The 225,478-nt window shown below is 68.1% G+C and carries 209 protein-coding genes, 2 tRNA genes and 2 riboswitches (1 of these 213 running past the window's edge); of the genes, 110 read left to right on the top strand and 101 right to left on the bottom strand.

What is annotated here, in order from left to right:
- Positions 1–69 precede the first annotated feature (69 nt).
- Positions 70–2,010: a pilus assembly protein TadG-related protein gene (locus GGQ93_RS08315; protein ID WP_224764461.1), complete on the top strand. Its 1,941-nt coding sequence runs from the start codon at positions 70–72 to the stop codon at positions 2,008–2,010.
- A 12-nt stretch (positions 2,011–2,022) separates the two neighbouring features.
- On the opposite strand, the gene GGQ93_RS08320 is transcribed toward GGQ93_RS08315, so the two are convergent.
- Positions 2,023–2,934 (bottom strand): isopenicillin N synthase family dioxygenase, encoded by a 912-nt coding sequence (locus tag GGQ93_RS08320; RefSeq protein ID WP_183216690.1) that lies wholly within the window; start codon positions 2,932–2,934, stop codon positions 2,023–2,025.
- A gap of 230 nt (positions 2,935–3,164) precedes the next feature.
- Here GGQ93_RS08320 and GGQ93_RS08325 point away from each other — a divergent pair, with 230 nt between their 5' ends.
- A complete protein-coding gene (locus GGQ93_RS08325) occupies positions 3,165–3,839 on the top strand; it encodes a YiaD family glycine zipper/OmpA-like lipoprotein (RefSeq protein WP_152949280.1) in 675 nt (224 codons plus the stop codon).
- Between the two features lie 131 nt (positions 3,840–3,970).
- A complete protein-coding gene (locus GGQ93_RS08330) occupies positions 3,971–4,141 on the top strand; it encodes a hypothetical protein (RefSeq protein WP_182715107.1) in 171 nt (56 codons plus the stop codon).
- A 187-nt stretch (positions 4,142–4,328) separates the two neighbouring features.
- On the opposite strand, the gene GGQ93_RS08335 is transcribed toward GGQ93_RS08330, so the two are convergent.
- From GGQ93_RS08335 to GGQ93_RS08345, 3 genes are all read right to left on the bottom strand, one after another.
- Positions 4,329–5,489, bottom strand: a complete 1,161-nt coding sequence (locus tag GGQ93_RS08335; protein ID WP_183216692.1) for an OmpA family protein — start codon at positions 5,487–5,489, stop codon at positions 4,329–4,331.
- 222 nt (positions 5,490–5,711) lie between these two features.
- Positions 5,712–6,173, bottom strand: coding sequence for a MaoC family dehydratase (locus GGQ93_RS08340; protein ID WP_182715066.1), 462 nt, complete (start codon positions 6,171–6,173; stop codon positions 5,712–5,714).
- Positions 6,174–6,239: 66 nt separating this feature from the next.
- Positions 6,240–7,220, bottom strand: coding sequence for a threonine ammonia-lyase (locus GGQ93_RS08345; RefSeq protein WP_183216343.1), 981 nt, complete (start codon positions 7,218–7,220; stop codon positions 6,240–6,242).
- 58 nt (positions 7,221–7,278) lie between these two features.
- Between GGQ93_RS08345 and glpK the strand changes: the two genes are divergently transcribed.
- On the top strand, positions 7,279–8,775 hold the full coding sequence (glpK, locus tag GGQ93_RS08350) for a glycerol kinase GlpK (RefSeq protein WP_182715064.1): 1,497 nt from the start codon (positions 7,279–7,281) through the stop codon (positions 8,773–8,775).
- A 48-nt stretch (positions 8,776–8,823) separates the two neighbouring features.
- The gene (locus GGQ93_RS08355) at positions 8,824–9,915 is read left to right on the top strand and encodes a phosphotransferase family protein (protein ID WP_183216345.1); all 1,092 of its coding nucleotides are present in this window, start codon (positions 8,824–8,826) and stop codon (positions 9,913–9,915) included.
- Positions 9,916–9,927: 12 nt separating this feature from the next.
- Here the strand turns inward: GGQ93_RS08355 and GGQ93_RS08360 are convergent, their stop codons facing one another.
- From GGQ93_RS08360 to GGQ93_RS08375, 4 genes are all read right to left on the bottom strand, one after another.
- Positions 9,928–10,710 (bottom strand): DUF1223 domain-containing protein, encoded by a 783-nt coding sequence (locus GGQ93_RS08360; RefSeq protein WP_183216347.1) that lies wholly within the window; start codon positions 10,708–10,710, stop codon positions 9,928–9,930.
- 69 nt (positions 10,711–10,779) lie between these two features.
- Positions 10,780–12,987 carry a prolyl oligopeptidase family serine peptidase gene (locus GGQ93_RS08365; protein WP_183216349.1) on the bottom strand — a complete coding sequence of 736 codons (2,208 nt, stop codon included), beginning with the start codon at positions 12,985–12,987 and terminating at the stop codon, positions 10,780–10,782.
- A gap of 149 nt (positions 12,988–13,136) precedes the next feature.
- On the bottom strand, positions 13,137–15,296 hold the full coding sequence (locus GGQ93_RS08370) for a prolyl oligopeptidase family serine peptidase (RefSeq protein WP_183216351.1): 2,160 nt from the start codon (positions 15,294–15,296) through the stop codon (positions 13,137–13,139).
- 92 nt (positions 15,297–15,388) lie between these two features.
- The gene (locus GGQ93_RS08375) at positions 15,389–16,189 is read right to left on the bottom strand and encodes a potassium channel family protein (protein ID WP_152949275.1); all 801 of its coding nucleotides are present in this window, start codon (positions 16,187–16,189) and stop codon (positions 15,389–15,391) included.
- Positions 16,190–16,327: 138 nt separating this feature from the next.
- Between GGQ93_RS08375 and dapF the strand changes: the two genes are divergently transcribed.
- The 5 genes from dapF to GGQ93_RS08400 all read left to right on the top strand — a co-directional run bounded on the left by dapF (position 16,328) and on the right by GGQ93_RS08400 (position 21,772).
- Positions 16,328–17,158 (top strand): diaminopimelate epimerase, encoded by an 831-nt coding sequence (gene dapF / locus GGQ93_RS08380; RefSeq protein WP_183216353.1) that lies wholly within the window; start codon positions 16,328–16,330, stop codon positions 17,156–17,158.
- Between the two features lie 140 nt (positions 17,159–17,298).
- A complete protein-coding gene (locus GGQ93_RS08385) occupies positions 17,299–19,656 on the top strand; it encodes an NADP-dependent malic enzyme (RefSeq protein ID WP_183216355.1) in 2,358 nt (785 codons plus the stop codon).
- Between the two features lie 2 nt (positions 19,657–19,658).
- Positions 19,659–20,531, top strand: coding sequence for a 16S rRNA (cytidine(1402)-2'-O)-methyltransferase (rsmI, locus tag GGQ93_RS08390; RefSeq protein ID WP_183216357.1), 873 nt, complete (start codon positions 19,659–19,661; stop codon positions 20,529–20,531).
- Positions 20,528–20,947, top strand: a complete 420-nt coding sequence (locus GGQ93_RS08395; protein WP_183216359.1) for a YraN family protein — start codon at positions 20,528–20,530, stop codon at positions 20,945–20,947. The genes rsmI and GGQ93_RS08395 overlap by 4 nt, the downstream gene beginning before the upstream one ends.
- Positions 20,948–20,956: 9 nt before the next feature.
- Positions 20,957–21,772: a transglutaminase family protein gene (locus GGQ93_RS08400; RefSeq protein WP_183216361.1), complete on the top strand. Its 816-nt coding sequence runs from the start codon at positions 20,957–20,959 to the stop codon at positions 21,770–21,772.
- On the opposite strand, the gene GGQ93_RS08405 is transcribed toward GGQ93_RS08400, so the two are convergent.
- The gene (locus GGQ93_RS08405) at positions 21,769–23,022 is read right to left on the bottom strand and encodes a UbiH/UbiF/VisC/COQ6 family ubiquinone biosynthesis hydroxylase (RefSeq protein WP_183216363.1); all 1,254 of its coding nucleotides are present in this window, start codon (positions 23,020–23,022) and stop codon (positions 21,769–21,771) included. The two genes, GGQ93_RS08400 and GGQ93_RS08405, sit on opposite strands and share 4 nt — an antisense overlap.
- Before the next feature lie 133 nt (positions 23,023–23,155).
- Between GGQ93_RS08405 and GGQ93_RS08410 the strand changes: the two genes are divergently transcribed.
- Positions 23,156–25,579 carry a DNA translocase FtsK gene (locus GGQ93_RS08410; RefSeq protein WP_183216365.1) on the top strand — a complete coding sequence of 808 codons (2,424 nt, stop codon included), beginning with the start codon at positions 23,156–23,158 and terminating at the stop codon, positions 25,577–25,579.
- Between the two features lie 17 nt (positions 25,580–25,596).
- Here the strand turns inward: GGQ93_RS08410 and GGQ93_RS08415 are convergent, their stop codons facing one another.
- Positions 25,597–26,220 carry a GNAT family N-acetyltransferase gene (locus GGQ93_RS08415; RefSeq protein WP_183216367.1) on the bottom strand — a complete coding sequence of 208 codons (624 nt, stop codon included), beginning with the start codon at positions 26,218–26,220 and terminating at the stop codon, positions 25,597–25,599.
- 11 nt (positions 26,221–26,231) lie between these two features.
- Here GGQ93_RS08415 and GGQ93_RS08420 point away from each other — a divergent pair, with 11 nt between their 5' ends.
- From GGQ93_RS08420 to GGQ93_RS08435, 4 genes are all read left to right on the top strand, one after another.
- The gene (locus GGQ93_RS08420) at positions 26,232–26,435 is read left to right on the top strand and encodes a hypothetical protein (protein WP_183216369.1); all 204 of its coding nucleotides are present in this window, start codon (positions 26,232–26,234) and stop codon (positions 26,433–26,435) included.
- On the top strand, positions 26,432–27,130 hold the full coding sequence (locus GGQ93_RS08425) for a LolA family protein (protein ID WP_183216371.1): 699 nt from the start codon (positions 26,432–26,434) through the stop codon (positions 27,128–27,130). Before GGQ93_RS08420 ends, GGQ93_RS08425 begins: the two co-directional genes overlap by 4 nt.
- A 257-nt stretch (positions 27,131–27,387) precedes the next feature.
- Positions 27,388–28,185, top strand: a complete 798-nt coding sequence (locus tag GGQ93_RS08430) for an exodeoxyribonuclease III (RefSeq protein WP_152949271.1) — start codon at positions 27,388–27,390, stop codon at positions 28,183–28,185.
- A 132-nt stretch (positions 28,186–28,317) separates the two neighbouring features.
- Positions 28,318–31,035, top strand: coding sequence for a TonB-dependent receptor (locus GGQ93_RS08435; RefSeq protein ID WP_183216373.1), 2,718 nt, complete (start codon positions 28,318–28,320; stop codon positions 31,033–31,035).
- A gap of 87 nt (positions 31,036–31,122) precedes the next feature.
- Here the strand turns inward: GGQ93_RS08435 and yczR are convergent, their stop codons facing one another.
- Positions 31,123–32,607 carry a MocR-like transcription factor YczR gene (gene yczR, locus GGQ93_RS08440; protein ID WP_183216375.1) on the bottom strand — a complete coding sequence of 495 codons (1,485 nt, stop codon included), beginning with the start codon at positions 32,605–32,607 and terminating at the stop codon, positions 31,123–31,125.
- A 60-nt stretch (positions 32,608–32,667) separates the two neighbouring features.
- Here yczR and yczE point away from each other — a divergent pair, with 60 nt between their 5' ends.
- Positions 32,668–33,303: a membrane protein YczE gene (gene yczE, locus GGQ93_RS08445; protein ID WP_183216377.1), complete on the top strand. Its 636-nt coding sequence runs from the start codon at positions 32,668–32,670 to the stop codon at positions 33,301–33,303.
- Between the two features lie 21 nt (positions 33,304–33,324).
- Here yczE and GGQ93_RS08450 read toward each other — a convergent pair whose 3' ends face one another.
- Together GGQ93_RS08450 and GGQ93_RS08455 are read right to left on the bottom strand one after the other, a co-directional pair.
- A complete protein-coding gene (locus GGQ93_RS08450) occupies positions 33,325–34,011 on the bottom strand; it encodes a response regulator transcription factor (RefSeq protein WP_054764424.1) in 687 nt (228 codons plus the stop codon).
- A 62-nt stretch (positions 34,012–34,073) separates the two neighbouring features.
- The gene (locus GGQ93_RS08455) at positions 34,074–34,814 is read right to left on the bottom strand and encodes a YggS family pyridoxal phosphate-dependent enzyme (RefSeq protein ID WP_183216379.1); all 741 of its coding nucleotides are present in this window, start codon (positions 34,812–34,814) and stop codon (positions 34,074–34,076) included.
- Between GGQ93_RS08455 and GGQ93_RS08460 the strand changes: the two genes are divergently transcribed.
- Complete coding sequence (locus GGQ93_RS08460; RefSeq protein ID WP_182714495.1) at positions 34,813–35,469, top strand: thiamine phosphate synthase; 657 nt, start codon at positions 34,813–34,815, stop codon at positions 35,467–35,469. The genes GGQ93_RS08455 and GGQ93_RS08460 overlap by 2 nt on opposite strands.
- On the opposite strand, the gene GGQ93_RS08465 is transcribed toward GGQ93_RS08460, so the two are convergent.
- Positions 35,459–35,851, bottom strand: coding sequence for an NtrZ family periplasmic regulatory protein (locus tag GGQ93_RS08465; RefSeq protein ID WP_152949265.1), 393 nt, complete (start codon positions 35,849–35,851; stop codon positions 35,459–35,461). The genes GGQ93_RS08460 and GGQ93_RS08465 overlap by 11 nt on opposite strands.
- A 358-nt stretch (positions 35,852–36,209) precedes the next feature.
- Here GGQ93_RS08465 and GGQ93_RS08470 point away from each other — a divergent pair, with 358 nt between their 5' ends.
- The 4 genes from GGQ93_RS08470 to holA all read left to right on the top strand — a co-directional run bounded on the left by GGQ93_RS08470 (position 36,210) and on the right by holA (position 40,973).
- Complete coding sequence (locus tag GGQ93_RS08470) at positions 36,210–36,662, top strand: DUF3576 domain-containing protein (protein WP_183216381.1); 453 nt, start codon at positions 36,210–36,212, stop codon at positions 36,660–36,662.
- Positions 36,663–36,880: 218 nt separating this feature from the next.
- Positions 36,881–39,445, top strand: a complete 2,565-nt coding sequence (gene leuS / locus GGQ93_RS08475; protein ID WP_183216383.1) for a leucine--tRNA ligase — start codon at positions 36,881–36,883, stop codon at positions 39,443–39,445.
- The gene (gene lptE / locus GGQ93_RS08480; RefSeq protein WP_221233626.1) at positions 39,445–39,924 is read left to right on the top strand and encodes an LPS assembly lipoprotein LptE; all 480 of its coding nucleotides are present in this window, start codon (positions 39,445–39,447) and stop codon (positions 39,922–39,924) included. The genes leuS and lptE overlap by 1 nt, the downstream gene beginning before the upstream one ends.
- The gene (holA, locus tag GGQ93_RS08485; protein ID WP_054764417.1) at positions 39,921–40,973 is read left to right on the top strand and encodes a DNA polymerase III subunit delta; all 1,053 of its coding nucleotides are present in this window, start codon (positions 39,921–39,923) and stop codon (positions 40,971–40,973) included. Before lptE ends, holA begins: the two co-directional genes overlap by 4 nt.
- A gap of 16 nt (positions 40,974–40,989) precedes the next feature.
- Here holA and GGQ93_RS08490 read toward each other — a convergent pair whose 3' ends face one another.
- From GGQ93_RS08490 to hemE, 11 genes are all read right to left on the bottom strand, one after another.
- Positions 40,990–41,193 (bottom strand): hypothetical protein, encoded by a 204-nt coding sequence (locus GGQ93_RS08490; RefSeq protein ID WP_152949262.1) that lies wholly within the window; start codon positions 41,191–41,193, stop codon positions 40,990–40,992.
- A 26-nt stretch (positions 41,194–41,219) separates the two neighbouring features.
- The gene (locus tag GGQ93_RS08495) at positions 41,220–42,101 is read right to left on the bottom strand and encodes a ParB/RepB/Spo0J family partition protein (RefSeq protein ID WP_221233627.1); all 882 of its coding nucleotides are present in this window, start codon (positions 42,099–42,101) and stop codon (positions 41,220–41,222) included.
- 44 nt (positions 42,102–42,145) lie between these two features.
- Complete coding sequence (locus GGQ93_RS08500; RefSeq protein ID WP_054766787.1) at positions 42,146–42,943, bottom strand: ParA family protein; 798 nt, start codon at positions 42,941–42,943, stop codon at positions 42,146–42,148.
- Between the two features lie 4 nt (positions 42,944–42,947).
- On the bottom strand, positions 42,948–43,565 hold the full coding sequence (rsmG, locus tag GGQ93_RS08505; RefSeq protein WP_224764343.1) for a 16S rRNA (guanine(527)-N(7))-methyltransferase RsmG: 618 nt from the start codon (positions 43,563–43,565) through the stop codon (positions 42,948–42,950).
- Positions 43,566–43,579: 14 nt separating this feature from the next.
- Positions 43,580–45,460, bottom strand: a complete 1,881-nt coding sequence (mnmG, locus tag GGQ93_RS08510; protein ID WP_183216385.1) for a tRNA uridine-5-carboxymethylaminomethyl(34) synthesis enzyme MnmG — start codon at positions 45,458–45,460, stop codon at positions 43,580–43,582.
- 114 nt (positions 45,461–45,574) lie between these two features.
- Positions 45,575–46,888, bottom strand: coding sequence for a tRNA uridine-5-carboxymethylaminomethyl(34) synthesis GTPase MnmE (gene mnmE, locus GGQ93_RS08515; protein ID WP_183216388.1), 1,314 nt, complete (start codon positions 46,886–46,888; stop codon positions 45,575–45,577).
- 39 nt (positions 46,889–46,927) lie between these two features.
- The gene (locus GGQ93_RS08520) at positions 46,928–47,152 is read right to left on the bottom strand and encodes a DUF6489 family protein (RefSeq protein WP_183216390.1); all 225 of its coding nucleotides are present in this window, start codon (positions 47,150–47,152) and stop codon (positions 46,928–46,930) included.
- A 43-nt stretch (positions 47,153–47,195) separates the two neighbouring features.
- Positions 47,196–48,614 carry a transcription termination factor Rho gene (gene rho, locus GGQ93_RS08525; RefSeq protein ID WP_054764413.1) on the bottom strand — a complete coding sequence of 473 codons (1,419 nt, stop codon included), beginning with the start codon at positions 48,612–48,614 and terminating at the stop codon, positions 47,196–47,198.
- Between the two features lie 200 nt (positions 48,615–48,814).
- Entirely contained in the window at positions 48,815–49,282 is a 468-nt protein-coding gene (locus GGQ93_RS08530) for a CopD family protein (protein ID WP_054764412.1), read from the bottom strand.
- Complete coding sequence (gene hemH, locus GGQ93_RS08535) at positions 49,279–50,340, bottom strand: ferrochelatase (RefSeq protein ID WP_183216392.1); 1,062 nt, start codon at positions 50,338–50,340, stop codon at positions 49,279–49,281. Before hemH ends, GGQ93_RS08530 begins: the two co-directional genes overlap by 4 nt.
- Positions 50,337–51,407: a uroporphyrinogen decarboxylase gene (gene hemE, locus GGQ93_RS08540; RefSeq protein ID WP_224764342.1), complete on the bottom strand. Its 1,071-nt coding sequence runs from the start codon at positions 51,405–51,407 to the stop codon at positions 50,337–50,339. The genes hemH and hemE overlap by 4 nt, the downstream gene beginning before the upstream one ends.
- Positions 51,408–51,867: 460 nt before the next feature.
- Between hemE and GGQ93_RS08545 the strand changes: the two genes are divergently transcribed.
- From GGQ93_RS08545 to dnaQ, 5 genes are read left to right on the top strand one after another with little or no spacing between them, the layout of a single operon-like run.
- Entirely contained in the window at positions 51,868–52,752 is an 885-nt protein-coding gene (locus GGQ93_RS08545) for a pyruvate, water dikinase regulatory protein (protein ID WP_054764409.1), read from the top strand.
- Positions 52,749–53,345, top strand: coding sequence for a Maf family protein (locus GGQ93_RS08550; RefSeq protein ID WP_224764341.1), 597 nt, complete (start codon positions 52,749–52,751; stop codon positions 53,343–53,345). The genes GGQ93_RS08545 and GGQ93_RS08550 overlap by 4 nt, the downstream gene beginning before the upstream one ends.
- Positions 53,342–54,172: a shikimate dehydrogenase family protein gene (locus GGQ93_RS08555; protein WP_183216394.1), complete on the top strand. Its 831-nt coding sequence runs from the start codon at positions 53,342–53,344 to the stop codon at positions 54,170–54,172. Before GGQ93_RS08550 ends, GGQ93_RS08555 begins: the two co-directional genes overlap by 4 nt.
- The gene (coaE, locus tag GGQ93_RS08560; protein WP_183216396.1) at positions 54,169–54,819 is read left to right on the top strand and encodes a dephospho-CoA kinase; all 651 of its coding nucleotides are present in this window, start codon (positions 54,169–54,171) and stop codon (positions 54,817–54,819) included. Before GGQ93_RS08555 ends, coaE begins: the two co-directional genes overlap by 4 nt.
- Positions 54,820–54,825: 6 nt before the next feature.
- Positions 54,826–55,554, top strand: a complete 729-nt coding sequence (dnaQ, locus tag GGQ93_RS08565) for a DNA polymerase III subunit epsilon (protein WP_182714507.1) — start codon at positions 54,826–54,828, stop codon at positions 55,552–55,554.
- 75 nt (positions 55,555–55,629) lie between these two features.
- Here the strand turns inward: dnaQ and secB are convergent, their stop codons facing one another.
- The gene (secB, locus tag GGQ93_RS08570; protein WP_152949250.1) at positions 55,630–56,142 is read right to left on the bottom strand and encodes a protein-export chaperone SecB; all 513 of its coding nucleotides are present in this window, start codon (positions 56,140–56,142) and stop codon (positions 55,630–55,632) included.
- A gap of 188 nt (positions 56,143–56,330) precedes the next feature.
- On the opposite strand from secB, the gene timA reads away from it, so the two are divergent.
- Both timA and GGQ93_RS08580 read left to right on the top strand, forming a co-directional pair.
- Positions 56,331–56,972 (top strand): TIM44-related membrane protein TimA, encoded by a 642-nt coding sequence (timA, locus tag GGQ93_RS08575; RefSeq protein WP_183216398.1) that lies wholly within the window; start codon positions 56,331–56,333, stop codon positions 56,970–56,972.
- Positions 56,972–58,096 (top strand): MltA domain-containing protein, encoded by a 1,125-nt coding sequence (locus GGQ93_RS08580; RefSeq protein ID WP_182714510.1) that lies wholly within the window; start codon positions 56,972–56,974, stop codon positions 58,094–58,096. Before timA ends, GGQ93_RS08580 begins: the two co-directional genes overlap by 1 nt.
- A 606-nt stretch (positions 58,097–58,702) precedes the next feature.
- On the opposite strand, the gene GGQ93_RS08585 is transcribed toward GGQ93_RS08580, so the two are convergent.
- The 3 genes from GGQ93_RS08585 to GGQ93_RS08595 all read right to left on the bottom strand — a co-directional run bounded on the left by GGQ93_RS08585 (position 58,703) and on the right by GGQ93_RS08595 (position 65,584).
- A complete protein-coding gene (locus GGQ93_RS08585; RefSeq protein ID WP_152949247.1) occupies positions 58,703–59,170 on the bottom strand; it encodes a universal stress protein in 468 nt (155 codons plus the stop codon).
- A 78-nt stretch (positions 59,171–59,248) separates the two neighbouring features.
- On the bottom strand, positions 59,249–64,105 hold the full coding sequence (locus GGQ93_RS08590) for an NAD-glutamate dehydrogenase (RefSeq protein ID WP_183216400.1): 4,857 nt from the start codon (positions 64,103–64,105) through the stop codon (positions 59,249–59,251).
- Between the two features lie 354 nt (positions 64,106–64,459).
- Entirely contained in the window at positions 64,460–65,584 is a 1,125-nt protein-coding gene (locus tag GGQ93_RS08595) for an AI-2E family transporter (protein ID WP_054764399.1), read from the bottom strand.
- A gap of 110 nt (positions 65,585–65,694) precedes the next feature.
- Between GGQ93_RS08595 and GGQ93_RS08600 the strand changes: the two genes are divergently transcribed.
- From GGQ93_RS08600 to GGQ93_RS08655, 12 genes are all read left to right on the top strand, one after another.
- Positions 65,695–67,224: a helicase HerA-like domain-containing protein gene (locus GGQ93_RS08600; protein ID WP_183216402.1), complete on the top strand. Its 1,530-nt coding sequence runs from the start codon at positions 65,695–65,697 to the stop codon at positions 67,222–67,224.
- Between the two features lie 45 nt (positions 67,225–67,269).
- A complete protein-coding gene (locus GGQ93_RS08605; RefSeq protein ID WP_183216404.1) occupies positions 67,270–67,830 on the top strand; it encodes a NifU family protein in 561 nt (186 codons plus the stop codon).
- Between the two features lie 58 nt (positions 67,831–67,888).
- A complete protein-coding gene (locus GGQ93_RS08610; protein ID WP_183216407.1) occupies positions 67,889–68,470 on the top strand; it encodes a helix-turn-helix domain-containing protein in 582 nt (193 codons plus the stop codon).
- A 45-nt stretch (positions 68,471–68,515) separates the two neighbouring features.
- Positions 68,516–68,923 (top strand): helix-turn-helix domain-containing protein, encoded by a 408-nt coding sequence (locus GGQ93_RS08615; protein WP_183216409.1) that lies wholly within the window; start codon positions 68,516–68,518, stop codon positions 68,921–68,923.
- A gap of 108 nt (positions 68,924–69,031) precedes the next feature.
- Complete coding sequence (gene tsaB / locus GGQ93_RS08620; RefSeq protein ID WP_183216411.1) at positions 69,032–69,712, top strand: tRNA (adenosine(37)-N6)-threonylcarbamoyltransferase complex dimerization subunit type 1 TsaB; 681 nt, start codon at positions 69,032–69,034, stop codon at positions 69,710–69,712.
- The gene (gene rimI, locus GGQ93_RS08625; RefSeq protein ID WP_054764393.1) at positions 69,709–70,152 is read left to right on the top strand and encodes a ribosomal protein S18-alanine N-acetyltransferase; all 444 of its coding nucleotides are present in this window, start codon (positions 69,709–69,711) and stop codon (positions 70,150–70,152) included. Before tsaB ends, rimI begins: the two co-directional genes overlap by 4 nt.
- Positions 70,153–70,179: 27 nt before the next feature.
- Positions 70,180–70,665 carry a Fur family transcriptional regulator gene (locus GGQ93_RS08630; protein ID WP_054764392.1) on the top strand — a complete coding sequence of 162 codons (486 nt, stop codon included), beginning with the start codon at positions 70,180–70,182 and terminating at the stop codon, positions 70,663–70,665.
- A gap of 44 nt (positions 70,666–70,709) precedes the next feature.
- A complete protein-coding gene (gene miaB / locus GGQ93_RS08635) occupies positions 70,710–72,125 on the top strand; it encodes a tRNA (N6-isopentenyl adenosine(37)-C2)-methylthiotransferase MiaB (protein WP_183216413.1) in 1,416 nt (471 codons plus the stop codon).
- The gene (locus tag GGQ93_RS08640; protein WP_183216416.1) at positions 72,125–73,111 is read left to right on the top strand and encodes a PhoH family protein; all 987 of its coding nucleotides are present in this window, start codon (positions 72,125–72,127) and stop codon (positions 73,109–73,111) included. The genes miaB and GGQ93_RS08640 overlap by 1 nt, the downstream gene beginning before the upstream one ends.
- Positions 73,108–73,569 carry an rRNA maturation RNase YbeY gene (gene ybeY, locus GGQ93_RS08645; protein WP_183216418.1) on the top strand — a complete coding sequence of 154 codons (462 nt, stop codon included), beginning with the start codon at positions 73,108–73,110 and terminating at the stop codon, positions 73,567–73,569. The genes GGQ93_RS08640 and ybeY overlap by 4 nt, the downstream gene beginning before the upstream one ends.
- Before the next feature lie 4 nt (positions 73,570–73,573).
- Positions 73,574–75,226 (top strand): apolipoprotein N-acyltransferase, encoded by a 1,653-nt coding sequence (lnt, locus tag GGQ93_RS08650; protein WP_183216420.1) that lies wholly within the window; start codon positions 73,574–73,576, stop codon positions 75,224–75,226.
- A gap of 22 nt (positions 75,227–75,248) precedes the next feature.
- Complete coding sequence (locus GGQ93_RS08655) at positions 75,249–75,662, top strand: helix-turn-helix domain-containing protein (protein WP_182715039.1); 414 nt, start codon at positions 75,249–75,251, stop codon at positions 75,660–75,662.
- Between the two features lie 6 nt (positions 75,663–75,668).
- Here the strand turns inward: GGQ93_RS08655 and greA are convergent, their stop codons facing one another.
- Complete coding sequence (greA, locus tag GGQ93_RS08660; RefSeq protein ID WP_183216422.1) at positions 75,669–76,148, bottom strand: transcription elongation factor GreA; 480 nt, start codon at positions 76,146–76,148, stop codon at positions 75,669–75,671.
- Positions 76,149–76,211: 63 nt separating this feature from the next.
- On the opposite strand from greA, the gene GGQ93_RS08665 reads away from it, so the two are divergent.
- Positions 76,212–77,438 carry a BaiN/RdsA family NAD(P)/FAD-dependent oxidoreductase gene (locus tag GGQ93_RS08665; protein WP_183216424.1) on the top strand — a complete coding sequence of 409 codons (1,227 nt, stop codon included), beginning with the start codon at positions 76,212–76,214 and terminating at the stop codon, positions 77,436–77,438.
- 14 nt (positions 77,439–77,452) lie between these two features.
- Here GGQ93_RS08665 and GGQ93_RS08670 read toward each other — a convergent pair whose 3' ends face one another.
- The gene (locus tag GGQ93_RS08670; RefSeq protein ID WP_183216426.1) at positions 77,453–79,825 is read right to left on the bottom strand and encodes a sensor histidine kinase; all 2,373 of its coding nucleotides are present in this window, start codon (positions 79,823–79,825) and stop codon (positions 77,453–77,455) included.
- 128 nt (positions 79,826–79,953) lie between these two features.
- On the opposite strand from GGQ93_RS08670, the gene GGQ93_RS08675 reads away from it, so the two are divergent.
- Positions 79,954–80,364 (top strand): metallopeptidase family protein, encoded by a 411-nt coding sequence (locus GGQ93_RS08675; protein WP_152949231.1) that lies wholly within the window; start codon positions 79,954–79,956, stop codon positions 80,362–80,364.
- A gap of 4 nt (positions 80,365–80,368) precedes the next feature.
- Here GGQ93_RS08675 and GGQ93_RS08680 read toward each other — a convergent pair whose 3' ends face one another.
- A complete protein-coding gene (locus tag GGQ93_RS08680; RefSeq protein WP_054766783.1) occupies positions 80,369–81,064 on the bottom strand; it encodes a MarC family protein in 696 nt (231 codons plus the stop codon).
- Positions 81,065–81,152: 88 nt separating this feature from the next.
- On the opposite strand from GGQ93_RS08680, the gene pyrF reads away from it, so the two are divergent.
- Entirely contained in the window at positions 81,153–81,884 is a 732-nt protein-coding gene (gene pyrF / locus GGQ93_RS08685) for an orotidine-5'-phosphate decarboxylase (protein WP_054764384.1), read from the top strand.
- On the opposite strand, the gene GGQ93_RS08690 is transcribed toward pyrF, so the two are convergent.
- Entirely contained in the window at positions 81,885–82,730 is an 846-nt protein-coding gene (locus tag GGQ93_RS08690) for a hypothetical protein (protein WP_183216428.1), read from the bottom strand.
- A gap of 60 nt (positions 82,731–82,790) precedes the next feature.
- Complete coding sequence (locus GGQ93_RS16415) at positions 82,791–83,048, bottom strand: DUF1674 domain-containing protein (RefSeq protein ID WP_224761134.1); 258 nt, start codon at positions 83,046–83,048, stop codon at positions 82,791–82,793.
- 93 nt (positions 83,049–83,141) lie between these two features.
- Here GGQ93_RS16415 and htpX point away from each other — a divergent pair, with 93 nt between their 5' ends.
- Positions 83,142–84,128, top strand: coding sequence for a zinc metalloprotease HtpX (gene htpX, locus GGQ93_RS08700; RefSeq protein ID WP_183216430.1), 987 nt, complete (start codon positions 83,142–83,144; stop codon positions 84,126–84,128).
- Positions 84,129–84,275: 147 nt separating this feature from the next.
- Positions 84,276–85,880, top strand: coding sequence for a M20/M25/M40 family metallo-hydrolase (locus tag GGQ93_RS08705; RefSeq protein ID WP_183216432.1), 1,605 nt, complete (start codon positions 84,276–84,278; stop codon positions 85,878–85,880).
- 166 nt (positions 85,881–86,046) lie between these two features.
- Here the strand turns inward: GGQ93_RS08705 and GGQ93_RS08710 are convergent, their stop codons facing one another.
- A complete protein-coding gene (locus GGQ93_RS08710) occupies positions 86,047–87,222 on the bottom strand; it encodes an acetyl-CoA C-acetyltransferase (RefSeq protein WP_183216434.1) in 1,176 nt (391 codons plus the stop codon).
- Between the two features lie 157 nt (positions 87,223–87,379).
- Between GGQ93_RS08710 and trhA the strand changes: the two genes are divergently transcribed.
- From trhA to GGQ93_RS08725, 3 genes are all read left to right on the top strand, one after another.
- Complete coding sequence (gene trhA, locus GGQ93_RS08715; RefSeq protein WP_054764378.1) at positions 87,380–88,093, top strand: PAQR family membrane homeostasis protein TrhA; 714 nt, start codon at positions 87,380–87,382, stop codon at positions 88,091–88,093.
- Between the two features lie 86 nt (positions 88,094–88,179).
- Positions 88,180–88,797 (top strand): polyhydroxyalkanoate synthesis repressor PhaR, encoded by a 618-nt coding sequence (phaR, locus tag GGQ93_RS08720; RefSeq protein ID WP_182713779.1) that lies wholly within the window; start codon positions 88,180–88,182, stop codon positions 88,795–88,797.
- Complete coding sequence (locus tag GGQ93_RS08725) at positions 88,794–89,156, top strand: hypothetical protein (protein WP_054764376.1); 363 nt, start codon at positions 88,794–88,796, stop codon at positions 89,154–89,156. Before phaR ends, GGQ93_RS08725 begins: the two co-directional genes overlap by 4 nt.
- A gap of 179 nt (positions 89,157–89,335) precedes the next feature.
- Here the strand turns inward: GGQ93_RS08725 and GGQ93_RS08730 are convergent, their stop codons facing one another.
- The 3 genes from GGQ93_RS08730 to GGQ93_RS08740 all read right to left on the bottom strand — a co-directional run bounded on the left by GGQ93_RS08730 (position 89,336) and on the right by GGQ93_RS08740 (position 92,440).
- Complete coding sequence (locus tag GGQ93_RS08730) at positions 89,336–89,758, bottom strand: hypothetical protein (RefSeq protein ID WP_182713778.1); 423 nt, start codon at positions 89,756–89,758, stop codon at positions 89,336–89,338.
- A gap of 67 nt (positions 89,759–89,825) precedes the next feature.
- The gene (locus GGQ93_RS08735; RefSeq protein ID WP_183216436.1) at positions 89,826–90,740 is read right to left on the bottom strand and encodes a hydroxymethylglutaryl-CoA lyase; all 915 of its coding nucleotides are present in this window, start codon (positions 90,738–90,740) and stop codon (positions 89,826–89,828) included.
- Positions 90,737–92,440: an ArnT family glycosyltransferase gene (locus GGQ93_RS08740; RefSeq protein ID WP_182713776.1), complete on the bottom strand. Its 1,704-nt coding sequence runs from the start codon at positions 92,438–92,440 to the stop codon at positions 90,737–90,739. The genes GGQ93_RS08735 and GGQ93_RS08740 overlap by 4 nt, the downstream gene beginning before the upstream one ends.
- A 75-nt stretch (positions 92,441–92,515) precedes the next feature.
- Between GGQ93_RS08740 and GGQ93_RS08745 the strand changes: the two genes are divergently transcribed.
- A complete protein-coding gene (locus GGQ93_RS08745; RefSeq protein WP_054764372.1) occupies positions 92,516–93,256 on the top strand; it encodes a glycosyltransferase family 2 protein in 741 nt (246 codons plus the stop codon).
- 99 nt (positions 93,257–93,355) lie between these two features.
- Here GGQ93_RS08745 and groL read toward each other — a convergent pair whose 3' ends face one another.
- Together groL and groES are read right to left on the bottom strand one after the other, a co-directional pair.
- On the bottom strand, positions 93,356–95,002 hold the full coding sequence (groL, locus tag GGQ93_RS08750; protein WP_054764371.1) for a chaperonin GroEL: 1,647 nt from the start codon (positions 95,000–95,002) through the stop codon (positions 93,356–93,358).
- Between the two features lie 137 nt (positions 95,003–95,139).
- Positions 95,140–95,427 (bottom strand): co-chaperone GroES, encoded by a 288-nt coding sequence (gene groES / locus GGQ93_RS08755; protein ID WP_054764370.1) that lies wholly within the window; start codon positions 95,425–95,427, stop codon positions 95,140–95,142.
- A 275-nt stretch (positions 95,428–95,702) separates the two neighbouring features.
- Here groES and GGQ93_RS08760 point away from each other — a divergent pair, with 275 nt between their 5' ends.
- Positions 95,703–96,128, top strand: a complete 426-nt coding sequence (locus tag GGQ93_RS08760) for a YMGG-like glycine zipper-containing protein (RefSeq protein WP_183216438.1) — start codon at positions 95,703–95,705, stop codon at positions 96,126–96,128.
- Positions 96,129–96,178: 50 nt separating this feature from the next.
- On the opposite strand, the gene zigA is transcribed toward GGQ93_RS08760, so the two are convergent.
- Positions 96,179–97,399 carry a zinc metallochaperone GTPase ZigA gene (zigA, locus tag GGQ93_RS08765; RefSeq protein WP_183216440.1) on the bottom strand — a complete coding sequence of 407 codons (1,221 nt, stop codon included), beginning with the start codon at positions 97,397–97,399 and terminating at the stop codon, positions 96,179–96,181.
- A gap of 96 nt (positions 97,400–97,495) precedes the next feature.
- Between zigA and GGQ93_RS08770 the strand changes: the two genes are divergently transcribed.
- Complete coding sequence (locus GGQ93_RS08770) at positions 97,496–98,065, top strand: DUF1826 domain-containing protein (protein WP_183216442.1); 570 nt, start codon at positions 97,496–97,498, stop codon at positions 98,063–98,065.
- A gap of 3 nt (positions 98,066–98,068) precedes the next feature.
- Here the strand turns inward: GGQ93_RS08770 and pgi are convergent, their stop codons facing one another.
- The gene (gene pgi / locus GGQ93_RS08775; protein ID WP_183216445.1) at positions 98,069–99,676 is read right to left on the bottom strand and encodes a glucose-6-phosphate isomerase; all 1,608 of its coding nucleotides are present in this window, start codon (positions 99,674–99,676) and stop codon (positions 98,069–98,071) included.
- Between the two features lie 113 nt (positions 99,677–99,789).
- On the opposite strand from pgi, the gene GGQ93_RS08780 reads away from it, so the two are divergent.
- Both GGQ93_RS08780 and GGQ93_RS08785 read left to right on the top strand, forming a co-directional pair.
- A complete protein-coding gene (locus tag GGQ93_RS08780; RefSeq protein WP_183216447.1) occupies positions 99,790–100,266 on the top strand; it encodes a hypothetical protein in 477 nt (158 codons plus the stop codon).
- 137 nt (positions 100,267–100,403) lie between these two features.
- On the top strand, positions 100,404–101,156 hold the full coding sequence (locus GGQ93_RS08785) for a hypothetical protein (RefSeq protein ID WP_183216449.1): 753 nt from the start codon (positions 100,404–100,406) through the stop codon (positions 101,154–101,156).
- A gap of 28 nt (positions 101,157–101,184) precedes the next feature.
- Here GGQ93_RS08785 and GGQ93_RS08790 read toward each other — a convergent pair whose 3' ends face one another.
- The 3 genes from GGQ93_RS08790 to GGQ93_RS08800 all read right to left on the bottom strand — a co-directional run bounded on the left by GGQ93_RS08790 (position 101,185) and on the right by GGQ93_RS08800 (position 104,359).
- Complete coding sequence (locus GGQ93_RS08790; RefSeq protein WP_183216451.1) at positions 101,185–103,413, bottom strand: protein-disulfide reductase DsbD family protein; 2,229 nt, start codon at positions 103,411–103,413, stop codon at positions 101,185–101,187.
- Between the two features lie 51 nt (positions 103,414–103,464).
- Positions 103,465–103,905 (bottom strand): OmpA family protein, encoded by a 441-nt coding sequence (locus tag GGQ93_RS08795; protein WP_054764363.1) that lies wholly within the window; start codon positions 103,903–103,905, stop codon positions 103,465–103,467.
- A gap of 112 nt (positions 103,906–104,017) precedes the next feature.
- Positions 104,018–104,359: a YMGG-like glycine zipper-containing protein gene (locus tag GGQ93_RS08800; protein ID WP_054764362.1), complete on the bottom strand. Its 342-nt coding sequence runs from the start codon at positions 104,357–104,359 to the stop codon at positions 104,018–104,020.
- 133 nt (positions 104,360–104,492) lie between these two features.
- On the opposite strand from GGQ93_RS08800, the gene GGQ93_RS08805 reads away from it, so the two are divergent.
- The 3 genes from GGQ93_RS08805 to GGQ93_RS08815 all read left to right on the top strand — a co-directional run bounded on the left by GGQ93_RS08805 (position 104,493) and on the right by GGQ93_RS08815 (position 106,633).
- Positions 104,493–104,759, top strand: a complete 267-nt coding sequence (locus GGQ93_RS08805) for a hypothetical protein (protein ID WP_183216454.1) — start codon at positions 104,493–104,495, stop codon at positions 104,757–104,759.
- Between the two features lie 66 nt (positions 104,760–104,825).
- Positions 104,826–105,782: a diacylglycerol/lipid kinase family protein gene (locus GGQ93_RS08810; RefSeq protein WP_183216456.1), complete on the top strand. Its 957-nt coding sequence runs from the start codon at positions 104,826–104,828 to the stop codon at positions 105,780–105,782.
- The gene (locus GGQ93_RS08815) at positions 105,782–106,633 is read left to right on the top strand and encodes a metallophosphoesterase family protein (RefSeq protein ID WP_182713767.1); all 852 of its coding nucleotides are present in this window, start codon (positions 105,782–105,784) and stop codon (positions 106,631–106,633) included. Before GGQ93_RS08810 ends, GGQ93_RS08815 begins: the two co-directional genes overlap by 1 nt.
- Positions 106,634–106,733: 100 nt before the next feature.
- Here the strand turns inward: GGQ93_RS08815 and GGQ93_RS08820 are convergent, their stop codons facing one another.
- From GGQ93_RS08820 to GGQ93_RS08830, 3 genes are all read right to left on the bottom strand, one after another.
- Entirely contained in the window at positions 106,734–106,913 is a 180-nt protein-coding gene (locus GGQ93_RS08820) for a DUF1328 domain-containing protein (protein ID WP_008262305.1), read from the bottom strand.
- A 114-nt stretch (positions 106,914–107,027) separates the two neighbouring features.
- On the bottom strand, positions 107,028–107,438 hold the full coding sequence (locus GGQ93_RS08825) for a hypothetical protein (protein WP_183216458.1): 411 nt from the start codon (positions 107,436–107,438) through the stop codon (positions 107,028–107,030).
- Complete coding sequence (locus GGQ93_RS08830; protein ID WP_054764358.1) at positions 107,438–107,782, bottom strand: ElaB/YgaM/YqjD family protein; 345 nt, start codon at positions 107,780–107,782, stop codon at positions 107,438–107,440. The genes GGQ93_RS08825 and GGQ93_RS08830 overlap by 1 nt, the downstream gene beginning before the upstream one ends.
- Positions 107,783–107,919: 137 nt before the next feature.
- Between GGQ93_RS08830 and GGQ93_RS08835 the strand changes: the two genes are divergently transcribed.
- The 3 genes from GGQ93_RS08835 to GGQ93_RS08845 all read left to right on the top strand — a co-directional run bounded on the left by GGQ93_RS08835 (position 107,920) and on the right by GGQ93_RS08845 (position 110,219).
- Positions 107,920–108,573: a fumarylacetoacetate hydrolase family protein gene (locus GGQ93_RS08835; protein WP_183216460.1), complete on the top strand. Its 654-nt coding sequence runs from the start codon at positions 107,920–107,922 to the stop codon at positions 108,571–108,573.
- Positions 108,573–109,208, top strand: a complete 636-nt coding sequence (gene maiA / locus GGQ93_RS08840) for a maleylacetoacetate isomerase (RefSeq protein ID WP_054764356.1) — start codon at positions 108,573–108,575, stop codon at positions 109,206–109,208. The genes GGQ93_RS08835 and maiA overlap by 1 nt, the downstream gene beginning before the upstream one ends.
- Before the next feature lie 90 nt (positions 109,209–109,298).
- Positions 109,299–110,219, top strand: coding sequence for an aldo/keto reductase (locus GGQ93_RS08845; RefSeq protein ID WP_054764355.1), 921 nt, complete (start codon positions 109,299–109,301; stop codon positions 110,217–110,219).
- On the opposite strand, the gene GGQ93_RS08850 is transcribed toward GGQ93_RS08845, so the two are convergent.
- The gene (locus GGQ93_RS08850; protein ID WP_183216462.1) at positions 110,203–112,026 is read right to left on the bottom strand and encodes a TonB-dependent receptor plug domain-containing protein; all 1,824 of its coding nucleotides are present in this window, start codon (positions 112,024–112,026) and stop codon (positions 110,203–110,205) included. The two genes, GGQ93_RS08845 and GGQ93_RS08850, sit on opposite strands and share 17 nt — an antisense overlap.
- A 145-nt stretch (positions 112,027–112,171) precedes the next feature.
- A riboswitch (cobalamin riboswitch) is annotated at positions 112,172–112,379 on the bottom strand.
- A gap of 50 nt (positions 112,380–112,429) precedes the next feature.
- Between GGQ93_RS08850 and mutS the strand changes: the two genes are divergently transcribed.
- Positions 112,430–115,114 carry a DNA mismatch repair protein MutS gene (mutS, locus tag GGQ93_RS08855; RefSeq protein WP_183216463.1) on the top strand — a complete coding sequence of 895 codons (2,685 nt, stop codon included), beginning with the start codon at positions 112,430–112,432 and terminating at the stop codon, positions 115,112–115,114.
- An 86-nt stretch (positions 115,115–115,200) separates the two neighbouring features.
- A complete protein-coding gene (locus GGQ93_RS08860; RefSeq protein ID WP_183216464.1) occupies positions 115,201–117,027 on the top strand; it encodes a methyl-accepting chemotaxis protein in 1,827 nt (608 codons plus the stop codon).
- 88 nt (positions 117,028–117,115) lie between these two features.
- Here GGQ93_RS08860 and lpdA read toward each other — a convergent pair whose 3' ends face one another.
- The 3 genes from lpdA to GGQ93_RS08875 all read right to left on the bottom strand — a co-directional run bounded on the left by lpdA (position 117,116) and on the right by GGQ93_RS08875 (position 123,565).
- The gene (gene lpdA, locus GGQ93_RS08865; RefSeq protein ID WP_183216466.1) at positions 117,116–118,522 is read right to left on the bottom strand and encodes a dihydrolipoyl dehydrogenase; all 1,407 of its coding nucleotides are present in this window, start codon (positions 118,520–118,522) and stop codon (positions 117,116–117,118) included.
- Between the two features lie 112 nt (positions 118,523–118,634).
- The gene (locus GGQ93_RS08870; protein WP_183216469.1) at positions 118,635–120,515 is read right to left on the bottom strand and encodes a PAS domain-containing sensor histidine kinase; all 1,881 of its coding nucleotides are present in this window, start codon (positions 120,513–120,515) and stop codon (positions 118,635–118,637) included.
- 203 nt (positions 120,516–120,718) lie between these two features.
- Positions 120,719–123,565, bottom strand: coding sequence for a TonB-dependent receptor (locus GGQ93_RS08875; protein ID WP_183216471.1), 2,847 nt, complete (start codon positions 123,563–123,565; stop codon positions 120,719–120,721).
- A gap of 238 nt (positions 123,566–123,803) precedes the next feature.
- Here GGQ93_RS08875 and GGQ93_RS08880 point away from each other — a divergent pair, with 238 nt between their 5' ends.
- A complete protein-coding gene (locus tag GGQ93_RS08880) occupies positions 123,804–124,907 on the top strand; it encodes a phytase (protein ID WP_183216473.1) in 1,104 nt (367 codons plus the stop codon).
- A 12-nt stretch (positions 124,908–124,919) separates the two neighbouring features.
- Here the strand turns inward: GGQ93_RS08880 and GGQ93_RS08885 are convergent, their stop codons facing one another.
- The 5 genes from GGQ93_RS08885 to chvI form a co-directional block, all read right to left on the bottom strand.
- Positions 124,920–125,192 carry an HPr family phosphocarrier protein gene (locus GGQ93_RS08885; protein ID WP_054764348.1) on the bottom strand — a complete coding sequence of 91 codons (273 nt, stop codon included), beginning with the start codon at positions 125,190–125,192 and terminating at the stop codon, positions 124,920–124,922.
- Positions 125,189–125,593 carry a PTS sugar transporter subunit IIA gene (locus GGQ93_RS08890; protein ID WP_054764347.1) on the bottom strand — a complete coding sequence of 135 codons (405 nt, stop codon included), beginning with the start codon at positions 125,591–125,593 and terminating at the stop codon, positions 125,189–125,191. Before GGQ93_RS08890 ends, GGQ93_RS08885 begins: the two co-directional genes overlap by 4 nt.
- A gap of 117 nt (positions 125,594–125,710) precedes the next feature.
- Positions 125,711–126,145, bottom strand: coding sequence for an HPr kinase/phosphorylase (locus GGQ93_RS08895; RefSeq protein ID WP_183216475.1), 435 nt, complete (start codon positions 126,143–126,145; stop codon positions 125,711–125,713).
- Positions 126,142–127,767, bottom strand: a complete 1,626-nt coding sequence (chvG, locus tag GGQ93_RS08900; protein WP_183216477.1) for a two-component sensor histidine kinase ChvG — start codon at positions 127,765–127,767, stop codon at positions 126,142–126,144. Before chvG ends, GGQ93_RS08895 begins: the two co-directional genes overlap by 4 nt.
- Positions 127,736–128,440 carry a two-component response regulator ChvI gene (gene chvI, locus GGQ93_RS08905; RefSeq protein ID WP_054764344.1) on the bottom strand — a complete coding sequence of 235 codons (705 nt, stop codon included), beginning with the start codon at positions 128,438–128,440 and terminating at the stop codon, positions 127,736–127,738. The genes chvG and chvI overlap by 32 nt, the downstream gene beginning before the upstream one ends.
- 197 nt (positions 128,441–128,637) lie before the next feature.
- Between chvI and GGQ93_RS08910 the strand changes: the two genes are divergently transcribed.
- Positions 128,638–130,356 carry a hypothetical protein gene (locus GGQ93_RS08910; protein WP_183216480.1) on the top strand — a complete coding sequence of 573 codons (1,719 nt, stop codon included), beginning with the start codon at positions 128,638–128,640 and terminating at the stop codon, positions 130,354–130,356.
- A gap of 3 nt (positions 130,357–130,359) precedes the next feature.
- On the opposite strand, the gene GGQ93_RS08915 is transcribed toward GGQ93_RS08910, so the two are convergent.
- The 3 genes from GGQ93_RS08915 to ahcY all read right to left on the bottom strand — a co-directional run bounded on the left by GGQ93_RS08915 (position 130,360) and on the right by ahcY (position 133,589).
- Positions 130,360–130,665, bottom strand: a complete 306-nt coding sequence (locus GGQ93_RS08915; protein ID WP_054764343.1) for a TFIIB-type zinc ribbon-containing protein — start codon at positions 130,663–130,665, stop codon at positions 130,360–130,362.
- 302 nt (positions 130,666–130,967) lie between these two features.
- On the bottom strand, positions 130,968–132,173 hold the full coding sequence (locus tag GGQ93_RS08920) for a BaiN/RdsA family NAD(P)/FAD-dependent oxidoreductase (RefSeq protein WP_183216482.1): 1,206 nt from the start codon (positions 132,171–132,173) through the stop codon (positions 130,968–130,970).
- A gap of 24 nt (positions 132,174–132,197) precedes the next feature.
- Positions 132,198–133,589, bottom strand: coding sequence for an adenosylhomocysteinase (gene ahcY, locus GGQ93_RS08925; protein WP_183216484.1), 1,392 nt, complete (start codon positions 133,587–133,589; stop codon positions 132,198–132,200).
- A gap of 136 nt (positions 133,590–133,725) precedes the next feature.
- On the opposite strand from ahcY, the gene GGQ93_RS08930 reads away from it, so the two are divergent.
- A complete protein-coding gene (locus GGQ93_RS08930; protein WP_182713752.1) occupies positions 133,726–134,139 on the top strand; it encodes a Tat pathway signal protein in 414 nt (137 codons plus the stop codon).
- 28 nt (positions 134,140–134,167) lie between these two features.
- Here GGQ93_RS08930 and GGQ93_RS08935 read toward each other — a convergent pair whose 3' ends face one another.
- The gene (locus GGQ93_RS08935) at positions 134,168–136,330 is read right to left on the bottom strand and encodes a primosomal protein N' (protein ID WP_183216486.1); all 2,163 of its coding nucleotides are present in this window, start codon (positions 136,328–136,330) and stop codon (positions 134,168–134,170) included.
- Positions 136,331–136,360: 30 nt separating this feature from the next.
- Here GGQ93_RS08935 and fsa point away from each other — a divergent pair, with 30 nt between their 5' ends.
- Genes fsa through GGQ93_RS08950 form a run of 3 tightly spaced genes read left to right on the top strand, consistent with a single transcriptional unit; the run spans position 136,361 to position 138,684 of the window.
- A complete protein-coding gene (gene fsa, locus GGQ93_RS08940; protein ID WP_054766781.1) occupies positions 136,361–137,014 on the top strand; it encodes a fructose-6-phosphate aldolase in 654 nt (217 codons plus the stop codon).
- 36 nt (positions 137,015–137,050) lie between these two features.
- The gene (locus GGQ93_RS08945; protein ID WP_183216704.1) at positions 137,051–137,764 is read left to right on the top strand and encodes a DUF484 family protein; all 714 of its coding nucleotides are present in this window, start codon (positions 137,051–137,053) and stop codon (positions 137,762–137,764) included.
- Positions 137,746–138,684: a tyrosine recombinase XerC gene (locus tag GGQ93_RS08950; RefSeq protein ID WP_183216488.1), complete on the top strand. Its 939-nt coding sequence runs from the start codon at positions 137,746–137,748 to the stop codon at positions 138,682–138,684. The genes GGQ93_RS08945 and GGQ93_RS08950 overlap by 19 nt, the downstream gene beginning before the upstream one ends.
- A 4-nt stretch (positions 138,685–138,688) precedes the next feature.
- Here GGQ93_RS08950 and GGQ93_RS08955 read toward each other — a convergent pair whose 3' ends face one another.
- Together GGQ93_RS08955 and GGQ93_RS08960 are read right to left on the bottom strand one after the other, a co-directional pair.
- Positions 138,689–139,522, bottom strand: a complete 834-nt coding sequence (locus GGQ93_RS08955) for a hypothetical protein (protein WP_182713749.1) — start codon at positions 139,520–139,522, stop codon at positions 138,689–138,691.
- Positions 139,523–139,588: 66 nt separating this feature from the next.
- Positions 139,589–142,192 (bottom strand): TonB-dependent receptor, encoded by a 2,604-nt coding sequence (locus tag GGQ93_RS08960; RefSeq protein WP_183216490.1) that lies wholly within the window; start codon positions 142,190–142,192, stop codon positions 139,589–139,591.
- A gap of 281 nt (positions 142,193–142,473) precedes the next feature.
- Here GGQ93_RS08960 and GGQ93_RS08965 point away from each other — a divergent pair, with 281 nt between their 5' ends.
- A complete protein-coding gene (locus GGQ93_RS08965) occupies positions 142,474–142,851 on the top strand; it encodes a hypothetical protein (RefSeq protein WP_054766780.1) in 378 nt (125 codons plus the stop codon).
- Positions 142,852–142,865: 14 nt separating this feature from the next.
- Here GGQ93_RS08965 and GGQ93_RS08970 read toward each other — a convergent pair.
- A tRNA-Ala gene (locus tag GGQ93_RS08970) sits at positions 142,866–142,941 on the bottom strand.
- Positions 142,942–143,105: 164 nt separating this feature from the next.
- Here GGQ93_RS08970 and GGQ93_RS08975 point away from each other — a divergent pair.
- From GGQ93_RS08975 to GGQ93_RS09000, 6 genes are all read left to right on the top strand, one after another.
- On the top strand, positions 143,106–143,411 hold the full coding sequence (locus GGQ93_RS08975; RefSeq protein WP_183216492.1) for a YggT family protein: 306 nt from the start codon (positions 143,106–143,108) through the stop codon (positions 143,409–143,411).
- A 106-nt stretch (positions 143,412–143,517) separates the two neighbouring features.
- The gene (locus tag GGQ93_RS08980) at positions 143,518–144,399 is read left to right on the top strand and encodes a 3-hydroxybutyryl-CoA dehydrogenase (protein ID WP_183216494.1); all 882 of its coding nucleotides are present in this window, start codon (positions 143,518–143,520) and stop codon (positions 144,397–144,399) included.
- Entirely contained in the window at positions 144,396–144,941 is a 546-nt protein-coding gene (locus GGQ93_RS08985) for a phthalate transporter (RefSeq protein ID WP_183216496.1), read from the top strand. The genes GGQ93_RS08980 and GGQ93_RS08985 overlap by 4 nt, the downstream gene beginning before the upstream one ends.
- Positions 144,942–144,991: 50 nt before the next feature.
- On the top strand, positions 144,992–146,233 hold the full coding sequence (locus tag GGQ93_RS08990) for a DUF418 domain-containing protein (RefSeq protein ID WP_054764331.1): 1,242 nt from the start codon (positions 144,992–144,994) through the stop codon (positions 146,231–146,233).
- A 41-nt stretch (positions 146,234–146,274) separates the two neighbouring features.
- Positions 146,275–148,158, top strand: coding sequence for a cobaltochelatase subunit CobT (gene cobT / locus GGQ93_RS08995; RefSeq protein ID WP_183216498.1), 1,884 nt, complete (start codon positions 146,275–146,277; stop codon positions 148,156–148,158).
- Positions 148,155–149,135, top strand: a complete 981-nt coding sequence (locus GGQ93_RS09000; RefSeq protein ID WP_183216500.1) for an esterase-like activity of phytase family protein — start codon at positions 148,155–148,157, stop codon at positions 149,133–149,135. The genes cobT and GGQ93_RS09000 overlap by 4 nt, the downstream gene beginning before the upstream one ends.
- Positions 149,136–149,148: 13 nt before the next feature.
- On the opposite strand, the gene GGQ93_RS09005 is transcribed toward GGQ93_RS09000, so the two are convergent.
- The 3 genes from GGQ93_RS09005 to otsB are packed head-to-tail and all read right to left on the bottom strand — an operon-like array spanning position 149,149 to position 153,151.
- A complete protein-coding gene (locus GGQ93_RS09005) occupies positions 149,149–150,561 on the bottom strand; it encodes an alpha,alpha-trehalose-phosphate synthase (UDP-forming) (RefSeq protein WP_183216502.1) in 1,413 nt (470 codons plus the stop codon).
- A gap of 42 nt (positions 150,562–150,603) precedes the next feature.
- On the bottom strand, positions 150,604–152,388 hold the full coding sequence (locus tag GGQ93_RS09010; RefSeq protein WP_183216503.1) for a glycoside hydrolase family 15 protein: 1,785 nt from the start codon (positions 152,386–152,388) through the stop codon (positions 150,604–150,606).
- 4 nt (positions 152,389–152,392) lie between these two features.
- A complete protein-coding gene (otsB, locus tag GGQ93_RS09015) occupies positions 152,393–153,151 on the bottom strand; it encodes a trehalose-phosphatase (protein WP_224764297.1) in 759 nt (252 codons plus the stop codon).
- Positions 153,152–153,319: 168 nt separating this feature from the next.
- On the opposite strand from otsB, the gene GGQ93_RS09020 reads away from it, so the two are divergent.
- The 9 genes from GGQ93_RS09020 to truA all read left to right on the top strand — a co-directional run bounded on the left by GGQ93_RS09020 (position 153,320) and on the right by truA (position 160,550).
- On the top strand, positions 153,320–154,312 hold the full coding sequence (locus tag GGQ93_RS09020) for a KpsF/GutQ family sugar-phosphate isomerase (protein ID WP_054764326.1): 993 nt from the start codon (positions 153,320–153,322) through the stop codon (positions 154,310–154,312).
- 7 nt (positions 154,313–154,319) lie between these two features.
- Positions 154,320–155,609 carry a glycosyltransferase family 4 protein gene (locus tag GGQ93_RS09025; RefSeq protein WP_224764298.1) on the top strand — a complete coding sequence of 430 codons (1,290 nt, stop codon included), beginning with the start codon at positions 154,320–154,322 and terminating at the stop codon, positions 155,607–155,609.
- Positions 155,610–155,640: 31 nt separating this feature from the next.
- Positions 155,641–156,813 carry a polysaccharide biosynthesis/export family protein gene (locus tag GGQ93_RS09030; RefSeq protein ID WP_183216505.1) on the top strand — a complete coding sequence of 391 codons (1,173 nt, stop codon included), beginning with the start codon at positions 155,641–155,643 and terminating at the stop codon, positions 156,811–156,813.
- Between the two features lie 5 nt (positions 156,814–156,818).
- Entirely contained in the window at positions 156,819–157,451 is a 633-nt protein-coding gene (locus GGQ93_RS09035; RefSeq protein ID WP_183216507.1) for a hypothetical protein, read from the top strand.
- Between the two features lie 147 nt (positions 157,452–157,598).
- Positions 157,599–158,000 carry an acyl-CoA thioesterase gene (locus tag GGQ93_RS09040; RefSeq protein ID WP_183216509.1) on the top strand — a complete coding sequence of 134 codons (402 nt, stop codon included), beginning with the start codon at positions 157,599–157,601 and terminating at the stop codon, positions 157,998–158,000.
- A gap of 44 nt (positions 158,001–158,044) precedes the next feature.
- A complete protein-coding gene (gene def, locus GGQ93_RS09045; RefSeq protein WP_183216511.1) occupies positions 158,045–158,623 on the top strand; it encodes a peptide deformylase in 579 nt (192 codons plus the stop codon).
- The gene (locus GGQ93_RS09050) at positions 158,623–158,865 is read left to right on the top strand and encodes a hypothetical protein (protein ID WP_183216513.1); all 243 of its coding nucleotides are present in this window, start codon (positions 158,623–158,625) and stop codon (positions 158,863–158,865) included. Before def ends, GGQ93_RS09050 begins: the two co-directional genes overlap by 1 nt.
- 18 nt (positions 158,866–158,883) lie before the next feature.
- Positions 158,884–159,807 (top strand): methionyl-tRNA formyltransferase, encoded by a 924-nt coding sequence (gene fmt, locus GGQ93_RS09055; RefSeq protein ID WP_183216515.1) that lies wholly within the window; start codon positions 158,884–158,886, stop codon positions 159,805–159,807.
- Positions 159,807–160,550, top strand: a complete 744-nt coding sequence (gene truA, locus GGQ93_RS09060; protein ID WP_183216517.1) for a tRNA pseudouridine(38-40) synthase TruA — start codon at positions 159,807–159,809, stop codon at positions 160,548–160,550. Before fmt ends, truA begins: the two co-directional genes overlap by 1 nt.
- A gap of 16 nt (positions 160,551–160,566) precedes the next feature.
- Here truA and GGQ93_RS09065 read toward each other — a convergent pair whose 3' ends face one another.
- Both GGQ93_RS09065 and GGQ93_RS09070 read right to left on the bottom strand, forming a co-directional pair.
- On the bottom strand, positions 160,567–161,610 hold the full coding sequence (locus tag GGQ93_RS09065) for an aspartate-semialdehyde dehydrogenase (protein WP_183216519.1): 1,044 nt from the start codon (positions 161,608–161,610) through the stop codon (positions 160,567–160,569).
- 210 nt (positions 161,611–161,820) lie between these two features.
- Positions 161,821–162,759 carry a DMT family transporter gene (locus GGQ93_RS09070; protein ID WP_183216521.1) on the bottom strand — a complete coding sequence of 313 codons (939 nt, stop codon included), beginning with the start codon at positions 162,757–162,759 and terminating at the stop codon, positions 161,821–161,823.
- Positions 162,760–162,893: 134 nt separating this feature from the next.
- Between GGQ93_RS09070 and GGQ93_RS09075 the strand changes: the two genes are divergently transcribed.
- On the top strand, positions 162,894–163,259 hold the full coding sequence (locus GGQ93_RS09075) for a hypothetical protein (RefSeq protein WP_152949187.1): 366 nt from the start codon (positions 162,894–162,896) through the stop codon (positions 163,257–163,259).
- A gap of 31 nt (positions 163,260–163,290) precedes the next feature.
- Here the strand turns inward: GGQ93_RS09075 and dapB are convergent, their stop codons facing one another.
- From dapB to dnaK, 3 genes are all read right to left on the bottom strand, one after another.
- Positions 163,291–164,040, bottom strand: coding sequence for a 4-hydroxy-tetrahydrodipicolinate reductase (gene dapB, locus GGQ93_RS09080; protein ID WP_183216523.1), 750 nt, complete (start codon positions 164,038–164,040; stop codon positions 163,291–163,293).
- Positions 164,037–165,236 carry a molecular chaperone DnaJ gene (dnaJ, locus tag GGQ93_RS09085; RefSeq protein WP_183216525.1) on the bottom strand — a complete coding sequence of 400 codons (1,200 nt, stop codon included), beginning with the start codon at positions 165,234–165,236 and terminating at the stop codon, positions 164,037–164,039. The genes dapB and dnaJ overlap by 4 nt, the downstream gene beginning before the upstream one ends.
- A gap of 173 nt (positions 165,237–165,409) precedes the next feature.
- Complete coding sequence (dnaK, locus tag GGQ93_RS09090) at positions 165,410–167,308, bottom strand: molecular chaperone DnaK (protein WP_183216528.1); 1,899 nt, start codon at positions 167,306–167,308, stop codon at positions 165,410–165,412.
- 236 nt (positions 167,309–167,544) lie between these two features.
- Between dnaK and GGQ93_RS09095 the strand changes: the two genes are divergently transcribed.
- On the top strand, positions 167,545–168,168 hold the full coding sequence (locus tag GGQ93_RS09095; protein WP_183216530.1) for an alpha-ketoglutarate-dependent dioxygenase AlkB: 624 nt from the start codon (positions 167,545–167,547) through the stop codon (positions 168,166–168,168).
- Here GGQ93_RS09095 and GGQ93_RS09100 read toward each other — a convergent pair.
- Together GGQ93_RS09100 and GGQ93_RS09105 are read right to left on the bottom strand one after the other, a co-directional pair.
- A complete protein-coding gene (locus GGQ93_RS09100; RefSeq protein WP_183216532.1) occupies positions 168,155–168,964 on the bottom strand; it encodes a siderophore-interacting protein in 810 nt (269 codons plus the stop codon). The genes GGQ93_RS09095 and GGQ93_RS09100 overlap by 14 nt on opposite strands.
- Complete coding sequence (locus GGQ93_RS09105; RefSeq protein ID WP_183216534.1) at positions 168,961–169,599, bottom strand: PadR family transcriptional regulator; 639 nt, start codon at positions 169,597–169,599, stop codon at positions 168,961–168,963. Before GGQ93_RS09105 ends, GGQ93_RS09100 begins: the two co-directional genes overlap by 4 nt.
- A gap of 108 nt (positions 169,600–169,707) precedes the next feature.
- Here GGQ93_RS09105 and GGQ93_RS09110 point away from each other — a divergent pair, with 108 nt between their 5' ends.
- Genes GGQ93_RS09110 through GGQ93_RS16270 form a run of 4 tightly spaced genes read left to right on the top strand, consistent with a single transcriptional unit; the run spans position 169,708 to position 172,108 of the window.
- A complete protein-coding gene (locus GGQ93_RS09110) occupies positions 169,708–170,457 on the top strand; it encodes a dienelactone hydrolase family protein (RefSeq protein ID WP_183216536.1) in 750 nt (249 codons plus the stop codon).
- A gap of 57 nt (positions 170,458–170,514) precedes the next feature.
- Positions 170,515–170,970: an Rrf2 family transcriptional regulator gene (locus tag GGQ93_RS09115; protein ID WP_183216538.1), complete on the top strand. Its 456-nt coding sequence runs from the start codon at positions 170,515–170,517 to the stop codon at positions 170,968–170,970.
- Positions 170,971–171,921, top strand: coding sequence for an NAD(P)/FAD-dependent oxidoreductase (locus tag GGQ93_RS09120; protein ID WP_224764299.1), 951 nt, complete (start codon positions 170,971–170,973; stop codon positions 171,919–171,921). It abuts the gene before it with no gap.
- Positions 171,922–171,979: 58 nt separating this feature from the next.
- On the top strand, positions 171,980–172,108 hold the full coding sequence (locus GGQ93_RS16270; protein WP_260171187.1) for a hypothetical protein: 129 nt from the start codon (positions 171,980–171,982) through the stop codon (positions 172,106–172,108).
- Position 172,109: 1 nt separating this feature from the next.
- Here the strand turns inward: GGQ93_RS16270 and GGQ93_RS09125 are convergent, their stop codons facing one another.
- The 5 genes from GGQ93_RS09125 to typA form a co-directional block, all read right to left on the bottom strand.
- Entirely contained in the window at positions 172,110–172,574 is a 465-nt protein-coding gene (locus GGQ93_RS09125; protein ID WP_054764308.1) for an OsmC family protein, read from the bottom strand.
- On the bottom strand, positions 172,574–173,614 hold the full coding sequence (gene trpS, locus GGQ93_RS09130; RefSeq protein WP_183216540.1) for a tryptophan--tRNA ligase: 1,041 nt from the start codon (positions 173,612–173,614) through the stop codon (positions 172,574–172,576). Before trpS ends, GGQ93_RS09125 begins: the two co-directional genes overlap by 1 nt.
- A 123-nt stretch (positions 173,615–173,737) precedes the next feature.
- A complete protein-coding gene (gene murJ, locus GGQ93_RS09135) occupies positions 173,738–175,333 on the bottom strand; it encodes a murein biosynthesis integral membrane protein MurJ (RefSeq protein ID WP_183216542.1) in 1,596 nt (531 codons plus the stop codon).
- Between the two features lie 36 nt (positions 175,334–175,369).
- Positions 175,370–178,072 carry a [protein-PII] uridylyltransferase gene (glnD, locus tag GGQ93_RS09140; RefSeq protein ID WP_183216544.1) on the bottom strand — a complete coding sequence of 901 codons (2,703 nt, stop codon included), beginning with the start codon at positions 178,070–178,072 and terminating at the stop codon, positions 175,370–175,372.
- Positions 178,073–178,116: 44 nt separating this feature from the next.
- A complete protein-coding gene (typA, locus tag GGQ93_RS09145) occupies positions 178,117–179,949 on the bottom strand; it encodes a translational GTPase TypA (RefSeq protein WP_183216545.1) in 1,833 nt (610 codons plus the stop codon).
- A gap of 222 nt (positions 179,950–180,171) precedes the next feature.
- On the opposite strand from typA, the gene GGQ93_RS09150 reads away from it, so the two are divergent.
- On the top strand, positions 180,172–180,483 hold the full coding sequence (locus tag GGQ93_RS09150; protein ID WP_183216547.1) for a UrcA family protein: 312 nt from the start codon (positions 180,172–180,174) through the stop codon (positions 180,481–180,483).
- Here GGQ93_RS09150 and GGQ93_RS09155 read toward each other — a convergent pair.
- Genes GGQ93_RS09155 through GGQ93_RS09185 form a run of 7 tightly spaced genes read right to left on the bottom strand, consistent with a single transcriptional unit; the run spans position 180,480 to position 184,719 of the window.
- On the bottom strand, positions 180,480–181,013 hold the full coding sequence (locus GGQ93_RS09155; RefSeq protein ID WP_224764300.1) for a GNAT family N-acetyltransferase: 534 nt from the start codon (positions 181,011–181,013) through the stop codon (positions 180,480–180,482). The two genes, GGQ93_RS09150 and GGQ93_RS09155, sit on opposite strands and share 4 nt — an antisense overlap.
- On the bottom strand, positions 180,968–181,438 hold the full coding sequence (locus GGQ93_RS09160; protein WP_183216549.1) for a DUF6265 family protein: 471 nt from the start codon (positions 181,436–181,438) through the stop codon (positions 180,968–180,970). The genes GGQ93_RS09155 and GGQ93_RS09160 overlap by 46 nt, the downstream gene beginning before the upstream one ends.
- A 33-nt stretch (positions 181,439–181,471) precedes the next feature.
- Positions 181,472–182,296: an AraC family transcriptional regulator gene (locus tag GGQ93_RS16420; protein WP_183216552.1), complete on the bottom strand. Its 825-nt coding sequence runs from the start codon at positions 182,294–182,296 to the stop codon at positions 181,472–181,474.
- 1 nt (position 182,297) lies between these two features.
- Positions 182,298–182,732 (bottom strand): DUF1178 family protein, encoded by a 435-nt coding sequence (locus GGQ93_RS09170; RefSeq protein WP_182713721.1) that lies wholly within the window; start codon positions 182,730–182,732, stop codon positions 182,298–182,300.
- Between the two features lie 18 nt (positions 182,733–182,750).
- A complete protein-coding gene (locus tag GGQ93_RS09175; RefSeq protein WP_183216554.1) occupies positions 182,751–183,590 on the bottom strand; it encodes a carbon-nitrogen hydrolase family protein in 840 nt (279 codons plus the stop codon).
- Positions 183,591–183,594: 4 nt separating this feature from the next.
- Positions 183,595–183,852: a glutaredoxin 3 gene (gene grxC / locus GGQ93_RS09180; protein WP_054764297.1), complete on the bottom strand. Its 258-nt coding sequence runs from the start codon at positions 183,850–183,852 to the stop codon at positions 183,595–183,597.
- Between the two features lie 60 nt (positions 183,853–183,912).
- Positions 183,913–184,719 (bottom strand): ComFC family protein, encoded by an 807-nt coding sequence (locus GGQ93_RS09185; protein WP_054764296.1) that lies wholly within the window; start codon positions 184,717–184,719, stop codon positions 183,913–183,915.
- Here GGQ93_RS09185 and GGQ93_RS09190 point away from each other — a divergent pair.
- The gene (locus tag GGQ93_RS09190) at positions 184,718–185,647 is read left to right on the top strand and encodes a methyltransferase domain-containing protein (RefSeq protein ID WP_054764295.1); all 930 of its coding nucleotides are present in this window, start codon (positions 184,718–184,720) and stop codon (positions 185,645–185,647) included. The genes GGQ93_RS09185 and GGQ93_RS09190 overlap by 2 nt on opposite strands.
- Before the next feature lie 18 nt (positions 185,648–185,665).
- On the opposite strand, the gene GGQ93_RS09195 is transcribed toward GGQ93_RS09190, so the two are convergent.
- Genes GGQ93_RS09195 through GGQ93_RS09210 form a run of 4 tightly spaced genes read right to left on the bottom strand, consistent with a single transcriptional unit; the run spans position 185,666 to position 188,587 of the window.
- Positions 185,666–185,845 carry a Flp family type IVb pilin gene (locus GGQ93_RS09195; protein ID WP_054764294.1) on the bottom strand — a complete coding sequence of 60 codons (180 nt, stop codon included), beginning with the start codon at positions 185,843–185,845 and terminating at the stop codon, positions 185,666–185,668.
- Between the two features lie 24 nt (positions 185,846–185,869).
- Entirely contained in the window at positions 185,870–186,283 is a 414-nt protein-coding gene (locus tag GGQ93_RS09200) for a (deoxy)nucleoside triphosphate pyrophosphohydrolase (protein WP_054764293.1), read from the bottom strand.
- Positions 186,280–187,674: a bifunctional glutamate N-acetyltransferase/amino-acid acetyltransferase ArgJ gene (gene argJ / locus GGQ93_RS09205; protein ID WP_183216556.1), complete on the bottom strand. Its 1,395-nt coding sequence runs from the start codon at positions 187,672–187,674 to the stop codon at positions 186,280–186,282. Before argJ ends, GGQ93_RS09200 begins: the two co-directional genes overlap by 4 nt.
- A 1-nt stretch (position 187,675) precedes the next feature.
- Positions 187,676–188,587, bottom strand: coding sequence for a peptidylprolyl isomerase (locus GGQ93_RS09210; RefSeq protein WP_183216713.1), 912 nt, complete (start codon positions 188,585–188,587; stop codon positions 187,676–187,678).
- A 339-nt stretch (positions 188,588–188,926) separates the two neighbouring features.
- Here GGQ93_RS09210 and secA point away from each other — a divergent pair, with 339 nt between their 5' ends.
- The gene (gene secA, locus GGQ93_RS09215) at positions 188,927–191,776 is read left to right on the top strand and encodes a preprotein translocase subunit SecA (RefSeq protein ID WP_182713846.1); all 2,850 of its coding nucleotides are present in this window, start codon (positions 188,927–188,929) and stop codon (positions 191,774–191,776) included.
- 80 nt (positions 191,777–191,856) lie between these two features.
- Here secA and GGQ93_RS09220 read toward each other — a convergent pair whose 3' ends face one another.
- A complete protein-coding gene (locus GGQ93_RS09220) occupies positions 191,857–194,721 on the bottom strand; it encodes a M16 family metallopeptidase (protein WP_183216557.1) in 2,865 nt (954 codons plus the stop codon).
- Between the two features lie 196 nt (positions 194,722–194,917).
- Between GGQ93_RS09220 and GGQ93_RS09225 the strand changes: the two genes are divergently transcribed.
- Positions 194,918–196,156 (top strand): argininosuccinate synthase, encoded by a 1,239-nt coding sequence (locus GGQ93_RS09225; RefSeq protein ID WP_183216559.1) that lies wholly within the window; start codon positions 194,918–194,920, stop codon positions 196,154–196,156.
- Here GGQ93_RS09225 and GGQ93_RS09230 read toward each other — a convergent pair.
- The 4 genes from GGQ93_RS09230 to GGQ93_RS09245 all read right to left on the bottom strand — a co-directional run bounded on the left by GGQ93_RS09230 (position 196,153) and on the right by GGQ93_RS09245 (position 200,486).
- The gene (locus GGQ93_RS09230; RefSeq protein ID WP_224764246.1) at positions 196,153–197,472 is read right to left on the bottom strand and encodes a PQQ-dependent sugar dehydrogenase; all 1,320 of its coding nucleotides are present in this window, start codon (positions 197,470–197,472) and stop codon (positions 196,153–196,155) included. The two genes, GGQ93_RS09225 and GGQ93_RS09230, sit on opposite strands and share 4 nt — an antisense overlap.
- Before the next feature lie 28 nt (positions 197,473–197,500).
- Complete coding sequence (locus GGQ93_RS09235) at positions 197,501–198,061, bottom strand: TMEM165/GDT1 family protein (RefSeq protein WP_183216561.1); 561 nt, start codon at positions 198,059–198,061, stop codon at positions 197,501–197,503.
- 66 nt (positions 198,062–198,127) lie between these two features.
- A riboswitch (yybP-ykoY riboswitch) is annotated at positions 198,128–198,274 on the bottom strand.
- A 55-nt stretch (positions 198,275–198,329) separates the two neighbouring features.
- Positions 198,330–199,649 (bottom strand): acetyl-CoA hydrolase/transferase family protein, encoded by a 1,320-nt coding sequence (locus GGQ93_RS09240; protein WP_183216563.1) that lies wholly within the window; start codon positions 199,647–199,649, stop codon positions 198,330–198,332.
- Positions 199,650–199,730: 81 nt separating this feature from the next.
- A complete protein-coding gene (locus GGQ93_RS09245) occupies positions 199,731–200,486 on the bottom strand; it encodes a phosphatase PAP2 family protein (RefSeq protein ID WP_224764247.1) in 756 nt (251 codons plus the stop codon).
- A gap of 301 nt (positions 200,487–200,787) precedes the next feature.
- Here GGQ93_RS09245 and GGQ93_RS09250 point away from each other — a divergent pair, with 301 nt between their 5' ends.
- A complete protein-coding gene (locus GGQ93_RS09250; RefSeq protein WP_183216568.1) occupies positions 200,788–202,677 on the top strand; it encodes a ribonucleoside-diphosphate reductase subunit alpha in 1,890 nt (629 codons plus the stop codon).
- A gap of 217 nt (positions 202,678–202,894) precedes the next feature.
- Positions 202,895–203,725 carry a lipid A-modifier LpxR family protein gene (locus tag GGQ93_RS09255; RefSeq protein ID WP_224764248.1) on the top strand — a complete coding sequence of 277 codons (831 nt, stop codon included), beginning with the start codon at positions 202,895–202,897 and terminating at the stop codon, positions 203,723–203,725.
- 19 nt (positions 203,726–203,744) lie between these two features.
- Here GGQ93_RS09255 and GGQ93_RS09260 read toward each other — a convergent pair whose 3' ends face one another.
- Entirely contained in the window at positions 203,745–205,490 is a 1,746-nt protein-coding gene (locus tag GGQ93_RS09260) for a gamma-glutamyltransferase family protein (RefSeq protein WP_183216570.1), read from the bottom strand.
- A gap of 143 nt (positions 205,491–205,633) precedes the next feature.
- Here GGQ93_RS09260 and GGQ93_RS09265 point away from each other — a divergent pair.
- Positions 205,634–205,710 (top strand) — tRNA-Arg (locus GGQ93_RS09265).
- A gap of 212 nt (positions 205,711–205,922) precedes the next feature.
- Here the strand turns inward: GGQ93_RS09265 and GGQ93_RS09270 are convergent.
- The gene (locus GGQ93_RS09270) at positions 205,923–207,278 is read right to left on the bottom strand and encodes a M23 family metallopeptidase (RefSeq protein WP_054764281.1); all 1,356 of its coding nucleotides are present in this window, start codon (positions 207,276–207,278) and stop codon (positions 205,923–205,925) included.
- A 338-nt stretch (positions 207,279–207,616) separates the two neighbouring features.
- On the opposite strand from GGQ93_RS09270, the gene GGQ93_RS09275 reads away from it, so the two are divergent.
- From GGQ93_RS09275 to GGQ93_RS09285, 3 genes are all read left to right on the top strand, one after another.
- The gene (locus GGQ93_RS09275) at positions 207,617–210,808 is read left to right on the top strand and encodes an intermembrane phospholipid transport protein YdbH family protein (protein ID WP_183216572.1); all 3,192 of its coding nucleotides are present in this window, start codon (positions 207,617–207,619) and stop codon (positions 210,806–210,808) included.
- Between the two features lie 76 nt (positions 210,809–210,884).
- Complete coding sequence (locus GGQ93_RS09280) at positions 210,885–211,067, top strand: YnbE family lipoprotein (protein ID WP_183216574.1); 183 nt, start codon at positions 210,885–210,887, stop codon at positions 211,065–211,067.
- 33 nt (positions 211,068–211,100) lie between these two features.
- On the top strand, positions 211,101–211,460 hold the full coding sequence (locus tag GGQ93_RS09285; protein ID WP_054764279.1) for a DUF1318 domain-containing protein: 360 nt from the start codon (positions 211,101–211,103) through the stop codon (positions 211,458–211,460).
- 21 nt (positions 211,461–211,481) lie between these two features.
- Here the strand turns inward: GGQ93_RS09285 and GGQ93_RS09290 are convergent, their stop codons facing one another.
- Complete coding sequence (locus tag GGQ93_RS09290) at positions 211,482–212,636, bottom strand: DNA cytosine methyltransferase (protein ID WP_183216576.1); 1,155 nt, start codon at positions 212,634–212,636, stop codon at positions 211,482–211,484.
- A gap of 81 nt (positions 212,637–212,717) precedes the next feature.
- Between GGQ93_RS09290 and GGQ93_RS09295 the strand changes: the two genes are divergently transcribed.
- Entirely contained in the window at positions 212,718–213,182 is a 465-nt protein-coding gene (locus GGQ93_RS09295) for a COG3650 family protein (protein ID WP_183216577.1), read from the top strand.
- Between the two features lie 21 nt (positions 213,183–213,203).
- Here the strand turns inward: GGQ93_RS09295 and GGQ93_RS09300 are convergent, their stop codons facing one another.
- A complete protein-coding gene (locus GGQ93_RS09300) occupies positions 213,204–214,118 on the bottom strand; it encodes a LysR substrate-binding domain-containing protein (RefSeq protein WP_183216579.1) in 915 nt (304 codons plus the stop codon).
- 83 nt (positions 214,119–214,201) lie between these two features.
- Here GGQ93_RS09300 and GGQ93_RS09305 point away from each other — a divergent pair, with 83 nt between their 5' ends.
- Complete coding sequence (locus GGQ93_RS09305) at positions 214,202–214,906, top strand: FMN-dependent NADH-azoreductase (RefSeq protein WP_183216581.1); 705 nt, start codon at positions 214,202–214,204, stop codon at positions 214,904–214,906.
- Positions 214,907–214,920: 14 nt separating this feature from the next.
- Here the strand turns inward: GGQ93_RS09305 and GGQ93_RS09310 are convergent, their stop codons facing one another.
- The gene (locus GGQ93_RS09310) at positions 214,921–215,685 is read right to left on the bottom strand and encodes a LytTR family DNA-binding domain-containing protein (protein WP_182713864.1); all 765 of its coding nucleotides are present in this window, start codon (positions 215,683–215,685) and stop codon (positions 214,921–214,923) included.
- Positions 215,686–215,845: 160 nt separating this feature from the next.
- Between GGQ93_RS09310 and GGQ93_RS09315 the strand changes: the two genes are divergently transcribed.
- Positions 215,846–216,373, top strand: coding sequence for a DUF2306 domain-containing protein (locus GGQ93_RS09315; RefSeq protein ID WP_183216583.1), 528 nt, complete (start codon positions 215,846–215,848; stop codon positions 216,371–216,373).
- On the opposite strand, the gene GGQ93_RS09320 is transcribed toward GGQ93_RS09315, so the two are convergent.
- Positions 216,366–217,127, bottom strand: a complete 762-nt coding sequence (locus GGQ93_RS09320) for a TetR/AcrR family transcriptional regulator (protein WP_182713866.1) — start codon at positions 217,125–217,127, stop codon at positions 216,366–216,368. The two genes, GGQ93_RS09315 and GGQ93_RS09320, sit on opposite strands and share 8 nt — an antisense overlap.
- 190 nt (positions 217,128–217,317) lie before the next feature.
- On the opposite strand from GGQ93_RS09320, the gene GGQ93_RS09325 reads away from it, so the two are divergent.
- The 8 genes from GGQ93_RS09325 to GGQ93_RS09360 form a co-directional block, all read left to right on the top strand.
- Positions 217,318–219,543 carry a TonB-dependent receptor gene (locus tag GGQ93_RS09325; protein ID WP_183216585.1) on the top strand — a complete coding sequence of 742 codons (2,226 nt, stop codon included), beginning with the start codon at positions 217,318–217,320 and terminating at the stop codon, positions 219,541–219,543.
- A gap of 117 nt (positions 219,544–219,660) precedes the next feature.
- A complete protein-coding gene (locus GGQ93_RS09330) occupies positions 219,661–221,175 on the top strand; it encodes a spinster family MFS transporter (protein WP_183216587.1) in 1,515 nt (504 codons plus the stop codon).
- Positions 221,176–221,262: 87 nt separating this feature from the next.
- Positions 221,263–222,453, top strand: coding sequence for an ADP-forming succinate--CoA ligase subunit beta (sucC, locus tag GGQ93_RS09335; RefSeq protein ID WP_183216589.1), 1,191 nt, complete (start codon positions 221,263–221,265; stop codon positions 222,451–222,453).
- Positions 222,454–222,569: 116 nt separating this feature from the next.
- Complete coding sequence (locus GGQ93_RS09340; RefSeq protein ID WP_183216591.1) at positions 222,570–223,454, top strand: hypothetical protein; 885 nt, start codon at positions 222,570–222,572, stop codon at positions 223,452–223,454.
- 72 nt (positions 223,455–223,526) lie between these two features.
- Positions 223,527–223,784 (top strand): ribbon-helix-helix protein, CopG family, encoded by a 258-nt coding sequence (locus GGQ93_RS09345; RefSeq protein ID WP_054764270.1) that lies wholly within the window; start codon positions 223,527–223,529, stop codon positions 223,782–223,784.
- Complete coding sequence (locus GGQ93_RS09350) at positions 223,768–224,190, top strand: PIN domain-containing protein (RefSeq protein WP_182713871.1); 423 nt, start codon at positions 223,768–223,770, stop codon at positions 224,188–224,190. Before GGQ93_RS09345 ends, GGQ93_RS09350 begins: the two co-directional genes overlap by 17 nt.
- 18 nt (positions 224,191–224,208) lie before the next feature.
- The gene (sucD, locus tag GGQ93_RS09355; protein ID WP_054764268.1) at positions 224,209–225,111 is read left to right on the top strand and encodes a succinate--CoA ligase subunit alpha; all 903 of its coding nucleotides are present in this window, start codon (positions 224,209–224,211) and stop codon (positions 225,109–225,111) included.
- Between the two features lie 221 nt (positions 225,112–225,332).
- A protein-coding gene (locus GGQ93_RS09360; RefSeq protein ID WP_183216593.1) for a 2-oxoglutarate dehydrogenase E1 component crosses the window boundary here: on the top strand, positions 225,333–225,478 show its start. Its footprint extends 2,866 nt past the window's final position; 146 of the gene's 3,012 nt are visible here — the first part of the coding sequence; the start codon lies at positions 225,333–225,335; its stop codon lies beyond the right edge, outside the window.

Raw genomic sequence — 225,478 nt, forward strand, 5'->3', positions numbered from 1 at the left:
CTTCCTTTAACCGCATGAGGCCATTGTGGCCTCATGCGGGCGGCGCGCGCCTGTAAGGAAGCGACGACATTGGCGCCACAACCGATCCATAAGGTCCTCAGCGGCCTTCGGGCCCTGGCCTTCCTGCTGGGCGGCGACCGGCGCGGCAATGTGGCGATCATCTTCGCTCTCAGCCTGCCCGTCATCGTCATGCTGGCCCTGGGCGGCGTCGACATTCACCGCATAACCACGGCCAAGGCCCAGTTTCAGGACGCCCTGGACGCCGCCGCCCTGGCCGCCGCGCGGTCTCCCTATACGACGCCGGAAGAGCTGAAGAGCATCACCCTGGTCAATCTTCGCGCCAATCTGAAGGGGATTGAGCTCGAGCCGGTTCAGGACGGCGACGTTCAGGTCGCCATGAACGACAAGAGCGTCGTCATCGCCACCGCTCAGGGGCGGGTAAAGACCCTGGTCGCCAACATCGTGCTTCCGCCCTACGGCCAACTGCTGGACGACACCCTGCCCGTCTCGGTGCGATCCGAGGTCAACCGCTCCTCGCGCGATGTGGAGGTGGCCCTGGTCCTGGACATTACCGGCTCGATGAACGACTGCGCCGCCAGTTGCTCAAGCGGCCGCAAGATCGACAATCTGAAGTCGGCGGCCAAGGAGCTGATCGACATCGTCGTCCAAGACAACCAGTCGCCCTTCTATTCCAAGGTGGCCCTGGCTCCCTATTCCATGGGCGTCAATGTAGGCGACACCTATGCTGATAGGGCGCGCGGAGCGCTCGGCTCCAGCACCCAGTCCATCACCGCAGCGACCTGGCTGACGGGCTCGGTCAAGACGATCACCGGCATCACCCGCGCCTATACGGCCGTGGTCACCGCCTCTAACCACGGCTTCAAGAACGGCGACATCGTGACGATCTGGAGCGCGGAAACGATGGCACCCCTTAACGGCGTCGCCCTTACGGTGGGCAACGCCACGACCAACACCTTCAGCCTCCTCGGCAAGGACAGCCGCTACTATTCCGCCTTCTCAGGCCGGGCCTATGTCGCCAAATGCGCCCGGGCGGACTGCAACATCGTCATTACCATGGCCCGCCACGGCCTGTCGCCCGATGGGGACGCCGCTGTCCTGAGCGGCATGGGCGGCCTCAGCCAGTTGAATGACATCGGTTTCCGCGTCGCCGGCGTCAGCGCGACCACGGCGACCTTGGCGCTCGACGCCTCTCAAGCCCAATTGGCGAACGCCCCCATGGGCGGAGCCGCCTATACGTCGGGCGGCCAGCTGGTCTGCGGCGTGGACGGCTGTTCGAACCGAGATTTCGTCAATGCGGCAGGAACCTGGACGCGCTTTCCCGGAACGACCTGCGTGTCGGAAAGAGCCGGGGCGCAGGCCTATACGGATGCGGCCCCGTCCACCTCGTCCTGGGTTGGACGAAGCTACGCCGGAACCGGCAACGCCTGCCCGGCCTCCCGAATCGTCCCCCTGACCAACGTCAAGAAGACCCTGACCGACGCCATCAACGGAATGTCGGCGGTCGGATCGACGGCGGGCCATATCGGTTTGGCTTGGGGCTGGTATCTGGTTTCGCCGACCTTCGGCCTGTGGTCAGGCGCAGGCGCGCCCGCCGCCTATGACTCCACCAAGACCTTGAAGGCCGTCGTGCTGATGACCGACGGGGAGTTCAACACCCCCTATTTCCGGGGCGTGATCGCCGGAGACGCAGGGGTCGGCAGCGGCGGGGCGGACACCCATATCAACCAGCCCGCCACCAACGGCTCTTCCTTCGACCAAGCCTATCGGCTCTGTCAAAACATGAAGGCCGTCGGCGTCATCGTCTATACGGTCGGCTTCGATATCGGCGCGGCACAGAATATGACCGGTCCGATCGATTCCGCCGGCGAGCTGATGGCGCGGTGCGCCACCAACCCCGACCGGGCTTTCCAGGCGTCCAGCTCCACCGACCTTTCCGACGCCTTCCGAGACATCGGACGGGACATCACCCGACTGCGCATCTCCCGCTAGGGACGACTCGCCTCAGAGCAGGCGGATTTCGCGCAGACGTTCGGTCAGATAGTCCTCTGCCAGAATGGTCTTGCCGGCATAGCGATCGGGATTGTCCGGCGTGATCGTGCTCGGCAGCGTCTCAATCGGGAAGTCCGGGTTGAAATGCAGGAAGAAGGGCGTCGAATAGCGGGCGAAGCCTCGACGTTCGGGCGCGGGATTGACCACCCGGTGCGTCGTCGACGGCAAAACGTGGTTCGTCAGACGCTGCAGCATGTCGCCGATATTGATCACTAGGGCGCCGGGCGGCGGCGCGATGTCCAGCCAGCTTCCGTCCTTCTCCTTCAGCTGAAGTCCGGCCTCCTCGGCCCCCAGCAGCAGGGTGATGACGTTGATGTCCTCGTGGGCGCCGGCCCGAACCCCCGGCGCATCGGCGGGAACCGGCGGATAGTGCAACATGCGAAGCACGCTGTTGCCCATCTCGACCTTGTCGTCGAAATAGTCGTCGCTCAGTTTCAGGAAACGCGCGATGGCCCGGAGAATCCGCCGCCCCAGCGCGTCAAGATCCTCGTACATGCCGTAAAGGTGGTCCCGGAAACCGGGCACTTCCACGGGCCAGAGGTTGTCGCGCATGAAGCGGCGGTACGGATGGTCCTGCGGCAGTTCGCGACCAACGTGCCAGAATTCCTTCAGATCCACGGCGGTCGCCCCCTTGGCCGCCTCGACCCCGAACGGGGTCAGGCCCCGCGCCCCGCCGGTTCCCGGCTGGTGGTACTGGCGTTTGGTGGCTTCCGGCAGGGCGAAGAAGGTCTTGGCGGCGTCGATCGCGGCGGCGATACGCGCCTCGTCCAGACCATGGTCGGCCACAACCCCAAAGCCGAACCGGGTGAAGGAGGCGCCCAGCTCATCGCTGAACGCCTGAAAATCCTTGTCATACAAGGTCATGGAAACAGGGGTGATGGTTGAGGCGGCGGTTGGGGCCGAGATCGCGCTCACGGGCGTCGTCCTTGTTCAGACAATGTGCGGCGGTTCCTTACCCCCATTCCGCGCCCCTGTCAGGTTCAAGCCGTCGGTCCCTCAAGAACCGCTCGCCCGTTCACCTAAGGTACAGCTTGGAACCTAGACAGTAGGGGGGGCGTTTCTCGCGCCAGACTGCCAATCGGAAGGACCAATCCATGCGCGCCAAGATTTTCGTCGCCGGTGTCTCCATCGCCGCCCTACTGGGCGCGGCGGCCTGCACCACGACCGACCCCTATCGCTCGACCCCCGTCCGCAACAACACCGGAACCGGCGCCATCGCCGGCGCCCTGGGCGGAGCCCTGCTCGGCTATCTGACCAACACATCCAACGGCGAACAGGGTCGTAAGAACGCCCTGATCGGCGCGGGCGTCGGCGCGCTGGGCGGTGCTGCGGTCGGTCAGTATATGGACCGCCAGCAACGCGCCATGGAGGCTCAGCTCTCCGGCACCGGCGTCGGCGTGGCGCGCCAGGGCGACAATCTGGTGCTCCGCATGCCGTCCGACGTCACCTTCGCCACCAACCAGTATTCGATCGACCCGCGCTTCCTGCCCGTGCTCGATGACGTCGCCCGGGTGCTGCAGGAATATGATCGCTCCACCATCGACGTGATCGGTCATACGGATTCCTCGGGTGGCGATGCGATCAACCAGCCCCTGTCGGAGCGCCGCGCCAGCAGCGTGGCGGCGGAACTCGTGCGTCGCGGCGTCCTGGCCGAGCGCCTTTATGTCGCCGGCGCCAGCTCTCGGAACCCCGTGGCGTCCAATGCGACTCCCGAAGGCAAGGCCCAGAACCGCCGCGTCGAGATTCTGATCCGGCCTTTTACCGGCTGAGGCTTTCAGAACAATCCGCAATCCGGAAGGCGGCGTCTCGCGACGCCGCCTTTTGTCCGCCCGACACCGTTCCGTGACTTGCATCCCCGCGCGCGTCGTGATCCTCCCAGAAGGACGTCGGGGGAGGAACCATGACGCCGGATGACCGGGACCTGGCCAAGAGTCTGACACTCGCAGCAGTCGCTGTGATCTGCGCCGTCCTGAGCGCCACCCTCGTGATCACGGCCGGCGAGGCCCTTCTCGCCCCCTCTCTGCCTACATCCGCCGCGCAAGCTCCGGCTCTGACCAATACAGCCGGCTGAGACGCCGCGCCGCCCCTCCGTCCTCTTCCGCCGCCACATGCTGGAAGACACGGCACGGGGGGCGACCTGTCGCAGACACCCCCTCCGCAAACAGAAACGCCGCCCCCTTTCGGAGACGGCGTTCAGCTCTTCAGCTTCGAGATCGGCGGGATCGACCCGGTGAAACCGGGTCGATCCTTCGCCTGTCTTAGAAGTTGATGTCGATGGTGGCGCGACGGTTGAGCGGTTCGCGCACGCCGTCGGCGGTGGGCTTGGCCAGGGCGGTTTCACCCTTGCCGTCCAGGGCGATGACGCCACCGTTGACGCCTTGGGCGACCAGAGCGTCCGCGACGGTGCGCGAACGACGGTTCGACAGGCCGAGGTTATAGGCGGCCGAGCCCGAGGTGTCGGTGTAGCCGACGATCAGGACGCGGGTCGGACGGCCCGACTTGGCGTAGTTGGCGGCCTGAGCGACCACCGAGCGAGCCTCAGCCGTCAGGTCCGAGCGATCCCAGTCGAAATAGACCACGAACTGACGCTCGGCCGGCTTTTGCGGAACCGGCGGCGGGGGCGGCGGCGGCGGGGGCGGGGGCGGCGGCGGGGGCGGCGGGGGCGGCGGAGGCGGCGGGGCCGCTTCTTCGGCGCCGAAGCTGTAGCGCAGGCCCAGGGTCACGGTGTGCGACTGATCGTAGTCGCCGTCCCATTCGCCGAAGGCGGTGGCGCCGGCGCCCGTGCCGGCCGTGGTCGATTCCCACGAGGCGTCGCCCGTCAGATAGCGGTAGGTCAGGTCGATGTTGGCGCGCTCGCCAATGGCCCAGGCCAGACCGGCGATCGCCTGAGCGGCGAACTTGGTCGAGCTGTCGTCGATGGCGAACGCGGCGCCGCGGTTGGCGCGAAGATTGCCGATGGTGTCGACGTTGACGCGGTTCACGCCGGCGCCCAGGCCGACGAAGGGACGCACGCCCCAGGCTTCATAGCCGAAGTCATAGATGACGTTGGCCATCAGGGTGGCGGACTCGATGTCGCCTTCCGGCGAATAGCAGCCGCCCGTCGCCGGGGTCACGTTGCACAGGCCCTGGGTGCCCGAAACGGCGCGCACCGTGCCGATGTCGCCCGAGCGGTAGCCGCCTTCGAGCTCGACGCGCCAGTTGGGGTTGAAGCGATAGCCGAGGCGAGCAAAGGCCGCCCAGCCGTTGTTCACTTCATAGTTCCAGTTCGCGCCGGTGGTCGACGACTCGGCGTTGATGTCGTCGATGATGTGGTAGCCGGCGTCGATCGCGCCATACCAACCGTTGGGATCTGCCGAGGCCGCGCCAGCCGACAGGGCCAGGGCGGCCGCTGCGCTGGAGGCCAGCACGATAGTCTTCATACGCATAGGGTATAGCCCTCCGCCTGTTAGAACCTAGGGCGGATCTTACCGCCTAGGCGGCTCTTATCAGCGTTGCCGTGGAAGGTCGAGGCTGAAACTTGACGACGCAAGCTCTGAAATGAGGCGCCGTGCCATTGATGCTACAGATGAAATTGGCCTTCACACGCAGATTCGTCCGAGTTCCGTCGTTTTTCCGTCTTCCGCCGAGGGCCGGCCCAACCTTCAGCTCGCTGCGGAAACGATCTGCATCCCGAGCCATTCGCCCACCAGAGCCGGCTTGTCGGCGCCCTCGATCTCGATCGTCAATTCATGTTTAAGAAGCCAGCGCCCCTCGCCCTTGTCGGTTGCATCCAACAGGCGGAACCGGCCCCGCACGCGAGATCCCGCCGGGACGGGCGCCAGAAACCTCAGCCGGTCGAAACCGTAGTTGACGCCCATGGTCAGACCATCCAGCGGCGCCACGGCGTCATAGCTCATGGCGGACGCCAGACTCAGGGTCAGAAAACCGTGAGCGATGGTTCCGCCGAAGGGCGTCGCCCTCGCCGCCTCGGGATCGACGTGGATGAACTGATGGTCCTCGGTGCAGTCCGCAAAGGCGTCGATCCGATCCTGACCAATCTCGAACCATCGGGACACCCCGACTTCCTGACCGATCAAGGCGTGAAGATCCTGGGTCCGGGTCATGGCCGTCTTCTCCTCCGTCTCTCTATTTTCCAAGACCTTGACCCAGCTCCGGAGCAGTGAAAAGGGTCAACCCTCGAACCGCCCCTCAATGATCGCGGCGTAAAGCCCGGGATCGACATTGCCGCCGGACAGGATCAGGCCTGTCGTCCGGCCCGCGCCCTCGACCTTTCCGGCCAGCAGGGCCGCCAGGGACACCGCCCCGCCGGGCTCCACCACCAGTTTCAGATGGCGGAAGGCGAACCGCACCGCCTCGGCGACCTCGGCGTCGGACACGGTCAGGGCGCCGTCCAGGCGGCGGTTGATCGGCCAGGTCAGGACGCCGGGCATGGGCGCCATCAGGGCGTCGCAGATCGAGGGCGGCCCCGCCGGGCGCCCGACCCGTTCCCCGGCCGCCAGCGACCGGGCCGTGTCGTCATAGGCGTCGGGCTCGACCACCAGGACGCGGGTCTCGGGGCTGCGCTCGGCCATGACCAGATTGATCCCGGCCATCAGCCCGCCGCCCGAGGCGCCGCACAACAGCTGATCCATCGGCGCGTCGGCCTGGTCCATCATCTCCAGCGCCGTCGTCCCCTGGCCCTCGATGATGAAGGGATCGTCGAACGGCGGCACCAGGACGCAGCCCCGCTCGGCGGCGATGGCGGCGCCGATTTCCTCGCGGCTCTCGGTCCAGCGATCATACAGCCGCACCTCCCCGCCGAAGCCGATCACCCCCTCGACCTTAACCTTTGGGGAATCGGACGGCATGACGATGATCGCCGGCGTCCCCACCAGGGCGGCGGCGGCGGCCACCCCCTGGGCGTGGTTGCCGGACGAAAAGGCCACCACCCCGCGTCTCTTCTCCTCGGCATTCAGCCGGCTGATGCGGTTATAGGCGCCGCGAAACTTGAAGGCCCCGGCGATTTGCAGGTTCTCCGCCTTCATCAGAACCCGGCCGCCGACCACGGCGTTCAGGGCAGGGCTCTCGATCAGGGGCGTGCGGACGGCGACACCGTCGATCTGGCGGGCGGCGTCGAGAACGCCTTCATAGCTGGGCAGGTGCGTCGTCATATGCTCCCCTTAGCCCGACCGCAGGCGTCGCCCAAGACGGCGCAGGGAGAGAAAGACAATGAGCCTGATCCTCGCCATCGACCAAGGCACGACCTCGACCCGGGCCATCGCCTTCGAGGTCCGGGACCACGACCTGCGCCCGGTCGCCGTCAGCCAGATCGAGCTGGCTCAGCATTTCCCCCGCTCCGGCTGGGTCGAGCATGACGCGGGCGAAATCTGGTCCGCCACCCTCCAGACCTGCCGCGAAGTGGTGCGCCAGGCGGGCGGGGTCGACCGGTTCGCCGCCGTGGGCCTGACCAACCAGCGCGAGACGTCGGTGATCTGGGACGCCGCGACGGGGGAGCCCCTGCACCGCGCCATTGTCTGGCAGGACCGCCGCACCGCCGAGGTGACCGCCCGCCTGACCGCCGAGGGGCGTGAGCCGGGTGTCCAGTCCGCCACCGGCCTGATCCTCGACCCCTATTTTTCCGCGACCAAATTCGCCTGGCTGCTGGACGCCGTGCCCGGCTCGCGCGAGCGCGCCGCGCGGGGCGAGGTGAAACTGGGCACGATCGACGCCTGGCTGATCTGGAAACTGACCGGCGGCCGAGTTCACGCCACCGACGCCGCCAATGCGTCGCGTACAGCCCTGATGGATCTGAAGACGGTCGAGTGGCGCGACGACCTGTGCGTCCTGTTCGACGTGCCGCGCCAGGCCCTCGCCGCCATCGTCCCCTGCGCCGGCCGTATCGGCGAGACCGATCCGGCGCTGTTCGGCCGCCCCCTGCCCATCGCCGGATCGGCGGGCGACCAGCAGGCCGCCCTCGTCGGCCACGGCGCCCTCACGCCGGGCGACGCCAAGATCACCTACGGCACCGGCGCCTTTCTGGTGGCCAATGTCGGCGCCGAGCCGGTGGCCTCGACCCGCCGTCTCCTCGGCACGCTCGGCTACCAGGCCGAGGGCCGCACCGCCTATGCGCTGGAGGGGTCGATCTTCTCGGCCGGCTCGGCGATCCAGTGGCTGAGGGACGGGGTCAAGCTGATCTCTGAATCCCGCCAGTCCGAAGCCCTGGCCCAGAGCCTAGCCGACAACGGCGGGGTCTATCTGGTCCCCGGCTTCACCGGCCTGGGCGCCCCCTGGTGGGAGCCGGAGGCGCGCGGAACCGTGGTCGGGCTGACGCGGGATTCCGGCCCGGCCCATTTCGTCCGCGCGGCGCTGGAGGCCCTGGCCTATCAGACCCGGGATCTGCTCGACGCCCTGGCCCAGGACGGCGCCCCGCCCCTGAAGACCCTGAAGGTGGACGGCGGCGTCACCGCCAACAGTTTCGCCATGCAGTTCGTCGCCGACATCTGCGAGGTCGAGGTCGAACGTCCGGCCTTCCAGGAGATGACGGCCCTGGGCGCTGCGCGTCTGGCGGCCCTGGGCGTGGGTCTGATCTCTGATCTTCAGGCCTGTCCGGCCGAGGCCCCGGCCTGCTGGAAGCCCCGAATGAGGCCTCAGGAACGCGACCGTCTGCTTTCAGGCTGGCGTCGCGCGGTCAAGGCCGCCATCATCGCCGCGCCGGAGCGCGCCTAAGACGCGGGCGGCTCTAGGGAAACGCTGAAAGAACCGACTGGGCTGTACATGACCGACGCCTCCGCCGCCGACGCGCCTCTGCAGGATGCTCAAACCGCCTTTTCCGGCACGCGCGAGGTCGATCCCCGCTACCGGCTGGACGAGGCGAGGCTGGACGCCTGGATGACCGAAAACGTCGCGGGCTACGCCGGCCCTCTGACGGTGCGCCAGTTCAAGGGCGGTCAGTCCAATCCCACCTATGAGCTGACCACCCCGACCGCCGCCTATGTGCTGCGCCGCAAGCCGCCGGGCCTGCTGTTGCCCAGCGCCCACGCCGTCGATCGCGAATTCCAGGTCATCTCCGCCCTGGCCGCCCAGGGCTTTCCCGTGGCCAGGCCCCACGCCCTCTGCCTGGACGAGGGCGTCATCGGCTCGATCTTCTATGTGATGGACAAGGTGGAGGGCCGTATCTTCTGGGATCTGAAACTGCCCGGCCTCAGCCCCGCCGAGCGCCGGGCCATCTATCACGCCCAGACCGACGCCCTGGCCCGGCTTCATGCCTTCGATCCCGCCGCCATCGGCCTGGCCGACTATGGCAAGGCCGGCAACTATTTCGCCCGTCAGGTCGGCCGCTGGACCAAACAGTATCGCGCCTCGGAGACCGAGGCCGTCCCCGCCATGGACCGGCTGATCGCCTTCCTGCCGGACAGTCTCCCGCCGGAGGGTCCCTGCCGCATCGTCCACGGCGACTTCCGCCTGGACAATATGATCCTGGCTGAAGACCGGGCGGACGTCCGCGCCGTTCTGGACTGGGAGCTGTCGACCCTGGGCGATCCCATGGCCGACTTCTCCTATCTGCTGATCGCCTGGGCCATTCCCGCCAGCCTGCGAAACGGCCTCGCCGGCGCCGATCTCGTGGCCCTGGGCATTCCCTCGGTCGAGGAGACGGTGGATCGCTACGCCGCCGCCACTGGCTTGCGCCCAGCCGATCTAGACTGGCTCTACGCCTATAATCTGTTCCGTCTCGCCGCCATCTGCCAGGGCATCGCCGGCCGCGTTCGCGACGGCACGGCGGCCAGCGCCCACGCTCGCAGCATGGCCGCCCAGGTCGGGCCGCTCAGCGAGGCGGCCTGGACGTTTGCCAAGAAGGCGGGGGCCTGATCCGCCTGGGGCTCAGCCGCCTCGATCCGCCCCGCCGGACCCGGAGGTCGGCCTGCGGACGGCGGCGCCCAGAATGCGCCGATCCGCCTTGTCCTGAATCATCACGACCACAGCGTCCTCGTCCCGCGTCTGAGGCAGGGGGTACAACATCGGCCGGCCCCGCCAGTCGCCCAGGCGCGTGACGTCGCGGACCACATTCAGCTGGCGCACCTCGCGGCCGCGGTTTTCGCCGCGACCGACCTCGACCACCTGGACGCCGGGCGTATAGGTGACGGCCAGAACCTCGGCCCCGCCCGCCGGGACGCGGCCCGAGCCGACGCCGACCTGATCGCCGCCTTGGCGGAACTCGATCTCGGGCGGCCAAGCGCGGCGGCCCGCCGCCTCGAGGATGGCGGTCTCAAGCTCAGGTCCGCGCACGCCCGAGACCTGTCGGCGGCCGTCGATGACCACCTGGGGCGTGGAGACGCCGCGCTGACGCAGGGCGGCGCGATAGGCCCGCTGGCGCTGAGAAAACTCAGGCCGGGCGAAGGTGTCGGTCCAGCCCAGATAGTCCCAATAGTCGACCCCGTAGGTCAGGGCGATGACGCGCGGCTCGGCCGCAGCCCGTTCGACCGTGGCATTGGCCTCCAGACAGGCGCCGCACCCCTGGGCGGTGAACAGTTCGACCACCACCGGCGGTCCGGCGGCGACGGCGTGCCGCCCCGGCCGCGAGGCGGCGGGCTGGGCGACCGATCCAGCGCATAGGGCGGCGCCCGCCGTGATTGCCGCTGCAATGATCCCGATCCTGTGTCTCATGGCGACGTTCTTAACCGCCGGGCGCGCAGGCGGGGGTCATAAGTGCGTGACCCTCGCCTGCGGCGGCGTTCAGTCCATCAGCTGCTGGGAGAGATAGACATAGTGGCGGGCCCAGCGCCGCGCGTTGGCCACCGGATCGGCGTCGTTCGAATGGCCGCCGGCCGTGTCCTCATAATAGAGGTGATCATGGCCCTGGTCGCCCAGCCGGGCGGCGAATTTGCGCGCATGGCCCGGATGGACCCGGTCGTCGCGGGTGTTGGTGGTGATGTAGACGCGCGGATAGTCCACGTCCGGCCGAAGCTGCTGATAGGCGGAGTAGCGGGCGATCCATTCCGCCTCCTCCGGGATGCGCGGATCGCCGTATTCGCCGATCCAGGAGGCGCCGGCCGGCAGCTCGTGATAGCGCAGCATGTCGATCAGCGGGCTTTCGATCACCGCCGCATTGAACAGCTCCGGGTGCTGGGTGATCGACACCGAGGTCAGGACCCCGCCGTTGGACCGGCCATAGATGCCCAGCCGGCGCGGACTGGTGATCCCGCGCCGCTCCAGGTCGCGCGCCACGGCGGCGAAGTCGTCGAAGGCCTTCTGACGGTTCCCGTCCAGGGCCGCCTGGTGCCAGTCGGGCCCGAACTCGCCGCCGCCGCGGATATTGGCCTGGACGAAGACCCCGCCGCGCTCCAGCCACAGCTTGCCCATCTCGGGCTTGTAGGCCGGGTTCAGACTGACCTGGAACCCGCCGTAGCCGAACAGGATCGTCGGGTTCGACCCATCCAGCTTCATGTCGCGCGGGCGGGTGATGAAATAGGGGATCCTGGTCCCGTCGGTCGAGGTGGCTTCGTACTGCTCCACCACATGGGTCGAGGCGTCGAACTTGGCCGGGGCGGATTTCAGTTCGGTGAGGGTCGTCGCGCCGACCGAGGCCAGGCTCAGGGTCGGGGGGGTCAGGAAGCCCTGGGTCCAGACGAAGACCTGACCCTTGGACTTGGAGGAGTCGCCCAGCCCCACCGCGATGTTTTCTGGCGTCGCCACATCCTGGCGGCGCCAGCCGAATTCGCCCCGGTTCTCGAAGATCGTCAGCCGCCCGGCCACATTGTCGGACAGGGAGGCGACGACCTGACGGTCCAGCACCCGCACGTCGCCCAGCGACTGACGGGCGGCCGGCTCATAGATCAGAAGCGCCTGGTTGCTGACGCTCAGATCGTCGCGGTCGGACCGCAGATGGTTCAAGGGTATGGAAAGCAGCGAACCGGGCTTGTAGGTGAGGCCGTTGAAGGTCCAGGCTTCGTCGTTCGAGACGATCAGCAGGTTCCCCTGCGCTCCGAAGACGCTGACCCGGTCCGGCAGGGCCAGCTTCACCGTCGATCCGTCATGGGCCATCATCCAGGTTTCGGAGCGGAAGGTGTCCAACGGGCGGGTGATGATCACCGCCGTGACCCGGCCGTTCTTGTCGCGATAGACGGCCGGGCTGACGCCGTAGCCGCCGTCCGAGGCGTCGCCGCGATAGTCCTCGACCGCCTGGGCCAGGGTCTGGCCGCGCTTCAAGGTCTTGACGATGAAGGGATAGCCGGACTCCGTCAGACTGCCCGGACCGAAATCGGTGGCGACCAGAAGCGTGTCGCGGTCCAGCCATTCGATCCGGTGCTTGCCTTCGGGCAGGTTGAAACCGCCGCCCACGAAACGTTTTGTGGTCAGGTCGAACTCGCGCACGACCACCGCATCCTTGCCGCCGTCCGACAGATTGATCAGGCAGCGGGTCTCGTCGGGCGCCAGGCAGTCGGCGCCCTTGAACACCCAGTCCCGCCCTTCCGCCTTCGACAGGGCGTCGATGTCCAGCAGGGTCTCCCACTGCGGGGTCGCGGTGCGGTAGCTCTCTAGCGTCGTGCGACGCCAGACGCCCTTGGGATTGGTCGCGTCCTGCCAGAAGTTGCCGATCCCGTCGCCGAGGAAGGATGGGCTGGGGATCCGGTCGGTGGCGGTCAGGATGGCCTGGGCCTCGGCCCGGAAGGTTTCATAGCGCGGGTCGCCGGTCAGGACGGCCAGGGACTTGCGGTTCTCCTCGGCCACGAAAGCCATGGCCTCAGCCCCGTCCACCTGCTCCAGCGCCAGATGGTCGTCGGCCGCCGCGACGCCGGCCGGGGTCAGGTCGCGGGGGAAGTGCGGCGGGGGAGCGTCGTTGGTCGATACGACGACTTCATCTGAACCGATCTCAACGGGCGTGCCCGCACAGGCCCCCATCAGAAGCGCCGGAATGGCGGCGGACAGGATCAGTTGACGCATCTAAAAACTCCGCTCATCCCGGCGAAAGCCGGGACCCAGATCTTTGAGCGTTCGGCGCCGCCCATTCGTACTGAACTCGATCCCAGCCGCCGAACCTCGCGAAAGCACTGGGTCCCGGCTTTCGCCGGGATGAGCGGAAAGAAAAGACCCTATTCCTTCGCCGGCGTGTCCATCAGCCGCCGCGACAGATAGGTGTATTCCAGCGCCAACCGCCGCGCCGTCTCTTGCAGGTTGGCCCCCGCCGCATGGCCGCCGTCGGTGTTCTCATAGAAGAGCACCGGATAGCCCAGCTCTTCCAGACGCGCCGCCGCCTTGCGGGCGTGGCCCGGATGGACCCGGTCGTCCTTGGTCGAGGTGTGGATGAAGACCTCTGGATAGGGCTGGCCCGCGCGCAGGTTCTGATAGGGCGAATAGGCCTGGATCCAGGCGCGCTGTTCGGGAATGTCCGGATCGCCGTATTCCCCGATCCAGCTGGCGCCGGCCAGAAGCTTGTGGAAGCGCAGCATGTCGAACAGGGGCACCTGGATGACGGCGGCGTTGATCAGGTCCGGCCTCTGGGTCAGCATCGCCCCCATGAACAGGCCGCCCTGCGAGCCGCCCATGATCCCCAGCTTGGGCTGACTGGTGATGTTCCGCGCGATCAGGTCCAGAGCCACGGCCTGGAAGTCCTCGTGCGCGCGCTGGCGGTTCTGCTGCAAAGCCGCCTCGTGCCAGCGCGGGCCGAACTCGCCGCCGCCGCGGGTGTTGGCGATGACATAGACCCCGCCCCGCTCCAGCCACAGCTTGCCGACCGTGGCCGAATAGCCGGGCAGCAGCGAGCTTTCGAAGCCGCCGTAACCGTACAGCAGGGTCGGGTTGGACCCGTCCAGCGGCATGTCCGCCTTATGGACCACGAAATAGGGGATCATGGTCCCGTCGGCCGAACGGGCCTCGTGCTGCTCCACCGTCATGCCGGTGGCGTCGAACTTGGCCGGCATCGACTTGACCTGATCGACCGCTCCGGTCGCCGCATCGGCCAGCCACAGACTGGACGGGTTCAGATAGCCGGTGACGCTGACGAAGACCTTGTCGTCCACCTCAGACGCCGAGCCGACGCCGACCGAGACGTTCTGCGGCAGGTCCAGGGTCGAATAGGTCCACTCGCTCTCGCCGGGACGATAGACCCGCACCGAACCGCGCACATTGTCGTACAGGGCCACGACCAGGGTGTTGCGGGTGGCGTTCACCCCCTCGACCGCCTGACGTTCCGTGGGACGCAGCACCAGGACGGCGGGGGTGGCGGGGTCTTCCAGCCAGGCGTCCAGCGGCCAGGCGATCAGGTCGCCGCTCTTGAAGTCCTGCCCGGACGGCGCGGTCCAGTCCTGTTTCAGCGACACCACCAGCTTGCCGGCGACCAGGCCGGTGATGTCCGACTTGGCCGGCAGGGCCAGTTTGACCACGGCCCCATCGTCGGTGACGCGATAGGTCTCGGACGAATAGAAGTCGATCGACCGGTTGATCAGGGTCGCCTTCAGCACCCCGTCCGCGTCGCGCAGCGTATAGCCGGACACCGACACATCCGTCGGCTCGCCCATGAACAGGACGTCGGCCTGGTCCAGGCTCTCGCCGCGCCGCATCCGCTTGACCACCATCGGATAGCCCGAGTTGGTCAGGGTGCCGGGGCCGAAGTCGCGCGCGACCAGAAGGGTGTCCTTGTTGATCCAGCTGGCCCCGCCCTTGGATTCCGGCAGATAGATCCCGCCTTCGACGAAGCTGCGGGTCACGCTGTCGAATTCGCGCAGGGTCACCGCGTCCTTGCCGCCGTTGGACAGGCTGATAAGGCAGTAGCGCTCTTCGGGGGCCAGGCAGGTCGAGCCCTTATAGACCCAGTTCGCGCTCTCGGCCTCGGCCAGGGCGTCGATGTCCAGAACCGTCTCCCACTGGGGCTCGGCGGTCTTGTAGGAGTCCAGGGTCGTGCGCCGCCAGACGCCGCGCACATGCTGGGCGTCCTGCCAGAAGTTGTCGATATGGCCGTCGTGGGTGAAGCCCGGCGAAGGGATGCGGTCGCGCGACTGGACGATTTCCAGCGCCTGCTGGTGCAGGGTTGCATAGCGGGGATCCCCCTGCAGAACGCCGAGCGAATGGGCGTTGTGCGCCTTCACCCATTCCATAGCCCGTTCGCCCTCGACCTCCTCCAGCCAGACATAGGGGTCGGTCGCCTCGCTGGTCGCGAAGGCGGGGGCGGAGGAGGCGGTCTGGGCCATGGATACCGAGGTCAGGCTGGTGGAGGCGAGAAGGGCCGCGAGCACGGCGGCGGATGAGCGGATCATGGACAGTCCCCGAAATGACGACCGGCACCTTAACGACGGCCCGCCCGGCGGCAAGGCGAGGCGGCCGACCCTTACGGTTTTGTCATCTTCGCTCAGCCCTCGTCGGGAATGCAAAGCAGATTGCCGCAGGCCTTGCAGTGGACGGCGTCCGGTTCATGCGTCTGAAGGCCGCAGCGGTCGCAGGGGTGGCGGACCTTGTGCGGCTTGATGATGGCCTGGGCCAGCCGCAGGAACAGGGTGATCCCCACCAGCATGATGGCGATGGACAGAAGCCGGCCTGCGGACCCCGGCAGGGTGACGTCGCCGAAGCCGGTGGTCGTCAGGGTCGCCACGGTGAAATAGAGGGCGTCCACATAGCCGCTGATCCCGTCATGCCCCAGGAAGGTGGCGTAGACGAAACCGGTCACGACGAAGACGAAGGTCACGAGACCGGACAGGGCCCGCACCACCGCCTCCACCCGCGTATCGTCATAGCGGGAGCCGACGGTCCGCCAGAAGAAGTCCGAATTCAGCAGGGTCCACAGCCGCAGCAGCCGCAGGAAGCCCAGGTTGAACAGCCAGATCGGGAACAGCAGGGTCGCCAGGACGAACAGGTCCAGCCAGACGATCGGCTTCTTCAGCCAGTCGCGAATGTCCGAATAGGCATAAGCCCGCGCCGCCAGATCGGCCGCGAGCAGGGCGGCGATCAGATAGTCCAGCACATAGAAGGCCCACCCCATGTTCTTCAGTATGGGCGAGGCCAAAAAGAAGGCGATGATGGTGAAATCGACGGCGATGACGGTCAGTCGGAACCGCACCGCCGGCGGCTGGCTGCCGTGATACAGATAGCGCAGCCGGGCGCGCAGACGCAGGCTGTCGGGCTTGCCTTCAACGACCGTCGGTTCGAGTTCGATCTCAGACGCCTTTCATCCGGCGGCGCGTGTCAGGGGGCGGGCCGCAGCGGGCCAATCAATCGCGAACCGCCGTCCATGTCCAACGGTTCCGAGAGCCGAGCCGTTTCCTCACGGCCGGAGCCGGCCTATATTCCGGCCATGACCCGATCCTTCGTCAAGATGAACGGCGCCGGCAACGACTTCGTCGTTATCGACGCCCTGGGCGCGCCCTTCCGGCCGACGCAGGATCAGATCACGACCCTGGCCGACCGCGCCTCGGGGGAAGGGTTCGACCAGCTGATCGCCATCGAACCGTCCGACGCGGCAGACGCCTTCATGCGGGTCTGGAACGCCGACGGCTCCATGGTCGAGACCTGCGGCAACGCCCTGCGCTGCGTGGGCTGGCTGCTGATGGAGGCCAAGGGCTCCGACCGGGTCGTCATCGACACCGCCGCAGGCCCGACCACGGCGTCCCGCGCCGGCGACCACAGGGTGACGGTCGATATGGGCCGGCCCCGGCTGGACTGGACCGAAGTCCCCCTGGCCGAAGAGATGGACACCCGCGGGATCGAGCTTCAGCTCGGCCCCATCGACGCGCCGATCCTGCACACGCCGGGCGCCGTCTCCATGGGCAATCCGCACGTCGTCTTCTTCACCGACCGGCAGGATGACGCCTTCGTGACCGGCTCCGGCTCCCTGGTCGAACACCACCCCCTGTTTCCCGAAGGGGTCAATGTCGGCTTCGCCCATGTGCTGGACCGCGGCCATATCCGGCTTCGGGTCTGGGAGCGGGGCGCCGGCCTGACCAAGGCCTGCGGCACCGGCGCCTGCGCGGCCCAGGTCGCGGCGGTCCGGCGCGGCCTGACCGACCGCAAGGCCACCGTGGTCGTCGACGGCGGCGAGCTGACGATAGACTGGGATCCGGCGACGGACCATGTGCTGATGACCGGCCCGGTCGAGGTCGAGCGCACCGGCACCCTGCCCTTCTGACAGTATGGGCGGTTGACGCTGACGTGAAGGGAAGCTTGCGCTGAGGCGTGTGCCCCTTCCGGAGCGTCAAGGCTTGGCGCGGCGCGTCCCAACCTCTAGGACACGAACTGTTACAGCTGCGCCGAACCCTGGACGTCCCGATGCCCGATCTGACAGAAAAACAGACCTTCTCCGACCAGGAGGCGCTGGATTTCCACCGCATCCCCACGCCGGGGAAGATCTCGATGGCCCCGACCAAGCCGATGGCGACCCAGCGCGACCTGTCGCTGGCCTATTCGCCGGGCGTGGCCGTGCCGGTCCTGGCCATCGCCGAGGACGCGGACAAGGCTTACGAATACACCTCCAAGGGCAATCTGGTCGCCGTCATCTCGAACGGCACCGCCATCCTGGGCCTGGGCAATCTGGGCCACATGGCCTCCAAGCCGGTGATGGAGGGCAAGTCGGTCCTGTTCAAACGCTTCGCCGATGTGGACAGTTTCGACGTCCAGGTGAAGACCACCGACCCGGACGAGTTCATCACCGTGGTGAAAAACATCGGCGACACCTGGGGCGGCATCAATCTGGAGGACATCAAGTCCCCCGAATGTTTCGTCATCGAGAGCGAACTTCAGGACCTGCTGGACATCCCCGTCTTCCATGACGACCAGCACGGCACCGCCATCATCTCGACCGCCGGCCTGATCAACGCCTGTCATGTCGCCGGCAAGCGGCTGGACGAGGTCAAGGTGGTTCTGGCCGGCGCCGGCGCCGCCGGCCTGTCCTCCATCGCCCTGATGAAGGCGGCCGGGGTCAAGGCCGAGAACACGGTCATCTGCGACAAGGAGGGCGTCGTCTACAGGGGTCGCGAACACGGCATGGACCAGTGGAAGGCCGCCCATGCGACCGACACGCCCCACCGCACCCTGGCCGAGGCCATGGTCGGCGCCGACGTGGTGCTGGGCCTGTCCGCCAAGGGCGCGATCACCAAGGAGATGGTGGCCTCCATGGCTCCCAATCCGATCATCTTCGCCATGGCCAACCCCGATCCCGAGATCACGCCGGAAGACGTCAAGTCGGTCCGGTCGGACGCCATCATCGCCACCGGCCGCTCGGACTATGTGAACCAGGTCAACAACGTCCTGGCCTTCCCCTATCTGTTCCGGGGCGCCCTGGACGTGCGGGCGCGCCGGGTGAACCACGAGATGAAGGTCGCCTGCGCCCAGGCCCTGGCCGCCCTGGCGCGCGAGGACGTGCCGGACGAGGTCGCCGCCGCCTATCGCGGACGCAAGCTGAAGTTCGGCCCGGACTACATTATCCCGACCCCCTTTGATCCCCGGCTGATCTGGTACATCCCGCCCTTCGTCGCCCAGGCGGCGATGGATTCGGGCGTGGCCCGCGTCCAGATCGACGACATGGACGCCTATCGCAACGCCCTGCGCTCGCGCGTCGATCCGTCCGCCGCCCTGATGCAGAAGATCAACTCGGCCGTGCGCGGCGGACCCAACAAGCGCATCGTTTTCGCCGAGGGCGAGGAGCCGGCCGTCATCCGCGCCGCCTGGGGCTTCAAACAGGCCGATCTGGGCACCCCCATCCTGGTCGGACGCGAGGATCTGATCCGCCAGAACGCCGCCGAGGCCGGGCTGAATTTCGACGATCTGGGCATAGAGATCACCAACGCCCGCGTCTCCGGCCACAATGTCGAGGACACCGACTGGCTGTACGAGAAGCTGCAGCGTCGCGGCTATCTGCGCCGCGACGTTCAGCGGATGATCAACCAGGACCGCAACTATTTCGCCGCCACCCTGGTCGCCAAGGGCCGGGCCGACGCCATGGTCGCCGGCGTCACCCGCAACTTCAACATGGCCCTGAAAGAGGTCCAGCGCGTCCTGGACGTGGACGACACCCTGATCGGCCTGTCGATCCTGCTGGCCAAGGGCCGGACCCTGTTCGTCGCCGACACCACCATTCACGAACTGCCGGACGCCGCTGAGCTGGCGGACATCGCGATCAAGGCCGCCGAGACGGTGCGCAAGCTCGGTCGCAATCCGCGCGTGGCCTTCCTCAGCTATTCCACCTTCGGCAATCCGCCCGGCGACCGGGCCGAAAAGGTTCGCGAGGCGATCCGCATCCTGGACAAGAAGGGCGTCGACTTCGAATACGAGGGCGAAATGCCCCCCGAGGTCGCCCTCGATCCGAAGGGCCATCCCGCCTACGCCTTCAACCGCCTGACCAAGCCGGCCAACGTCCTGGTCATGCCGGCCATCCACTCGGCCGCCATCTCGACCAAGCTGGTCCAGGCCTTGGGCGGCGCGACCGTCATCGGACCGCTGCTGGTCGGGCTGGAGAAGCCGGTCCAGATCGTCTCCCTGGGCGCTTCGGTCAGCGAGATCATCACCGCCGCCACCTTCGCCGCCTATGACGCCGGCCCCGCCTTCCAGGGCTCGGGCCTGACCTCGGCGCCGCGTCCGCCCGCCGCCGTGGTCGAAAAGCCGAGCACGGCGGTCCCCCCCACCGTCTGATCATGAGCGAACCCGGCTCCTTCCCGCCCACCGCCCCCCCGCCCCGGCGGGTGGAGCCGGGTCTCTATCTGGTGGCGACGCCGATCGGGAACCTGCGCGACATGACGCTCAGGGCGCTCGACGTCCTGGCCGCCGCCGACCTGGTCCTGGCCGAGGACACCCGCGTCACCGCCAAGCTGCTGACCGCCTATGGACTGAAGGCGAAGCTGGAACGCTGCGACGACCACGCCTCCGGTCGTGCGGCCGAACAGGCCATCGAGCGCCTCCGGAACGGCGAGGTCGTGGCACTGGTCTCCGACGCCGGCACCCCCCTGGTGTCCGACCCCGGCTTCGTCGTCGCCCGCGCCGTGATCGCCGAGGGCCTGCCCGTCCACCCGATCCCCGGCCCGTCCAGCCTGTTGGCCGCCCTGTGCATCGCCGGCCTGCCCGCCGACCGCGTCCTGTTCGCCGGCTTCCTGCCGCCCAAGACCGCCGGGCGGACCGCCGCCCTGGAAGGGCTGAAAGGCCAGCGCCAGACCCTGGTCTTCTTCGAAAGCGGGCCGCGCCTGCGCGACAGCCTGACCGACATGGCGGCGGTTCTCGGCCCTCGCCCGGCCGCCGTGGCGCGTGAATTGACCAAGCTGTACGAAGAATGCGTGCGGGGCTCGCTGAACGAACTGGCGGTCGATCCCCGACTGGATGCGCCCAAGGGCGAGATCGTCGTGGTCATCGGCCCCGGCGAGGCGGAAGAAGCGACCCAGGCGGACGCCGACGCGGCCCTGACCGACGCCCTGACCCGGCTTTCGACCGGAGAAGCCGCCTCGGAAGTCGCCCGCGCCCTGGGCCTGAACCGCAAGACCCTGTACCGCCGCGCCCTGGAGCTTCAGGGCAAGTGAGCCCCCGCCTGCCCCGCCCGACGCTGGATCGACGTCCGAAGGCGGCCTGGCGTCAGGCCAAGGGGGGCGCCGCCTTCAAGGCCGGTCATGCGGCGGAATGGGTCGCCGCCCTCTGGCTGATGCTGAAGGGCTATCAGGTTCTGGGGTTTCGGCTGAAGACCCGCTCCGGCGAGATCGACCTGCTGGCCCGTCGCGGGCGAACCCTTGCCGTGGTGGAGGTCAAGCGCCGCGCCCGGCTCGATCTCGCCGTCCTGGCGCTGAAGCCCGCCCAGCATGATCGGCTGGTTGCAGCGGGCGAGGCGGTCCGGCGTAATCGCCCGGCCCTGCAACCGCTTGAATTGAGAATTGATATGGTGGCGCTGGCTCCCGGTCGATTTCCGCGTCATCTTCGCGGCGTTCAGAGGCGCGGGAACTGAAGGGATCGCATGACCCGGGAAGAGGCCGAGGCCATCCTGACGTCGGCCGGTGACGGCGGCGACGAGGGCTTCCCCCTGCTGGAGGCGGCGATCGCCTGCGCCATCCACGATCATCCCTTCCGCGACCCCCAACCCGTCCGCACCCTGGCCCGCAGCGCCTGTGAAAGGCTGAAGGAGCGGGTCGGGGGCGAAAGCCCGGACGAGGCCCTGTCCGAAACCATGGCCGCCGACCTGCGTCTGAACGGCGACCTGCTCCATTACGACCATCCCGCCAATACCGACCTGATCGAGGTGGCCGAGCGGCGGCGCGGCCTGTCCGCCGCCCTGGCGGTCTTCTATCTCCACGCCGCCCGTGCGGCGGGGCTGAAGGCGGCGGGGGTGGACTTCCCCGGCCATTTCCTGGTCCGCGTCGAGACGGCCGAGGGTCCGGTCGCGCTCGATCCCTTCAGCCAGGGTCGGCTGGTCCTGCCCAGCGAACTGACCCGGCGGGCGCTTCGGGCCGGTCTGACGCCGCACGTCGCCGACCGGCTGGACCTGTTGATGGCCCCGGTCAGCGACCGTCAGGCCTTGATCCGGCTGCAGAACCTGCTGTTCAGCCGCGCCATCCGCAGCCACGACTATGAGGCGGCCGAACGCTCGGCCCTGCGCCGGGCCCTGCTGGACCCGCAAGACCACCGGCCCTGGCTGGACGTCGCCGCCGCCCGCGAGAAACAGGGCGCCCTGACCGGTTCCCTGGAGGCCCTGTCTCGGGCCCGCGGCCTTGACGGCGTCGAAGAAGCGCGTCGATCGACGACCTTCGAGCGCGTCCGAATGCGGCTGAACTAGACCGGTTCGCCGCGCAGCAGCCGCGGCAGGTCGCCGGTCGCCCCGCCCGCCTCCTGCATGAAGGCCCGGCGCAGCGGCCCGATCCGGTTCACCGCCGCCATCCCCAGATCCCGCATCAGCCGGACCGGGCCGATGTCGTTGGAGAACAGCCGCACGAAGGCGTCGAAACCGGCCGCCAGGGCGGCGTTGTCGAACCGGCGCCAGCGGGCGTAACGCTCCAGAACCGTCTCGGCCCCCAGATCCTCGCCCAGGCGCGCGGCCTCGGCCAGGATCTCGGCTAAGGCGGCGGCGTCCTTCAGCCCCATATTCAGCCCCTGGCCCGCCACCGGATGCACTCCGTGGGCGGCGTCGCCGATCAGGGCGAGACGCGGCGCGACCAGTTTTTCGGCGAGGCTGAGCGACAGCGGATAGACGAAGCGCGGCCCCTCGACTGAGACCCCGTCCAGAAAGGCCCCGAACCGCCGCATCAGATGCGACTGGAAGGCCGCGTCCGAGGCGTCACGCAGGGCCTCGGCCCGCCGCGTCGTCTCGGTCCACACCAGGCTGGCCCGCTGGTCGGTCAGGGGCAGGATGGCGAAGGGGCCGCTGGGCAGGAAATATTCGTGGGCGACATTGCCGTGGTCGCGGCCCAGCCGGACCGTGGCCACCACCCCGCTCTGGCCATAGGCCCAGCCGACCGTCTCGATCCCGGCGGCGCGGCGCACGATCGAGCCCCGGCCTTCCGCCCCCACCACCAGGGCTGCGGTCAGGATCGAGCCGTCGGCCAAGGTCACGGTCGCCTTGCCCGCATCCCGCTCGACCGAGACGACCGAGGCCGGCGCCCGCACCTCGATCCCCGCCGCCGTCACCGCCTCGGCCAGGGCCGCCCGGATCCGCCGGTTCTCGACCATATAGCCCAGGGGCTCGCCCCCGGTCCGCCCGCCGATCTCCTCGGCGTCGAAGCGCAGGAAGGCCGGCGAGGGCGACTTGCTGGCCGCGCCCGGCCGACGGCCGTCCGTGACGAGAATGTGATCCATCCGGCAGGCGTGCGGCCGCAGGGTCTCGCCCAGGCCCAGGGCGTCCAACATTCGGAAGGTCGAAAAGGCGATCGCGGTCGAACGCCCGTCGAAGCTGGGCGCCAGCTGGGCGCTGAACGGCTGGGGATCGACCAGCACCACCTTCAGCCCGCCCTGCGCCGCCGCCAGGGCGAAACTCGCCCCGGCCAGGCCCGCGCCGGCGATGATGATGTCGTAGCGTTCGGTCTCTGCCATGGCAGGCTTGTCGCGCCGCACGCTCAAAAGGTCCAGAGGACGGTTTGTCTCCGGCGCCTGGTAAATGAGCCCTTAACCCTGGGGATGCGACAAGGCGGGTCGAACGTCAGCCGCCCGGAAGGTCTCGCCTTTCATGTCCACCGCCCTCGCCGTCGGCCGCCAGGCCTGGATCAGCGCCCGCATCCTTTGGGAGGCGCCCTTTGTCGTGCGTTTCCGGGGTGTGCTTCAGGCCCTGCTGGCGACCCTGCTGCTGATCGCCCTGATCTCCTGGAATCCGGCGGACGCCAGTCTGAACGCCGCCTCCAGCCTGCCGACCACCAACTGGCTGGGGGCGAACGGCGCCCTGTTTGCGGACCTGTTCATGCAGTCCCTGGGCCTGGCCGCCTGGCCCGCCGCCCTGCTGGCGATCGCCTTCGGCCTGGCCCGCGCCATCGGCGACGCCATCCAGCAACGTCTGAAACCCAGCCCGATCAAGGCCCTGTCGGCCACGGCCGGAACCCTGCTGTTGTCCGGGGCCCTCGCGGCCCTGGCCGCCCCCGCCGCCTGGCCCTTAGCCGCCGGCCTGGGCGGTCTGTGGGGCGACGCCTTCACCGGCCTGACCGCCCAGGGCCTGGCCGCCCTGAGGATTCCCGGCGGGCGGATCATCGCCGGATTGCTGTTCCTGGGCGGCGGCCTGTGGCTGACGGGCTTCGCCATCGGCTTGCGCGCCATGGACTTCATCGACGCCCTGCACTGGGGCCGCTCGCTGCGCGCCCCCGCCGCGCCCCCGCCTGCCGTCGCTGCCAAAAAGCCGCGCGCCCCCGCACGCGAAAAGGCGGCGCCCAAGCCCGAGGTTCGCACGCCCGCCCCCGCCCCGGACGCCGCCGTCGCGCCGGATCAGGACGCCGACGGTCCCCAGACGGCCTATGACGACCTGCCGCCCTGGGAGGAGGAGCCCGCCCCCGCCGCCCGCGCCGCGCCGCGAGCGGTCGAACCCCGCGTCGCCGCGGTCAAGGCGCCCAAGCCGCGCAAGGAAGACGTCGACCAGCAGGCCTTCGTCTTCGACCGTCCCGAAGGCGCCTTCGACCTGCCGCCGCTGGGCATCCTCACCAAGCCCGCCCAGCGCGTCGGTTCGGTGGATGAGGACTCCCTGAAGCAGAACGCCAAGATGCTGGAAGGCGTGCTGCAGGAATTCGGCGTGCGCGGCGTGATCGACCAGATCCGCCCCGGCCCCGTGGTCACCCTGTACGAGCTGGTCCCCGCCCCCGGCGTGAAACACGGCCGCGTGGTCGCCCTTGCCGACGACATCGCCCGCTCCATGTCCGCCCGCGCCTGCCGGATTTCGGTGGTTCAGGGCAGGAACGCCATCGGCATCGAACTGCCCAACGCCAAGCGCGAGACCGTCTATCTGCGCGACCTTCTGTCCAGCGCCGAATACGACAAGAAGGGCCACCTGCTGCCTCTGGCGCTGGGCGAGACCATCGGCGGCGAGCCCTATGTCGCCGACCTGGCCCGCATGCCCCACCTCTTGATCGCCGGCACCACCGGCTCGGGCAAGTCGGTCGGGGTCAACGCCATGATCCTGTCGATCCTGTATCGTCACAGCCCGGCCGAGTGCCGCTTCATCATGATCGACCCCAAGATGCTGGAACTGTCGGTCTATGACGGCATCCCGCACCTGCTGGCCCCCGTCGTCACCGATCCGAAGAAGGCGGTCGTCGCCCTGAAATGGACGGTGCGCGAGATGGAGGACCGCTATCGCCGCATGTCCAAACTGGGCGTGCGAAACGTCGCCAGCTACAACGAGCGCGCCCGCGAGGCCCAGGCCAAGGGCGAACATTTCGAGCGCACGGTCCAGACCGGCTTCGACGACCAGGGCCGCCCCGTCTACGAATCCGAGAAGATCCGCCCCGAACCCATGCCCTATCTGGTGGTGGTCATGGACGAGATGGCCGACCTGATGCTGGTCGCCGGCAAGGATGTGGAAGGCGCCGTCCAGCGCCTAGCCCAGATGGCCCGCGCCGCCGGCATCCACCTGATCATGGCGACCCAACGCCCGTCGGTCGACGTCATCACCGGCACCATCAAGGCCAACTTCCCGACCCGGATTTCCTTCCAGGTCACCTCCAAGATCGACAGCCGCACCATACTTGGCGAACAGGGCGGCGAACAGCTGCTGGGCCAGGGCGACATGCTCTATATGGCCGGCGGCGGCCGCATCACCCGCCTGCACGGCCCCTTCGTCGACGACAAGGAGGTCGAGGACGTCTGCAAACACCTGAAGGCCCAGGCCGAGCCCGACTACCTCGACCTGATCACCGACGAACCGGACGGCGACGGGGACGGCGGCTTCGACGAGGGCGGGAACGGCGGCTCCGGTGACGATCTCTACGACCGGGCCGTGGCCGTGGTCACCCGCGATCGCAAGGCCTCGACCTCCTACGTCCAGCGCCGGCTGCAGATCGGCTACAACCGCGCCGCCTCCCTGATCGAACGGATGGAGCAGGAGGGCGTGGTCAGCCCCGCCAACCACGCCGGCAAGCGCGACGTCCTGGCCGGCCCGCCGCCGATGGTGTGATCGGGGGAGGAGATGTCTCAGCCATCAAAGGCGGCGGTCGTGTAGCGAGAATGAAGCGTCCAGCCGAGAGAGGTATAGAGCGCTCGCCCCTCTGCGGTGGCCACCAGAACGCCGGTTCTGGTGGAGACTTCCCCTTCAAGAGTGCGCATCACACGACGACCGAGACCCCGCCGTCTGTGACCGGGGTCAACGGAAATTCGATCATAAACGGCGATCGCGCCATCAATCACCACAATGCGCCCCCTCGCGACCTCGACGTCATCGGCGAGGAGACGGCAATGAAGCACAGCCCCTAGCTGTTCCAACGAGACCTTATAGCCTTCGGCATCTGGAGAAGAGGCCGTCATCGCGCCCGACAGGGTCATCATGAAGCCGGGCGGCTTTACTGACCAACCGCAAGGCAAGCAGGCCATGGTCGTCGCCTCATCCTCGCAGACCTTTAGGAACACATTGGGTTCGGTGATCCGATCAGCCCGCCGAAGGACGGCGGCGTCCGCCTCGGCATGGACGAAGCGGCGCACCTGATCAGGCGCGCCCACTTCGATTCTCCAACCCCCATCGTCCCATACGGGCGGCGACACGCCGCGTGTCAGCGCCCATCCACGGGTCCAAAGGGCCAGAAGTTCAGGATCAGCGCTCATAAGGGCGCACCATGACGCACAGCGCCGGATGTAGGCAACGGATCAAGCTTCGGCGCGTTACCCTCCCCGCCGTCGCATCCAAGCTTCAGCATTTCGATGAACAGGGCTTCATCGGAGCGCCGGAATATGGTCAGGCTCGCGTCATTCCGACGCCAAGCCGATCGGGCAAGACGGCGGCATCGCTGACCATCCCGAACGGGAGACTGACTTCATGACCACCCCCGCCGTCGCCGAGAGCCTCGCCGCCCCGATCGACGCCCCCGTCGATTCCCAACGCCGCGCCCTGCTGCTGGGCGCCGGACTTGTGACGGGCTTCGCCGCCCTGGGGATGTTCGACGCGGCCCAGGCCCAATCCAATCTATCGGCCGAGGATCGGGCGGTGGTTCAAAGGGCCCAGACCTATCTCCAAGGCCTGACCTCGGCCCAGGGCACGTTCGTCGAGACGGGTCCGGGCGGACAGCGCCGCGAGGGCCGCTTCTATCTGCAGCGGCCCGGCAAGATGCGGTTCGAATACACCAATCCGGCCGGCCTGCTGGTCGTATCGGACGGCTACAACGTCAAACGCTACGACCCGCGACTGAACAACTTCCAGCAGGTTCCTCTGGGACGGACGCCTCTTTCGACCTTCCTCGCGCGCAATGTGCGGCTGGACCAGGGCGTCCGGATCGACCGCGTCACCCGGATGCAGTCCGGCGCCTTCGCCATCACCGCCCGAGACGCCAATCGGCCCAACGACGGCCAGGTGGTGCTGGCCTTTGCGGGCAATCCGATCCGTCTGCACGAATGGACCATTTCGGACGCCCAGGGATCGCGGACCCGCACTCAGCTGACCTCGCTTCAGCCTGCCTCCAGCTTGGCGGCCAGCCTGTTCCAACTGCGAGATCCGACCCGGCGCCCCGGTCGGAACTAAGGCCTGCACGCGCGGAATTCGCGAATCACCGGTATCCATCCGTTGCCGGAGAATCACGGCCAAGCGGGAAATGTGACAATTTGACCTTTTCCTTCGGTCGTGACATCTAGAACACAGAGCGGCGGCGGCCGCTCTACCGCCACGGATGCATCCCCCTCCCCGGCGGCGAGAGAGACGAAACTGGATCGGCCCGGCCCGCAGAGGTCGGGCCTTTTTTCTGGGTGGTTCTTCCGGAGCGCGGCCTGTTAAAGCGAAGCATGACCCTTCGCCTCGCCACCTGGAACATCAACTCCGTCCGCCTGCGCATCGATCAGGTCGCCCGGTTCGTCGCCGAACGGGCTCCCGACGTTCTGATGCTGCAAGAGATCAAATGCACGACGGATCAGTTCCCGCGCGCCGCCTTCGAAGAGATGGGCCTGCCTCATATGCGTGTCGCTGGCCAGAAGGGCTGGCACGGGGTGGCGATCGCCAGCCGCCTGCCGCTTGAGGACAGCGAGACCTTCCAGGTCTGCAAACTGGGCCATGCTCGCTGCGTCTCGGCCCGGGTCGCCGGGATCGACGTTCAGAACTTCTACATTCCCGCCGGCGGCGACGTGCCCGACCGGACGCTGAACCCCAAGTTCGATCACAAGCTCGACTTCTACGAACAGCTGACCGAGATCGTCGCCCGACAGGATCGGTCTCGCCCCCTGGTCATGGCCGGCGATTTCAACATCGCACCGGGCGAGGGCGACGTGTGGAACCACCGCTACATGTCCAAGATCGTCAGCCACACGCCGATCGAGGTGGAGGTGCTGAACCGACTTCAGGCCACAGGCGGCTTCGCCGACGTGCTGCGCGACCGTTTCCCCGAACCGCAGAAGCTGGCCAGCTGGTGGAGTTATCGAGCCGCCGACTTCCGCAAGTCGAACCGCGGCCTGCGCCTGGATCATATCTGGACCTCGCCCGGCCTGACCCCGGCCGTCATCAAGGACACGGCCCGGATTCATGATGACGTCCGCGAGTGGGACCGGCCGTCCGACCATGCGCCGGTGACGGTCGATTTGTCCGTCTGACCCCGACAACTGTCCCACAAGCGTCGCACAAGCTTAGCCTTTCAGGCGCATAGCTTTAGGCAGCCTGTCATTGACCCGCACTAAGGAGCCCGCGCCGCCCATGGGGGCGCGGCCTCATTAATCGGATTTCCAATGACCATTTCAGGTTCGTCCACTCGGCGCGCCCTTCTCGGCGTTTCCTGCAGCCTCGCCGCGCTCTGCGCCGGCGGTTCGGCCTGGGCCCAGTCCGAGACCGCTACCGGCCCAGCCACCTTGCAAGAGATCGTCGTGACCGGCGCCCGGCGCGCCCAAACGGTTCTGGTCGAGGAACGCCAGGCGACCGGCGTCGTGGACGCCGTCGCCGTCGGCGACGTCAGCCTGAACCCCCAAACCACCATCGCCGACCTGGCCAAGCGCCTGCCCGGCGTGTCGGTCAGTCAGGACCAGGGCCGCAACCAGTCGGCCACCGGCGAAGCCCAATACGTCGCCATCCGCGGCTTCGACACCAGCTTCAACGCCTATACGCTGGACGGCCTGCGCCTGCCCCAGACGGCCGGCGGCCGCTCGATCTCGCTGAACCTGTTCAGCCCCTTCGCCATCCAGACCATCGGCATCGAAAAGACGCCGGATGCGACGCTCGACGCCGACGCCATCGCCGGTATCGTCAATCTGGTCACGCCGACCGCCTTCGACTTCGGTGACCAGATGCTGCGCCTGCGCGCCGTCGGCCAGATGGCCGAACTGGCCCAGGATCGCGGTCAGGACAGCCTGGGCGGCGCGGTCGGCGTGGACATGGCGCGTCGCTTCGCCGACGGTCGCCTGGGCGTCTATGCTTCCGCCTATTACGAGCAGAAGGACAGCGCCGCCGAAAGCGTCGCTGTTCAGAACGACTACAAGACTTCCAGGGCCAATGTCGGCTCGGCCCGCGAGAATGAGAACGCCCTGTCGGCGGACGGTCTTCAGTGGAACTTCTTCAACTCCACGGTGGAACGCTACGGCGCCACGGCCTCTCTGGACTATCGCACCCAGCCCTTGGACCTGTTCGCCCGGGTCAACTATGCGACCTACACCAACACCAATACGATGAACCAGACGGGGCTTCGCAGCGAGCGGACCTCGGGCCAGACCAATCCCAATCCGGGCGGCGCCAACTACAACGCCGCCGGCGACTACACGCCCTACGGCATCAATCCGGCCAACTATTTCCGCGTCGAGGACGTCGAACAGGAGCTGCTGTCGGTCCAGACGGGGGGCAAGCTGCGCTTCGGCGACTTCACCGCCTCGCTGGAAGCCGCCTATGCCGACGGCCGTCTGGACTCGCCCAATACGATCGAGGCCGCCTGGCGAGGCGTCGCCTATAACGGCGCGACGGGCAATACCGGCGCCTCGACCGAAGGGCTGAAGCTGGACCTGTCGGACCCTCGCTGGCCCATGCCGGTGCTGTCGGCCGGCGCGACCGCCTATGTCGCCAGCCAGGACCGTCCCAGCCAGATCTATGTCCAGCAGGGCTACGGCTATCTGTCGGAGGTGAAGAAGACGGTGAAGGGCGACCTGACCTGGGCCGGTTCCGGCGTGCTCGCCAGCGCCTCGGTCGGCGGCTTGTACGAGACGGCCGATCAGGACGGCCGCAGCCTGGCCCCGGACGACACCCGCTACCGTTTCCGCACGTCCTTGCAGGCTGGAACCGTGGACGGCCCGTCGATCGGCGCGACGCCCGGCCGCCTGATCACCGACTTCATGGACCACGGCACGGTGCGCCCGGTGAAGCTGGTCGATCGCCGCTTCGTCGAAAACGAACGCGATCTGTACGGCTCGACCGTGGTGGTTTCGCAAGAGAAGCTGAACCAGGGCCTGTCGGACAGCCGGGAAGACCGGACGGCCGCCTTCGCCGCCGCCACACTGAAACTGGCCGGCGGCGTCCTGGAGATCACGCCGGGGGTCCGCTACGAGGACAACCACTTCGAAGCCCGCTTCTTCGTGAAGGACGCCGACGGCGCCCGTTTCGCGACCGCAGATCGGGATTACGACCATGTCGATCCCAGCGTCATCGCCGCCTGGCGTCCCAGCGACGCCCTGGTGGTGCGGGCGGCCGCGCGTTCCAGCTACAGCCGGCCTGCGGGCAGCCAGCTGGCGGGTCCGACCACCGTCAGCCGCGACCCCGTCACCAACGCCGTCATCAGCATCAGCCAGCCCAACCCCGATCTGAAACCGGTTGAGGGCTGGAGCTATGACCTGGGTCTGGAATGGTACGCCGTCGGCTCCAACCTGCAACTGGCCGTCTACCACAAGGATCTGGACAATATCGTCGTGCCGACCGCCCTGCGGACGGGCACGAGCAAGACCAGCGACGGCGTCATCCTGATCAAGCCGTTCAACGGCCTGGGCGGCTCCGCCACCGGGATCGAAATGGGCGGTCGTTATGTCCTGCCGGTCGACGGCTGGATGGACGGCCTGTCGCTGGGCGGGAACCTGACCTATCAGCAGACGGAGGCCGAATACCGCCTCTCCTCGACCGACATCCGCAAGAGCGACCTGCCCCAGGCGCCCGAGCTGATGTACAATCTGGAGGCCGGCTATGAGCATGGGCCGGTGCGGGCCAGCCTCTGGTACAACTACACTGGTCGTCGCCTGGACACGGTTCAGGACAGCCAGCCCGACATCTACATCCAGCCGTCCAAGGAGCTGAACCTGGGCGTGGCCTTGACCCTGGCGCCCGGACTGGAAGTGGGGGCTGCGGTCCGCAACCTGACCGACGAACCGACCCGTTGGTCGACCGTCGGGGCGGGCGAACGCTATGTCTCGCCCGACCGCAAGGGCGGCTATCTGGAAACCGGCCGGGTCTTCCAGGTCAGCGTCAACGCCACCTTCTGATCCTTCGGGCCCAGTCGATTGACGCTCAGGAGGGCGGCGGAGCAAATCCGCCGCCCTCTATCGTTTCGGGAAAGCCGAACCCGGCCTTCAGTAGACAGCGACGCGACGGGATGGGGCTGCGGACATCGGCTTGGCCTTGCGCTCCAGCGCCTCGGCCGCCTGAGCCAATCGCTCGACCGCCACGTCCAAAACAGGCTCCGGCAGAGTGTAGGGCAGCCGCAGCCGATGTTCGAAGGCGCCGTCCACGCCGAAGCGCGGACCGGACGCCAATCTCAAGCCGCGCTCGGCCGCCTGGACCGCCAGGGCCGAGCTGATCGGAGCCGGCAGTTGCGCCCAGACGGAAAGGCCGCCCGCCGGCCGGGGACAGGCCCACAGCGGCAGCCGTTCCGCCAGCCGCATCCGCAGATGGTCGCGTCGCGCTCGCAGCAGAGGCCGTCGCGCCGCCAGGCCGGCGCCGCCGTCGCCCAGCAGTTCGACCGCCGCCAGCTGCTCCAGGATCGGCGCGCCCAGGTCGAAACTGGCGCGGCTTTGGGCCAGGCGCTGGATCACCGCCCGGTCCGCGCGAATCCACCCGATGCGCAACCCGCCCCAGACGCTCTTGGACAGGGAGCCCAGGCGCACGACACGCGGCGCATCGACCGCCGAGGCCGTCAGGGCAGGCGGGCCGCTGAGGGTCAGCTCCACCAAGGTCTCATCCAGCACCAGCAGGGTCTCGCACCCTTTCAGCCCCGCCAGAAGCCGCAGCCGATCCGCCGCCCGCATCATCCGCCCGGTCGGATTGTGATGGTCTAGGACCAGATAGGCCAGGGGCGCGCCACTGGTCCGACAGGCGGCGATCAGACCCTCCACGTCCCACCCCTCAGTCCCCGCTCCCGCCCCGGCGTCGTCCGGCAGGGCGACCGGCGTGGGACGCGCGCCGGCCGCGAGAATGGCGTCCAGCGCCTGCGGATAGGTGGGATGGTCGAAGACGACCGGCTGACCCGGCCTGACCATCAGCCGCAGCAGATGAACCAGTCCATTGTGAGCCCCGTGGGTGATCAGGATCTGGGCGGGCGAGGTCGGCAAGCCGCGCCGCCGATAGGCGGCCGCCACCGCCTCGCGCAGGGCCTCAACCCCCGAGGCCTCATAGCCGTGGCCCGGCAAACGGGTCGGCAGCCGCTCCAGAGCCCGGACATAGGCGGCGTGAACGCTGGGATCGGCCGGCAGGACGGCGGCGGTCAGGTCGAGTACCTCGTCCGCGCGGGAAGAGGTTCTGGCTTCAGTAAGGCCGCGCGAGCCGCCCGTCGGCGCCTCACCCGGCAGGCTGGTCCGCGCCGAGGCGCCGCGTCCCCCCGTCAGAAACCCGTCATCCCGCAGTCGCCCATAGGCGGCCGACACGGTCGTACGGCTCAAACCCAGCGCCTGCGCCGCTTCGCGCTCGCCCGGCAGTCGCGCCGCCAGAGGCAGTCGTCCGTCCAGGATCAAAAGTCTGACGGCTCCGGCCAATTGACGGTAGGCCGGGCCGGCGCCCGGCGCGCGCCAAGCGCCCAGGTGGCGGATCAGTGAGGCTGTACCGATAGAGCGCGAGGACATGGGGCCAGAATGACAGAACTGGACCTTTTTTCCAAAGCCAGTTCAAGCGAAACGCCTCTCATGACCCGCCGTTTGATCCAACTCTTCCTGGGCCTGAGCCTTTACGGCCTGTCCATCGCCCTGATCATCAGGGCGGATCTGGGTCTCGACCCTTGGGACGTCCTGAGCCAGGGCGTTTTCGAACGATTCGCCGAACCGGCCGGTCTCGGCTTCGGCATGGTGGTCAATCTGATCGGTATGGCCGTGCTGCTGCTGTGGATTCCGCTGCGCCAGAAGCCAGGAATAGGCACGATCGCCAATGTTCTGGTCATCGGCTCGGTCGCCGGCCTGGCGCTGAGATACATTCCAGCGGACCCGGTCCTACCGGTTCGGAGCCTGTTCCTGGCGACGGGGATCGTGCTGAATGGCGTGGCGAGCGGCGCCTATATCGGGGCGGGCCTGGGCCCAGGACCGCGCGACGGCCTGATGACAGGTCTGGTCGCCCGCACCGGCTGGCCGATCAAGGCCGTGCGGACCGCCATCGAACTGACCGTCGTCGTCGCCGGCTGGGCCCTGGGCGGCTCGGTCGGGGTCGGGACGATCCTCTACGCCCTCGCCATCGGCCCGCTGGTCCAGATCTTCCTTCCGGCGTTCACGGTCGGAAAGGAGGACGGGCGGAAAACGCTTCCTGACAGAGAACCGGCGGGTCCGGCCTAGCGGCGCCTTGTTCGGAACCCCTCAGGGCTGGAGCCGATAACCGCCCGCGTCGGTCAGTAGAAGCCTGGCCTGGCCCGGCTCAGGCTCGATCTTCTGGCGCAGGCGATAGATGTGGGTTTCCAGGGTGTGGGTGGTGACGCCGGCGTTATAGCCCCAGACCTCGGTCAGCAGCTCCTCGCGCGACACGGGCTTGGCGCCGGCGCGGTAGAGATACTTCAGGATGTTCGTCTCTTTTTCCGTCAGCCGCACCTTCTTGCCCTTGGCGTCCATCAGGACCTTGGCGGCGGGCCGGAACTCATAGGGGCCGATGGAGAAGACGGCGTCTTCCGACTGTTCGTGGCTGCGCAGATGGGCGCGGATGCGGGCCAGCAGGACCGCGAACCGGAAGGGCTTGGTGACATAGTCGTTGGCGCCCGCGTCCAGGCCCAGGATGGCGTCGGCGTCGGCCGACTGGGCGGTCAGCATGATGACCGGGGTGGAGACCCCGTCCTTGCGCAGCAGGCGGCAGGCCTCGCGGCCGTCCATATCGGGCAGGTCGACGTCCAGCAGGATCAGGTCTGCACGGATCTCGCGCCCCATACGGACGCCGTCCGCTGCGGTCGAGGCCTGCTGGGTCTTGAACTCTTCGTGCAGATTCAACTGCTCGGCCAAGGCCTCGCGCAGGTCGTCGTCGTCATCGATGATCAGGATGGTCTTGGGCGTGGGCATGGACAGACAATGGCGAGGCTTGGCCCCCGCGCCAAGGCTTGGGGGTGCGAATTCACGTCGAGTTACGGCCTAGAGACTGTTTCGGATGGTTTTCGTTCCCCGAACAACGCCGTTCCCACCCGGACATGGGTGGCGCCGCAGCGGATCGCCGTCTCGTAATCGCCGCTCATCCCCATGGACAGGACCGACAGGCCATTGTCCTCGGCCAGCCGCGCCAGAAGCCGGAAATGGGGTTCAGGCGGCTCATCGGCGGGCGGAATACACATCAACCCCTCGACCGTAAGCCCATAGGTCTTCTGCGCCGTCGCGATCAGAGCCTCGGCGGCGTCGGGCAGGACGCCGGCCTTCTGCGGCTCCGCCCCCGTATTGACCTGGATCAGCAGACGCGGCGATCGGCCCCGTTTCGCCGCGGCCTCGGCCAGGGTGCGCGCCAGCTTCTCCCGGTCCAGGGTCTCGATGACGTCGAACAGGGCCACGGCGTCTTCGGTCTTGTTGGTCTGGAGCGGCCCGATCAGACGCAGCTCCAGCTCCGCTCCGCCGGGGCGGCCGTACAGGCCCTCGGCCCAACGTCCCTGGGCCTCCCGCACTCGGTTTTCGCCGAACACCCTCTGGCCCGCCGCCCTCATGGCCGCGATGGCCTCCGGCGGCTGGGTCTTGGAGACGGCGGTCAGAACGACGGTTTCGGGATCGCGCCCGACGTCCCGGCAGGCCTCTGCGATACGGGCGCGGACGACGGCCAGCCTGTCGGAGATTGCGGCGGGATCGGTGGACGGAGACGCCGAAGCGGGAGAAGAAGAGGTCATGATCCTGCCGGCCGGTTACAGCGACGATGCGCGCATGATCTGGGATGCGGCCACCGCTCTAAACCGCGCCGCCGCCGCTGTCAGCCCGGCGGCGGCGCGTCTGCCCCCGCTGCTGTTCTTCACCGACCCGGCGCGCACCCCCCGCCCCTGGGAAACGGCGGCCCGCCTGCCGCCGGGATCGGCCGTCGTCTATCGCGCCTTCGGCGCCGATCAGGCGCTCGAGATCGGCCTTCGTCTGCGCGCCGTGACGCGTGAGGCCGGGGTTGAACTTCTGGTCGGAAAGGACGCCGATCTCGCCGACGCCGTATCGGCCGACGGCCTGCATCTGCCGGAGAGAGAAGCTGATCGCGCCGCCGATGAGCGAAGACGGCGCCCGGATTGGCGGCTGACGGCGGCCTGGCACGGGGCCGAACCGCCGGCTTCAGGGGTGGAGGCCCTGATCCTGTCGCCGATCTTTCCGGCTGGGGGCGCGTCGGCGACCAAGCCGGCCCTGGGGGCGGCGGCGTTCAAAACCTTGGTCGAACGCGCCGGGGTTCCGGTTTACGCCCTGGGTGGATTGCGTCCGGACCGGGTTGCGCTGCTGACGGGATCGGGCGCCTGCGGCCTGGCGGCGGTGGAGACGATCCAGTCCGCCTTCGGCGGCGTCAGAACTTAAAGATTGTTTCCAGACGGACGCGGGGCTGGGTGCGGGCGCTGGTTTCCGGCGCTCGGGCAGGATCAGCCTCCGGCGAGGCCACAGCCGCAGCGGCGCCGACGCGCAGACGGTCGTTGAGCCGGTAATAGGCGCCGGCTTCGACGTCTCCCCAGTCCGTCTCGCGGCCCACAGGCTGGTTCAGATTGAAATCCAGGGCCCAGCGTCCGCTGTCGTTCAGACGCAGGCCGCGACGCTGCTGCGCGGGGGCGTGGCGCTGAGCCGACTGGGCTTCCGACAGGGACAGGCTCGAACTGCGTGACGCTGCGCTCTGCGCAAGCACAGGCGTGGCGGCAAGCACAGCCGTCGCCGCAACCAGTCCAGCCGAGAAACCGCCGAAACGCATTCCAAACCCTTCGAACGCCGCCGACGGCGACGCCTTCAACCCTGCCCCGGCGCTTTGGGCCGTGAACGCCGCGATTAGACACCGGGGGCGCTTCCGGTCAACGCAACGTTGGCGCCGGGGCGGGGTTCCTCCGCATTGTTGCACCGCGATGTGGCTCAAGCGTCACGAGATTCTGGCCAAAACCGTCCTCTCCTCCGCCGCGAGACCGCTCCCGCGACGTCTCACGGCCGAGTTCGCCTTGTCATCGCCCCTTTTGCCCGTGTTATAGAACAGCGCAACGGCGCAGACCGTCAGAGCGACGCCGCGCGCGCGTGGGGGCGAGGGCCTTCACGTCCCTGAGTTTACGGAGACTTCCTTGATGAGCCTCAACAAGGCCCTGGTTCGCGGCGTCGCTGTCGCCTTGGTCTCAGGCTTGGCCCTGAGCGCCTGTTCCAGCCTCCCCTTTGTCGGAAACGGCAAGAAGAAGGCCAAGACGGACGTCCAGCAGGGCATCGGCGTCAACGGCTATCTTTGGCGCGCCTCGCTGGACACCCTCAGCTTCATGCCCCTGCTGACCGCCGATCCGTGGGGCGGGGTCATCAACTATGACTGGTACATCAACCCCCAGACGCCGAACGAGCGTTTCAAGGCCACCGTCTTCATCCTGGACACTCGCCTGCGCGCCGATGCGCTGAACGTGACCGTGACCAAGGAGATCAAGGGCGCCGACGGTCAGTGGACCGCCGCTCCGGTCGCCGCCCAGACCGAGGCGGACCTGGAAAACGCCATCCTGACCAAGGCGCGCCAGCTGAACCTGTCTAATGCGGGCTAAAGCAGGCTAACGCCTGCTTTAGCTTTCCCTGTAGGTTCTACCGCCCTTCGGGCTGTTTGAGCGCTTTTTTGGTGCTACCGCCCTTCGGGCTACTTGAGCACCCTTTTGCGCCTGGCGCCGCTCAGAGGGCGGTTTGAGCGCAAATCTGCTTGGGCGCTGTCGTCCTTCGGGCTAGTGAGCCGGGAGGGCGGCAGCGCCCTTTTGACTTCAGGACGACCGTGGCCCGTTACGAACCCAAGACCGCCGAACCCCGCCAGCAGGCCCGCTGGGCCGAAGCCGCCGCCTTTGTGACCAAGGATACCGGCCGGCCGAAGTACTATGTGCTGGAGATGTTCCCCTATCCTTCGGGCAACATCCACATGGGCCACGCCCGCAACTATGTGATGGGCGACGTGGTGGCGCGGTCCAAGCGCGCGCAAGGCTATGACGTCCTGCACCCGATGGGCTGGGACGCCTTCGGCATGCCGGCCGAGAATGCGGCCATGGAACGCGGCATCCACCCGAAGGGCTGGACCTATTCCAACATCGCCAACATGCGCGAGCAGCTGAAACTGCTGGGCCTGTCGCTGGACTGGTCGCGCGAATTCGCCACCTGCGACCCGGAATACTACGGCAAGCAGCAGGCCTGGTTCCTGGAGCTTTATCGGCGCGGTCTGGTCTATCGCAAGGACGGGGTGGTCAACTGGGACCCGGTCGACAACACCGTCCTGGCCAATGAGCAGGTGATCGACGGGCGCGGCTGGCGTTCCGGCGCCGTGGTCGAGAAGCGCAAACTGAACCAGTGGTTCCTGCGCATCACCGACTATGCCGACGACCTTATCGACGGGCTGAAGACCCTGGATCGCTGGCCCGAGAAGGTTCGGCTGATGCAGGAGAACTGGATCGGGCGGTCCAAGGGACTGCAGATGACCTGGGCCTTCTCCGGCCAGGCCCCCGCCGGCTACGAGACCGGCGTCGAAATCTACACCACCCGGCCCGACACCCTGTTCGGCGCCAGCTTCCTGGGCCTGGCTCCGGATCACCCGATCTCGAAGCAACTGGCCGAGGCCGATCCGCGCGTCGCCGACTTCGTCGCCGAATGCCGCAAGGGCGGCGCCTCCCAGGCCGAGATCGAACAGGCCGAAAAGATCGGCTGGGACACGAGTCTGAAGGTTCTGCATCCCTTCACCGGCGCCGAAATCCCCGTCTGGATCGCCAACTTCATCCTGTCGGAATACGGCACGGGCGCCATCTTCGCCTGCCCGGCCCATGACCAGCGCGACCTGGACTTCGCCCGCAAATACGACCTGCCGGTGATCCCGGTGGTCCGCCCCGAGGGCGCCGGCGACGACTTCGCCGTGGGCGACGAGGCCTATACGGGCCCCGGCTCCATCTTCCATTCCGACTTCCTGGACGGACTGGACATCGAAACCGCCAAGGCCGAGGCGATCCGCCGCGTCGAGGCGGCCGGGACCGGCCAGGGCGCGACCATCTATCGGCTGCGCGACTGGGGCGTGTCACGCCAGCGCTACTGGGGCTGCCCCATCCCGATCATCCACTGCCCGTCCTGCGGCCCGGTGGAGGTTCCGGCGGATCAGCTGCCGGTCGAACTGCCCGAGGATGTGACCTTCGACGTGCCCGGCAATCCGCTGGACCGCCATCCGACCTGGAAACACGTCAAATGCCCGTCGTGCGGCCAGGATGCGACGCGCGAGACCGACACGCTCGACACCTTCGTCGACTCCAGCTGGTATTTCGCCCGCTTCACCGACCCGAAGGCGGCCGAGCCGATCAACACCGAGGCGGCGAACCGCTGGCTGGCGGTGGATCAGTATATCGGCGGGGTCGAGCACGCGGTCCTGCACCTGCTGTACGCCCGGTTCATCACCCGCGCCCTGTCGGACGCCGGCATGCTGGCGGTGAAGGAGCCGTTTTCGGGCCTGTTCACCCAGGGGATGGTGGTCCACGAGACCTATTTCGAAGGCCAGGACGAGGTCGGAAAGCCGCGCTGGGTCGAACCCACCGACGTCCGCGTCGAGACGGTCGACGGCCAGCGGGTGGCCACCCGCCTGTCGAACGGCGCCCGCCTGTCGATCGGCGACATCGAGAAGATGTCCAAGTCCAAGAAGAACGTCGTCGCGCCTCAGGAAATCCTGGAAAGCCACGGGGTCGACGCCGGCCGTCTGTTCGTCCTGTCCGACAGCCCGCCCGAGCGGGACGTGCAATGGACGCCGGGCGGGGTCGAGGGCGCCAGCCGGTTCGTGCAGCGGACCTGGAGCCTGTTCGACGCCTATGACCCCGGCTTCGTCGGCGAGGACAAGGCCAACGCCGAACTGCTGCGAGAGACCCACAAGGCCATCAAGGCCGTGTCCGAGGGAGTCGAAGGCTTCCGCTTCAACTCGGCCATCGCCAAGCTCTACGCCTTCGTCGCCACGGTGCGTGACAGCGCCCAGGCGGGCGGCGAGGCCAAGCGTCAGGCCCTGTCGGCCCTGGCGCGCCTGATCGCCCCCTTCACCCCCCACCTGGCCGAGGAGTGCTGGACCCGGTTGGGAGAGGACGGGATGGTTCTGGACGCGCCCTGGCCGGTGTGGGACGCTGCGCTCGCGGCCGACGACGAGGTGGTTCTGCCCATCCAGATCAACGGCAAGCGTCGGGCGGAAATCCGCGTCGCGCGCGGCATGGAGCCGGCCGAGGTCGAGGCCCTGGTTCTGGCCGACGAGACGGTTAAGGCGCGTCTGGAGGGTCTGAGCGTGAAGAAGATCGTCGTGGTCAAGGACCGGATCGTCAATCTGGTGGCCGGCTGATGCGCGTCCCAACCAGTCTTGCCCTACTAAGCGTCCTGGCGCTCTCCGCCTGCGGCTTTACGCCCATGTACGCCGAGCCGGGCATGGGCTCGCCCCTGCGCCGGATCGCGGTGACGGCCCAGGACGACCGACTGGGCTATCGCCTGCGTGAACAGCTGGAGGACGCCCTGGCCTGGGACCGGTCTGCGGCGCCGCTTTACCGGCTGACGACCCGTGTCGAACAAAACCGGCGGCCCCTGGGGCGCCGGATCGACGACACCGCCACCCGCTATGAGCTGACGGTCAAGGCGACCTGGACCTTGACGCCCATCGCGGGAGGCGCGCCCACGACCGGGGTGGAGACCGTCACCACCACCTACGCCGCCGACGACCAGCCCTATGCCGCCATCGCCGCCCAGCAGGACGGTGAAGAACGCGCGGCCGCCGAACTGGCGCGTCTGATCCGGCTGGACCTGATGCAGGCCCTGTCGAACCGGTGATTCTGGCCAAACGCCCCGAGATCGACCGCTTTCTGAAGGCGCCCGATCCGGCGATCCGAGCAGCGGTGATCCACGGCAAGGATCGGTCGGGCGTCGCCGAACGGGCCGAGATCCTGTGCAGGGCGATCACCCCGGACCTGAACGACCCTTTCAACGTCACCGTCCTGACCGACAGCGACATCGACAGCGAAGAAAGCAAGCTTGAAGAGGCCTTGACGGCCATGTCCCTGATGGGCGGGCGCCGTCTGGTGCGGATCCGGCTGTCGGCGCTGAAACCCGGAGTGGACAAGGCGGTGGCCGCCGCCGTCAAGATCCATGCCGAGGGCGGCTATAATCCCGACGCCATGCTGGTGGTCGAGGCCGACCAGCTGGGCCGTGACTCCGCCCTGCGCAAGACCGCCGAGAAGGAGGCCGGCGCCGTCGGCATCGTCTGCTATGAAGACGAGACCGGCGACGTCGCCCGCATGACTCGCGAGGCCCTGGCGGCCGACAAGGTGGGTCTGACCGCCGACGCCCTCGATCGTTTCGTGGCTCGCCTGCCGCGTGAGCGGGGTCTGATGCGCCAGGAGATCGAACGCCTGGCCCTGTTCATCGGTCCCGGTTCCGGGCGGACGATCGACAGCGAGCTTCTGGACCAGCATCTGGGGGTCGAGCCGGACGCCTCCCTGTCCGACGCCGCGCTTCAGGCCTTCGGCGGGCGGCCCGGTCCGGCTCAAGCGGGTCTGCGTCGCGCCTTCGCAGAGGGCGAATCCTCGGTCCTGGCGGTCCGGTCCGCCGCCCTGCATCTGGGGCGGCTGCGGCGGATCAATATTCTTCAGGCCAACGGCGCCGGCGCCAAGGAGGCCGCCAAGGCGGCGGGCGTCTTCTGGAAACAGGAGGCGGAAATGCTGCGTCAGGCCCGCGCCTGGCGTCTGGAGGCGCTGGACGAGGTGCTCGACAGCGTCAACACCGCCGACGTCGCCACCAAGACGACCGGCATGCCCGACCAGCTGATCGCCGAACGCCTGCTGCTGGAGATCGCCGGACGGGCTAAGCGTCTGGGGCTTTGAGCGGGGCTGCTGCGGCTCAGCCTCGCTTTGACGCCTTGCGGAAGGCGGGCTTGGCCAGGGCCATGTTGCGGGCGGCCACGCTGCGCTCGTCGCCGGCGGACGGAGCGCCGGCTGGACCGGCGAAACCCTGGCCCGCTCCGCCCTGCCGGCGCGCCTTTTTGGCGGCCAGCGCCTGTTTCAGATTTTCGGCGGCGGTTGGCGGCGGAACATTATCGGTCATTCCACCTGTCTAGCACATCGCGGGGCTCAGCCGCGCATCAATCGACGGCACAGGTCGTCGAGCTGTTCCAGGGAGCCGTAGCGAATGGTCAGCTCGCCCTTGCCTGCGCGGTCGTTCAACTGAACGGACAGGCCCAGGGCGTCGGCCAAATCCTGTTGCAGGGCGGCGACGTCGGCCGTTCCTTCCTCGCTGGGCGCAGGCTTGGCCTTAACCGGTTTGGGGCCCTCGGCGGCGCGGCGAGCCAGGGCCTCGACCTGGCGAACGTTCAGCCCCTCATTATAGGCCTGCTCGGCCAGGGCGCCGGCGTTGGGCGCCGTCACCAGGGCGCGGGCATGGCCGGCCGTCAACTTGCCGTTCCGTACGTACCACAGCACTTCTTCAGGCAGTTGCAGCAGACGCAGGGTGTTGGCCACATGGCTGCGGCTCTTGCCGACGATGCCGGCGACCTGATCCTGGGTGCGGCCGAACCGCTCCATCAGCATCCGATAGGCGTCGGCTTCTTCCAGCGGATTCAGATCGGCGCGCTGGACGTTCTCGATGATGGCGACTTCGTAAACCTCGACGTCATCCATTTCATGGACGACGATCGGCACCTCCGTCAGCCGGGCCGCCTGGGAAGCGCGCCAGCGGCGCTCACCGGCGATAATCTGCCAGACCCCCTCCTCCTTGGGATGGGTGCGGACCAGAATCGGCTGAAGCACCCCCTTGTCACGGATGGAGGCCGTCAATTCATCCAGCTGTTCCTGGGTGAAGATTTTCCGCGGCTGATCGGGATTGGGCTTCAAACTCTCGATCGGCACGCGCTGCACGCCCGAAGGCATGGCGGCGTTGGGCGCCGTCGGCGCCTCGATGTTCTCGCCCATCAGGGCCGACAGGCCGCGGCCCAGACCTCTTTGTCGTTCAGCCAAAATACTGTTCCGTTTCTTCTTCTAATCAGGCGTGTAGCGGCCGTTCAGGCGGCCAGCTTCTGGCGCTGGCGTTCGCGCTTCACCACTTCCTTGGCCAGGCGCAGATAGGCCTGACTGCCGGCGCATTTGAGATCATAGATCAGGGCGGGCTTTCCGAACGACGGCGCCTCGGCGACCCGAACATTTCTCGGGATGACGCTGTCGTAGACCTTGTCGCCAAAATGGGCGCGCACGTCATTGGCGACCTGGCCCGACAGGGCGCTCCGCCGATCGAACATCGTCAGCACCAGCCCCTGGATTTCGAGAGACGGGTTCAGGCTCTGTTTGACCATGTCGATGGTCCGCATCAACTGGCTGAGCCCTTCAAGCGCAAAGAACTCGCATTGGAGCGGCACAAGAACCGCATCCGCTGCCGCCATGGCGTTCAGGGTCAGCAGGTTCAGCGACGGCGGACAGTCGATCAGCACATAGTCATACGCGGTAGGGCCGTCGTCATGCTGCCGAAGAGCGTCCCTCAAGCGATAGGATCGCCGATCCGCCTGGCTCAACTCGATCTCGACCCCAGACATGTCCGCATCGGCAGGGACGATCCAGAGCCCCGGAACAGTGGTCTGGACGGCGGCGTCTTCGATAGAGCGCTGATCCACCACCACATCATAGATGGTGACCCGTCGTGTTTCACGTGGAACGCCCAAACCGGTCGAGGCATTGCCCTGGGGGTCCATGTCGACGATCAGCACCCGCTTTCCGATAGCGGCCAGGGCGGTTCCCAGATTGATCGCCGTCGTGGTCTTGCCCACGCCGCCCTTCTGGTTGGAGACGGCGAGAACACGGGCAGGCAGTTTGTTAGTGCTTGGAACGGGCACGACGAACACTCCGGACGGTCACGATGCGGCCGCGCGGGTCGCTTTGCGACGGGGCCAGTTCAGCCTCGAAATGCCAGGATTTACGGGCCTCGATCAACTCGGATTCGACCCTTTCCCCCTTGAGGAACAGACCTTGTGCACCCCTTTCAAAGTAGGGCTGTGCATAACCCAGCAGCCGCTCCATTGGGGCCACGGCGCGAGCGGTCACCACGTCGCATTTTATGGTCTGATCTTCGGCGCGACCGTTGATCACCGTGGCGGGCAAGGCCAGAGCATCGACCGCCTCCTGCAGAAACCGGCAGCGTTTGCCCAGGCTGTCGATCAACCAGACCCGGGCGTCCGATCGTCCTTTCAGCAAGATCGCCAGGACCACGCCGGGAAAACCCGCGCCGGCGCCGAGGTCCGCCCAACTGCGCGCCGTAGGGGCCATTTGCAGCAGTTGCGCGCTGTCCCAGGCATGGCGGTTCCAAAAATCCGGAAGGCTGTCCGGCCCAACGAGATTCATCACCGCGTTCGCCTCGCCCAACCGCAGGCGAAAGGCCTCCAGATCGGCCATCTGCTCCTCTGAAGCACCGGCCTTGCGCTGGAAGGCGGCCATCTCCCCTTCCAGCATCAGGCGACCGCCACGACCTTGGGCGACTTTTTGACATGGGCCAGCAGGGCCGTCAGGGCGCCCGGCGTCATGCCCTCGATACGCCCCGCCTGGCCGAGAGTGCGGGGCCTGATGCGGCTGAGCTTCTCGCGCACCTCATTGGACAGGCTGCCGACGCCGCCATAGTCGAGATCGGCTGGCAGGATCAGATCCTCCTCGGAGCGCAGGGCCTGGGCGTCGATCGCCTGGCGATCGAGATAGTTGGCGTAGCCGGCGTCGATTTCGATCTGCTCGCGGACTTCAGGCGTCCAGTCCGCGATGGCCGGAATGGTCGGCATGAACTGTTGCAGAGTGACGCCCGGAAAGGCGAGCAGTTCACGCATGGAGCGGCGACGGCCGTCGGCGTTCACGGGAATGCCCAGGGCATTGGCCTCTTTCGGCGTGAAAAGCGTTTCACGTGAAACACGGCTCGCCAGGGCCAAGGCGCCGGCCTTGTCCGAGAAGCGCGCCGCCCTGTCGGAGCCGACGATCCCCAGCTGCATCGCCAGCGGCGTCAGCCGCTGATCCGCATTGTCGGCTCGCAGCGTCAGACGGTATTCAGCCCGGCTGGTGAACATGCGATAGGGTTCGGTTACGCCGCGCGTCACCAGATCATCCACCATGACGCCGATATAGGCTTGGTCCCGACCCAGGATCACTGGGTCTTGACCCGCCGCCGCCCGAGCGGCGTTCAGCCCGGCCATCAAGCCCTGGGCCGCCGCCTCCTCATATCCGGTCGTCCCATTGATCTGGCCGGCCAGATAGAGACCCGGTCTCTTCTTGACCTCAAGGGCGGCCGTCAGTTCGCGCGGATCGACATAGTCGTATTCGATCGCATAGCCGTAACGGAAGACCTCAACAGTCTCCAAACCGGGGATGGTCCGCAGGAAGGCCTGCTGGGTGGCTTCGGATACGGAGGTCGAAATCCCGTTGGGATAGACGGTCGGATCATCCAGACCTTCCGGTTCAAGGAAGATCTGATGGCTGGTCTTGTCGGCGAACCGCACGACCTTGTCCTCAATCGAGGGGCAGTAGCGGGGGCCGCGCCCGGACAGACGCCCTCCATAGACTGCGCTCTCACCCAGGTTCTCGGCGATGAGGCGATGGGTCTGTTCGGTCGTGTGGGTGACACCGCAGGCGATCTGAGGAACGGTGATCCGATCCGTCAGAAAGGAGAAGGCGCTGGGGGTTTCGTCGGCCTCCTGCATCTCCAGCCGGTCCCAGGCGATGGTCCGCCCATCCAGTCGCGCGGGCGTGCCGGTCTTCAACCGGCCCATGGTCAGGCCGGCGGCGTGCAGATCAACGGCCAGACCCGTCGACGGCGCCTCGCCGTGCCGGCCTGCCGGAATACGCTCCTCGCCCCGATGAATGACGCCGTTCAGGAAGGTGCCGGTCGTCAGGACGACAGCAGCGGCCCGAATCCCCTCCCCCACGCCGGTAATGACGCCCGTAACGCGGTCGCCGTCCAGGATCAGCCGCTCCGCAGTGCCGGCCATCAGCGTCAGGTTCGCCGTCTGGGCCAGCTCCGCCTGCATGGCTTCCCGATACAGGCGTCGGTCGATCTGGCTGCGCGGCCCCCGGACGGCGGCGCCCTTGGACCGGTTCAGCAGCCGGAATTGGATGCCCGAGGCGTCCGCCAGACGGCCCATGATCCCGTCCATGGCGTCGATCTCACGCACAAGATGCCCCTTGCCCAGGCCGCCGATAGCGGGGTTGCAGGACATTTCGCCGATGGTCTCCAACTTATGGGTCAGAAGCAGGGTTCGGGCCCCCGCGCGTGCAGAGGCGGCGGCGGCTTCACAGCCGGCGTGGCCGCCGCCGATGACGACGACGTCGAACGAATTGTCGCTTGTGGGGATCATGGGCGCCACATAGGCCAAAAAGCCGGATTTCGCCAGAGGCGAGCGCGCGCAACGGCCACGACAGGGTTCGCTGAACGTAGTCCTACTTAAGGCGTTTCACGTGAAACATCGGTATTACTTGCCGATGCAGAAGGTCGAGAACACCTCGCCCAACACCTCTTCGACCCCGATCTCGCCGGTCACGCGTGAAAGGGCTCGCGCGGCCCGGCGCAGATCGTCGCCCGCCATTTCAGGCGAGACCTCCAGCGCCCTCAGGCCCACCTTTACATCCGAAAGCGCCTCGCTCAGCCGTAGCCGATGCCGTTCGCGCGTGATCGCCGGGAAGTCCGCCCCCGAAAGATCTCGCTCCAATCGCGCGGCGATCCAGTCATGAAGCTCACCCAGGCCTGCGCCGGTATGACTACTTACGGCGATCTGATCCCAGCCTTGGGAGCGGATATCGGCCGATGCGAGGTCGCTCTTATTGGCCACGATCAGATCACCCGACCGAACATAGTCCGCCGCCACGCCTTCCACATCGCCGGGCGCTCGAACCCATAGCCTCAGATCCGCCCCCTCTGCGCGCGCCCGCGCGCGCCGAACCCCTTCCGCCTCTACCGGGTCGTCGCTGTCTCTCAATCCGGCCGTATCGGACAGGGTGACGGCATAGCCGCCGATCACCAGTTCGGCGTCCAGAACATCGCGCGTCGTCCCGGCGATCGGCGTGACGATCGCCGCCTCGCGCTGGATCAGGGCGTTGAACAGCGACGACTTACCGGCGTTGGTCTCACCGATCAGCACGATGCGATAGCCGTCCCGAACGCGCTCTCCCCGCGCCCCATCCTCGACGGCGCGATGCAGATCGCGCGCCAGCTGCTCAAGCACTGGCCCCGCCGTCCGCGCCAGATTGTCCGGCACCTCCTCATCGGGAAAGTCGATCTCGGCCTCGACCAGGGCCAGGGCCTTCAGCAGGTCGCGACGGAAACCGGCGTAGGTTTGGCTGAGCTTCCCGTCCAGCTGACCCAGAGCCTGTCTCGCCTGGGCCACCGTCTCCGCATCAATCAGATCGGCCACCGCCTCCGCCTGGGCCAGATCCATCCGGCCGTTCTGAAAGGCGCGGCGGGTGAACTCACCCGGCTCGGCGGGTCGCAGTCCCAAGGCGATCAGGGCGCGACTGGCCGCTTCGACCACCGCACGGCCGCCGTGCAGATGAAGTTCGGCTGCGTCCTCGCCCGTATAGGAATGGGGTCCGACGAACCGTAGGACCAGGGCCTGATCAATGGCGACGCCATCATGATTCAGCTCCCGGACCGAGGCCAGCCGCGGCTTCAATCCCCCCGCGCCCAGGGCTTTCAGCGTCGGCCCGACGGCCGGCCCCGAAAGACGCAAGACGGCGATGGCGCCCCGGCCGGGCGGAGTGGCGAGGGCGAAGATGGTGTCCTGAGTCATGGTCGCAGGGGCTTCTCCAACTGCGGAGAAACCTGTCGCTCACTTCACCGCCGCTTCCATCAATCTCCGGAACTGATCCTGCGCCTGAAGGCCGAAACTGGTCCAAGTCTTCAGCAGTTCGTCCGGTTGCATGGCGGCGATATTGGCTTCCATCCGCTTGGTCATCTCGGCCACCATGGCTGCGTTCAGCGGGGCGACGTCAGGCAGCCCCAGAAAGGCGCGCGCCTCCGCCGGAGTGCAATCGATCTCGATTTGAACCTTCATGACGCCGTGCCTCCTGTTTCACGTGAAACCATCAGATGACGGATCAGGTGTTCATCGACTGGAAGAAGTCCGCGTTGTTCTTCGACTGACGCAGCTTGTCGAGCAGGAATTCGATCGCGTCCTGCGGACCCATCGGATTCAGAATGCGGCGCAGCACATAGGTCTTGGCCAGCTGGTCCTTCGGCGTGATCAGGTCTTCCTTGCGGGTGCCGGACTTCAACACGTCAATGGCGGGGAAGATGCGCTTGTCGGCCACCTTGCGGTCCAGCACGATTTCCGAGTTGCCGGTGCCCTTGAACTCTTCGAAGATCACCTCGTCCATCCGGCTGCCGGTGTCGATCAGGGCCGTGGCGATGATGGTCAGAGACCCGCCCTGCTCCACATTCCGCGCCGCGCCGAAGAAGCGCTTGGGCCGTTGCAGGGCGTTGGCGTCCACGCCCCCGGTCAGCACCTTGCCCGACGACGGGACGGTGGCGTTGTAAGCCCGGCCCAGGCGGGTGATGGAGTCCAGCAGGATCACCACGTCCTTCTTGTGCTCGACCAGGCGCTTGGCCTTTTCGATCACCATCTCGGCGACGGCGACGTGGCGCGTGGCCGGCTCGTCGAAGGTCGAGGCCACGACCTCGCCCTTGACGGTCCGCTGCATGTCGGTGACCTCTTCCGGCCGTTCGTCGATCAGCAAGACGATCAGGAAGACCTCCGGGTGGTTCCGCTCGATCGACTTGGCGATATTCTGCAGCATCACCGTCTTGCCGACCCGCGGCGGTGCCACGATCAGGCAGCGCTGGCCCTTGCCCAGGGGGGCGACGATGTCGATGACCCGACCCGAACGGTCCTTCAGGGTCGGATCCTGGATTTCCATGTGCAGCCGCTCCTCCGGATAGAGGGGCGTCAGGTTGTCGAACAGAACCTTGGTCTTCACCATCTCAGGGTCTTCGAGATTGATGGTGTCGACCTTCAGCAGGGCGAAATAGCGCTCGCCCTCGCGCGGCGCCCGCACGGCGCCGTGGACCGTATCGCCCGAGCGCAGGCCGAAGCGGCGGATCTGGGACGGCGACACATAGACGTCGTCCGGGCCGGGCAGATAGTTGGCGTCCGGGCTGCGCAGGAAGCCGAACCCGTCGGGAAGGATTTCCAACACGCCGTCGGCGATGATCTCGACCTCTTCCTCAGCCAGGGCCTTCAGGATGGCGAAGAGCAGATCCTGTTTGCGCAGGTTGGAGGCGTTCTCGACCTCCAGCTGTTCGGCGAAGGCGACCAGGTCGGCCGGGGTCTTCTCATTCAACTCGGCCAGGGTGATCCGGCCGTTCGGCACCACGGGCTCGCCGTCCTCATCCTCGTCCGCCGTAGTGTCCACGCCCGAGTCTGCGCCCGCCGCCTCGCCGGCCTCATGCGCGGCGCCGTGATGGGTCGGGGCTTCGGCCTCGATTTCGGTCTCGGGAGTGTCGGTGACGTCGGTCATGATACAGGCTCGCGGACGCGCGCACGGAACCGCACGGCGTCAGGTCTCTGGAAATGTCTGGCCTTTCGGCCGAAGGGGGGCACGACGGTCTCCCGCTGGTCGAACCGGCGGGCGTCGCGAAAAGAGAGGGACCGCTGGACGGACCGAACGGTTCACCACCAGCGGAACCACAGGCGAGAGGTCAGGTCAAGCGGAGCCGCTCACCCGAACGTCCACTCCGTGGTGACCGACAGCACCATGATGATGGCCAGGACGAACGGGACCTCGTTCGTCATCCGCCAGAACTTGCCGGAATATTTCGACGTCCCCGCCGCGATCTTCTTGCGCTGCGCCGCCAGGAAGCCGTGCCAGCCGCTCAACAGCAGGACGCCGATCAGTTTGGCCACCATCCACGGCTCGGCCAGAAGCGCCGCCCCCCGCGCCGAGACGTCGATATGGATCAGCCACAGGCCGAAGCCCCAAGCCAGGATCATGGCCGGGTTCAGGATGATGCGCAGCAGCCGCGTCTGCCACAGCCTCAGCAGGGCCTGCATCTCGCCGCGCAGGGGCTCGGGCTTGGCGTTCTGCTCGACGTCATAAGCATAGAGCCGCGGCAGGAACAGCAGACCCGCCATCCAGGCGATCACCGCCAGTATGTGCAGGCCCCGGGCCAGATCGTACAGGTTCACGCTGCGCTCCTTTCGTTACGACAGGGACAGGCCTTCCAGTCCGTCTGACAGCCCAGACCGAAGGGAGCGACCCCCGTGCGGCCCAGGGCGTCGATCGTCGCCGCCGCCAGGGCCTCGATGAAGACGGGCGCAGTGCCGACCGCCGGCGCGCGCAGATAGGGACTGACCCCCTTATCATGGGCCAGTTCGCCGTATTCGATGTCCAGCTCGACCAGGGTCTCGATGTGTTCGGAGACAAAGGCGATGGGGGTGATGACCACCCCGACCCCGTCGCGGCCGGCCTGTTCGATCGCCTCAGGCGTGGACGGCCCCAGCCATTTCATCGGTCCGACGCGGCTCTGGTAGCAGAGGGCATGGTCGATGGGGCCCCGGTCGCGCTCGATGGCGGCGACCACGGCGGCGACGGTCGTCTCGACCTGTTCCTGATAGGGGTCGCCCTTGCCGCTGACCAACTTCTCCGGGATGCCGTGGGCCGAGAACAGCACCCGCACCGGTCCGTCGCCCGCCTCATCCAGTTTGGATGCGATCGCCTGGGCCTGGGCCTCGACCCAGCCGTCGGCGCGAGGATAACAGCAGACCGTCCGGCTGACGCCCGACCCGGCATAGGTCTCGTTCCAGATCTTCAGCGAGGACTGGGTCGTCGTCGTCGAAAACTGCGGATAGAGGGGCAGCAGCACCACCTCGTCGGGCGCGAAGGCCGCCACCTCGACCGCCGTCTGATCGGTCAGCGGCCGCCAGTAGCGCATGGCGATGAAGACCCGGACCTCGTCCCCGGCCAACCGGGCGTTCAGCACCGCCTCCAGGGCCTCGGCCTGCAGCCGGGTTCCAGGCAGCAGGGGCGACCCGCCTCCCATCAGGGAGTAGTTGGCCTGGGCGCTCGCCTCCCGCCGGCTGGAGATCAGCTTCGCCAGGGGCGTTCGCACGATCCCCGGCAGGCCGATGATGGCCGGATCATTGAACAGATTGAACAGGAAGGGCTTCACCGAAGCCTGATCGTCGGGTCCGCCCAGATTGAACAGCACCACCGCGATGCGGCGGCCCGGCAAGGGTTGGGTCATTGGGCGCCGATCCTTTTCAGAACCTGTTCGACATGGTCGATGGGCACGTCGGGCAATATGCCATGACCCAGGTTGAACACCCACGGCCCCTGGCCCCATGCCTCTATCAGCTGATCCACCCGGCGGTCCAACAGTTCGCCCCCGGCGCGCAGCAGCAGGGGGTCCAGGGCGCCCTGGATCGGCTTGATCTGCTGCACCCGTCTGCCGACTTCCAGCGGACAGGCGGTGTCCAGGGCGACCGCATCGACCTCGACCGCCTGGGCATACCGCTCCGCCAGGGCTGCAGAGCCCCGTGGGAAGCCGATCAGGGGCACGGTGACGCCCAACTCCCGCGTGCGCTTCACAAGCGCCTGGTGGGGATTCAGGACCAGCCTTTCGAACAGATCGTCGGGCAGGCCCTCGGCCCAGCTCTCGAAGATCTTCAGCACCTGGGCGCCAGAGTCGGCCTGCATCTTCAGATACCGGGCCGTCGCCTCGACCAGTACCTCCAGTGTCTCATCCACCCGCCTGGGATCGGCATAGGCGTAGGTCCGCGCCGCCGCCCGCTCGCCCTTGCCGATGGTCCGGGCTTCGCCGTCCAGCATATAGGTGGCCACGGTCCAGGGCGCGCCGGCGAAACCGATCAGGGCCCGCTCCGGCTCGAGCGCCGCGCGCACGATCGACAGGGTTTCGCCCACGGCGGACAGGTGCTCGCCCGCTCCGGCGGCCAACTCCATCATCCGGCCCGGAATGGGCATGGCGCCTAGACGCGGTCCCTCCCCCGTCTCGAACCACACGTCCTGACCCAGGGCCTGGGGGATCAGCAGGATGTCGGCGAATACGATGGCCGCATCGAAGCCGAACCGACGCATCGGCTGGAGCGTCGCCTCGGCGGCCATTTCCGGGTTCAGGCAAAAACTGATGAAATCCGGCGCCTCGGCCCTCAGTCGGCGATACTCGGGCAGATACCGTCCCGCCTGACGCATGAACCAGACCGGCGGTCGATCCAGCGTCTCTCCTCGGAGAGCCCGGATCATCATCGGCGCCTCTTGGGGCGTCTGAACGGCGTTCTGGGTCGGATCGGTCATGCCGGACGATTAAGGTCACAGCCCCCCGCTCTCAATCCCTAATCAAGTTAAGAATTAAAAGATTCGTAGTGGCAGGTAGGGCGGTGGAACGGCGGGGATGAATGCGGCGGCTGTGGCGGAACAAAAGCGGATATCCACGCGCCTCCAGGCGCCTTCGGGGATGCGGAACAGGATTATACGGCCGGTGGACAATCCCTAATGAAACCTTAACGGCAAAGGCTTTGCGGGGCGTTCGGCCTGTGAACGAGGTAAACCGGTGTTAACCCTTCATTAGGATTTTCCACAAAGAGGCGGAAAACGGTTTTCCGCCTTGGGATGAACCGGGGCCGGAGGGTTTTCGTCGTCCACCCTCATCCCCGCTCGCCGCCGTCGCCGTCTGGGTCTAAGGAGAGAAACGCCCGGACGGTCCCCAGCCATCCCCAGGGCGCGACCCGTCCTTCAACAGAGAGACGATCCCCGAATGAGTCCTGCGCGACCCGCCGCCGCCCGCCCCGGCCCTGCCCGCCTGGCCACCTATTTTCACGTGCATCTGGTGTCGGACTCGACCGGCGAGACCCTGAACGCGATGGCCAAGGCGGTGACGGCGCGGTTCGACGGCGTCATTCCGATCGAACATATCTACGCCCTGGTCCGCTCGGAAAAGCAGATGGACCGGGTTCTGCAGGAGGTGGAGGCCGCGCCGGGGGTGGTGCTGCATACTCTAGTCGACCGCCAGCTGCGCGAACAGTTGGAGGAGGGATGTCGCCGGCTGGAAATGCCCCAGATCGGCGCCCTTGACCCCCTCGTCGGGGCCATGTCCCGCTATCTCGGCGCGGCGGCCCTCTCGACCCGCGTCGGGGCCCAGCATGCTCTGGATCACGACTATTTCAATCGGATCGCCGCGCTCGATTTCGCCATGGCCTATGACGACGGTCAGGGCACCCTGGAGCAGTTGGAGGGCGCCGACGTCGTGCTGTGCGGCGTCAGCCGAACGTCCAAGACTCCGACCTGCATCTATCTGGCCCATCGCGGCATCCGCGCGGCCAATGTGCCCCTGGTGCCGGGCCAGGAGGACGGCGAGCGCTTGACCCAGTTGAAGAATCCCCTGGTCATCGGCCTGACCGTCTCGCCCGACCGGCTGGTCCAGATCCGCCGCAACCGGATCGAAAACCTGAACGCCAACCAGTCGTCCAGCTATACGGACCAGGACGCGGTTCGAGAGGAGACGATCAAGGCCAAGCGCGCCTTCGCTCGGCGGGGCTGGCCCACGATCGATGTCACCCGGCGTTCGGTGGAGGAGACGGCGGCCGCCATCACCAATCTGCTGAGCGAGCACCGCACCCATAAGATCGGAACCAGCTGGTGACGGCCGAGACCCTGATTCTGGCGTCCAAGAGCGCCGCCCGCCGGGCCATGCTGGAAAACGCCGGCGTGCCTTTCGACATCCGCGTCGCCGATGTGGACGAGGCGGCGATCAAGGCCGTCTCGACCGATCTGGACCCGGCCGCCCTCGCGGTGCGTCTGGCTGAGGCCAAGGCCCTGGCGGTTTCGCGCGACGATCCGACCGCCTGGGTTCTCGGCTCGGACCAGACCCTGGCCTTCGACGGGGGCCTGGTCTCCAAGGCCCAATCGCTCGAGGCCGCCCGCGCGCGGCTGGAATCGATGCGTGGTCGCACCCACCATCTCCATTCCGGCGCCGCCCTGGCGATCAAGGGCGAGATCGTCTGGTCGGGCGTGGACACGGTCGAGATGCGGATGCGCGACTTCTCCGACGCCTTTCTGGACGCCTATCTGGCCGCAGAGGGCGAGGCCCTGCTGGCCTGTGTCGGCTCCTACCGGCTGGAGGGACTGGGCGCCCAGCTGTTCGAGGCGGTGGACGGCGACTATTTCACCGTCCTGGGCCTGCCGCTCTGGCCGGTCCTGACCGAGCTGCGTCGCGTCGGGGTCCTGTCCGCATGAGCCGTCATCGCATTACCGGCGCCGCCCTGGTCGCCGGGATCGCCGGCAATCCGGTGGCCCATTCCCTCAGCCCCGTCATCCACAACGCCTGGCTGGCGGCCGGGGACATCGACGGCGCCTATGTCCCCTTCGCCCCCGCCGATGCGGCGGGGTTCGAGGCCCTGGTCGCGGCCGGCCGGTCTGGCCTGATCCAGGGCCTGAACGTCACCGCCCCGTTCAAGGAACAGGCCTTCGCCCTGGCCGACCAGGCCACGGCGGCGGCCCGGCTGACCGCCTCCGCCAACATCCTGACCTTCGACGCCGGCCGGGTCTCGGCCGACAGTTCGGACGGCGTCGGCCTGATGCTGGGGCTGAAGGAGCAGGCGCCGGATCTGGCGCTGAAGGGCCGTCCGGTCGTCCTCCTGGGCGCGGGCGGCGCGGCGCGGGCCGGCGCCGGCGCCCTGGTCGAGGCGGGCGCCCAGGTTCGGATCGTAAACCGCTCGCGCGACCGGGCCGAGGCCCTGGCGGCCGATCTCGGCGCCTCGGTCCGCGTCATGGCCGTGTCTGAGGCCCTGGACGGCGCCGCCCTGGTCATCAACGCCCTCAGCGTCCAGCCGGATTTCGATTTCGACGCCGTCGCCCCCGGCACGGTGATGATGGACATGACCTACAAGCCCCTGACCACCCCCTTCCTGGCGGCGGCGCGGGTGCGGGGCCTGCCGACGGTCGACGGCCTGGCCATGCTGATCGGCCAGGCGGCGCCCTCGTTCCGGGCCCTGTTCCGCCGACCGCCCCCGCCGCTGGATCTGCGCGCCCTGCTGACCGCCCATATGGATCAGACGGCATGATCCTGCTCGGCCTGACGGGTTCCATCGGCATGGGCAAGTCGACGACGACCGCAATGTTCGCCGACCTGGGCGCCGTGGTCTGGAACGCCGATGACGCCGTGCACCGCCTCTACGCCCCCGGCGGCGCGGCGGTCGAGCCGGTCGGCGCGGCCTTTCCCGGCGTGGTCGTGGACGGCGCCGTGGACCGCGTCCGCCTGGCCGAGGCCCTGGGGCGGGACGAAACCGCCTTCCGGCGGCTGGAAGCCATCGTCCATCCCCTGGTGGCCCAGGGCCGGGCGGGCGACCTGGCGGCGGCCCGGGCCATGGGGGTCAGGCTGGCGGTCCTGGACATTCCTCTGCTGTTCGAAACCGGCGGCGACGCCCATGTCGACGCCGTGGTCGTGGTCACCGCCGATCCGGAGATCCAGGCCGAACGGGTTCTGGCCCGCCCCGGCATGACCCGCGACCGGTTCGAGGCCATCCTGGCCCGCCAGCTGCCCGACGCGGAAAAACGCGCCCGCGCCGACTTCGTTATCGACACCGGCCACGGCCTGGAGCCTGCCCGAGCCGAGGTCGCCGCTGTGGTTCAGACTGTGCTGGATCCGGCGTGGATATCTCCCCGTCGCCGCGCGGGGGCTCTTTCACCGTCTGACGAACGGGGCCATTAAGGCGCGATGGCGCGCGAGATCGTTCTGGACACCGAAACCACCGGCTTCGACCCCAAGACGGGCGACCGGCTGATCGAGGTCGGCTGTATCGAACTGCTGGACCTGCTGCCGACGGGCCGCACCTTCCACCGGTTCGTCAATCCCGAGCGGCTGATCCCGCCGGACGCGATCCGCGTCCACGGCATTACCGACGAGAAGGTCAAGGACGCTCCCAAATTCCACGAGATCGTCGACGATCTGATCGAATTCATCGGCGACGCCCCGATGATCGCCCATAACGCCGCCTTCGACCGGAACTTCATCGACTTCGAATATGCGCGCTGCGGCCGGCCGATCACCGGCGAGGCGCGCTGGATCGACACCCTGAAACTGGCCCAGGCGCGGTTTCCGGGCATGCCCAACTCGCTGGACGCCCTGTGCAAGCGCTTCAAGGTGTCCCTGGTCGAGCGGACCCTGCACGGCGCCCTGATCGACGCCCGTCTGCTGGCCGAGGTCTATCTGGAGCTGCGCGGCGGCAAGGAGCGGGTGCTGGACCTGTCGTCGACCCCGGCGGCGAGCCGCGGCGCGACCGGCGCTGTTCAAGCGGCTGCTTACGGCCCCCGCCCCCGCCCCCTGGCTCCGCGTTCGACGCCGGAGGAGCAGGCGGACCATCTAGCCTTCCTGGCCGAGACCCTGAAGGACCGGTCGCTCTGGGCGGCCTACGGCGTCGGGGCCGACGAAGAGGCGGCGGCCTGATTCCACGCGCCTCGGCCGAAACGAAAAAGGCGGCCCCTCTGAGGACCGCCCTTCCCTCGTCAATTTGGGTTCGGCTCAGGCCTGGCCGGTCTCGACCGGCTGCTGGGCGATCTGCTGCTGGCGCGCGATATAGATGGCGGCGAAGTCGATCGGGTCCAGCATGAAGGGCGGATAGAAGCCGCCGTCGGCCGTGGCGCGGGCGATGATTTCGCGGGCGAACGGGAAGAGATAACGGGGGCATTCGATCAGCAGCAAGGGCTCAATGTCCTGCTCCTGGACGTTCGCCAGCTGGAACAGACCGCCATAGACCAGTTCGACGTGGAAGACGGCCTGGTTCTCGTGGGTCGCCTTGACCGACAGCTTCAGGTCCAGTTCGAACAGACCGTCGGGGCGGCCTTGGGCCGACATTTCGACGCCCAGGTCGATCGCCGGCTTGCCGTCGATACGCAGGGATTCCGGGGCGCGCGGGTTTTCGAACGAAAAGTCCCGCACATACTGGGCCAGGATGCGGAAGCCGGGGCCTGCGGGTTGACCCTGCTGAGGCTGGGCCGGTGCGGGGGTGTCGGCGGGCGGAGCGGCGTCGGTCATGGGCGTGTTCGATTGCGAAAAAGGGCCGATAGGGCCGGAATAAGGCGCCGCGACTAACACGCCGGGGCGGCCGGCCGCAATGTCGCACCTGCGCCGGGGGGCGCGCCGCGCCTTGCTTCCTCCTATATCAGCCCCTAATCGTCTCCCTCGCGCCTTCTCCTTCGCGCGCCGACATTCAGGAAGTCCCCTTGCCGGTCCAGTTCCAGATCGTGATCTTCGCCGTCATCGCGGCCTTCGTCCTGTTCCAGCTCTACAATGTGCTGGGAAAGAAGGTGGGGCGTCAGCCGCAGGAGGACGCCAAGACCTTGGCCCCGCCCAGCCCGACTGCCCCCGAGGCCTCGAAGACGCCGGCCCAGGACGCCGCCCTTCTGGCGTCGATTGCGGGTTTGAAGGCGCGCGATCCCGCCTTCGATCCGCACCGGTTCCTGGAAGGGGCGCGTCAAGCGTATGAGACCATCGTGCGCGGATACGCCGCCGGCGATCGCGCCGCCTTGAAACCCCTTCTGACGCCGACCGTCATGGCCTCGTTCGAGGCCGGCATCGCGGCGCGGGAGACCCGGGGCGAGACGGAGACGGTCGAATTCCTCTTCCCGCCCCGCGCCGATCTGGAAGGCGCCACGGCCCAGGGCGACAAGGCCGTGGCCAAGGTCCGTTTCCTGGCCGAACTGCGCAGCCGCGTGACCAAGGCCTCGGGCGAGACCGCCGATTCCGTGACCGGCGAGCCCCTGGTCGAGGAACGCCGCACCGCCGAACACTGGACCTTCGAACGCAGCCTGGGCGCCGCCGATCCCAACTGGGTCCTGGCCCGCGTCGAGCCGGCCAGCGCCTGATGTCGGCCTCGCGCCGGCTCGGCCGGCGGACGGCGCGTCTGTGGCCCCTGCTGGCGGTCGCCGCCTGCTCCACGGGCCCGGCGATCACCCCGCCTCTTCCTCAGACGCCGCCGGCGTCCCGGCCCTCGGAGACTGAGGCGGGTCCCCGCCCCTATCTGCCCGCGCCCAGCCCCGCCGAGGGCGTCAGCCCGGCGGTGCTGCCCGGCTGGAACGACGAGGATCATCTGGCGGCCTTTCGCGCCTATGTCGGCGGCTGCGCCGCCGCGCGGGATGCGGCCGGCCGCGCCGTCTGCAGCCGCGCTCAGGCCATGGCGGCCGCTCCCGTCACTCCGTCCGACGCGCGGGCCTTTTTCGAAGCCCGTTTCAGCGCGGTCCCGGCGCAGACCTCAGACGGGCGTCCCGGCCTTTTGACCGCCTATTTCGCTCCGGAATATTCGGCCCGCCGCGCCCCGGACGCGGAGTTTTCGGCGCCCGTCCTGCCCAAGCCGGCCGATCCCCGCGCCGCCGGCGACCGGGCGGCCATCGAGGCCGACGCCCGCCCCGACCAGGCCCTGGCCTGGATGCGGGCCGAGGACCTCTTCTTCCTCCAGATCCAGGGCTCCGGCTATCTGACCTTCGAGGACGGAACCCGCGCCCGCGCGGCCTACGCCGGCGACAACGGCCGGCCCTTCGTCGGCATCGCCCGGCCGATGGCGCGCCAAGGCCTGCTGCCGGAGAACGGCACGTCCGGAGAGGCGATCCGCGCCTGGCTGGCCGACCATCGCGGACCCGAGGCCCAGGCCGTCATGGCCCTGAACCCCCGCTACATCTTCTTCCGGCTGGACCCCGACGACGACGGCCATCCCGCCGGGGCGGCGGGCCTGCCCCTGATCGAGCGCCGGGCGGTGGCGGTCGATCCGTCCCAGTGGCGCTACGGGGACCTGGTTTGGCTGGAGGCGGACGGCGGAAATCTTCGCGGCGCCACGACCTCCTATCGCGGTCTGGCCATGGCCCTGGATACGGGCTCGGCCATTCGCGGCCCGGTGCGGGCCGACCTCTATATGGGTCGTGGAGACGCCGCCGGCGCCGAGGCCGGGACGGTGCGCCATCCCCTGCATATGTGGCGGCTGATCCCCAAGGGCTGAGGACGCCGCGCTTCGGCCTGGGCGGTCCGTCGGGTCGAAAAAAAGGTGTCCGATGTGTCCGATCTGTCCGACGGCCTTTGATTTCCATGAAGAAACTGTCGGACACCGACCGGACTGTCCGGTGTCGGACGCGCTCTGCCCTCTTGGCGATGTCAAAGACCGGGGCGCCATTATAGGCGCGGCTGAAGGGGCGCCGGGCAGATCCTCGATCGGATCTGCAAGCCTCTGAATTGGCGCGGCCTTAAGGCGGACATCGCGCCGATCAGGCTCCAGGTTCAATCGACATTCAGCCTACTGCGGTCAGGCCGCTCTTCCCGCGTCACAGGCCTTGATGCGGCGACCGGGTTCATCACAGCGATCACGGCGGATTCACAGCGGTCACGACGCCATCGGAACCCGCCGTGTTCGCCGTGACCTCGTCGTGCCCCGTTGTGATGAACCCATCCTCAATCGGCGTTCCGCCGCCAGACGTTTTTCCCTTCCGCTGACGCGGGAAGGAAGACCGACACTCAATGGAATAGAGTCTTCAACGCCCGAGGCGCTTCTCCTGGGCTGGCGGCTGCGCGCCGCCCGGCAGGACGGCGGCAGGCCCAATTTCGATTGGCCCTAGGCCAGGTCCTCGATCTCCGCCTCGGTCAGTTCGCCGGGGACGATGGTGACGGGCAGTTTGCGGCCTCCCACATGGGCGCCCTGTTTCAATATGGCGGAGACCAGGGGGCCGGGGCCGCGTGAGCCCGATCCCGCCGCCAGGACCAGGATCTTGATGTCCGGATCGTCGCCCACGACCTTCTTGATCGCCGCCTGGGGCTCGCCCTTCTCGATCAGGAAGACCGGCGGCGCGCCCGACCGCTCCATCGCCTCCTCGCCCAGCCGGTTCAGCAGGGCCTCGGCCTCTTCGCGCTGCTGCCGCTCGATCTCCTCGCGCGCGCCGGACCAGTGGGCGTCGCTGTGCGAGGCCAGGACACGCAGCATGACCACCCGCCCGCCGGTGGACTTGGCCCGCCGGCAGGCGAAGCGCAGGGCGGCTTCGAACTCAGGACTGTCGTCGACGACGACCAGGAACTTTCTCGGCATGACGGCCTCCCCAGCCGGTTTTCCCTGACGGAGGAGGCCGGGATGCGGCCCCCTCGTCAAGTCTCGGCCGCAGCCGGTTCAGCCCTTGCCGGCCGCGGAGGCCAGGTCGCGAATGGTGGCGTTGGCGATCGTCAGCTTGGCGAAGGTCCAGCCTGCGCCCGACTGTTCGATCTCGTCCACCGAGGCGCGAACCCCCTCGACCACCGCCAGTTTCGAGCCGATCCAGGCGTCGACGGCCCCTTCGGCGGCGTCTTCGCTGATCCCCACCGAAGCGTCCGACGCCCGCGCCACGGCGCGCGTCAGCGTCGCCTGTTCGGTCATCAGATCCTCGATCAGGCGGCGAACGGCCAGGCGATCGAAATGATCGACCGACGGGATCGAGCCGGCGGCCGCGCGCAGCCGGTCGAAATCGAAGGCGGCGCCCACCTGGTGGTAGAGCCGGGCCATGGCGGCGACCGGCCAGCCCGTCTCCTGAGCGATGTCGCCGATGTCGGCGGCGGCGACCAAGGGCCGCATCACGCCGATCCGCCGGGTCAGATCCTCCGGCGCCCCGTGGTCGGCGAAGGTCTTGACCCGTTCGTCCAATCGTCCCTGTTCGAAACGGGACAGGACCGGCGCGCCCTCGGCCTGGAGCGCGTCGGCGACGGGGCGATAGCGGTCGATCAGCGCCTGGACCGAAGCGCCGTTCTTGGCGCGGCGCGCCAGCCAGAAGGTCTGGCGGCGCAGGACCACGGCGATCTCACGATAGAGGGCCGTCTGCGCCTCGGCGGAAATCTTGAGATCCAGGTTCGAGACGGCGTCCCAGGCCTCATCCAGCCGGAAGATGCGCCGCGCCGCCTCGAAGGCGATGATCAGGGCGGTGGTGTCGCATTCCGCCGAGCCGCGCAGGCGGTCCGGGAAGGTCGGGCCGCACATATTGACCACTTCGTTCGACAGGACCGTGGCGATGATCTCGCGCCGCAGACGGTGGCTCTTCATCTGCGGTTCGAACCGGGCCAGGGCGTCGGGGAAGTAGCGCACCAGAATCTGCTCGAAGAAGGGATCCTCGGGCGCCTGGGACGCCACGATCTCTTCGGACAGTTCCAGCTTGGCGTAGGCGGTCAGGACCGCCAGCTCGGGCCGCGCCAGAGGAATCCCCGAGGCCATCATCTCCTTGATGCGGGCGTCGGAGGGCAGGCCCTCGACCTTGCGGTCCAGCTTGCCGCGCGCCGACAGGCTCTGCATGAACCGCTGCTGGGCGTCCAGGGCGCCGGCCCCTTCCGCCTGTTGCAGGGTCAGGGCCAGGGTCTGGTCGTAGTTGTGGGCCAGAACCTTGCGCCCGACCTCTTCGGTCATGGAGGCGAGCAGCGGGGTCCGCTCCTCGGCCGGAAGGACGCCGTTGGTCACGGCCGAGCCGACCAGGATCTTGATGTTGACCTCATGGTCCGAGGTGTCCACGCCCGCCGAATTGTCGATGGCGTCGGTGTTGATGCGCCCGCCGTTCTGACCGAAGACGATCCGCCCGGCCTGGGTGAAGCCCAGATTGGCCCCCTCGCCCACCACCTTGACCCTGAGTTCGTCGGCGTTGATCCGCAGGGCGTCGGTGCCCTTGTCCCCCACCTGGGCGTCGGTCTCGGCGGCGGACTTCACATAGGTGCCGATCCCGCCCAGATACAGCAGCTCGGCCGGCGCCTTCAGTATGGCGCGGATCAAGCTGACCGGGTCCAGCGCGTCCTCGGCGATGTCCAGAACCGCCTTGATCTCAGGCGTCAGCTGGATCGACTTGGCCGAGCGGGAGAAGACGCCGCCGCCGGCCGAGATCAGGCCCTTGTCATAGTCCTGCCAGGACGAGCGCGGCAGGTCGAACAGGCGTTTGCGCTCCGCCCAGCTGACTTCGGGGTTCGGATCCGGGTCGATGAAGATGTCGCGATGGTCGAAGGCGGCGACCAGCTTGGTCGCCTTCGACAGCAGGGCCCCGTTGCCGAAGACGTCGCCGGACATGTCGCCGACGCCGACCATTGTGAAAGGCTCGGTCTGGATGTCCTTGCCCAGTTCGCGGAAGTGGCGCTTCACCGCCTCCCAGGCGCCGCGGGCGGTGATGCCCATGGCCTTGTGGTCATAGCCGATCGAACCGCCGCTGGCGAAGGCGTCGCCCAGCCAGAAGCCGTAGGACGCCGAGACGCCGTTGGCGATGTCCGAGAAGGTCGCCGTGCCCTTGTCGGCCGCGACGACCAGATAGGGATCGTCCTGCTCCCAGGCGACCACATGGGCCGGACGGGTCACCGCGCCGTCGGCGGCGATGTTGTCGGTGATGTCCAGAAGGCCCGACAGGAAGGTGCGATAGGCGCGGATGGCCTCGCCCTGAACAGCCTCTCGGTCGGTCGTGCGGGGCAGTTGCTTCGGATAGAAGCCGCCCTTGGAGCCGACCGGCACGATGACGGCGTTCTTGACCTGCTGCGCCTTGACCAGGCCCAGGACCTCGGTGCGGAAGTCGTCGCGACGGTCCGACCAGCGCAGGCCCCCGCGCGCGACCGGGCCGAAGCGCAGGTGCACGCCCTCGACGTGCGGCGCCCAGACGAAGATTTCGCGATAGGGCTTGGGCAGGGGCAGGTCTTCCAGCTCGCTGGAGGCGATCTTGATCGAGATGTGCCGCTTGGGCAGGCCGTCAGCGTCCTGCTGGAAGTAGTTGGTGCGCTTGATCGCGCCGATCAGGGCGGCGATGCGACGCAGGGCGCGGTCGTGGTCCAGGCTCTTCACCGCCTGAAGAAGGGCGGTGATCTGGGCCGCCAAGGCGTCGACGGTCTCCTGGCGCGTCTCCACGGCGGCGCCGTTCGGCTCGAACTTGGCCTTGAACAGGGCCAGCAGGGCGCGCGACACCTCGGGATATTCGCGCAGGGCCTCTTCCTGCACGGCCTGGGACGGGTCCAGACCCGTCTGCTGACGATAACGGGCCAGGGTGCGGATCAGGGCGGCCTCGCGCCACTCCATCCCCAGTTCGATCACCAGTCGGTTGAAGCCGTCGCTCTCGGTCAGGCCGCTCCAGACGGCGGCGAAGGCGCGCTCGAACGGCCCCTTGACGTCCGCAAAGACCAGATCCTCGCCGCGCGGATCCTCCATCAGGAATTCATGGACGTGAATCTCTTCCTCGCCCATCGGCCGGATGGAATAGCCGTATTCCTCCAGCGTCTTCAGGCCCATGTCCGTCATGATCGGCAGGACGTCGGACAAGGGGACGGAGGGGCCGCGACGATAAAGCTTGAAACGGAACTGAAGCGGACTGTCGTCGAGATTGCGGAAGGCCCGGACCGCCACGGGCTCGCCGGCGCCGACCTGGCCGGTGGCGTTCAGCCGATCCATCTCACGCAGATCGACCGCCGCCTCATCGGCGTCATAGCGGTCGCGATAGGCGGCCCCGAAGGCGCGAGCCCAGCGTGCGCTGAGCGGGCCGACCTCGACATCAGCCACCTCGGCCCGCCGCAGGGCGGCTTCGAACCGTTCGATCCAGCTGCGACCGGCCTCGGCCACATCCTGTTCCAGCTGGGCCGCGTCGGGAACCGGATGTTCGCCGGGCGTCACGCCGATGATGAAATGGACCCGAACCAGGGGCGCGTCCGAAAGCTGAGGATACCAGGCGGAGACGCGCCCGCCCCAGGCGCGGGCGACGATCTGGCCGATCCGCTCGCGCACGGAGGCGTCGAACTTCTCGCGCGGAATGAAACACAGGACCGAGACGAAGCGGTCGAACGGATCCTGGCGCGTGAACAGGCGGATGCGCGGCCGGTCGTATAGGTGCAGAATGCCCAGGGCGATGGACAGCAGCTCGTCCTCGCTGATCTGGAACAGCTCATCGCGCGGATAGTTGTCGAGGATGTTCTTCAGCCGCTTTTCATTGTGGCTGCCCGGCGCCTTGTCGGCGCGCGACAGGACGTTGGCCACCTTGCGGCGGATCAGCGGGGTCTCGGTCGCCAGACGGTCATAGGCCTCGGAGGTGAACAGGCCCACGAACCGGGTTTCGCCGGTCGCCTTGCCGTCCGGCCCGTACCGCTTGACCCCGACATAATCCATATAGGCCCGGCGGTGGACCCGCGAACGGGCGTTGGCCTTGGCCACGGTGACGGGGTCGCTGAAGTCCAGCTGGCGGCGCATCTGGCGCGTCAGGACGGCCGGTTCGGAGGCGCGGCGCAGAACGGTGCGTTCCGGATCGGCCAGAATGCCCAGGCCGGCGCCCGACTGGCTCAGGGGGGCCTCGGCCTCATAGTCGCCGTCGGCCCCGCGCGGATAGTCGTAGTCGCGTGCGCCCAGGAAGACGAAATGGTCGCTCTTCAGCCATTTCAGGAAGGCGATGTTTTCTTCCAGTATGGCCGGATCGACCGCGGGCGGAGTGGTTTCCAACCTCTGCACGGCCTGGCGCATCAGGGCGGCCATCGCCTCGTGGTCCTCGACCGCGGCGTGGACGTCGCTCAGGCTCTGGGCCAGGCCCTCGCCCAGGGCGTCGCGGCGTTCCTGGGGCACGGGGTCGATGACCAGGATGATGACCGACAGTCGGCGTCCGTCCAGCGCGACGACGGGGTGGAAGAGGGCGCGCACGGAGACCCCGGCCTCGGCCAGGACGCCCATGACGCTGTCCACCAGGAAGGGGGCGTCGTTCTGGACGATGCGGACCAGGTCGTAGTCCAGGGCCTGGCCGTCGGCGCCCGACAACGGCCCCACGGTGATCAGCGGCGGGGAGCCGGCCGGATAGTCGCCGGCGGCGCGCCAGGAGGCGGCGAGCAGGGCGGCCAGATCCTCTCCGTCCAGCTCCGGCGTTTCGTCGGCGGCGTAGTCCTCGTGCGCCTGAGCCAGGAAGGAGCGCTCCGCCTCGCCGGGGCTGGTTCCCAGAATCCGCGCGAATGAAGCTTCCAGCAGGGCCGGGGTGATCGGCTGAACCTTTGCAGAGCGCGGATCGAGGGCGGTCATGGACTTCCAGTCTCGGGCGACGCGGCCGGGGCCGCTGGGGGCTGGCGCGACGCAGCGCCACACCGCTGACTAGGCCAGGACTGATCGCTCGGGAAGCCCCTGAGGGGCGAAGATTCTCATGAACAGCGTTCAGGTTGGAACGGTTGTGCGGCGCCGCAAACGAGAAGGCCGCCGAGTGGGGGAACTCGGCGGCCTGCGCGGACCGACGCATGGGGAGGGGAGGGGCGTCGGCCTCGCTCGGCCGCGGTCGGAGGGGGGATGGCCGCGGCGTTGACGATCAGATGGGCTGTCCGGGGCGGGTTTCAAGAGGCCGGCGTCACAGGTTTCTCTGCGGCCTGACGCCGCACGGCGGCCTCAGGCTTCGTCAGCGTCGTCCTTGGAGAATGAGCCCCGCCTGTGATGCGCCGTCTTGTGTTCGTCCGCATAGGGCTCGCCGTCGCCCGACAGCAGGACGGCCATCCAGCGCGAACCCTTGAACTCGGCCAGGATCGCCATGGCCATCACGGCCAGCGGGGTCGACAGGAACATGCCGACCACGCCCCACAGCTTGCCCCAGAAGGCCAGGGCCAGCAGGACCACCACCGGGTCGATGTTCTGGTTGTCGCCCTGCATGCGCGGCTGGACCAGATTGCCCACGATGAACAGAATGGTCTGAAGCCCCACCAGCAGGATCAGCGCCGGCCAATAGCTGGGGAACTGCACCAGGGCGAACAGGGGCGGGGCCAGACCCGCCACAGCCCCGCCCAGAACCGGGATGAAGCCGACGATGAAGATGACGAAGGTCCAGAACTCCGCGTTCTGAAGCCCGACGGCCCGCATCAATATCCAGGCGGCGGCGCAGATCAGGGCCCCGGTCACGGTCTGGACCCACAGATAGCCCTCGACCCCGCCGCGGACGCGGTTGAACACGGCGATCGCTTCGTCGCGCTGATGCCGGTGGGGGAACATGGCGATGATCTTGCGCCGGAAGCCGATCTGCGAGGCCAGAAGAAAACCGAGATAGACCAGGACGAAGAAGGCGCCCGAGGCGATGCCCTGCACCTGAAAGGCCACGGAGGTCAGATAGCCGCGCAGATCGACGCCGTTGATCAGGTCCTGGGCCGTGGGCGGATTGTTCAGCCGGATCAGGGCGTAGACGTCGCGGATGATCTGGTCGATGCGCGGCCCGATGTTCTGCGACACGCCCGACGCCTCGCCGAAGAAGCCGGCGGCGCCGTTCACGATGATGGCGATGGAGGCGAAGAAGGCCAGGACCACCAGCAGCAGGGCCGCTGTCCCCGCCCAGCGGTCGTTCAAAGGAGTGCGCGCCGCCACGGACCGCTTGACCCCGTCTATCATGATCAACAGGAAAACGGCCATGGCCAGGGGCGTCAGTATGTCGCGCAGCCAGTAGAGGGCCGCACCGGCCGCGACGGTGGCGATCAAGACCAGGGCGTTTCGCGAGACGGCCGAAGACTGCATGGTGATGGGGCTCTTCATGGCCACCCTTGTCGGTGGGGCGAAGAACGCCGTCAACCGGCCTTGAAGGCGGCGGTTCCGACCCGCCCGCGACTGCGCTAGACCTTCGTCCCGCTTCTGGAGACCTTTCGATGTCCGACACCCCCGCCGGTCTTTTCCTTGGCCAGTCCGACGAAGGCCAGGACCAGGCCCTTCTGTTCCATCGGGCGAACCGCCACGGCGTGGTCGCCGGGGCGACGGGAACCGGCAAGACGGTGACGCTGCAGATCCTGGCCCAGGGCTTTTCGGACGCGGGCGTCCCGGTCTTCTGCGCCGATGTGAAGGGCGACCTGTCGGGGATTTCCCAGGTCGGGACGCCGAACGAAAAGCTGCTGGCCCGCGCCGCCGACATGGGCCTGGCCCTGACCCCGTCCGCGGCGCCCACGGTGTTCTGGGATCTTTATGGTCAAAAGGGCCATCCGATCCGCACGACGGTCTCCGAGATCGGCCCGGTGCTTATGGCGCGGATGCTGGACCTGAACGAGGTCCAGGAGGGCGTGCTGACGGTGGTCTTCCACGTCGCCGATCAGGAGGGGCTGCTCCTGTTGGACATCGACGATCTGCGCAGCCTTCTGGCCTATGTCGGGGAGAACGCCGAGCGGATCGGACGCGAGGTCGGCCATGTCGCCCCAGCCTCGATCGCCGCCGTTCAACGGGCGATTCTTCAGCTGGAACAGCAGGGGGGCGCGGCCTTCTTCGGCGAGCCGGCCTTGAAGCTGGAGGACGTCATCCGCGTCGGCCTGGACGGCCGGGGCCAGGTCAATGTGCTGGATTCCACCCGGCTGATGAACAGTCCGCGTCTGTATGCGGCCTTCCTGCTGTGGCTGCTGTCGGAACTGTTCGAACAGCTGCCGGAGGTCGGGGATCCGGAGAAGCCGCGTCTGGTCTTCTTCTTCGATGAGGCCCACCTGTTGTTCAACGACGCGCCGCGCGCCCTGCTGGAGAAGGTCGAACAGGTGGTGCGGCTGATCCGGTCCAAGGGGGTCGGCGTCTATTTCGTCACCCAGAATCCGGCCGATATTCCCGACAGCGTCCTGGCGCAGCTGGGCAATCGCATCCAGCACGCCCTGCGCGCCTATACGCCGTCCGAACAGAAGGGGCTGAAGGCTGCGGCCCAGAGTTTCCGCCCCAACCCCGCCTTCGACACGGCCGAAGCCATCCAGGCCCTGGGGGTCGGCGAGGCCCTGGTGTCGGTTCTGGACGACAAGGGCGCGCCCACGGTCGTGGCCCGCACAAGGATCCGGCCGCCCGCCTCGCGGCTGGGGCCGGCGACCGAGGCCGAACGCGCCGCCGTAATCGCCGCCAGCCCGGTCCAGGGCCGGTATGAGCCGGTCCTGGACCGCGAATCCGCTGAAGAAGTCCTCGCCGCCCGCCACGCCGCCGCCGAACGGGAGGCCGAGGTCCAGGCGGATCTCAAGGCCCAAGGCCGGGTCAAGCCGGGCGCGCAGACCGCCCAGGACCATGACGGGGACGATGTCCGACCGGCGCCGGCGCGGCGCAAGCGAACATCCAATCGGCAGACCCCGATGGAGGCCCTGACCAAGTCCGTGCTGCGCACGGCCGGATCGACCCTGACCCGCGAACTGCTGCGCGGCGTTCTGGGAAGCCTGCGTCGGCGTTAGCGTTTAAGACTTGCAAGCCGTCGGCGTCGTGCGCATCTCCGGCCCATGTTCATCCAGACCGAGCCCACGCCCAATCCCAATGCGTTGAAGTTCCTGCCCGGCCGGGAGGTCTCGCCGTCGGCCACGCTGGAATACCGGACGATCGACGAGGCGACCGCCTCGCCGCTCGCCGAAGCCCTGTTCGAGCTGGAGGGGGTGGAGGCCGTCCTGTTCGGCGCCGATCATGTTTCCGTCGTCCGCAGCGTTTCCGGGCCGGACTGGTCGGAGATGAAGGCGCCGATCCTGGGCGTCATCATGGACCATTTCGTCTCGGGCGCGCCCCTGACGCGCGGCCAGGCCGCCGATGTCGATCAGCACGCCGAGGCCGACAGCGAGATCGTCGCCGAGATCAAGGCCCTGCTGGACAGCCGCATCCGCCCGGCGGTGGCCCAGGACGGCGGCGACATCCTGTTCGATTCCTTCGACGAGGCCACCGGCGTCCTGTCCTTGCGGATGCGCGGCGCCTGTTCGGGTTGTCCGTCGTCCTCCGCCACCCTGAAGGCGGGGGTCGAACAGATGATGCGCCACTATGTGCCTGAGGTGACGCGGGTCGAGCAGACGATCTAGGGCGATCCCGCTTTAAATTATCGCCAGACGTGCAAGGAGGCGCCATCTTTAACTTCTGATGGCGCGCTTCGTCCCTGATCCTCATGTTCTCCGTCTCGGCGAGGCCCTCGCCGCCCTGCGTCGCCAACGCGGCCTGTCCCAGGCCGAGGCCGGCGCTCGACTGGAGATGACCAGCCAGGGTTGGGGCCTGTACGAGGCCGGTCGTCGGCCGGGCCTGTTTCGGCCTGATGTCCAGCGGCGTTTGACCGGCGCCCTGGATTCCACGCCCGAGGCCCTGGCTCTGCTGGCGGCCGGAGGCCCGGACGCGGCGGCGACCGGTCCGGCGGCCGGTCTCGAAGCGCGGGGTCGCGCCTTCTCCGGCGCGTCCATCCCTCAGACCCATCGCCTTGAAGTGACTGACGACGCCCTGTCGCCCTGGGCCGACCGCGGCGTCGTTCTGGACTATCGTCCGGGTCAGCCGCGATCGGGGCAGGGCTGCGTAATCCTGACGACCGACGGTCAGCGGCTGGCGCGCATTTTTGATCGCTCGGCCGCCGACGGCCTGCACGTGCGGGGCGTCGGCGGTCTGGAAGGGAAGGAAGTCATAGATCACAGCCGGGTGGCGCAGCTCTGCTTGGTCACGGCGCGCCACGAGCAATGAAACGAAAAGGTTGCATACCCGGACAGGTTGCGCCATCTTCGAGCCATGAACAGCCGCCCCGCCGCTCCCCGTCGGAACGCCCGCTCAGTCGAGGCTGTGGACCTGCATGTGGGCGCGCGGATCGCCGCTCGGCGTCAGGCCCTGGGCCTGTCTCAGACGGCGCTGGGGGAGATGGTGGGGGTCAGCTGCCAGCAGGTGCAGAAGTACGAAGGCGGGCAGAACCGGATATCGGCCGCCCGGCTGCACAATCTGGCGATCGCCCTGTCCATGCCGATCAGCGCCTTTTTTCCGGCGCGGGCGGAGGCCGGCGAGCCGACCGACCTCTCGATCATGCGGACCCTGGCCGCCACGCCGGAAGGCCTGGCCATGGCCGCCGGCTTCGCCGCCACTGAGGACCGTTCCGTAAGACAGGCCCTGACGCAGCTGGTCGAGGTTCTGTCGCGCGCGGCCTAGGAGACGCGGCCTGACGCGCGGTCTTACGCGCGGCCTGGGCGGCGGCCGAGGGCGGGTTGAGGCCGCAAAGCGATTTCCCATCGGCCTGTCAGCCTCTAGAAGGCCGGCATGAGACTCTTGGTCATTGATACGGCGCTGGGCGCCTGTACGGCGGCGGTTTTTGAGGACGACCGGCCCCTGTCGGTGCGGTTCGAACCGATGGCCAAGGGCCACCAGGAAAGGCTGGGCGGTCTGGTGCGCGACGTCATGACCGAGGCGGGGGGCGGTTTCGATCGTCTTGATCGGATCGGCGTCACGGTCGGGCCGGGCTCCTTCACCGGTTTGAGAGTGGGCCTGGCCTTCGCCCAGGGTCTGGGCGCCGCCCTGGGGCGGCCGGTCGTGGGGGTGTCCACGCTGGACGCCCTGGCTGATCCCCTGGCGACGGCGGGCGTCCCGGTCGCGGCCCTGATCGACGCCCGGCGGGGTCAGGTCTACGCCAAATTCTTCTCGGACGGCCGGACCCTCGGCCCGGAAGAGGCCCTGCCCCTGGAGGCGGCCGCAGACCGCATCGCCGCTCTGGGGACGAAGGTTCAGGCGGTCGGCAGCGGGGCCGGTCTTCTGAACGAAGCCTATCCTGAGCTGAGCCTGGCCTCGGCCGATCCGGTGGTCGCCCCCGCGCCGACGGCCTTGGCGCGGCTGACCCGGTCGGCCGATCCCGCCGCCCATCCGCCCCGGCCCCTGTATCTGCGCGCGCCCGATGCGGCGCCGCCCACCCGTCTGCCGGGACAGCCCCGCCAGACCGCGCCATGATCCGTCCCGATCCCGCCGCCTTGGCCGCCGTGCATGCGCGAGCCTTTCCGGCGCCCTGGAGCCGGGACGAGTTCGCCGCCCTCCTGGCCCAGCCCGGCGTCTTGGCGGTGGTCGAACCGGACGGCTTCATCCTGATCCGGATCGTGCTGGATGAGGCCGAGATCCTGACCCTGGCGGTGCGGCCCGAGGCGCGGCGGGCCGGCCTAGGCGGGAGACTGGTCGGTCAGGCGGCCGTCGCCGCCGCCCAGGCCGGGGCCGTGCGCCTGTTTCTGGAGGTGGCCGAGGACAATGCGGCCGCCCGCGCCCTTTACGACCGCGCCGGCTTCCGCCCGATCGGGCGACGCAAGGCCTATTATGCGCGGCCCGACGGCGGTCGAACCGACGCCCTGGTGCTGGGACGCGATCTTGCGATGAATCCGGACACGGCGCCGCTTCCCTGAAGCGGCCTGAGCCCCTATTCTAGGCCTATGGACCGGATTGAAAAACTCTGCGCCGACCGCGGCATGCGTATGACCGAACAGCGCCGGGTGATCGCCCGGGTGCTCTCCTCGGCGGAAGACCACCCCGATGTGGAGGAGCTGTACCGCCGCGCCTCCTCGATCGACCCGCATATTTCGATCGCCACCGTCTATCGCACCGTGCGCCTGTTCGAAGAGGCGGGCGTGGTCGAGAAGCACGACTTCGGCGACGGCCGCAGCCGCTATGAAGAGGCCGGCGACGACCATCACGATCACTTGATCGACACCAAGACCGGCGAGGTGATCGAATTCTTCGACGCCGAGATCGAAAAGCTGAAGTCCGAGATCGCCGAACGGCTGGGGTTCGAACTGATCGGCCACAAGCTGGAGCTTTACGGCGTCCCGATCGACGGCGCCGAACCGTCCAAGCGTGAAGGGCTCATCTTCAAACGCCATGCCGCGCGCGTGGCGCCCGAAGACGTGGATGCGGGCTGAAACCCGGTCTTGTCCTCGCCGGTGCGGGCGATCATAAGCCCGACATGACCGAGACCCTGGTTCCCAAAGCCGAGGCCGCGCAGAACACGCCCTCCAAGCGGCTGTTCATCAAGACCTACGGCTGTCAGATGAACGTCTATGACAGCGAGCGCATGGCCGATGTGCTGCGACCGCTGGGCTATGCCGTGACGGAGGAGGTCGAGGCGGCCGACTTCGTCATCCTGAACACCTGCCACATCCGCGAGAAGGCGGCCGAGAAGATCTATTCCGAGCTCGGCAAGATCCGCGAACTGCGCGACCTCAAGCGCCAGACGGGCGGCGACATGACCATCGCCGTCGCCGGCTGCGTCGCCCAGGCCGAGGGCGAGGAGATCATCAAACGCCAGCCGGCGGTCGACATCGTCGTCGGCCCCCAGGCCTATCATCAGCTGCCCGAGCTTCTGACCCGCACGGCGCGGGCCCGGGGCGAACGGATCGGCGCCGACTTCGCGCCTGACGACAAGTTCGACGCCCTGCCTGCCGCCCGTTTCACCGAGGGGCCGACCGCCTTCCTGACGGTGCAGGAAGGCTGCGACAAGTTCTGCACCTTCTGCGTGGTGCCCTATACGCGGGGCGCAGAATGGTCGCGGCCCCTGGCCTCGGTGCTGGAAGAGGCGCGACAGCTGGCCGGTCGCGGCGTGCGCGAGGTCACCCTGCTGGGCCAGAACGTCAACGCCTATGACGGCGAACGGCCGGACGGGCGCAAGTCCAGCCTGGCCGAACTGGCCTACGCCCTGGCGGAGATCCCCGGACTGGACCGGATCCGCTATACGACCAGCCACCCCAACGACATGTCGGACGCGCTGATCGCCGCCCACGGCGACTTGGACGCCCTGATGCCCTATCTGCACCTGCCGGTTCAGGCGGGCTCGGACCGCATCCTGCGGCTGATGAACCGCAAGCACGGCCGCCAGACCTACCTCGATCTGATCGCCCGCATCCGCGAAGCCCGGCCGGACATGGCCCTCTCGGGCGACTTCATCGTCGGCTTCCCCGGAGAGACGGATCGCGAGTTCGAGGAGACGCTCGATCTGGTGCGCCAGGTCCGATACGCCTCGGCCTTCGCCTTCATGTATTCGCCTCGTCCCGGCACCCCAGCCGCCGGCATGGGCCGTCAGATCGAGCCCGAGGTGGCCAAGGAACGGCTGCATCGGCTGATCGAACTGCTGACCGAACAGCAGACGGCCTTCAACCAGGCCCAGGCGGGCCGGACCCTGAATGTCCTGTTCGACCGCAAGGGCCGCCATCCCGATCGCCGCCAGGCCATCGGTCGCTCGCCCTATCTCCAGTCGGTCCATGTCGACGACGCGGATCATCTGATCGGCCAGATCGTTCCGGTCGAAATCATTTCCGGCCAGCAGAACAGTCTGACGGGCCGGCTTGTCGCCCCAGGGGCGGCGGAAAAGGAAAAGGCGGCCTAGTGGCGAGAGAGTCCGAGTTCGTTCCCCTGAATGACGCCGAACTGAGGGCGGTGATCGGACCCAACAGCCGTCACGTCGCCCTGATCGAGGACGCCTTCAAGGTTCTGGTCGAGGCGCCGGGCGGCGGGGTCTCCGTCAACGGGGGCATGCGCGATCGGGCCGACGCCCGCCGCGTGATCGAGGATCTGGCCAAGCGCGCCGCCTTGGGCGCCGAGGTCACAGAGGCCGACGTACGCGCCGCCCTGGGTCAGGCGCGGGGCGGCAAGGGCGCGCCGGGTCTGGCGGCGGCGGGCGTCTCCCTGCCCGGCGGCAAGCGCGGCGCCATCGTGCCCAAGACCAAGGCCCAGGCCGCCTATGTCGACATGCTGGGCCGGTGCGAGCTCAGCTTCGGGGTCGGCCCGGCCGGCACGGGCAAGACCTTCCTGGCGGCCGCCTACGGCGCCTCCCTGCTGCGGCGCGGCCAGGTGGACCGGCTGGTCATCACCCGCCCGGCGGTCGAGGCGGGCGAGAAGCTGGGCTTTCTGCCCGGCGACCTGAACGAAAAGGTCGATCCCTATCTGGCCCCAATCTGGGAGGCGCTGAACGACATTCTCGGCGCCGAGGACGTGCAGCGCCGTCGCGACAAGGGCGAGATCGAGGCCGCCCCCATCGCCTTCATGCGCGGCCGCACCCTCAGCCACGCCTTCGTCATCGTCGACGAGGCCCAGAACACCTCGCGTCTGCAGATGAAGATGGTCCTGACGCGTCTCGGCGAGGGGGCGCGGATGGTGGTGACGGGCGACCCGTCCCAGATCGACCTGCTGAACCCCCGCGATTCCGGCCTGGCCCATGCCCTGCGGATCCTGGACGGGGTCCAGGGCGTCGGCATCCTGAGGTTCGCGGCCGAGGACGTGGTGCGCCACGCCATGGTCGAGCGGATCGTGCGCGCCTATGACGCCGACGCCGCCCGGTCCCGACCGACCCCGGACCTTGAAGACGCCGAATGATCGACATCGAAATCGAGGCCGAGGCCTGGAGCGCCGCCCTGCCTGACGCGGAAGCCGTGGCGGAACGGGCCGCAGCGGCGGCCCTGGGCGCCGTGGCGGGCGACGTCGTCGTCCTGCTGACCGACGACGAGGCTGTGCGGGCGCTGAACGCCCGATTCCGAGACAAGGACAAGCCGACCAATGTCCTGTCCTTTCCCGCGCCCGAGAACGCCGCGCCCCACCTGGGCGACATCGTCCTGGCCTATGGCGTCTGCGCGACCGAGGCGAACGTTCAGGGCAAGAGCCTGTCGGACCATCTGAGCCATCTGGTCGTCCATGGGGTGCTGCACCTGTTGGGCCGCGATCACGAGGACGAGGCCGAGGCCGAGGCGATGGAGGCCGAGGAGCGCGAGATCCTGGCCGAACTGGGCGTCGCTGACCCCTATGCCGCGGATGTCTCTGTAGAGGGGCAGGACTGACACTATGTTTCCCGACGCCGCGCTCGACCGTTTCGCCGCCCGCGTTCGCGCCCTTCCCGAGAAGCGTCGCGCCTGGACCTGGCGTCTGATCCGCATCGGTCTGGCCTTGTCGGCCGGGGCGGGGACGGCCCTGGCCCATCCGCCGTTCGGGGTGCTGGTCGGCCTCCTGGGCTATCCGCTGCTGATGATCCTGTCGGAACGGTCGGACACCCCGCGCGGCGCCTTCTGGATGGGGTGGCTGGCGGGCTTCGCCTATTTCTTCATCGGCTGCTGGTGGGTGGCGGAGGCCTTCTTCGTCAATCCGGAACAGGCCTGGATGGCGCCCTTCGCCGCCAGCCTGCTGCCGGCGGGCCTGGGGCTCTTCTGGGGCGTCGCCTGCGCCCTCTATCGCCGGTTCGCACCCATAGGCGTCGTTCGGGTTCTGTTGTTCGCCGCCCTGTTCTGCGCCGCCGAATGGCTGCGCGGCCATGTGCTGACCGGCTTTCCCTGGAACCCGGCTGGCGCGACCTGGCGGGCGGGCGGGGGCATGTCCCAGTTCGCCTCGGTGGTCGGGGTCTATGGATTGAGTCTGGTCACGGTTGCGGCGACTGCGGCCCTCGCGCCCCCGATCGGCCCCGGCGCGGCGCGCAGCCGTCTGATTTCGGCCGGACTGGGCGTTCTGGCCTTGGCCGCCATCGGCCTCTTCGGCGCCGTGCGCCTGGCCCAGGCCGAGTTGCGGTTCACCGACACCGTGGTTCGCCTGGTCCAGGCCGACGTCAAACAGGAAACCAAGTGGTCGCCCGAGGCCTATCGCTCCATCGTCGATCGCTACGTCGCCCTGACGAGACAGCCGGCCGCCCGAACGCCCGACGTGGTGGTCTGGCCCGAGGGCGCCCTGCCGGCCTCGGCCAATGACGTCTTCGCCTCGGCGGATGCGGCCGCCATCGCCGGCGCCGTGCGGCCGGGGCAAACCTTGATGATGGGGCTGGCGCGGGGCGAACCTGATCCAACGGCCCCAGAGGGCGCCCGCTATTACAACAGCCTGTTCGCCCTGGTGGACGAAGGCGGGCCGGGCCTGCGGATCGCCGCCGTCTATGACAAGCATCGGCTGGTGCCGTTCGGCGAGTATCTGCCGCTGGGTTCGATCATGACGGCCGTCGGGCTTCGCAGCCTGGTTCACATGCCGAGCGATTTCTCCGCCGGGCCCATTCCTGCGCCCATCCGCGTTCCGGGCGTTCCGCCGGTCCAGCCGCTGATCTGTTATGAAAGCCTTTATCCCGGCTTCACGCCCGGCGCGGACGGGCGTCCCGACTGGATCGTCAACGCCTCGAACGACGCCTGGTTCGGCGCGACCTCCGGGCCGCGCCAGCATTTGAACCTGGCCAGCTATCGCGCCATCGAGACCGGCCTGCCCATCGCGCGAGCCACGCCGACGGGTATCTCGGCCATGATCGATCCCTGGGGCCGGATCGTTCAGAATCAAAGGCTTGATCCCGGCGTCGCCGGGGTGATCGATGCGCCCTTGCCGCGCCCGACGGCGGTGACCCCCTACGGCCGATGGGGCGACGCGTTCTTTTTCGCGGGTCTTCTGGCCGCCCTGGCGATTTCCCTTTTCGCCGGCCGCCGTCCCGGCTTGTGGCCGTTGACCTCTCCCACTAGGCTTCGCCTTAGGGGCTGACAGCGGGACGAGGGGAATCGGGATGGCGCGCGAAAAACTCGAGGAGCCCCATCCCGTCGATATCCACGTCGGCCGCCGCGTTCAGGAGAAGCGTCTGGGCCTGGGTTTGACCCAAAGCGCCCTGGCGCGCGCCTTGGGCGTCAGTTTCCAGCAGGTTCAGAAGTACGAGAAGGGCACGAACCGCGTCTCGGCCTCGAAACTGTTCGAAATGGCCGACTTCATGAAGGTGGAGATTCCCTACTTCTTTTCGGGTTTTCGTGCGGCCCAGGCCGGCGTGGGCGAGGAGGAGGCGCCCGCCTTCGACCACGAGCCCCGGATGACCAAACACAGTGTCGAGATCGCCCGTCTGGCGCCGCATCTGCCCCTGCGAAATCAGAAGCTGATCCTGGACATGATCCGCGAGATGCTGGGAGACGCCGCCGAAAAGCCGAGCTGAAGGCGGTCAGCCCACCGCCGTGATCTCCACCGTCCGGCCCGCCACCACCACCTCGTCGCCGATGCGCCGGCCCAGAACGGCGCGGGCCAGCGGCGACACATGGCTGACCGAGCCCTTCGCGGGATCGGCCTCGTCCTCGCCGACGATGCGCCAGGTCTGGGATCGCCCGTCGTCGCGCTCGATGCGGACCGAGCCCCCGAAACGAACGCGCCCGTCGGTCTCGCCCGGCTCCACCAACTGGGCCGACGCCCTGCGGGCCGACCAGTAGCGCAGATCGCGGGTGGCGCGGGCCATGGCGGTCCGATCGCTTTCGATCGACCCCTTGATCTGGGCGGCGGCGTAGGCGGCGCGCGCCGAGGCCAGTTCGGCCTCGATTTGGGCCAGGCCTTCGGCCGTGACCAGATTGGGGTGGGGCGAGATCGGCCGGTCCGCCAGGTCGGCGGCGGTGGCTTCCAGATCTTCTTCTCGGGTGAAGGCGACGCTCATCGGCCGAACATAACCATCCCGTCCCCTATAGCCAGCGTCGCGGCGAGCGGGCAAAGCGGGGCGATGACCCAATCCGACCGTCAAGCCGAGCCCGCGATCCATGTGGTCGGCGCCGGACCGGCCGGCCTGACGGCCGCCGAACGCCTGGCCCAGGCGGGATTGAAGGTGGTGGTGCATGAACAGAGGCCGTCTCCGGCGCGAAAACTGCTGATGGCGGGGCGCGGCGGTCTGAACCTGACCCATTCGGAGCCGATGGAGCGTTTTCTGGGCCGGTACGGCCCGGCGGCTGAAACAGCGAGGGCCTGGATCGCCGACTTCGGGCCGGATGATCTGATCGCCTGGGTCGAGGGCCTGGGCCAGCCGACCTTCGTCGGCTCCAGCGGGCGCGTCTTTCCGCGCGCCATGAAGGCCTCGCCCCTGCTCCGCGCCTGGCTGGCGCGTCTGGAAGGGCTGGGCGTCGAAATCCGCACCCGGTCGCGCTGGATCGGCTGGTCGGGGGCGGATCTAGTGTTCGAAACGCCTGACGGCGAGCGGCGAGAGCGGCCTGACGCCGTCGTCCTGGCCCTGGGCGGCGCCAGCTGGCCGCGCCTGGGGTCGGACGGCGACTGGAAGCCTTGGCTGGAGGCCGAGGGTGTGACCGTCGCCCCCTTCCGCCCCGCCAATGTCGGCTTTGACGTGGATTGGTCCGTCGCCTTTCGCGCGCGGTTCGCCGGGCGGCCCCTGAAGCCTGTCTCGGTCCGCCTGAAGGATCGGACGGTCCCGGGCGAGGTCATGCTCACGCGCTATGGACTGGAAGGCGGGGCGATCTACGCCCTGTCCGCGGCCCTGCGTGAGGCGATCGAGGCCGACGGTCAGGTCGACATCCACCTTGATCTGAAGCCCGGCCTGACGGTCGAACAGCTGACGGAGCGTCTGGCGCGGCCCCGGTTCAAGGCCAGTCTGGCCACCCACCTGCGTAAGACGGTGAAACTGGACCCATCGGCCGTCGCCCTCCTGCGCGAGACCGGTTCCCTGCCGGCCGATCCGCTCAGCCTGGCCCAGCGCATCAAGGCCGCGTCCGTTCGGTTGACAGGGTTCCAAGGGCTGGACCGGGCCATCTCCACGGCGGGCGGGGTGGCGCTGGAGGCGGTGGACGCCCGCTCGATGTTGATCGCCAGGCCGGGCGTCTTCGTCGCGGGCGAGATGCTGGACTGGGAGGCGCCGACCGGCGGCTATCTGCTTCAGGCCAGTTTCGCCTCAGGCGTCGCGGCGGCGCGCGGCCTGCTCGACTGGTTGGGGTCGAAGGGCTGAGAGACGGCTCCGGCTCAGCCGGCCGCCTCGGCGGCTTGGGGCTGATCCAGCTGCAGTTCGGGCGGGGCGGCGGTGGTGGCCGCGCCATAGGGCAGATGCAGGATGAAGGCGGCGCCCTTTCCGGGTTCGCTTTCCACCTCGGCCCAGCCGCCGTGCAGTTCGACCAGGGCCTTGACCAGGGCCAGGCCGACGCCCGGTCCGCCCCGCTCGCGCCGGACGAAGCGATCGAACACATGGGCCTGCAGATGATAGGGGATGCCGCGCCCCGTATCGGAGACGGTCAGCCGTACCTCCGACGCGCCGGCCTCGGCCGTCAGGGTGACGGCCCCGCCTTCGGAAACGGCGCGGGCGGCGTTTTCCAGCAGATGATCCAGGGCCTGGCCGATCCGGTGCTCGTCGGCCCGAATGGGGCTGAGATCGGCGGCGCAGGCGACGGTCAGGACGGCGCCGCGCCCCTCGACCTTGGGCCGGACCTTTTCGGCCGCCTCGTTCAGCAGGTCGCAGACCCGGACGTCGCCCAGCGACAGCTCCATCTCGCCGGCGTCGATCTGGGCCATGTCCAGAACGTCGTCGATCGAGCGGGCCAGCTGGACGGCGGCGACGCGGATGGCGCCCGCATGCTGGCGGCTGCGCTCGGGCAGATCGCCCATCGTCTCCAGAAGTTCGGAATAGCCGACGATCGTCGTCAAAGGCGTGCGGAGTTCATAGGAGACATTGCCCACGAACTCGCGCTTCAAGGCTTGGCTTTCCGCCAGGGCCTGTTCGCGCTGAACCAGGGCCTGTTCCAGGCCCCGACGGGCCGTCACGTCGGAAAAGGCGACCAGGGTGGCGCCGTCCGGCAGGGGGCGGGTCTGCCAGGCGGCGATGCGGCCGTCGATCGTGCGTCCCTCGCCCGAGATGGCGATGCGGCTTTCGGGGTCCGGATCGGCGACCCGGGCCTTCAGTCCCAGCCACAGGGCCGGGTCCGGCAGGACGGCCTTGCACAGTTCGGCCAGGGCGTCGAATTCGATCGAGGCGGCGATCCGATCGCTGGGCAGGCGCCAGAAGGTCTCGAAGGCTTCATTGTGCAGCCGCAGCCGCCCGTCCGAGCCGAAGACGGCGACGGCGTCGTTCAGCTTGTCGAGCGTCGCCCTTTGCACCTGGATCTGGGCGTTGAACCGGCTGCGCAGATTCAGTTCGTCGGTGATGTCCGAGAAGATCAGCAATATGCCGCCCAGCGGATGGGGCTGGCGCACGACTCGGAGCGTCCGCCCGTCGGGCAGGGACCAGCTGTCGTCCGGCGCGGCCTGGGACGCGCCGTAGAATTCCAGCTCGCGGGCCTTCCATCCGGCGTAGTCCACCACCTCCGGCAGGCGGCGGCGCTGGCGCAGCCGGTCCAGCAGCTCGGCATGGGTCGGCCGTTCGTCCAGCCAGGCGGGGTCCAGGTCGAACAGGGTCTGGAAGGCGGTGTTGTGAAAGGCCAGGCGTTTGGAGGGGCCGAAGATGGCGACCGCATCGGCGAGGTGGTTCAGCGTCTCGTCGTGGGCGTCGACGTGGCGGCGCAGGGTGTCGCGGGTCTCTTCGGCCTCCGTCACCTCGATGGCGAAGGCGGTCACGGCGCCGCCGGCCGCCGGTTCGGCGATGATCCGCCAGGCCCGGCGATGGCCGCCGCCGGTCGTCCAGCGGAACCCTTCCTGACGCAGCCCCAGCCGGCCCGCCTCGGCGATCAGGGCGTCGGCCCCGCGGTCGAACGACAGGCCCTTGTCCAGCACCTCATCCACCGACTGGGCGCCGAGCTCGCTCAACCAGGCGCGGTTGGCCCAGGCCAGTCGTCCGGCGCCGTCCACGATCCAGGTCGGAATCGGCGAGGCGTCGCCCAGCAGAGACAGGCCGCTCTCGGTCGCATCGGCTCCGGTCAGCACCACGCGGGACGCCGGCGACAGGCGCAGCCAGGCGACCCCGCCGGCGACCCGGCCTTCGACGCGCCAAGGCTCGATGTCGCCGAGGTCGATCAGGCTCTCGAACGCCTTTCCGGCCTCGACCAGGGCCTCGATCGAAACCGCATGGCTCAACCTCAGCCGCGTCAGTATGGCCTGGCCCGCCTCGCCCTGATCCATGCCCGACCCCACGGCGGCGTCCGAGGCGGTCAGTCGGGCGATCAGTTCGGCGGGGCCGATGGGCGCGCCGCTCGCCTCGCCTTCGGCCGTCAAGGCCAGGCTCACGTCGTCGAAGGCGCGCAACATGCTGTCGTGGCGGCTTAGATCGGCCTGGGCGGCGTCACGGTCCCGCTCGGCGGCGGCGACGGCGGCGCTCAGACGCGCGCGCAGCCGCAAGGCCCAGGCGCTGACGCCCAAGGCCAGTCCGGCTGCGCCTGCAGTGGCGACATAGGCGATGTCGGCCTCGGCCATTCTTGTCCTTGAGTCCCGCGCCCTGATTCGCCTTTACCATACCTCAATGCAGCACGAAAAAGTCAGACCCTCCGATCGCGTCATCGCGCCCCGTTGCGCGCCCCGCCGACCGCGGCGATAGCGGACGGATGACAGAGCCCGCTCCCGACCTTTTCGCCCCCTCCCTGGACGATTTCGCGCGTCTGGCCCGTCAGGCCTTCGACGCCCTGCCGGCCGAGTTCAGGGCGGCGGCGGGGGAGGTGGTGTTCCGCATCGACGACTTCGCCGACGAACAGACCCTGGCCGAGATGGAGATCGAAGACCCCTTCGAACTGACCGGCCTCTACTACGGGGTGGACATCGGGCGGCGCGACAGCCTGGGGCCGGCGCCCGAGCCCTCGCGGATCTTCCTGTATCGCCGCCCCATACTGGACGAATGGTGCGAGCGCGGCGACGTGGGCCTGGCCGAGCTGATCGCCCATGTCCTGATCCACGAGATCGGCCACCATTTCGGCCTGTCCGACGACGACATCCACGCCATCGAGGACGCCGCCGACTGAAGCTTCAGGAGGCGGCGGGATAGGGGGTGGTCACGGCGCCGGAGATCATGCCGGGGATGGCTTCGCCCAGGCCCAGCAGGATGAACTGGATGGCCAGGGCGCACAGGATCAGGCCCAGCACCTTGACGATGATGGCCATGCCGACTTCGCCCAGCACCCGGCTCAGATAGCCGGTGAGGGCGAAACAGATGCAGGAGACGACGCAGGCGGCGGCGATGGCGACGACCGAGCCCGCCATGCCGGCGTAACCCAGTTGAGCGGCCTCGCCCGCATTGATGATCACGGCCGAGATGGCGCCCGGACCGATCATCAGCGGGATGGCGAAGGGCACGACCAGACGCTGGAACCGCCGGCGGGCGTAGCCGCGCACATCCTTGCTGTCGCTCAAGGCGTCCTTGTCGGCGAACATCGCCAGAAAGTCCCCGCGCGCCATGTCCAGCCCCAGGAACAGCAGCAAAATGCCCCCGGCGATGCGGAAGGCCGCCAGGGAAATGCCGAAGAACTGCAGCAGGCCCAGGCCCGTGAACAGGAAGAAGCTGAGGAACAGCATGGCGAACAGGCAGATCAGGGCCGAGACCGAGATCCGCTGACGCAGGGTGGCCCCGGCGGTCGCGGCGGCGAAGATCGGCAGATTGCCGATCGGGTCCAACAGGGCGAACAGGGTCACGAACAGGTTGACACCCAGATCGACCGCGTTCATCGCCTCGCCTCGCTCTTGAAATTCAACACGCCGGCCGCGCCGACGCACCTTCAGCGTCCCGGCATAGCCGCTCAGCGCGAGTCCGTCGATGACCCAGGTCCAAACCGTCGCCCCCAATCGCGGTCCCGACGAACGGATCATCTGCGCCCTGGACGTGCCGACGGTCGCAGAGGCCGCCGCCCTGGTCGGGCGGGTTCAGGATGCGGCGGGCTTCTACAAGATCGGACTGCAGCTATTCGCCGTCGGCGGCATGGAGCTGGCGCGCGACCTGAAGGCCGAGGGCCGCAAGGTGTTTCTGGACTGGAAGCTGCACGACATCGGCGCGACGGTCGAAAAGGCGGCGGCGAATCTGGCGGCCTCGGGTTGCGACCTCCTGACCGTCCACGCCCGGCCCCAGGTCATGGCGGCGGCGGCGCGGGGCGTGGCCGGATCAGGGCTCAAGGTTTTGGGCGTGACCGTTCTGACCAGCCTGACGGCCGAGGATCTGGCGGCGGACGACCACAGTCTGTCGCCGGCCGAACTGGTGGAGCTGCGTGTGCGGCAGGCGCTTGAGGCGGGGATCGACGGGGTGGTCTCCAGCCCGCAGGAGGCGGCCCGGGTGCGCGAGATCGCACAGGCCGCCGGCCGGCCCGACTTTCTGATCGTGACGCCCGGCGTTCGGCCTGCGGGGTCGGCCCTGGACGATCAGGCCCGCGCCGCCACGCCCGAGGCTGCGCTTCAGGCCGGCGCCACCCATCTGGTGATCGGCCGGCCGATCACGGCGGCGGCCGACCCCCGCGCCGCCGCCCTGGCCGTCGCCGAAAGCATCGCCCTGATCTGATCAGCCGCGCTCGCCCGGTTCCTGGGCGTAGTACTGGCGGGGCGGGGCTTGCGGCGGAACATTGCCGGGCGGCGGCAGGTCGCCGTAATAGTCCGTCGTCGTCGGCGGCGGCGGCGGCGGAGGGGGAGGCGGCGGCAGGGGTTCAGGCTCCCCGTAGATCGGCGGGTGTTCGACATAGGGCGTCGGCGCCGGAACGGACCCTTCCTCCCTATAATAGCCGCCCGCCTCATAGGCCCGCTCTTCATAGGCGCGCTCTTCGTAGACGTGCGCCTCATAGGCGTCTCGGCGGCTCAGGTCGCGCCGATCCTCGTAGCGCATCTCGCGGTCGTGACCCGGATACGGCGGGCGGCAGCCGCAGTCGATCGGCGGGTGAGGCCGATAGGGGCGCCAGCCGATATAGTCGCGACCGAAGCCATAGACCGGATAGCCGACAGGGGCGCTGACGGGCGCAGGCCCCACGAAGACCACCGCCGGGGCGGACGCATAGCTCCCGCCGACGGCGCCGCCCTCGGCATAGCCGCCGCCGACATAAACGACCCCGCCCCCGCCTCCGCCTCCGCCGTGACGGCTGAAGCTGTACGACTGGGAATAGGCGCGGGCGTTGATCGCCGAATAGGCCGAAGCCCCGGCGTAGGCCGAGGCGTTGGCCACCGCATTCGCATTCACGTTCACATTGACGTTGCTGTTGTGGCCGCCGCCGTAATGACCCCCGCCGGGGTGTCCGCCCTGATGCCCGCCGCCGCAGCCTCCACAGCCGCCGTGAGCGCCGGAAGGACCGCCCGCCAGAGCGGGTGCGGCGGAAAGCAGGAGGACCGCAGACGCGGCGGCGATGATGGGCTGTGTCATTGCGGGACAGACTCCTTGACTTGAGTCTTGTCTCGGCAATTGTCGCGCCGTCGGCGCCCGTCAGAAATCGACGGCCAGACCCTTTTTCTCCCAATCGCCGTAGCGGGTCGGTTCAGGCCCCGTCGGACCGCCGTATTCGGTTGCGGCCGCCGCGCCCTCCTCGGCCATGCGGCGTTCGGCCGCCTCCAGCAGGGCGCGGCGGGCGACCGTGCTCAGCGGTCTTTCGGGCGTGGCGTGGGGGACGTCCTGGTTGAAGGCGGGGGTTTCCCCATCCTCCGCCGCAGCTTCGGCCGGATCGGGGGTGGGATGTTCGGTCACAGGTCGGCTCCCTTGAGGACGGTGGCTCATGGCCTCAAATAGTCGATCAAAGCCGCGACGCCACAAAAAGCCGCCGACGGCGACGGAACGACGATGAACCATCTGAAGACCTTCATTCTTCTGGCCGCCCTAACGGCGCTCTTCGGGGGGCTGGGCTATCTGATCGGCGGCGCGACCGGCATGGCGATCGCCCTGGTCTTCGCCGGCGGCATGAATCTGTTCAGCTACTGGAACGCCGACAAGATCGTCATGAAGATGTACCGGGCCCAGCCGGTCGATGAGCAGCATCCCAATGCGGTGGTCCGCAACTATGTCGCCGACGTGCGCCAGATGGCGCGCGACGCCGGCCTGCCCCAGCCCCAGGTCGCCATCATCCCCAGCGACCAGCCCAACGCCTTCGCCACCGGCCGCAATCCGGAGCGCGCGGCCGTCTGCGCCACCACCGGTCTTCTGGACATGCTGACCCGCGACGAGGTGCGCGGCGTGATGGCGCACGAGCTGGCCCATGTGAAGAACCGCGACACCCTGATCATGACGGTGACGGCCACCATCGCCGGGGCCATCGCCGCCCTGGCCAACTTCGCCCTGTTCTTCCAGGGCGGCGACGACCGCGAGCGGCCGGGTGGTCTGATCGGAACCCTGGCCCTGATGATCCTGGCGCCCATGGCGGCCGGCCTGGTGCAGATGGCGATTTCGCGCAGCCGCGAATATGAGGCCGATCGCGTCGGGGCGGAGATCGCCAATGACCCTCACGCCCTGGCCTCGGCCCTGCAAAAGATCGAGGCCTACGCCAAGCGGATCCACAATCCGACGGCCGAGCGCAATCCCGCCTCCGGACAGCTGTTCATCATCAATCCCCTGGCCGGGCGCGGGGCGGACAATCTGTTCTCGACCCACCCGGCGACCGGCAATCGCGTTCGGGCTCTGGTGGAGCTGGGCGCGAAGATGGGGATGCGGCCGCGCCAGACGGCGCCCGCGTCCGCCCGGGCGGTTCCGCTCTCGGCCGTCCCCGCGACGCCCCGGCGCCTGACCACCGGCGTGCCCGCCACCCCGGCCGAGCCGCGCGGTCCCTGGGGCTGAGCGTCGCGCGGGGCCTTTTGGATTTGCACTTCCGTCGAGGACTCCGTCAGATAGCAGATTAAAGCGAGAGCATGATTCACGCTTCTATCGGAACCGCGAAGCGGTTCCGTCCGAAACGATCATGCTCTAAGCCAATCAGGGGGTCCTATGTCGCGTCTGCTCGCCTTCGTTTCCGCCGCCGCTCTTCTGGCCACGCCCGTCGCGGCCCAGTCGGTGAACCGGACCACCGTCAACGGCATCATCGACCAGGGGCTGAACCACAGCCAGGTGATGCAGACGGCCGCCTATCTGACGGACCGGATCGGCGGGCGAATGACCAATTCGCCGCAGATGCGGGAGGCGGAACGCTGGACCCAGCAGCAGTTCCGCGACTGGGGCCTGTCGAACGTCCGGGCCGAGGGGTTCGAGTTCGGGCGGGGCTGGTCCATCGTCCGCTCCAGCGCCCGCATGACGGCGCCGCGACCGCTGGACCTGAGGGCCATTCCGGTGGCCTGGACCCCTTCGACCAACGGGGTGATCAGCGGCGGCGTGATCGTGGCGCCGATCTCCAAGGTCGAGGATTTCGACAAATGGCGGGGCAAGCTGTCGGGCAAGATCGTCATGCTGTCCCAGCCCGGAACGGGGTCCGAGCCGACTGAACCGGCGTTCAAACGCTGGACCGGCGCAGAGCTGGCCGAGCGCAACACCTATGTGCAACCCCAGTATTCGCCCGCTGCGATCGAGCGCCAGCTGAAGACCGCCGATTTCGCGGCGCGGCTCGACGCCTTCCTGGTCGAGCAGGGCGCCCTGGCCTGGGTGAGGATTTCCCAGCGGGACGGCGGCCTGCTGCACGGCACGGGCTATACCTATCAGGTCGGCGCGACGCCCAAGCTGGCGGGCATGGAGCTGGCGGCTGAGGACTATCGTCGTCTGGCGCGGCTGGCCCTGACCGATACGCCGCCCACGCTGGAACTGATGAGCGAGGTCCAGTTCCATGACGAGGACGTCAACGCCTACAACATCCTGGCCGACATCCCCGGCAGCGGGGGAACCAGCGAATACGTCATGGCGGGCGCCCATCTGGACAGCTGGGTCGCTTCGGACGGAGCGGTGGACAACGCCGCCGGCAGCGCAGTGGTCATGGAGGCCGCACGCATCCTGAAGACCCTGAACGTGAGGCCCAAACGCACCATCCGTTTCGCCCTGTGGAGCGGCGAGGAACAGGGCATCCTGGGCTCTTTGGCCTATGTCGACAGGCATCTGGCCACTCGCGCGCCCTCGAACGATCCAGCGTTGGCGAACCTGCCGAACAACCGAACCTGGCGCAGCCGCTGGCCGATCCAGCCGCGCGAAGGCTATCGGGATCTGGTCGCCTATTTCAACCTGGACAACGGCTCGGGCAAGATCCGGGGCATCAACGCCGAGGGCAATGTGGCCGCAGTCCCGATCTTCCAGGAATGGCTTGCGCCCTTCGCCAGCATGGGGGCGACCACCGTGTCCCTGCGCCCTTCGGGCGGCACCGACCACGTCTATATGCAGACGGTCGGCGTGCCGGGGTATCAGTTCATTCAGGATCCGCTCGACTATTCCAGTCGCCTGCACCACACCAGTATCGACAGCTATGACCACCTGAAGCCGGAGGACATGCGTCAGGCGGCGATTATCCTGGCCAGCTTCCTGCTGAACGCGGCCAACCGCGACGAGCCCCTGCCGCGCATGCCCCTGCCGACCGAGCCGACGCCGACGGACCCGTACGAATATCCGGCGGACTGATAAGCGGATCCCCTCTCCCATTGGGAGAGGGCTTGAGCGCCCGAGAGCGTAGCGATCGGTCTCGCGCGAAAGGGAGAGGGTTGCGGCGGTGCGACTGTCCCACCGTCCGGCCCTCATCCGTCCGCTTCGCGGCCACCTTCTCCCAACGGGAGAAGCAAGTTTCAGGTCACGCCCGCTCCACGCACATCGCCACGCCCATTCCCCCGCCGATGCACAGGGTGGCGAGGCCCTTCTTCGCGCCGGACCGCTTCATCTCGAACAGAAGCGTGGTCAGGATGCGGGCGCCCGAGGCGCCGATGGGATGGCCGATGGCGATGGCGCCGCCGTTGACGTTGACCTTGGCCGGGTCGAGGCCCAGCTCCTTGACCACGCACAGGCTCTGGGCGGCGAAGGCCTCGTTGGATTCGATCAGGTCCAAATCCGCGACCGTCCAACCCGCCTTTTCCAGCGCCTTCTTCGAGGCGGGGATCGGCCCCGTGCCCATGATCGACGGATCGACCCCGGCGGTGGCGGAGGCGGCGATGCGGGCCAGGGGCTCAAGCCCGCGCGCCTTCGCCTCTTCGGCGCTCATCAGCACCAGGGCGGCGGCGCCGTCGTTCAGGCCCGAGGCGTTGGCGGCGGTGACGCTGCCGTCCTTGGCGAAGGCGGGCCGCAGCTTCTGCATCAGCTCCAGGGTGGCGCCGTGGCGGATGTATTCGTCCTGGTCCACGACCACGTCGCCCTTCTTGCCGGGGATGACCACCGGGGCGATCTCCTCGGCGAACCTGCCGGCCTTCTGCGCCGCCTCGGCCTTGTGCTGGCTGGCCAGGGCGAACTCGTCCTGGGCCTCGCGGGTGATGCCCCATTTGTCGGCGATGTTCTCGGCGGTCTGGCCCATGTGATAGCCGTTGAAGGCGTCCCACAGGCCGTCCTTGATCATGGTGTCGATCAGGGCGACGTCGCCCATCTTGTGGCCCGTGCGCAGCTGCTGGGCGTGGGGCGCCTGGCTCATGCTCTCCTGTCCGCCGGCGACCACGATCCCGGCGTCGCCCAGGGCGATCTGCTGGGCGGCGACGGCGACGGCCCGCAGGCCCGAACCGCAGATTTGGTTCAGGCTCCAGGCCGGCGCGGACTGGCGCACGCCGGCGCCGACCGCCGCCTGACGCGCCGGGCCCTGGCCGGCCGCAGCCTGAAGCACATGGCCCAGGATCACCTCGTCCACCTCATCGCCCGCGACCCCGGCCCGCTCCAGCGCCGCCTTGATGGCGATCTCGCCCAGCTTGGAGGCGGGCAAGGACGACAGGGCGCCGAGGAACGACCCGACGGGGGTGCGGGCGGCGGAGACGATGACGACCTCGGTCATGGGATTTCACTCTCTGCGGAATTATCGAGTGGCTCTTTTGCCGCATATGGGCGGCTTCGTCACCTGTCGGAGCAAACACCGCCCCGGATTCAGTCCTTCGTCATCCTGACGGCGCATTGTGTCGGAACGATAGGGACGATCTTGGATTTGATTGGCCATGCTGGGAACGCTGAAACGCCTTGTCACCCATGTCTGCACGCCGGACGAGCTGGACATGATCGAGCACTATCAGACCCGCGCCGAAAGGCTGGCGGACCTCTGGGTCCATGCGGTGGGTCTGATGCTGGCGGCCGTCGGCGGCGTCGTTCTGGCGGGCTTGGCAGGGGTCTATACGGGGGTCGGAGGCGTTCTGGCCACGGCCATCTACGCCCTGTGCCTGATCGGCATGCTGACCGCCTCGACCCTGTATAACTGGACCAACCCGTGCGCGGCCCGTCCGGTGCTTCGCCGCCTGGATGAGGCGGCCATCTTCCTGATGATCGCCGGCAGCTACACCCCCTTCACCACCCAGAGGTTCGAAGGTCTCTGGTCGATCGGCTTCACCGCCCTGATCTGGACCCTGGCCTTCGTGGGCGCCGGGGTGAAGCTGTTCGCGCCGCGCATATCCGACCGGTTCTGGAGCGCGGTCTATGTCGTTTTCGGCTGGCTGGCCGTCGCAGCTCTGAAGCCAATGGTGGAGACGGTCCACCCCGTCGCCCTGGCCCTGCTGGTTCTGGGCGGGCTGATCTATACGGCCGGGGTGCTGGTCTTCATCAGCCCGAAGGTGCCGTTCCGCCGCGCCATCTGGCACGGTTTCGTCGTCACCGGGGCGACGGTGCATTGGACGGCCGTCCTGGTCGGGGTCGTACTGGCCCCGGCGATGAGCCACTGAGGCCTTGCGGCGCGCTTGGGATCAGCCTCTAGCGCTTCGCGCCGCAACGGACGATAGTGGCGCGTTGCAAAATCGCGAGAACAAGCGTGGCTGACGAAAACATCAAGGGCGGAAAGATTGGCGAAGGCGATCAGGTCGTCATCAAGAAGTATGCGAACCGGCGTCTCTACAATACGCGCAGCAGCACCTATGTGACCTTGGACGACCTTGCCGCCATGGTGCGCGAGGGGACCGAGTTCGTCGTCTATGACGCCAAGACCAACGACGACCTGACGCGCCAGATCCTGACCCAGATCATCTTCGAAGAGGAAAGCCGGGGCGAGGCCCTGCTGCCGGTCCAGTTCCTGCGTCAGCTGATCGGCTTCTACGGCGGCTCGATGCAGGGCGTTCTGCCCTCCTATCTGGAAATGTCCCTGACCAACTTCAGCCGTCAGCAGGAGCAGTTCGCCAGTCAGATGAGCCGGGCCTTCGGCGCCGGCGCCGGCGCGACCCTGATCGAGGAGGCGGCCAAGACCAATATGGCCGTGTTCGAACGGGCGATGCAGATGTTCCCCGGCTTCGGCTATGGCCGAAGCGAGCCGGCCGCCCCGCCGGCGGCGGAAACCAAGGCGGCCGCAGACAGCGACGCCCTGGAGGAGATGCGCCGCCAGATGGACGAAATGCGCGCCCAGATCGACCGTCTCGCCGAGTCCAAGCCGAAATGACCGATCGGATCCAGGCGGTCAGCGGACCTGAGCGCGTGGATCGCCGCGAAGGTGAAAGGCGCGAGCGCGAACGGCGCGCTCAGCAGGCGGCGGCCAAGGCCCTGGTCCCGGCGCCGCTGACCGAGGCTGAGGCCGAGGCTGCAACGGGGTCCTCGGCAAGACCTGCCGTCCATACGGCCGGCGAACCCGGCGCGGCGGCCTTTGTGGCCCAGCAGATGGGCCAGAAGGGGCAAAGGCGCGGCCTGAAGGGCGGTCCTCCGGTTCTGAACGCCGCGCGCGCCGCCTATTTGGGGGCTGAATATTCGGGCGAGGCCGAGCGACGGCCGCCGGTCGGGCGCGCGTCCAAGACCGACGTCTGATCGGGCGTTAGGCGTCGGGCGGCACGGAACTTGCTGAAGGCGTATCGAAACGCCTCCGCCAGGACACGCCATGCCCGCCGCCCTCAGCCTCGCCGCCAAGGTCTTCGACGTCGCCGTCGTGGCGCTGATCTTCACCGCCTTTTCCTAAATCGTCTTTTCGCCGCCCCGCGCACCGGCCGTCAGTTGGCTAGGTCGAAATCCTTGCGCGACGCGATGATGGTCACGATGAAGCCGGCCAGCACGTCCAGCAGGATCATCACCACGATCAGAAAGAAGGTCGAGGTGGCGAAGCCGCGGATCAGCAGGAATTCGACCAGGACGATGATGAACAGGACCATCGACAGGGCGTGATTGACGATGGCCACCCTCTGGCTCGACGTCGACTTGACCAGTTCGAAGAACAGCAGGATCAGGCCGACGAACAGGATCAGGTCGCCCGAGCCGACGTTCCACTGCGCCCCTGACGCCATGGGGATGGAGAACAGCGGATCGCGCAGCAGGGCGTCGGCCTGGCTCATGCCGCCGTTTCCGTCGGCGCCGAACAGCACGACGATATTGTAGAGGATCACCGGGATCAGCAGCAGGGGTATGGCGATCAGCATGGCGGCTCCTCTCCCCGGCGCAACGGCTGCGCTTCCTAAGCCTGATTAACCCTATTGCGACCGTTCGTCACCTGCGGGGAAAGCAGCCGGCGCGACTGAGGGCGGACGGCGCCGGGCGCCCCAGGGCCGCACCGATCCAGCGCGCCGTCTCGATCAGGGCGTCCAGGTCATAGCCGGTCTGAAACCCGGCGCGCTCCAGCATATAGACCAGATCCTCGGTGGCGATGTTTCCGGTGGCGCCGGGCGCGAAGGGACAGCCGCCTATGCCCCCGACCGAGGCGTCCAGCACGTCCACCCCCGCCTCCACCCCGGCATAGGCGTTCGCCAGGCCGGTGTTGCGCGTGTCGTGGAAATGCAGGCGAAGGCGCGCCTCCGGCGCCGCCCGGCGGGCGGCCTCGACCTTGCGCGTCACCGCCCAGGGATCTCCGGCGCCGATGGTGTCGGCCAGGGCGATTTCACCGACGCCCAGGGCGCCGATCGCCCCCACAAGGTCGCCGACCTGCTGAACCGAGACTTCTCCGTCAAACGGACAGCCCCAGACGCATGACAGGGTCGCCGACAGAGAGGGGACAACGTCGGACGTCTGGCTGTTGTGACGGCGGGCGACGATCTCGCCCAGCATCGACAGCTGGTCCTTGATCGTCAGGCCCTGGTTCTTCAGGCCGAATCCGTCGGTGGCGGAAAGCGAGACATTGACCTCGTCCACGGCCGTGGTCAGGGCGCGATCATAGCCTCGGCCGTTCAGCACCAGACCGATGCGGCTGCGTCCGGCTTCGTGAGGCAGGGCCGCCATCACCGTTTCCGCCCCGGCCATCTGCGGCACATATTTAGGATGGACGAAGGAGACGGCCTCGATCCGCCGGGCTCCGGCCGCCTCCAGCCGCCGCACCAGCTCGGCGCGGACGGCGGGGTCCAGCACGGCCTTTTCGTTTTGAAGCCCGTCACGGGGCCCGACCTCGACGATCTGGATGAAGCGGCTCATCGCGTCGCCGCCGTCGCGGGGGCGGCTTGCGTCGCAGGCTCCGCCGTGCGGGGCGGAGGCGCATAGACGGTCAGGCTCACCTCGTCTCCGGCGGAATAGTTGTAGCCCCGCACCACGCCGACCGCCCGGCCCGCCACACCCAGCCGCCCGGCGGCGGCGCGGAAGGCGTCGGCGTCGCGTCCCTCGACGATGGCCGGCCGTCCTTCGGCCAGGGCGTCGGCCGCGCCTTGGGCGTCGGTCAGATCCGTGTCCCGACCGGTCAGGAAGACGAAGCTCGGCTCATGGAAGCCGGTGATGGCGACCGGTCCAGGGGTGCGGCCCTGGCGGGGATGCAGGTCCGCCGCCTCAAGGGTTTTCTCCAGTCTCGGTGCGATGGCCAGGGGGCGCAGTTGGCGGATGGTGCCCGACAAGGCGGCGTGGGCCACGATTCCAAAGGCCAGGGACGCGACCAGCGCCGCCACCGGCGCCCGGTTCAACAGCAGGAAGCCGCCGACAGCCGCCGCCGCCAGGGTCGATCCGACCGTCAGAGCCGCCCAGGTCTGGGCCGTCGAGGTGCCGTAGACGGTCAAGCCATAGACGGTGATGCCGCAGATCAGGACGGCGGCGAATACCGCCAGGGCCGCGCCGGTGATCCGCGAGACCTTGCCGATCGGCCGGGCCAGGGCGGCGGCGGCCAACAGGGCCAGGGCGCCGAAGGTCGGCAGGGTGTAGTGCCACAGCTTGGTCGGGGCCAGTTCGAACATCAGCCAGCCGGGAACCAGCCAGCAGACCAGGAAGCGAATGGCCGGCTCGGCCCGACGGGACCAGCCGGTCGCGACGGCGGCAGGCAGCAGCAGGGTGGAGGGGAAGAACAGCAGGGGCGCGAGAAGCACATACATCCCCGGGAAGCCGGAATGGCTTTCATGGGCCCCGGCGATCTTGGGCGCCAGGTCGCCGCCGATGGCTTCGCGCCAGAAGCCCCCGTCGGTGGCGATGGTGATGGCGATCGCCCAGGGGCCGACCATCAGGGCCACCAGCGGCAGGCCCCAGCCCCAGCCCAGCCGGCCCAGCCAGCGGACGTCGCGGTCCCAGATCGACAGGGCCAGGATCGCCAGGGCCACGACCAGAAGGCCGATCGGCCCCTTGATCAGGATCGACAGCCCCAGGCCCAGCCAGAACAGAAGCTTGTGGGGCCGGATCGGTCGTTCCCCGGCTCGGGTCGCCATATAGATTCGCGCCAGGGCGGCCATGGCCAGGGTGGTGGCGCCGCACAGCATGGCGTCCGTCTTGGCGATCCCGGCCTCGGTGGACAGAAGGAAGGTCGCCCCCATGATCGCGCCGCCGAAGAAGCCGACGCGCGCGCCCAGCAGGGCCGAACCCGCCCAGGCGACAGCCCAGGCGGCCAGCATGGCCCCCAGGAGAGAGGGGATCCGATAGGGGGCGATCTCGCGATCCTCGGGGTCCGAGGTCAGGGCGACGGCGGCGGCCTGCAGCCAATAGATGCCGACCGGCTTCTTCCAGCGCGGCTCGTCTTGGAAGCGGATGTCCACATAGTCGCCGCTCTCCAGCATCTGGACGGTGGCCTGGGCGAAGCGGCTTTCGTCCCGATCCAGCGGCGGCAGGAGCAGCAGGCCCGGCAGGCCGGCGACCAGCGTCAACAGGGCCGCCAGCAGGGGGCCTCTCCAGCCGGCGATGCGGCGATCCAGATCGAAGCTCTTCATGAGAGACTCCTTACACGGGGACCGGGCCGGCGTCAGCCGTCTCCCCTAAGCCGTCGATCTCGTCTATGGAGCGGCATGACCGCCCAAATCGCTCCTGACGCGCCCCAGATCTCCGTCGTGGTTCCCGTTCACGACGAGGCCGGCGCCGCCGTGCCCCTGGCGCGTGAAATCGCGGCCGCCTTCGCCGGCCGGTCCTATGAAATGATCTTCGTCGACGACGCCTCCAGGGACGCGACCTTGGCCGAGCTGAAGGCGGCCATGGCCGAACTGCCGACCTTGCGGGTTCTGGCCCACGGAACCAATGCGGGCCAGAGCCGGGCGGTGCGCACCGGGGTGCTGGCGGCGCGGGGATCGGTGGTGGTGACGATGGACGGCGACGGTCAGAACCCGCCGGCCGATGCGCCCCGGCTGGTGGACGCCCTGCTGGCGGCCCCCGCAGACGTCGGTCTGATCGGCGGGCGACGGGCCAAGCGCCAGGACAGCGCCGCCAAACGCCAGGCCTCGGTCTGGGCGAACCGCATCCGTCGTCGGCTGCTGGGCGACGACGCCGACGACACCGGCTGCGGGCTGAAGGCCTTTCGCCGCGACGTCTTCCTGCGGCTTCCCTATTTCGATCACATCCACCGTTATCTGCCGGCCCTGATGATCCGGGAAGGCTATCGCAATCAGTATCTGGACGTCGATCACCGCCACCGCGAAACCGGCCGGTCGAAATACACCAACTGGGGCCGGCTGAAGGTCGCCTTCGCCGATCTCTTGGGCGTCATGTGGCTGAAGAGCCGGTCGCGCCGGCCGGGGGCGATCTCCGAATTTTGAGCGCGATAATCCAGACGCTCACAGAACGGGCGCGACAATAGAAAAGGGCGGGACCTCGCGGTCCCGCCCTTCTGCATTTCAGCGTCGGAAGGCTTGGACTTAGAAGTCCATGCCACCCATGCCGCCCATGCCGCCCATGTCAGGAGCGGCGGCGCCGCCCGACTTCTTGGGGGCGTCGGCGACGGCGGCTTCCGTGGTGATCAGGATGCCGGCCACCGAAGCGGCGTCTTGCAGGGCCGTGCGGACGACCTTGGCGGGGTCGATGACGCCCATCTTGACCAGGTCGCCGTACTCTTCCGTCTGGGCGTTGAAGCCGAAGGAGGCGTCGTTGTTCTCCAGCACCTTGCCGACCACGATCGAGCCTTCGACGCCGGCGTTTTCGGCGATCTGACGGATCGGGGCCTGCAGGGCGCGACGGATGATGGCGATGCCGGCGTTCTGGTCGGCGTTGTCGCCCTTGACGTCGGCCAGGATCTTGGAGGCCTTCAACAGGGCGATGCCGCCGCCGGGAACGATGCCTTCGTCAGCCGCAGCGCGGGTGGCGTTCAGGGCGTCGTCGACGCGGTCCTTCTTTTCCTTCACTTCGACTTCGGTCGAGCCGCCGACGCGGAGAACCGCGACGCCGCCGGCCAGCTTGGCCAGACGTTCCTGCAGCTTTTCCTTGTCGTAGTCGGAGGTGGTGTCTTCGATCTGGCGCTTGATCTGGGCCACGCGGGCTTCGATGTCGGCCTTCTCACCCACGCCTTCGACGATGGTGGTGTCGTCCTTGGTGATCGAGACCTTCTTGGCCTTGCCGAGCATGTCGAGCGTGACGCTCTCCAGCTTGATGCCCAGGTCTTCCGAGATGACTTGGCCGCCCGTCAGGATGGCGATGTCTTCCAGCATGGCCTTGCGGCGGTCGCCGAAGCCCGGCGCCTTGACGGCGGCGACGCGCAGGCCGCCGCGCAGCTTGTTGACCACCAGGGTGGCCAGGGCTTCGCCTTCGATGTCCTCGGCGATGATCAGCAGCGGACGGCCCGACTGCACCACGGCTTCCAGGATCGGCAGCATGGCCTGCAGCGAGGTCAGCTTCTTCTCGAACAGCAGGATCAGCGGCTCTTCGAGAACGGCCTCCATCTTGTCGGCGTTGGTGATGAAGTAGGGGCTCAGATAGCCGCGGTCGAACTGCATGCCTTCGACGACGTCGACGGTGGTGTCGGCGGTCTTGGCTTCTTCGACGGTGATCACGCCTTCATTGCCGACCTTGGCCATGGCCTGGGCGATCAGCTCGCCGATTTCGGAGTCGCCGTTGGCCGAAATGGTGCCGACCTGGGCGATTTCCGAGTTGTTGGAGACGGGCTTGGAGTTGGTCTTGACCTCTTCCAGCACCAGGCCGACGGCCTTGTCGATGCCGCGCTTCAGATCCATCGGGTTCATGCCGGCGGCGACGGCCTTGAGGCCCTCTTGCACGATGGCTTGAGCCAGGACGGTCGCGGTGGTGGTGCCGTCGCCCGCCTTGTCGTTCGTCTTCGAAGCGACTTCGCGGATCATCTGGGCGCCCATGTTCTCGAAGGCGTCTTCCAGCTCGATTTCCTTGGCGACCGAGACGCCGTCCTTGGTCGAGCGCGGGGCGCCGAAGGACTTCTGGATCACGACGTTGCGGCCCTTCGGACCCAGGGTCACCTTGACGGCGTTGGCGAGGACGTTGACGCCGCGCAGCATCTTGTCGCGCGCGTCGGTGTTGAACTGTACGATTTTAGCGGCCATGCGGGCAGCTCCTTTGGTGTGAGTGGCGAGTGGTTAGTGGCGAGTGGCGAGGATCTGAGATTGAGGCGACGACGGCGGTTTCGTCCGGAAACCTGCTCGCCACTCGCCACTGATCACTCGCCACTGAGGGCTGAGCCTTAGCTCAGCACTCCAAGCACGTCCGACTCTTTCATGATGATCAGGTCTTCGCCGTCGATCTTCACTTCCGTGCCCGACCACTTGCCGAACAGGATGCGGTCGCCGGCCTTCAGCTCCAGGGCGTTGACCTTGCCAGAGTCGTCGCGGGCGCCGGGGCCGACGGCGACGACTTCGCCTTCCTGAGGCTTTTCCTTGGCGGTGTCGGGGATGATGATCCCGCCCTTGGTCTTGGATTCTTCTTCAACGCGCTTGACCAGCACGCGGTCGCCGAGCGGACGAAACGCCATCGGTTGTCTCCCTTGATCCCCCGAATGGGGCGATTTGAACAATGGGTCAGCCTCTCCGCGACCGCCGTTTTAGCAGCCGACCACGGAGAGTGCTAACGCGAGCGGGAGTTAGTCAGAGGGCGACGGGGCGTCAAGCGCCGCCGCGTGTGAAACTTCCGCGACGGATGAACGCGCGATGAACCACGGCCTCCGAACCCGTTCAAACGGCGCGCGCTAAAACCACCTCAACGCTCGCGATCCCCGGAAGACGCGAGGCGATTCAGAGGAGACGGACCATGTCCAAGCTGTTGAAAATCACCGCCGCCGTCGTCGCCCCCGCCGCCGCCCTGGCCTTGACCGCCGCCCCGGCTTCGGCCCAGTCGCGTGACCGCGACGACACCGCCCGCAACGCCCTGATCGGCGCCGCCGTCGGCGGACTGGCGGGCGCCGTCTACGGCAATGGCGACGGAACCTATATTGCGGGCGGCGCCTTGGCCGGCGCGGCCCTGGGCGCGGCAGCCTCGTCCAATCGCGGATCGGACTGCGGCTATTACCGCGGCGGCCGCTGCTACCGGAACCAGGGTCACTGGGAGCGCGAACACGGCATCAACAGCCGCGATCCGCGCTGGGAGCAGCGCCGTGATTATCGCGACTGGCGCCGCGACCAGCGCTATGACCGGCGCGACGAGCGCCGCGACTATCGCTACGATCGCCGCTGGTAGACTGCGGACGTGAAATGCAGAAGGGGCGCCTTATCAAGACGCCCCTTTTGTCATGCCGCGTCCCGACGCGGGCCCCAATGCGGGAAGGGATCCTCCAGCCTGGCCCAGCCCTTGGGCCCGCGTTCCATCTCGAACCGGGTCAAGAGGGCGGCGTCGAACATCGAGGTCAGCAGATCGCGGTTCATGTCCTTGCCGATCAGGACGATCTCCTGACGCCGGTCGCCGTAGGGCTGACGCCAGACGGCCTCGATCGCCTTCAGCCATTCGGCGTTGTCGTCGGGCCAGCGCTCGCGCGGCGCCGAGGCCCACCACAGTCCGCCCCATTCATGCTCGGTCACCGCCCCCGCTTGGCTCCAGGAACCGACATAGTCCATCCGGCTGGCCAGCCAGAAGAAGCCCTTGGAGCGCCAGACGCCGGGCCATTCGCGCTTCAGCAGGTCGTAGAAGCGCCGGGGATGAAAGGGTCTGCGCGCCCTGTAGACGAAGGTCGAGACGCCGTATTCCTCAGTCTCGGGCGTCACCTCGCCGCGCAGGGCCTGGGACCAGCCGGCGGCCTGTTCCGCCCCCTCCATGTCGAACAGGCCCGTGCCGACGACCTGATCCAGGGGCACGGCGCCGCGCACCGCCTGAATGATGCGGGCGCGCGGATTGAACTGGGTCATCATCGCCTTCAGCGTCCCGAGCTGCGTTTCCTCCAGCAGGTCGCACTTGTTCAACACGATGACGTCGGCGAACTCGATCTGGTCGATCAGCAGATTGGCGACCGTGCGCTCGTCGTCCTCGCCCAGATGCTCGCCGCGGGTCTTCAGCCGGTCGGTCGAGGGATAGTCGCGGTGGAAGTTGAAGGCGTCCACCACCGTCACCATGGTGTCGATCCGGGCCAGGTCCGACAGGCTGAACCCGTCCTCGTCGCGGAAGTCGAAGGTGGCGGCGACCGGCATGGGTTCGGAGATTCCGGTCGATTCGATCAGCAGACAGTCGAACCGCCCCTCGCGCGCCAGCTTGCCGACCTCGATCAGCAGATCCTCGCGCAGGGTGCAGCAGATACAGCCGTTGGACATCTCAACCAGCCGTTCCTCGGTCCGCGACAGGTCCGCCCCGCCCCCGTCGCGCACCAGGGCGGCGTCGATGTTCACCTCGCTCATGTCGTTGACGATGACCGCGACCCGCAGCCCGTCGCGGTTCGCCAGGACGTGGTTCAGCAGGGTCGTCTTGCCGGCCCCGAGAAAGCCGGACAGGACGGTGACGGCCAGGGTCTTGAACTCGGACATGACGGCGCTCCACGGCTGCTGCGCCGAGCTTGACCACAGCCCGGCGACTGTGAGAGTTACGTTATATTATAACAAGCATAGTCAGCAAGGTTTTCCATGGCGGTCGGCGCAGTCGTCCAGGGGCAGGCGCCCACGGTCTTCACCACCCTGTTCGAGCCGCAGGTGCGGATGGCGATCTGGTCGCGGCCCAGTCCCATGCCGCCGGACGCCTTGCCCCCGCCGGACTTCACCGCCGACTGCGACGGGCGCTGGATCGCCCTATCGGGCGCGGCGCCCGAGTGGTTTCTCCAGGACATCGAACGATTGGCGGAGATCGTGGCGACGATCAGCGGATGCGAGGCCTGGCGGGCGCGTTGTGAGACCGTGACCCGCCGCGCCTGTCCGCGGTTTCATCAGGACGCCGTGCCGGTGCGCCTGATCGTCGCCTATGAGGGGCCGGGGCCGGAATGGGCCTTCGCCGGCGAGATCGGTGAGGATCTGGACGGGCGCCTGATCGGCACGCGTCGTCGGGTCCGCACCCTTCACCCTGGCGACGTCGCCGTCATCAAGGGCACGGCGCCGGGCTGGGAGGCCTGGCCGGACTTGCCGGTGGTCCTGCACCGCTCGCCGCCGGCCGGGAGACGCACCCCCCGGCGCGTCCTGACGATCGACGCCGCGCCGGCGTGAGCGTCAGCCCATCAATCGCGTCATCAGGCCGGCCGTGGAAGGGTCCAGATCGGCCGACGGACCGCCGGCGGCTACGTCCTTCAGGATCGCCTTGGCCAGGACCTTGCCCAGCTCCACGCCCCATTGGTCGAAGCTGTTGATGTCCCAGATCACGCCCTCGACGAAGGTCTTGTGCTCATAGAGGGCCAGAAGGGCGCCCAGGGTCTGGGGCGTCAGACGGTCCATCAGTATGGCGGTCGAGGGGCGGTTTCCGGTGAAGGTCCGGTGGGTCGCCAGACGGGCCGCCTCTTCTTCCGACAGGCCCTGGGCCAGGCCTTCCGCCTTGGCGGCTTCGGTGGTCTTGCCCAGCATCAGGGCCTGACCCTGGGCCAGGGCGTTTGACCAGAGCGGCGATTCCGGCGCGTCTCCGTGGGTCTTGGCCACGATGACGAACTCGGCCGGGACGATCTGGGGGCCCTGGTGGATCTGCTGGAAGAAGGCGTGCTGGCCGTTGGTGCCGGGCTCGCCGAAGACGACGGGGCAGGTCTGGCGCGTCACCGGCGCGCCGTCGCGATGCACCCGCTTGCCGTTCGACTCCATCTCCAGCTGCTGCAAGAAGGAGGGCAGGCGGCGCAGGGCATGGGCGTAGGGGGCCACGGTGCGGGCGGGCCGGTTCAGGCCGTCGACGTTGAACACCTGGGCCAGGGCCAAAAGGATCGGGGCGTTCTGCTCCAGCGGGGTCGAGACGAAATGGTCGTCCATGGCCGCCGCCCCGGCCAGCATGGCCTCGAATACGTCCCAGCCCAGGGCGATGGCGCACGACAGGCTGACCGCCGACCACAGCGAATAGCGTCCGCCGACCCAGTCCCTGAACGCGAAGGTGCGGCCGCAGCCGAAGGCCGCCGCCTTGTCCGGCGCCGCCGTCACCCCGATGAAGTGTTTCGTCATGCCTTCGACCGGCAGGGCGGCCGCCAGCCAGGCCTTGGCCGCCTCGGCGTTGGCCAGGGTTTCCTGGGTGGTGAAGGTCTTGGACACCACCACGACCAGGGTGGTCTCGGGATCGAGCCCCGTCAGGGCCTCGGCCATGTCGCGGGGGTCGATGTTGGCGACGAAACGCAGGTCGATGGACGGCTCCAGCGGCCGCAGGGCGTCCCACACCAAGCGCGGACCCAGGTCCGAGCCGCCGATGCCGACATGGACGATGGCTTTGAACCGTTTGCCCGTCGCCCCCGCCTCGGCGCCCGCGCGCACGGCCTCGGCATAGGTCTTCATGTCGGCGCGCACCGCGTCCACCTCGGCCGAGACCGGCTCGCCCAGGGCCTTGAAGTCGGCGCCGGCCGGGGCCCGCAGGGCCGGATGCAGCACGGCCCGGCCCTCGGTCAGGTTGACGGCCTCGCCGGCGAACAGGGCGGCGCGACGGCCCTCGACGTCGCAGGCGTGGGCCAGGTCCAGACAGGCCTCGAAGGCGTCCCGGGTCCAGCTCTGTTTCGACAGATCCAGATAGAGACCCGCCGCCTCGACCGACATCCGCGCCAGCCGGTCCGGATCGGCGGCGAACTGGTCCACGATACGGGCTTTGCCCGCCGTTGCGGCGGCGGCGTCGAAGGCGGTCCAGGCGTCGTTGCGGGTCATCGGTCGTCCTCGGGAGGAGAAATCTTGGGAAGACAAGGAAGGTAAACACTCGTTTACGGGTCGAGCGTATGCCGGTTCAACGTCCTAGCCGACGCTGAAACAGGAAGTCACCCATGTCCTGCGGCCTTGCTCTCACGATCGCCCTGACCCTGTCCAATCCCGCCGTGGCCCTGGCGGCTGATCAGCCCCCTGCGGCCGCCGGCGCCCCCGTGTCCGTGGCGGCCGAGCCCCTGTTCGCCGACATCGTGGCCCGGTCCGGGAGGCTGAAGGCGATGGTGGACGGCTGGGCGGCGTCAAAGGCTGCGGACGACGCCGGTTTCTTCACCAGCCAGGCCTTCACCGGCTTCAAGGCCCAGGCGGACGAACTGGCGGCCCTGGACCTGCAGGGCCATCTGATTCTGAAGGAACGGGGCACCGACGGCGATCTGAAATGCATCCTGCGCGGCATCTCCGAGGACATGCCGAAAAAGGTCCAGGCGGTTCAGGCCGCCGCCACCCCCGCAGAGCGCGCTACGGCCCTGTCGGAACTGTCCTATCTGCTGAACGACAATGTCGAAGTGATCACCGCCCCGCCTCAGCCGGAGGTCTAGCGAGCGAAACCCCGACCTCTGCGGGTTGCGGGTTGCGGGGGTGACGGTGCGGGTGCAGGCTGGGGGAAACCGTTTCCGGAGTCCCCATGGCTGGTCTTGCGCCCCTGATCGCCGTTGCCGCCTCAATGGCCGCGTCAATGGTCGAATCCGCGACCGTTCCGCTCGGCGCGGTGCGCGGGGCCGAGCCGGTCGCCCTGGCGCAGCGGATACTGCCGCCGGAGACGGCGGCGCGGATCGAGGGCGGCCTCGTCCGGCGACAGTGGCTTCCGGGTCAGAGCTATTTCATTCGCTTCGACGAGCGCCCGAGCGTCCATTCGGACGGCCTGTGCCGCCGCACCTCCCACGTCGCCTCGGCCGGGGCGCCGCGCGTGGGCGAGGAGGCGGCCGACGACACGCCGCTGGCGCTGACGCCTTTTCAGACCGTCGTCTTCTACGCCCCGACCTATCCGAACCTCGCCTCTGATGCGGGGTGTCTGTCAGAGGGCGGCTGGATCGGCGCCCCGGAGCGCGAGCTTGAACCGACCCTGCGAATGCTCGACCGGCTGACGCGGGCGATGGCGCGGGCCGCCGGCCCCGACGAACTGGGGTTCGCCCTGTCCTGTCGATCGGAAAAGCCGGAAGATTGCGCTGATCCGCGACGCGCCCTGGCCGACCTGCCGCTGGATCGGCTGCTGGGCGTTCGGCTGAAGAACACCGTCTATCAGGAAGAGCCGACCGAGGGCCGGGTGCGGGTTCGAAAGATGCAGCCGGTCGTCGACGACCGCTGGCCCGAGGCCGAGGTCCATTTCGACAGCACGCCTCCGGACGGCCAGTCGTGGATCGTGGTGCTGAAGGGCATCGACCGCCTGGAGGCGGTCGAGATCCGGAGGACGCTGGTCATCCGCCACTGAGCCGCCGCATCCGACGCTCGCCGCGTCTTCACCGTCCCGTCAGCGCTTCGACCACCACACCCTCGGTCAACAACTGCGGCAGGATGCGGGGTTCGCCGCCGGCGGCGGGATAGAACAGATACAGGGGCACGCCCGAGCGGCCGTGACGCTCCAGTTCGCGGCTGATGGCGTCGTCGCGGCGGGTCCAGTCGCCGACCAGATAGAGGGTGTTCGACGCCTTCAGGGCCTCGGCGACGCGGGGCGAGGACAGGGCGGCGCGCTCGTTGATCTTGCAGGTGACGCACCAGTCGGCGGTGAAGTTCACCAGGACCGGCCGGCCGGCCGCCTGGGCGGCGCGGACGGCCTCGGCCGACCAGTGGGCGGCTGTGAGGGAACCGGTCCCAGCCGCCGCCGCGGAGGGCGGCCGGGTGGCGGCCAGACCGGCGAAACCGACGGCGAAGAGCAGGGCCAGGGTGGCGGCGACGGCGCTGACCACGGCGGTCCCGCCCTGGGCCCGGCGCGCCTGGTTCATACCGGACAGCCACAGACCGAAGGCCAGCATCAGGCCCGCAGCGAGGACCAGGGCCAAGGCGTCGGGTCCCGTCTGGCGCGAAAAGACCCAGACCAGCCACAGGGCCGCGCCGTACATGGGGAAGGCCAGCAGGGCCTTCAGCCGCTCCATCCACGGCCCCGGCCGGGGGAAGCGTCGCAACAGGCCGGGCGACAGGCTGATCGCCACATAGGGCAGGGCCAGGCCCAGGCCCAGCATCAGGAAGATCGCCAGGGCCGCCGGCCAGGGCGCCAGCAGGGCTGCGCCGAGGGCGGCGGCCATGAAGGGGGCGGTGCAGGGGGCGGCGACGACCACGGCCAGCACCCCGGTGAAGAAGGCCCCCACGCCGCCGGGCAGCCGCGACAGGGGACCGGCGCCGGCCCCCTGCAGCCCTGCCCCGACATGGAAGACGCCCGACAGGTTCAGGCCGACGCCCAGCATCAGCAGGGCCAGGCCCGCGATCACCGCCGGCGACTGAAGCTGGAAGCCCCAGCCTATGGCCTCGCCGCCCGCGCGCAGGATCAGCAGGACGCCCGCCAGGACCAGGAAGCTGGACAGGACCCCGGCCAGGAACAGCAGGCCGTCGCGCCGCGCCTCGCCGGCCTGATGGGCCGAGGCGGCCAGGGCGGCGGCCTTCATCGCCAGTATGGGGAAGACGCAGGGCATCAGGTTCAGGATCAGTCCGCCGACGAAGGCGAACAGGATCGACTGCAGGATCAAGCCCGCGCCGGTCCCTTCGGCGGGGGGGGCGGCCTCGCCGCTGAGGGCCGCGCCGCCGGCCGTTCCGGGCAGGGGGGGACCGGGCCGGGCCGTGATCTCCCAGGCGCCGGCGTCGGTGGCCAGGACGCCGGACACCGGCCGGGTCAGGCCATGGGCCTTCAGACCGGCGCCGGGAGTCAGGGTCAGGCTCAGCCCCCGGGGGCCAGCCTGGCCCGACTGGGCCGCCGCATGGTCGATCACGCTGCTGTCGTAGGGATAGAAATAGGCCTGGGTCACGCCCGGCGCGCGGCCCATGATCTCCGCCAGCGGTCCGCCCGCCGCCGACAGGGTCAGGACGCCGTTCTCGAGCGCGGCGCGCGCCTCGATCCCCGCAGGGCGTGGCGCGGCCTCGAGCACGGCCTGGAGCGCCCGGCCGTGATCCGGGTCCAGCGGCGGCGCCCCCTCCCGGATCGGCAGGTCCAGCCTCAGGCTCATCTGCACCGGCACGCACATCTGGTCGCTGCACACCAGGAACAGGGCGTCGGCGACCAGGGGCAGGGTGGTCCCGGGTCGGGCCGAGGCCGGGATCTCGATCGGCACGGGCAGATAGACCTCGCCCGAATAGCCGTAGTTGACCAAGCTCATCAGCCGCTGGCGGGTCGGCAGGGGCCAGACGATGTCGCCGGCCTCGACCCCCGGCGGAAGGCGCCAGTTCAGGGTGGTGGGGCCCCCGGAATCGCCGGGGTTGCGCCAATAGGTGTGCCACCCCTCGGCGATCTGCTGTCGCACCGCCACCACGGCGGTGGAGCCCGGCGCCGCCCAGCGCGTCAGAGGAATGAGTTCCGCCCGGATGTTCTCCTCGCCCTGAGCGCCCGTCTCGACGGGGGCTTGGCTTCGGACCTGGGCCAGGGCCGGAGAGGCCAGGCCCAGCAGCAGGCCCAGGTTCAAGACCAGCAGCAGGCGCACCCCGACTCTGGAGCCGTCGCGGAGCCGGCCGGCCTTGAACAGGATGGAGAAAAGAAGGCGCATGATCGGCCTTTTAGGCCGGGAGACCGCCCCTGTCAGGGCGCCTTTACGGGATCAGCGAGGATGGGCGTCGATCGCCACCTCGGTGCGGCGGCGCAACGGCTCGGCAGCGCCCTCGGTCGTGACTGCGCCGACGTCCCCGGCGGCGGCCACGTCGAAGACGGGGGCGGGCAGGCCGGCGGTGTTCAAGGCCTGGGCCACGGACCGCGCCCTCTGTTGAGAGAGGCTGAGGTTGGCCGCAGACCCGCCCGTGGCGTCCGCGAGGCCCAGCACCTGGACCCGCCGAACGTCGCAGGTCTTCAGCACATTCGCCGCCGCCGTGATCGCCTGATCGGCCGCAGGCGTAAGCCGAGCCTCGCCTTCACGGAAATAGATGTCGAACCGCACCGGCGCGCACGGCGATTCCCCCGTCACGATTGCGTCTCGCGACGGCGCGGTGGCGCAGGCCGACACGGCCGCAGCCAAACCCAATGCCGAAATCGTCAGATATCTCATACCGTCCCCCTCGGTTGTGCGTCTGCAGACGCAAAAAGGGCGGCCCGTCGCCGACGAGCCGCCCGGTTGAACGGACGCGAACCGTCTCACGTCCGTTCAGAAACCCTGAGGCTCAATAGCGCCGTTGGCCATTGTCCCAGTAGCATTCGTCCTGGCGGTTGTCGTAGCAGTAGTAGTAGCGACCCTGGCTGTCGCGATAACGCTGCTGGTTGTTGCGGTCCGCCTGAGAGCCGCGCACCGCGCCGGCCGCACCGCCCAGGGCGCCGCCGATCAGGGCGCCGGTGGCCGCATTGCCGCCGCCGACATTGTTGCCGATGACCGCGCCCGCCACGGCGCCGAGGCCCGCGCCGATGGCGCCTTGACGCACCGTCTGGTTGGTGCCGCCGTAAGGATCGCTGGCGCAGGCCGAAGCCAGAAGACCGGCGCCGGCTATGGCGATGATGGCCTTGTTCATGGTGAATTCCTTTATCCTGGGTTCGCCCCGAATACGAGAACGCTGGACTCCCGCACCGGTTCCCTTGTCTATCACTGTTCCGCTTAAGCGGCTAAAATCGCCGCACGGCAGTCAAGCTTATGGGGGCAGGACGATGCGATTTTCCACACTCACGCGGGCTTCGACCGGCGCCGAGGGACCGATCTGGTCGCGGCCTCGCAAACGCAAACGCAGAGTCTCGGCGGCGTCCCTGGTCAACACCCTTCTGGTTCTGCTGGCCCTGATCGGCGCCCTGACGCTGGTTCTGTCGATCAGGGCGGGTTCAGTCGAGACCGCCGGCCGGACCATGGACGGATGGATCGCGACCGCCTGGGCCCACGGGCAGGCCTTGATCGACCGAACGCCCAGCCCCAGCCGCTGAAGCGTCAAAGCGACGTCCGCACCACACTGAGGGGAACGGCTCGGCTTGGCAGGCGTTCGGCCCGACATGACCGACATCCTGAGCTCTGAGCCCGACACAGGGGCGGGCGGGCAGCGCCCGGGCGCGGGCCGCGTCCTGACGCCTCATGCGTCGCTGAAGCGGTTGGTCATTCTGGTGAATCCGCTGTCAGGCGGCGTCGGACCGCGCGCCGTCGCAGAGGTCGAGGCGATCCTGACCGACTATGAGGTGGAGAGTCAGGTCATGCTGTTGCAAGGCGGCGGCTTCGACCAGGCCATCGCCGACGCCTTCGCCGCAACGCCCGACGTCATCTTCGTTCTTGCCGGGGACGGCACGGCCCGTTCGGTGGCGGCCAAGGCCAGGCCGGACGGTCCGATGATCGCCCCCCTGCCCGGGGGCACCATGAATATGTTGCCCAAGGCGCTTTACGGCACCGGCGATTGGAAGGCGGCCTTGCGCCACGCCCTGGAGGAGGGCGAGCCCCAGACGGTGTCCGGCGGCGAGGTCGGCGGGGAATATTTCTACTGCGCGGCCATCCTGGGGTCGCCGGCCCTGTGGGCCCCGGCGCGGGAGGCGATGCGGACCGGAAAGCTGAGACTGGCCTGGGCCTATGCTCGACGGGCGCTGAAGCGAGCCTTTTCCGGCCGATTGAGGTTCAGCCTGGACGGCGGCGGCCGTCGCCGCGCCGAAGCCCTGGTGTTGATCAGTCCGATGATCTCCAAGGCGATGGTGGAGCCGACGGGGCTGGAGGCGGCGGCGCTGGATCCGTCGGACGCCACCCAGGCCTTCCGTCTGGCGGCGACGGCCCTGTTCAGCGACTGGCGCCATGATCCCGCGGTCTCGACCCGCCCCGCCAAGCGGATCGACGTCCGCGCCCGGTCCAAGATTCCCGCCGTGATCGACGGCGAACCCCTTCTTCTGAGCCCCGAGGCGACGGTGCGGTTCATTCCCAAGGCGTTTCGCGCCCTGGCGCCCAAACCCCCCGCCGCCGAGGACAGTCTGTAATGGGGCGTATTCTCCAGTTTTCCGACGTTCATTTCGGATGTGAGCACAAGGGGGCGGTCGCCGCCGCCCTGGAATACGCCCACGCCACCCCCAACGACCTGGTCCTGATCACAGGCGACATCACCCAGAAGGGCTATCCCAAGGAGTTCGCGGCGGCGGGTCGCTGGATGCGCGCCATGCCCGAGCCGCGCTTCGTCATCGTCGGCAACCACGACGTCCCCTACTGGGACGCGGTCGCAAGGCTGTTCCATCCCTGGAAAGCGTTCGAGACGGCGACCGGGTTTCCCGCCCACGACGGCCAGTTCTGCAATGAGACCGTCATGGTGCGCGGCGTCGTCACCGCACGCGGCTGGCAGGCCCGGCCCAACTGGTCAAAGGGGGTCATCGATCTGGACCAGACCCGGCGCGCGGCCGAGGCCCTGCGGCAGGCGCCGATCGGGGCGCTGCGCATCCTCGCCTGTCACCATCCGCTGATCGAGATGATCGGGGCGCCGATGACCGGTGAGGTCAAGCGCGGGGACGAGGCGGCGCTGATCTTCGCCGAGGCGGGCGTGGATCTGATCATGACGGGCCATGTCCATGTGCCCTTCGCCCTGGCGATCGACCTGGCGGATCGCTGTTCCTATGCGGTGGGTTGCGGAACCTTGTCGCATCGGGAGCGGGGATCGCCGCCCGGCTTCAATCAGGTGGATTGGGACGCCAAGACCATCACGGTCACCGCCCTGGCCTGGGACGGCGCGGCCTACAGGCCGCATCAGGTGTGGAGGCTTCCGCGTCGTCAGGACACCCGCCGCGCGGCGACGGCGCCCGATCCGAACGCCCCGGGCATGCTGGAAAAGGCGGCGGTCTGACGCCGCCCTTCCATCTCGGCCACGGCCCATAAGGACCTCGGCATGAAGAAAGGGCCGGAACTCGCGTTCCGGCCCTTTCCGTTTTGAAGCTCGACGCCCTTTACAATCGAGGCGCGCCGCGTCCGCGAAGTCCGCCGGCCACAAGGGCGATGACGAACAGGATGATGGCGATCACGGCGATGAATTTGGCGATCTCGAACGAGAAGTTCGCGATGCCGCCGAAGCCGAGAACGGCTGCGATCAAAGCCACGACCAGGAAGATAATTGCCCAGCGAATCATGGGTTTAGCTCTCCTGCGTTGATGTTTCCGACGGCGGCCTCGCAGCCGTTCGTCCGTCGGTGGATCAACGTTCCCGGTCGCGGGGCGTTCCGCCCGCGACAGAGAAAGGAAAGACTATCGCCGACGGCGACGGCCGTAGCCGCGATGCTCCATCTTGCGGTCGGCCACCATGCCGGCCACGATCGCGGCCAGGGCGGGATTGCGCAGCAGCAGGAAGGCGGCCCCCAGTCCGCCGACCACCCCGATGACGGGGCGCTCGCGCACCATATGCAGGATCTTGCCGGCCAGACCCTCCGGCTCCTCCTCCTCGTCCTCATCGTCCCCCCCGGCGCGCTTCAGGAAGACGAGGGCGACGATCAGGGCCGTCAAGGCGAACAGGCCGAATGTGATGGCGGCCGCGCCCAAGGGCGTGGTCATCAATTGGAGGGCGTAGAACACAGCGACGCCCAGGAAGATGACGGCCAAAAAGACGCTGGCGGCGACCACGGCGGTCGCCACGGCGCGCTTGAGGATGCCCTTGAACATCAGCGGCGGCGACCGGCCAGCAGCATGCCCAGCACCAGACCGACGCCCAGGGCGATGGCCGTGGACTGGAGCGGACGCTCCTGCACCCGTTCGACGACATAGCGCTGGGCTTCGTCCAGGCGCTCGGCGGCGTCGTCGTAATATTCGCGGCCCCGAACGCGGGCGGCGTCGTAATAGGTGCGGGCCTGTTCGCGCACTTCCTCGCTCTTGGCGCGCAGGCGGGCCTCGGCCTCCTCGGCCTTTTCGCGCAGGCGCTGGGTTTCTTCGCGAGCGCCGGCCTTCAGATCCTCCTTCAGGGTCTTCAGATCGGCCTTGATGTCTTCTCGAGCCTTGGTGGTGGCCATGATGCGCGCTCCAGTTTCAAGCTTGGCATTAGAATAGGGAACCCCGTCTGCCAACGCCACACCCCTGTCGAGGTTCCGTCGTCGCCAATGTCGGTGAAGGCCTCGTCACCTCCGTCCCGGCGCCCTAGATTGGCGCCATGACCGCCTTTCTGTTCGAGCCCCGACCCCAGCCCAGCCTGCCGATCATCGGCGATGCGCGACGGTTTCCGGTGCGGCGGATTCTGTGCGTGGGCCAGAACTACGCCGCCCATGCGCGCGAAATGGGGTCGGATCCCGAGAAGCAGACGCCCTTCTTCTTTTCGAAGCCGGCCGACGCCGTGGTGACCGACGGCGCCGACCCGGCCTACCCGTCCGCGACGGCCCAGCTGCACTATGAGGCCGAGCTGGTGGCGGCCATCGGCGAAGGCGGGCGGATCGTCGGCTGGGCCGCCGGTTGCGATCTGACCCGACGCGATCTGCAGGCCCAGGCCAAGGCGGCTGGCCGCCCCTGGGACGCCGCCAAGGGGTTTGATCAGTCGGCGCCCTGCGGCGCCATAACCCTGGGCGCCCTGCCGAAGCCGGACGGGTCCATCGTCCTGACCGTCAATGGCGAAACCCGCCAATCCAGCGTCCTCAGCGACATGATCCTGAACCCGGACCAGATCGTCGCGGCGGCGGGCGGGCTCTGGACGCTTCAGCCGGGCGACCTGATCTTCACCGGAACCCCGTCCGGCGTCGGGCCGGTCGTGCGCGGCGACAAGGTGGCGGTCGCCATCGAGGGTCTGGCGCCCCTGAGCTTCGAGATCGTCTGATGATCCTGCACGGCTATTGGCGGTCCGGCGCCAGCTACCGGGTCCGCATCGGCCTGGGGCTGAAAGGATTGGCTTATCAGACTGCGGCCCTTGATCTGCGCAAGGGCGAACAGAAGGCCCCCGCCTTTCTGGCGATCAATCCCCAGGGCATGACCCCCGCCTTGCAGCAGGGGGAGACGGTCCTGACCCAAAGCCCGGCGATCCTGGAATGGCTGGAGGAGACCCATCCCGAGCCGCCCCTGCTGCCGAAGGACGCCCAGGACCGCGCCCAGGTCCGGGCCATGGCGGCCCTGATCGGCTGCGACATCCATCCGCTGAACAATCTTCGCGTCCTGACCGCCCTGCGTCAGGAGTTCGGCGCCGATCAGGCGACGGTCGACGCCTGGGCGGGGCGCTGGATTACGCCGGGCTTCGACGCCCTGGAGGTCCTGGTCGCGCGCCACGGTGCGGGTTGGAGTTTCGGCGATCGTCCCGGACTGGCGGACTGCTATCTGATTCCACAGCTCTATTCGGCGCGGCGGTTCAATCTGGCCCTGACGCCCTGGCCGCGCCTTCTGGCGGTCGAGGCCGCCGCCCAGGCCCATCCGGCCTTTCAGGCGGCCCACCCGGACCGGCAGCCCGACGCCGACGGCTGAGCGCGCCCGACCCATATCGGCGGTCGATGAGTAAGACTCGCGTAAGGTCTTGATCAACCTCCCTTAAGCTTTGGGGGGCATGATCGGGGGGTGACGCAGTCCCCACCCTCTCCCTCGGCGCCGTCGCCGGTCGATCGCCTGGCCTTGGCCGTGGTGACCGAGCCCGAGCGCGCCGCCAAGCCCCTCATGGCCGCCCCGTCGGGCGCCCGCGAGGACGCGATGCGTTTCCTGTTGCAGACGGGAGCGGACGCGGGGGTCAAGGTGATCGCGACCAAGCCGACGGGCGACGGCGAACGGCTGTTGGGCCAGGCCTGGCCCTTCCCCTCCCCCTTCCGCGTCACGGTTCGCACCGTCGGCCTGGGCGAAGGACTGGATCGGGTTGAGGCGCGGGCGCGCCGCTCCTTGGAACGTCTGGGCCTGCCGCGGGGCGAGGCCCTGCTGGTCAACAATCCCGCCGACCTGGCCGGCGCCGAGGGGCGGGCCCTTTGGGACCGGCTGCAGGCCTTGAAGGCCCGCGGCCTGTTTCGCAGCATCGGCTTCTGCGCCACGGTCGAGGACGGACCGGTCCTGCTGGCGCGACGCCTGGAGGCCGATGTGGTTCAGGTCGCCTGCAATCTTCTGGATCAGCGCGCGGCGGCCGAGGGAATTCTGGATGAGATCAAGGCCCTGGGGGCCCAGGTCCACCTGTCTTCGGTCTTCGCCGGCGGCCTGTTGTTCGCCCCCGGCGACGATCTTCCGGCCCATTTGACCGGCTATGATCAGGCCCTGTCGCGCATCCGACGGCGCCTGGCGGAACGGCGCTGCGATCCGATGCAGGCCGCCCTGGCCTACGCCTTTTCTCTGGAGGCGGTGGACCGGGTGGTGGCCAGCGTGGCCTCCGCCGCCGAGCTGCGCGCCATATTGGCGGCCGCCCATGCGCCCGGTCCCGACCTGGACTGGTCGGAACTGGCGCTGGAGGCGCCGGCGGCCTTCGCCGCCGACGCCCGCAACCTGATCAGTAGCGCAGCCTGACCCCGACATAGGCCGACCGGCCGGGCTCTCCATAGCCGAACACCTGCTGATAGTGTTCGTCGCCCAGGTTCTCGATCCGCGCCGTCAGGGCGACCTTGTCCGTCAAGGCGTAGGCCGCGTTCAGATTGGCCGTGACGAAACCCTTGCGGACCACGGTCGAGAAGCCGCCGGAATCGTCCTGCTCGCCTTCCGCCCGCACGGTCAGGGCGCCCGACAGTCGATCCCCCGTCCAGCCCAGGGTCGCCGAACCGGCGTGTTCGGGCACGCGGAGCAGCCGGGCGCCCGTGGTGCGGTCCGCAGCGTCGGTCCAGGCGTAGGCCAAGGTCAGGTCGAAACCGGCGCCGAGGCGCGCGCGGCCTTCCAGCTCGAGCCCGTCCGACCGCGTCTTGGCGACGTTGACGTAGCGGCCGGCGGAATAGGTGATTTGGTCCTCGACGTTCAGCCGATACAGGGTCGCGCGTCCCTCGAACCGACCGCCGGCGGAGGCCCAGCCCAGGGCGATCTCGACGCTGTCGGCCGTCTCCGGCTTCAGCGCGGGCCACGGCTGGGGCGCGAAACAATAGTCGCACACCGCCTGGCTGACGGTCGGGGCCTTGAAGCCTGTGCCATAGGCGCCCGACAGGATGAAGCCGCCGGCCAGATCATAGGCCGCCGAAATCCGCCCCGTGGTCTTTGAGCCGAAATCGTCCGTGTCGTCGTACCGCAATCCGCCGCTCAGGTTCAGCGGGCCGGCGTCATACCGGGCCACGCCGAACACCGAGGTTATCGACAGGTCGCGCGACAGACCTGACGACAGGGCCGCCGAGGCCTCGTTGCGTTCGACGCCGAAGGCGTAGTCCACGCCTTGCGCCTGACCGTCCGCCTGCCAGCGGTAGGCCTGACGGTCGCCGCTGAAGGTCGAGCCGAAGCCGTCGCTGTAGGAGGTGCGCTCCAGATCGGACGCCGAGATGCTGAACTGATGATCAAGACCGAAAGCCTGGGCCGTCACCCGACCGAAGCCCGACCACTGTTCGCTGTCCTGGGCGTCGCCGGTGTCGGCCAGCACATAGTCAGGCGCGGGGAAGCCGTCGATGTCGGCGTGGCTGTCGTTCCAGCGCGCCGCGCCTTCGACCTTGACCGCGTCGGACAGGACATAGCGGCCCTTGGCGCCCAGGGTCGTGCTGCGAAAGCCGTCGGTCTCGGGATTGCCGTCCGCCTTGTCCGCCGCCGAAATCCCGTCGGTCTGGAAGCGCGAGACATAGGCGCTGAAGGCGTAGGTCTCATTGGCGACGCCGGCCGACAGACGACCGCGCGCCGTGTCGAAGCTGCCCGCCTCGGCCTCGGCGCGAACGCCGTCGATGTCGCGCGTGGTGAAGGAAATCACCCCGCCGATGGCGTCCGATCCCCACAGGGACGACTGCGGACCGCTGAGCACCTCGATCCGGTCGATGTCGGCCAGTTCGAAGCTGGAGAAGTCATAGGCGCCGTTCGGTTCGGCCGCATCATTGACCGGCGCGCCGTCCACCAGCACCAGGGTCTTGCCCGGCGTCGCGCCGCGCATGCGGACCTGGGCGATCCCGCCGAAAGCCCCCGTTCGCGTCACCGACAGGCCGGGCACGTCGGACAGGATGTCGGCGGCGAAGACGGCGCCGCGTTGCTCAATGATCCTGGAATCGATGACCCGGGCGCCGGGCGTCTCGGCGACGATGGCGGGAAGGCGGGTGGCGGTGACCACGACCTCGTCCAGCTGGGTCGCCTCATCGGCGAAAGCGGGTGCGGCGATGACGGCGGCCATGGCCGCCGTCGATGAAAGAATGGAGCGCTTCATTGTGAGCGATGTCCCCGTATCGGCCCGGCGAATGCGCGCGCAGGGTCGTGACCAGCGAGCCGATCCGCCCGGCCGCGAGGCCGGGACGACGCAAGATCGGGTCGCTTCCACGGAGAAACCGCGCCTCTGTCTGGTCCCGGACAGGAGCGAGCGACGTCGGCGGCCAGGTCTCCTGGCTTGCGGGTCATAAACCGCCGTCCTCGCCTTCCCAGTCACCCAGTGGCGCCGAGGTCTAGACCCCGGACGGACGACGCTCTCGCCGCCTACAGTTGCGGGCACAGCCACGGTGTCTCACCGTGTTCCCTTAACCGCCTGATCCGGCCTATCGCAGGGGCGACAAGCCTGTGCAAGAGCCGGTCAACGGGCTTGAGCGCCAGGACGCGATCCGTCACCCTGTCGCAACATGAACGCCCCTGTCTCTCACCCGCCTGACATCGCCGCCGCTCTGGAGGGCGCCACGCCCTTCATGGCCCAGTATCTGACGGCCAAGGCCGGTCAGCCGGACGCCATCCTGTTCTTCCGCATGGGCGACTTCTACGAGCTGTTCTTCAAGGACGCCGAGGTGGCGGCGGCGGCTCTGGGCATCACCCTGACCAAGCGGGGCAAGCACCAGGGCGAGGACATCCCCATGGCCGGGGTGCCGGTCCACGCCATGGAGGGCTATCTGGCCCGGCTGATCCGCCTGGGCCACAAGGTGGCCATCTGCGAACAGCTGGAAGACCCGGCCGAGGCCAAGAAGCGCGGCGGCAAGGCCGTGGTCCAGCGCGGCGTGGTGCGGGTGGTGACGCCCGGCACCCTGACCGAGGACAGTCTGCTGGATGCGCGCGGCGCCAACCGGCTGGCCGCCGCAGCGATGCGCAAGGGTCGCGCGGCCGTGGCGGTGGTCGAACTGTCTTCCGGCGCGGTGGACAGCGTCGCCTGTGCGCTGGAGGATCTCGGGGCGACCCTGGCCGCCTTCCGCCCGTCCGAGGTCCTGGTCACTGACCGCATCTATTCCGACCCGACGACGCGGGACGCCCTGGACGGGTCCGGCGGCGTGGTTCAGGCCCTGGCCTCGGCCATCGCCGAGCCCCAGGCGGCGCGGACGCGGGTCGAGCGGCTGTACGGGGTTGCGGCCCTGGACGGGTTCGGCGCCTTCGAGGAGGCCGAGGTCTCGGCGCTCGGCCTGATCGCCGCCTATCTGGAGACGACCCAGGCCGGCAAGGTTCCGGCCCTGGCCCCGCCCCGCCGTCTGGGCGAGAGCGGGTTTCTGGCCATCGACCCGGCGACCCGGGCCAGTCTGGAGATCGACCGGACGCAGAGGGGCGAACGCGAAGGCTCGCTCTTGGCCTGTATCGACCGCACCGTCACCTCGGGCGGGGCCCGGGCCCTGGCGGAACGGATCGCCCGGCCGCTGCGCGACCCCCTGGCGATCAATGAACAGCTCGATGCGGTCGAATGGCTGCTGGAGCGACGCGATCTGCGGCGCGCCCTTCGCGACGGTCTGAAGGCCTCGGCCGATGTGGCGCGGGCGGTTGGACGGCTGGCCCTGGGGCGCGGCGGTCCGCGCGATCTGGCCGCCGTGCGCGTCGGCCTGTCCGTCGCCGAGGGGATCGCGGGCCTGTTCATCGGCCAGGTGGACCCGCTCACCGGCCGGCCGCGCCGCATCGCCCTGGCCCTGGACCGACTGAACCTGTCGCCCGAGGTGTCGCGGCTGAAGGCCGATCTGATCGACGGCCTGGTGGACGAACCGTCCCATCTGGCCCGCGACGGCGGTTTCGTGCGCCCCGACTATCGGCCTGAACTGGACGCCGCCCGCACCCTGCGCGACGACAGCCGCCGGGTGGTGGCCGATCTGGAGGCGCGGGCGGTCGCCGAGTCCGGCGTACCCTTCAAGGTCAAGCACAACGCCGTCCTGGGCTATTTCCTGGAAACCTCGGCCAAGGCGGCGGAGGGTCTGTTGCGGGCCGGGCCGGACAGTCCCTTCATCCACCGTCAGACCCTGGCCAGCCAGGTACGGTTCACCACGGTCGAACTGTCGGAGCTGGACGCCCGGATCAGCCAGGCCGGTCACCGCGCCCTGGCCATCGAGGCCGAGACCTTCGAGGGCTGGCGGCGCGAGGTCGCCCGCCTGGCCCAGCCGCTGCAGGCGGTCGCGGAGGCTCTGGCCGAGCTGGACGCCCATGCGGCCCTGGCGGAATGGGCCCAGGAGGCCGGGGCGACTCGGCCGGTGGTGGACGACAGTCTGGTCTTCTCGGTCGAGGCCGGGCGGCATCCGGTGGTCGAGGCGGCGGTCAAGGCGGCCGGCGATCCCTATACGCCCAACAACGCCCGCCTGGACGGGTCTGGATCGGACTGCGCCCGCCTGGCTATCGTCACCGGGCCGAACATGGCCGGTAAGTCGACCTTCCTGCGCCAGAACGCCCTTCTGGTGATCCTGGCCCAGGCCGGGGCGTTCGTACCGGCGCGCGCCATGCGTCTGGGCGTGGTCGACCGGCTGTTCAGCCGCGTCGGCGCCGGCGACGACCTGGCGCGGGGCCGGTCCACCTTCATGATGGAGATGGTCGAGACTGCCGCCATCCTGACCCAGGCCACGCCGCGCAGCTTCGTGGTCCTGGACGAGATCGGCCGCGGCACGGCCACCTATGACGGCCTGGCCATCGCCTGGGCCACGGCCGAGGCCCTGCACGACGTCAATCGCGCCCGCACCCTGTTCGCCACCCACTATCACGAGCTGGCCCAATTGGAGACGCGGCTGGACCACGTCTGCAACCTGTCCATGACGGCCAAGGAATGGAACGGCGATCTGGTCTTTCTGCACGAGGCGGCGCCGGGGGCGGCGGACCGATCCTACGGCGTTCAGGTGGCCAAGCTGGCCGGGGCGCCGGCCGCGGTGGTGGCGCGGGCCAAGGCGGTGCTGGAGCGGCTGGAAGGGGAGAAGGCCGCTGCGGCCCGCCTGGACGATCTGCCGCTGTTCGCCGTGGCCGAGCCGGAGCCGCCGCGCGCGCCCTCCAGGCTGGAGGCGGCCTTGCAGGCGGTGGACCCCGACGCCCTGACGCCGCGCGAGGCTCTGGAGACGCTCTACAGGTTGAAGAGCCTGGCTGATTGAGAAGATCGGCCCTTGCCAGGGATAGAAATCTAGACCCTGTTCGGTAACAGTCGTGGTCCGCCAGACCGAATCGCTGAGGATCGGCCATGAAGCCCAGCGCGCTTTCCCTTTCCGGCAAGACGGCCTTGATGGTCATTACGGCCCTCGGCGTCCTGACCCTGGTGCTGACGGCCGTCGCTGCGGTCCTGCTGACCCGCGACGCTGAGGCCCAGGCCGCCGAGCGTCAGGAGGCCAATATGCGGGTCGCCTGGGACGTGCTGGCCGATTACGGCGACGGCTTCACGGCGCGCGACGGCAGGCTGTATGTCGGATCGACTCCGATGAACGACTTCGTCGAGCCCGTGGACCGGATCAAGGCCCTGGTCGGGGGAACCGCGACCGTCTTCCTGAACGATCTGCGGGTGACGACCAATGTGGTCAAGGATGACGGCTCCCGCGCCGTGGGCACTCGGCTGAAGCCCGGCCCCGTCTATGACGCGGTGCTGAAGGCGGGCGAACCCTATCGCGGTCAGGCGGACATTCTGGGCAAGCCTTATTTCGTCGCCTACGACCCGATCAAGACCGCTTCGGGTCAGACCATCGGCGTGCTGTACGTCGGCATCCCCAAGGCCGACTTCATGGCCCCGGTAAACCAGGTCATCTCGGCCCTCGTCCTATGCGGCCTGATCGCCGCCCTGATAGGGGTGGCGCTCTGCCTGCTCGCCTCTCGCCGCATGTTCTCGCCCCTGAAGGCGCTTTGCGATCGGATGGAGGCCCTGCGACAGGGCCGGACCGACTTCGACGCGCCCTGGGCGGCCCGTCAGGACGACATCGGCCAAATCGCCCGGGCGGTGGTCGCCTTCCGCGAGGCCGCCGTGCGCCAGAAGGCCACGGAAGCCGAGACCGAGGCCATGCGTGAGGCCGCCCGCGCGACGCGAGAGGCGGGAGAGGCGGAGCGGGATCGTCTGGCCGAGGAAGACGCCCGGGTCGCCGCAGCCCTCGGGGAGGGCCTGTCCGCCCTGGCGCGCGGCGATCTGAGCCACCGGATCACCGCAGACTTCGCTGAGCGCAGCCGCCAGCTGAAGGACGACTACAACGCCGCCGTGGACACCCTGGCGGCGACCATGGCCGACATCATCGACCTGGTTGAGGCGATGCGGGCGGGAACATCGGAGGTGACGACCGCGACCGACGACCTGTCGCGCCGCACCGAAAGACAGGCCGCCGCCCTGGAACAGACCGCCGCCGCTCTGGACCAGATCACGGTCACGGTGCGCAAGACTGCGCAAGGCGCCCGGTCCGCCGCCGACATCACCGCCGAGGCCCGGAGCGGCGCCGCGACGCGAGAGCAGATCATCGCCGAGACCACAACCGCCATGGGCGAGATCGAGGCGACCTCGGGTCGGATCGGGCAGATCATCGGGGTGATCGACGAAATCGCCTTCCAGACCAACCTTCTGGCGCTTAACGCCGGGGTCGAGGCGGCGCGGGCGGGCGAGGCCGGTCGCGGTTTCGCGGTGGTGGCCTCCGAGGTTCGCGCCCTGGCCCAAAGGTCGGCGGAGGCCGCGCGGGAGATCAAAGACCTGATCGCCGCCTCCAGCGCCAGCGTCGGCGAAGGCGCCCGACTGGTGTCCCAGACCGGTGCGGCCCTGACCGCCTTGATCGGCCAGGTGGCCGAAATCAACCAGCTGGCCGGCGAGATCGCCGCCTCGGCCAAGGCGCAGGCCGAGGGGCTGGCCGAGGTCAATACGGCCGTCAACCAGATGGACCAGACCACCCAGCAGAACGCCGCCATGGTCCAACAGACCACCGCCGCCAACCAGGCGCTCAGCCAGGAGGCGGAACGGCTGGCCGAACTGGTGTCGCGCTTCCGTCTGGGCGACGGGGCGCCATACGGCGACGCTCAGGACGAACGGACGGTCTGGGCCGCCTGAGCGGGATCGAACAGGCGCAAATGAAAGGCCCGCCCGGATCCTCCGGGCGGGCCTTGTCACATCGACTGACAGGTCGACGGGGGCCGGATCAGGCCTGCATCATCCAGCCTTCGACGTCCATGGCCGCCTGACGGACGGCTTCCGAACGGGTGGGGTGGGCGTGGCAGGTGCGGGCGATGTCTTCCGAGGCGCCGCCGAAGCTCATGGTGACGGCGGCTTCGTGGATCATTTCGCCGGCCTGGGGGCCCATGATGTGGACGCCCAGAACCTTGTCGGTGGCGGCGTCGGCCAGAACCTTAACGAAGCCGTCGGTCTCGTGGTTGATCTTGGCGCGGCTGTTGGCGGTGAAGGGGAATTTGCCCTTCTTGTAGGCGACGCCTGCGGCCTTCAGCTGATCCTCGGTCTGACCGACCCAGGCGACTTCGGGGAAGGTGTAGACCACGCTGGGCACCAGAGCGTAATCGACGTGGCCGTATTTGCCGGCGATGGTGTCGATCACGGCGACCGCGTCTTCCTCGGCCTTGTGCGCCAGCATCGGGCCATGGGTCACGTCGCCGATCACCCAGACGCCATCCGCCACCTTGAAGTGGTCATGGTCGATGAAGCCGCGCTTGTCCGGCGTGACGCCGATGGTCTCCAGACCCAGGCCGTCCGTATAGGGCCGGCGGCCGATGGCGACCAGGACGACGTCGGCCTTCAGGGTTTCGGCGGCGCCGCCGGCCGAGGGCTCGACCGTCAGCTCGACCCCGTCCTTGCCCGACTTGGCGGCCGTGACCTTGGCGCCCAGTTTGAACGTCATCCCCTGTTTGGTCAGGGTGCGCTGGAAGGCGGTGGCGACCTCGGTGTCCATGCCGGGGGTGATGCGGTCCAGGAACTCGACCACCGTCACCTCGGCGCCCAGGCGACGCCAGACCGAACCCAGCTCCAGGCCGATGATGCCGGCGCCGACCACGATCAGCTTCTTGGGCACGGCCGGCAGGGACAGGGCGCCGGTGGAATCGATCACCTTGCCCGCTTCAAAGGCGACGCCGGGCAGGGGGGTGGGCTCCGAGCCGGTGGCGATGACGATGTTCTTGGCCTCGAGCGTCTGGACCGAACCGTCGGCGGCGGTCACCTCGACCTTGCCCTTTCCGACGATCTTGCCCTTGCCCTTGATCCAGTCGGCCTTGTTCTTCTTGAACAGGAACTCGATCCCCTTGGTCAGGGCGGTGACGCTGTCGTCCTTGGACTTGTGCATCTGGCTCAGGTTCAGCTTGGGCTGGACCTCGATGCCGATCTTGGCGAACTCGCTGTTGGCGGCGTCGAACATTTCCGAGGCGTGGAGCAGGGCCTTGGACGGCATGCAGCCGACGTTCAGGCAGGTGCCCCCCAGGGTGGCGCGCATCTCGACGCAGGCGACCTTCAGGCCCAGCTGGCCGGCGCGGATGGCGGCGTTATAGCCGCCGGGCCCCCCGCCGATGATGACGACGTCGTAGGGAGCGGGGGCTTCGGCCATGATATCCTCTGGTCTTCTGGCGCGCGGGAAAAGCGCGCGGACACTAGCGCCGACCCCGCACGGGTCAACCGCCGCGCATCATATGGGGCGCGGAATCGACCTTTGCAGGGGGTCAGACGACCGGCTCGGCCCTGGTCTGCTCCTGCGGCGACGGCTCGGGCTGGGCGCCGGCGGCGCCTTCAGGCGTCAAATCCAGCGGCAGGGTGATGGCCACCTCAGCCCCCTCGCCCGGGGCGCTCTCCACGGTCAGGGCGCCGGACGCCTGTCGGGCGAAGGCGAAGGCCTGAGACAGACCCAGCCCCGCCGCGTCGCTTCGGGTGGTGAAAAAGGGTTCGGGCGCGCGACGCAGAGTGTCCGAATCCATGCCGGGGCCGGAGTCGCGCACGCTGAGCCGCAGGTCGCCGGCCGAGGCGATCGCCAGACGAACGGCGACCGATCCGGATCCGTTAGAGGCCTCGACCGCATTGCGGGTCAAGGCGATGACCGCCGCCTCGAATGCGACGGGATCGACCCGCGCCGGCGCGGGCTGGTTCGGGGTCTCGATCATCAGATCGACGCCCGGTCCGGCGATCTGGCGCAACCGGCCCTCCAGCCCCGCCAACAGTACGCCCAGGTCCAGGCGCCGCAGCAGGGTGCGGTCCTCGTCCTGAGAAAAGGCGCTCAGCCGGCGGGTCATCTGTTCGCCGCGTCGCCCCGCCGTCAGGGCCGCCTGACCCAGCCGGCGGACCCGGTCAGGATCGTCGGAGTGGCGCAACAGCATGTCCAGGGCGGAGGTCATGACGTTCAGCAGGGCGGCGAAATCCTGCGTCACCCCGCCCGCCAAACGGCCGACATTGGCCATGCGGCGTTCGGCCTCCAAGGCCTCACGCAGATCGCGCTCCGCCTTTTCCGCCTGGGCCAGCGCCTTTTCATGGGCGAGCGCCTGGGCCTCCTGACGGCGGGAGAATTCGGCCTGGGCGGCGGTAAGGGCGGCGGCGACCGCGTCGGAGGCGGCCGCATCGTCGTCCGCCTCGGCGAGGGCGGGCGCAGCCGGGGCCGTATCCTGGGCCTCGGATACGGACGAGCCGGCCAGAAGGATCGCATCCGCAGCGTCCGCCTCGTCGGTCAGAGGCAGGAGGGTCCAGCGGATCGCCGCGCCCTCGGCGTCGATCGTCTCTATCGGAGGGATATCCTCGCTCGGAGCGGTCAGAACGGCTCTAAGGGTCTGGCGAGCCTCGACCCGGCGGTCGGGCGGCAGGAACAGGTCGGCGAAATCGGCCCCCGCCACGCCCTCGCTGCGGCCCAGCATGACCAGGGCGGCGCGGTTGGCCTGGCGGATCGCGCCGTCGGGCCCGACCACCACCAGGGCGCTGGAGGCGGCGTCGAAGACGCGGTCGGACAGGCTCGGTCCCGCCGGGCGCGCCGAGGGCGCGGCCGGGGGCGCCGGCGGAGGCGTCATCGGTTCGATCGCCGGGGTGGTCAGGACGTCCGTCTCGACGATGGCGGCGATCGAGCCCGTGATCTGGCCGTGCTCGTTCTCGATCGGCATGGCCGTCACCGAAACCAGCATCTTCTTGCGGGTCGCCGCATTGACCATCAGGTGCTGAAAGCCGCGCACCGTCTGGCCCCGCAGAGCCCGTGCGCTGGGAAGGAGGTCGGGCGGCACGGTCTTGCCGTCCGGAAAGGTGATGCCCCAGGTGGCGGAGTGGAACCGCAGCCCCAGGAGTTCGGCGTCGCGACGGCCCAGCAACTGATGCGCGGCGCGGTTGGCGAAGACGAACTTGCCCGTCTGGTCCGTCTCCACCATGGCGACGGGCACGGCGTTCAGGGTTTCGAACAGGCGGCGATCCGAGGACTCCGCCACCTTCTGAACGATGTCCAGCTGATCCGTCGCGCTGGCGTGGCGCACCCGGTTGGCGATGGCGAACCAGATGGCGATGACCGCCGCGACATTGCCGAAGCCCGCCAGGAGTCCAAGCACCAGGGTCCAGTTGACCTCGCCTTCGAGGAACATCAGTCGATCCGTCTCAATTTGGGGCTCACATCCCCCGCATCGGCGTCCCCGTGCAAAAGGCGAACCGGTGAAGCGGAGACTTAGCGGGTTAACCACACGACATCGCGACAGGCCTCGTCAAGCCGTTCCAACCCTCTCAGCCCCAACGAAAAAGGGGCCGGACGTCGCCGCCCGGCCCCTTCCATTCGCGGCTCGGCTGAGCCTTACAGTTTGAAGCGAACGCCGAAGAAGACGTTGTAGCCGAACTTCTCGTACTCATAGGTCCTTTCCTTGACCCCGTAGTAGCGGACGCCCGCCGAGTCGGTGAGGTTCTTGGCCTCGCCGAACACTTCGACGCCGTTGCCGAAGTCGTAGCTGGTGGTGAAGTCCAGCTGACCGCGACCTTCGACATACAGATCCTTGCCCGGATTGGTCGCGTCGATCGCCTCCAGGAAGTCCCCGCGGTGGGTGTAGGAGATCCGCGCGCTGAACCCGTACCGCTCATAGAAGAGAGCGGCGTTGTAGGTTTCGTCCGACTGACCCGGCAGGGCGAAGGTGTCACGGCCGGCGAAGGCGCGGCTGGTTTTGATTTCCGCATCCGTCAGGGTGTAGTTGGCGAAGACGCCGAAGCCGGACGCCCAGCTCGGCAGGAAGTCGAACGTCTGCTGCCAGTTGAACTCGACGCCGGCGATGTGGCCGTCGCGCGCATTGCGGGCCTCGGTCACCTGGGCGACCGTGCTGGTCGGGGTGACGTAGGGCACATTGTCCGTCACCAGGGTGAAGCGGTAGTTGGACAGGTCCTTGTAGAAGGCGTTGGCCGAGACCACGCCCAACGGACGCAGATAGTATTCCAGGCCCAGATCGACGTTGTTCGAAAGGGTCGGCTTCAGATCGGGATTGCCCCGTGTCACGGTCGTGCGGCCGCTGTCGGTCGTTTCCAGAACGCGCGGCACGATGTCCGTATAGTCCGGGCGCGAGATGGCGCGGGTCAGGGCGAACCGTCCGATCAGCTGATCGCTGAAGCTGTGGCGCAGCGTCAGATTGGGGAAGAAGTCCGTCTGATCGCGATCGACCGTGACCGGGGTCTGGGCGCCCGACAGGGCGACGCTGGTCGCCGACCCTTCGAAGTCCGTCTTCTCGACGCGCAGACCCACGAGGACATTGGTTGCACCAAGGTCGAACTTGGCCTGAGCGTAGCCCGCCAGGATGTCTTCGTCGGCGGTGTAGTCGGCCGTGATCGACTGAGGAACGCGACGCACTCCAGCGGCCGGATCGGGATTGGTCGAGGTGGTGCGGATGCGATCGAAATAGTCGGAGACCAGACCGGCGTCGAACTTGAAGCCGAGGTTGTAGTCGTAGTTTTGCGACGGACGATCGCTGAGCAGCGTAGCCAAGGCGCCAGGATTTGCGGCGGCGGTGCGGTCGCGGAAACGCTCCTCATCGGCCGTCACTTCGCGGGTGCTGTACTTGGCGCCGAACTTGAGCTCGACTTCGCGCCCGCCGATGACCGTGGGCAGTTCGAGGTCGGTCTTGAAGGCGACGTCGTCCTGTTCGGTCGAGTTGGACCGGAAGGTGTTTTCCCGGAAGCTGTAGTTGCCGGCGTTTAGATAGAAGCCGGTGGGCTCGCTGAACACCGAATAGGTCGGCTGGTAATGGTCGGCCGTATTGTAGGACAGTTGCGTGGCCGAGGAGCGATAAACCAGTTCATCGCGATGGGGATAGGTCTGTTCGCTGTTGGCGAACGACAGGGTCGCGTCCCACACCAGGCCGTTGGCGAAGGTGTGTTCGCCGCCGAGCGAGACGGTGGAGATGTCGTTCTCTTGGGTGCGGTGGCGAAGCTGCTTGTAGATGCGCGCGTTGTTGAAGGTCGCGCTGGTGTCGGTCGAGCCGGGTTGCAGGGCGCCGTCGCTATAGGTCAGATTTAGCGTGTTGCGGAACTCGTCGTCGCGGAACTGGGCGTAGGAGCCCTTCAGCCAAACTCGGGTGGCTTCGCTGGGCCGCCATTCCAGGGCGCCGGTCGCGGCCTTGCGCGTCCGCTCGGTCTCATAATCCTTGAACAGGCTGTTTTCCAGACCCCACACCTGACCGCCGCCCTGGGCTGTCGTTCGGTTGATCAGGACCCACCCGTTCTCGACATTGTCGGGGCGGCGGTTGGTTTCGGAATAGCTCAGCGAGACCAGGGCGCCGAAGTTTTGGTTGGCGCCGAATACGTTGGAGGCCGTCAGGCCGCCGCGATAGTCTTGACCGCCGTAGTCATTGTAGCTGCCGCCGGCGTAGCCGCTGACCGCCAGACGGCGCTGGTCGAAGGGCGAGCGCGTCTTGATGTTTACGGCGCCGGCGATGGAGTCCGCATCCTGGCTGGGACGCAGGGTCTTGGAAACCTCGACGGTCGAAATGATGTCGCTGGGCAGGGTGTCCAGATCGACCGCACGTGTCGTCGGGGACACGGCGGGGATGGCGACGCCATCCACCGAAACGGCGGTGAAGCTGGAGGGCGCGCCGCGGACGTTGATGTAGCGGCCTTCGCCCTGGTCGCGCTGGATGGCGATCCCTTGGACGCGTTGCAGGGATTCGGCGACGTTGGGGTCAGGGTAGCGGCCGATGGCGTCGGCCGACAGGACGTTGACGGTGCCGTCGGCGTTCTTCTGCTGGTTCAGCGAACGGGCCACGCCGTCGGTGATGACGCCGGTGACGATCACGTCACTGACCGTTGCGGCCTCAGCCGCGCCCAGGGCGATGGCGACTTCGGTTCCACCTTGAACCACATTGACGGTCTGGCTGGCCGAGGGCTGGCCGATGTAGCGCACGTCCAGAACCGCCGTACCGGTCGGCAGAACCAGGTCGAACTCGCCCTGGGTGTTGGTCACGGCGCGTTGGCCGGTAGCGCGAACGACCACCTCCGCACCCGGGAGGGCGTCGCCGGCGGCGTTGGTGACCCGTCCGTGAACCACTTCGCCGGCGACAGCGACCGAGGCGGCCAGGGCGGAGCTCTCATAGGCGTGAGCCGGCAGGGCGGCGGTCACAGCGGCGAGCGACGCGAGCGAGGCGCCCGCGAGGAGATGGAATTTCATGACGATGTCCCCAATGCCGGGTTCAATCCCGACGAATACAGCCGCGCTTAGCGCCGAGCGGCGAAAGGATCGCGACGGTTCAGCGACGCTTGCGGATCGGTTCGGCGTCGCTGGTGTGACAAATCGTCAGTAGGCTGGCGAATCATCGTTCTGTCGTCTCGAAAACGTCACTCATTCGCCGTTGACGCCGTGCGGCGTCTTGCGGATCAGGCGCTTCTCATTCCTTAGGGGGGATATCATGAAGGTCAATCTAGGCGCCGTTTGGTCCGGGATCTCGATCGCCGCACTCCTGCTCGCGGCCTGCGCAACCCATGAGGTGGATTTCCAGGGCGAAGGCGAAGGCTTCGTGGGGCCGGGGGCGGAGGTTCAGGCGGTGCTGGAAACCCCCTCGGTCGGCACGGCGGGCCAGGACGCCGCCGACGACCCGGCCGTCTGGGCGTCGTCAACCCCGGTGACGGTCGGGGGCCAGACCACGCTCGGTTTCGTCGCCGGCACGGACAAGAAGTCGGGTCTTTACATCTACGGTCTCGACGGGCGGATCCTGCAATTCCTGCCGGAGGGCCTGCTGAACAACGTCGATCTGGTCGAAGGTCTGACCGTCGAGGGCCGTCCGCAGATCGTCCTGGGCGCCAGCGACCGCACGCCGGGCAAGACGGGGGTGTCTCTGTATCTGTTCGACCCGGCGGGAACCGGCGACAACCGCGTGCGGCCCTGGGGCGCCGTCGCTACGGACGTGGTCGAACCCTATGGTTTCTGCTTCGCGCGTCGGGGCGATGAGGTCCATGCGATCCTGGTCGGGCATGAGGGCGAGCTGCGCCAGTTTATCCTGAGCGTGGACGCCGCCGGCCGTCCGGCGTCGCGCGAGGTGCGCCGGGCCGAGATCGGTTCGATCTCCGAAGGCTGCGCCGCCGACGAGGCGACCGACGCCCTCTATATTAACGAAGAGAACGTCGGCCTGTGGCGCTATGGCCTCGATCCGGCCACGGGCGCCGCGCGCACCCTGGTCCAGCCGATCGCAAAGGACCGCCTTGTCGCCGACGCCGAAGGGCTGACGACCCTGACCGATGGAGACAAACGTTATCTGATCGCCTCCAGCCAGGGTGATTCGACCTTCCCCGTCTGGCGCATCGACGGCGCGGCGCCCGAATACAAGGGGCGGTTCAAGGTCGTGGACGGGGCGGTGGACGGGATCACCGGCACCGACGGCCTGGCCGCCGCCGGCGGCGCGGTCGGCCCCTTCCCCGAAGGGGTGGTGGTGGTCCAGGACGATGTGAACGACGTCGGGACCCAGAATTTCAAATATGTGGACTGGCGCGACATCCGCCGCGCCCTCGGGCTCTAGGACCCGCCGGTTCTACTGATCCTCGTCAAACTTGCGGGCGACGAGGTCCGTCAGGGCCTCAATCGCTTCCTGAGCGTCGGAGCCTTCGGCTGAGACCTCGATCTGGCAGCCGATCCCGGCTCCCAGCATCAGCAGGCCCATGATCGACCGGGCGTCCACGGTGACGCCGTCGCGCGAGACATGGATCTCGCTGTCGAAGCTGGACGCGAGCTTGACGAACTTGGCTGAGGCGCGGGCGTGCAGCCCCCGCGCGTTGCAGATGTCCAGTGTGGCGGTGACGCTCATTTCTCGCCTGCAAGCACCCAGGATGCGACGGAGATGTATTTGCGACCGGCGTCCTGGGCATGGGCCACACAGGCCTCCAGCGTCTCACGCCCGCGCACGCTGGCCAGTTTGATCAGCATGGGCAGGTTCAGCCCGGCGATGACCTCGGCATGGGTCTGTTCCATCACCGAAATCGCCAGATTGGACGGCGTGCCCCCGAACATGTCGGTCAGCAGGATGACGCCGTCGCCGTCGTCCACGGCGGCGGCGGCGTCGACGATGTCGCGCCGACGGCGCTCCATGTCGTCTTCGGGGCCGATGCAGATGGCCGCCACCCCGCGCTGCGGGCCGACCACATGCTCCATCGCCGAAAGAAACTCCGAGGCCAGTCCCCCGTGGGTGACGATAACAAGGCCAATCATGAGAACGTCACTCGCATCCCCCGAACCATCCCCGGACCTCTCCCTGTCCGACAGGGAGGCCGGACGCGCCCACCTCGGGACCGCAAGGGCCGTGTCATAGACTCGTTGCGCGCCGGTTCAAAGCGTTCCGAGCGCGACTGCGACCATCTCGACGGCGGATGGGGGGCGGGGGTCCAGCGCCAGGAGCGGCAGATCCACCCCCGCGAACCGGCGGGTTTGCGGTTCGGGCAGGCGTTCGACCGCCTCGGGCGCGCAGGCGACGGCCATGACGACACGGGCGACCCAACGTGTTCTGGCGGACACGATTCCGACCCCGCGCGCCTCGATCCGGCCGGCGATCGACTGGGGCGCCGTAGCGTAAAGCGAGCCGCCTGAGGCCCAGACACGGGTGTAGTCGTCGCTGACCAGTCGCCAACCGCGTCCGATCAGCCGCAGCGCCAGATCGCTTTTTCCGGCGCCTGAGGGCCCCAGGATCATCACCGCCCGCCACGCCGCCTCGTCCGGTCCGCGCCGGGCCACCGTGGTTGCGTGGATAGGGGCGGCCTCGGTCACGGACGGCGGCCGTTCGCCGGCAGGGCCACCACGAAGCGGGCGCCCAGGATGCGGTCGCCCTCCGTCATATTCTCCGCCCAGGCGCGTCCCCCGTGCGCCTCGACGATCTGGCGGACGATGGACAGGCCCAGACCTGAGTTCGATCCGAAGGCCGCGCCCCTGGGTCGCGAGGTGTAGAAGCGTTCGAATACCGTCTCGAGATTTTCGGGCGGCACCCCCGGCCCCTGATCCTCAATGCGGATCCGGATCGGCAGCTCGCCCTCCGTCTCTTCCAGGGTCACGCGCACCGATCCGTCGGCCGGACTGAAGGAGCGGGCGTTGTCGATCAGATTGCGGAAGACCTGGCCCAGAGGCCCGTCGCGCCCCACCACCCGCAGCGCCTGAGCCGGCGGATCATACAGGACCGGAATGTCGCCGGGCTTGGCCGTCGTCTCATAGACGTTGACGATGTCGCTCAGCAGGGTGTTCAGGGCGATGGGGCGGGGCCGATCGCGCGACAGTTCCGCATCCAGCCGCGAGGCGTTGGATATGTCGGTGATCAGCCGATCCAGGCGCCGCACGTCCTGCTGCAGCAGGGCGGTCAGTTTTTCGCGCTGAGCGTCCGTCTTCACCAGGGGCAGGGTCTCCAGGGCCGAGCGGATCGAGGTCAGGGGGTTCTTGATCTCGTGCGACACGTCAGCGGCGAACCGTTCGATCGCGTCCATCCGCGTGGACAGGGTGTCGGTCATCGATTCCAGCGACCGGGCCAGGTCGCCGATCTCATCCTTGCGGTCTTCCAGATCGGGAAGAGAGATGGATCGGGCCCGTTGCAGCTTGACCCCGTCCGCTGCCGCCGAAAGCCGCATGATCGGTCGCGCCACGAACAGATGCAGCAGCAGGGAGGCCAGGAGATTCACCCCCAGGGCCACCAGGGCGAAGGGCACCAGGGCGCGCCTCTGGGCGCCGAGGATCTCATCGACATTGCCGGCCTCAAGCGTCAGCACCCCCAAGACCTGACGCACATGTCGGATTGGAATGGAGACGGAGACGACGCGATCGCCCGACTCATTGCGCCGGAGCGTGGTCTGGGGCGCGCCGGCCAGTGCCAGCTCCACCTCGGCCGTCACCTCGCGCTCCGCCGCGTCCTTCTGTTCGGCCCGACGCGCGTTGACGCGCGCCAGATCGCCGGGCGCTTTGGAGCCCGCCGGGCGGGCGGGCGGCAAGGCCTGGCCGGGGATGTTTTCGGTGACCTGATAGCTGTCGATGACCTGCAGGCCGTTGATGTCGTACAGGCGCACCCGCTGCCCCTCGGGCACGAAGTTGTCGCGCAGCCAGCGGGCCGCCTCGCCGACGTCCAGCTCCGGGGTGGGCTCGCCTCGCGTGATGCTGAGCTGCCCCAGCACATTGCCGAGCAGTTCGGCCTGGACCTTCAGCGATTCCTGGCGCGCCTGAATCAACCCCTTGCTCCATTCATTGAGCAGGAGGGCGCCGCCGAACAGGATCAGCAGGCTCAGCAGGTTGAGGGCGAGGATGAAGCCGCCGAGCCGCGAGCCGCCGAAGCGGAACAGCGGCCGTCGATGAGGCTCTTCCTCGGTCTCGCGGCCGGGAAGATCAGCTTTCGCGGTATCGGTAGCCGACGCCATACAGGGTCTCGATCGCGTCGAACTCGGGGTCCACGGCGCGGAACTTCTTGCGCATCCGCTTCACGTGGCTGTCGATGGTGCGGTCATCGACATAGACTTGGTCGTCATAGGCCGCGTCCATCAGATTGTCGCGGCTCTTCACGAAGCCGGGGCGCTGGGCCAGGGCCTGAAGCAGCAGAAATTCCGTGACGGTCAGCTTCACCGGCTTGCCGTCCCAGGTCGATTCATGGCGCGCCGGGTCCATGCTGAGCTTGCCGCGCTTTATCGCCTTGCCGGACACCTCGGCCGAGGGCTCGGGCTCGACGCCGTCGGCGCCGGTGCGGCGCAGCAGGGCCTTGACCCGCTCGATCAGCAGCCTCTGGCTGAACGGCTTGTGGATATAGTCGTCGGCGCCGAGGTTGAAGCCTAGGATCTCGTCGATCTCTTCATCCTTGGAGGTCAGCATGATGACCGGGAGCTGCGAGGTCTGGCGCAGCCGGCGCAACACCTCCATCCCGTCCATGCGCGGCATCTTCACGTCAAGAATGGCCAGATCGGGCGGCGTGCTCTCCAAGGCCGCCAGACCCGATGCACCGTCGTGATAGGCGGTGATCTTATGGCCATGGCTTTCCAGCGCCAGCGAGACGGACGTCACGATGTTCTCGTCGTCATCGACCAGGGTGATGTTGGCCAAGGGGTCTTCTCCTGAACTTCCCGTTCCCGAAACCGAGAACGGACGGCAAGCGTAACCGTTCGATCGCGGTTACATTAGGGCCAAGACAGATGGGCCGCCAAGCCGCAGGTTTCAACGACGGCGATAGGCGGATCCTTCAGAAACTGACAATTTACCGGGCAACCCCGCCTTAAAGCCTTGGCGCTTAGGGTGGTCGCATGGCCGGCCCAATCCATTATGAAGTCTATGTCCGAAGGACCGCCCCGGCGGCCTGGACCCTGCTGATCGCGACCGAAGACCGAAAAGCCGCGCTGGAAACCGCCGAAGAGCAGTTTCAGGCCAAACAGGCGGTCGCGGTGCGGGTCACCAAGGAGACGCTGGACCCAGAGACGATGGAGTTCAACAGCCTGACGATTCTGAATCTCGGGCTGCCGGAAGAAAAGTCGAAGAAGAAGCCGGAAGCGGCGGCCCGTCCCGCCTGCGGCTCGCCCAAGGAACTCTATGCGCCCCATGCTCGGGCCCTGATCGGCCGCGTCCTCGAGGACTGGCTGAAGCGGCACGGGGTGACCGCCTTCGAGCTTCTGCACCGGCCGGATCTGGCGGAACGGCTGGACGCCTCGGGCGTCGAACTTCAACATGCCGTTCAGAAGGTGGCCGTGCCCGAAAGCCAGGCCGGCGGCCAGGATCTGCATGGGATGGTGCGCCACTACCAGCGGCTGGCCGACGCCACGATCTCCCAGCTGATGAAGGCGGGCCGAAGCGGCCAGTTTCCGTCACTGGACGATCTTTCGATCGCCGATGTGGCCCATCGCCTGTCGGGATCGGCCGACCGAGCCTTCATCATGGGCGGCGTGGCGGCCCAGGCCCTGGCCGATCGTCAGGGCGCACGGGCGCGGCTGGACCGGCTGATGGATCTGATGGATGGCGCGCCGACGGAAGGGCCGCCGCGCGCCCTGGTGGTGAGCGTCGTCGAGCAGATTGCGACGGAGATGCTGGCGATCCGGTCAAATCTGGCTGACATCCTGGGGCCGTCCTTGGATCTCGGCGCCAGTCTGGCGGCCCTCGTGCGGATGGTGGCGCCCAAGGAGGTGGAGCGGTTGATCGCCGTGGATCCCCGGATGGGGCTTCTGACCCCGACCGTGGATGGCCCCGCAGCCCGGCTCGGCAGCCGGATCGCCGCCGGCGACTTTCCGCGTCTGTCGGCCGCCTTGGCCCGATTCATAACGCGCGAACTGTCCAGTTCCCGCCGCCTGCGCCCCTCTGATCCGGCGGGCGAGATCGATATTCTTCGGACCCTGGCTATGGCCCTGACGTCCGCCTCGGGTCGGCTTTTGACCCTGGAGGAGGTGCAGAACGCCTTCGTCGATCGGTCCAGGAGCCTGGTCACGCCCGATTTCGTCGCCTCCTATGTTCAGTCATGCGCGACCGTATTGGTCGAGGCCGAACATCTGACGCGGCTTTGCGAGAATGTCACCGGCGCCGCCAACAAGCGGGCGGCGGCGCGATGGCTGAGCGGCTGCGTCAAATCGGTGAGGCTTGAGGCCGAGCTCCGGCAATCGACGCCGGGCGGTCCGAACGCCTCGCAGAAACTGCTCACTCTGGCGCGGCTGCAGCGCTCGGTGCGCGCGGTGCAGTTGGGAGAGATCGACGAGCGTGAGATCGCCGCCTCGATCGGGACCTTGGGCGGAACCCTGGAGGCGGACGCCGGCCTGATCAGCCAGATCGCCCGCGCCTCGGCCGCCGTGACGCAGAAGCTGGGCGTCCTGCTGAGAATGGCGGCCGGCGAAACGGCGCCTCTGGGACCGGCCGCCGATCGCGCCCGGACGGAAGCGCTGCGCATGCTGCGCGCTTCCGAGGTCAAGGACGCCCTGAGCGTCGAGCCGGAGGCGTCGGCTGCGCTGAACGCCCTGATGCCGGCCGCCGGGATTCGGCTTTAGGCGTCAGTCGAAAATGTCGAAGATGCTGTCGCGCTTCTTCTTCTTGTAGTGATAGCCGTCGTCGCGGCGGCGATCGTCCCTGTAGCCCTTGACCTCTCCATAGTCGGACGGCGCGTTCCAGGGGCGGGTCTGCGGCGAGGGGGCGGAGGCGGCGGCGCGTCCTTCATCGACGGCCGAGGCCATCAGGGTTTCCAACTCGCCGCGATCCAGCCAGACGCCGCGACAGGTCGGGCACATGTCGAACTGGACGCCGTTCCGATCCAGGCTCTGCATCGGGCTGTTGTCGTTGGGGCACATCAGAAGGGGCATGGCGGGGCTCCGGGTCGGTTGACGATCGGGTGCGACGCGACGGGAAGGCAGGGGGTCCGAGACCCGTCGCGTCGATGCACCCGTGCGGTCCGACATCGCATCGCACGCCCAGGGGAGGGGAACCCGGCCGCGACGACGCCAGAGGGGCCCGTTCCGCAAACCCAAGCTAGGGGGTCGGCGTCTGCGCCGCCATGCGTCGTGGCGCCACAGGGCGCGGCTTGATCATGCTCTCGCTTTAATCTGGAGCCTGATTCACCGTTTCAGCGGAACCGCGAAGCGGTTCCTCCTCAACGGATCAGGCTCTAGCAGACCTGACCGGCGGCCCAGCCTGAAGACCAGGCCCACTGGAAATTATAGCCGCCCAGCCAGCCGGTGACGTCCACCGCCTCGCCGATGAAATAGAGGCCGGGGACGGACTTCACGGCCAGAGTCTGCTGGTCCAGGGCGGCGGTGTCGATCCCGCCCAGGGTGACCTCGGCCGTGCGGTAGCCTTCGGACCCCACCGGTTTCACCGTCCAGGCGTTGACCGCCTGGTCCAGTCGCCGCAGGGCCTTGTCCGACAGATCGGCCAGATTGCCCGCCACGCCTTCGCGCGCGCACAGGTTCTCGGCCAGCCGACGCGGCACGATCTGGGACAGGGCGGTGTGGACCGCCTGGCGTCCGTTCGCCGCCTTGGCGGCCTTCAGCGCCTCGAACACGTCGTGATCCGGGGCCATGGCGGCGACTATGGGCTCGCCCTCGCGCCAGTAGGAGCTGATCTGAAGTATGGCCGGACCGCTCAGGCCGCGGTGGGTGAACAGCATGGCTTCGTCGAACCGGGCCCTGCGCATCTTCTCGGCCGGGGCCGAGGCCACGCGAGCCTCCACCGCAACCCCGGCGAGCGGCGCCAGGGTCTCCAGCAGGCCCGCCTCGAACGTCAGCGGCACAAGAGCGGGACGGGTCTCGGTCACGCGGATGTCGAACTGCCGCGCGACCTCATAGGCCCAGCCGGTCGCCCCCATCTTGGGAATGGACTTTCCGCCTGTGGCGACCACCAGCGAGGCCGTCGCGATCTCGGACCCGTCAGACAGGCCGATCGACCAGCCCTCGCCCTTTCGGGCGATCCGATCGACGCCGGTCCTCATCCGCAGCTCGACCCCGGCCTCCGCCAGGGCGTCGGTCAGCAGTCGCACGATCTGTTTGGCGCTGCCGTCGCAGAACAGCTGGCCCAGGGTCTTCTCATGCCAGGCGATGCCCGCCTGATCGACCCGCTTTATAAAGTCCTGGGGCGTGAACCGGCGCAGGGCCGAGGTGGCGAACCGGGGGTTTTCACCCAGAAAGTTCGCCGGCCCGCAGCCCAGATTGGTGAAGTTGCACCGTCCGCCGCCGGAGATGCGGATCTTCTCGCCGGGATTGGCCGCGTGATCGACGACCAGAACCCGACGGCCGCGCCGCCCGGCCTCGGCGGCGCACATCATGCCGGCGGCGCCGGCCCCGACCACCAGGACGTCGAACGACGCCCGGCTCACGAGACCGGCTCCGGGAGGCGGTTCTTAGTAGCGGTAGTGTTCGGGCTTGAACGGCCCTTCGACCGGCACGGAGATGTAATCGGCCTGTTCCTTGTTCAGCACGGTCAGCTTGGCGCCCAGCTTGCCCAGGTGCAGGGCGGCGACCTTTTCGTCCAGGTGCTTGGGCAGGGTGTAGACCTTGGTCTCATAGGCCGACTTGTTGGTCCAGAGTTCGATCTGGGCCAGGGTCTGGTTGGTGAAGGAGGCCGACATCACGAACGAGGGGTGGCCCGTGGCGTTGCCCAGGTTCACCAGACGGCCTTCCGACAGCAGGATGATCTTCTTGCCGTCCGGGAATTCCACGTGGTGGACCTGGGGCTTGATCTCGTCCCACTTGAAGTTCTTCAGGCCCGCGACCTGAATTTCAGAATCGAAGTGGCCGATGTTGCAGACGATGGCGTTGTTGCGCATGCGGCGCATGTGATCGACGGTGATCACATCCTTGTTGCCGGTCGCGGTGACGAAGATGTCGGCCTTGTCGGCGACGTCGTCCAGGGTCTGGACCTCATAGCCTTCCATGGCGGCCTGAAGGGCGCAGATCGGGTCGATCTCGGTCACGATCACGCGGGCGCCGCCCTGACGCAGCGAGGCGGCCGAGCCCTTGCCCACGTCGCCGTAGCCGCAGACCACGGCGACCTTGCCCGACAGCATGACGTCGGTGCCGCGACGGATGGCGTCGACCAGGGATTCACGGCAGCCGTACAGATTGTCGAACTTCGACTTGGTGACGCTGTCGTTGACGTTGATGGCCGGGAAGGGCAGCTCGCCGCGTTCCGACATTTGGTAGAGGCGGTGCACGCCGGTGGTGGTCTCTTCCGACACGCCGCCGATGGCGTCGCGGATGGCCGAATAGAAGCCGGGCTTCTCCTTCAGATACCGCTTCATGACCTTGTAGAGGGCTTCTTCTTCCTCATTGGTCGGGTTGTCGAGGACCGAGGGGTCCTTCTCGGCCTTCGGACCGAGCACGCACAGCAGGGTGGCGTCGCCGCCGTCGTCCAGGATCAGGTTCGGATAGCCGCCGTCCGCCCATTCGAAAATCTTGTGGGCGTAGTCCCAGTATTCCTCCAGGGTCTCGCCCTTGACGGCGAAGACCGGGGTGCCGGCCGCGGCGATGGCGGCGGCGGCGTGATCCTGGGTCGAGAAGATGTTGCACGAGGCCCAGCGCACCTCGGCGCCCAGGGCTTCCAGCGTCTGGATCAGAACGGCCGTCTGAATGGTCATGTGCAGGCTGCCGGCGATCCGGGCGCCCTTCAGCGGCTGGTCCTTGCCGAACTCGGCGCGCAGCGCCATCAGGCCCGGCATCTCCGTCTCGGCGATGGCGATTTCCTTCTGGCCCCAGTCGGCCAGAGCAATGTCGCGGATGATGTAGTCGGTCATGGCAGGGGCTCCTGGCCGTAAGGGGGTATTGCGCGCCTCATAGCCCGGCAGGCCTGAAGGAGCAATAAACATATAAGGATGTCCTTATATGCGAGGGCGTAGCCGTTTATTAAGCGCCGCGCGTTAGGGTCACGCCATGGAACGCCGCGCCCTCCTCGGTCTCGCCCTTGTCGCAACGGCCGCCGCCTCGGCCTCGCCGGAGCCCGCCGCAGCCTCTTCGAGCAAGGAGGGCGGCGGCGCCTCCGCCGAAACCTATTTCCGACTGCCGGTCGTCACCGCCTCCATCGCCGGGCTGGCCGGGCGCCGAGGGGTTCTGTCGATCGAAACCGGTCTGGACGTGCCCGACGCCGCCCTGCGCCTTCGCGCCCAGCAGTCTGCGCCGCGTCTGCGCGCCGCCTATAACACCGCCGCTCAGCAGTTCGCCGCCGGCCTGCGGCCCGGCGCGGCGCCCGACATCGACCGCCTGGCCGGCGCCTTGCAGGCGGCGACCAACGCCACCCTGGGCCGCCCCGGCGCCCGGTTGCTGCTGGGCACGGTTATGGCGATCTGACCGCTCGTCTCGGACGGGCGGGCGCGTATCAGAGGAAGGAATAGGGATCGACGTCCACGGCCAGCCGGACCGAGGCGGGAACCTTCACCCGCTGCAGCCAGGCACGCAGAAAGGCTTGCAGATCGACGTCGCGATCCGCGCGCACCAAGAGCCGCTTGCGCCGCCGCCCGCGCACCAGGGCCAGGGGCGCGTCGGCGGGGCCATAGACCTCCAGCCGTTCGGCGTTGGGAATGGCCTGGGCCAGGTCGGCGGCGGTCTTCTCCACAGCCTGAGCATTCTCGCTGGACAGGACGATCGCCGCCAGCCGGCCGAAGGGGGGCAGGGACGCCGCCTCCCGCTCGGCCATCTCCGCCTCGACGAAGGCGTTCCGGTCGCCGGCCGCCAGGGCCTGAAGCACCGGATGTTCGGGGGTCCAGGTCTGTAACAGGGCCCGTCCCGGCCGATCCGCCCGGCCCGCCCGTCCCGTCGCCTGGGCCAAGAGCTGATAGGTGCGCTCGGCCGCCCGCAGATCGCCGCCCCTCAGGCCCAGGTCCGCATCCACCACCCCGACCAGGGTCAGGCGGGGGAAGTTGTGGCCCTTGGCGGCCGCCTGTGTGGCGACCAGTATGTCGATCTCCCCGTGCGTCATCCGCTGGATCAGGGCCCGGGCCGCTTTGGCGTCGGGCGCGGTGTCCGAGCTGAACACCGCCGTCCGCGCCTCGGGAAACAGCTGGCGCACCTCCTCCTCGACCCGTTCGACGCCGGGACCGACCGAGACCAGACTGTCTTCGGCCCCGCACGACGGGCAGAGTTTCGGCCGGGCCATGGAGAAGCCGGTCAGGTGACAGACCAGTCGGCCGGTGTAGCGATGTTCGACCAGCCAGCTGTCGGTGTCCGGCGCCGTCAGCCTGTGCCCGCAGGCGCGGCACAGGACCACGGGGGCATAGCCGCGCCGGTTCAGGAACAGCAGCGTCTGTTCGCCGCGCGCCAGGGTTTCGCCGATCGCCTCCCTCAGGCTCTGCGACAGCCAGGTCTGCGGATCCGGAGGCGCCGCGCGCAGGTCGATCAGGTCGATGTCCGGCAGGACGGCGGTCCCATGCCGCGCGCCCAGCTTCAACCAGTCGTAGCGGCCGTTCTGCGCATTCCACAGCGTCTCCAGCGACGGGGTCGCCGAGGCCAGGACCACGGCCGCCCCCTCGATCCGCGCCCGCGCCACGGCCAGGTCCCGGCCGTGATAGACCAGCCCCTCTTCCTGCTTGAACGAGCCGTCGTGCTCCTCGTCGACGATGATCAGCCGCAGATTGACGAAGGGCAGGAACAGGGCGGACCGGGCGCCGACCACGATGTTGCAACGGCCCGCGATGGTCGCCTCCCACACCTGGCGGCGGCGGGGCGGGGCGACGCCGGAATGCCACTCTGCCGGGGCCGCGCCGAAGCGGGCTGCAATCCGTTCGATCAGGGCCTGGGTCAGGGCGATTTCAGGCAAGAGGATCAGGATCTGCGCCGCCGGATCGGCGCGCAGCACCCGCGCGATCGCCTCCAGATAGGCTTCGGTCTTGCCGGACCCCGTGACCCCGTCCAGCAGAAAGGGTCGAAACCCGCCCTGGGTCGCTCCGGCCGCCAGGGCTGAAGCCGCCGCCGCCTGGTCGCCGTTCAGGGTCGCCGGCGCATGGTCGGGATCGGGCCGGGCGAAGGCGGCTTCGGCGGCGATCTCGACGATCTCCAGAACCCCTTCGTCGATCAATCCCTTCACCACGCCCGCCGACACCCCGGCGTCCCGCGCCAGATCGGCGGCCGTCATCGATCGGACGCCCAGGGCCTCCAGCACGCTCGTTCGCGCGGGGGTGGCGCGGGCCGGCTGGCGGTCGCCGACCCGCCGCACCCTCCGTTCCGGCCGGGGACGCGGCGCGCGCAGACCCTTCAGCGCGGTGGCCGCCATCTCGCCGGGCGGGGACAGGGTCCAGCGCCCGGCCCATTCGACAAAGTCCATCACCCCTGCCGGCAGGGCGGGGTCGTCCAGCTTCGAGTCCACCGCCTTCAGCCGCCGGTTCGAGCCGGTGGTCTCGAACACCTCGGCCACCACGCCCCGGATCAGGCGCGGCCCCAAGGGGACGGCGACCTGATCGCCGCGCGCCAGGCTCAGCGCCTCGGGAACCTCGTAGTCGAAGGCTTCCGGCACCGGCAGGGGAATGAGGACCGAGGCGACTTTCACCGAACTGCGCCCTCGGCTATGAAGCCGTCCATGAAACTCTTTCTCGATACCGCCGACGTCGCTGTCATCAAGGACATGGTTCCCACCGGCATGGTGGACGGCGTCACCACCAATCCGTCGCTGATCGCCAAGTCGGGTCGGAACATCGCCGAGGTCATCGCCGAAATCTGCGCCCTGGTCGAGGGCCCGATTTCCGCCGAGGCCGTCTCGCTCGATTTCGAGACCATGGTCAAGGAAGGCGACAAGCTGGCGGCCATCGCTCCGAACGTCGTCGTGAAACTGCCCCTGACCTGGGACGGTCTGCGCGCCTGCCGCGTCTTCACCGACAAGGGGATCAAGACGAACGTCACCCTGTGCTTCTCCGCCGCCCAGGCCCTGCTGGCGGCCAAGGCCGGCGCCACCTTCGTCTCGCCCTTCGTCGGGCGGCTGGAGGACAATGGCGCCGACGGGATCGCCCTGTTGGAAGAAATCCGGGTGATGTACGACGTCCATGGTTTCGAGACCCAGATCCTGGCCGCCTCGCTGCGCAACGTCGCCCATGTGGCCGCCGCCGCCGTGGCCGGATCGGACGCCGCCACCTTCGGCGCCGACACTTTCAAAGCCCTGGTAAAGCACCCGTTAACCGACAAGGGTCTTGATGCCTTTGTGGCGGACTGGGCCAAGACCGGTCAGTCCATCCTGTAACTCACGCGTCACGGAGAAGGTCTGTTGAGCGGCTCATTGGACCTTTTCGAAACCGCTGAAGCGCAGCCGGTTCCCCATCTGGGCGACGGCCTGACCTGGCCCGAGGTGCGCGGCTGGCTCCAGACCCATTCCCAGACCCTGCTGGACGATCGTTCCTTGCTGGAAGAGATCGGCCTGCGTCCGCACGGACGCAATGTGGTCGAGTTCGGCGCCGCCGCCCTGACGCGCCTCGAGGCGGTGGTCGAGCGCGAGGCCGGCGCCCGGCGCGAGGTCGAGATGATCGCCCGCGCCAATTTCGCCGCCCAGACCCAGACGCATGTGGCCGCCCTGGATCTGATGGAGGCGCGCAATCATTCCGACCTGGCGCGACGGCTGGATGCGGCGGCCCAGGGCCGGTTCGGCCTGGCCGGCGCGGCCATCGCCCTGGAGAAGCCGGGCGGCGTGCCGTTCGGCTGGCGCGCGCTCGAGCCAGGCGCCGTGGACAATCTGCTGGGCGAACACGGCCTGACCTGGCTCGGCCCCATGTTCGAGGGCTTGGACCTGTTCGGCGCGGCCGGGGATCAGGTCCAGTCCGTCGCCCTGGTCCGCATGGCCCCGCATCTGACGCCGGGCGAGCCGCCTCGATCCTGCCTGTGCGCCTTCGGCTCGCCCGAGCCCGAGGGTTTCACCCCCAACATGGGCTGCGAACTGGCGGCCTTTCTGGCGCGGGTGGTCGAGCGGATGGCCGAGCGATGGCCGGTGTTGAACTGACCGCCGCCGAGGCCCTGCTCGCCTGGCTGGAGCATCTGGCGCACGAGCGACGGCTGTCGCCCCGCACCCTTGAGGCCTATGGCCACATCGGCCGGCTCTATGTCGCCTTTCTCGAACGCCATCGCGGCGAGACCCTGACGCTGAAGGCCATGGGAACCATCACCGCCGCCGAGGTGCGTGCGCATTTAGCCGACCGCCGCAGCGGCGATCACCCCCTGGCGGCCCGATCCCTCAGCCAGACCCTGTCGGCCGTCCGGGGCTTTCACGCCTTCCTGGACCGGCGGCTGGACACGCCCGCCCCCCAGCTGGCTCTGGTGCGGGGTCCGCGGATCAAGCCGGCCCTGCCCCGCCCGGTCAGCGAGGACCAGGCGCGCGGCCTGCTGGCCGAACCCGACGCCGATCCCGACGCGGAGCCTTGGGAGGCCGCCCGCGACCGCGTCGTGCTCAGCCTTCTCTACGGCTGCGGGCTGCGGATTTCCGAAGCCCTATCCCTGACTCGCGCAGAGGCTCCTTTGGGCGACTCCCTGCGGATCGTCGGTAAGGGATCGAAGACCCGGATCGTCCCGGTCCTGCCCGCCGTGCGAGCGGCGGCGGACGCCTATCTGGCCCTGCTGCCCTTCATCCTTCAGCCCGCCGACCCCCTGTTCCGGGCTCGGCGGGGCGGCCCGCTCAGCCCGCGCCACGTTCAAGCCTCGGTCCAGCGACTGCGCGGCCGGCTGGGCCTGCCCGAACGCACCACCCCCCACGCCTTGCGCCACAGTTTCGCGACCCATCTGTTGGGGGCCGGCGCCGATCTGCGCTCCATCCAGGAACTGCTGGGCCACGCCAGCCTGTCCACCACTCAGAAATACACCGGCGTCGATGCGGAGCGCCTGTTGAGCGCCTATTCCGCCGCCCATCCGCGCGCGAGCGGCGCCTGACGGATCAGGGCGCCGTGGTCGTGACGGGCGTGCGCATCGCCAGGATTTCCCGTGTTCGCCGGGTGATGCCGTAGAGGACGCCGGGCTCGCTTTCATCCCAGTCGATCGCCTGTCCCTCGGCCTCTATGCCGAGGGTCTCCAGATGATCCAGAACTCCCCCGCCGTCGGGCAGGGCGACGACATAGAGTTCGGGCCGGTCGTGGCCGGTCAGATAGAGACGTCCGTCCGGTCCCCAGCCGCCGCCGGAAATGCTCATCGGCGCAATCCGCTCCAGAATGGAGGCCGGCAGCCCCCAGGCCTCCAGCCGTCGCCACTGGTCGTCGAACCGCACCAGGGTGGTGTGGCGGTGGTCGCGCGGCGCCTCGCCCCCGCGACCGTCATAGTTCGCGAACATGGCCCACCAGGCGCCGTCATGTCGATCAACCCAGGTGATCGAACCCGTCCCCAGACCCAGGGCGACGCTGCGCTTGTGATGCAGGTCGACGGCGTCGAAGACCTCCACCGTGCTGATCTGAGGAACGGCGGGAAAGTTGGAGCTGGCGCAGACCAGTTCGCCGTCGATCACGGCGCAGGAGTTGATGTGCGGAAATCGGGCGCGGTCGCCGGTCCATTCGGCCTGTTTGGCGCCCGTCTTCTTGTCATAGCGCACAATCGACCAGTTGGAGACGGCGTAGACGTCATCGGGTCCCACCGCCGCGCCCTGACGCGCCTCGGCCTCATAGCGACGCAGGGTCTGAGCCTCGCCCGCGAGAACGATCGGCGCGACCGCGTCGCCTCCGCCCGTCGGCGCGGCCTGGGCGGCGGAGACAAGCAGAGACAAGAGCATTGAAGCGAGCATGACGGAGGTTCCTTCAAAAGGACAGGGGCCGCCTCCTGGGGGAGGCGGCCCCTTGCGTGGCGGGGATCAGAAGCTGGCGGAGAGGCCGACCCAGTAGGTCCGGCCGTAGTTCGCCGATTCCTGAAGATAGGTTCGACCCGGGCCGGTCACTTCGCGACGGCCCGAGTTGGACAGGTTCTGGCCTTCCACAAAGACGGTGAGGCCGTTGCCGAAGCGCCAGCTGACCGAGGCGTCATAGACGTGGCGCCCCTTCCAATACTGGTCGGCGTTCGGGATGGTGTCGTTGATCGTTTCCAGGAAGCCGCCGATATAGTTGTGCGAGACGCGGGCCTCGATCGGGCCGCGCTGATACCAGATCGATTCATTGGTGGTGGTCGCAGGCTGCTGGAACAGGCCCGTGTGACGCTTGCCCGCCGTGGTCAGGAAGGTGAACTCCGTGTCCAGGAAGGTGGCGTTGGCGCTGACGCCCAGGCCGTCGAACGGCGCCGGCAGCATGGTCAGGGCCTGCTGGAAGGCGACTTCGACGCCGCGAATCTTGGCCGTTTCGGCGTTCGTCGGCGTCGAGACGATCACCGCCTCCACGCCCCGGCCCACGTCCAGGTTCTGGACCGAGCTGAGGGTGAAGATCTCGTTGGCGATGTCCTTGGTGAACAGGGCCACCGACATCAGCCCGTCGGTCGGATAGTATTCGAACGACAGGTCCAGACCCTCGCTCTCACGCGCCTTCAGGCCGGGGTTGCCGCGTGACAGGGTCGGCTGCGAGCCGTCGAAGCTGATGCTCTCGCTGGCGGCGAGCGAACCGAAGTCCGGCCGGCCGATGGTGTTGGTCCAGGCGGCGCGGACGACCACGTTTTGACGCAGGTTCCAGCGCAGGTGCAGGCTGGGCAGCCAGTTGTCGTAGTCGCCGCTGTTCGACACCGGCGTCAGGACGCCGCCGGACAGGCGGGCGGCGTCTGAACTGACTTCGGTCTTCTCATAGCGCAGTCCGCCCAGCAGGGTCAGGTCGCCGATCTTGTAGCTGGCCTGGGCGTAGCCGGCGAAGACGTCCTCGGTGACGTCATAGTCGCCGGTCGGGGCGGCGGTCTTGGCGTCGAAGCTGGCCGCGTTGGCCGCATAGAAGGCCTCCGCCGTGGCGACGTCGATGCGCGGCGTCAGACGATACTGGCCTTCGATCAGCTTGTCCGGCCCCGGACGATCGACCTGATCCAGGGTGTAGATGAAGCCCGGCTTGGTCGTGTAGTCGGTGCGGCTGGACCGATAGCTGCGATCGCTGGAGCGCCACACGGCGCCGACCTTCGCCTTCAGGTTCCGCGTCTCGCCGCCGTCGTCGAAGGCCAGGTTGAACCGCGCCTGGGTGGTGTCTTCATCGGTCCGCAGCAAGGACACGCGCCGTTGCTGGAGATTGAACAGGGTAGGGTCGCGGAAGGCCGTCGGATTGGTCGGCGTGAACACCGGGAAAAAGTTCGAGGTGTCGTAGCGGAAGCCGAAGTTGGCGTTCGACGCCGTGCGGAACTCCATCGAGGTGTTGGGGGTCTCTGAGCCCGCCTGTGAATAGACCAGATCGCCGTCCAGCCGCCATTGCGGGGCGGCGTCCCACCGGAAGGCGGTGCGGCCCAGGCCGATCTCGCGACGGGTGATGGGCTGGTTCAGGCCGATGATGTTGCGGCCTGTGGCGAAGGTTCCCGAGGTGCGGGTCTGGTTGGTCACATTGCCGACCGGCTCGGTGCGGAACTCGGTCCGCTCCTCATCGTCCTCCATCCGGGCGTACAGGGCCGAGACCTCCCAGCGGAAATCGACGCTCGGCCGCCATTCCAGCTTTCCGTTCGCGCCCGAACGCTGTTTGGTGTTGTTGTACCAGAACAGGCGCAGCTGGGTCGGCACCTGGATTCCGTTGCCGGTCGGAGCGCCCGAGTTCACCGGCTTGCCGGCCGCGTCGTATTCGCGGATCGAGGGCGCGGCCGATTCCGCCTGTGGAATGTCGTAGTCGAGCTGCTCGTGCGAGGCGCCGATCACCACGCCCCATTCGTCGGCCGCGCCGAAGCGGCGACCGGCGGCGAAGGCCAGGCGATACGACGGATCGTCGTTGCGGACGTCGCCGTGCTGTTCATAGACGCCGTAGGAGGCCATGCCGTTGAAGAAGGGTTTGGCTGCGTCGAACGCGCTGCGGGTGGCGACATTGATCACGCCGCCGATGGCGTTGCCGTCGTTCTCGGGCGTGACCGTCTTGATCACCTCGACCCGGCCGGCCATCACGGAGGGCACGATGTCCATCGGCACGGTGCGGGCGCTTTCATCTACCGAACCCACGAAGGCGCCGTCGATGGTCGTGCGGTTGTAGGTGGAGGCCAGGCCCCGAAGGATCGGCCAGCGCGGCTCGCCCTGATCCTCCATCACCGAGACGCCGGGAATGCGGCGCAGGGCGGCGGCGGTATTGTGGTCCGGCAGCTTGCCGATGTCGTCGGCGGAGACGGCGTCCATCACCTCGAACTCAGCGCGTTTCACGGCGATGGCGGCGCGCTGCGCCTCGCGCTGGCCGGTCACGACGATCTCATCGACCTCGGCGGTCGGGTTGTCCTGAACCTGGGCCTGGGCGCTGGCCGCAAGTCCGGCGCTGATCAGGGCGGTGGTGGCGAGCAGAAACCGTTGCCGGCTCTGTGACGAAAAACACATGTTCTATCCCCCAACGTCGAATTTCGACGGGGCTCGCATAGGGGGCGGAGGCGACGTGCAGGCGTCTGTTCTGTGTCGCGCCCGACAACAGTGGGTGGAGATTCGATGGCGATTTCGCCGCTACGCGCCCTTTGCGACCCGAGGCTGTGCGGAGATTGCGACAGTCGGTCGATTGTCAAAACCTGAGCCGCCTCGGCGCAAACGGGACGTTAACCGAAGCGGCGCACCCTCTTGTCAATGTGGCCGCCGGAAACGTCTGGTCGGCCGTGGAGGGCCGGCCCATGTCGACCAAGATGACTTCGAGCGTGCGTCGCCACAGCGACCATTTCGAACCGCAGGACACCGATCCGCACGAGCAGCGCCGCCTGCGCGGCCAGTTGGAGCAGATCGACTACGCCGCCTATGTCGCCAATAAGGAGCTGATCGGCCACACCCTGACCGGTCTGGACGCCGCCTCTCTTCAGAAACTGGCGGTCCTGACCGCCGGCGCCCGCGCCAAATGGGGGGCCGAGGCCCTGCGCCTGGCCCATTCGGGCTCGCCCGTCACCCCCGACCAGGTCGCCCGCCTGACCGCCGCCCGCACCGCCTTCGACGAACTCGCCGAAGTCTACGAAGCCCTGCGCCGCATGGTCGAGCGCGGCTATGTGGTGTTGAAATAGGCTCTAAGGACGCCTGGTGGAGCCGAGGGGAGTCGAACCCCTGACCTCGTCATTGCGAACGACGCGCTCTACCAACTGAGCTACGGCCCCGTTCCAGTCAGGAGCAGGCCTCCAGGCGAGCGCGGGACATAGAAGGCGGGCGGGCGTGGTGTCAACGGGCTTGTGCGCGCAATCCGCGCAGGCGACCGCAGAAGATTGTCGGATGGGCGGGGGACGGCTAGAAGCCGAGGTTCGCGCCTTGCAGGAGAATACATATGGGCACCGCCCTGGTCTGGCTTGTGAACACCGTCATCGGCCTGATGGTCTGGTTCATCATCATCCAGGCGATCTTGAGCTGGCTGTTCGCCTTCGACGTGATCAACCATCGCAACCGGTTCGTCAGCCAGATCGCCGACTTCCTGGACCGGATCACCGCCCCCATTCTGGAACCCTTCCGTCGGATCATTCCGCCGCTGGGCGGGATCGACATTTCGCCCATCGTCGTCCTGCTGCTGCTTCAGTTCGTCCGCATCCTGTTCAACGCCTCGGCGGCCCCCGTCCTGGTCGGCATGCTGGGCTGAGGCGCCACGGCGGTCGGAGATTCCGACGCGAGACGGCGATTCCGCCCTTGCGCCCGGCCGCCAGCTTCCTAAAGGTGCCGGCCCCGACCATTATTGACCACGGTTCATGAGCACGATCACCACAGTCGCCGTCCTGGGCGCCGGACAGATGGGCGCAGGCATCGCCCATGCGGTGGCCCTGGGCGGCTATTCGGTCCGACTCTACGACGTGGCGCCCGCGCGGTTGCCGCTGGCTCAGGGCGAGATCGCCGCCAGCCTGTCGCGCCACGTCGGCCGCAATCTGGTGACCCAGGCCGAGGCCGACGCCGCCCTGGCCCGGATCGCCGTCACGACGGTCATGGCCGACGCCGTGTCCGACGCGGACCTGGTCATCGAGGCGGCGCTGGAGGACGAGGCGGTCAAGAAGGCCCTTTACGCCGAGGTCGCCCCCCATCTGGGCCCCCAGACCCTTTTGGCCTCCAACACCTCCTCCATTTCGATCACCCGACTGGCCTCGGCCTCGGATCGACCCGACCGGTTCATCGGCCTTCACTTCATGAAGCCGGCGCCGGTCATGCGACTGGTCGAGATCGTGCGCGGCATCGCCACCTCGGCCGAGACCCATGCGGCGGCCGTCGATTTCGCCGAGAGCCTGGGCAAGACCACGACCGACGCCGAGGATTTCCCGGCCTTCATCGTCAACCGGATCCTGGTGCCGATGATGAATGAGGCGATCTTCGCCCTGTATGAAGGGGTCGGCAACGTCGCCTCCATCGACAAGGCGCTGCGCCTGGGCGCCAACCATCCGATGGGGCCGCTGGAGCTGGCGGACTTCATGGGACTGGACGTGGTCCTGGCCATCATGAACGTCCTGTACGACGGGCTCGCCGACAGCAAATACCGCCCCTGTCCGCTGCTGGTGAAATATGTCGAGGCCGGCTGGCTGGGCCGCAAGAGCGGGCGCGGCTTCTATGACTATTCCGGCGAGACGCCGGCGCCGACGCGATGAGCCGGTTCGAGACCTATGCCGACCTGCCGGGCCAGGCGACCATCCAGTCGCGGCCGGCGCCGCTCTATCCGATCCTGGCCTCTCTGGCCGGCGCCGCCTGGCCCCCGCTGATTCTGACCCTGCCCTTGTGGCCGCCCAACGCGATCGGGATGGGGCGTGACATCGACTGGCGGATTCTGGTGCTGCTGATCGGTCTGGCGGCCGTTCCTGCGGGCCTTTGGCGGATCAATCAGGAACGCCGTCGCGAGGGTCGGCCCGGGTCGCGCCTGGGCGTGGTCTGGCGTTTCATGCTGTTCGGCGGCCTGACTGCGGCCCTGGTCCAGGTGGTCGTCAGCCTGGTGATGGTGGTCCTGGGCTGGCTGGAGGCGGGCGACCTGATGCAGGGTCTCGGCGCGACCGAGACGACCCTCCTGATCTTCGGCGTGGGCGGCCTGCCCATCGCCATGATCGTCGGGGTCAGCTACGCTCTGTGGGCGGGTCTTTGCGTGGCCTTCATCGCCTTTGAGGCGCGCCCGACGATCGAGGTCGGGCGGCGTCGCTAAGATTATCCGAGCGCCGCTCAAGCGCTGAAACGCTTTGGGGGAGGCTGTGAATGTCGACGGTGAACCAGACGACGGAACCGACCGGATTGGCGCCGGTCGAGGCGCCGGCCCGTATCGCTTCTCTGGACGTGATGCGGGGGCTGGCGGTCCTGGGCATATTGGCGGTGAACGTCGTCTCCTTCGGCCTGCCCTTCATGGTCTATGGCGATGCGGACCTCAGCCCCTTTCCTGTGACGGGCGCCAACGCCGTGGCCCGTTGGGCGATGGACGTCTTCTTCCACCAGAAGTTCATCACCCTCTTCGCCATGTTGTTTGGCGCTTCGATCTTTCTGGTGGGCGGTGAACGAAGCGATGCGGCGCGGGGGCGGCTGCTGCGCCGGCGCCTGTTCTGGCTGGCTGTGATCGCCCTGATCCACGGCCTGGCCTTCTGGTACGGCGACGTCCTTCTGCTCTACGCCTGGTCCGGCCTGTTCGTCATGCTGATGCGGTCCTTCTCCGCCCCTGTTCTGATCGGGGTCGGGCTGGGCGTCACCCTGGCGCTGGGGGCGATGCAGGCGGGGTTGAGCTGGCTGATGGTCGCCGGGCCCGCAGAAGTGGTCGAGGCGATGAAACAGGGCCAGCCGCAGAACAGCCAGGAGGCCGTCGCCGCCGCCATCGCCGCCTATCGCAGCGGCTGGGCCGGGGCCATGGGCCAGAACCTGACCGCCTGGTTCTTCCTCCAGGGCGCCAGCCTGGCCATGTTCGTCTTTTCGACCGTCGCCCTGATGATGACCGGCATGGGTCTGTTCAAGGCGGGTTTCCTCAGCGGCCGGGCGCCGACCTGGCTCTATCTCTTCGTCCTGGCGGTCGGGAGCGCGGTCCTGGCCCTTGTGGCGACGACCCATTGGACCGAAATCATGGCCGCGCCCGACGCCCATCCGACGCAAGGGCTGGCGGAGGCGGTCGCGGCCTTCCCGATCCTGGTGACCCTGGCCTATGTCAGCCTGATCGTGCTCGTGACCACGCGCGGACCGGCCTGGCTGGTCGCCCCGCTTCGGCCGGTGGGGCAGATGGCCCTCACCAACTATCTGAGCCAGACGCTGATCATGACCACCCTCTTTTACATGCCTTGGGGGCCGCGTCTGTTCGGTCAGGTGGACTATGTCGGCATGTGGGGCTTGGTGGCGGCCGTTTGGGCGGTCCAGCTGATCTGGTCTCCGCTGTGGCTGGCGCGGTTCAGAATGGGGCCGCTGGAATGGGTGTGGCGCTGCCTGACCTATGGGCGGCGCGTGCCGATCCGAAAAGCCGCCTGATCGCGCTTTTATCAGCGGCGTGAAAAGATTAACTGAGGAGCATGGCCGCCCCGGACACTCCCGCCGAAACCTTCAAACGCGCGCTCAGCCACGCCGCCCGCGCCCTGGCCGAGCAGCCTGAGCTGGAGGTGGTGTTCGGGTCGGACGGACCCAAGCTGGCTGGCGGGATACTGACTCTGCCGCATCCCCCACGCGACCCCTCCGGTAACGAGAGCGCGTCCCTGCGAGGCCAGGCCGACCGCCTGGCCCTGCGTTTGGCCAATCATGACGCGGGGATCGACGCCCGTATGCGCCCCGCCGACACCCAGGCGGCCGAGGTTTTCGACGCGGTTGAACAGGCGCGGGTCGAGGCCGTGGGCTCCGAATTCCTGGCGGGGGTCAGGGACAATCTGGACGCCGCCCTGGTGACGCGGCTGGAGAAGACCGGGGCGCTTCGCATCCTCGAGCCCGAACGGGCGCCGGTTTCGGAGGCCGTGGCTCTCCTGGTGCGTGAACGGCTGACGGGCCGGCCTTCGCCCGAAGGAACCAAATCCCTGCTGGATCTGGTTCGAGCCGGCATAGAGGCCAAGGCGGGCGATCAGCTGGACGCCCTGACCGCGACCGCCGGCGACCAGGCTCTGTTCGCCGAAAAGATGCGCGAAGTGCTGCGCGCCCTGAACCTGGATCCCGGCGACGGCCAGGGCGAGGACGCCTCGGACGACCCGGGCGATCAGGAGCCGGATCCCCAGGAGCCCGACGCCGACGATCAGCCGGACGAGGACGAGGAAGAGGAGGGCGGCGAGGGCTCCCAGTCCATGGAGGGCGACGCCGACGATCAATCGTCGGAGCAGGAGCGCGAGAGCCGCCCTGAGGGCGCGCCCGCCGATCCGGAGGGCGACGGCGCCGAGGACGGGCCGGAGCTGAACGAGGGCCAGCAGCCCAATCGCCAGCAGACCGCCGACGACGGCCGGGCGGTCGACTTCTACCGCGTCTTCACCACCGCCTATGACGAGGTGGTGAACGCCGCCGACCTGTGCGATCCGATGGAGCTGGAGCGGCTGCGCAATCTGCTGGATCAACAGCTCACCCTGCTGGCCAGCGTCGTCTCGCGCCTGGCCAATAAGCTGCAACGGCGGCTGCTGGCCCAGCAGAACCGCGCCTGGACCTTCGATCTGGAAGAGGGGATGCTGGACACGGCCCGGTTGACCCGGATCGTCACCGACCCGACCGCCCCCCTGTCCTTCAAGGCCGAGAGCGAGAGCCCGTTCCGCGACACGGTCGTGACCCTGCTGCTCGACAATTCGGGTTCGATGCGCGGGCGGCCGATCATGGTGGCGGCGGTCTGCGCCGATATTCTGGCCCGCACGCTGGAGCGTTGCGGCGTCAAGGTCGAGATCCTGGGCTTCACCACCCGCGCCTGGAAGGGCGGACAGAGCCGCGAGGCCTGGATCAGCGCGGGCAAGCCCGCCAATCCCGGCCGGCTGAACGACCTGCGCCACATCATCTACAAGGCCGCCGACGCGCCCTGGCGCCGGGCCAAGAAGAATCTGGGCCTGATGATGCGCGAGGGCCTGCTGAAGGAGAACATCGACGGCGAGGCCCTGCAATGGGCGCACAATCGCCTGCTGGCCCGCACCGAGCAGCGCCGCATCCTGATGGTCATTTCCGACGGCTCGCCTGTCGATGATTCGACCCAGTCGGCCAACGCCGCCCTTTACCTGGACAAGCACCTGCGCCAGGTCATCGCCGAGATCGAGGACCGATCGCCCGTCGAGCTTTTGGCCATCGGCATCGGCCATGACGTGACCCGCTGGTACCGCAAGGCCCTGACCATCGTCGACGTGGAACAGCTGGCCGGCGCCATGACCGAAAAACTGGCCGAACTGTTCGAGGCGGACGCCGCGGCGACGCTCGCTCGCCGGCCGCGTCAGAAGATCGCCGCATGAGACGTCGTCTACCGCGTCTCGCGGCGGCCTGGGCGGCCCTGGCGCTGACGGCCTGCGCCGCGACTCTGGGCCCGCCACAACCGTCCCTTTCAGACGAAGACGGCTGGTCCTTCGCCGCCGCCGAGTTGAAGCCGGTCGGTCTGGGCCTGCCCGGGGCCGTCCTGGCGCCCGGCGTGCGTTTCGCGGGCGGGATCGAGATCGTCGCCGGCCTGGGATCGCCGCTGCATGGGCTTTCCGATCTTAAACTGAGCGGAGGCGGCGGCTTTGTCGCCGTATCCGACGCGGGGGACCTGGTTCGCGGCCGTCTGCGGCTCAACGCCCAGGGGCGGCTCGTCGGCGTCGATGGTCTGGCGTCTCACCGGCTGGCCCTGGAGGACGGGACGCCGATCAGCGACAAGCGCGACGGAGACGCCGAGGGTCTGGCCCTGACGCAATCAGGCGACCTGCTCGTCAGCTTCGAACGTCGCCATCGAATTTGGAATTACGGCCCGCTGTCGGCCGTGCGCGCCCCCCGACCGGTTCCGTCGCCCGCCGTCGCCTTTGCGGACAATGAAGGCATGGAGGGCCTAGCCGCTTCGCACGCTCAGACAGACGGCTGGCGCGCGGTCGGCGAAGGCGGCGGCGTCTGGGACTGCACGATGAACGGCTGTCGCACCGTCGTCTCGCCGCCGGCCGAGGCGCCCCGCGATTCCGACTATCGCTTCACCGGTCTGGATCGCGATCCGTCCGGCGAAGGCTGGTTCGTGGTGGAGCGCCGCTATACGCCGCCGATCGACATGCGGGGCCGGGTGCGGCCCATGGCGGCAGATGGGTCTTTGGGACCTGTCCTGATCGAACTGAAGCTGCCCGGCACGACAGACAATTTCGAAGGCGTCGCGGCCGAGCGGCGCGGCCAGGCGACCCGGCTCTATCTGCTGTCGGACGACAACGCCAATCCGGCCCAGCGCACCCTGCTGCTGGCCTTCGACATTCGCTAGACCGGGCCCTGGATCAGGCCGCGCCCGCCCATTGGGTTTTTTCCGGCTCGGTCTCGACCGCCAGCAGGGCCTTGACGAAGGCGTCGCGCCAGATGCCCACGTCGGTGTCGCGCACCACCTGCATCAGGGCCTCCCACCGCCGCACCCGCTCGGCCAGGGGCATTGTCAGGGCCTTCTGGATGGCGTCCGAGAGCTCCTCGCGGCTGTAGGGATTGACCAGAAGCGCCTCACGCATCTGTTCCGCCGCCCCCGCGAACCGGGACAGGATCAGGACGCCGGGATCGTCGGGGTTCTGGGCGGCGACATATTCCTTGGCGACCAGGTTCATCCCGTCGCGCAGCGGCGTCACCAGCCCAACCCTGGCGGCGCGATAGATCCCCGCCAGCTGGTCGCGGCGGTAGGTGCGGTTCAGATAGCGGATCGGCTGCCAATCCATGTCGGCGAAGGCCCCGTTGACCCGCCCGGCCAGGGCGTCCAGCCGCGCCCGCATGTCCTGATAGGAATCCACATCGTCCCGCGAGATCGGCGTGACCTGGAGCAGGAAGACCTCGCCGCGCATCGACGGATTGTCCTGCAGGAACTGCTCATAGCCCAGCAGCCGCTCCTCCAGCCCCTTGGAATAGTCGAGCCGGTCCACGCCGACGATCATGGCGCGAAAGGCCGCCGAGGCCGCCATCCGATCATAGGTCCGGGTCCCGAGGGTCGAGTTCTTCGCCGCCAGGAAGCCGTCCACATCGATGCCGATGGGGAAGACGCCGGTCTGAACCCGGCGGCCGAAACACTCCAGCCCGCCATGACCGAACAGCTCGCCCTGGGCCTCGCTGACCACATAGTCGGTGAAGAGGTCGCACCATTCGCGCGTATGGAAGCCGATCAGATCGAAGTCGAACATGGACTCCACCAGCCGCCGGTGATGCGGCAGGGTCACCAGCAGCTGGCGCGTCGGCCAGGGGGTGTGCAGGAAGAAGCCGATCCGGTTGCGGACGCCCAGACGACGCAAGTCCCGCGCCATGGGGATCATATGGTAGTCGTGGATCCAGATGACGTCGTCCGGCTTGATCACCGGCGCCAGAACCTCGGCGAAGCGGCGGTTCACCCGCTCATAACCCTCGCCGTAGGAGCGTTCGTACTGGGCCAGGTCGATCCGGTGGTGGAACAGCGGCCACAGGGTCTTGTTGGCGTAGCCGTTGTAATATTCCTCGACGTCCTGGGGCTCCAGATCGACCAGTCCGACGGTCACGCCGGCGCGGTCCTCCACCTTCATCTCGCCGGTGAAGCTGTCGATCGTCTCTCCAGACCAGCCGAACCAGAGGCCGTCGTATTTTCGCAGGGCCGCAGACAGGGCCATGGCCAGGCCGCCGGCGGAGCCCGCAGCGGGATCGGTCGGGGCCGAAACCCGGTTGGATACGACGATGAGACGGCTCATGACTTCACTTCGGCAGCGATCCCAGCCCCGGGACCAGAAAGATCAACGCACGTCGGTCCAGGATCGGCTCAACATCACGGCGCAATTGATGATCCCGACCAGGGAGTAGGTCTGGGGGTAGTTGCCCCACAGCTCCCCGTCCTCGACGGAAATGTCTTCGCTCAACAGGCCGGCCTGGGTGCGACGGGCCAGCATCTCTTCGAATATGGCGCGCGCCTCCTCCACCCGGCCGTTCTGATGCAGGGCCTCGATGAACCAGAAGGTGCAGAAGTTGAACGCGGTCTCCGGCTCGCCGAAGTCGTCCGGCTCGACATAGCGGAACAGGAAGGGTCCTTTTTTCAGATCCCGCTCGATTGCATCGAAGGTGGCCACCTGGCGCGGATCATGCGCGTCCAGAAAGCCCAGATCCGTCAGTTGCAGCAGGGAGGCGTCCAGTTCGCGTCCGCCGAAACTGGCGGCGAAACGCCCCTCGTCCGTCAGGAAGGTCTCCGCCTCGATCCGCTCTCGGATGGCCGCCGCCCGCTGACGCCAGACGTCGGCGCGAGCCTGCAGGCCCAGATGATCCGCCGCCTTGGCCAGACGGTCGCAGGCCGCCCAGCACATGACGGAGGAATAGGTGTGAACCCGCGCGATGGTGCGGAACTCCCAAAGCCCTGCGTCGGTCTGGTCGTGCATGGCGAAGGCCCGCTCGCCGACCTTCTCCAGAGCGTGGAAATCCTCGATCGTTCCGGGACGCAGCAGGCGTTGGTCATAGAAGGCCTGGACCAGGGGCAGGACGATCTGGCCATAGACGTCGTGCTGCAGGTGCTCATGGGCCTGATTGCCGATCCGCACCGGCTTCATGCCGCGATAGCCCTCGACCGTATCGACGATGCTCTCGCCGATGCCCGGCTCCAGCCCCACCCCATAGACCGGCTGGACATGGCCGCCGGCCGAGGCGTCAACCAGATTGCGCAGATAGCCCAAGTAGTTCTCGAGAATGTCGACCGCCCCCAGCCGGTTCAGCGCCCGCACCGTATAATAGGCGTCGCGGATCCAGCAGTAGCGATAGTCCCAGTTGCGCCCGCTCTCTTTGAATTCGGGCACGGAGGTGGTCATGGCCGCGACGATGGCGCCCGTCTCCTCATAGGCGCAGAGCTTCAGGGTGATGGCCGCGCGGATGACGGCCTCCTGATAGTCCAGCGGCAGATAGAGTTTGCGGACCCAGTCCTGCCAATAGGCCACCGTGCGGTCCAGCGCGGCCTGAACCCCCGGTCCCACATCCTGATCATAGCCCTCGTCCGGGCCGAAGAAGAAGGCGTGCGGCCGTTCCAGCCGAAAGATCCGCTCCTCCAGAACGTGAGAGACGGGACAGTCGGTCGTCAGACGGAAGGTGACGTCCGGGCATCGGAACCGGATGTGATTGGAGCCCGAGGTGTGGGGCGCCCGCCGCGCGCCCCAGTCGGACGAGGGGCGCAGCCGGACGCGGATACGCGGCGTGCCGTGCAGCGGTCGAATGATCCGCCCGAAGGCGAGGGGGCGATAGGTTCGCGAATGTTTCGGATGGCGCGGGGCGAAGTCGATGATCTCCACCGCGGCCCCGTCTTCGGCCGTCAGAACGGTCTTGAGCACCGGCGTATTGCGGACATAGGCCTGGCTGACGTGTTTCAGCCCCTCCAGCTCGACGGACCAATAGCCGTGCTCGGGCGCTTCTCCGTTCATCAGGGCCGAAAAGACGGGGTCGCCGTCGACGCGCGGGGCGCAGGCCCAGACGAACCGGCCCTGACGGTCGATCAGGGCGCTGATCGCGCAATTGCCGATGGGGAAGAGATCGAGATTGGGCGTCATCGATTCAGGCCCCCGCCACCGCTTCCAGCCAGGTCAGGACGTCGTCCACATCGTCCAGGCGATAGCGGGCCGCGGTTTCGCGCTCAGGCCCGACGAGCACGCCATAGCCGCCCAGGGCGGCGGCGGCTTCGAAACCATGTTCGTCGGTCAGGTCGTCGCCGAGCATGACGGGGGTCGCCCCCTTGAACGGCCCCTCCTGCATGAAGGCGGCGACGGCTGTGCCCTTGTCGGCGCCCGGCGTCTTCAACTCCAGCACCATATGGCCAGGCTGCAGCGCCAGGCCTGTCTCGGCCTGCAGCTGCCGGGCCAGTCGCTGCGCCGCCGCGCCCTGGTCGGGCGCCAGTCGATAATGCAGGCCCGCAGAGACTCCCTTGTCCTCGACGATCACCCCCTGCCGGTCAGCGGCGAAGGCGTGAAAGGCGTCCAAAGCCTTGGCGACAGCGGCGTCGGCCGTCGTCCTCTGGACCGGGCCGCCTTTCAGGCGACGCTCCAGTCCATGAACGCCCGAGGCGGACTCTAGGGCCCGGTCGGTGATCCGGTCGATCTCTCTTATGGTGCGGCCGCTGACCACGGCCACCCGGCCGTCGAGGCGATGCTGCACCGCCTTCAGCACGGCCGTGCGGCGCGCCACGGGACCGACCTCGTCCGGCGTCGGCGCCATGGGCGCAAGGACGCCGTCCAGGTCGAGGAACAGGGCGATTCCCTGGGCGGCGACCGGCGGTCGGGGCAACAACAGATCGGCGGCTCCGGCGTGAGACGGCATAGGTATCTGACTCTTTACGGCTTCCCCAGGCCCCCATAACGCGCCAAAGCGGCAAAGGTTGACCCGAAAGCGACAAAGTCGTCTGAAAGAGGCGGTGCGCGCCGCCGAGGGGACTGTCTGCGGCCGTGCGTTGAAACAAGGAGAGCCCGGCCGCGGGCCTGACCAAACATGACCGAGATCGCCCATTCCTCGCCCGAAGACATCGCCGCCATGACGGGGCGCGCCCGCGAGGTCATGCGGTTGAACATCGAGGCGCTGGAAGCGCTGGAGCGGATGATCGACGTCTCGATCGCGCGGGCGGTGGATGTGATCATGAGCCGCCCCGGCTATGTGGTCGTCACCGGCATCGGCAAGTCCGGCCACATCGGCGGCAAGATCGCCGCCACCCTGGCGTCCACCGGCACCAACGCCTTCTTCGTCCATCCGGCGGAGATGAGCCACGGCGACCTGGGCATGCTGCGACCGGATGTGACGGTCCTGGCCATCTCCAACTCGGGCGAGAGCCGCGAACTGCGCGATCCGCTGATCTTCTGCCAGCGCAACGGCATTCCGGTCATCGCCATCACCCAGCGTCCGACCAGTTTCCTGGGACGCAACGCCGCGGTCTGCCTGACCATGCCCAAGGTGGCTGAGGCCTGTCCGAACGGCCTGGCGCCGACCACCTCGACCCTGATGACCCTGGCCCTGGGCGACGCCCTGGCCATGGTGCTGATGGACCGGCGCGGGTTCAGCGCCCTGGATTTCGGTCTGCACCACCCCGGCGGCGCCTTGGGCATGAGCCTGCAAAGCGTGCGGGAATGGATGGGCGACAACGCCGCGGCCCCGGCCAGCGTGCCGCTGAACGCCAGCTTCAGCGAAGTGGTCTCAGCCATTACGGAAGGCCGAAAGGGGGCGGTCGCCGTCTTGAAGGCGGACGGCGCCTTGGCGGGGATCGTCACCGACGGCGACCTGCGTCGCGCCTTCCAGCGCGACATCACCGGCCTGACCGCCGCCGACATCATGGGGGCCAATCCGATCACGGTCGATCCGGACGCGCGGATGAGCGACGTCGTCGACCTGCTGACCGCGAACAAGATTTCCAATCTGTTTGTGGTGGAGGAGGGGCGGCCGACCGCCATCGTCCATATCGCGGAACTGATGCAGGCCGGCTACGTCGCCTGAGCCGCTGATGATGCGTATCCTCTATGACGCCAGCCGGCTGATGAGCCGGGCCGAACGTTCCGCCCCCACCGGCGTCGATCGTGTCTGTCTGGCCTATGCCGAATGGCTGCTGTCACGGCCCGACGTCGTCACCCTGCCGGTTCGCGGGCGCAAGAACCGCCTGGTCGCCGTCCAGCCCGAGTGGTTCCGGGACTTCGTGGTCGATCTGCGCGCGCGTTGGAGCGGGGCGGGCGTCGCCCCCGCCGACGTGGCGCATGAAGCCTTGTTGCTCGAGGCTCTGGCCGCCCCCGCCCGACCCGCAGAGTCTGTCATCAGTCCCCCGCCCCCGCCGGAGCGTGAGAAGCCGGCGGACAAGGGACGGGTGTTGAAACAGTTCTTCAAATCCCGTCACGTCGCGCCCCTGCCGGCCGCCGACCTCTATCTGAACGTGGGCCATACGACCCTGCATCAGGCCGACGCTCTGAGGGATCTGGAAGCGGCGGGTGTGGAACGGGTCGTTCTGATCCATGATCTGATCCCCATCACCCATCCGGAGTTCTGTCGGCCGGGCGACGGCGCCAAACACCACGCCCGAGTGACCCACGCCCTGCGTCACGCCAGTCGGGTGATCGTCAACTCGGCCTATACCCGCGACGAGTTGCGGGCCTTTGCGGCGCGAGAAGGTTTGCCGCAGCCGCCGGTCCATGTGGCGCACCTGGGCCTGGAACCGGCCTTCGTCGCCGGCGATGCGGTGGCGACCAGCCGTCCTTATTTCGTCCATGTGGGCACCATAGAGGCGCGAAAGAACCTGGCCCTGTTGCTGACCTTGTGGCGGCGGCTGGAGGAACGGCTGGGCGAACGCACCCCCTCCCTGGTCTTGGTCGGGCGCTACGGCTGGGAGAATGAGGCGGTGCTGGATCATCTGCAGCGCTCGCCCAATCTGCGGGGGATCGTTCACCAGGCGGCCAACCTGTCCGACGAGGTGCTGGCGCGCCTGATGCGGGGCGCGCGGGCGGTGCTGGCGCCCTCGTCGGTCGAGGGGTTCGACCTGCCTGCGGTCGAGGCGGTGGCCATGGGCCGCCCCCTGATCGCCTCCGACATTCCGCCGCACAGGGAACTGACGCCCCAAGCCGAGTTGATCGATCCCCTGGACGGGCTGGGCTGGCTGGCGGCGATCGAGCGGGCGACCATGACGTCTCCGCCCGCCGCCTCGGAAGGTCGCGCTGCGCCGTCGTGGGAAGCCCATTTCGACATCGTCGCTCGGGCGGTCGGCCTGGCGGCGGCCTCGCCTCTGGCGGGCGGTGCGAAAGGCGGGTAATCAACGCGCGAACAAGGGCCGATCCGTTTCCATGACTCGCACCATCCTGCCGCTTGCCATCGTCGCCATCCTGAGCGGGTGCTCCACCCTGCCGCGCGACGGGCCCTCGGGCGCTTCCATCGACGCTGGGGCCTCTACAGCCCAGGCCCTGGGCAGCTACGCCCTGGTGCCGCTGACCTATGAGGTCACGGAGCGGATGAAGGCCGTGCCGCCTCAGTTTTTCGGCACCCTGGCCGCCGCCTCCAGCGACCAGCCGGTCGATGTGATCGGCGAGGGCGATACGCTGGCGATCTCGATCTATGATCCTTCAGGCGCCCTGTTCGGCGGCAGCCTGGGTGGGACATCGGCTTCGGCGCGCACGGTTCCCAACCTGTCCGGCGGTTCCCAGGCCCTTCCGGGGGTGACGGTCGATCGCAGCGGTTCTGTTTCCGTGCCCTTCGCCGGTCCGGTCCGCGTCGTGGGCCTGACCTCGACCCAGGCGGCGGCCGCGATCCGCCGCGCCCTGGTCGGCAAGGTCGCCAATCCCCAGGTTCTGGTGGGGATCGCCGGCAACGCCTCCAACACCGTCAACGTCCTGGGCGACGTTCGTCAGCCGGGGCGCGCGCCGCTGGGCGTCAACAGCGACCGGATTCTGGACGTCATCGCCGCCGCCGGCGGATCCGCCCGCCCGACCGACGATCTGACGATCAGCATCCAGCGCGGCGGGCAGACCTACACCGCCCCCCTGTCGGCCGTGACGACCGAGTTCAGCGAGAACGTGCGCCTGCAAAGGGGCGATGTGATCAACGTCCAGTACAAGCCGCGTCGGTTCTCCACCTTCGGCGCTCTGAACGCCGTCACGCAGGTCGACATGCCCGCCGGACCCATGACCCTGACGGGCGCCATGTCCAAGGTCGGAGGGCTGAACACCGCCACCGCCAACGCCCGGCGCGTTATGGTTTTCCGCTTCGAGCGACCGGAGGTGGCCCAGGCTCTGGGGATCAACCAGCCGGCCACGCCCAAGGGGGTGCCGGTGGTCTATCAGCTGGACTTCAACAACGCCGCCAATGTCTTCGCCGCCACCAATCTGGAGATCATGCCCGAGGACGTGATCTATGTGCCCCTGGCCGGCGCCGCAGAGGCGCGCAAATTCTTCGAGTTCGTTCAGAGCGTGACCCGCGTCGTCTATGACGTGTCGGTGACCAGCGCGATCAACGTCGACTGACGCCCGTGCAGGCGTGGCTCGCCCTTCTGTCCCGGCTGACGGGGCGCGCCGCCGCAGTCGCGACTGATATTGTCGATCCGGCCGGCGCCGCAGACCCCTTCGTCCGTCCTGCGGAAATCCCCTCGGAGGCTCCCTCGCCTCTGGATCAGGCGCTGGACGAGATCGAGGCGGGCGCCCTGGAGGTCTATGCCCGCGCCGGCCTCCCGACCCGCCCCGGCCATTATCGTCGGGCGCCGAACCAGACGGTTTGGGACTTTCTCTCTGCGGATCTGACGCCCGAGGCGCGGTTCGCCCTGGCCTTGGAGCATCCGCCGGAGACGGGTTGGCGCTTCGCCCGGCTTCAGGACCTGGGCGCGCGATCCGATCGTCCCGACCTGCGCGCGGCGTCCCGGTTGCTGAACGAGATCGCCGATCTGCGCCTCGCACGGAGGGGTGTTCTGACTGAAGATCATCTGCTGGTCGCCATGGAGCTCGGCGGGGCCTGGCGGGCGCTGCGAGACGCCAGACGGGCCGCCACTCAAGCCGAGGTTCCGGCCGCCCCTGCGGCCAAGGCGCGCCAGCCTGCAGGAAAGACTTCAGGCAAGTCTTCGGCCAAGACTCCGCGCGCCCGCCGCGCCAAGCCGTCCAACACGGCTTAACATGGCTTGGGACGAAGAGTCTGGCCCACGCGGCGCTGAATGCTCGTTCGCCGCCCAGACGGGGATGGGTGGGAAATTGCCCGGTTGGTTTTGTTTGACGCAAAGTTGATCTAAGAACGGGCCCTCCCCGAACGTCAGAGTTTCCCCATGTCCGACGCCCCTGAGTCCCCGCCCGACACCCCGCCCGTAGGCCGCATCATCGCCATGCCGGCCGACACCAACCCCGAAGGCGACATCTTCGGCGGCTGGTTGCTGGCCCAGATGGACGTGGCCGGCGCGACTCCTGCCTTTGAACTGGCCCAGGGACGCTGCGCCACCGTGGCCCTGGACGGCATGGTGTTTCACCAGCCCGTCTCCGTCGGCGACGAGGTCAGCATCTACGCCAAGGTCGTCGGCACGGGCCGCACCTCGATCCGCATCCATGTCGAGGCCTGGAAGCGGTCGCGCGGTCAGCCGCTGGCCACGTCCGTGCGCGTGACCCAAGGCGTCTTCACCTATGTGGCCATCGACCAGTACCGCAAGCCGCGCCCCCTGCCGGGCAAGGAATAGGCGGAAATCTTGACCTCGCGCCGGGGCGCGCCTACGTCCCGACCATGGCCATCCGACGTATCCTCACCATCGACAACGCCGCCGACCTGGCGATCCTGAAACAGGTCTCCAAGCCCGTCGCGGGCGTCGACGACGCCGTGCGCGCCCTGATGGACGACATGCTGGAGACCATGTACGCGGCGCCGGGCATCGGCCTGGCCGCCGTTCAGGTCGGCGCCCTGGACCGGGTCATCGTCATGGACCTGGGCGATCGCGACGGAACCGTCTGCGAAACGGAAGAGGAAGACACGCCGGAGGCCGCCGAGGCGCGCCGCAACCCGCGCTTCTTCGCCAATCCGGAAATCCTGTGGGCCTCGGACGAGCTCTACACCTACGAAGAGGGCTGCCTGTCCATTCCCGAGTATTTCGACAAGGTGGAACGGCCGGCCCGCGTTCGCATTCGCTATCTGAACCGTGAGGGTCAGTCGGTGGAGGAAGAGGCTTCGGGCCTCTACGCCGTCTGCATCCAGCACGAGATGGACCATCTTAACGGCGTGCTCTTCATCGACCACCTGTCGCGGCTGAAGCGGGAACGCGCCGTGACCAAGGTCAAGAAGGCCGCCCGAGACAGGATCGCCGCCTGATGACGAAGCGCAGCCCCCGCCCCATCCGCCGCGGCCAGTCCCTGGTGATCGACACCCAAGGGCGCCGTCGCCTGACCCGCAGCCAGAAGATCGGCGTCGCCGGGGTTGCGACCCTGGCGGGCGTGGCCCTGCTGGGCGTGGTGGCGGGCCTGCTGCTGGACCGGCTGCTCGATTTCGACGACGCTCTGGACGCGGGCGGCGAATGGGACGAGGGCGGCGGCGTCTTCACCCGCTGGCAGTAAACCTCTAAAGGCGTGCCCATGCGCCTTGCCTTCATGGGAACTCCCGATTTCGCCGTGCCGTCCCTGGCCGAGCTTCTCGCCTCGGGCCACGAGATCGTCGCCGTCTATTCGCAGCCGCCGCGCCCGAAGGGCCGGGGCCAGAAGCTGACGCCGTCGCCGGTTCACGCCTTCGCCGAAACCATGGGCCTGCCGGTCTTCACGCCCGAGAGCATGAAGTCGCCCGAGGCCGTCGCCGACTTCCAGAGCCTGGACCTCGACGCCGCCTGCGTCGTCGCCTACGGCCAGATCCTGAACGCCCAGGTGCTGGCCGCGCCCCGACTGGGCTGCCTGAACCTGCACGGCTCGCTGCTGCCCCGCTGGCGCGGGGCCGCGCCGATCCAGAGGGCCATCATGGCCGGCGATGCCGAGACCGGGGTCCAGATCATGCAGATGAGCCTGGGCCTGGACGAAGGGCCGATCCTGCTCAGCGAAATCATGGACATCCGGCCCGACGACACGGCCGCCAGCCTGTCCGAGCGCATGGCCCATGTCGGCGCCGCCCTGTGGCCCCGAGCCCTGGCCGCCATCGATCGGGGAGGGGTGACGCCGACCGAACAGGTCGGCGAACCCACCTACGCCCGGAAGATCACCCCCGCCGAGGCCCGGATCGACTGGGCCCGTCCGGCGGCCGAGGTCGACGCCCATATCCGCGGCCTGTCGCCCTTCCCCGGCGCCTGGTTCGAGGCCCCCTCGGAAGCCGGCCCGGTTCGGATCAAGGCCCTGCTGTCGGCCCTGGCGGACGGATCGGGCGCGCCCGGAACCGTGCTGGACGACGCCCTGACCGTGGCCTGCGGGACAGGCGCCGTGCGCCTGATCCGGGTTCAACGCGAGGGCAAGGCGGCGCAATCGACCGATGAGATGCTGCGCGGCTTTGCCCTGCCGGCCGGGACCGTGCTCGGCTGATGCCGCGCTACAAGCTGACCCTGGAATACGACGGCACGGCCTATAACGGCTTCCAGGCCCAGGAGGACCAGCCGACGGTCCAGGGCGCGGTCGAGGCCGCCATACTGGCCTTCTCCGGCGAGCGGGTGCGGATCGCCGCCGCCGGCCGCACCGACACCGGCGTTCACGCCACGGCCCAGGTGATCCACGCCGATCTGGAGCGGGACTGGCCGGTCGATACGGTGCTGAACGCCGTCAACGCCCATCTGATCAAACAGGATGTCTGCGTCCTGTCGGCCGAATACGCGCCCGATCCCGACTGGCACGCGCGGTTCTCCGCGACCGGCCGGGGCTATCTGTACCGGATCCTGAACCGCCGGCCTCAACCCGTTTTGGAGCGCGACCGCGTCTGGCACGTCAAGAAGAGCCTGGACGCCGAGGCCATGCACCATGCGGCCCAGGTCCTGGTCGGCCTGCACGACTTCACCACCTTCCGCGACGTGGGCTGCCAGTCCAAGTCGCCGGTCAAGACCCTGGACGTGGCCCGCGTCAGCCGGTTCGGCGAGGAGGTGCATCTGGTCTTCCAGGCCCGCAGCTTCCTGCACCGCCAAGTCCGGTCCATGGCCGGAACCCTGGTGGAGGTGGGGCTGGGCCGCTGGACCGCCCGTGACGTCAAGGCGGCGCTGGAGGCGAGGGACCGTGCCCGGTGCGGCCCCGTCGCCCCCTCGGCGGGGCTCTATCTCAGCGGCGTGCGCTACGACTGAACCCCGCCTAGACCGGTCAGCCGCGCTGCTGGACCAGGACCTCGGCGATCTGCACCGCGTTCAAGGCCGCGCCCTTCCTCAGATTGTCGTTCGAGACGAACAGAGCCAGGCCGTGCTCGACCGTCGGGTCGGGACGCACCCGACCGACGAAGACTGGGTCCTGGCCTGCGGCCTCCAGCGGGTTCGGCACGGCCGTGACCACCACGCCCGGCGCCTGGGCCAGCAAGTCCAGCGCCGTCTCGACCGACATCGCGCGCTCGAACTCGGCGTTGATCGACAGGGAGTGGCCGGTGAAGACCGGCACCCGGACGCAGGTGCCCGAGACCGGCAGGCCGGGGATCTCCAGGATCTTGCGGCTCTCGTCGCGCAGCTTCAGCTCCTCGTCGGTATAGCCGTCCTCGCCCAGCTTGTAGTTCAGAGCCACCACGTTCGCGGCGATCGGCACGACCCACTTTTCCGGCGCGCCGAAGTCCACGGACCCGCCGTCGCGGGCCAGGGCCGCGCCCTGTCCCACGGCCGCCCGCGACTGGTCCTCCAGCACGCGGATGCCCTCGATCCCGCCGCCCGAGACGGCCTGATAGGTCGAGACCGTCAGACGCTTCAGCCCCGCCGCGTCGTGCAGAGGCTTCAGCACCGGCATGGCGGCCATGGTGGTGCAGTTGGGGTTGGCGATGATCCCCTTGGGCAGGTTCGCCAGGGCGTGGGGGTTCACCTCGGCGACCACCAGCGGCACTTGCGGGTCGCTGCGCCAGGCGGAGGAGTTGTCGATCACCACCGCCCCAGCGGCCGCCACCTTGGGCGCCAGAGCCTTGGAGGTATCCCCGCCGGCCGAGAAGAAGACGATGTCCAAGCCGGCGTAGTCCGCCGTCGCCGCATCCTCGACCACAACGTCGGTCTCGCCGAAGCGGATGGTCTTGCCCGCCGACCGGGCCGAGGCGAACAGGCGAAGCGAGGCCAGGGGGAAGTTCCGCTCGGCCAGCAGGCCGCGCATCATCTCGCCGACGAGGCCGGTTGCGCCGACGATGCCGACGTGGGGAGGGTTGGACAGGGAAAAGGACATTCAGGCGTCTCCTGGGAGGATGGAGGCGCGGGGTTCAGCCGGATCGACCGCCCCGCGCATCGGCGGGGCTTGGGATCGGGGTTCGGCGCTTCAGACCTCGCGCACACCCGAAACCGCCCCGCCGAAGCCGGTGGTTTTCAGGGTAATCGCTTTGGTCATGGAGGCGGTCACGGCCAAGCTCTCTAGGGCCGAAACTGCGATGTGTAAACCTCAGACGGGCGGGGCGGTCGTCTGCAACAGGGCCTGGCGGCGGCGGACCCGTTCACGCCAAGCCGTATAGAGGCCGCTGGCGGCGATCAGGGCGGCGCCGGCCAAGGTGTCGGCGGTCGGGGTGGTCTTCATCAGCCAAGCGCCGAAGGCGACCGCGCCGAGGATCTGCAGATAGTCGAACGGGGCTACGACGGCGACGGGCGCCTTTTGCAGGGAGGCGGTCATCAACAGCTGGGCGACGCCGCCCGCCACGCCCGACCCGGCCAGGAGGGCGAAGGTCGTCAGGGCGTGCATCCGGCCGACGAAGGGCAGAAGCAGGGCGCCGACGATGGACGAGCAGACGAAGAACCAGAAGACGATCGCCGCCACATGTTCGGTGTCGCGCAGCTGCCGCAGGGTGATCGTGACCGCCGCCGTCAGGAGGGCGGCGGCCAGGCCGAAGCCGACGCCGGCCAAGGGCAAGGGGGTTGAGCCCGCTCCGGAAACCAGAGACAGGGGGCGGGTGACGATCAGCACGCCGATGAAGCCGACCGCCACCGCCGCCCAGCGCCGGGGGCCGACCGCCTCCTTCAGAACTAGGAAGGACAGGATGGTGGCGAAGATCGGGGCGGTGAAGCTGATGGTCGTGGCCTCCGCCAGCGGCAGAAGCGTCAGGGTCTGGAAGACGCACAGAATGGAGGCGACGCCCAGGGCGCTGCGGCCCAGATGCGCCATGGGGCGGCGCGTGGCCAGGCCCGCCAGTCCGCCCGGCTGGGTCAGCACCCAGATCAACACCACCGGCAGGCCGAAGAAGGCGCGGTAGAACAGCATCTCCGGCGCGGTGACCCCGTCCAGGGAGGCCAGTTTCAGAACCGCCGCCATGATGGAAAAGGCGCCCGCTGCGGCGATCCGAAGGGCGATGCCCCTCGCAATGTCTTCGCTTCCGGTCGTCTTGCTCATGCCGCTCCTGTCGCACGAACCCATAGGCCTTCGCGTCGCCGCCGCCCACCCCGGCGGAGCGATTTCCATCCGGCCGCGTTAAGCCTGCGGATCGGCAAGCTTCGCTGCAACATCGACAGGGTTGGAGGCGCTCTATGGAAAATCTGCTGGATCAGATCGGTCAGTTCCTCAACGGCCTGTTCAACCTGGCCAGCGCCGGTTTCGACGGCGTCAATCAGGTCATGGGTCTGATCATCGCCGTGATCGCCGCTTTGATGATGGTCGATTGGCGATCCTTGGGATCGACGGCCTTGGGGGCGACCCTGGTTCATCTGATCGTCGTGGCCGTCCTTCCCGTCCTGAACGGCGGCGACTTCGCCCTGCCGGCCATCCTGACGGCGGGCTTTTGGTTGACGGGTCTGGCCCTGTTCCTGGGCTACGCCATCGTCATCGCCGTCTTCTTCTTCATCAAGACCTTGCTGACGGGCACGGCCTTCGGGCGGCGCAGGGTGCTGCACTGAGTTCAGCGGGCTCGGGGGGCCAGGCGCGGCTTCAAGCCTGACGGAAGCCCAGCACGTCCTGCATGTCGTAAAGGCCGGGTCGGCGGGTGCGAACCCAGGCGGCGGCGGCGACCGCGCCCTTGGCGAACAGCGACCGGTCGATCGCGGAATGGCTGAGGGTCAGGACCTCGTCCTCAGAGGCGAACAGCACCGTATGTTCGCCGATGATTCCGCCGCCCCGGATCGAGGAGAAACCGATCTTGCCGGTCTCGCGCTCCCCCTGGACGCCGTCATAGGGTTTGGAGCGGATCTCGGCCAGATCCGTAAAGCGGCCCTCGGCGGCGGCCTCGCCCAGCATCAGGGCGGTGCCGGAGGGAGAATCCACCTTGCGGCGGTGGTGGGCCTCGGTGATCTCGATGTCCCAGTCCTGGGCGTCCAGACGCTGGGCCGCATGCTGGACCAGACCGATCAGGATGTTCACGCCCAGGGAGAAGTTGCCGCTCTTGACGATGGCGATCTTCTCGGCGGCCTTCATCAGCTCGGCCTCCTGTTCCGGAGTGAAGCCGGTCGAGCCGATCACCAGACTAGGACCGCCGCGCGCGGCCGCAGACTGGGCCAGGGCGACCGAGGCGTCGGGCGTGGAGAAGTCGATGATCACGTCGCACAGGGAGATGTCGGCGGTCTCGCCCCAGTCGAATCGGGCGGCGACGACCACGTCCTCGCGGGCGTCCAGCACCTGGGACACCGCTCGACCCATCCGGCCGCGATAGCCGGAAATGCCGGCGTGGAAGATGGCGCTCAAGCCGCGTTCTCTTTCGACCCGTCCGCATCCTGGCTGCCCAGAATGTCGGCCCAGAAACGCTTCGCCTTGCCGGCGAAGCTGGAGTTCCGGGGGTTCTGCGCCTCGCCGAAGGACAGGGCAAGCTCTTGTAGCAATTCCTTCTGGCGCGGCGTCAGGTCGGTCGGGGTCTCGACGAACAGTTCGACGACCAGATCGCCGCGCGCGCGGCCGTTCAGATGGGGCATGCCCTTGCCCTTGATCCGCACGGTCTTGCCGGTCTGGGCGCCGGCGGGCACCTGGACGGCGGCCTTGCACTTGCCGTCGCAGGCGTCGGAGACCAGGCAGGGGGCGTCGATCTCGCCGCCCAGGGCCGCCACCGTCATCGGCACGGGCACGGTGACCAGCAAGTCGAGGTTGTCGCGCTCGAACAGGTCGTGCGGCGTCACCGACAGGAAGACGTAGAGGTCGCCGCGCGGGCCGCCGCGCTGGCCGGCGTCGCCCTCGCCGGTCAGGCGGATGCGCGAACCGTCGTCGACGCCGGCGGGGATCTTCAGGTTCAGGGTGCGGGTCTTCCGCACCTGGCCGTGCCCGTGGCAGGTCGTGCAGGGGTCGGCGATCATCTGGCCCGCGCCGTGGCAACGGGGGCAGGTCCGCTCGACCTGGAAGAAGCCGTTGGCCTGGCGCACGCGGCCGGCGCCGTTGCAGGTGGTGCAGGTGACGGGCTTGGTGCCCGGCTTAGCCCCCGAGCCCTCGCAGGTCTCGCAGGTCAGGGTGGCGGGGACGTCGATCTGGACCTCGGCCCCGCGATAGGCCTGCTCCAGCGAAATCTCCAGGTCGTAGCGCAGGTCCGAACCGCGCCGCGGTCCGCCCTGCTGGCCGCGGCCCTGGCGGCCGCCGAAGGCGTCCCCGAAGGCGTCGCCGAAGACCTGGGAGAAGATGTCGTTCAGGTCGGAGAAGCCCTGGCCCTGACCGAAGGGATTGCCGCCCCCGCCGCCGTTGACCCCGGCGTGGCCGAACCGGTCATAGGCCGCCCGCTTCTGGTCGTCGGACAGAACCGTATAGGCCTCGGAAATCTCCTTGAACTTGGCCATGGACTCTTCCGAGCCGCCGTTCCGGTCCGGGTGATGGATCATCGCCAGCTTGCGATAGGCCGATTTCAGGCCGGCGGCGTCGATCGTCCGCTCGACGCCCAGAATTTCGTAATAGTCACGCGCCATCGGGCGTCAGTCCTCATTACTTCCCCTGCCGCCCGGCCCGAACCTCTGCGGGCTCTGGAAAAGGCGGTGTCCCGGCTGACATGGGGGCCGGAACGCTTGATGCAAGTTTCATGAAAAGACCCCGCCTATCGCAAGACAAGCGGGGCCGTATCATTTCAGCGACCTGTTGCGGATCAGGCGCTCTTCTTCTCGTCGGTGTCCGAGACGTCCTCGAACTCCGCATCCACCACGCCGTCGTCAGCCGGCTGGCCATCGGCGGACGCGCCCTGCTGGGCGGCGTACATGGCTTCGCCCAGCTTCATCGAGGCCTGGACCAGGGTGTTGGTCTTGGCGCGGATGTCCTCGGCGTCCGTACCCTCGCGGGCGGTCTTCAGATCGGCCAGAGCCGTCTCGATCGCGGTCTTGACGTCGGCCTCGACCTTGTCGCCGTGGTCGGCCAGGGCCTTTTCGGTCGAGTGGATCAGGCTGTCGGCGGCGTTCTGGGCCTCGACCAGGTCCTTGCGGGCCTTGTCGGCGGCGGCGTTGGCCTCGGCTTCCTTGACCATCTTCTCGATGTCGGCGTCCGACAGGCCGCCGTTGGCCTGGATGCGGATCGACTGTTCCTTGTTGGTCGCCTTGTCCTTGGCCGAGACGTTGACGATGCCGTTGGCGTCGATGTCGAAGGCGACCTCGATCTGCGGCATGCCGCGCGGCGCCGGGGGGATGCCCATCAGGTCGAACTGACCCAAGAGCTTGTTGTCCGCCGCCATCGGCCGCTCGCCCTGGAAGACCCGGATCGTCACGGCCGACTGGTTGTCGTCGGCGGTCGAGAAGGTCTGGCTCTTCTTGGTCGGGATGGTGGTGTTGCGCTCGATCAGGGGCGTGAAGACGCCGCCCAGGGTCTCGATGCCCAGGGTCAGGGGCGTCACGTCCAGCAGCAGCACGTCCTTGACGTCGCCTTGCAGCACCCCGGCCTGAACCGCGGCGCCCAGGGCCACGACTTCGTCGGGGTTCACCCCCTTGTGCGGCTCCTTGCCGAAGAAGGCCTTCACGGCCTCCTGGACCTTGGGCATGCGGGTCATGCCGCCGACCAGGACGACCTCGTCGATGTCCGACGCCTTCAGGCCGGCGTCGGCCAGGGCCTTCTTGCACGGCTCGATGGTGCGGGCGACCAGGTCGTCGACCAGGGCCTCCAGCTTGGCGCGCGACAGCTTGATGTTCAGGTGCAGCGGGCCCGAGGCGTTCATGGTGATGAACGGCAGATTGACCTCGTACTGGGTGGTCGAGGACAGTTCCTTCTTGGCCTTCTCGGCCTCTTCCTTCAGGCGCTGCAGGGCCAGCTTGTCCTGGCGCAGGTCGACGCCCTGCTCCTTCTTGAACTCGTCGGCCAGATAGTCGACCAGGCGCAGGTCAAAGTCCTCGCCGCCCAGGAAGGTGTCGCCGTTGGTCGACTTCACCTCAAAGACGCCGTCGCCGATCTCCAGGATGGAGACGTCGAAGGTGCCGCCGCCCAGGTCATAGACCGCGATCTTCTGACCGTCGTTCTTCTCCAGGCCATAGGCCAGGGCGGCCGCAGTCGGCTCGTTGATGATGCGCAGGACTTCCAGCCCGGCGATCTTGCCGGCGTCCTTGGTGGCCTGGCGCTGGCTGTCGTTGAAATAGGCCGGGACGGTGATGACGGCCTGGGTCACCTTCTCGCCCAGATAGGCCTCGGCGGCCTCCTTCATCTTGGTCAGGGTGAAGGCCGAAATCTGCTGGGGCGAATAGTCCTTGCCGTGCGCACGCACCCAGGCGTCGCCGTTCGGACCCTTGACGATCTCATAGGGCACCATGCCCTTGTCCTTCGCCACGACGGGATCGTCGAAGTTGCGGCCGATCAGGCGCTTGATGGCGAAGAAGGTGTTGGCCGGGTTGGTGACGGCCTGACGCTTGGCCGGCTGACCCACCAGGGTCTCGCCGCCGTCCTGAAGGGCGACCACCGAGGGGGTGGTGCGGGCGCCTTCGGCGTTCTCGATGACCTTGGGGTTCTTGCCGTCCATGACGGCCACGCAGGAGTTGGTGGTGCCGAGGTCGATGCCGATAATCTTGGCCATGGGCGTACTGTTCTCTCCGTATCGGCGGGCGATGCGGCGGCCTTGGATGAAGCGCCGCGCGTGACCGCCCCCTGTGGGTTGGCGTGATGGTGCCGGATAGCCCCAGGTTTCGCGGGGTTTCTCCGAAGCTGGCCCCGATATGGGAAAGTCCCCTAGGCCTGCAAGGGCGTTCTGCGATTCAGCGATGCGCCGGCCCCGGTTTTCCCGCAGGATGAGGCCATGTCCCCGGTTTCAGCATGATTTCAGAGGTCCAAACCGCCGTTCAAGGCTTCCGCCTGTGGCCCGGCGCCCTGGACGGTCCGGCCCAGGCCGATCTGGTCGATGCCGTGTTCGCGCGTCTGGAGGCTGCGCCCCTTTATCGGCCGATCACCCCTGGCGGGCGGCCGTTTTCGGTGCAGATGAGCAATTTCGGGCCGCTGGGCTGGGTCTCGGACCGCAGCGGCTATCGCTATCAGCCGACACACCCGCAGACCGGGCGGGTCTGGCCGGATATTCCGCCGGTGCTGCTCGACTTGTGGCGGGCGACCGTCGGCGGGCCTCAGCAGCCGGACGCCTGTCTGGTCAATCTGTACCGCGAGGGGGCGAAGATGGGCCTGCACCAGGACAGGGACGAGGCGGACCTGACGGCTCCGGTTCTTTCGGTGTCGCTGGGCGAGGCGGCCCTGTTCCGTATCGGGGCGGTCGAGGGCGGTCGCACTGCGACGCTGCGGCTGGACAGCGGCGACGTCTGCGCCCTGACCGGGCCGGCGCGACTGGCCCGGCACGGGGTCGACCGCGTCCTGGCGGGCTCGTCGCGCCTGATCCCGGGCGGGGGACGGCTGAATCTGACCCTGCGCGTGGCGGGGATCAATCCTCGATGACCTCGTGGGCGCCGGCGCCGCCGAGGCGCCAATAGCCTGCCGCCTTCACGGACTTGGCCGAAAAGCCGAGCGCCAGCACGCGTGCGCGCAGGGCCTTGGCCACGGCGGATTCGGCGGCGATCCAGACATAGGCGTCCTTGCGATCCACCTCGGTCAGGGCCCGATCCGCCGCCGTCAGCAAGGCGTCGGGCCGGCCCCGAGGGGCGCCGTCGCGGATCGCCCAGGTGACGGCGACCTCGGCGGCGCTGTCGAAGGTCCATGTCGATTCCATATCCGAGACCTCGACCACCACATGGGCGCGCGCGCCGGCCGGCAGTTCCTCCAGACGGCGGGCGATGGCCGGAAGGGCGGTCTCGTCGCCGATCAGCACATGATCGGCATAGGCGGTGGGGACGATGAAGGAGCCGCGCGGCCCCCCCACGCCCAGGACCGAGCCGGTCTTCGCCGCCATGGCCCATTCGGTCGCCGGACCGCCGTGGCCGGTGACGAAGTCCAGGGTCAGGCGACGGGCGGCGGCGTCATAGGCGCGGGGGGTGTAGTCGCGCATCACCGGGCGCGGCTCGGCGAAGACTGGACCGTCCGGCCCGAGCGTCGGCAGGACCGGCGCCTGACCCTCGGCGACCGGGAAGATCTTCACATGGTCGTCGAAGCCCAGGGAGACGAAGCCGTCCAGATCCGCGCCTTCCAGCACGATGCGGCGATAGGTCGGCGTCAGATCCTCGATCGAGGCGACGGCCAGGGTGCGGAACTTCAGTTCGTGCCGCACGCGACGCGGGATGCGCAAGAGCCCGGTCATGCCTGTTCCACCTTGTCGGCGGCCTCGTTCAGTATGGCGGCGATGGCCTGAATCTGGGCCTCGGTCAGGGCGGTCTCGCCCGTCAGACGGCCGTGAATCGTGTGGCGCAGGCGGCCGATGGCGTCCTGGATGGCGGTCGGCCTGAGGGCGCGGGCGGCGAACTTGTCCATCGTCGCCTCGGCGGCGCGCAGGATCGCCTCGTTCTCGGCCAGCAGGGCGCGCCCGGCCTCGGTGATCGAATAGAGTTTCTTGCCGCCCTGGGCCTCGGAGTCCAGCGCGCCCATTTCCTCCAGCAGGGTCAGGCTGGGATAGATGACGCCGGGGCTGGGCGAATAGGCGCCGCCCAGTTTCGTCTCGACCGCCTTGATCAACTCATAGCCGTGGCTGGGCTTTTCCGCGATCAGCGACAGCAGAACCCAGCGCAGGGTTCCATGATCGAACAGGCGGCCGCCGCCGTGGCGTCCGGGCCCATGGCCGCGCCCTCGCCCTTCGCCGCCCCAGCCCGGACCGAAGCCCGCGCCGCGTCCGCCGCGCATGCCTCGCCCCAACCCCATTCCGAAGCCGTGGCCGAAGCCGTGACGGCCGTGTTTTTCGCCGCATCCGTTGCGGCCGTAGAACATCCCCGTGGTCCTCATCATCGCTTCCTTTTCGATATATCTATTCATGAGTTTTCAGATATATCGAAATATCGAAATCCGCAAGGGGGGCTGGTTTTCGGCGCGCCGCTGCGGCGTATGTCCAGGATGGACGATCTGAAACGCCGCTGGGCCCGCCTCGAACCCCACCTGACCGTCGTCGGGCCCGACGACGACCGGCCCCGCCCGGCGGTCCTGCTGTTCCACGGCTGCGGCGGTCTGCGCGAACACCTGCCCCGCTATGCGGAGGCGGCCAAGGCGGCCGGCTGGCGCGCCTTCACCATCGATTCCTACGGGCCGCGCGGCTGGGGCCGGGCCTTCACCCTGACGGCGGTCTGCACCGGCCTGGCCTTCCGGGGCTATGAGCGGGCGGGCGACGTCCTGGCGGCGATCCAGGGGATTTCGGCCCGACCGGACGTGGACGCGACCCGGCTGGCCCTGGCCGGATGGAGCCACGGCGGCTGGTCGATCATGGAGATGATGAGCGCCGATCCTGCGCCCAACACCCTGGGCGTGGCCGACCCCGGGGCGGCCGACCTGTCGGGTGTTCGCGCCGTCTGGCTGGCCTACCCCTATATCGGGCCCTTCGCCTTCAACCGGATGAAGCCGTGGCGGCATTGCCCCCGGGTGCTGGCCGTCACCTGCAAACGCGACCATCTGACCACGGTGCGCAACGCCGAACTGGTCAACGCCATGATCCGCGACTGCGGCGCCGAGGTCGAAAGTTGGGTCGCCCCCGGCACCCACGCCTTCGACGAACCGACCAACAACGGCCCGATGCGCCACGACCCGGACCTGACCGAGGAATCCCTGCGCCGCTTCCGCGCCTTCCTGACCGACGTCGCGCCGCACGTCTGAAAAATACTCCCAGCTCCCGTCTTGACGTCGGGCCCATCACGTAACAATTGAAGTTACATGAAAAGGGACTCCCGCCTCTCCAACATTCTCCACGCCCTGCTGCACATGGCCGAGTACGAGGCGAGGACCGGCGCGTCCATGACGTCGGATCAGCTGGCTGTCTGCCTGTCGACCCATCCAGTCGTGGTGCGCCGGACCATGGCGGGTCTGCGCGAACAGGGGCTGGTGGTCTCGGAAAAGGGGCGTGGCGGCGGCTGGCGGCTGGCCCGGCCCCTGGATCAGGTCACCCTTGGCCAGGTCAATACGGCCCTGGGCGAGCCCGGTCTGTTTCCCGAAACCCCGCCGGTCGAGGCCGACGGCTGTCTGGTCGAGGCGGCGGTCAACGACGCCCTGGCCGAGACCTACGCCGAGGCCCGCGCCCTGCTGGTCGCACGGCTGAACGAGATCACCCTGGCCGATCTGGCGGCGGACTTCGCGCGCCGAATGGCCGACCACCCAAAAAGGATCTGCTGAATGCCCATCTCAACCTCCATCGTCCCGAGTGAGCCCATGCCGCACGACGCCCTGATCCTGGGCGGCTCCTACGCCGGCCTGTCCGCCGCCCAGCAACTGGTCCGCGCCCGTCGTCGGGTGCTGGTCATTGACGACGGAAAGCCGCGCAACAGGTTCGCCGCGCGCGCCCACGGGTTTTTGAGCCAGGACGGCAGGCCGGGGGCCGAGATCGCCGCCGCCGCCCGCGCCCAAGTGGCCGCCTATCCGACCGTCGCCTTCCGCATGGCTGAGGCGGTCGAGGTCGAGCGGATCGACGGCGGCTTTTCGGTCGTCTTCGCTGACGGGACGCGGACCTGCGGCCGTCGTCTGCTGCTGTCGCACGGGGTCGAGGACGTGCTGCCGGACATTCCGGGCGTCAAGGAACGCTGGGGCCGGACGGCGCTCCATTGTCCCTGGTGCCACGGCTATGAGATCGGCCTCGGCCCGATCGGGGTGCTGGGGCGCGGCGACCATGCGGTCCAGTACGCAGCCACTGTAGCGGAGTGGGGCCAGGTCACCCTGTTCATGGGGCTGGAGGTCGGACTGTCGCCCGAGGACGCCCATCTGCTGTACCGGCGCGGCGTGACCATCGAAACCACGCCCATAGAGCGGCTGGAGGGGGACGCCCCCACCCTGACGGGCGCGCGCCTGGCCGACGGGCGGTTTGTGGCGTTGAAGGCCCTCTTCGTCGGAGCCCAGATCCAGGTCGGCAATCCTTTCGCCGAGCGCCTGGGGTGCGAAATGACCGACACGCCCATGGGCCGGGTGATCAAGGTGGACGGGATGCAGCAGACGACCCAGCCGGGCGTCTTCGCCGCCGGCGACCTGGCGCGGGCCGCGTCCAACATCACCCTGGCGACCTCGGACGGCATGATCGCCGGCCACGCCCTGTTCCGCTCGCTGGTGGAGGAGGAGACGCAGCGCGTGGCCTGATTGGCGCGGCGACAACATGTCGCCTTCCGCGCGAGTCTGATCAGGCTAGGTTGTGCGCATGCAAGTTTCCGCCAAGACATCCATCGCGCTCAAAGGGCTGCTCGTTCTGGGCGGCCTTGTTGCGCTCGTCGGGGCGGTCGGCATTCTCGGCGCGCCGGTCTTCATGGCAATGGCGCTGAACGGCTAGGTCAGCCGATCGTCGCGATCGTCGTGATCGTCGCGCGTACGGAATGGGCCATTTCGCAATGGTCGTGGGCCTGGTGGTGCAAGGCGTCCAACTCGTCCTGCGTCGGCACGCGACCCGTGAAACTGGTGCATGGGTTCAAGGTCACTTCGGCGATATAGCCGCGCCCTTGGTCGTTCTTGCCCATCTTGCCGAAAGCCTCGTCGACATAGGTGTCGACCACCAAGCCGGCGTTGGCGGCGAAGGCCAGGAACCACAGCATGTGGCAGCTGGACAGGGAGGCGATCATCGCCTCTTCGGGATCGACGGCGGAAGGATCGGACATCGGCAGGGGCACGCTGGCCGGCGCCGACGACCCCGGCACGACCGTCCCGCCGTCGAAGGTCCAGGAATGGGCGCGGCTGTAACGCTTGTCGAGGAAGGGCTGGTCCCCCCGGCTCCAGGCGACCTTCGCCTCGTACTTGCCCATCACGTCCTCCAGAAGCCGACGATCTTCTTGACCTCTTCCACCACCGGATCGGCGATCTCGGCGGCGCGCTCGGCCCCGGCCTTCAGCACCCGGTCGATCTCTACGGGATCGTCCATCAGCCGGCGCATCTCGGCCGTGACCGGCGCCAGGGCCGAGACGGCGAGATCCGCAAGAGCCGGCTTGAAGGCGCCGAAACCCTGGCCGCCGAACTGTTCGATCACCTGTTCGCGCGTCAGCCCGGCCAGGGCGGCGTAGATGGCCACCAGATTCTTGGCCTCCGGTCGGTCGTTCAGCCCGTCCAGGGTTTCCGGCAAGGGCTCGGGATCGGTCTTGGCCTTGCGGATCTTGGACGCGATCGTGTCGGCGTCGTCGGTCAGATTGATCCGGCTGTTGTCGGACGGGTCCGACTTGGACATCTTGGCCGCCCCGTCGCGCAGGGACATGACGCGCGTCGCCGGCCCCTGGATCACCGGTTCGGGCAGGGGGAAGAAGCCGGGCGCGCCGAAGTCGTTGTTGAACTTGGCGGCGATGTCGCGGGTCAGCTCCAGATGCTGCTTCTGGTCCTCGCCGACCGGCACTTCCGTGGCCTTGTACAGCAGGATGTCGGCGGCCTGGAGCACGGGGTAGGTATAGAGGCCGACCGAGGCCCGCTCCTTGTGCTTGCCCGACTTCTCCTTGAACTGGGTCATCCGGTCCAGCCAGCCGAGGCGGGCGACGCAGTTGAAGATCCAGGCCAGTTCGGCATGGGCGCGCACGGCCGATTGCGGGAAGATGATCGACCGGGCCGGGTCCAGACCCGAGGCCAGATAGGCGGCGGCGATCTCGCGCGTCTGGGCCGCCAGCTTCTCGGGCTCCTGCCAGACGGTGATCGCATGCAGGTCGGCGACGAAGACGAAGACCGGCGCGCCCTGGTCCTGCAGTTCGACGAACCGCTTCAGGGCGCCCAGATAGTTGCCCAGGTGCAGGGCGCCGGAGGCCTGGATGCCGGACAGGATACGGCGCGGGCCGGTGTAGAGGGCCGGAGGGGTTTGATCGGTCATGGGGTCGGGTCTCGGAAAGTCGGAATCAGGCGTGACGAAGGGGGCGGCGGTTCAGCCGCGCCATCGCCAGGTGGAGATCAGGCCCGAAAGGATCATGGCTCGCGCTTATCGCCTCGAAGAGGTTCAGTCCAGACCGGAGGCGGCCGAACCGCCGGGCTCGCGGCGCAGGGTCGCCTTCAGCTCCGCCACGGTGACGGCGCGGAAGGCCAGAAGACAGACGCCATAGACGCCCGCGCCCAGGCCGCAGACCACCAGCACGGCGATCTCCTTGGCCAGAAACAAACGGCTGAGCAGTCCGTAGTTGATCCCCGCCAGCAGCAGCAGGCCGGCCATGACCGCGCTCGCGCCCAGGACGCGGGAGAGTCTGGAAACGAAGGCCGGCGACGGCCGCCAGCTGTTCTCGCGAACCAGAACCCCGGCCAACAGGCCGACATTGATCCAGGCCGAGACGCTGGTGGCGATCGCCAGGCCCAGCACCCCGTCCCAGCCCTGGGCGCTGAACCAGAAGAACAGGCCCGAGCCCAGGATGACGGTGATGACCACGCTGACCACCGCGAAGATCATCGGCCGGCGCGTGTCCTGGCGCGCGAAGAAGGGCGGGGTCAGAACCTTGGCCAGGACGAAGGCCGGCACGCCCCAGGCGAATTGGCGCAGCACATCGGCGGTTCGGGCGGCGTCGGCGCTGGTGAAGGCGCCGCGCGTCACCGTGGCGTCGATGATGAAGAAGGGGATGACGAACAGGGCCACGGCGGCCGGCAGGGTGAAGGCCATGGCCAGGTTGATCCCGTCATCCAGCGTCTTCTGCCCGCCCACGTGATCCCCGGAGACGAAGGCCTTGGTCAGGCGCGGCACCAAAGCGAGGCCGATGGCGACCCCGACCAGACCTAGGGGAAGCTGGTACAGCCGGTCGGCGTTATAGAGCACCGACCGCGCGCCTTCGTCCGATCCGGTCAGGAACTGCGACACCAGGGAGTTGATCTGCAGGGCGCCTCCCGCCAGGGCGCCGGGCACGGCCAGAGCCAGGGTGTGGCGGACATTGGGCGTGATCCGGGGCAGGCCGATCCTGAGTCGCACGCCCAGCCGCCGCACGCCCCACCACAAGAGGCCCGCCTGAATGACGCCTGACACCGTCACCGCAGCCGTCACCATCAGCAGCACGGTCTCCTGCGGGATCGGCAGGAACATCGGCGGCAGCAGGGCGGCCAGGGTGCACAGGTTCAGAAACACCGGTACGGCGGCCGACAGCGCAAACCGTCCGCCGGTGTTCAACACCCCTGACAGCAGCGAGGCCGCGGTCATACAGGCCAGATAGGGCATGGCCAGCTGGGTCGCGATCACAGCGGCGCGCAGCACCTCGGGTCGACCCTGATAGGCCGACAGCAGCCAGGGCATGATCCAGGGCATCACCACCTGAAGCAGGATGCAGAAGCCGGCGACCACCGCCAGCATGAAGCTGAGCGCCTCGGATGCGGTGACGGCGGCGGCCTCTTCGCCCTCGCGCGCCCGGACCCCGCCGTAGACGGGGACAAAGGCCTGGGCGAAGGCGCCCTCGGCGAACAGGCGGCGGAACATGTTGGGCAGCATCAAGGCCGTGGTGAAGGCGTCCATCATCGGCCCCTGGCCGAAGCGCGCCGCCAGCGCCATGTCGCGGACAAATCCCAGAATTCGACTGCCCAGGGTCAGGCTGGACTGAACCAGGGTGTTGCGGGCGAGGCTCATGCGGACCGGGGGAGGAAGGCTGGAGAAAGGCGAGGCTTAGCGCGCTTCCGTCGGCGGCGATACGGATTTGGCGCGGGTCCGCCGCCCCAGTTCGGAGACGTCGCGCGCGCTGGCGCGGGCCGAGGCGACCTTGCGGCCCTCCGGCGCCGGGGCGCGGCTGTCCAGTACCGCTTCCAGGGCCGCGCGCAGTTCGGCGACCCGCTGTTCCGAGGTGATCTTCCGACCCTTGCGATCGACCACATAGAAGCTGTCCACCGCCCGCTCGCCATAGGAGGCGACATGGGCCGAGCGGATGTTCAGCCCTTCGTCGCTGAAGACCCGCGACAGGGCCGCAAGCAGGCCGGGCCGGTCGGCGCCCGAGACCTCGACCACGGTGGCGGTCTCGCTGGCGTGGTGATCGACCATGACCACGGGCCGGACCTCGAAGGCGGCCTTTCTGGCGTTGCCGGCGGGGGCGGGCGCCTTGCCGATGCGGCCCTCGCCGCGCGCGGCCTTCTCCAGCGCCTCGATCAGGGCGTTCAGCCGGCGCGGCTCGGCCTGGCCGTAGGGCAGGCCCGCCCCGTCCTGAACCCGAAAGACGTCCAGCACCACTCCCTCGTCCGTGGTCGCCACCCGGGCGTCCGTGACGTCGGCGCCCAGGGCGGCCATGGTCTGGGCCAGGTCGGCGAACAGGCCGGGCCGGTCCAGGGCGGCGATGGAGATTTCCGTGGCCTGGACCGGCAGGCCCTCCACCGGCGTCAGGGGGGCGGCCCGGGCGGCGGCGCCGGTCTGGCGCGCCCGCTCCACCAGGGCCGGATGGGCCGCCAGCGGGTCCGCTCGCGCCACGTCTTCGCCCCGGAACAGGGCGGCGACCTGGTCATAGAGGGTCCGCATCAGCTGGCCCTTCCAGCCGTTCCAGACCCCCGGCCCAACGGCGCGGATGTCGGCCACGGTCAGGACCAGCAGCATCCGCAGCCGCTCCGGATCGCCCACCAGTTCGGCGAAGGCGCGGATGGTGCCCGGATCGGACAGGTCGCGCTTCTGGGCGTAGTCGGACAGGGCCAGGTGGCTGCGCACCAGCCAGACCACCAGTTCGATGCGGCGCGGATCGACGCCCAGTCGCTCGCAGGCCCGGCGCGCGGCGATGGCCCCGTCCTCCAGCTGGCCGCGCTCGCCCCCCTTGCCGACGTCGTGCAGCAGCATGCCCAGCATCAGGGCTTCCATGTCCGAGATCAGGTGCACGATCTCGCTGGCCATCGGGTGGTCGGCCTTCAACTTGCCCCGGGCGATGTCGTTGATGACGCCGATGGCCTGGAGGGTGTGCTCGTCCACCGTATAGGCGTGGTACATGTTGAACTGGGTCTGGCCGACGATCCGCCCCCATTCCGGCAGGAACCGCCCCAGCAGCCCCGTCTCGTTCATGATGGTCAGGGTGCGATAGGGCCTCTGACCATGCGCCAGGACGTCGAGGAAGGCCCGCGACGCCACCGGATCGCGTCGCAGACGGGGCGTCACCAGCGACAGGGAGCGGGTCACGGCGGAGAAGGCGTCGGGGTGCAGGTCCAGATCGTGCCGGTCGGCGCAGACGAACAGGGTCAACAGCTTGACCGGATCGCGTTCGAACACCGAGGCGTCCTCGACCGACAGCCGCCCTTGGTCGATCCAGAAGCCCTCGATGTCCAGTTTTCGGCGACTGGGTCGAAAGGCGATCAGGCGCGACAGACCCTGGGCCGTCTTCTGGTGCCGCGCCTCCAGCTTGGCCGACATGGCCCGCGTCAGGGCGCCGACGTCACGGGCGTAGAGGAAATAGCGCCGCATGAACCGCTCGACCGCCGGCTCGTCGCCCCGGCCCTGCCAGCCCATGCGCCGGGCGACCTCGGGCTGCATGTCGAAGGTCAGCTTCTCCTCCGCCCGCCCGGCGACCAGATGCAGATGGATCCGCACCCGCCACAGGAAGTCGAAGGCGTCGTCGGACGTCCGGCGTTCGCGCGGGGTGAACAGTTCGTCCATCACCGCCGCGCCCAGTCGGCTGTCCGGCGCCAGGGATCGGGCGATCCAGTACAGGGTGTTGAGGTCGCGCAAGCCTCCCTTGCCGTCCTTGACGTTCGGCTCGACCTTGTAACGGGTCACGCCGGCCTTCTGGTGCCGGGCGGCGCGTTCCTCCAGCTTGGCGGCGATGAAGGGACGGGGGTCGGCCTTGGCCACCATGTCGCGGAACCGGCCGATCATCAGCTCGGACAGGCGCGCGTCCCCCGCCAGATGGCGCGCCTCCAAGAGGGTGGTCCGCACCGTCATGTCCGTGCGCGACAGGCTGAGGCATTCCTCCACCGACCGCACGGATGGCCCGACCTTGATGCCCAGATCCCACAGAACATAAAGGACGAATTCGATCACCGTGCCCCCGCGCGGCGTCGCCTTGGCGGGCCGCAGGAACAACAGGTCCAGGTCGGAATAGGGGGCCAGCACGCCCCGGCCGTAACCGCCCACGGCCACCAGGGACAGGCGTTCGCTCTCGACCGGGGAAACCGGGAACAGGACCTCGGTCGCCACGCGCCACAGGGCCGACAGCATGTCGTCGGCGGCCCTGGCGTAGAGGCGGGCGACTTCCCGCCCCTTCATTCCGCCGTCCAGCTTGCGCTCGGCGCGAGCGCGGGCGACGTCATAGGCTTCGCGCAGAACGACAGAGACCGCCGCGCGCGGGTCTTTCGCGCGGGCGGCCTCGTCAAGGCGGTCATCCAGACTGGGCGGAACGAGGGTCATGTCCGGCCCATATAGGCGCCGAACCCCTATGCGTCAGTGAAGGATTATTCGGGGCGAACGCGCTTCTTGCGGAACGACGGGTTCAGCACCTGTTTGCGCAGACGAATGGACTTCGGCGTCACCTCGACCAGCTCGTCGTCGTCGATATAGGCGATGGCCTGTTCCAGCGACATCTGGCGCGCAGGGGTCAGGCGCACGGCCTCGTCCTTGCCGGCGGCGCGGACGTTGGTCAGCTGCTTGCCCTTGATCGGGTTGACGTCCAGGTCGTCCCAGCGCGCGTTCTCGCCGATGATCATGCCCTGGTAGGTCTTTTCGCCGGCGCCGACGAACATGACGCCGCGGTCTTCCAGGTTCCACAGGGCGAAGGCGGCGGTTTCGCCGTCGGAGTTCGAGATCAGCACGCCCTTCAGACGGCCGGCGATGGCGCCCTTGTGCGGCTCATAGTGGCTGAACACCCGGTTCAGCACGCCCGAACCGCGCGTATCGGTCAGGAATTCGCCCTGATAGCCGATCAGCGAGCGCGACGGGCACTTCAGCTGGATACGGGTCTTGCCCGCGCCCGACGGGCCCATGTCGGTCATTTCGGCCTTACGGGCCGACAGCTTCTCGATGACGATGCCCGAGAACTCGTCGTCGACGTCGATCATGACGTCCTCGATCGGCTCCATCTTCTCGCCGTTCGGACCTTCCTGGAAGACCACGCGCGGACGCGAGATCGACAGTTCGAAACCCTCGCGGCGCATGTTCTCGATCAGAACGCCCAGCTGCAGTTCGCCGCGGCCGGCCACCTCATAGGCGTCGCCGCCTTCGGTGGTGGTGACGCGGATGGCGACATTGGCCTCGGCCTCCTTCAGCAGGCGGTCGCGGATGACGCGCGACTGGACCTTGTCGCCCTCGCGACCGGCCAGGGGGCTGTCGTTGACCGAGACGGTCATGGAGATGGTCGGCGGGTCGATCGGCTGGGCGGGAAGGGCTTCGGTCACCTCCATGGCGCACAGGGTGTCGGCCACGGTCGCCTTGGACATGCCCGCGATGGCGACGATGTCGCCGGCCTCGGAGCCTTCGTCCAGCGGCTGACGCTTCAGGCCGCGGAAGGCCAGGACCTTGGTGATGCGGCCGCGCTCGATCTCCTTGCCGTCGCGGTCCAGAGCCTTGATGGCCATGCCGGGCACGGCCTTGCCGCTCTCGATCCGGCCCGTCAGCAGACGGCCCAGGAAGGGGTCGGATTCGATCAGGACGTTCAGAATTTGGAACGGCTTGTCGACGTTCTGCTGCTGCTTGGGCGGCGGGACGTGGCGGACGATCAGGTCGAACAGGGGCGCCAGATTGTCGTTCGGCTGGTTCAGGTCCAGCGTGGCCCAGCCGTTGCGGCCCGAGGCGTAGATGTGGGGGAAGTCCAGCTGTTCGTCGGTCGCGCCGATGGCGGCGAACAGGTCGAAGGTCTCGTTGTGAACCCGGTCCGGATCGGCGTGGGCGCGGTCGACCTTGTTGATGCAGAGGATGGGGCGCAGGCCCATCTTCAGCGCCTTGGTCAGCACGAACTTGGTCTGGGGCATGACGCCTTCCTCGGCGTCGACCAGCAGGACGCAGCCGTCCACCATGCCCAGGATCCGCTCCACCTCGCCGCCGAAGTCGGCGTGGCCGGGGGTGTCGATGATGTTTATCCGGGTTTCACCGGCCTCGCCGTTCCAGAGCACCGAGGTGCACTTGGCCAGGATGGTGATGCCGCGTTCCTTTTCCTGGTCGTTGGAGTCCATGGCGCGCTCGGTCGTCGCCTCATTGGCTCGGAAGACGCCGGACTGGGCCAGAAGTTGGTCCACCAGGGTCGTCTTGCCGTGGTCGACGTGGGCGATGATGGCGACGTTGCGCAGGTTCATTTGATAATCGCGAAAAGGCGCGGCCGAGATGCGGGCGGCCGCTGGTCATGAAAAGGCATGCAGGGAGCGCGCGCCTCTTACAGCCATGTGGACGGAAAGACCAGAGCGGGCGTTTCGCCGCCTGCCGCCGCCTTACCGATATTTCATTCCCGACGCCGCATCCGCGCGGTCGAGCCCACTCCTCTACCCCTCGACGGCGTGACCGTTTGGACAAGGGAGACGATGATGACGGGCTTAATGGGATTGATGCTGGCGGCGGCCGTTCTGGCGCCCGGCGGCGCGCCGGACATGCGCGTGGACGCCAAGGGGCTGAGCATGGGCCGGACGGGGGACGCAGCGGTTCTGGCCGATCGAATTCAGACGGCCAGCCGAGACTGGTGCGCCCAGCATCGGGCGGTTCTGACGCCCGGCGACCTGGGGCTGCCGCAGGTGTGCGAGCGGGAAATGCGGCGCCGCGCCTATTATCAGCTGCCTGCTTCCGAACGCCGCCTTTTCGTCAAGGCCGGCGGGCGTCGTCTGCTGAACCAGTTTTAGAGACGACGGACCATATAGCGGGCGTCTGGGCCGTAGCTGGCCAGTTTGGCGGCAATGCCCGGCGCCGTCTGCTCGACGAAGCCGTGGCGGGACCAGAAGGCGACGGCGTCGTTGACGGCGACCAGGGCGACGGCGGGCCATCCGTCCTCCGTCGCCTGTTCCGCCAGACGCTCGATCACGGCGCGGGTCAGCCCGCCGCCCCGCGTCTCGGGGTGCAGGGCCAAGTCGTGTAGATAGAGGACGGCCGGGTCCGTCGGCAGGCCTTCGATCACCGTGTTCAAGGGCGGCGCCCCGTCGGCCCGCCAGGGATAGGCGATCAGATACCCCTGCGCGGGGGCGTCCCCGTCCGTCAGTACGAAACAGCCGCGCGGATAAAGGGCCAGCCGGTTCTCGAAACAGGCCCGCGCCTCGAAATGATCGGGGAAGGACAGACGGGCGATCTCGACCACGGCGTCGATGTCGCTCGGCCGCATCGGACGCCAGACTAGCTGGGGCAGCGCGCGTTCAGCTCCGCCTTCTGGAAACGCCATCGAATAATCCTCTCCTGGCCGTCCAGCACGCCTTCGATCCGGGCGTTCAGGATGTCGCCGTCGCGTTCATAGACGACCCGTTTTGGAAAGTCGTCGTCGGCCGCCTGTTCGAACACCACCCGGCTCGGTCCGGAGGCGACCACCGGAAAGACGGCGGCAGGCTGGCCCTCCGGCTGGGCGAAATAGGCCAGGGGCGCGGCCGGGGTCGGATCGACCGGAGCGATGCGCGACAGCTCCCACCCCGCCCGTCCGCCGCGAACGGTCAGCGAGGTTCCCAGCATCAGCTTCAGGCGCGGATCGGTCCAGGTTTCGGACACTTCGCGGCCCGGTTCGCAGGACAGCCAGTAGCCGGCCATCCAGCCCAGATCGGGACGCAGGTCCGGCCCGGTCTGAAGGGCGGCGGCGAGAAGCAGCGGGGTCAGCATGGTCGGTTTTCCTCTCCGGTCGACGTCGACAGGCTAGGCGGCGTGCGGGCTGGACGGCTTGTAGGTTTGCGACGCTATGGCTCGGGCCAGGGCGTGCTGCTCCCGCGCCCATTCCGTGGCGGTGCAGCCCAGGAAGCGCCGGAAGTCGCGCGCCATCTGCGGCTGGTCGAAATAGCCGGCCTCAAGCCCCGCTTCGAGCCAGCTCTGAGCCTCGCCGTCCGGCTGCGCGGCGTGGTCGAACACCCGGCGAAAGCGGAAAATCGAACGCAGCAGGCGGGGCGAGACACCGACCCGGTCGGCGAAGCGCCGCTGAAGCGCCCGTTGCGCCCCCGACGACCGAGGCGGCGCGGGCCGCTCGGCGGCCGCCTCATCGATCTCTGGGCGAACGATCGGGTCGATCGTCCAGTCCCCGTGCTGCTTCTGGCGGGTCAGCCAGGCGACGAAGGCCTCCGCCTGGCCCGTCGGATCGCCCGGCGGCGGATCGAACCCGATGAGGCGTTCGACCATGTCCAGCCGTCTGTCGGTCGCCTCGACCAGCGGTCGACCCAGAAAGTCACGCGCCCCGTCCGGTTCGAACCGGACGGACACCAGTTCGATGGGACCGGTCGGCTTCATGGCCAGGGGACAGGTCATCTGTCCGGCGAACAGGGCCGGGGGCTGCAGGTGGAAAGCACCGTCCTCGCCCTGTTCGGCGTAGGGGGCGCCGAGGTCGAACACCAGTTCGGGGCAGCCGTCAGGCGCGATGCGCTGGACGGTTGGACTGGGATCGGGGGCGGCGTAGGTCCAGATCACGCGGACGAAGGGCCGCAGGGCCGCTGGCGGCGCGAACTCCTGATACCGCTCCTCCCCCGAGGTCACCTCAGTTGACCTTGGAGGGGTCCGGCGGCGGGGCGGGCAGGGGGGCGACCGGGACGCCGTCCTCCTTCAGCTTCTTCACCTCGGCGGGCGTGGCCTCGCCGTAGATCTCGCGCTTTTCGGACCGGCCTTCATGGATGTCGCGGGCCTCGCGGGCGAAGGCGTCGCCGACATAGTCGAAGTTCGCCTCGACATGGGCGCGCACCTCGCGCGCGGCCTCCATCATCATGGTCTGCATCCGGGCCGCGATCTCGGGGGCCGCGTCTGACTTGCGCGTGCCGCTGACCGCCGGGGCCATGATCGCCTTCTGCACCGAACGCGAGCCGCAGAAGGGGCATTCGACCAGACCGCGCGCGGCCTGGTCGTCATAGTCGGCGGACGAGCCGAACCAGGCTTCGAAACCGTGGGCCTGATCGCAGTTGAGAGCGTATCGGATCATGGGTGGTCAGGGGCTGAATCAGCGGGCGGGCAGAAAGTCACGATCGTGGGTCAGAGCGGGCACGGCCGTTCGGGCCTTGGCCGCCGCCTCCATGTCCAGCTTGGCCGTGAGAACGCAAGGGTCGTCGTGATCCGCCTTGGCCAGAATCTCGCCCCAGGGGCCCACGACCGTCGAGCGGCCCCAGGTGCGGCGACCGTCCTCATGCAGGCCGCCCTGGGCCGGGGCCAGGACGAAGGCGCCGGTTTCGATGGCCCGGGCCCGCAGCAGCACCTCCCAATGGGCTTCTCCGGTCGGAACCGTAAAGGCGGCGGGCACGGCGATCATCGACGCCCCGGCCTTGGCCAGCTGGCGGTGCAGGTGGGGGAAGCGGATGTCGTAGCAGATGGTCAGACCCAGCCGGCCCCAGGGCGTGTCGGCGACCGCCGCCCCGTCGCCGGGCCGCACTGTGGCGCTTTCGCAATATTTTTCGCCATTGGGCAGTTCGACGTCGAAGACGTGCAGCTTGTCGTACCGGGCCGTGATCGCGCCCGCCGGATCGACCAGCAGCGACCGGTTGGCCGCTCGCCCATCGCCCGTTTGGCCGGACCGAACGAGGGCCGAGCCGATCAGAAGCCAGATCCCCAGTTCCGCCGCCAGACGGCGCAGACCCAGGACGGCGACGTCGGCCTCTTCATCCTTGATCGCGGCGTCGCGTCGGTCGCGGCGCTGTTCCAGGACATTGGTCCCTTCCGGCGTCAGGACGAATTTCGCCCCGCCCGCCGCCGCCTCGCGGATCAGGGGCTCGACATGGGCCAGGGCCGCCTCGGCCGTCGCCGGCGTGCGGGTCTGGATCAGGGCGATGTCGAGCCCGCCGCTCATCGCATCAGGCCGTCAGAAGCGGGTCGAGCTTGCCGTCGCGGTCCAGGGCGTGGATGTCGTCCGAGCCGCCGACGTGCTGACCGTCGATGAAGATCTGGGGGAAGGTCATGCGCCCGCCCGACTTCTCGACCATCTCGGCCTTCTTGTCGGGGTCGTTGGAGGCGACGATCTCATGATAATCGACTCCCTTCTTCTTCAGAAGCGCCATGGCGCTGTAGCAATAGGGGCAGCCGGGCTTGGTGTAGATGACGACGTCGGCCAAATCAGAACTCCAGATTAAGCATGTCCCTCAAGCAGCGAGCCGCGCGGGGAGCGATAGGGACTACATAGTCAGTTCACGGGCGTTTCGCACCCGCGCGATCACGGCCAGATCCACGGCCCGCGCCCCGGCGTCGAGTAGGGCGCGCGTGCAGGCCTCGCCGGTCGCGCCCGTGGTCAACACATCGTCGATCAGAAGGATGCGGCGCCCCTTCAGGCGGCGTCGCCCGGCCTCGGTCACGGCGAAGGCCTTTTTCACATTCAGCCGTCGGCCGCGGCGGCTCTTGCCGCCCTGGCTCGCCGTATGGCTGGCCCGGATCAGGGCGTCGGGCAGATAGTCCAGCCCCGCCCTTCGGGCCAGGGGGCGGGCGATCTCGGCGGCCTGGTTGAACCGGCGCGACAGCAGTCGCAACGGGTGCAGGGGCACGGGGACCACGGCGTCGGCCTCAGCGACCAGTTCAGCGCCCGCTCGGCTGATCCAGCGCGCGAACAGGGCGGCGAACTGCTGCTGGTCCCCGTGTTTGAAGCGCAGGATCAGGCTTCGGGACGCCTCGTCATAGACGCAGGCGGCGCGGGCGCGGGCGAAGACATAGGGTTGGGCGATGCAGGCTGCGCAGCGGGTTTCGGCGAAAGGGCCGCCGTCGAATTCGAAGGCCGCGCCGCAGCCGTCGCACACCGGCGCCTCCAAGAACCGTATGCGGCTCCAGGCGTCGGGCGTCAGGCCGGCAGCGGCCGTGGCCTCGGGGCTGTCATGCGCCAGGGGCGGCAGGACCAGATCGGCCAGTCCCCGCGCGAAGTCCAGGCCGGCCCGCCGCAAATGACGCGCCGCCCCTTCCCAGGCGCGCCCCAAACCCCCATCCTGAAGGTCCATGAGCCTTTCCCCCTCCTCCGGCCCCGACGCCGTGCCGCCGACGACCGCCCCCCCGCGCATCTTTGACGCCGGGCGTCGAGAGGCGCGACTGGCGCGGTCCGAAAGGCGGCTGACGCAGGCCGATTTTCTTCACGTCCGCGCGGCCGAAAACGCGGTCGGCAGTCTCGAGGCCATATTGCGCGACTTTCCCGTCGCGGTCGATCTGTCCGCCCATCCGGGCCCCTTCGCCCGGGCCCTCGCGTCCAGCGAAGCGGCGGATCGGGTGGGGCGGATCGTCGCTCCGACCTCGCGGGCCGAGCGGGCCGCGCCCGGTCGCGACGCCCTGCCGCTGGAAGACGGGACGACGGATCTGATCGTCTCCCTGCTCAATCTCCACTGGGCCAACGACCTGCCCGGCGCATTGGCCCAGATCCGGCGCGCCTTGAAACCGGACGGGCTGTTTCTGGGCGCCTTGTTCGGGGCGGGCGCCCTGAAGGAGCTTCGGGCCGTCCTGACCGAGGCCGAGCTGGCCGAACGCGGCGGGGCCCAGGCGCGTGTTTCGCCCTTCGCCGACGGTTATGACGGGGCCGCCCTTCTCCAACGCGCCGGCTTCGCCCTGCCGGTCTCGGACGTGGACCGTTTCGTGGTGCGCTATCCGGACATGTTCGCCCTGGTCCGCGATCTCCGCGCCATGGGCGAGACCAATGTGCTGCACGGGCCGATCCGCCCCCTGAATCGCGCAATCATCAGCCGTGCGGCGCATCTTTACGCCGAACGCTACGGCGACGCGGACGGGCGGATCTCCGCCACCTTCGAAATCATTCACCTGGCCGGTTGGAAGCCGCACGAGAGCCAGCAGAAGCCGCTGCCGCGCGGCTCGGCCAAGGTCCGGCTGGCCGACGCCTTGGGGGTCAAGGAGTTGACGGGGGAGGAGGGCGATCCGGCTTGATCGCGCTGCGGGAACGCGTCAGCGTCCCAGGGCGTCCGCGATCTTCTGCATGACGTCTTTGTAGAGGGCGCCGTTGGCCCCCCCCAGGGCGTTCAAACCGCCCAGGATGGCGACGAAGATCAAGCCGCAGATCAGACCGTATTCAATGGCGGTCGCGCCGCGCTCGTCGCTCAGGAACCGGGCGATGAATCCGTTCATGTCCCGCTCCATGGACGGCGGTGGTCACAACAGGTCGCGCAGCCAGGCGACCAGGGGTTCGTCCGCCGGAGGCATGGGATAGTCCGAAAGCTTCTCCGGTCTGACCCAGGCCAGGCCGGCGTGCTCACGCGCCGTGACCACGCCGTCCCACCGTCGGCACAGATACAGTGGCATCAACAGGTGAAAGGAATCGTAAGCGTGGCTGGCGAAGACGAAGGGCGCCAGGCAACTCTCGCTGACCTCTATGCCCAGTTCCTCGCGCAGTTCGCGGATCAGGGCCGCCTCGGGCCGCTCGCCGGGCTCGACCTTGCCTCCGGGAAACTCCCACAGGCCGGCCAGCTTCTTGCCTTCGGGTCGTTTGGCGATCAGCACGCGCCCATCGACGTCGATCAGGGCGACGGCGACGACGAGGACGATGGGGAGCGGCGTCTCGGTCACGACCGATAGTCGCCGTTGATCTCGATATAGCCCTTGGTCAGGTCGCAAGTCCAAACCGTGGCCGAGGCCCGGCCGGCGCCGACGTCGACGGTGATGTCGATTTCGGGATTCTTCATATAGGCGGTCATCTTGGCCTCGTCGTAGGTCGGGGACGGGGCGCCATCGACGGCGGCCTGGTGCGGGCCGAACCTGATCGCCAGACGGTCGCGGTCCACCGGCTCCTCGGTCTTGCCCACGGCCATGACCACCCGGCCCCAGTTGGCGTCCTGGCCGGCGATGGCGGTCTTGACCAGGGGGCTGTCGGCGATCGACTTGGCCAGTTTGCGGGCCGAGGCGGGGCTGGCGGCGCCGTCCACCGTCACCTTGACGAACTTGGTCGCCCCCTCGCCGTCGCGCACCAGCTGGTGCGCCAGATCCAGCATCACCTTGTCCAGGGCGGCCGAGAAACTCTTCAGCCGCCGGTCGCCGACGCGGCCGATCCGCGGTGCGCCCGAAGTTCCCGTGGCGAACAGAAGGGCCGTGTCATTGGTCGAGGTGTCGCCGTCCACCGTCACCGAGTTGAAGGTGGTGCGGACGTGCAGGCCCAGCAGGGCCTTCAGCACGTTCGGATGGATGTCGGCGTCGGTGACGATGAAGGCCAGCATGGTCGCCATGTCTGGCGCGATCATGCCCGACCCCTTGGCGATCCCGGCGATCCGGACCTTATACCCCTCGATCTCGGCCTCGGCGTAGGAGCCCTTGGGGAAGGTGTCGGTGGTCATGATCCCCCGCCCCGCCTTGGCCCACTGTTCGGACGGATGGATGTCGGCGTCCAGACCGGCCTCGATGTCCGGCAGTTTGGCGATGATCTTCTTTTCGTCCAGCACCACGCCGATCACGCCCGTCGAGGCCATCATGACGTCCCGCTGGCGGCATCCGAACCGTTTGGCCACCTCAGAGGCCGCCCGCCGCGCGGCGTCGGCGCCGGCCTTGCCGGTGAAGGCGTTGGCGCAGCCGGCGTTGACCACCAGGGCGCGCACGTCCTTGCCGCCCTCGGCGCCGCCCAGATGCTTCTTGCACCAGTCGACCGGCGCCGAGCCGATCTTGTGGCGGGTGAAGACCCCGGCGCAGCTGGTGCCGCGCGCGAACCGGAAAACGACCAGGTCGTCGCGCTCATGCTTGTAGAAGCCGGCGCGGGCCGTGGCGATCTCGACCCCGCCGATGGGGGGAATGGTCGGGAAGGGCACAGCCAGGGGCGAGACGGCCAGGCCGGGCTTTCCGGCGGGCGTAGCGGCGGGCGCGGCGGCGGCTTCGGCCGGACGCGTGGCGCGCTTCAGGGCTGCAGCGAAGGGGTCCAGCGCCTTTTCGAACGCCTGTTCGATCTTTTGGCCGGTCGTGGGGGTCTTGGTCATGTCAGGCGGCCGGTGAGAGGGGAGTGTCAGACGCGGAAGGCGGGGCGGGAGCCGGGGCGGGGCGGGTCAGGCCCGCCGACGGCGCCGACGCCGGCTCCTCGTCACCCGCGCCGGAACCGCCGGGCAGCAGAATATCGACCTTGGCCTTGTCGCGCAGCTGTTCCAACAGGCGTCTCACCCCTTCATAGGTCAGGTAGCGGACGATTTGCGGCCGAGCCTGTTCCAGAGTCGGCGGGTTTTCCTTGCGCCGGTCCTCGACCCGCAGCACGGCCCAGCCGCCCTCGGTCTGGAAGGGACCGACGGTCGAACCGGCCGGCTTGTCACGCAGGGCGCCGGCATAGGCCTGGGGCATGACGTCCAGGGTGGAATAGCCCAGGTCGCCGCCAGAAAAGCGGGTGGCCTCGTCGATCGACCGCTCCATGGCCACGGCCTCGAAGCTGGCGCCCTGGCCCAGAATGCCGATGACGGCGTCCGCCTCGGGCTTGGTGCGCGACAGGATCAGGCGGACCCGGATCTCTTCGGACGTCTTCGCCAAGCGCAGCTGCTCATTGTAAAGCGTCTGGATCGCCTGGTCGGAGATGGCGCCGTTGACGACGCTCTCGACCAGCATGTCGCCTAGAATCCGTTCGCGGGTCGCCTCCAGCCGCCGCTGCGCCAGAGGCGAGGCGTCCAGGCGACGGCGCTCCGCTTCGCGCGCCAGCAGTTTCTGATCGACCACCTCGTCCAGAACCCGGCGGAAAAGCTCGGAGGTCACATCCAGGGGCTCGCCTTCCCCGACCAGACCCTGCGCCACCGCCTCGCGCTTGACGTCCGAGGCCCAGATGATCTGGTCCTGAACCTTGGCCACCTGCCGGTCGCCCGGCTGCGGCGCCCGATCGTCGTCGCCGCCGCGCGAACAGGCGGCCAGCATCATCGCCAAGGCCGTCGCGGCGACCAAGGCGATGCCGCCGACCGATCCAAGGCCCTCTCGGGAAGGGGCGTGTCGGAAATGGAGGCGCCGGAATGGGATCAAGGGGACGCTCCGTCGAAGGCGGCCGAAAGCCCCCGCGTTGACAGGGGTTAGGGCGGTGCTTAAGTCCCGCCTGCGCCCAAGTCGAGGGGTTTTGATCGTCTGCGCGGCCCTTCGCGCGCGCCTGTGTCGGCGCGGCGGGGTCGTCATCGGTCCGAACGCCGCTTGGGGCGCGATCCTCGCCGCCCCTCACGGGATTTCAGAGCCGCTCCTTAATGACGCTCGACCTTTACCGGATCTGACATGCTCGGCTTCGCCAAGAAACTCTTCGGCTCTTCCAACGACCGCAAGGTCAAGGCTTTCCAGGACCACGCCCAGCGCATCAATGCGCTCGAGCCCAAGTTCGCCGCCCTGTCGGACGACGAGCTGCGGATGATGACTGACGCTTTCCGCGACCGTCTGAGCAATGGCGAAAGCCTGGACAAGATCCTGCCCGAAGCCTTCGCCGTCGTGCGCGAGGCGTCCAAGCGGGTGCTGGGCCAGCGTCAATATGACGTCCAGCTGGCGGGCGGCATGATCCTGCATGAGGGCGGCATCGCCGAAATGCGGACCGGCGAAGGCAAGACCCTGGTCGCCGTGGCGCCGGTCTATCTGAACGCCCTGGAAGGCAAGGGCGTCCACGTCATCACCGTCAACGACTATCTGGCCCGCCGCGACGCCGAGACCATGGGCCGGGTCTATCGCTTCCTGGGTCTTGAGGTCGGGGTCATCGTCAACGGCCTGTCCCAGGGCCAGCGCCAGGCCGCCTACGCGGCCGACGTGACCTACGGCACCAACAACGAGTTCGGCTTCGACTATCTGCGCGACAACCTGGTCTATGACCGACGCGAGATGGTGCAGCGCCCCCACAACTTCGCCATCGTCGACGAGGTCGACTCCATTCTGATCGACGAGGCGCGCACGCCCTTGATCATCTCGGGCCCCACCGAGGACCGGTCGGACCTGTACAAGGTGCTGGACGCCCTGATCAAAGATCTGATCAAGGACAAGGACACCTATGAACTGGACGAGAAGCAGAAACAGGTTCTGCTGACCGAGCTGGGCTCCGAGCGTCTGGAAGAGGCCCTGGAGAAGGGCGGCCATTTCGCCCCCGACACCACCGGTCTTTATGACGCCGCCAACATCAGCCTGGTCCACCACTCCAACCAGGCCCTGCGCGCCAACACCCTGTATCAGCGCGACAAGGACTATATCATCAAGGGCGGCGAGATCATTCTGATCGACGAGTTCACCGGTCGGATGATGACCGGCCGGCGCCTGTCCGAAGGCCTGCACCAGGCCATCGAGGCCAAGGAGGACGTCAAGATCCAGCCCGAGAACCAGACCCTGGCCTCGGTGACGATCCAGAACTACTTCCGCCTGTATCAGAAGCTGTCCGGCATGACCGGCACGGCCGCGACCGAGGCCCAGGAGTTCGGCGACATCTACAAGATGGAGGTGCTGGAGGTGCCGACCAACCGGCCGATCCAGCGCAAGGACTATGACGACGAAGTCTATCGGACCCATGCGGAAAAGAGCCAGGCCATCGCCCGGCAGATCGCCGAATGCCACCTGGCCGGCCAGCCCATCCTGGTCGGCACGGTCTCGATCGAGCGCTCCGAACAGCTGTCCGAGCTGCTGCGCACCTATGAGTACAAGGTCGAGGTCTCGCGCAAGCTAAAGCCCCAGTACGAGGGCAAGGCCAAGGAGGCCGAGAAGATCGGCGACGCCGCCTATGACATCACCTATGAGACCAAGCTGCGCGGCATTCCGCACTCGGTCCTGAACGCGCGCCAGCATGAGCAGGAGGCCTATATCGTCGCCGACGCCGGTCTGCCGGGCGCGGTGACCATCGCCACCAACATGGCCGGCCGCGGCACCGACATCCAGCTCGGGGGCAACCTCGAGATGAAGATGCAGAAATGGCTGCTGGAACAGCGGAACATGGCCGTCGAGGTCACGCCCGAGATGCACGCGGCCAAGGAGGCCGAGTTCAAGGCCGAGATCGCCGTCAACCGCGAGAAGGCCCTGGCCGCCGGCGGTCTGTTCGTCCTGGGCACCGAACGCCATGAGAGCCGCCGGATCGACAACCAGCTGCGCGGCCGCACCGGCCGCCAGGGCGACCCCGGCGTGTCGAAATTCTATCTGTCCTGCGAGGACGACCTGCTGCGCATCTTCGCCGGCGATCGTCTGGACTCGATCATGAAGACCTTCGGGGTCGCGGAAGGCGAGGCCATCACCCACCCCTGGCTGAACCGCGCCATCGAGACCGCCCAGAAGCGGGTCGAGACCCGCAACTATGACATCCGCAAGAACCTGCTGAAGTACGACGACGTCGTGAACGACCAGCGCAAGGCCGTGTTCGAACAGCGCCAGGAGTTCATGGATTCCGAGGATCTGTCGGAACTGGTCGGCGACTTCCGCCGCGACGTGGTGTCCGACCTGGTCGAACGCTACATGCCGCCCAAGGCCTATGCCGAACAGTGGGACATCGACGGCCTGGATGAAAAGGTCCGCTCGACCTTGGGGCTGGAGCTGCCGCTCCACGACTGGGCGGCCGAGGAAGGCGTCTCCAACGAGGAGATCGAGGAGCGGCTGCTGGCCGCCGCCGACGCCCGCGCGGCCGAACGTCTGGAGCTGATCGGCGCCGAACAGACGCGCGGCCTGGAAAAGCAATTCATGCTGCAAATGATCGACATGCAGTGGCGCGAACACCTGGTCCATCTGGACCATCTGCGCGGCGTGATCGGCCTGCGCGGCTACGGCCAGCGCGATCCGTTGCAGGAGTATAAGACCGAGGCCTTCAACCTGTTCGAAGGTCTGCTCTACGACCTGCGCCACAACGTCACCCGCTGGCTGATGACGGTGGAGTTCCGCTTCCAGGCGCCGCCTGAACTGCCTGAGTTCCAGGAAATCCACCTGAACCCCGGCACCGGCGAAAATGAGATGGCCGATCCGGCCGCTCAGAACCCCGAAGGCCAGCTGATCGGCGACGACCGGTCGAAACTGCCGGTCGAGGCGCTTCCGCCGGGCTGGGAGATGACCGGCCGCAATGCGCCCTGCCCCTGCGGCTCGGGCCGCAAGTTCAAACACTGCCACGGCGCCCTGATCTGAGCCTTTCGGCGCGGTAAGGACGAAAAAGAAGGCCCGGAGCAAATGCTCCGGGCCTTTGTCGTTTGCGACTGACGAGGCTCTTACTGGGCGGCGCCGCTCGCCGAGCGAACCTCGACCGGCAGGCCCAGGGCGTCGAGCTGGGGCTTGACCACCGAGGCGTCGCCGACGACCACCCAGACGAAGCGGGACGGGTCGAGCGCGGCCTGGGCCGCGGCGTCCAGTTCGGCCGTCGTCAGGGCGTTGGTGCGAGCGGCCACCGTTTCCGGATAGTCGTCCGGACGGCCCAGCATGTCGTTGACCCGCATGGCGTTCAGAACCGCCAAGGAGGTTTCATAGCTGCCGGCCAGACGGCGGGTATTGCCGTTGACGGTCCGCTCCAGCTCAGCCGGCGTCACGCCCTTGCCGTCCTTCAGGAAGTCGTTGAACTGGGCGTTCAGGGCGGTGATGGCCGGCCCGGTCTGGTCGGCCTGGACCGGGGCGGTGATCAGATAGGGCACGCGGCCGACGAAGCCGGCGGTCGAGGCGTTGACGCCGTAAGACCACCCCTTGGTCTCGCGCAGGTCCGAGTTGATGCGCGACAGGAAGTCGTTGCCCAGCACATTGTTGGCGGCGTTGAAGACCAGCAGGTCGTCCGAGCCCTTGGCCGACAAGACCGTCCCGCCCATGATGTAGGACTGAGGCGACTGCGGCCGGTCGATCAGCACGATCTTCGACGGGGTCGCGGGGATCGGCGCGGAATAATCCTTCACGCCCTTGGGGGTGGCCGAGGGGACCCAATGGCCGAACTGGGCGTCGAGCAGAGGCTTGATCTCCGCCAGAGGCTTGTCCGAGACCACGAAGATCTTGGCGTTGTCGGGACGGATCCACTCGGCGTAGTCCGCGCGGATGTCGGCCTCGGTGATCGCCTTGACGCTGGCCTCGTCGCCGTTGCCGCTGAACGGGCGGCCATAGGGGTTGGCCGAGCCGTAGATCAGTTCGGGCAGGGCGCGGTTGGCCAGGGCGGCCGGCTGGGTGCGCTCAGCGGCGATGCGGGCCAGGCGGGTGGCGCGCAGACGCTCCAGCTCCGAGGCGGCGAAGGCGGGGGTCTTGACCACCTCGGCCAGCAGGGCGACCGAGGGCTCGAGGTTCGGGGTCACGGCCGACAACTGGACCACCGATCGGTCCATCGAGGCGCCGGTCGAGATGGCGGCGCCGAGGGTTTCCTGCGCCTCGGCCAGCTGGGTGGCGTTCATGCTGCGGGTGCCCTCGTCCATCAGGTCCAGCATCAGGGTCTGCAGCCCCAGCTTGGACGCCTCGTCGGCGGCGATGCCCGCGTCGAACTCGATGGCGATCTTGGTCGCAGGCACGGCGTCGCGCTGGGCGTAGACGACCTCCACCCCGTTCGACAGGCGCGTGCGCTCCACCGTGGGGAAGTCGACGTTGGCGACGGCGGCGATCTCGGGCTTGGGCATGCGGGCCACGCGCTCGATCGGGGGCGCCGGGGTGCGGTTGGCGCCCGAGGGAGCCTCCGCCGCCTCCTGATAGGCCTCACGCTCGCCCGGCAGGGTGGTCAGGGTATAGGCCGGACGGGTCAGCCATTTCTGCATGGCCGTCTGGACCTGGGCGGGGGTGGCCGCCGCATAGGCCTGGAGCTCCTTCTTGTAGTGCTCCGGATCGCCGGCGTAGAGCTGGCCCTCAGCCAGGGCCACGGCCTTGCCGCCGAAGCCGCCGACCTGTTCCAGACCTTGAACCGTGCGCGAGACGTACTGGGTCTTGACCCGTTCCACCTCGGCCGCCGTCGGGCCGTTGGCGATCAGATCGTTCAGGATCTGGCGGGCGCGGGCCTCGACGGCCGCCGGGTCCTGGCCCGGCTTCACGTCGACGGTGATTTCGAACATGCCGACGCGGTGGAAGGCGCCGTTGTTCGCGCTGACCGAGACGGCGGTCTGCTCCCCGCGCACCAGTTCATTGTCCAGCCGCGAGCTGGCCAGGCCGCCCAGGACCGAGGCGCCGATGCTGAGCGGCACGGTGTCCGCGTCCAACAGGCCGGGCACGGCCCAGCTGATCTGAATTCGGGCGTTGGAGACGCGGTCGTGGGTGGTTTCGCTGACCGGCGCCGGCAGGGTCGGTACGGAGGCCTGGGCCGGGGTGTTGACCGGGCCGCGCGGAATCGGGCCGAAATACTTCTCGGTCAGCTCCCGCGCCTTGGCCGGGGTGATGTCGCCGGCCAGGACCAGGACGGCGTTGTTCGGACCATAGTTGGAGCGGAACCAGTCCCGCACCGTCTCCATCGAGGCCGCGTCCAGGTCGGCCATCGAGCCGATGGTCGAGTGGCGATAAGGGTGGCCCTCCGGGAACAGGGCCTCAAGCTGCTTGTATTCGTTCAGGCCGTAGGGCTGGTTGTCGCCTTGGCGCTTCTCGTTCTGGACCACGCCGCGCTGGAGATCGAGCGTCTCCTGGCTGATGGCGCCGAGCATATAGCCCATCCGGTCGCTTTCCATGAACAGGGCCTGTTCCAGCGCCGGGGTCGGAACCGTCTCGAAATAGTTGGTGCGGTCGAACCAGGTGGTGCCGTTCATGTCCGTCGCGCCCATGTTGCGCATCGGGGTGAAATAGCTGCCCGGCGCATTCTCCGAGCCGCCGAACATCAGGTGTTCGAACAGGTGGGCGAAGCCCGTCTTGCCCTCAGGCTCGTCCTTGGAGCCGACGTTGTACCAGACCGATACGGCCACAACCGGGGCCTTGTGGTCTTCATGGACCAGAACGGTCAGGCCGTTGTCCAGGGTGAAGCGGGTGTAGGGAATGTCCACCTCGGCGACCAGTTCGGACACCGGTGCGGCCCGCAGGGCGGGCGCGGCGGCCTGGGCCGAGGCTACGGGGGCCGACGCGGCGGCGTTTGAGGCCCAGACCGGGGTGGAGACCGCCAGAAGGGCGGCGGCGGCGACGAGGGAAGAGGCGCGACGCATGGGTTCGACATCCTTGGTGACAGATGAACGACGACCATAACGACGGTCGATCCACTGGCAACGCGACCGACTGAACATGAACAAAGCTTCATCTTTCCGTGGGGCCGCCCCGGAAAAGGTTGCATCGCCGGACCCCCGGTCTTATGCGCGCGTCAATTCTCCCCATCGCGCCGTCGAATTTACCGAAAGAGCCGCCATGTCCGCCCCCGCCGACAAGCCCGTGAAGAAAGTCGTCCTCGCCTATTCGGGCGGTCTGGACACCTCGATCATCCTGAAATGGCTGCAGACCGAATATAACGCCGAGGTCGTGACCTTCACCGCCGACCTGGGTCAGGGCGAGGAGCTTGGCCCCGCACGCGAGAAGGCGCTGAAGCTGGGCATCAAGCCCGAGAACATCTTCATCGACGACCTGCGCGAGGAATTCGTGCGCGACTTCGTCTTTCCGATGTTCCGCGCCAATGCGCAATACGAGGGCGACTATCTGCTGGGCACCTCCATCGCTCGCCCGCTGATCTCCAAGCGCCAGATCGAGATCGCCCGTCAGGTCGGCGCCGACGCCGTCTGTCACGGCGCCACCGGCAAGGGCAACGACCAGGTCCGCTTCGAACTGGGCTATTACGCCCTGGAGCCCGACATCCGGGTGATCGCCCCCTGGCGCGAATGGGCGTTCCGCAGCCGCGAGGCCCTGCTGGACTTCGCCGAGAAGAACCAGATCCCGATCGCCAAGGACAAGCGCGGCGAGGCGCCCTTCTCGGTCGACGCCAACCTTCTGCACTCGTCCTCCGAGGGCAAGGTGCTGGAAGACCCGGCGGTCGAGGCCCCCGAGTTCGTCCACCAGCGGACCATTTCGCCCGAGGACGCGCCGGACAAGGCGACCGTCATCGAGATCGGTTTTGAGAAGGGCGACGCCGTCTCGATCAACGGCGAGGCCATGAGCCCGGCCACCCTCCTGACCGCCCTGAACCAGTATGGTCACGACAACGGCATCGGCCGCCTTGACCTGGTCGAGAACCGTTTCGTCGGCATGAAGTCGCGCGGCGTCTACGAGACCCCCGGCGGGACCATCCTGATCGCGGCCCACCGCGGCATCGAAAGCATCACCCTGGACGGCGGCTCCATGCACCTGAAGGACCAGCTGATGCCGAAATACGCCGAGCTGATCTACAACGGCTTCTGGTTCTCGCCCGAGCGCGAGATGCTGCAGGCCGCCATCGACAAGAGCCAGGAGAAGGTCTCCGGCACGGTCAAGGTCAAGCTCTACAAGGGCAATGTCTCGGTCATCGGCCGCGAGAGCCCCAACAGCCTGTACGACCAGGATCTGGTGACCTTCGAGGAAGGCGTCCAGGCCTATGATCACAAGGACGCCGCCGGCTTCATCAAGCTGAACGCGCTTCGCCTGCGCGTTCTAGCCAAGCGCGAGGCGCGCGAGGGCTAAGGCGCGACGTCTGACCGGGCGATTCTGAAGATCGCCCGGCTCCGGTCGTCGGTCACCCAGATCGACCCGTCGGACGCGACTGCTAGAGCCACGGGCGATCCGCGCGGTTGACGGCCCGAGACCGCGTCCCAGCCCGGCGTCAGCACCTTGCCCCTGATACTGGGCGCGCCGGCCGGATAGGACAGGGCGCCGCGCGGATAGATGGCGTAGCGGCCGCCGATGTCGGTCAGGGGACGGCCCTGCGCGTCCGTCTCGGCCGCCACGATCCGCCCGCCCGCGCGGCGGTAGCCGTGCCAGCTCATCAGCAGCCGGCCGCGCAGTTCGGGGAACATCGCTCCTTCGTAATAGATCAGGTCCAGCGGCGCCGCGTGGGGCGGCAGCAGGGCGACCGGGCGGTCACGCTCGCTGCACCGCGCCTGGGCCGCGCTCCAGCCCGGCAGGGGCGTGGCCAGATCGACGCAATAGGGCCAGCCGTAATGGCCGCCCTGACGCAGGACATTGATCTCGTCATACGGATGGTCGGGCGTGGTCAGATCGACCGAGTTCTCCCCCTGGAGGATCGTGCCCGACGGGTGCCGGACCAGGGCGATGGAGTTCCTCAGGCCCGAGGCGAAGACGGTGCTGGCCTCAGCCCAGCGGCCGTTTCCAAGATAGGCGTGACGTCGCACCTGGCCCGTCGCGGCGCTGTCAACACAGGCGCCCGACGCATTGACGCGCGCCCGGCCTCTGGCGTCGATACAGCGGTCGCTGGGTGCGCCGACATTGACCAGCAGGGCGCCGTCGCCGTCGAAGACGAAGCTGGACAGGGGATGGCGGTTCTCATGCAGCCGATTGTCCGGCAGGTCGCCGATCACCGTCCGCACCGTCGCTGCCGGATCGGCCGCATCGGGATCCAGGGTCAGGATGCGGTTCATCTCGGACACATAGATCCGCCCGTCCGGCCCGCGCGCCGCCGTGTGGGGCATGGACAGGCCCCGGACCAGTCGTCGCCAGCGCGGGGCGCCGCCTTGATCGAACGACAGCCGCCAGACGGCGCCGCGGCCCGGCTCCCACCCGCCCAGGTCGGTGACCAGCCAGTCGCCGCCGTCCAAGGGCAGAAGGCCGCGTGGCATGCGGGGCCCCTCGCCGCCAGCGCCCTGCCAGACCAAGCCAAGACAATAGCCCGGCGCCGTCCGCACCGTGGTCGCAGGCCGACCCCCGCAGCCGCCGTCCACCGCATAGACGCGGTCGGCGGCGCGGGCGTCGTCGGGCCGTCCCAGGCTGAGGATCAGCGACAGGGCGACGACCGGAAGCCAGACGGGACAAGGACGGGCCATGCCTCATCTGATACGGCCAAGCCGGCCGCTAGGCCAGCAGGATCCACAGGCCGGTCGCGGCGAAACCGGCGGCGGCGGCGAACCGGATCCATTTCAGCGGCAGCTTCTTCGCCGCCGTCTCGCCCAGCAGGACGGCGGGCCCGTTGACCAGCATCATGCCCAGGGTCGAGCCGGCGACCACCACCGGCAGATTCTCGAATCGGGCGGCCAGCATGGCGGTGGCCACCTGGGTCTTGTCGCCCATCTCGATCAGGAAGAAGGCCGAGGCGGTGGTCCAGAAGATGGCCCAGAAGCCGCGCTGGACCTCGCCCTTCTGCTCGTCCAGCGTGTCGGGGATCAGGGCCCAGGCCGCGAAACCCAGAAAGGCGAGGCCGACGATCCAGCGCATCCACTCGCCCGTGATGAAATGGGCCAGGACGGTGCCGGCCAGGGCGGCGAAGGCGTGGTTCAGCAGGGTGGCCGCCAGAATGCCCAGGATGATGGGCGTGGGCCGTCGCCAGGTCGCCGCCATCACGATGGACAGCAACATGGTCTTGTCCCCGATCTCCGCGATGGAGACCAGGCCGGTCGAAATGAGGAAGGCTTCCAAAGGGAACCTGTATGCGCGGGAGCCTCGGCGGACGGACCTGTGGCGTTCGCAGCCGGGCCCCGCATGGACGTCCCTGCGAAAGCCGCCGGTCTTGCCGTGATCCGGATCTGAAAGACCCTGGACCGTTCCCGCGCCATCCTCTCCGGGAGAGGAAGTATGTTGACGCGGGCCCCGCTGATGGTTGCGGGCGGCTACTCCCCGATGACGCGGCGGGGTTTAGGCCAGGACGCCGGAAATGAAAAGCCGATAACGACTCGCAAGAAGGGGTTCAGATCAGACCCTGCCGCCTGGCCTCGGCCGTGAGGCCGTCGCGGAACTCGGGCGCGGCGAGGGCGATTAGGGCGCGGGCCCGCTCGCTGGTCGATCGGCCCTTCAGGTTGGTCCACCCGTGCTCGGTGACGACGATATGCACGTCGTTGCGGGGCGTGGTGACGGGCCCGTCCAGCCGGGCGACGATGCGCGAGCAGCTCCCCCTGGCCGCCGTCGCATGACAGGCGATGATCGACTTGCCGCCGTCGGAGCCATAGGCGCCGCGCACGAAGTCCAGCTGTCCGCCCGAGGCGGTGAACTGGCGGCCGTTCAGATACTCCGAACAGCAGGCGCCGCTCAGGTCGATCTGGAGCGTGGCGTTGACCGAGACCATCTTGGCGTTGCGGGCGATGACCGCCGGATCGTTGACATAGGAGACGGGCCGGGCCTCCAGCCCCCGGTTCTCGTGCAGGAAGTCATAGGTGTTCTGGTCGCCCATCGAGAAGGCGAAGACCCCGACGCCGGGGTGCAGGGTCTTGCGGGTATGGTTCGCCACCCCGACCTGCATCAGCTCGACCAGGCCCGGTGTCAGCATTTCGGTGTGGACGCCCAGGTCGCGGTGGTTCTTCAGGGCGTCGCAGACGGCGTTGGGCAGGGCGCCGATCCCCATCTGCAATGTCGCGCCGTCCTCGACCAGGTCGGCGATGATCCGGCCGATGGCCAGGTCGGCCGGTTGGGGCTCGGCCCTGGGCACGGCCAAAAGCGGGGCGGCGTGTTCGACGATTCCGGACACCCGGGAAACATGGACGGTGCAGTCGCCGTACACGCGCGGCATATGCGGATTGACCTCGACCACGATGGTGCGGGCCGTCTCCGACACCGGCTTGGCGTAGTCTGTGTTGGTGCCGAAGGAGAAGAAGCCGTCAGCATCCATCGGCGAGACGGTGCAGACTAAGGTATCGACGCCGACCTCGTCGCACAGCAGTCGGGGCGATTGCTGGAAACCGGTCGGGATGAACTGGACCGGGCTGGGTCGCCCCTCCTCAAAGGCGCGCTGCTCCAGCCGGCGTTCGACGGCGCTGTGGAACAGGCTCCAGGGCCGGATGCGGTCCATCAGCTCGTAGCGCAGCACGGTGTCGCCGGCGATGGCGGTGGAGAGGAGATAATAGAGGTTCAGGTCTTCGACCTCGCCGCGCTCTGCCCGTTCGGCCAGGGCCTTCAGCAGGGCCGGGGGCTGGGACACGCCCAGGCCCATGGCGATCCTGGCGCCGGATCGGATCAGGGCGGCGGCTTCGTCCGGCGTCTTCAGCCGCTCGGCATAGAGGGCGGCGTGATCCATGGCGTCTCTCCCGTCCGCGCGCCCCTGTTCGTTGAGGCGTCGTCGGCGCCGACTATGGGGCCTCCTGCGGTTGAGTGGGTTCTAGACTTTGGTCGGATCGCCGGGCGTCTCGTCCGCCGTCGGAGACGGTTCGTCCTGCAAGGGCGCCCGGCGACGCTTCTGCCAACGCGCGACCCCATAGGCGACCAGCCACAGAAGCATGGCCCAGGCCGAGCCCACGGCCCAGCCTGCGAAGACGTCCGTCGCCCAGTGGGCGCCCAGATAGATGCGGGTCAGGCCGACCAGCAGGGCCATGACCATGCCCACGCCCAGGACGAAAATCTTGAACCGCCTGCGTGGAAAGGCGCGGGTCAGCATGACGGCCACGCTCAGATAGAAGACCGTCGCGAGCAGGGCGTGACCGGAGGGGAAGCTGGCGTTGATCGTCTCGACCGCCTGAAGCGCCTGGGGCGGACGCTCGCGTTCGAACACCGCCTTCAGCCCCTCGCTCAGCATGACGCCGCCCGTCAGCCCCAGGACCAGCAGCAGGGACGACAGCCATTTCCTCTGGCTCAGCAGAAAGAGGACGACGATCAGGGCGAACAGGCCCAGCACCGATATGCCGCCCAGCGATGTGAGGTCCGCCGCCGCCTCCTTCAGCCACCACGGCCCCCAGGGGCGGCCGGGATCGTCGGCATAGGGCCGCATCAGGCCCAGCACCTGGCGATCAAAGCTCTGACCGTCGGCCTCGGTCATGTCGTCAGCGATTTCGACGAACGCCGTCACGCCCAAGGCGGCGACGAACAGGGCCGTCAGAGCGGCCGTCTCGGCGCGCGCGACCGTTAGCAGGCGTATCAAAAAGGGACGGAAGTCGGAAACGGCCATGGGGCGTCGAAACGGCCAAGCTGGGCCGAAGTTCCGATCACGCCTTCGTGATGTCGCGGCCGCGAAGGCCCGTGAGGGGTTTGCTGGCTTGCGCGCTGAACTTTCCCCAGGCGAGGCCGACTTGTCCGACCGATTCGCCGACAAAGCGAGCGTCAAGACGTTGACGGCTTATTAGGCATGTGCGCCCTATATGTGGGCTCGGGGAGCGTTGCAGCCACTAGATGATGTGGTCACGGCGCAGGTGGCTCTAGGCAGTTTATTGTTCAGGACGCAGATGACTATGGCTGGCGGCGAGGCTTTGAAGACAGCGGAATTCCAAGGTGTTGCGACGAACGCGGCGCCTGAGAAGCCGCATCTGACCGTCGTGAAATCGGTCCAGGTAGATCGTTCGCGCGACGCCCTTCTGACCGATTTCGGCAAGAAGACGCTGGAAGACCGCTACCTGCTGCCGGGTGAGAGCTATCAGGACATGTTCGCCCGCGTCTCGACCGCCTTCTCGGACGACGCCGATCACGCCCAGCGCCTGTACGACTATATGAGCCGCCTGTGGTTCATGCCGGCCACACCGGTCCTGTCGAACGGCGGCGCCGATCGCGGCCTGCCGATCTCCTGCTTCCTGAACGCGGTCGGCGACAGCCTGGACGGCATCCAGAACGTCTGGAACGAGAACGTCGCCCTGGCCTCGAACGGCGGCGGCATCGGCACCTACTGGGGCGGCGTCCGCTCCATCGGCGAGAAGGTCAAGGGCGCGGGCAAGACCTCGGGCATCATCCCCTTCATCCGCGTGATGGACTCGCTGACGTTGGCGATCAGCCAGGGGTCGCTGCGTCGCGGCTCGGCCGCCGTCTATCTGGACATCCACCACCCGGAGATCGAGGAGTTCCTCGAGATCCGCAAACCCTCGGGCGACTTCAACCGTCGCTCGTTGAACCTGCACCACGGCGTCAACGTCACTGACGAGTTCATGGAGGCGGTGAAGACCGGCTCCACCTTCGGCCTGCGCTCGCCCAAGACCGGCGAGGTGCTGAAGACCGTCGACGCCCGCTCGCTGTGGACCAAGCTGCTCGACATCCGGATGCAGACGGGCGAGCCCTATATGATCTTCTCCGACACGGTGAACCGCCAGATGGCGCCGCACCAGCGGGATCTGGGCCTGAAGGTCAAACAGTCGAACCTGTGCGCCGAGATCATGCTGCACACCGGCCGCGACCACCTGGGCGTGGACCGGACCGCCGTCTGCTGCCTGTCGTCGGTCAACGCCGAGACCTTCCTGGAATGGCGCGAGGAGCCCCGCTTCGTCGAGGACCTGATGCGCTTCCTGGACAATGTTCTGGAAGACTTCATCCGCCGCGCCCCGCCCGCCATGGCCGCCGCCGTCTATTCGGCCAAGCGCGAGCGTTCGGTGGGCCTGGGCCTGATGGGCTTCCACTCCTTCCTGCAGTCACAGGGCGTGGCCTTCGAGAGCGCCATGGCCAAGTCGTGGAACATGCGCCTGTTCAAGCACCTGCGTCGCGAGGCCGACAAGGCCAGCCGCATCCTGGCCGAGGAGAAGGGCCCCTGCCTGGACGCCGAGGAGCGCGGCGTGATGGAGCGGTTCAGCCACAAGCTGGCCATCGCCCCGACCGCCTCGATCTCGATCATCTGCGGCGGGACGTCGGCCGGCATCGAGCCGATCCCGGCCAACATCTACACCCACAAGACCCTGTCCGGCTCCTTCGCCGTCAAGAACCCCTATCTGGAGCGTCTGCTGGACGAGAAGGGGATCAACACCGAGGCGGTCTGGAGCTCCATCCTCCAGCACGAGGGCTCGGTCCAGCATCTGGACGCCCTCAGCGAGGACGAGAAGGGGATCTTCAAGACCGCCTTCGAACTGGACCAGCGCTGGGTGGTGGAACTGGCCGCCGACCGCGCCCCGGAAATCTGCCAGGCCCAGTCGCTGAACCTCTTCATCCCCGGCGACGTCAACAAGTGGGACCTGCACATGCTGCACTGGTCCGCCTGGGAACGCGGCGTGAAGTCCCTGTACTATCTGCGCTCCAAGTCGGTTCAGCGCGCCGCCTTCGCCGGCGCCGAGGACAAGGCCGAGGCCGAGATCGACCCGAACCAGCCAGACCTCTTCTCCATGCCCAAGACCGACTACGACGAGTGTCTGGCCTGCCAATAGGCCTCCTGCGCCGCAGCAACTGGCGTGAAAGGGCTCCGTGGTCACGGAGCCCTTTTTTCGTGTTCGGAACCCGCCACAAGGCGCGGCGTTGAAAAACGACCAAAGAATGTCGTGAAAATGTCTGTTGGACTCCCGCCCTGCATGGTGCAAGCTGGAGAACAGCGGACGGTGGGGAGACCGAATGCGTGTAGCGGCCTGGTTGTTTGGAGTGGCAAGCGTGCTGGCGTCCGCCGGCGCGGTCGATGCTCGCGCCCAGGCCTGGGTCCCCGACGCCTTTGACGCCGCACCCGAAACCGGATCGAACGTCACGGCTCGGTTGAACGAACAGCAGAGTTTTCGGGTCTCTCCCGACGCGCCCTTCGGCCCTGAGATCGAGATGAAGACGCCCCTGGCGATCTCGGGCGAGGCTCAAGGGATCGCCGCCAGCACCCGCCGCGACATCTGGATCGACCGCCAAGGCTTCACCGATCGGCTCAGCCTAGAGACCGCGGGCCGCCTGACACGCGCCGACGGCTCCCCTCTGCCGGTCACCCTCCAGGACCGGGCCGTTCTGGAGCCCGAAGCCTATGATCTGCGCTATGTGCGCGGCTTCCGCAGCGCGGTCGGCCGCACGGCCTCTGGCCTGGAGGTCAGTCTGACGCCCCATGCCGGTGTCGGCCTGGGCAGCGAGGGCGGATCGGCCGAAGCCGGCGCCACTTTGAAGATCGGCGAGGGGCTGGACCGCCTGGCGCCCGACGGCGACGCCCGGTTCGGCCAGCGTCCGCGCTGGTACCTCTATGCCGCCGGCTCGGGCCGCGCCGTCGGCTATAATTTCGCCCGCACCCGCGACGGCGACTACGCCCGGTCCGGCTATACCCAGGACCGCGGGGCCTTCCTGGGCGACGCTTCCGTAGGCGTGGCCTATCGCCGTGGCGCCATCCAGACCTCGGTCGGGCTGGTCTATCGCGAAATCGACGCCGGCAAGGGGCTGCGCGGCATGAACGGGCTGGACACCGACGTGGATGAGGGGCTGATCGCCTTCCAGCTCTCGATCAAGCCCCGCCGCTGACCGCGTCCGGCTCCGGGCCTCAAGGCGCTTCCGACACCGCGACCCCCTCCCGCCGAGGATCGGCCCCGCCGTCCCAGCGGCCGTCGCGCCACATCGCCCCATGCAGGCCCGATGTCTCCGTGGCGTTGGGCCTCAACCCCATGCCGGCTGCACCCAGGGCTTGGGCGATGTCCGGCGCGATCTGCGCCGTATCGGCGCCGACCGAACCGCCCCGCACCACCAGGTTCGGCAGGGCGATCGCCTCCTGCACCGGCAGGTTCCAGTCGATCATCCCGACTAGGGCCTTGGCCACATAGGCCAGGATGCTGGACCCGCCGGGCGACCCGATCGCCCCGACCAGACGCCCCTGTCGATCCAGGATCAGAACGGGGGTCATGGACGAGCGCGGCCGCTTGCCCGCCGCTACGGCGTTGGCCGCCGGATGGCCGTCTTCGGACGGGGTGAAGGAAAAGTCGGTCAGCTGATTGTTCAGGAAGAAGCCCTCGACCACCCGCCCGTCGCCGAAGATGCTTTCGACCGTAGTGGTCATGCTGACCGCATTCCCGTCCGCATCGACGATGACCATGTGCGAGGTTCCGCCTGGCTCGGCCGTGGCGTCCGCGCTGCGCGGTGCAGAGCCGGGCGGCGCGCCCGCCGGAACCGGCCCGTCGATTTCCGGGACCAGGGCCGCGCGCTGGGCCACATAGGCCGGGTCCAGCAGCCCGGCGACCGGCACCCCGACGAAATCGGCGTCGCCCACATAGCGGTCGCGGTCCGCATACATCAGTCGTTGCAGACGCCCGAAGGCCACCCAGGATTCGGGGCTGTCGGCGCCCTTCTGGATGTCGGGCGTGTGTTCCGCCATGGCCAGAAACTGCAACAGGGCCACCCCGCTGGACGGCGGGGGCGGAACGCAGATCACATAGATTCGATAGGGCCGACACAGGGCGTCCCGGCGCAGCGGACGGTAGGCGGCGATGTCCGCCTCGGTCAGGCCGCCCGGCCGCGGACCCTCGGCGACGGTGCGGGCGATCTCCCGGCCGATGCGCCCTCCGTAGAAGACGCCGGGCCCCTCGGTCGCCAGAGCCTGAACCGTCCGGGCGTAGGCCGGATTGCGCATCACGTCCCCGGTCCGGTAGCGGCGGCCGTCTGGGCCGGTGAACAGGGCGGTCGCCCAACGGGTCTTGGCCTGGGGCGATGACCCATTGATCATGCCCGCCAGGCGCGGACTGACCACAAAACCGTCGCGCGCCAGCCGTTCGGCGTCATCGAACAGATCGCGCCAGGCCAGCCGTCCCTGATCCTGATGGGCCATGGCCAGCATGGCCACCGCCCCCGGCGCTCCGGCCGATCGGCCCGACAGTATGGCGTCGATGAAGGGCAGGGGCTCGCCGTCCTCATAGAACAGTTCGGGCGTGGCCGAGGCGGGGGCCGTCTCGCGCCCGTCATAGGCGGTGATCCGGCCGGTCTTGGCCTCATAGCTCATCAGAAAGGCCCCGCCCCCCAGGCCCGACGATTGGGGTTCCACCAGCCCCAGCACCGCCTGGACGGCGACCGCCGCATCCACGGCCGAGCCGCCCCGGCGCAGCACCTTCATCCCGGCCTCGACCGCCAGCGGATTGGCGGCGGCGACGAACGGCCCCCGGGCGATCGATGGGGCCCCGGCCGGGTCCGACCGCGCCTCCAGCGAAGGCGCCGCGGCCGGGGTCTGGCATCCGGCCAGAAGCGTCGGGACGGAAACCGCCGCGACCAACAGGGACACGAGACGACGACGCAAAAACAACATTCAGGCGGTCCGACAGGGGGAGAGGTCCGGGCGACGAGGCCCGCAGGGGACCACGCCGATCAACCCCGCTACAGAAACTGCATTCCCCCGCTTGCGTCCACCCCGTTCAGCGGCTAAAGACCCGCCCTCGCCGCAAGGCAGACGCACCCGTAGCTCAGCTGGATAGAGCACCAGACTACGAATCTGGGGGTCAGGAGTTCGAATCTCTTCGGGTGCGCCATTTTCCTTTTGTTTGGCGCTCTGCGGTTGATCGCCTTCTTGGAGCCTGACGGCGCCAGACGCGCAACGGTCGAGACGGAATTCATCTAACAGCCAAGCCGCGTGGTAGACGACGCAGGCCGTATGCCCCGCCTCGGCATGGCGATGCAGTAGGATTCTGAGAGGCTCGGGGCAGCGCCAAGCGCCCAGCGACGTCTAGATTTCAGCTGAGACTCAGCCTTGGGCGGCGCGCAGACCGTTGGCGGAGGCTTGCTGGAGGGCGGGGCGTTTTTGGCCGCCGGAGGCGATGATGCGGTCGATCCGAGCTTTTTCGGCGCGGAAGGCGGCCAGGTCGGCGCCGGACAGTTCGGTGCCCTCCTGGGTTTTGACGCCGGCCGGATTGATCCGTTGTCCGTTGCGCCAAATTTCATAGTGAAGGTGCGGACCGGTGGAGGCGCCGGTCGAGCCGACATAGGCGACGATCTGGCCCTGGCTGACCCGCTGGCCGGCGCGGATGCCGGCGCCGTAGCGGGACAGGTGGCCGTAGCCGCTTTCCAGACCGTTGTTATGGCGAATGCGCAGCCAGTTGCCGTAGCCGCCCCAGCGGCGCGCCTCGACCACCACGCCGTCGGCGGGGGCGACGACCGGCGTCCCGGTGCCGGCGGCGAAGTCGATGCCCTGGTGCATCTTGCGATAGCCGGAAATCGGATGGGTCCGGAAGCCGAAGCCCGACGACACGCGCCGGAAGTTCTGCAGCGGGGTGCGCATCATGGCCGACCGCAGGTTCTTGCCCGAGGCGTCGAAGAACTGCGCCTCTTTGGCGCCGGCCGGCTTGAAGCGATAGAAGGTCACGCCGCGCAGTTCTGCATAGACCAGATCGCCCACGGCGACGGTGCGGCCGGCCTCGGTCACATCCCGGTCGAAGACCATGGTGAACTCGTCAGAGGCGCGGATGTCGCGCTGCATGTCGAACTTGGTGGCGAACAGACGGCTGGCGGCGCGGACGATGGAGGCGGTGGCGCCGAGTTCGCGGGCGCTGGCGGACAGGGAGCGTTCGACGTCCCCCTTCAGCACCACGGTCTCGTGGGTGACTTTTTCCTCGAGTGAGCGCAGGCGCAGGGCGCCGTCGAAGCTGCGCGACACCGTCAGCTGGCTGGCCGGGCCGGTTCGCATGGTCAGGCCGATCAGGCGGGCGTCGCCTCGGCCGTCGCGCGGCTTGGCGATGGCGGTCTCGAAACGAAGGCCGGCGCGCAGGTCGGACAGGTCGAAGGCGTTGGCGACGGTGGCGGCGACGGCGCTGGCCTCTTCCGGGGCGACGCCGGTGCGGCGCACGGCCTCTTCAAAGGTTTCGCCGCGACGGATCTGGACGGGAACGGCCTCCGGGGCGGTCATGCCGGCCGGAGCATTGGCGGCGGCGAAGGCCTGAACCTCCATGGCGGCCATCTGGGCCGAGGAGGGGACGGGAACTTCTTCAGCCCTGGCGGGTTGATAGACTCTGCCGGCCAGAAGCGCCACCGAGACCGCGGCGGCGGCGGTCAGAGCGTGCGGGGCGAGGCGCATCGGCTGTCGGCGAGGGTCGAACTGAGCCATCGGTCTCGTCGTGCTGCAACGCCAGAGGCGTCAAACCATAGTCACCAAACTGCGCCGCATTCCTGAAAATGCGAAGGCTAGGCCTATACCTCGCCTGTTCCACTTTGGGAAGGCGGTTGCTTACAAGGCGTTAAGAGACGGCTCAAGCCCGTAAGGGTGCGTAGTCGTCCTGCCCCCGTTCCATAGGTCGCCCTCTTATCGCCCCGCTTGGCTGCAACGGAAGATGAGAACGGACGTTGCGGACGCGCGTCTTCAAGGCGACGCTTGGGGCGTAAATCTTCATCGGGGGCAGCGATGGCGGTCTGGAAAATGGTTCTTTCGCTTTCCGGTCTGGACGTTTGACCGATACGACGACGCCATCCGACCGGTCGCGTCCGCCGTCCCGGCGGAACGATCCGCTGCGTCGGCTCGGCCGCGTCGCCGGCGTTGGGGTGCTGGTCGTCGCCCTCCTGCTGGCGGCGCTTTATCTGAATCGTCGAGCGGCGGCGCGCGAGGTCCTGGTGGGTTGGCTGGACCGGCGCGGGGTCCAGGCGGAGGTCGAGGTCGAGCGGATCGAGCTGGACGGCTTCGTCGGGCGTATCCGCATCGGCGATCCCAAAAATCCGGACGTGACGGTCGAGCGGGTCGAGGTGGACTACGCCGTGGCCTGGCCCTGGTCGAAGACGGGGCTGGGAGTGACGCCCAGCCGCGTTCGACTGGTCAGGCCGGTGATGCGCGCCAGTTGGAAGGACGGGAAGCTGGCGTTCGGATCGCTGGACCCGGTGATCAAATCCTTCACGGGCGGCCCGCCGCGTCCGGATGCGCGCGCGCCCCTGGTCATCGTCGAAGACGGCCGGGCGCTGTTGGAGACGGACTACGGCGCCGTGCGGATTCTGGGCGATGCGCGGGTGGACGACGGCAAGCTGATGCGGCTGAAGGCGGCGGTTCCGGCGACCGTGCTTCAAAGCGGCGAGGTTCAGGCCCAGGGGTTCGCCGCTGCGATCGATCTGACGACGACCGGCGACCGGGTGAAATTGAAATTGCGTGGTGAGGCCGAGCGTTTCGTCGGCGCCGGCCTGAGCGGGCGTCGGGCCCTGCTGAGCCTGGACGGAGACCTGCCTTATCCGGATTTGAAGACGCGACGCGGCGATGGCCGCGCGCGCCTCCATGCGCGTTTGACGGGCGAGGTTCTCGGCCTGGGGGCGACCCAGGCGCGTGATGCAGAGATCCAGGCCCGGTTCGACGGTCGAACCGCCGGATGGATCGAAGACTTCCAGCTGGACGGCGAGACCGGCCTGGCCTTGGCGGCGGCGGCCGTGGACGGCCCGGGGCTGAAGGCGACGCAGGCGCGGGTCCGGGCGGAGGGCGGACGCCTTGAGGTCAAGCGCGCAGACGCCCTGGGCTGGGGGCTGGAGACGCCGCTGGTCCTGACCGCCGAGGCCGGCGCGGCGGGCGGGGTCGAGGCGCGCGGTCTTTCGATCCGTTCCGGAGCCTTGACGTTGGGCGGGCGCGACGCGGCTTTCGAGGCGACCGGGCCGGTCAAGGCCGGCTTCGACCGTATCGGCTGGGGCGACCTGACGTTAAGGCGTGGGACCGCCGATCTGAGCCTGGACGTCGTCAAGGACGAGGCGGTCCGCATCGTCGCCCAGGGCGCAATCCGGTCGGCGGACGGCGCCTGGCCCCTGTTCGGGCCGGTCGGGCCCGACGACATCGCCGAACTGGCCGAGATGAAGCGGGCGTTGGGCGGTTTCGCCCTGAACGCCCCGGCGGTTCGCCTGGTCACAGGGTCGGCCGGGACGGAGGCCAGCGTCCTGCGACCGGTCACGGCCAAGCCCGCCAACGGCGGCGTGTTGACCCTGTCGCAGCCGGCGGGCCAGACCGCCTACGCCGCCGAGCCGGGACGGCTGGGCGGCGGCGCGCTGAGGTTGACGGCGACGCGGGGACGGGGACTGCCGGAAATGGCGGTGGACGTACCGCAGTGGCGGCTGACCGACGCCGGCTTCGAGGCTCAACTGGACGGCCGTGCGCGACTGGATTTCGACGTGGCGCGCGGGATCGACGCCCGAACGCGGGGGCTTCTGGCCCTTGCGGACGGACGGATCACCTACACCACCCCCGAATGTGTGGATCTGACGGTCGAACGGCTGGAGCTGGACGAGAACGACGTCCATGAAGTCGCCGGCGCCCTCTGTCCCACGGACGCGCCCTTGCTCAGCGCCAAGGAGGGGGTCTGGCGCGTCGTCGGCGGCTTTGATCGCCTTTCGGCCCAGGCGCCCTTCCTGGGCATGCGGTTCGAAGGGGCCGCCGGTCGGGTGACGGTGGACGGCGCATCCTCCGGCGTGGGGCTGACGGCGACGGTGACCCAGGCGCGGGCGGTGGACGCCCTGACCCCGAAGCGGTTCGAACCGCTCGCCGCCGTCGGACAGGTGCGGCTGGCGGACGAGGTGTGGCGCGGCGGTTTCGACCTGGAAGGGACCGGCAAGGCGGCAGGGGCCGCCTTGGGGCGGTTGACCTTGACCCACGACGGCCGCAGCGGCGCCGGCGGCCTCCAGATTTCGGTTCCCCAGGTGACCTTCGTCGAGGGCGGCCTGCAACCAGCCATGCTGACGCCCCTGGTTGCAGACCTGGTGCAGTCGCCCGTGACCGGTTCGGTCGCCTTCGAGGGCCGGTTCGACTGGACCAAGACCGCCGAACCCACGTCGAGCGGGCGTCTGAGCGTGCCGGGGCTGGACTTCGTCAGCCCGGCCGGGGCGGTCAAGGGCGTCAAGGGCGACATCGTCTTCACCAGCCTGACGCCGCTGATCACCGCGCCGGATCAGAAGCTGACGGTGGACAGTCTGGCCGTGGGGACGGAGGCGACGGATCTGGACCTGACCTTCGCCGTCGACGCAGCCGGGATCAAGATCTCCGCAGGCTCGGTTCAAGCCGGCGGCGGCGTCGTCTCGGTGGAGCCGTTCGTCGTGCCGCTGGACGCCGCCCAGCCCTATGACGGGGTGGTGGTGCTGGACCGGGTCCAACTGGGCGATGTGGTGGCCGACACCGGTTTCGACGACAAGGTGGTGCTGGACGCGGTGGTTTCGGGCCGTCTGCCCTTCACCATGGACCCCAAGACAGGACTGACGATCCGCAACGGGAGCCTGGCGGCGGTTCAGCCCGGGCGGCTGTCGATCAAGCGCGAGGTTCTGACCGATGTGGACGCCGGCGGAGGCGGGGCGGAGGTGCCGCCGAACATGGTCGAGGATCTGGCCTATCAGGCGATGGAGAACCTGGCCTTCGACGTGCTTAGCGCCGATGTGAACAGTCTGGACGGCGGGCGGCTGTCGGTCCTGTTCCGTATTCGCGGCCGGCACGCGCCGCCCCAGCGTCAGGAACTGCGTCTGACCCTGGCGGAGTTGATCAGTCGTGAATTTCTCAAGCGGGAACTGCCCCTGCCGTCCGGCACCCAGATCGACCTGACGCTGGACACGACCCTGAACGCCAATCAGCTGTTCTCGGATCTGCTGGCGGTGAATCGCGCCCGCCAAGGGCAGCAGGAGGAGACGGCGCCGTGAGCCCGGCCATTCAGAGACCGTTCACGCGCAGCCGTGCTATTGCATCATCAAACCTGATCGAGCCGGAGTCTAAGCCATGATCACCAAGCGCCAGTTGGCCGGACTGGGCCTCGGAGCCGCCGCCCTCGCGGCCTGCGCCCCGACGGTCCGTCTGGAGGTTGCGCCCATCCAGATCTACGCCAAATTGGACGCAGACGTGCGTGTCCGGCTGGATCAAGAGTTGCAGCAGCTGCTGCAACAGAACCCCAACCTCTTCTGATCGCCTCGCTTTTTCCTGAAAGGACAGGCTGACATGAGCTTTCGCAGATTTATCGCCGTCGGCGCCGTCGCCGCCGCCGTCTCCATGGCCGGCGCCGCCCTGGCTCAGACCAGCGCCCAAAAGGCCATGATCGATCAGGCCAAGGCCGCCGGGGTCGTGGGCGAACAGGCGGACGGCTATCTGGGCTTCCGCACCTCAAGCGCCGACGCCGATCTGCGCGCGGCCGTCGAAGCGACCAACGCCGGCCGCCGCGCCGCCTACGCCCGCAGCGCCGCCGAGGCGGGCGCCACCCCCGACGTGGCCGGGGCCCGGATGTTCCAGAGCCAGCTTCTGCCCCGGATTCCGGCCGGCCAATGGTATCGAAACGCCCAGGGCCAGTGGGTCCAGCGCTGAGGTCTTGGGCGGCCTGACGCCTCAGGCCGCCGCTCGGCGCGCTGAAAGCGCCGGTTTGAGCAGGCCTTCCGCCAGGGCGCGCACCACCGGCACGGCGACGGCGTCGCCCATCAGCTTCAGGGCCGCGCTCTGGCTGGGCGGCAACAGATAGTCGTCCGACACGCCCATCAGGCGCGCCGCTTCGCGGCCGGTCAGCCGCCGCACCCGGGCGCGTCCCCCGTCGCAGACGACGACATATTGGCGCGACGAACCGCCGGCCGGCGTTCTGAGGCAGCCCGCCAGGCCGTCGAACCGGATTTCGAGCCGTTGGACCTTGCGGCCGTTTTCTCGGCGAACCCGGCGATAGGCGGCGCCGACCGTGCGCCGGCCCGAGGCGATCGCCGCCTCCAGACGGGCGCGGTGCAGCGGAGCGGCCAGGGCCAGGATCGCCTCGCCGTCGTCCAGCCAGACGGCGGTCTCGTCCGGTTCCAGAAGGGCGTCGAGGTCAAGATTGCGGCGCGACGGAACCGGCAGGCTCCACCAGGTCCAGGCGTCACGCGCCGCCTGCGGCAGACGGGCCTGGGCCGCGATCAGCCGGGATGAGTGGAAAGGGCCGTTCGGCGCGCGCGTCTGCGGCGCCGCAGCAGCAATCTCTTCGGCCATGGCGACGACGAAAAGGCGCGGGCGCGACTGGGGCAGCCAGTAGGCGGCGTCCATTTCCAAGGCCCCGATCCGCCAGCCGCCGGCCGCCATGGCCGTGCAGACGGCGGCGAAGTCCTCTCCCTGCGCTGCGCCCGAGGTCAACAGACCGATCACATTCTCCAGAACGATGATCCCGGGCGCTCGTCCCTCGCGCGACAAGCCCTCGATCAGACGCCAGAAACCCCAGAAGGCGCCGGACCGCCCCGCTGTCAGCCCGCCGCGCCCACCCGCCAGGCTGACGTCCTGGCAGGGGGACGAAGCCCAGGCCAGGTCCGGCGCGCCGGGCAGGTCCGCCGTCGTCAGGTCCCAGACGTCGCCCAGATGAAACGGGATCTGCGGATGATTGGCCGTGAAGGCGGCCGCCTTGGCCCGGTCCATGTCATTGGCGAAGACGATGTCTATTCCCGAGACGCCGCCGGGATTGGCCACGTCCAAGCCGAGGCCGGCCAAACCGCCGCCGGCGAAGAACTCGTATGCGGTCAGGCGAATCGACATTCCCGCACCATAACTCAGCCGCCGCCCTTGACCGAAGGGGATGTCGCCCACACTTGCGGGGCGAATCAAAAGAGGCTGTGCATGCGTCCGATCGCCCCCGCCCTGACGGCGGCCGCCCTGACCCTGAGCCTGACCTTGGTCGGCGGCTGTTATGACCGCAAGGATCAGACGCCGGAGGCCGCGCCGCCGCCTGAGCCCGCCCCCGTGCTGGCGGGCGTCGATCTGGGCAAGCCGGTGCGCGCTCTCGGAACCGAACCCTTCTGGAGCGTCGAAATCACGCCGGACGGCCTGACCTACACCCGTGTGGATCAGCCGGCGCAGCATGCGCCGAACCGGGGCGCCACGGTGCAGGGCACGGTCGCCACCTACGCCACCTCTACCGATCTGAACGAAGCGCTAAACGTCGTCCTGATCGCCACCGAATGTTCGGACGGCATGAGCGATCGCACCTATCCCCTGACGGCCAAGGTCGAGATCGGCGACGACACCCTGACCGGCTGCGCCGCCTCGGTGGCGGCGTTGGCAACCAGAGACGAGGCCGGCTGAGTCACAGCTAGGCGCCTATCTTCAGTCGGCCGCTGCCCCGATGATCGCCTGTCTGAGCCAAGACGCCACCGTCTGAACCCTTTCGTCCTCCCAAGCTTCAGGGGTCGCGGCCAAATGGTATGGTTGCCCCTGGAGAATCGGACCGAAGGGATTGACCAGAAGCCCCGCTTCCAACTCGGGTCGCGCCAGCTCAAGGGCCGCGATTGCGGCGCCCCGGCCCGCTGTCGCGGCGGCCAACGCATGGGTGTCGTCAGAGAAGCGAGCGCCCTTTTCCACGGCCAATCCGCTTAGCCCAGCCTCCGTCGCCCATCGCTTCCAATCGGGGTCGTCCCCGGCGCGTCTCCAGTCGATATGAAGCAAGGGGACGCTAAACAGGTCGTCGACGCGGGTCAGGCGGAGACGAGGGCTGCTGACCACGCCGAAACGTTCCGAGACGAGCGGTTCTGACACCAAGCCGGAAAAGGGGCCGGCTCCATAGCGCACCGCCAGATCGGCTCCGCCTCCGTTGAGATCGACCACGGCGTCGCTCGCGTGGAGCCGCAAATCCAAATCGCCGGCCTGGAAATCTGCGAGGGCCGGGATCAGCCGCCGCGCGGTGAAGAGGACGGGCGCGGTCAAGGTCACCGCCTTTCGCCGGTCGTGCTGCCGGATGTCCGCAAGCGTTCGTTCGAAGGCGTCGAAGCCGCCCTGGAGGGTTGGAAGAAGCGTTTCGCCGGCCTTCGTCAAGACCACCCGGCGGACTAGGCGAAGGAAGAGCGGCTGTCCCAGCCACTCTTCCAAAAGGCGGACCTGATGGCTGACAGCGGTCGGCGTCACGCAAAGCTCTTCGGCCGCGCGCCGGAAGCTCAGACGTCGGGCGGCCGCCTCGAACGCGCGCAAAGCCCCCAGGGGCGGCAGTCTTCGCTGTGTCACTACGGATGAATCCATTTCACCCATCCATCGAAAATTTTGCGTTCGTCAACCGTACCTACAGAAAAATAAGCTCGCATGTCTTCCATATCACGTGAGTTCAGCTTGTCATGAGCCCCTCCATCCTAGACCCAATTCGCCTGCTTCACATCGACTCCAGCGCACGGCAGGGAGAGTCCGGGCGCGACAAGCATGGATCGCATACCCGCCGCCTCAGTCGACGTTTCATCCATCGTTGGAGGGAGATGAGGCCGCAGGACATCGTCGATTATCTTGACGTGGGACGGACGCCGCCGACGCCGGTGAGCCAGGCCTGGATCGCCGCCGCCTTCTGTCCGCCTGAACTGCGCACGGAAGCTCAGAAGGTCGTATTGGCGGAGAGCGACGCCTTGACTGACGCCTTGATGAAGGCGGATCTCGTCGTCATCGGCGCGCCCATGTACAATTTCGGATTGCCCGCACCGCTAAAGGCTTGGATCGACAATGTGGTGCGTGTCGGGGTGACCTTCGGTTTCGATCGCGCGCGATCAGACGTTCCCTATTGGCCTATGCTGCCGACAGGCAAGCGTCTGATCATTCTGACGGCGCGTGGTGACTATGGTTATGGACCGGACGGCCGTTTGGCGCACATGAATCTCGTGGAGGCGGGGCTGAAGATTCCCCTTGCCTACATCGGTCTTTACGAAAGCGAAGTCGTCGCCGTTGAATACGACGAGTTTTCCGACGATCGTCTCGCCGCCTCGATCTCGGAAGCCGAGATGTCCGTGGATGCTTTGGTCGATCAGTTGGCCATGGCAGAGTACCCCGCCACTTGAGGCGGCCCGACGCTTCACCACCAGTCGGCTTCGCGCAGGGTGCGGGCGTAGCGGCGGCTGACCGGGACGTTCAGCCCGCCCTCCAAGGTCAGGGTGGCGCGGCCGTCGCCGCGCTCGACGCCGCGCACGGCCGAACGGGCCACCCACCAGCTGCGGTGGGTGCGGGCGCCTTCCAGTCCCTCCAACTCTTCGACCGCGTCGGACAGGCGCATCAGGATCAGGTCCGAGCCGCGATCGGTGTGAAGGCGCAGATAGTGGTCCTCGGCCTGAACGGCGTAGAGGGTCGCGCCCTTCAGCCTGGGGGGCAGGCGATCCAGAAAGCGCGCCGGACGCGTCGGCTGGCTGGGCGGCGCGGCGTGGGTCTGGACCGGCTGGGCGCGTCCCAGGAAGACGTTGACCGTCGTCACCGCCAGGGTGACGATCAGGACCGGGCCGAACAGCTGGGGCAGGGCGGACAGGGGATAAAGGCGCTGGGCGAAGAAGAGACCCGTCGCGGCCCAGATGATCAGGCTCAACGGGCCGGTGATCACCGCCGTCATCAGGCCGATCGTCAACCAGGGCCGGTCGTCCACGTCGATGAAGCGGGTGACCAAGCCGCTGCACAGATGGCCCCAAAGGCCGCCCAGGATCATCATCAGAACCCAATAGGCCAGCCGTTCCAGATAGGGCGCGCCGGCGCTGCCGAAGGCGCCGGTCGAGGCCAGAAAGACTCCGACCAGGACCGCCACGACCAGGCCCCTCAGAAAGGTTCGACGGCGGTCGTCGGCGGGTGACGTCATGAGGGCCTTCTACGTTCGCAGTCCGATCTGAAACCATGATTTCCTCCAGGGCGGAAGGGGGTGGGCGTTCGCGAAACCGAGGTGGGCGTTCACGCAGGGGCGGATGCGGAAGGACCGGACCCAGGGCAGGTGGGCCGCCTTCATCCGGAGTTTTCCCGCCATGTCCCCCCGTCTCGCCCGTCATCTGCCGTCCGCCGCCGGTCTCTTCCTGCTGGGCGTTCCGATCCTCATCTATCTGACCCGAGACAATGGTCACATCGCACGGCTGGGTTTCCGTCCGCACGCGCCGAAGCTGGACCTCTTGGCCGCCGCGCCGACGGCGATCCAAGTTCATGTGGCGGCCGCCCTGACGGCCCTGGCGATCGGGATCGTGCTGCTGATCGGGGTGAAGGGCACGCGGCTGCACCGGACGCTGGGCTGGGCCTGGGTGGCGGCGATGGGAACGACGGCGATCAGCTCCTTCTTCATTCACGCCATCAATCCCGGCGGACCTGCGGGCCTGTCCTTGATCCATCTGCTCAGCGGTTGGACGGTGGTCGGCCTGCCCATGGCGGTCTACGCCGCCCGTCGCCATAGGGTGCAGGCCCATCGGCGGGCCATGACGTCGATGTTCGTCGGAGGACTGATCGTGGCGGGCCTTCTGACCTTCCTGCCCGGCCGGCTGATGTGGGCGGTCTTCTTCAGCTAGAAGGCGACAGTCCCGCCACGGCGCGAAAGCCGGCCGCCGCGAACCGGACCATATAGTCGCCGGCCGTCTGAAGATCCCCGGATCGGGCGCGACCGCCCGACAGTCGGTCCAGACGTCCGGTCTCGCCCAGGGTCAGGGTCAGGGCGCCCGACAGATTGTGATAGCCCCAGTAGAGATCGACCTCGCTGGCCTCGGGCAGGACCTGGGCGATCAGTTCGATCAGCCGCCGGATGGCCGGGTCGAAATACCGGGCCATGGTTTCGCCGCCGAAGGTCGGGTTGGCGTTGGTCTGGGCCACCAGGGCGGAATAGTGTTTCCAGCCCGGCCCGCCCTTGAGCGACCATTCGAACGGCGGTCGCAGAAAGGCTTCCAGCAGCCCCTCCAGCGTCATGGGCCGCCCGGTCTCCTCAGCCTGGGCGGCGTAACGGTTGATGGCGGCGACCCGTTCATTGTTCCAGACCTCGGCGCGACGCAGAAAGACCGCGTCGAACAGGTCTCGCTTGGCCCCGAAATAATAGTGGACCAGGGCGGTGTCGACGCCGGCCTCACGCGCCACCTCGCGGATGGTGACGCCGTAGAAGCCGTGTTTGGAAAACAGATCCTCGGCCGCATCCAGGATCAGCTCGCGGGTTTCACCCGCCGCCTTGGCCTGGGCCTTGGGCGGACGGCCGCGCCGCGCAGGCGTCGCATCCGGCGCGGCCGTCTTGCGCCGGGCGGCGGCGACGGGACGGGGCGCGGCGGGGATCTGGCTCATGGCGGCGACGCTAGGCCAGGGCCGGCGCCGGTGCAACGGCGCCACGCTGCACGTTCCGTGTGGGCGGATGACGACGTTGCGGCAGCTCCGGGGTTTGACAGACGGTCGAAACCGGGTCAGGTTCAAGAAAATCATTGAACGCTGAATAAAAGCGTCAACCAGGCTGGAAACGACAAAGGGGTTAAGGATCATGAATCGTCATGTGAAGTGCGCGCTGCTGGCCGGCGCGGCGTGGGGCGTGCTGGCGGGGGCTTCCACGGCCCAGGACGCCGAGGCGGCGGCCCAGGCGGCCAACGCCGGACAAGCCAATATGGTGGACGACATCGTCGTCACCGCCCGTCGGCGCGACGAACAGCTGAAGGACGTGCCGGTGGCCGTCTCGGCGCTGAGCGCCGAGCGGCTGGAACAGACGGGCGCGACCAATATCACCGCCCTGCAGCAGCAGACGCCGAACGCCACTGTTCAGGTCGCGCGCGGCTCCAACTCGACCCTGATCAGCTTCATCCGCGGCGTGGGCCAACAGGACCCGCTGTGGGGCTTCGAGCCCGGCGTCGGCCTCTATATCGACGACGTCTATGTCGCCCGTCCGCAGGGCGCCGTGCTGGACATCTTCGACATCCAGCGCATCGAGGTGCTGCGCGGGCCGCAGGGCACCCTCTACGGCCGCAACACCATCGGCGGGGCGATCAAATATGTGACCAAGCGCCTGGGCGTCGATCCCAGCCTGACGGCGCGGGCCGAGGTGGGCTCGTACAATGAGCACAACTTCCTGCTGTCCGGCTCGGTCCCCGTCGGCGACACCTTCGCGATCGGGGGCGCGGTCGCCACCTATCAGCACGACGGCTACGGCCAGAACCTGAACACCGGCCAGGATCAGTATGACAAGGACGTCACCGCCTATCGCGCCAGCGCCGAGTGGACGCCGAACGACAGCCTGTTCTTCCGCCTGGCCTGGGACCGGGTCGAGGACGATTCCAGCCCGCGTCACGGCCACCGCGAGGTGAACTCGACCACCGGCGGCTATACGCCCCCGGCCAACGAATACGATACCTATGCCGGGATCACCGGCGAGCAGAAGGTGGTCACCGAGGGCGTGTCCCTGACCGGCGAGTACCGGGTCAACGACATGCTGACCCTGAAGTCGATCACCGCCTATCGCTCGGGCGACACCCAGACCATCATCGACTTCGACCAGACGCCCCTGCCGACCCTGGACGTGCCGGCCATCTATTCGGACGACCAGTTCACCCAGGAGTTCCAGGCCCTGTTCACCGGCGACCGCTGGTCGGGCGTGGCCGGCGTCTTCTATCTGGACGGCACCTCGTCCGGCGCCTTCGACACCATCGCCGGCAATCTGGGTCTGGCCATTGCGGCGGCGGGATCGGTGGACACCAAGTCCTTCTCGGTGTTCGGCGACTTCAGCTATGACCTCACCGACCGGCTGCACGTCTCGCTGGGCGGACGCTACACCAAGGACGACAAGGACGCCTCGGTCCTGCGCCTCTTCTATCTGGGCGCGACCCGCACCCCCTATACCGGCGGGACTGACCGGGCGATCTTCGCCACCCGCACCAACTATTCGGCGTCGGACACCTTCGAGAAGTTCACGCCGCGCGCCAGCATCTCGTATGACTTCAGTGAAGACATCACCGGCTACGCCTCGGTCAGCCAGGGCTTCAAGTCGGGCGGCTGGGACATGCGGGGCGACGCCGCCCTCGTGCCGCAGACGGTCGACGGCTACCAGCCCGAGACGGTCACCACCTATGAGCTGGGCCTGAAGGGTTCGGCCTTCGACCGGCGGATGAACTTCGCCTCGGCGATCTTCTATTCCGACTACAAGGACCAGCAGATCACGACCCAGCAGGTGGCCACGCCCCCGGCCGTCGGCATCGCCTCGGTGGTCGACAACGCCGGGGCCTCGACCATCTACGGTTTCGAGCTGGAAGGCTCGGCCTTCCTGACCGACGACATCACCGCCAACTTCTCGCTGGGCTATCTGAAGAACGAGTTCGACGAGTTCATCACCCGGATCACCGGCACGCCGGTGGATATTTCGGACACGCGCGAGCCGCAGAACTCGCCGGAATGGTCGGCCTATTACGGCATGACCTGGCGGGGCGACATTATGGGCGGGGAGATCCGGGTGACTCCGTCGCTGTCGTACCGGTCCGACTACCACCTGTTCGACACGCCGGACCCCATCCTGGACCAGGACGGCTATGTCCTGGCCGACGCCAGCGTGGTGTGGACGGCGCCCAGCCGGCGGTGGGAGGTCGGTCTGTTCGGCCGCAACCTGACCGATGTCCGCTACAAGGTCGGGGGCTACAGCTTCCCCGGCGCGACCTACAACAACTCGATCAGCGCCTTCTACGGCCCGCCGACCACCTATTCGGCTCGCCTGACCTACCGGTTCTGATCGCCGAAGACGCCTGACGGAGGGCGGCGGTCCAAAGGCCGCCGCCCTTTGCTTTGCAGGGGGCGGACTTGCGGCTAGGTTCGCCCCAACAAGAAGAACATGTCGAGGGAAACGCCGATGACGACCGACACCGTGACGGAGGCGCCCGCGCCGCATCGACCGGGCTACCGCTTCTATGTGCTGGCGGTGCTGATCCTGATCTACATGCTGAACTTCCTGGATCGGCAGATCATCGGCATTCTGGCGGCGCCGCTGAAGGAAGAGTTCGGCATGTCCGACAGCCAGTTCGGTCTGTTGGGCGGCATCGCCTTCGCCTCGGTCTATTCGACCCTGGCCATTCCCCTGGCCTGGCTGGCCGACCGGTTCAGCCGGGTCTGGATCATGACCGGGGCGCTCGCCGTCTGGTCGGGCTTCACCGCCCTGTGCGGCATGGCCGGCTCGTTCGGCCAGCTGTTCCTGTGCCGGATGGGGGTGGGCGTGGGTGAAGCGGGCGGGGTGGCGCCGGCCTATTCGCTGATCGCCGACTATTTCCCGCCGCATCAGAGAGCGCGGGCCCTGGCCGCCTTCGCCTTCGGGATTCCGCTGGGCATGGCCGCGGGCACCCTGGTTGGGGGACTGCTGGCGGCGACCTACGGCTGGCGCACGGCCTTCATCGTCGTCGGCCTGTCGGGTCTGCTGGTCGCGCCCCTGCTGCGGCTGACGGTCAAGGATCCCAAGCGCGGCGGAACCGATGCAGTGAAGACCGAAGCCCAGGTCGCGGCTCTGGCCGCCGCGCCGGTCGGGACGGATCGGGCGGGCAAGATCGCGGCCCAGATCATGCTGGGCCTGGGCGCCGGTCTTCTGGTCCTCGGGGGGCTGGACTGGCTGCTGGGTCTGTCGCTCGGCAATCCGCTGGTGCTCGCCTTCGGCGGCCTGCTGGCTGGGGTGATCGGCGCCTCCTTGATGGTCGCGCGGCGCACCGCATCGGTCGTGATCAAGAAGCCCAGCTTCTGGCTGCTGGCCCTGGGCGCGGCCTCGTCCTCCGTATGCGGCTATGGCGTCGCCGGCTGGTTGCCCCTGTTCTTCATGCGCAGTTTCGACCTGAGCCTGCGCCAGACCAGCTGGTACTATTCGGGCATCGCCCTGATCGGCGGCCTCCTGGGCATTTGGCTGGGCGGAATGATCGCCGACAAGCTGTCGAAGAAGGGCAAGGGCGCCTATCCCCTGACCCCGGCCGTGGCCTTTCTGATCTCGGCGCCCTGTTTCATCCTGGCGATGAACTCGCCCTGGCTGATCGGCCTCGTCCTGCCGGGCGGGGGCAGCCATGCGCAGCAGCTGATCCTGGCCTTCCTGATCTTCCTTCTGCCCACGGGGTTGAACCTGGCCTGGCTGGGGCCGATCACGGCGGCGGTCCAGCATCTGGTCCCGGCGGCCATGCGCTCCACCGCCTCGGCCCTGTTTCTGCTGATCAACAATCTGCTGGGGATCGCGGTCGGCTTCTACTACTTCGGCTGGATGAGCGACCTCCTGGCGCCCCGGTTCGGGGAGGAGAGCCTGAGGTGGGCCATCTACACCGGCATGAGCTTCTATGTGCTGGCGGCCATTCTGCTGTTTGGGGCCTCGCGGACGCTGAAGCGGGACTGGGTGGACTGAAGGGTCATAATCAGACGGTTGCACCTGCGAAGGCGCGGGGCCTATAAGCCCCGCAAACTCTTCCCAGCAAAGATTGCGGCGGTCTCCATGAACATCCACGAATATCAGGCCAAGCAGGTTCTCAAGGGCTTCGGCGCCCCCGTCGCCGCAGGCGTGCCCATCACCTCGGCCGATCAGGCCGAGGCCGCCGCCAAGCAACTGCCTGGCCCGCTCTATGTGGTGAAGTCGCAAATCCACGCCGGGGGCCGCGGCAAGGGCAAGTTCAAGGAACTGCCGGCCGACGCCAAGGGCGGCGTGCGTCTGGCCTTCTCGATCGAGGAAGTCGTCGCCCACGCAAAGGAGATGCTGGGCAACACCCTGGTCACCGCCCAGACGGGCGAGGCCGGCAAACAGGTCAACCGCCTCTATATCGAAGACGGCGCCGACATTGATCGTGAACTGTATTGCTCGCTGCTGGTTGATCGCGCCTACGGCCGCATCGCCTTCGTCGTCTCGACCGAAGGCGGCATGGACATCGAAACCGTCGCCCACGACACGCCCGAGAAGATCCAGAACATCGTCATCGACCCCGCCACGGGCGTGACCGACGCCGACGTCGCCGCCATCAACGCCGCCTACGGCCTGACGGGCGCCGCAGCCGAAGACGGCAAGTCGCTGTTCCCCGCCCTGTACAAGGCCTTCGTCGAGAAGGACATGGACATGCTGGAGGTGAACCCGCTGATCGTCATGAAGGACGGCCATCTGCGCGTCCTGGACGCCAAGGTCAGCTTCGACGGCAACGCCCTGTTCCGCCACGAGGACATCCGCGCCCTGCGCGATGAGACGGAAGAAGACGCCAAGGAAATCGAAGCCTCCAAGTGGGACCTCGCCTATGTCTCGCTGGACGGCAACATCGGCTGCATGGTCAACGGCGCCGGCCTGGCCATGGCGACGATGGACATCATCAAGCTGTACGGCAAGGAGCCGGCCAACTTCTGCGACGTCGGCGGCGGCGCCGGCAAGGAGAAGGTCGCGGCGGCCTTCAAGATCATCACCGCCGACCCGAACGTCCAGGGTATCCTGGTCAACATCTTCGGCGGCATCATGAAGTGCGACGTCATCGCCGAGGGCGTGGTCGCGGCCGTGAAGGAAGTGGGCCTGAAGGTGCCGCTGGTCGTGCGTCTGGAAGGCACCAACGCCGAACTGGGCAAGAAAATCCTGAACGATTCGGGCCTTACCATCCAGGCCGCCGATGATCTGGACGACGCCGCCCAGAAGATCGTCGCGGCGGTCGGCTAAACTTCAAGAGACCCTCTTTGATGCTCTGACGGCGGCGCTGCTTGCAGCGTCGCCGTTTCTCGTTGCGGAGGGCTGCGACGCCCCGCCATAGTCGTCGCCTATGGACGGAGGGAGCCTTGCCGGATTTCGAAGTGGTCGCGATGGCTTTGGCGCCCGCGCGTCATCTCGCGGCCTTCACCGACCATTATCGGGCTAAGCGCCCGGCGCGGATCAGAATCTATTTCGACGGCGAGGATGCACCTGACCCGGTCCAGGTCGGGCTCGATCCCAAGGATCTTGTAGTCTGCGACGCGGCCTTCTGGGCGACGCGCGGTGGTCGGCCCCAGGCGGTCGAGGATCGCCAGAGGGTCGTCTATGCCGAGGCCTATTCCACCCTGGCCTCCGATTGGCTGCTGGTCGTGGACATCGACGAGATGATCCTGGGCGATGTAGACGTCTCCGCTGTGCTCGGCGCCGTGGCGGCCGAACGCGAGGCGGTCATCTTCCCCTCGCTCGAGGCGGTGTGGCGGGCCGGCGACGACCTGACGCGCGAGTATGGAGCCACGCTGGCGCGCAAACCCTATCACGGCCCTTTGTCGGACCAGTTCGCAGACCTGATCTATCCGGGACGCGGGCGCTTCTTCGTTCGTGGTCTTCTGGCGCATCACATGGGCAAGCACGCGGTGCGGCGTGGCCTGCCTGACGTCATGGTCTGCATCCATGAGTCCAAGCGCGGGGACCGGCCGTTGAAGGCGGCGCGGGCGCGCGATCCCGGGACGGGGCGCACGGCCTGGCTGCTGCATCACGACGCCATCGGCTTGGACGCCTGGCGGGCCAAGTGGGACCGGCGCGTCGCGGCGGGCGACACCGCCGAAATGGGGCGCCGTCGCCGCCGCCAGCAGGCGGCCTATGTTCAGGCGCGAGAAGCGGGTGAGGAAGCCGCCCTGTTCGCGGACCTCTACGCCCTGAAACCCTGGCAGCAGGCGATCTTGCGACGGCTCGGGTTGTTACTGAATATCTGACCGGGCTTGCCTGGTCTGTCCACGCGGCCTATGTGCTCCACATAACCCGTGTAAGCCGCCCCGCTCGCGAACATGACCCGCAACATCACCCTCGCCATAGATGACGCCCTGCTCGACAAGGTGCGTGTTCTGGCCGCTATGAAGCGGACCAGCGTCAATGAGATGGTGCGCGGTTTCCTGGCTCGACTGGTCGAGGAAGAAACGGAACACGACGAGGCGACCGAAGCCTTGCTGAAGCTGGCCCGCGAAAGCGAAGGCCGGATGGGCGACTGGCGCCCCGCCAGAGAAGATGCATATAGCGGCGAGCCTCGTTTTGATCGCTGGCGCTGACGTCTTCCTGGACACCAACATCCTGATCTACGCCGCGCTCGGTTCTGTCGATGAACCGGCGAAGTACGATCGTGCGCTTGAACTTCTGACCCGACGCTTCGGCACCTCGGGTCAGGTTCTGGCCGAATTCTATGTCACCGCCCAACGCAAGGGTGCGCGCCCTCTGACTCCGGAGGAGGCGCAGGAGTGGGTGTTTCGGTTGTCCAAGAAGCCCTTCCAGCCCATCGACTACAGGGTGGTCCGCAGCGGTATCGAGAACGCCCAGCGTTACATGATTTCCTACTGGGACGGCGCCATCATCGCCGCCGCCGAACGGCTGGGCGCCAAGGTGCTCTATTCCGAAGACCTCAATCACGGTCAGACCTATGGGTCGGTCCGTGTCGAAAACCCCTTCCTTCCCGCCTAACCCAACAAGCGAGACTCCATGTCCATCCTCGTCAACAAAGACACCAAGATCATCGTCCAGGGCCTGACCGGCAAGACCGGCGGCTTCCACACCGAACAGGCCCTGGCCTATCACGGCACCCAGATGGTCGCCGGCGTCCACCCGACCAAGGGCGGCACGAACTGGACCGGTTCACACGGCGAAACCCTGCCGATCTACGCCTCGGTCGCCGAAGCCAAGGACGCCACGGGCGCCGACGCCTCGGTCATCTATGTCCCGCCGTCAGGCGCCGCCGCCGCCATCATCGAAGCCATCGACGCCGAAATCCCCTTCATCACCTGCATCACCGAGGGCATTCCGGTGATGGACATGGTCAAGGTCAAGCGCCGGCTGGAAGGCTCCAACTCCCGCCTCTTGGGCCCGAACTGCCCGGGCGTCCTGACGCCGGACGAGTGCAAGATCGGCATCATGCCGGGCAATATCTTCAAGAAGGGCTCGGTCGGCATCGTGTCGCGTTCGGGCACCCTGACCTATGAGGCCGTGTTCCAGACCACCAATGAGGGCCTGGGTCAGACCACGGCCGTGGGCATCGGCGGCGACCCGGTCAAGGGCACCGAATTCATCGACGTGCTGGAGATGTTCCTGGCCGATCCCGAAACCACCTCGATCATCATGATCGGTGAAATCGGCGGCGGCGCGGAAGAAGACGCCGCCCAGTTCCTGATCGACGAGGCCAAGAAGGGCCGCAAGAAGCCGATGGCCGGCTTCATCGCGGGTCGCACGGCGCCCAAGGGCCGCACCATGGGCCACGCCGGCGCCGTCGTCTCGGGCGGCAAGGGCGATGCGGAATCCAAGATCGCGGCGATGGAGGCCGCCGGCATCCGCATGTCGCAATCGCCGGCCCGTCTGGGCAAGACCCTGGTGGAAGTGCTGAAGGGCTGAGACCCGTAAGCGGCGTAGGCATCGCCTCACGCATCAAAAATGCCGGTCTCGGCAGGATGGGACGCCCTCGGCTTCGGCCGGGGGCGTTTTTCTTTCGCATGCGACCAATTTCTCACCGAATTGCCCCGTTTCGGTCATGACCCATAAGGAAAGCGGGCCTATATGACGGGCGCGCGCCTCACGGAGATGTGTCCGCGGGGGCCAGGGAATAGACGAGAACAATGGCGGACGATGCGGGTCGGCTGAACCAGGTCTTTGCCGAGACCTCCTTCCTCTACGGGTCCAACGCGGCCTATATCGAGGAGCTGCACGAGAAATGGGCCAATGATCCCGGCTCGGTCTCGGCGGAATGGAAGGCCTTCTTCGA

The organism is Brevundimonas aurantiaca (genome assembly GCF_014199955.1).
In the GTDB taxonomy this organism is placed as follows: Bacteria; Pseudomonadota; Alphaproteobacteria; order Caulobacterales; family Caulobacteraceae; genus Brevundimonas; species Brevundimonas aurantiaca.

Coding starts and splice junctions, on each gene's coding strand:
- GGQ93_RS08320 (WP_183216690.1), bottom strand. CDS start 2,934: ATGACCTTGTATGACAAGGATTTTCAGGCGTTCAGCGATGAGCTGGGC.
- GGQ93_RS08325 (WP_152949280.1), top strand. CDS start 3,165: ATGCGCGCCAAGATTTTCGTCGCCGGTGTCTCCATCGCCGCCCTACTG.
- GGQ93_RS08330 (WP_182715107.1), top strand. CDS start 3,971: ATGACGCCGGATGACCGGGACCTGGCCAAGAGTCTGACACTCGCAGCA.
- GGQ93_RS08335 (WP_183216692.1), bottom strand. CDS start 5,489: ATGAAGACTATCGTGCTGGCCTCCAGCGCAGCGGCCGCCCTGGCCCTG.
- GGQ93_RS08340 (WP_182715066.1), bottom strand. CDS start 6,173: ATGACCCGGACCCAGGATCTTCACGCCTTGATCGGTCAGGAAGTCGGG.
- GGQ93_RS08345 (WP_183216343.1), bottom strand. CDS start 7,220: ATGACGACGCACCTGCCCAGCTATGAAGGCGTTCTCGACGCCGCCCGC.
- glpK (WP_182715064.1), top strand. CDS start 7,279: ATGAGCCTGATCCTCGCCATCGACCAAGGCACGACCTCGACCCGGGCC.
- GGQ93_RS08355 (WP_183216345.1), top strand. CDS start 8,824: ATGACCGACGCCTCCGCCGCCGACGCGCCTCTGCAGGATGCTCAAACC.
- GGQ93_RS08360 (WP_183216347.1), bottom strand. CDS start 10,710: ATGAGACACAGGATCGGGATCATTGCAGCGGCAATCACGGCGGGCGCC.
- GGQ93_RS08365 (WP_183216349.1), bottom strand. CDS start 12,987: ATGCGTCAACTGATCCTGTCCGCCGCCATTCCGGCGCTTCTGATGGGG.
- GGQ93_RS08370 (WP_183216351.1), bottom strand. CDS start 15,296: ATGATCCGCTCATCCGCCGCCGTGCTCGCGGCCCTTCTCGCCTCCACC.
- dapF (WP_183216353.1), top strand. CDS start 16,328: ATGACCCGATCCTTCGTCAAGATGAACGGCGCCGGCAACGACTTCGTC.
- GGQ93_RS08385 (WP_183216355.1), top strand. CDS start 17,299: ATGCCCGATCTGACAGAAAAACAGACCTTCTCCGACCAGGAGGCGCTG.
- rsmI (WP_183216357.1), top strand. CDS start 19,659: ATGAGCGAACCCGGCTCCTTCCCGCCCACCGCCCCCCCGCCCCGGCGG.
- GGQ93_RS08400 (WP_183216361.1), top strand. CDS start 20,957: ATGACCCGGGAAGAGGCCGAGGCCATCCTGACGTCGGCCGGTGACGGC.
- GGQ93_RS08405 (WP_183216363.1), bottom strand. CDS start 23,022: ATGGCAGAGACCGAACGCTACGACATCATCATCGCCGGCGCGGGCCTG.
- GGQ93_RS08410 (WP_183216365.1), top strand. CDS start 23,156: ATGTCCACCGCCCTCGCCGTCGGCCGCCAGGCCTGGATCAGCGCCCGC.
- GGQ93_RS08415 (WP_183216367.1), bottom strand. CDS start 26,220: ATGAGCGCTGATCCTGAACTTCTGGCCCTTTGGACCCGTGGATGGGCG.
- GGQ93_RS08420 (WP_183216369.1), top strand. CDS start 26,232: ATGACGCACAGCGCCGGATGTAGGCAACGGATCAAGCTTCGGCGCGTT.
- GGQ93_RS08425 (WP_183216371.1), top strand. CDS start 26,432: ATGACCACCCCCGCCGTCGCCGAGAGCCTCGCCGCCCCGATCGACGCC.
- GGQ93_RS08430 (WP_152949271.1), top strand. CDS start 27,388: ATGACCCTTCGCCTCGCCACCTGGAACATCAACTCCGTCCGCCTGCGC.
- GGQ93_RS08435 (WP_183216373.1), top strand. CDS start 28,318: ATGACCATTTCAGGTTCGTCCACTCGGCGCGCCCTTCTCGGCGTTTCC.
- yczR (WP_183216375.1), bottom strand. CDS start 32,607: ATGTCCTCGCGCTCTATCGGTACAGCCTCACTGATCCGCCACCTGGGC.
- yczE (WP_183216377.1), top strand. CDS start 32,668: ATGACCCGCCGTTTGATCCAACTCTTCCTGGGCCTGAGCCTTTACGGC.
- GGQ93_RS08450 (WP_054764424.1), bottom strand. CDS start 34,011: ATGCCCACGCCCAAGACCATCCTGATCATCGATGACGACGACGACCTG.
- GGQ93_RS08460 (WP_182714495.1), top strand. CDS start 34,813: ATGATCCTGCCGGCCGGTTACAGCGACGATGCGCGCATGATCTGGGAT.
- GGQ93_RS08455 (WP_183216379.1), bottom strand. CDS start 34,814: ATGACCTCTTCTTCTCCCGCTTCGGCGTCTCCGTCCACCGATCCCGCC.
- GGQ93_RS08465 (WP_152949265.1), bottom strand. CDS start 35,851: ATGCGTTTCGGCGGTTTCTCGGCTGGACTGGTTGCGGCGACGGCTGTG.
- GGQ93_RS08470 (WP_183216381.1), top strand. CDS start 36,210: ATGAGCCTCAACAAGGCCCTGGTTCGCGGCGTCGCTGTCGCCTTGGTC.
- lptE (WP_221233626.1), top strand. CDS start 39,445: ATGCGCGTCCCAACCAGTCTTGCCCTACTAAGCGTCCTGGCGCTCTCC.
- GGQ93_RS08490 (WP_152949262.1), bottom strand. CDS start 41,193: ATGACCGATAATGTTCCGCCGCCAACCGCCGCCGAAAATCTGAAACAG.
- rsmG (WP_224764343.1), bottom strand. CDS start 43,565: ATGGCCGCCTTCCAGCGCAAGGCCGGTGCTTCAGAGGAGCAGATGGCC.
- mnmG (WP_183216385.1), bottom strand. CDS start 45,460: ATGATCCCCACAAGCGACAATTCGTTCGACGTCGTCGTCATCGGCGGC.
- mnmE (WP_183216388.1), bottom strand. CDS start 46,888: ATGACTCAGGACACCATCTTCGCCCTCGCCACTCCGCCCGGCCGGGGC.
- GGQ93_RS08520 (WP_183216390.1), bottom strand. CDS start 47,152: ATGAAGGTTCAAATCGAGATCGATTGCACTCCGGCGGAGGCGCGCGCC.
- rho (WP_054764413.1), bottom strand. CDS start 48,614: ATGACCGACGTCACCGACACTCCCGAGACCGAAATCGAGGCCGAAGCC.
- hemH (WP_183216392.1), bottom strand. CDS start 50,340: ATGACCCAACCCTTGCCGGGCCGCCGCATCGCGGTGGTGCTGTTCAAT.
- hemE (WP_224764342.1), bottom strand. CDS start 51,407: ATGACCGATCCGACCCAGAACGCCGTTCAGACGCCCCAAGAGGCGCCG.
- GGQ93_RS08545 (WP_054764409.1), top strand. CDS start 51,868: ATGAGTCCTGCGCGACCCGCCGCCGCCCGCCCCGGCCCTGCCCGCCTG.
- GGQ93_RS08555 (WP_183216394.1), top strand. CDS start 53,342: ATGAGCCGTCATCGCATTACCGGCGCCGCCCTGGTCGCCGGGATCGCC.
- coaE (WP_183216396.1), top strand. CDS start 54,169: ATGATCCTGCTCGGCCTGACGGGTTCCATCGGCATGGGCAAGTCGACG.
- dnaQ (WP_182714507.1), top strand. CDS start 54,826: ATGGCGCGCGAGATCGTTCTGGACACCGAAACCACCGGCTTCGACCCC.
- secB (WP_152949250.1), bottom strand. CDS start 56,142: ATGACCGACGCCGCTCCGCCCGCCGACACCCCCGCACCGGCCCAGCCT.
- GGQ93_RS08580 (WP_182714510.1), top strand. CDS start 56,972: ATGTCGGCCTCGCGCCGGCTCGGCCGGCGGACGGCGCGTCTGTGGCCC.
- GGQ93_RS08585 (WP_152949247.1), bottom strand. CDS start 59,170: ATGCCGAGAAAGTTCCTGGTCGTCGTCGACGACAGTCCTGAGTTCGAA.
- GGQ93_RS08590 (WP_183216400.1), bottom strand. CDS start 64,105: ATGACCGCCCTCGATCCGCGCTCTGCAAAGGTTCAGCCGATCACCCCG.
- GGQ93_RS08595 (WP_054764399.1), bottom strand. CDS start 65,584: ATGAAGAGCCCCATCACCATGCAGTCTTCGGCCGTCTCGCGAAACGCC.
- GGQ93_RS08600 (WP_183216402.1), top strand. CDS start 65,695: ATGTCCGACACCCCCGCCGGTCTTTTCCTTGGCCAGTCCGACGAAGGC.
- GGQ93_RS08605 (WP_183216404.1), top strand. CDS start 67,270: ATGTTCATCCAGACCGAGCCCACGCCCAATCCCAATGCGTTGAAGTTC.
- GGQ93_RS08610 (WP_183216407.1), top strand. CDS start 67,889: ATGGCGCGCTTCGTCCCTGATCCTCATGTTCTCCGTCTCGGCGAGGCC.
- GGQ93_RS08615 (WP_183216409.1), top strand. CDS start 68,516: ATGAACAGCCGCCCCGCCGCTCCCCGTCGGAACGCCCGCTCAGTCGAG.
- tsaB (WP_183216411.1), top strand. CDS start 69,032: ATGAGACTCTTGGTCATTGATACGGCGCTGGGCGCCTGTACGGCGGCG.
- rimI (WP_054764393.1), top strand. CDS start 69,709: ATGATCCGTCCCGATCCCGCCGCCTTGGCCGCCGTGCATGCGCGAGCC.
- GGQ93_RS08630 (WP_054764392.1), top strand. CDS start 70,180: ATGGACCGGATTGAAAAACTCTGCGCCGACCGCGGCATGCGTATGACC.
- miaB (WP_183216413.1), top strand. CDS start 70,710: ATGACCGAGACCCTGGTTCCCAAAGCCGAGGCCGCGCAGAACACGCCC.
- ybeY (WP_183216418.1), top strand. CDS start 73,108: ATGATCGACATCGAAATCGAGGCCGAGGCCTGGAGCGCCGCCCTGCCT.
- lnt (WP_183216420.1), top strand. CDS start 73,574: ATGTTTCCCGACGCCGCGCTCGACCGTTTCGCCGCCCGCGTTCGCGCC.
- GGQ93_RS08655 (WP_182715039.1), top strand. CDS start 75,249: ATGGCGCGCGAAAAACTCGAGGAGCCCCATCCCGTCGATATCCACGTC.
- greA (WP_183216422.1), bottom strand. CDS start 76,148: ATGAGCGTCGCCTTCACCCGAGAAGAAGATCTGGAAGCCACCGCCGCC.
- GGQ93_RS08665 (WP_183216424.1), top strand. CDS start 76,212: ATGACCCAATCCGACCGTCAAGCCGAGCCCGCGATCCATGTGGTCGGC.
- GGQ93_RS08670 (WP_183216426.1), bottom strand. CDS start 79,825: ATGGCCGAGGCCGACATCGCCTATGTCGCCACTGCAGGCGCAGCCGGA.
- GGQ93_RS08675 (WP_152949231.1), top strand. CDS start 79,954: ATGACAGAGCCCGCTCCCGACCTTTTCGCCCCCTCCCTGGACGATTTC.
- GGQ93_RS08680 (WP_054766783.1), bottom strand. CDS start 81,064: ATGAACGCGGTCGATCTGGGTGTCAACCTGTTCGTGACCCTGTTCGCC.
- pyrF (WP_054764384.1), top strand. CDS start 81,153: ATGACCCAGGTCCAAACCGTCGCCCCCAATCGCGGTCCCGACGAACGG.
- GGQ93_RS08690 (WP_183216428.1), bottom strand. CDS start 82,730: ATGACACAGCCCATCATCGCCGCCGCGTCTGCGGTCCTCCTGCTTTCC.
- htpX (WP_183216430.1), top strand. CDS start 83,142: ATGAACCATCTGAAGACCTTCATTCTTCTGGCCGCCCTAACGGCGCTC.
- GGQ93_RS08705 (WP_183216432.1), top strand. CDS start 84,276: ATGTCGCGTCTGCTCGCCTTCGTTTCCGCCGCCGCTCTTCTGGCCACG.
- GGQ93_RS08710 (WP_183216434.1), bottom strand. CDS start 87,222: ATGACCGAGGTCGTCATCGTCTCCGCCGCCCGCACCCCCGTCGGGTCG.
- trhA (WP_054764378.1), top strand. CDS start 87,380: ATGCTGGGAACGCTGAAACGCCTTGTCACCCATGTCTGCACGCCGGAC.
- GGQ93_RS08725 (WP_054764376.1), top strand. CDS start 88,794: ATGACCGATCGGATCCAGGCGGTCAGCGGACCTGAGCGCGTGGATCGC.
- GGQ93_RS08730 (WP_182713778.1), bottom strand. CDS start 89,758: ATGCTGATCGCCATACCCCTGCTGCTGATCCCGGTGATCCTCTACAAT.
- GGQ93_RS08735 (WP_183216436.1), bottom strand. CDS start 90,740: ATGAGCCGCTTCATCCAGATCGTCGAGGTCGGGCCCCGTGACGGGCTT.
- GGQ93_RS08740 (WP_182713776.1), bottom strand. CDS start 92,440: ATGAAGAGCTTCGATCTGGATCGCCGCATCGCCGGCTGGAGAGGCCCC.
- GGQ93_RS08745 (WP_054764372.1), top strand. CDS start 92,516: ATGACCGCCCAAATCGCTCCTGACGCGCCCCAGATCTCCGTCGTGGTT.
- groL (WP_054764371.1), bottom strand. CDS start 95,002: ATGGCCGCTAAAATCGTACAGTTCAACACCGACGCGCGCGACAAGATG.
- groES (WP_054764370.1), bottom strand. CDS start 95,427: ATGGCGTTTCGTCCGCTCGGCGACCGCGTGCTGGTCAAGCGCGTTGAA.
- GGQ93_RS08760 (WP_183216438.1), top strand. CDS start 95,703: ATGTCCAAGCTGTTGAAAATCACCGCCGCCGTCGTCGCCCCCGCCGCC.
- zigA (WP_183216440.1), bottom strand. CDS start 97,399: ATGTCCGAGTTCAAGACCCTGGCCGTCACCGTCCTGTCCGGCTTTCTC.
- GGQ93_RS08770 (WP_183216442.1), top strand. CDS start 97,496: ATGGCGGTCGGCGCAGTCGTCCAGGGGCAGGCGCCCACGGTCTTCACC.
- pgi (WP_183216445.1), bottom strand. CDS start 99,676: ATGACCCGCAACGACGCCTGGACCGCCTTCGACGCCGCCGCCGCAACG.
- GGQ93_RS08780 (WP_183216447.1), top strand. CDS start 99,790: ATGTCCTGCGGCCTTGCTCTCACGATCGCCCTGACCCTGTCCAATCCC.
- GGQ93_RS08785 (WP_183216449.1), top strand. CDS start 100,404: ATGGTCGAATCCGCGACCGTTCCGCTCGGCGCGGTGCGCGGGGCCGAG.
- GGQ93_RS08790 (WP_183216451.1), bottom strand. CDS start 103,413: ATGCGCCTTCTTTTCTCCATCCTGTTCAAGGCCGGCCGGCTCCGCGAC.
- GGQ93_RS08795 (WP_054764363.1), bottom strand. CDS start 103,905: ATGAGATATCTGACGATTTCGGCATTGGGTTTGGCTGCGGCCGTGTCG.
- GGQ93_RS08800 (WP_054764362.1), bottom strand. CDS start 104,359: ATGAACAAGGCCATCATCGCCATAGCCGGCGCCGGTCTTCTGGCTTCG.
- GGQ93_RS08805 (WP_183216454.1), top strand. CDS start 104,493: ATGCGATTTTCCACACTCACGCGGGCTTCGACCGGCGCCGAGGGACCG.
- GGQ93_RS08810 (WP_183216456.1), top strand. CDS start 104,826: ATGACCGACATCCTGAGCTCTGAGCCCGACACAGGGGCGGGCGGGCAG.
- GGQ93_RS08815 (WP_182713767.1), top strand. CDS start 105,782: ATGGGGCGTATTCTCCAGTTTTCCGACGTTCATTTCGGATGTGAGCAC.
- GGQ93_RS08820 (WP_008262305.1), bottom strand. CDS start 106,913: ATGATTCGCTGGGCAATTATCTTCCTGGTCGTGGCTTTGATCGCAGCC.
- GGQ93_RS08825 (WP_183216458.1), bottom strand. CDS start 107,438: ATGTTCAAGGGCATCCTCAAGCGCGCCGTGGCGACCGCCGTGGTCGCC.
- GGQ93_RS08830 (WP_054764358.1), bottom strand. CDS start 107,782: ATGGCCACCACCAAGGCTCGAGAAGACATCAAGGCCGATCTGAAGACC.
- GGQ93_RS08835 (WP_183216460.1), top strand. CDS start 107,920: ATGACCGCCTTTCTGTTCGAGCCCCGACCCCAGCCCAGCCTGCCGATC.
- maiA (WP_054764356.1), top strand. CDS start 108,573: ATGATCCTGCACGGCTATTGGCGGTCCGGCGCCAGCTACCGGGTCCGC.
- GGQ93_RS08850 (WP_183216462.1), bottom strand. CDS start 112,026: ATGAAGCGCTCCATTCTTTCATCGACGGCGGCCATGGCCGCCGTCATC.
- mutS (WP_183216463.1), top strand. CDS start 112,430: ATGAACGCCCCTGTCTCTCACCCGCCTGACATCGCCGCCGCTCTGGAG.
- GGQ93_RS08860 (WP_183216464.1), top strand. CDS start 115,201: ATGAAGCCCAGCGCGCTTTCCCTTTCCGGCAAGACGGCCTTGATGGTC.
- lpdA (WP_183216466.1), bottom strand. CDS start 118,522: ATGGCCGAAGCCCCCGCTCCCTACGACGTCGTCATCATCGGCGGGGGG.
- GGQ93_RS08870 (WP_183216469.1), bottom strand. CDS start 120,515: ATGTTCCTCGAAGGCGAGGTCAACTGGACCCTGGTGCTTGGACTCCTG.
- GGQ93_RS08875 (WP_183216471.1), bottom strand. CDS start 123,565: ATGAAATTCCATCTCCTCGCGGGCGCCTCGCTCGCGTCGCTCGCCGCT.
- GGQ93_RS08880 (WP_183216473.1), top strand. CDS start 123,804: ATGAAGGTCAATCTAGGCGCCGTTTGGTCCGGGATCTCGATCGCCGCA.
- GGQ93_RS08885 (WP_054764348.1), bottom strand. CDS start 125,192: ATGAGCGTCACCGCCACACTGGACATCTGCAACGCGCGGGGGCTGCAC.
- GGQ93_RS08890 (WP_054764347.1), bottom strand. CDS start 125,593: ATGATTGGCCTTGTTATCGTCACCCACGGGGGACTGGCCTCGGAGTTT.
- chvG (WP_183216477.1), bottom strand. CDS start 127,767: ATGGCGTCGGCTACCGATACCGCGAAAGCTGATCTTCCCGGCCGCGAG.
- GGQ93_RS08910 (WP_183216480.1), top strand. CDS start 128,638: ATGGCCGGCCCAATCCATTATGAAGTCTATGTCCGAAGGACCGCCCCG.
- GGQ93_RS08915 (WP_054764343.1), bottom strand. CDS start 130,665: ATGCCCCTTCTGATGTGCCCCAACGACAACAGCCCGATGCAGAGCCTG.
- ahcY (WP_183216484.1), bottom strand. CDS start 133,589: ATGACCGACTACATCATCCGCGACATTGCTCTGGCCGACTGGGGCCAG.
- GGQ93_RS08930 (WP_182713752.1), top strand. CDS start 133,726: ATGGAACGCCGCGCCCTCCTCGGTCTCGCCCTTGTCGCAACGGCCGCC.
- fsa (WP_054766781.1), top strand. CDS start 136,361: ATGAAACTCTTTCTCGATACCGCCGACGTCGCTGTCATCAAGGACATG.
- GGQ93_RS08950 (WP_183216488.1), top strand. CDS start 137,746: ATGGCCGGTGTTGAACTGACCGCCGCCGAGGCCCTGCTCGCCTGGCTG.
- GGQ93_RS08955 (WP_182713749.1), bottom strand. CDS start 139,522: ATGCTCGCTTCAATGCTCTTGTCTCTGCTTGTCTCCGCCGCCCAGGCC.
- GGQ93_RS08960 (WP_183216490.1), bottom strand. CDS start 142,192: ATGTGTTTTTCGTCACAGAGCCGGCAACGGTTTCTGCTCGCCACCACC.
- GGQ93_RS08965 (WP_054766780.1), top strand. CDS start 142,474: ATGTCGACCAAGATGACTTCGAGCGTGCGTCGCCACAGCGACCATTTC.
- GGQ93_RS08975 (WP_183216492.1), top strand. CDS start 143,106: ATGGGCACCGCCCTGGTCTGGCTTGTGAACACCGTCATCGGCCTGATG.
- GGQ93_RS08980 (WP_183216494.1), top strand. CDS start 143,518: ATGAGCACGATCACCACAGTCGCCGTCCTGGGCGCCGGACAGATGGGC.
- GGQ93_RS08985 (WP_183216496.1), top strand. CDS start 144,396: ATGAGCCGGTTCGAGACCTATGCCGACCTGCCGGGCCAGGCGACCATC.
- GGQ93_RS08990 (WP_054764331.1), top strand. CDS start 144,992: ATGTCGACGGTGAACCAGACGACGGAACCGACCGGATTGGCGCCGGTC.
- cobT (WP_183216498.1), top strand. CDS start 146,275: ATGGCCGCCCCGGACACTCCCGCCGAAACCTTCAAACGCGCGCTCAGC.
- GGQ93_RS09000 (WP_183216500.1), top strand. CDS start 148,155: ATGAGACGTCGTCTACCGCGTCTCGCGGCGGCCTGGGCGGCCCTGGCG.
- GGQ93_RS09005 (WP_183216502.1), bottom strand. CDS start 150,561: ATGAGCCGTCTCATCGTCGTATCCAACCGGGTTTCGGCCCCGACCGAT.
- GGQ93_RS09010 (WP_183216503.1), bottom strand. CDS start 152,388: ATGACGCCCAATCTCGATCTCTTCCCCATCGGCAATTGCGCGATCAGC.
- otsB (WP_224764297.1), bottom strand. CDS start 153,151: ATGCCGTCTCACGCCGGAGCCGCCGATCTGTTGTTGCCCCGACCGCCG.
- GGQ93_RS09020 (WP_054764326.1), top strand. CDS start 153,320: ATGACCGAGATCGCCCATTCCTCGCCCGAAGACATCGCCGCCATGACG.
- GGQ93_RS09025 (WP_224764298.1), top strand. CDS start 154,320: ATGATGCGTATCCTCTATGACGCCAGCCGGCTGATGAGCCGGGCCGAA.
- GGQ93_RS09030 (WP_183216505.1), top strand. CDS start 155,641: ATGACTCGCACCATCCTGCCGCTTGCCATCGTCGCCATCCTGAGCGGG.
- GGQ93_RS09040 (WP_183216509.1), top strand. CDS start 157,599: ATGTCCGACGCCCCTGAGTCCCCGCCCGACACCCCGCCCGTAGGCCGC.
- def (WP_183216511.1), top strand. CDS start 158,045: ATGGCCATCCGACGTATCCTCACCATCGACAACGCCGCCGACCTGGCG.
- GGQ93_RS09050 (WP_183216513.1), top strand. CDS start 158,623: ATGACGAAGCGCAGCCCCCGCCCCATCCGCCGCGGCCAGTCCCTGGTG.
- fmt (WP_183216515.1), top strand. CDS start 158,884: ATGCGCCTTGCCTTCATGGGAACTCCCGATTTCGCCGTGCCGTCCCTG.
- truA (WP_183216517.1), top strand. CDS start 159,807: ATGCCGCGCTACAAGCTGACCCTGGAATACGACGGCACGGCCTATAAC.
- GGQ93_RS09065 (WP_183216519.1), bottom strand. CDS start 161,610: ATGTCCTTTTCCCTGTCCAACCCTCCCCACGTCGGCATCGTCGGCGCA.
- GGQ93_RS09070 (WP_183216521.1), bottom strand. CDS start 162,759: ATGAGCAAGACGACCGGAAGCGAAGACATTGCGAGGGGCATCGCCCTT.
- GGQ93_RS09075 (WP_152949187.1), top strand. CDS start 162,894: ATGGAAAATCTGCTGGATCAGATCGGTCAGTTCCTCAACGGCCTGTTC.
- dnaJ (WP_183216525.1), bottom strand. CDS start 165,236: ATGGCGCGTGACTATTACGAAATTCTGGGCGTCGAGCGGACGATCGAC.
- dnaK (WP_183216528.1), bottom strand. CDS start 167,308: ATGGCCAAGATTATCGGCATCGACCTCGGCACCACCAACTCCTGCGTG.
- GGQ93_RS09095 (WP_183216530.1), top strand. CDS start 167,545: ATGATTTCAGAGGTCCAAACCGCCGTTCAAGGCTTCCGCCTGTGGCCC.
- GGQ93_RS09100 (WP_183216532.1), bottom strand. CDS start 168,964: ATGACCGGGCTCTTGCGCATCCCGCGTCGCGTGCGGCACGAACTGAAG.
- GGQ93_RS09105 (WP_183216534.1), bottom strand. CDS start 169,599: ATGAGGACCACGGGGATGTTCTACGGCCGCAACGGATGCGGCGAAAAA.
- GGQ93_RS09110 (WP_183216536.1), top strand. CDS start 169,708: ATGGACGATCTGAAACGCCGCTGGGCCCGCCTCGAACCCCACCTGACC.
- GGQ93_RS09115 (WP_183216538.1), top strand. CDS start 170,515: ATGAAAAGGGACTCCCGCCTCTCCAACATTCTCCACGCCCTGCTGCAC.
- GGQ93_RS09120 (WP_224764299.1), top strand. CDS start 170,971: ATGCCCATCTCAACCTCCATCGTCCCGAGTGAGCCCATGCCGCACGAC.
- GGQ93_RS16270 (WP_260171187.1), top strand. CDS start 171,980: ATGCAAGTTTCCGCCAAGACATCCATCGCGCTCAAAGGGCTGCTCGTT.
- GGQ93_RS09125 (WP_054764308.1), bottom strand. CDS start 172,574: ATGGGCAAGTACGAGGCGAAGGTCGCCTGGAGCCGGGGGGACCAGCCC.
- trpS (WP_183216540.1), bottom strand. CDS start 173,614: ATGACCGATCAAACCCCTCCGGCCCTCTACACCGGCCCGCGCCGTATC.
- murJ (WP_183216542.1), bottom strand. CDS start 175,333: ATGAGCCTCGCCCGCAACACCCTGGTTCAGTCCAGCCTGACCCTGGGC.
- glnD (WP_183216544.1), bottom strand. CDS start 178,072: ATGACCCTCGTTCCGCCCAGTCTGGATGACCGCCTTGACGAGGCCGCC.
- typA (WP_183216545.1), bottom strand. CDS start 179,949: ATGAACCTGCGCAACGTCGCCATCATCGCCCACGTCGACCACGGCAAG.
- GGQ93_RS09150 (WP_183216547.1), top strand. CDS start 180,172: ATGATGACGGGCTTAATGGGATTGATGCTGGCGGCGGCCGTTCTGGCG.
- GGQ93_RS09155 (WP_224764300.1), bottom strand. CDS start 181,013: ATGGCGTTTCCAGAAGGCGGAGCTGAACGCGCGCTGCCCCAGCTAGTC.
- GGQ93_RS09160 (WP_183216549.1), bottom strand. CDS start 181,438: ATGCTGACCCCGCTGCTTCTCGCCGCCGCCCTTCAGACCGGGCCGGAC.
- GGQ93_RS09170 (WP_182713721.1), bottom strand. CDS start 182,732: ATGATCCGATACGCTCTCAACTGCGATCAGGCCCACGGTTTCGAAGCC.
- GGQ93_RS09175 (WP_183216554.1), bottom strand. CDS start 183,590: ATGAGCGGCGGGCTCGACATCGCCCTGATCCAGACCCGCACGCCGGCG.
- GGQ93_RS09190 (WP_054764295.1), top strand. CDS start 184,718: ATGAGCCTTTCCCCCTCCTCCGGCCCCGACGCCGTGCCGCCGACGACC.
- GGQ93_RS09185 (WP_054764296.1), bottom strand. CDS start 184,719: ATGGACCTTCAGGATGGGGGTTTGGGGCGCGCCTGGGAAGGGGCGGCG.
- GGQ93_RS09195 (WP_054764294.1), bottom strand. CDS start 185,845: ATGAACGGATTCATCGCCCGGTTCCTGAGCGACGAGCGCGGCGCGACC.
- argJ (WP_183216556.1), bottom strand. CDS start 187,674: ATGACCAAGACCCCCACGACCGGCCAAAAGATCGAACAGGCGTTCGAA.
- GGQ93_RS09210 (WP_183216713.1), bottom strand. CDS start 188,587: ATGATGCTGGCCGCCTGTTCGCGCGGCGGCGACGACGATCGGGCGCCG.
- secA (WP_182713846.1), top strand. CDS start 188,927: ATGCTCGGCTTCGCCAAGAAACTCTTCGGCTCTTCCAACGACCGCAAG.
- GGQ93_RS09220 (WP_183216557.1), bottom strand. CDS start 194,721: ATGCGTCGCGCCTCTTCCCTCGTCGCCGCCGCCGCCCTTCTGGCGGTC.
- GGQ93_RS09225 (WP_183216559.1), top strand. CDS start 194,918: ATGTCCGCCCCCGCCGACAAGCCCGTGAAGAAAGTCGTCCTCGCCTAT.
- GGQ93_RS09230 (WP_224764246.1), bottom strand. CDS start 197,472: ATGGCCCGTCCTTGTCCCGTCTGGCTTCCGGTCGTCGCCCTGTCGCTG.
- GGQ93_RS09240 (WP_183216563.1), bottom strand. CDS start 199,649: ATGGATCACGCCGCCCTCTATGCCGAGCGGCTGAAGACGCCGGACGAA.
- GGQ93_RS09250 (WP_183216568.1), top strand. CDS start 200,788: ATGACTATGGCTGGCGGCGAGGCTTTGAAGACAGCGGAATTCCAAGGT.
- GGQ93_RS09260 (WP_183216570.1), bottom strand. CDS start 205,490: ATGTTGTTTTTGCGTCGTCGTCTCGTGTCCCTGTTGGTCGCGGCGGTT.
- GGQ93_RS09270 (WP_054764281.1), bottom strand. CDS start 207,278: ATGGCTCAGTTCGACCCTCGCCGACAGCCGATGCGCCTCGCCCCGCAC.
- GGQ93_RS09280 (WP_183216574.1), top strand. CDS start 210,885: ATGATCACCAAGCGCCAGTTGGCCGGACTGGGCCTCGGAGCCGCCGCC.
- GGQ93_RS09285 (WP_054764279.1), top strand. CDS start 211,101: ATGAGCTTTCGCAGATTTATCGCCGTCGGCGCCGTCGCCGCCGCCGTC.
- GGQ93_RS09290 (WP_183216576.1), bottom strand. CDS start 212,636: ATGTCGATTCGCCTGACCGCATACGAGTTCTTCGCCGGCGGCGGTTTG.
- GGQ93_RS09295 (WP_183216577.1), top strand. CDS start 212,718: ATGCGTCCGATCGCCCCCGCCCTGACGGCGGCCGCCCTGACCCTGAGC.
- GGQ93_RS09300 (WP_183216579.1), bottom strand. CDS start 214,118: ATGGGTGAAATGGATTCATCCGTAGTGACACAGCGAAGACTGCCGCCC.
- GGQ93_RS09305 (WP_183216581.1), top strand. CDS start 214,202: ATGAGCCCCTCCATCCTAGACCCAATTCGCCTGCTTCACATCGACTCC.
- GGQ93_RS09310 (WP_182713864.1), bottom strand. CDS start 215,685: ATGACGTCACCCGCCGACGACCGCCGTCGAACCTTTCTGAGGGGCCTG.
- GGQ93_RS09315 (WP_183216583.1), top strand. CDS start 215,846: ATGTCCCCCCGTCTCGCCCGTCATCTGCCGTCCGCCGCCGGTCTCTTC.
- GGQ93_RS09320 (WP_182713866.1), bottom strand. CDS start 217,127: ATGAGCCAGATCCCCGCCGCGCCCCGTCCCGTCGCCGCCGCCCGGCGC.
- GGQ93_RS09325 (WP_183216585.1), top strand. CDS start 217,318: ATGAATCGTCATGTGAAGTGCGCGCTGCTGGCCGGCGCGGCGTGGGGC.
- GGQ93_RS09330 (WP_183216587.1), top strand. CDS start 219,661: ATGACGACCGACACCGTGACGGAGGCGCCCGCGCCGCATCGACCGGGC.
- sucC (WP_183216589.1), top strand. CDS start 221,263: ATGAACATCCACGAATATCAGGCCAAGCAGGTTCTCAAGGGCTTCGGC.
- GGQ93_RS09345 (WP_054764270.1), top strand. CDS start 223,527: ATGACCCGCAACATCACCCTCGCCATAGATGACGCCCTGCTCGACAAG.
- sucD (WP_054764268.1), top strand. CDS start 224,209: ATGTCCATCCTCGTCAACAAAGACACCAAGATCATCGTCCAGGGCCTG.